We start from the raw sequence: 230,686 nt of genomic DNA, 5'->3' as shown, positions 1-230,686 counted from the left end.
GAAGCTGAGTGAAGTCTGCTCGTGGTTGTTATTTGAGAGCCTTGAAGTATCACCGGCCATGTTGGGCGGAACTCCGTACAGGGCACAGATCTCGGTTCGCTGCATAGCGCGTACCTGAATGAACTGAGAATCTTCAGGACTGAGGCTGAGCGCCTCATACTTCCAGTCGCCTTCGAGGACAGCCGTGCCGTTCTGGTTTGAACCGCCGTGGTTCGCTTGCCATGACTTCCTTGCTTGTTCTTTTTGCTCGGGTGTAATGTCGGCGGGAGCTATGAGCAAACCGCCAGGACGAGCGCCATTCCCGAAAAGTCTTGCGCCAGCTTTTTCAGCGGCACGAGCTAGGCCGAGACCCTCACGGGCTTGATGAATAGGAGACATGCCCTTGATGCCGTCCAAGCACATCAGAGCGAAGTGACAGACATCGGTAGCCGGTAGCGTCTTCCAGTTACCGGGTGCCTGACCCTGCTGAGTGCGGAAGGCGAGTATGCCGGAGTCTAGGCGGTAGGGTTCGGTGATGGTCGGCAGGAGAGGATATAGCTCAACCACCTGACCGGCATTGTTGCGGACGATCTGGCAGTAAGCATTCCCCGTCAGCATGAGGCCGGTAACGATGGTGGCCCAGAAGCGGTGCTTGTCCATCTCAGGATTCGGTTCCGTGCCGAGGATGTAATAGAGCGGGCTGGCGACAGCATCAGTGCTGCCGTTCTCAATCTTCTCTTTCAGTACAAGAGGCAGAGAAGCAATAGCCTGAGACAATACCCGGATACAGGCGTAAACCGTGATGATTCGCATGGCCGTGTCATTGCTAATGGCCTCACCGGATACAGTGCCGTCACCGCCGCCGAGTTCATACGCCCACTCGAAGCCCACACCACTCAGTGGCACAGAGGGCGTGTTGAGTGTGGGCTGCTGGCGGAGTTCCAGCGAGATTGGGTGGCCCTTGTCTCGGGTATCGAGCAGGGCGCGGATTGACGAGAATACTTCCATTTACCAGACTTCCACTGCCCACGCAGTCTTCTTGGGTTTGGCGACTTGGGCGCGACCCAGAGCCATGAGGGTGGCGTCTGTACCGTCCTTTTTCTTTTCGTAGCTGGCGCGGTCAGGTCTGATCACGTCGCCATTCAGATACTTCACAGTCGTGTTCGCGATACACCACGTCATGACAGGATTACCGTCGTGATGAAGCTGCTCTTGAAGAACGAGAGCCTCTAGTTCTTTCATGGGTTCCGACTGAAACTTCCACGTCTGGGGGACTTCTACCAGCGGCAACTTCTCTTCAAGCAGCTTGGCTACGAAGAGGTGAGCGTGAGCCGGGTCAAAGGCCCATTCCGCCACGTCATAGAGTTCGCGGTCTTTCTTGATTTGCTCGTGCAGTTCCTCAAAGGTATTGACCTCGCCGGGTACCGACTGAAGATAGCCGTTACCTTCCCACTGCCTGTAATGGCCGTTGGCGGGGTCGTCAATCTTTGCGGCTGGGAGGTAGAACCTTGGAAACAGATAGAAGTGAGGAATCCCATTGAGAACCCGGCGGAACAACAGAACGTAAGCCGTAAGGTCTATCTTGTTCGCGAGGTCGATACCAGCCCAACAGGTCTCACCTTTGAAGTTTTCAATGCTGAGGTTTTCGTCCTTACAGCGGGACCAACGATCCATGTCGATCCAGCCGACTGCGGAGGCACACCAGATGTTGAGGTGCTTCGTTTTCGTCGCTGTTTGAAGGCGGGGTGTCTGTATGGCCTTGTGGAGCTGAGATTGAAGGTATTCAAGCCCGACGCTCACACCGATATTTGGGTTCGCTTTGACGAGAGAAGATGGTTCCTTCCAATCGTCCTTATCGTCCAGGCCATAAATGAGGCCGAACAACTGATCGTCTTCCTTGATGCCTTCGAGGACATCTTGAAGCTCGTCTTGCATGAGCTTCGCGGGACCGGCTGTGTTGTACCCAGCAGTCGTGGTGACGAGGGTGAGCGGCTGAAGCCTAGCCCCCATACCGGTCTGCATTGTGCTCATCAGAATGTCGTTTGACCATTCGTGAGCTTCGTCCAGCAGGGCGCAACTTGGAGATGAACCGTCAGGTGGCTGACCGATGACAGCCGACATACGAGATTCGGAAGCCGGAAAGACAATGGCGCTGGCGAGGTTCTTCGCGCCGAAGGTTTGAAGCCCCGCGCACTTGCGTATGATCTGCTGTGCTGGTTTGAAGACATACTCTGCCTGGGGAAGCGTCGTGGCTCCGCAGTAGACCTCGGCCTGTTGCTCACCGTCGAACATGAGCATCCACAGACCGATGACGGCTGATAGAAAGCTCTTTCCGTTCTTACGAGGAACGTAAAGATACACCGTGCGGAACCGGCGAAGGCCGTTGGTCTTATGTACCCAGCCGAATGTGCACGCAAGTAGAAAGCACTGCCAAGGCTGGAGTTTGAGGTTCTTTCCCTTAGCAGCGAAGCGACCACCGAGAGGCAGCATCTCAGCGAAAGCGCAAACCTTATTGGCCTTGAGTGCGCTGAACTTGTAGAGATACTCAGAAGATTGAATGCGGTCTAGGTCAAATAGGTGACGCTGACAAGCGAGCCTGATCCAGCGACAAGCCAGAATCTTGCCCGTGACTACGTCCTGCGCATACTGATGAGCGAGGGCGGCGTAGTCGGTCACGGGATGGGTCCTAGTTGATGGCGGCGGGGTCCTCTTCGGTCATGGCGAAGATGGCGGAGAAAGGATTGGCGGCCTGTTTGGGTGATGCGGAGATCTTGGCGCGGTCTACCGGGTTCAGTCCCAGCAAGGAACCGGCTCGCAGCATCTGTTGCTGAGCGGAAGCGGCGACCAATAACGCCGGGTGCTTGACCATCTTGGTCTGGCCCTGGCTGCCCATCACCTGAATGACGGTGCCTTCTCTGGTGACCTGCTTCTCAGCGGCCATCCATCGGGAATAGGCGATTGCGTATGAGGCGACCACACCGACGTCAGTTGAACGCAGTAGTTCAAGGTCTGAGAGGGCAGCGACGATTCGCTTGTACTCGGCCTTCGCTCCGGCATCGAGCCAGGAAGGCGGTTTTCCGATCTCACCGGCTGCGCTGAAATCCATCTCTGGTGCGTGCTTGCGGTGGCCGGGGTTGCCGTGGGCTTCGTGTACGGCGGAAGGTAGTCGTTTGCGTCCTGCTGGCATGGTGGAGGGTGACTCTGTTGCTAAAAATTGGGAAACGTTCCGCGTGCAGATAAATCGCGTTGGGTGACGGTTGGCTTCTCTCTCGATGTCTACGCATTTCATGCCCCCACCCACCACTTTTAAGTGGTTGATCTCATGGGGTTTCTTTTGCGGTCTTGAGGGCGTGACAAGCGCGACACAAACTCTGGGTGTTGCTGAGGTCAAGCCTGAGCTGAGGAGCGCTGGTGATGGGACGGATGTGGTCAACGTCCAACGCCGGAGTCACGCGACCGGCTAGCAGGCAATGCTGACAAAGGTACGAGTCCCGCTTGAGAGCGAGTCGGCGGACCTTAGACCATGCATGGTCATAGCCACGGGTGGTGGCTGAGCCACGCCATCGGTCGTGTGCCTTCGTTGCATCTTGATGAACGGCACAGTAGCCACTGGAGACAAGCTCAGGACAACCGGGTTTGTTGCACGGTCGCTTTGCTCGTTCAGCCATAGGTTGTGTCTTCGGATATCGGGAGACTGGATCACCTCCTCTGTGTTGCGGGTCAGGTGAGGCCGTATAGGTGAAAGAGCCACCACACAAGGAACACACCGAAGGTCATCAGGAGTGTGGTGCTTGTCCTGTTGGTGTCTGGCATAGAAGGAGACAGAGCCGCGTCTACTGAGGAGGAGGGCAGTACACACGGCTCTTGAGGCGCAGTGGAGAGGACCGCGCACAGGTGGGACGTCGTCAGGCGATGCGTTCTAACTCATCGCGGAAAGGTTTGACCAAGTCTGCCCAGCAAATCGTCTTTGGCTTGATCTGGATCAGCTTTGTCTTAGCGTGCTTGAGATTGTGTCTGATGGCGGTGGCTTCAGCGAACAGCATGAGAGCCTCGCCGTTGCGTGCAGCGTTGCGCGGTACAGCAATCTCTTCGCCGCATATGTCGCAGGTGAGGCAGTATGGCGTGACGACTAGTGCCATGCTTCTACCTCCTGGCTTGTGGCGGCGCGGATAATGAAGCGAGGTCGCCACTCTTCGACAAGTGCCTTCGCGTCGGGATCACCGACGGCGTTTGCAAAGATGACGTGGGCGTTCATGGAGAGACTGAGAGGATGCGGTGCTTCTAAGAGCGGGGAACCGTCAGCAGCATTGTCGCCCTTACTTATATAACGTCTCTCGTTCGCTGTTTTGACGAATGATGTATTAGCCATTGCTGTTCATCTCCTCGCTCAGCTTCGTGAGTTGGTTCTTTGCCGTGCGCACGCTAATGTCGAGAAGGTCTGCGGCTTCTTTCAACGTGTAGCCGTTCAGGAGATGACTGACGAGAGGACCACCCTTCTCGCGCATCTCCTGTTGCTGTTCTAGGGTGAACGGTGATTCGGGGTACAGTTCGGCGGCCTCTTCATTGAGTGCGCGAGTTCTCGCCTTGCGGTGATAGTCGCGAATCTTGTTCCTCACAATGCGTGTAAACCACGCAGCGAAGACGCGGTCGGGCGGGAGCATGTTGAAGTTGGTCCATGCTTTGTGCGTCGCGTCGGCTACGATCTCATGCCGGTCGGGGTTGTTGGCTCCGACGAGCTGTTTGGCATAGGTGCGACAGGCTTCACACAAGAGATGACCCCGAGTGTGGTCGCTCTTGTAGAGGCTGTAGTGAAGATTGAGTTCGGTGAATGTCATTCGGTAAGTCCTTTCAATACTGGCTTCCGAAGTTTGCAAACTGTCTCTTAGTTAGCGTTCTTCTGCCTCTTCGTTAGCGAACTCTGACAAGAGGAAAGAGAAGTCCTGGCGATTAGCAGAAAGGTGTTTACTTTTCTCTACGACTCCGTAGGGTTTTTCAAAGCCAGTGGACACCCACTGAGTTTTGTAACACCGGAGAGCACAAATGACGAACACCAGCGCAATCGTAGAAACCTTCCTCACGCAGATGGGCGAGCAGGCCACCGTACTCGTAAACCGTATCGCTGAGCTGGATACAGAGAAGGCAACACTTCAGGGCGAGCTGACGAAGATCAATCACGCCTTGGCGGTTTGGAACGGGAAAGAGACGCCGGATGGTAAGAGCGCACCCGGTACACGCAAGAAGATGTCCGAGGCGGGACGTGCCAATATAGCCGCAGCTCTTCAGGCACGTAGCGCACGTCTACGCGCAGAGAAGGAAGCGGCTGGGGGTAAGGACGCCGAAGCGGTTGCGGTTCCTTCCGCAGCAGAGGAGAAGCAGAGCGAGCCTGTTCAGGAAGCCACTCCGACCCCCAAGTCCACACCGGCGAAGAAGGCGGCGGCGAAGGGCGGTAAAGCTGATGCCTAACTTTCAGTGTGGGCGTTTGGTGGCGACACCGGCGGCATTATCAGCGATAGAGGGGAGCGGGGATAACCTGCTCCTCTTCCTTCGTCGGCACCTAAGTGGTGATTGGGGCGACCTCGGCGCTGACGATAAGCGGATGAACGACGCGGCTCTCAAGGACGGCTCTCGGCTACTGAGCCGTTATGACCTGAAAGACGGCAAGCCGATCTACATCATCACGGAGGCCGAAGGCGACAACGGCAACCGGGAGTCAACGTGTGTTTTGTTGCGGGAGGAATACTGATGACCCTACTAACGGCTTTACAAGAGCGGCATGACGAGGTGGTCGAGCGGCTGACGGTCGAGTTCGTTCGGCTGGGTACAGAGGCGGCGGTCAGGGAGTGGGTCTTTCAGGACGACGGACCGGTTGAGCTGGTCGCTGATATGACCGGGCTGGGGCTGACTGACGCAGATGCTGAGGCGGTGTTCGTGCTGCTGGATGACCTCTGCCGTTTGGCGGCGGGTCGGGCTGGATTCTTGGAGTGGCTGAAAGACTGAAGACTGTAAGACCTGAAACGACGAAAGGCGACTCCGATGTTCTGGGGTCGCCTTACTTCATCCCACAAGCTCTTTCATCAAACTAGTGAGCGTTCTAATCTGCCCGTTCACTATGAGCCGTGATTCACCTTCGTCATCCTGTTTCCAAATCTCAGAAGGCACCGCAAAGCCGCGTTCTCGGAGCAGCTTCACAACGTTTGCCTGGATAACTGCTAGACTCTGCGGCCCGGTTCCAACAGACTTCGCCGGTGTTTGCTCCCAAAGCGCTAGTCTTTTTTGTAGGTCATGTTCACGTGCTTTCAACCGGGCGATTTCGACGCTGTATTGTTCTTCTTCGTAACGTCTTTCCAGCGCTCTGCTCTCTAACGTCACGATCGTCCGTTCGCTTACAGCAACAATCTGGTTGAGTAACAACTGAGAGCTCTGCTCCTGCCGGCGGGCCAGCGTCAACAACTCCTGCATAATTTCGTCTTGACTGCGTTCAGGTGCATCGGCGGACGCTTGTTTGGTGACCTGATCAAGTTCCCCTTGCAGAGTCGGCCAGATGGCGTTGAAGGTCAAGCTAATCGTGGACTCTGGAACGGCGTTACCGGCAGCAGCTCCGTTGATATCCACCACAAGCTTCCAGATATCGTCCCGCTCTGTTCCCACACTTTGAAACTGACTGAGCGGACCGGTGATGTCTGTAGCCTTCATGCCGATCCTCAATACCATCGCCCGTCCCACGGTGGTGAGCTTTGAGACCGCGCCAGCTTCAAATAAGATCCAAGGTTCATTCTGGTTTTCGGCTGTCACGCAGATGACGCCGATGTTCGCGGCTTCAAGGTTGGCGGCGATTTCGCTACTCCATCGAGCGCCGGTGCTGATCTCCTTTGATGAGAGCCAAGGATCTACGGTGTTGTTTAAGCTCGGAAGGTACTTCTTCAAGAGTTCAGCAACAGCGCGGCTCTTGGGGCCGGACCAACTCAGGAAAACTCGCATTGTGACACTTTATCCCAAGGTGAAGCTTCAGTGGTTCACCTTTTATCTGGGTCGAACTTTACGCCGCCCTGCTACGAACGACGTTCTGGCAGCCGCAGGGCATATCCTCTCCGAGCGTCTTGCTGAAGAAGGTGCCTTTACCCTCGCAGCGGGGGCAGGGGGCTGAGCCAGCCGTCGGAGGCGCGGGGCTAGGGGGCTTGCGCTGGCGGGGGCGGGCGGCTACGGCCTGGTCTTCAATGCTGCTCAGGGAGCTAGCGAAGTAGTTTACGGGGTGGGCCGCTGCTTTCAGCTTGGGACCCCAGAAGCTGTCTGCTTTACTGAACGCAACAAAGGAGAGGAGTTGGCTCAGGCTGCGGGCAGCAAGCAGCCCTTGGGCCTTGGCCTGATTTTTGGCTGAATGAACGGGAGCCTTATCTGCGGCGGTATAAAGAGCTTCAATCAGGGAATGGATATCAGACTGTTGTACAGAATAAGAAATGGGTTGTTGTCCTTGTTCCTGATCAGCCAAGCCAGCCACCCCAGCCACCCGCCCCGAAGGGGCTGCCGTAGTGGTTGTTTGTTCTTTGTTTTTAAGTCTTAAGTCTTGAACAGGCACGGTCTCAGCACGGTCTCGGTACGGTGTCAGCACGGTCTCAGCACGGTCACCTGACCCGCCTGACTCTAAACCCCTGGCCTCTACGTCACTTGAGAGAGTTTCTTCAGTACGGCAAAACCCACATTCCATGACCGGCCTCACAGGGTCCGACGACAGTGCCGCATTCACCCGTCTACCAGCATTCGAGCCAACCGTAACCTCATACTTGTCGATGAAGACCGGGTAGTTTCCATGCTTACCCGCTATGTGCTTCCGCTTGATATAACCCTTCTTCTCCAGCGCCATGAGCGCATCCTGCACGGTGCGCTTCACCAACTGACCACCGCTGTAGGCGACCAGCTTCTCCGCGCTCGCCGAAGCTACCCCAGTCTTCGCGTCCGCCATGAGCACCAGCAGGTGGTGAATCAAGAACTGCGTTGGGGTCAATCGCCCGTCCGCTAAATGCTCCAGAACCGCTCTACGAGCTTTTACAAATCCGCTTCCATCTCCAAACATTGCCTTATACCTCGTCCAAAATGTCATCTAGGGTTATCTCGTTATGGGCAATCCGGTCGGTATGTATCCAACCGGCACAGGTCTGCTTGTACGGCACCTGCCCCCAGTAAATGCCGTCGCGGCTCTTGACGCAGGAGATAACACCCTCCAGATTTCCCTGAGGGTCGTGGTCGCCGTAAGTGAACGTGCCGACGAGCTGAGTGCAGCTCCGAGACATTTCCTTTACGTCGTTCACACCCGACAAGTCCCACCTGCCTTCATGATCTTCAGCGAACTTCTTGCCTGCTTCGTTGCCCTGAATCGGGCTGATGATGACCATAGGGTGACCGCTCAGCGTGCGGTGAGTAAGCCCAAACCGACGCACGTCCTTGATCATGCGCGTCATCTGGGAGCGGGTGTCCTCTCCGCGTGTGCTACGGGATTCGAGCATCTGCAGATAGTCAATGAACAGCACATCCAACTGATGCCGAGACGAGTGCAGCTCTACCAAGTGCTTTAGCGACTCCCAGGTTGAATCAGACGGCTGCAGGATGGTGATGCGCCCGGAGACCGTATCTGCGAAGTCTTGGGCGATGAGATCCAAGGCTTTGCGCTCTACCGGCAACAACGCACCAGTCAGGAACCGCTCGTAGCTGATGGCGTCGAACTCGCCGCCCCACTTCGGGTGATGGCAGTGAAGCAACAGATACTTGTCGCGTTCGACCTCAGCGTCGTTCTCCAGACTGATGACGAGGATGTTTTTGTCAGCCATAGCCGCCATCTGGTAAACAATGAAGCGACCCAGCGTGCTCTTACCACCGCCGGAGTAGCCCAAAATCCCACAGAGATCTCCCGGATAGAGCGGCAATGCGTCTATGCCGCTCGGCAAGTGACCCCGAGACTTGAGGTAGTCGTATCGCTCGCCTAGCTCGCCCGCTTCCTTCTGCACGATGATAGGCTGCACCACACCGGTACGATCTATCAGGATGCCCTCCTCAAGCTTGTCCATGATGTAGTTCAGAGCGCCTTTCGGACCTTCGTACCGACGGCCAAGGCGTTTATCTTCCTTCGCCGTACCCCCGTTGATCATGACGGCCTGACGCAGATATAGGCCGAGCTTGGCTCGTTCAAAGGCCACAATCTTCGCAGCCAGCACGGGTCCCATGCCGAGGGCATCGTGTGGGACCAGCTCAGAACGAATCTCGCGGTAGTTGTTGATCAATGCAACGACCTCCGCGGACTTGTCCAACAGAGCCACCGCATCGTTGACGGAGTCAAGGGTGGGAAGCGAGTGCTGCTTGTAAGCGAAATCCCAGACTATCCCCACGAGCGTCAACTCATCGTTGACGCAGCAAGCGCGGAGGTTGATCAGGTTGTTGCCTGCCCAAGCCACCACACCAGCGGCACGATCCTTCTCCGCCTCCGAGTGGTCATGGCGCAGCAGGCAGTGAAAGAGGTGGGCGAACTCAAGGCTGAAGTCGTCCATTACTTCACCTCCTGATGACGATGACCTTCAAGCCAAGCATGGAATTCCTGCTTGGGGATACGGGTGAGGCTATCCGCGTCGGGTACATGGATTGAAGGGATGATGCCCTTGCGGCAGTATCCGACAACGGTCTGGGTGGCGAGCTGTAGCATTGTGGCTACTTCGCTCGGGCGGTAAAACTCAATCTGAGGGGCGGGGTGTTTAGCTTCGGGCATGGCTTGAGTCCTTTGGGTTGGTTCAACGCTTAGTACTGCGCTTACCCTGGGTTGCGTAGTTTCTTTTTGGGGAAGTAGTTAGCGTTTGGCGTTCTGCCTGAAACCCTTGAACGGAAGCCCCCCATAGAGGTTGAAAGATGCGTTCACCCAACCTCCAAATTCCTCGACTGGCTCCCACCGGAAGTCAGCCCGTAGGGGACGGGGCACCTTCTGCTTTTTCACATACGAGCGGAAATCAGACTCCGTCAGCTCCATGAACTTACCGTGGTAAAGGGCGAACTCCATGACCTTGCCGACCATGCCCAGCCGAAAAAGGCCCTCTTCGGCGGCGGGCGAGAAGACTACCGAACGAGGTAACAACTCTTTCTCAACCCAACTCACCGTGTACGGAAACTCGCGGGTAGCGTCTATGCCGATAGCCTGAGCCATCCAGATTTTGCCGAATGCTTTCGGGCGTTCAATTTGTAACTTTGGAAACTCCATGTTGTGACCTCTCCTTGCCTCCGGCTTTTGCCGGATGGCATAACCTCGGGACCGGCAGTTTGAAAACTTGCTTAACTAGCGTTCTGGGATCGAAGTTTCTGTGAATCTTGCCCTGCCCTACGACCGCCCTACAGACACCCCACGCGTGGGGCACGCGACGGGTACCGGTAGGGCAAGGTATGGCTGGCATCCGGCTGAAACCGCAAAATGCCCTATAAACGGGGTGCCCCACGGAAGCCCCAGGCGTGGGGCGTAGAACCCGACGGACGCCCCACTTAAGTAGTAGGTATAAGCAATAAGGAATAGGTAGTAGGTCTCGTGGGCTAGCCCACTATGACCTCGCGCCCCTTGCTCGGCGCACTCCGCAATTGCGATTACCAAAAGCAAAAGCGGGAGCGAGAAGAGCATAAGCAACAGCTACCCCCGCCCCCGCCAAGCTTCCGCCGTCTATCCTGCGGCTACGGCACCATCCTTGCCCGTGAGCTTCAGAGCGGTCATCAAGCGATCCGTCGACTTGCGAAGGTTGGTGATCGACGCATCAAGCTTCAACACGTTCCCGGCCAGTGAACCGACCGCCGAGCCACCAGGGCAGGGCAAGTCGCCGTTGATCGAGGACTCCTCCGCCATCTCCGCCACAAAGTCAATGAACTCGGGAAGAAGGTCCGCCAGACTCTTGCAGAGGGTGATGGTGTGGAAGGGGTGATCTTCATCGCAAAACGTGACGTGCGCCCAAACCTGGCCATCCTTATGGATTACAAACTCCAAGTTGTCACCGAAGGCATCATGCTCAAGAGAGGTGGCAGTAAGATCACCGGGGGAAGTCACAATAGCGGGACCGGACAGCGAGCGCAACTTCTTCACGAGGAGCGCAGAGCTGGAGAAAGAGGACAAGCGAGGAAAGTTCTGGTTGGTTACAGCGGGATGATTTGACATGGTGTTGGAGTCCTTTTCGGGTTCGATCCCCGCACCGGCCACAAGACGAAGCTCTCTCATGACCGGCGCGAGGACGGGTTGATGGTGAACGACAAGATGGACGGGAAGCTAGTGAGCCGACCTCCAGCTAGTTGCTGTTGGCGAGATCATGGGTCGCTATGCTCTCGACCTCGAAATCGTGAAAGTCGGCGGTGAACTCAGGATCGTGCTTGGGATAGTCCTTGACGAGGAGATGGCCCCACTTGCGTAAGAAGCGGTCGGTGGCAAGCTCGAAGCGGTCTTCTGCTTCCTCGCTTACGGTGGGAAATGGGGTGGGTGCTGCCATGGTGTCCTTTCCGGTTGATGTTGCGTTGGGAGTGAGGGGCTGGCTGAAGAGCCCCAGTGATAAGCGAAGAACGGTTGTCAAAGATTGGTTATGCCGCTCAGGTCTCGCTTGGAGTTGTGCGGTTGATGATGCGTTCCGGGTTTCGGAGCGAGTTGGGTCGTTCGCTCCACGCGGGGCGTTTTAGTGATTCGGGCACATTTACTTTGTTTCAGCCGTACTGAGCGGTCCGTGCAGCCACTCGACTTCCTAAGATTAGGGCCGTCTTAGCCCTTGTAAGTTTCGAGTCCAAACGTGCTGGCCTTCCTCTCTGAAACCGTGTAAGTATCTTGGTATGGCATCTGTGACTGTGACTGGATTGCGAAGCATACTGATTAGCCTCGCCAACTCGTGGGACCTCCGTCACCCAAGTGAGTCCAAACATCAGCAGGCACTCTGTGACTGTGCCAAGCTCTTCACAGATCCCGCTTTCGAACAGCAGCCTGGAGACACTGAACAACAGAGCGAAACGCGAGAGAGTGAACGACTTCAAGTTTTTAGAGTGTTGGAAGAGTACGGTGGGAGCTTTGGCGGACCGTATCAAGAAGCCCGCAGCGAAGCACCTACAACTTACATACATGCCTACACAGCATTCGTCCGGGCCTGTCTCTTGAGGCCGTGGAAGTCTGCCATATCAGAACGCGAAGAAGTGTTCACCGAGGTTCGTGGTCATCTTTGGGCGAACGCGCTCGGTAGAGGTCGCTGGGATGAACTCCCAAAGGACCACCTACTCAGAAAGCTGCTGGAAAGATTTCAAGTCGACCTCCCTCTGCTCAGGGTGTGTGCCAATCCAGCCTGCCGAAGAACGAGGAGACTGTTCATCGCTACTAAGGAGGCGAGAGTGTATTGCGGCACAGACTGCGCTGCTGAGGGGGAGAGCCTTCGATTGAAGAAAGTTGTGCGGAAGGGTAGAACTCAAGCGGCGGGTGAGACAAACAAAGGGCCAAAGTCGGTTGAGGGGAGAGCCAGGATTGCGGCAGCCCAAAGAAAGCGCCACGCCGAGAAGAGAGCTAAGACGAAAAAGAGGCCCAACATCTATCTGAATGGTTAAGCTAGCTACTTTGGGCGAGCCGAGGGAGATGGTGAACGGATTCCTTCGAAGATCTATCTGCGGTCTGAGGTTGAAGAGTAGCGCCAGCGTTCCTCAGATAGCCGCCTACCCAGGCACGCGGATCGAACGCGCTCGGGTGCGCGTTTCTGCGTTTGGCCGACCGGCGGCAAACGACCCAGAACCCGTACTATCGCCGTACTAAACCGTACTACTTTTAGTCATTTCAATATGAGAAAATAGCCTACAACGTAGCAGGTGGTTCAAAACGGAAAGAACGCATAACCCGCTCTATCATTGCTTTTTGACTACAGGGTAGCGCTTTTTGAACCGTCTGAAATGCTGTAGGGTTCAAGTCCCCCCTCGGGCACCACATCATGATCCTGACGTATGTGAAACGCCTCGGCTACCTTCTGCTTTTCAGACACCCATGAAGAGATTCAGGCGAATAAGAGAAGACCTATTTCACAGGCAATCTGCTCAAACGGACCCATGTAGGATTAAAGAGTGCAAGCAAACAAACTTAGAAATCCGTACCCGGCGCGCAGGGAAAGCTATATCTACATCGGCTTATGCATTGCGGCAGTGATTGGACTGGCAGCGTTCTCTCTTTTGCCGGAGCAGGCGAAACAGGTTTTGCATACGGCAGGCCGGCTGCACCCCTACGGGCATCTGGCCGCCTTCGCTGTGATCGGATATTTGACCGGCAGAATCTCGAAGACTCCCGGACAACGTATCTTGTTCTTTCTTGGGAGCCTTGCGTTCGGCACTGGAATCGAATTCTGTGAGCACTTCATCTACGGGGCCGTGCTTGAAACGCACGATATCGGGATGGACGCGTTAGGTGTGCTGCTCGGCACGGGCATTGCGCTCTTCCTGAGCAAGCCTGTCTCCGGTTCGGAACAGACCTCGCATTCCTGAGACTCGCCATGATCTATGTGGCATCATTCGATGACAGGGGATGAATATTTCGCTGCCAGGATCAGGCGTGAACTGAAAGGCGAGCCGCGGCTGCGACGACTGCGGTGGCGGTGCCGGATGGGCTGGTTGTGATGCCAAGGGCTGCGTTCACCTCTGAGGTGGGGAGGCCGAGGCTGGTGGCGATCTGCTGGGCCGACTGGCCGGAGGTTGCGAGCGTGTGCATCTGCTGGGAGACGCTGGGCTTGGCTGTGGGGGCGGCCTGATCGGTGGGCTGGCCTGCGGCGTAGTCCGGGGGATTGACAGCGAAAGATGGGATCGATATCGACATAGAGACCTCCGATGAAGTCAGCTCCGCGAAGAGACTGAGGTGTTGCTCTATCGGCAGGTTGCGTTCAGAAGTTCAATTCTTTTTCTGACGAAGGTCATAGCTCGTTTGTGCGGCCTGGAATTTGGCTACGTTGGCGGCGGCCCATTTCCATAATGGGTGGACCAGTTCGAGCATTTCCAGCGCTAGGTCGGTGGTGGCGTACTCGACGCGTGGGGGGACCTCTGCGAAGACCTTGCGGGTGATGAGGCCGTCGCGCTCCAACTGGCGGAGGACCTTGGTGAGGGACTTCTGGCTGACGCCTTCGACGCGCTCCATGATGCGGGAGAAGCGGAGGGGGGCTTCTTCAGCGGCGAGCTCGGCGAGGGTCCAGAGGGTCCACTTTTCCGAGATGCCGGTGACGATGTCGCGGGTGAGGGAGTCTTCGTTTTCGGTGAGGGCCTCGCAGGCTGCGTAGGCTTCTTCCCAATCGATCTTGCTTTTCATGGTTACCTCAAGGTGCGTACAAGCCAGAAAGGTGCCTTATTGCCAAAAGATACTAATGGCAGGATACTCCAAGTATGACGACTCAGACGAACTCTCATTTCATGGCAAGCGACGTTCCTTCACAGCAGGGACGGCGGGTTTTGATTACAGGCGCGAACTCCGGTATCGGGTATGAGGCGGCGTTGGAGCTGGCGAGGCAGGGCGCGGAGGTGATTCTTCCGGCGCGGTCGGTGGACAAGGCTGAAGGTGCGATTGCGCGGATTCGGCGTGAGGTTCCGGGTGCAAAGTTGACGGCGGGGGTGCTCGACCTGGCTTCACTGGCTAGCGTGCGGGAGTTTGCTCGGACGATTGGCGAGAGGTTTCCGGGGCAATCGCTGGATCTGCTGATCAACAATGCGGGGGTGATGGCGGTGCCGCAGCGGGAGTTGACCGTGGATGGGTATGAACGGCAGTTTGCGACGAACTATCTTGGGCCCTTTCTGCTGACGGCGCTGCTGTTTCCGCAGATGCGGCAGCGGCGGGGATCGCGGATTGTGACGGTTTCAAGCGGCGTGAGCAACCAGGGCAAGATCGAGTTCGACAACCTGCAGGGCGAGCGGAGTTACAAGCCGATGTTTGGGGCTTACTCGCAGTCGAAGCTGGCGGATCTGATCTTTCAGCTCGAGCTTCAGCGGCGGTTGACGGCTGTGGGGTCTCCAGTTCTGAGCACGGGTGGGCATCCGGGGTATGCGATTACGAATCTGCAGGCGAGTGGTCCGGCTGGGCAGAGTCCGTTGGGCTTTCGGATTATCTCGGCGATTTTGAAGCCGTTTGCTTCTCAGGATGCGGCGCATGGTGCGCTGCCTACGCTGTATGCGGCTACAGCGCAATCGGTTGAGCCGGGAGGATACTATGGGCCGAATGGATTCCAGGAGCTGAAGGGCTATCCGGTGGCGGCGAAGATTGCGCCGGCGGCCAAGGACCTGAGCCTTGCGAAACGGCTTTGGGCGGAGACGGAGCGGCTGACGGGGGTTACGTTTTCGCTTTAGAAGCGGAGGAGGTAGCTGGCCTTGATGAAGAACTGGCGGCCGTCGTTGAGGTAGGCGGGGCCGCGTGGCAGGATGGGGCGTCCGGGATTGCAGGTCCGGGTGCCGGTGATGACGCTGCAGAGCTGGTGGTTGTAGTTCTGGAGGTCGTTGTTGTAGCCGATGTAGACGACGGTTCCGGGGTGCGGGAGCCAGGTGAGGAGGGCCTGGGTCTGGACCTGCTTGGTGCGGGTGAGGGAGGTCTGGGCGGGGTTGGCGAGGGTGGAGTCGTACTCGACGATGAGGCGGGCGGACCAGGCGCGGGTGAACTGGTAGTTGAGCTTGGTGCGGAAGACCTGGGTCTCGTAGACGAGCTGACCGTCTTTGACGGAGTGGTCGCGGTCGAGGAGGTAGGTGTTGTCGTCTGTGAGCTGGCGCAGGGGGTTCAGGGTGATGAGGGCCTGGACGGTCTCCTGATTGAGCAGGAAGGGCGACTGGCCGGGCGGCGGGTTGTAGTTGACGTTGCCGCTGCGGATGGCCTGCACGTTGAAGTTGAGCTGGGACCAGGGCTGGCCGCGTGCGACGAAGCCGCCGAAGTTCTCCGTGAAGTTGCGGCTGGCGGGCAGGGGGTAGCCGTTCTGCGGGCCGACCGTGTCCGAGTTCTGTCCGATGAGAGGCGCGATGACGATGTTGTTGGGCAGCAGGACGAAGGGGTCGAAGGTGGAGTAGTGGTAGACGCGGTTGCCGGCATGGTCGAAGGCGATGTTCTGGTTGGTCTCTAGGCCAATGCTCTGGGCGAGGCTGTGCTTGGGGTACCACTGGTAGGTGGAGTGGAGGTGGTCGCTGCGAATGTTGGAGGTCTGGAGGAAGCCGGCGAGGGTGGTGAAGCCTTTGCTGATGTCCTGGTACTCGTCATTGAGGCTGAAGGAGTGGCCGTTGCGCTGGACCTGTATGTCCGTGGCTGGGCCTGCGTGGTAGCCGGTCGGGAAGACGAAGGCGGCGCTGGCCGGGTTGTTCTGGCGGGTGGAGCTTTCCACGCCCTGGCCGAGGATGGTCCAGTGGCTGTCGGCGCGCCAGGTGAAGTCGATGCCGCCGACTCGGTTGGCACCGCCGCCGAACTCCTCGTCCGTGTAGGTGAGGCCTACGTTTGAGCCTTTGCCGAGATCGCGGGAGAGGCGGCCGACGAAGAAGCCGGCGCGGGCCTTGGCGAGGGGGTCGCCTGCGGGGACGGCCTCTCCGGGCTCTCGGTCGTCGATGGCGAGGATGCCGAGGTTGTAGCGGTCGATCTTGCCGGTGACGCGCGCGCCGAACTCCGGGCGGATGATGTTGCGGGTGTAGAGCAGGGTGAGGGGCGTGGCGAAGTAGCTGGCGTTTTCAAGGAAGAAGGGGCGGAGCTCAGGGAAGTAGACCGGGTAACGCTGGTTGACGGTGAACTGGGGCTGATCGCTTTCAACGTCTGAGAAGTCCGGGTTGATGGTGGCGTCAAAGACGATGGAGTCCTTGAGGATGGCCTTGGCCTCGCCGCCGGCGGTGCCTTCAAGATGGCGGGTGGAGAAGGCGGGATTGTTGGGGTCCTGGGTCTGGAGGGTGTGCTCGCTCTGGCCGAGGGCGTAGGGGTTGAGCTGGATGTTGTGGGAGCCGGTGACGCCTGCGAGTCCGTTGAGGTGGAGGGTGCCTTCCTGGCTCAACTGCCCGGAGACGTTGGCGGAGACGCGGGGCCAGAAGTCGTTTTCACTGTTGCGCGGGATGTTGCGCCAGAAGACCGCGCCCCAGTCGCTGCCGGTGGGCGGGAAGCGGAGGCTGCGGAAGGGGAGTGCGATGAGGGCCATGTAGCCCTTGCTGGTGATGCGGGCGTCCGAGTCCCAGACCTGGTCGTAGCTGTAGTCGTATCCGTTGGCTTCGGTCCATGAGGCGTCTGCCTGGACGCCGCTGGGGTTGACCTGGAACATGACGCCGCGCTGGCGGTCCTGGAAGGGATCGAGATTGACGGTGACGAAGTCGTCTTTGAGGATGTTCTCGCGGCGGGCGAGATGGGTGCGGATGAGCTCGGGGTGCTTGGCGAAGCAGAGGAAGACGATATAGAGGGTGTTGTTGGTGCGGCCGAGATAGACCTCAGTGGGCTCGGTGGCGGCGGCACCATCGACGGGAGTGTTCTGGATGAACTGGGTGAGGTGACCTAATTTGTCTTTGAGGTCTGGGCGGGGGGCCATGGCGGGAAAGTCGGCGAGGGTTAAGGGATGGTCGAGCAGCGGGACGGAGGCGTCCGCGAGAGGGATGGAGCGGGGCTGGGTCTGGGCGACGACGCTGGGCTTGGGCTGGCCGGGCTCCTGCGAGCCTACTTGTGCGTGGGCGGATGCTGACAGCCAGAGAAGGACTGATAGTGCTGATGCAACGACGGTGCTGGGCCCCTTGAACTTCAACGCGTAGTGCTCCTCATGTTCCAGGGTCAGGTACGCGAGGCGGAAAAGATTTGTTCCGTGGAATGGTGCCGGTTTTATGGGACGAGGGTGATGGGGGTCTCCCAGAAGGAACTCTTCTGGCCGGTGGGGTCCAGCACGGTGACCTGGCAGATGTACTCGCCGGGCGCGAGTGAGGCGAGGCCGATGTCAAAGCGCAGCGGCATCGTCTTGAGCGAGTTGGTCATGCCGCTGGTGACCTGCATGGGCTGGGTCTCAAAGACCTTGGTCTGCTGCTGGTAGAAGCTGACGAAGGCCATCAGGGGATGCGGCTCCGTGATGCCGGGCTGATAGGCCTGGAGGTAGACGAAGAGATCGCGGCTTTTGCTGAAGGTGCGGGTGACGCTGGGGATGAGCTTCTGGCCGTTGAGGACGAGCGGGTTGACGGCGTCCTGCTTGGCGCGCTCCTTGGCCTTCTCCGCGTTGTAGATGGCGTCGGTCAGGGCGATGCGCTGGCCGCTGAGGACGACGGAGCTGATGGGGACTCGCTTCAGCTCCTTGTTGAGGTTGGGGATGATGAAGGTGGTCTGGAAGGTTCCCATGCGGCCCGTCTCGTCATCTCGTGCGAGGAACTTCATGGTGTACTTGCCGGGGAGCAGGGTGAAGCCGGTTTCGTACTCGATGGGGCGCTTGGCGAGCTCGTTGGCGGTGGCATCGCTCAGCTTGATGTTGACGTTGTCGCGCAGGTTCTGGACGGTGGCGTTGTTGCCGACCTCATCCTTGACCTCGAGGATGAAGTCGATGAGGGTGTGCTGGGCTCCGCCTTTTTTGGCGAGAGCCAGCTCGCGGCCCGGGATCTTCACGACGATGGGGACGAAGTACTCGGCGCGATTGAGCTGAAAGTAGTTGATCTCCATGGCGATGGTGAGGTCGGTGACGGGATCGCCGAGCATGAGGGCGTCTTCAAGCTGACGTTCTTTATCCGCGGTGGTGAACTTGGCGAAGACCTTGCCGGCGTAGTAGCCCTGGCGGTAGTCGAGGTTGGCTGCGAGCTCCTGGTTGACGCTGATCTTGATCTTGCGGAAGCGGCCGTCGAGCGCGGGGTTGGTGGTGTAGTAGCCGAGGATGTAGTAGCTGCTGACGTTCTGCTGCGCCTGCACGATGCCGAGGGCGAGATCGTTGTAGTCCAGCAGGGCCTTGCCGCCGGTATCGCCCGCAAGCGCGAAGAGGGTGTCCTGCGACTGCTGGAGACGGGTGGTGACGGCGAAGGCTGCCGTGCCGTTGTACATGGCGGTGTTGCCGGGGGAGCCCTGGGTGGCGTCGCCCAGAGGGGCCTGGGCTACTAGACCGCGTGCATCGATGGGCCAGAAGGAGACGCCGGAGCGGATGGCGTCGTCGATGGTGGCGTGGAGCTGAGCCTGATTGTCCACGCCGTGCAGCGTGAGGCCGCTGGCGAAGTAGATGAGGACCTTCTTCTCACTGAGGCGGCCGAGCATCTTGGCGGCGGTCTGCAGGGCGGAGAGCTGACGGTCTGTGTTGAAGAGGTTGAACTCACCGCTGTCCTGGCCGAAGGCTGCGCCGGTATCGGCTGCGGCGGAGTCACTGGAGATGTCTTCGCTCTGCTGGTTTTCGCCGACGATGAGGGTTTCAATGATGCTGAGGAGGCGGTCGTGATCGGCGGTGAAGTCCTGGAGCACGTCCACCGAGGAGCCGCCGTAACGCATGATGGAGACGAGATCGGCGGAGGTCATCTGGGTGCGGATGAACTTCTCGGCTGCTCGCAGGGCGCGGAGCTTGTCATCCGGCGGCATGGCGGTGAGGTCGAAGTAGAGGGAGATGAGGCGGCGGTTCTTGTACTTGACGCTGCCGGGGGTTTCGGCTGCAATCTGCGTGACCGCGAGACGGTTGAAGACGGTAACGTTCTCTGGCGCTTTGGTTTTCTCAGGCGGGTCCGGCTTGGTGGGGAGCTCCTGATACTCGGCGAAGCTGACCTTCTGGGTGACTCCGTCTTCCGTGACGTTGAAGTCTTTTGCGGTGAGGCCGGTGATGGACTTGCCTTGCTTGTCTTTGACGTTGACGGCTTCAATGACGAGCTTGGTGCTGGTGGAGAGGGTGTAGACGCCACCGCCTTCGCTGGCGGGCTTGGTGTTCTGGCCTACGACCTGTGCTTGGGCCAGAGTGGGCATCGCGAGGATTGTGAGCAGAAGAGTCAGGATGCGCATGGCTTAGAACCTCAACCGCATGGAAGTCTGGAGGCTCCGCATGGAATTGGCCGCGCCGGGCAGGCCGAAGAGCGTACTGTTCACGTTCGAGACGTAGTTGGAGTAGCTGACGTGATTGAGGGCGTTGGCGGCGGCGATCTGGAGGTCCAGCGTGAGCTTCTCCGGCAGACGGAAGGTGCGGACGAGGGCGGTGTCCAGCGTGAACTGGCCGGGGCCGGTGAGGGAGTCTCGGCGGGCGTTACCCCACTGGCCGGGTGCGGCTGTGGCAAAGGCGGCTGCGTTCAGGAACCTGCCTCCCGTGCCTCCGTAGAGCGGAGCGCCGGTGACGTCAGGCCGCACGAACGCGGAGTAGCCTGCGACCGTCACGGCCGAGGCCAGGGGTGTCTCCGGCAAACCGCTTCCGGCTGTGATCTGGGTCTGCACCGTCCACTCCTTGTAGAGCTTGCCGCGCCATCCGGTGAGCAGCGTGCCCCCGCCTTTGCCCATGCCGGTGGTGTACTGAATCGTTGCGTTCAAGAGATGGCGCTGGTCGAAGGTGGAGAGGCCGCGCTCTGCGTTGAGGTTGCGCCAGTCCTGTGCGATGGTTGCTGAACTGAGTGTGGCTGCGCCCTGGCCGCCGAGGGCTGAGTCGTCGTCAATGGACTTGGAGTAGGTGTAGAGGAGCGAGGCGAGGAAGCCGCTCTTGAGGCGGCGGCGGAGTTGGATCTGGCCTGACTCGCGGGTGGAGTTGCCGCCGGAGCGCAGGTACTCAAAGCCAACGGGGCACAGGGGGCAGACGGCGACCGCGCCTGCGGGGTTGGTGTTCGGCAGGAACAACTGTGCGCCGCGTGTGCCCTTGTTGCCCAGGTAGATGGCGGTCATCTGGAGGGAGTGCGGGAGGTCACGTTGAACGCGCAGGTTCCAGGTCTGGAGATAGCCCACTCTGAAGTTGGGGTCTACGCCGAAGGTCTGCGGCGTTGTGGTGGCGCAGTTGTTGAAGCCGTTGGCTAACGTCAAGGGACAGGCTGTGCTGTTCTGGAGGGTGAGGCTCTTGGACAGCGGAGCTTGCTGCGCCATGTCCAGCGCGATGCCCTGATAGACCGACGTGTCATAGGTAATGCCGTAGCCTGCGCTGACGACCATCGACGAGCCTGCGATGGGGCGCCACGAGATACCGATGCGTGGCTCGATGCCAGTCCGCACGGGCCGTGTGAGGGAGTTCGGATAACTTGTGCCTGTGAGCGTGCCCTTGGGTGAACCGGCGAGCACCGGCGCGATGGCCGCGAAGCTGCTTGCGTTGCTGGACGCTACATCAAGGTTGACGAGGCGGTCCTTGCGTTCCGTCACCGGGGCTCCGTACTCATAACGCACGCCTGCGTTGACGGTCAGGACCGGGCTTACGCGCCAATCGTCCGTGAAGAAGGCGTCATAGACCGTCTGGCGCAGATACTTATCCGCGTTGCCGAAGGCGATGGCGCTGGTGTCCGGGACACCGGCCAGGAAGTCCGCGACATCCGAGCCGCTGCCCGTCGCGGTACCTGCGGTTGCTGCGCCTGAAAACGTGAACGTGCCGCGTGGGTTGGCCTGGGTGAGATAGTTGAACTGCTGACGTCTGAAGTCTCCGCCGGCGGTGAAGTTGTGGTTGTAGCGGTTCATCTTGCCGGTGAACGACAGCCCGTTGGTGCCGTTGCGGAGGAAGCTGCTTTGCCCATCTGTGAGTGAACTGAGACCACCGGAGAAGTTGAGGGTTGGCGGGCCCCAGTATGCTGCATCCTGGTCGTTGCCATTGATGCCGGCGGCTCCACTGACGTTCGTGCGGTTCTGCCAGAAGGGCGTCAGGCGATTGGACTGGCGGCTGAACTGATAGCTGAGGTTGGTACGCAGGCGTGAGCTGTACGTGTGCGCCCAGGAGACGGTGCTGTTCAGTCCCAGGCGGTGGGTCTGATCGGTGAAGCCGAAGAGGTTCTGATAGCTGGTGCGCGTGCTCTGCGCGGCCAGCGTGCCGGTCACCTGGTCCTTGCGCCCGATCGTCTTGCTGACGTTGCTGTTTACCGAATCCTGATGCGTATCCGTCACCAGCGGAACCTGATAGTTGTACTGGGAGTTGCCGCTGATGTTCGGCAGGGGATAAAGGTTGAGCAGAGCCTGCGCCTGCGGGGTGATGGGGACCTGGGCGTTGGGATAGGGAAGTCCCGTGGCCGGGTTATAGACGACGAGAGGCTGACCTGCGGAGTTGAGCTCGTGCGATAGATCGCCGACGCGCTCGAAAGCATCAGGCACCAGGCCGGGCGTCGAAACACTGTCGCTGTTCTGCTCCCTCTGATAGCCGACGTAGAGGTTCGGGCCGTTTCTTAATACACCTGGGATCTTGATTGGACCCTGGAAGGAGAAGCCGCCGGTGAGCTCGCTGGTCTGCGGCTTGGGGGTGTCGAAGCCGGCGATGGAGTAAGAGCGGGCGTCCAGAACGGAGTTCCCCACGCGCGCATTGAGCGAGAAGGAATACAGCGAACGCCCGCTGGCGGTGTTGCCGAAGCGCGGCGCGAGGCTGAAGCGGGAGGTGGCGGCGTTGTTGACGCTGCCGTTGACCAGCAGACCGTCCGCGGCCTTGTCGACGGTTTCGGCTGGTGGGGGAGGTGCGTTCTCGCCTGCGGCGCGAGCGACCTGCGGCGCGTTGCCGGTCTTCTTGACCTCAGTGCGGGCCTGGGTCTCTGTGAACGGGGCGGCTGCGACAGGTTTCAGCTCGCTCTGCATCTGCTGCAGCGTCATCAGCTTGAGCTCTGCCTTGCCGAGCGCGGCGTCTGCGGCGACTGTGACCTCCAGCGTCACGGGAGTGAAGCCGGTCATCTCGACTGTGACGGTTGCTGCACCATCCGCGGGGCCGGTGACGGAGTAAAAGCCTTGTGTATCTGTGACGGTTACAAATTTCTTCGTGCCCTGCGCGACGGTGACCGTGGCCCCCGGAATCGGCAGTCCGCCAAAGGTGACGAGGCCACGCACGTCAGCCGCCCATGCAGCTGGAGCAGCCATCATGAGCAGGGAAGCATACAGTCTGTTCCGTCGGCTACGCCTCACGTTCACCTGCCATCGCCGCCAGCGAGATCGCCCACTTCGTCATACGTTCAGACCACTCCTTGTTTAGAACAGATACGGAGTTTCAGCTATTTAGTTCAAAGGTTATGGCTGATAGACGTACGGAGGAAGAATTAGCTTGCAGGGAATAGAAGATTTTCGCACGGCGCGAGAGATGCATTGCCCCCCGGCTCCTCCGGTCACAAGGAGCCGAAGGTGCGGGCTTAGTTTGCGGAGGGCTTCTCTACGTGGTCGATGGCCATGACATCGACGGGCGTCTTTTCTGCTTCGAGCTTCCAGCCCAACTGCTGCTGCATGGCCTCGAACAGATTGGGCGCGGACTCGGCTGCATCGGTCTTGGCCGGGAGCGGTGGCGGGTGTCCGTTGAACTGCGAGTCATCCGGGGTGAAGGTGACGGAGAAGTCGTACTTGGCGGGCAAGGCGGTGTGGTCGACGACAGGGCGATCCAGCACCAAAATCTGCAGAAAGCCGGTGAAGTCGGCGATCTGGCCGTTGCGAATGATCAGCGTCAGGCCTTTGGGGGAGGGTCTGATGTTAATGCCGGGCAGCGAACCCTGCAGCTCCGTCTCCTTTACCTTCGATCCACTCTTTGCGACCGTTAGCACGTAGGCTGAGAGCTCCTTCTTATCCTGGTGGAAGGTCAGCTTGAAGCGGTCCTTGAGTAGCTTCTTGATCATCAGGCGAATCTGCGCCGGATTCGGTGCGCCGTCTACATCGGGCACTGCGGCAATGTCGTAGCGGTCGTGATAGACCCAGTCCGGTGCGCCTACGATCTGCTTGCTCTGGACCTCGTAGGCGAAGGAGATGAGATCGCCCAGCGACGATGCACGGGTTTGGAAGTTACGGCCATTGACGGTCAGGCCCTGCATGCCGGTTGCGCCGGTATCGTTGGGCTTGATGGTTGCGACCTCAAACGATGGGTCGGCGTCCGCGGCCATGAGCTTGGGCGGCGGAGCTACGGGGGGAATCTCCCATGCCGTCTCCTTGGTGGCACGCACCAGAGTCAGCGGCACCGGATTTGGGCCCTGCAGCCAGTTGCCGGCGATGGAGTTGCCGTCCGCGCTGAGCGTGCCTTCATAAGTTCCGCCGATGACCTCAATGGTAAACTTCACCGTTGAGGCATCCACGGTGATGGCCGAGGCGCTGAAGCCCTGGCCGCCCTGATCGATGCTGTACATCTTGCCGGTGAAGCCCTTGTCCGCCTTTGCAAAGCGTGCGACAAGGCGGAGGGGGTGGTCGACCTGGAGCGTGCCTTGCCAGTCGCCGCTGATATCGCCGCGAGTGTGCGGTGCGGTCGCCGCTGTCTGGGCTGCCGCATGAAGCCCGATAAGACTGCTGCCCAACGCCAACATCAAGACAGACATACGCACGCAACCGGTCATCGAACCTTCCTCGATCTCACAGCCAGATTTGGAACCAACATCTTGGAATATACAGCTTGGACGGAGACGACCTGCTTTCGTTTAGCTTACTTTGAGCCGGCGTTCCCATACCCGCTGCGGTATGCGTTCTGCAGGACACCGAAGGCCAGCTTCTTCTGACCCTTCTCGCTGATGAGGCCCTTGCGGTTGAAGTAATCCTGCATGCCGGGCATCTGACGGGAGGGCGAACGGAAGTCCATCAGGAGCCATGGGCTCATACCGCGCACCTGCGGGATGGCAGCGAGCATCTTCAGGTTGTGGGTGTAGAGGTTGGCCACATACTCTTCGGTCCAGCGCTGGTCTGCCGTGCCGTGAACGCCGGCCGGACCTTCTCCGCCAAACTCGCTGACGATGACCGGCTTCTGATAGGCGACTGTCCACTGCATCAGGTCCGCCGTCTCCGGCTTGCCCTCATACCAGCCGACGTACTCGTTCATGCCGATGACGTCCAGCGCCTGCCCGAGCTTATCGTCGACGACTTTCTCATGCTTGGACTTGTCGCCGTCACGGACCAGCAGCGCTGCGGTGACCAGGCGCTCCTTGTCGAGACGCCGGGTCTCCTCCGCGAGCGCCGTCAGGAACTTCGTGCGGGCCTCGGTGGCTGGGGTTTCGTTGGCGATGGACCAGAGGCCGATGGAGACCTTGTTGCGATCGCGGGAGATCTCCTCGTTGAGTTGCTGCTTGGCCTTGGCGAGGACGATGGGGTTGTCGAACTGGATCGCCCAGTAGGTGGGAATCTCAGACCAGACCAGGATGCCCAGGCGATCGGCCGTGCGGGTCATCTTCTCGTCATGCGGGTAGTGGGCCAGGCGCACGTAGTTGCAGCCGAGTTCCCTGGCCCAGCCCAGCAGTGTGTCCATATCCTTCTGGGTGTTGGCGCGGCCGGTGCGGTACGGCGCTTCTGCGTGGATGGAGATGCCGCGCAGGTAGATGGGGTCGCCGTTGACGAGGATTTGGGTGCCGCGGGTCTCGATGGTCTTGAAGCCCATCTCTTCATGGATCGCGTCGTTGCCGGCGGTGAGGTCCACCTTATAGAGGACCGGCTTGCCGGGGCTCCAGAGCTTTAGATTCTTTGGCGTGAAGGAGATGGCGGCGTGGCCGTCGGCATCGACCTTTGCCATGGTGGTTGCGTGCAACTCAGGGAGGGAGACGCCGACCTCTTCGCCCGCGTGTGCGTTGGCGACCTGCACCCAGCCTTCAATATGCGTGCGGGTGGCGCGGTCGAGGTGAAGGTCGTAGCCTGTGATGAACGCTTCGGGTACTTCTACAAGCGCCAGCGAGCGGGTGAGGCCACCGTAGTTCCACCAGTCGGTCTCGAGCGTTGGAACGCCTTCCGGGAGGCGCTGGTTGTTGACGGCTGCGACGATGAAGTTGCTGCCGTCCTTCAGGGCTGCGGTGACGTCGCAGTCGAAGGTGGTGAAGCCGCCTTCATGCTGGCAGACCTTCTGGCCGTTGACCCAGAACCAGGAGCGGTAGTTCGCCGCGCCCACATGCAGAAAGGTTCGCTTGCCGGTGGTGTTGTGCCAGGTGAAGTCACGCTGATACCAGACCGCACCTTCGTATAGGAAGAGGGAATCGCGCTGCGTGTTCCAGTCGCCGGGAACGTTCAGCGTGGGTGACTTGGCAAAGTCGTACTCCAGCAGGCGGTTATCGCCGATGCCGGCCCAATGCTCGTTCTTGAACCAGCCATCCTTCTTCATCTCATGATGGAAGTTGTAGAGGCCCGTGAAGTAGGGGTCGGCGATGGAATGCCAGGCACCGTCCAGCGACGTCTGTGGCCTGCGGTCCGCGCCTTCGAGGACGGTCGTACCTTGCGTGAAGGTCGCGGTCTGCGTCGCGGTGGTATCGACCTCGCCCGAGCCGGCGGGGCGCAGCACCTGCCCGAAAGCGGCGGTGGAGAGCAGAAGGGCTGAGGCCAGGAGGCCGTGCGTAAGCCGTGGGGTGAGACCAGAGGTGGATACGAGCAAGATCGGAGCTCCCGTTTTGCGGTTGAATGAGTGCGATTCAACCGTAACGGGTGTGCGCGTCCGGTGCAAGCTGCGACTATTTCACGGCAGCCATGCTGGGCTCAAGCCATGAGAAGACGAAGCTGCTGATCTCCGGGAACTGGGAGGCGATGAGACCCAGCAGCGGCAGCCCGATGATGGGGACGGTCTTGAAGTAAAAGTCGAAGTCCAGCTTGTTGGCTTTGTTCTTGGTGGTGCGATTCAGGATGGGGTCGCGGTTGATGGAGGCATACGTCGTGACGATCACCACGGCAAGGATGCCGAAGACGACCGAGAGCGCGATGAGCAGGACGTGCCGATTCAAGTAAGGGTACGACGTGATGGACCAGACCAGGATCAGGTAAAGGATGGCGGCCGTGAGCAGGCGGCTGCGAATGTGCGTGAGGACCATGCGGATGTAGTGCAGGAAGATGAGCGAGATCCACTCCTCGCGAATGACCGGTGAGACGGCCTGCTGCGCGTCGGCGAGAGCGGGATCACTCGGGCGTATCGTTTCGGCTTCTTCAGATTCGCTAAGTGGCCCCGGTTCATCGGCTGCGGTCGTGCGGACCCGCTCCCCCGCCCAGGCCGTGTGCTGCTGGTGGAGTACGGTTTCGGCGACGCGGGCCGTCAGCCTCTGGACCAGGCTGAAGCGCCGCGTGATTTCATCGAGCGATGCTCCCTCAGCCCTGCGAAGCCACAGTCTTTCGGCGTTTGTTTTGAGCCTGGCGAGGCCGGCGACGTGCCCCAGGCCGGCGCGCTCCGTCTGCTCCAGTGCGCGGATGAAGCTCTGATATTGGCGCAGGCTGGTGTGGCTCTGCGGCATGATCCAGAGATCCTGCCAGGTCATTCCGCTGACGGAGTTGAAGCCTCGCCGCAGTGCGGAGAGTTCCAGCGGCTCCAGGCAGACGTCTTTCAACTGCCGCCAGAGGTAGTGGCCCATCACCAGGTCCCAGAAGATCGTGATCAGCAGCAGGAACATTACTGCGTCCGCGCAGACTCTCAGGTGCCAGCCGTCGAAGGTCAACGGTGCGAGATGGGCCAGCGCACCGCAGATGGCAGCGAGCACAGCAAGCCCGCAGAGGATACTGAACTTCGTACGCATCACTCCTAACGAGGGCGCGGGATAACTCAGCAGACCCGTGAGGTAACCGACACTTGCCTCACTGGGGCAGTTGGAGATGCCCGAGACATCTCCGGGAAGCCGTGGCGCAAGGCGTGGACCGAAGGTGAATCGATCAAGCTGTGCCAGGAGATAGATTCCGATGCCGGTCAGCGCGAGGACCAGGGGAAAGACCGGCGAAGCGCCGCTCAAGGCGAAGTGAGAACGGTAATAAAAGAACTCGCGCAGCCCATCCGGCTGCAAAGTGGAGGGCGGCAGGAAATGCCACAGTTGCCGCCAGGCCAGCAGGTCAAGGCAAAAGAGGATACAGCCCACTACGGCCAGAATCGCGTGAGTCCGCCTGGGTTTGACGTGGAAGCGAGCCGGTAAGAGGTCGAAGGCGGACCACACCAGCGCGGCACAAAGGGCAGCCTCGCCCAGCAGGCAGAGGTAATGGACGAAGTTGAGATGGGCGACAGGATGCGCCATCAGTGCCAGGATCAGGGCGGCATCGACCGACAAGGCAATCTGGAGCCAGCGTTTGGGCGCGCGTACGGCAGGCTCGGAGATGCGGTAGCGCGGCGCAACACGGCGGAGGACACCCACGTCAAAACACTTGCCCGCATGCAGCAGGCAGAGCATACAGAGGACGAAGATCATGAACTGCGTGGTCGTCGGCAGGGGCTCCGCGTCAGGATCGAGCCCCACCGGCTTTGCGACTCCGGACAGGATCGGCAGGTTGAAGGGGGACCGTCCCTTGGCGGCCTCCGCCGCGTCAGCCGGTCCCGCGCCCTCCGGCAGCAGCGCGAACGGCCAGTACGCGCCGTGGCCGATGGCCAGCAGCCAAAGCGGAGGACGATGCGGCCATGCGCCCTGGCCCTCCTTCGCCTGGATCGGCGAACGATAATCCTGCAGGGTGTCCAGCGCTCTGCTTCCGGGCAAGAGAAAACGGGTCGCTGTGTAGAGGCCTTCGATCTCGCTGCTGGCGAAGACGCGCACGTTGACGCCGGGATGCTCCTCCAGGCCCTGCTGGCTCCAGATGGCGTTCTTGGGGATCAACGGCCAGGGGCTGACGGCGTACATATTGTGATAGACGCCACGGTCGCCTGAGCGCAGGAAGAGATCGTCCGTGCCGCGGATGATGATGGCGATCGTGGGATTCTGACGCGCGATGATCTGCGCTACGAACAGCTCGTCCAGCACGTCAGTCGCGCTCAGGATGACTGCCTTGATGTGGCGTTGCTCCAGGATCGCCGAGACCTGACCCAGAGTGGCCTCCTGCGAGACCGGCAACTGGCCCTTGGCGAAGGAGGGAACCGAGTCATCCGCCTCGGAGGTGTCGTCGAAGTCCAGGTTCAGGCTGATGCTGCCGGTGCCGCTGGATGTCCCGCCAAAGCCCCACACGCCGTTCTTCTGGTAGGCACTGCGCAGATGCGAGATGTTGCGGGGATAGGTCAGCTTGAGGATGCGCTTTTCCTTTTCGCTGGTTTTGGAGATTGCCGTGGGATCGCTGACCTCGCTGGTCGCCAGACCGCCGAAGCTGCTTTCGTCTTCGTTCAGTTGGGCGATCTCATCCGGCCGCAGCCCACCCTTCTCCATCAGGTAGCGCTCGGTCTGGCGGATCTGCCATACGAAGTCGGCATCGAAGGAGGCGAACGTATCCACCGCGTGCGGCCAGACTGACGCATCGTTGCATTGAAAGAGGTCCTTCTCCACCTCCTGCAGTCTTCCGTGGTCCAGCAGGTTGCCGCACCGTCCATCGCTGACGGAGCCGCTTGCGATATTGACGCGGACCGCTGCGAGATCCTTCTTTTTAGCCTCGGCCAGCAGCGCACTCAACGACGGTCCGGAGCCCGTGAAGGTCGGGCCGATGATCTTGAGCGTCTGCAGCCCGGCCGCGATGCGGTGAAACTGCCCGACTGCCTTCTGAAACTGCGTCTGGTTGACCCCGCTGGTCGGCGAATCGCCGATCACGAAGACGACCAGCGGCTTCTGTGGATCGATCTCCCCCGGAACCTGCGCTGGAAGAGCGGCCTCCGGCGGGACCTGCGGAAGCGGCGGCGGCCGGAAGATGATGATGCCGGGATAGTCCTCCCGCTTGCTCAGGAACAGGCGCTCCTGCTCGCGATCCTTGAACTTGACGGAGCTGGGTGAGACCGGGTCCAGCGACCATGGCAACCAGTTGCGGTCGTAACGCCAGCCGCTGTCCGTCAGGCCGTCCTCCAGCGAGTCGATCGAGCGATCGAACCACAGCGCCAGATGGGTGTGGATCGGGTCCGGCACGATGGCGAAGACCACGTTCGCCTGCATGTCCGCGGCGGCCGGTTGTAAACCCGTCCCGTCCGGGATGCAGATGCGAGTCGCTGCGCCCGGCTCCGGGCAAAGCGTCTCCGCAAAGTCCTTGGCCGCGCTGGCTTCCCCGGCTGTGGATGGATCGCGGTCAAGCTGATCCGACCACGAAGGCATGCTCAACGCCGGCTTCCTGCCGCGATTGAGAGCCGTGCTGCCGTGGGATGCAGCTGGTGTGTCCTGCAAAGACGGGGCCGCCGGCGCGTTCGCCACATGGAGCGCGGTGGCCGTCATGCCGACGGCGAGAAGGCCGGAGAGGAACGAACGTGAAGCCATGCATCCTCGGAGAAGGAAACGAGTGGGAATCTCGTGCGGGGCCCGAAACCTGTGTTTGGTGTGAGGTGATTCTAACCGGGGAAGGCGGTTTGTCAATCAAATCATGTCTCCGGCGCGGTTCTTCGACACATCCCCGCCCGACCGGCTATTCTTGGATATGCCATCGAATCGAGCTCTGGGCAGCGACAGAATAAGCTGCCGGCTTAGCAGGCTCCCTGGCCTCCTCTCCCTTGCCGTCGTTCTACCGGGTCTCGCCCTCTCCGCCGGCGCGCAGCAGCGCGTGGCCTACGCGGGTGCGTTGGACCTGCCGCAGGAGCCCGCGCCGCAGCAGACCGTATCGCAACAGGCCGTAGCGCAACAGGGCGCGGCCATCCCGCAAGGGTTCGGAAGCGTGGAAGGCGCCGTAACCGATATCGACGGAGATTTCGTTGCTGGAACGCGGGTGGTTCTGTCCGTGCCGCACGGGACGGCAACCCGGGAGGCCGTGACGGACGATCAGGGCCGCTTCAGCTTCTCCAGCGTGCCGTCCGGTGACTTCAGCCTCAGCATCACCGCGCCAGGCTTCGCTGCTCAGTTGATTCCAGGCTCCCTTGCAGCGGCAGAACAGAAGGAACTCGCGCCGATCGTGCTTGCCGTCGCCGCCAGCGTGGGGGTGGATGTGGTCATCTCTCAGCACGACCTTGCGGAAGAAGAGATCAAGATCGAGGAGAAGCAGCGTATCGCGGGCTTCATCCCCAACTTCTTCGTGACCTACGACTGGAAGGCCGCGCCGCTCACTTCCCGGCAGAAGTGGGAGCTCGCCTGGCATACCACGTATGATCCCGCCGGCTTTCTGCTTAATGCGGCGTTCGCGGGGGTGGAGCAGGCTAACAATAGCTTCAGCGGTTACGGCTCGGGGCCGGCAAGCTACGGCAAACGCCTTGGGGCGAATGTCGCCGATTACACGGTCGGTACGATCGTCGGCGGATACCTGCTGCCGGTAGCCTTCCACCAGGATCCACGTTACTTCTACATGGGGAAGGAGCGCGGCTCCATCACACACCGTACCCTGTATGCGTTGAGCAGCGCGGTCATCTGCCGCGGCGATAACGGCCGCTGGCAGCCCAACTACTCCAGCATCCTGGGCGACCTGGCGGCAGGCGCTGTCTCCAACATCTACTATCCTGCGAGCGACCGCAACGGCGCCGCGCTGACGTTTGAAAACGGGTTGCTGGGTACGGTTTCGGACGCTGTGGACAATGTGATTCAGGAGTTTCTGCTGCGGCGCATTACGCCGCACACGAAGCCGCCCAACCCCTAGCTCTCTGTGCGGCGGCTCATCGCTCCGTCTGCTATCTCCTGTAGATCCGCAGTCATGGAGGTCAGGCGATTGCGCCCGGTCTTCTTACTTTCATACAAAGCGCGGTCAGCCTGCTGGATCAGGTATGCCTCATCCGCCACGAACTCCGGCGGCCAGGTCGCTGCGCCGATGCTCACGGTGACGTAACCGAACGGGCTGCCCTCATGCCTGATTTGTAGACTCTCAATGTGACTGAGGATTCGTTGCGCAGCCTGTTCCGCGCCTGCCTGGTCTGTGTCCGGCAGGAGCACCGTAAACTCCTCGCCACCCACGCGAGCTGCAAAATCTGAGGCTCGGCTGGCGATCTGGATGGACTCGGCCACCATACGCAGGCAGACGTCGCCCTCCGGATGGCCGTAGCGGTCGTTGTACTTCTTGAAGAAGTCCACATCCACCATTAGCATGGAGAGCGAGTTCTTCGCGCGGGCGTGACGCGCCACCTCCTGTGTCAACATGCGGTTGAAGGTGCGGCGATTTGCCAGCCGCGTCAGCTCGTCGTTGCCTGCCAGCTCTTCCAGGTGCATGTTCTGGCGGGTCAGGTCGGCACGCTCCTGGGACCACTGCTCCTCCAGCCGTGCCAGCGAACCCATATCGCGTACCGTCGCAACGTAGCCGGTGACGTGCCCGTCTTCAGCGGAGCTATAGCCGCGAAGAAACGCTTCCACCCACTTATAGCTGGCGTCTTTGCACAGGATGCGATAGCGGAAGTGATGCTGCCTCTTGCCGCTGCGCAGGCTCTCGATCAGGTTGCGCGCCAGGTCGCGGTCTTCAACGTGCAACGTCTCAAGTTGGGCCAGACTCAGGAACTCCTCCGGTTGCCAGCCGGTCAGGGATAAGACACCAGGGGAGACGTAACGCTGACCACCGTCCAGCCCGGAGAGCAGGATCATATCCTCCGCATTATCCAGCAGCGTCTGATAGATCATCTGCCCGGCGCGCGCCTCGCTCTCCGCCTTCTGGCGTTCATCCAGCAGCGCGCCCACGGGCAGCGCCGTGCCAGGAACCATCCACAGGAAGACCTGCAGCACGACGGTCCGAATCTCCATGCTGCCCTGCACCACAACCCACACCGGTCCGTGATGGTGTGCGGTGGCGTAGCAGGCCATCAGTGTGATGACCGGGCAGATGATGGCTGCGCCCTCCAGCCCCCATACCAGCAGGGCCAGCACGATGGGCGGAAAGACCAGGAAGAGCCAGGGATACTTGCTCTGAGCAAAGACACCAAAGGTGACCGCGAAGGTCAGTAGCATCGCAGGCAGGCCGAGCCGATAGCTGGACCGGAACTTCTGGGATCGCCTTGACTCCTCTGAGATCAGGAACAGCAGCCCGGGCAGAGTCACCATCAGGCCTACGGAGTGCGCCATTCCAGTGATGAACCAGGTCTGTAAAAAGGTGCGATGAACAGTGTTATAGAAGACCGCTGCCCGTAGTGTCGCGGCGATCATGGGCACCACGACCGCGACGATGCCGAAGCGCGCGACATGGCGCATCTGCTTGAGATCGTCGAAGCGGGAGATTCTGAGTCGAAGCACCGCAGCCATGCCCCAAAGCTCCAGGCCCTGGATACAGGTGAGCCCCGCCACGACGCGAAGGGGATACCCCTGAAAGATCAGAATGGCAAGGAAGCCTGCAGTCGCGGCACAGATCTGTGTGACACGCGAGAGCCGATGATTCCAGACACTCCACAGAATGGCGAGCTGAACGCCGGTCAGGGGCCACACGTAAAACAAGTGGTTTGCCGGAAGGTAATGGAACAACACTGCGGTGGTCAGGGCAGTCGCACCGAACTGGAGGAGCGCCCGACGTATCGTGCTTCGCATACGCCGATGTTACTTTAGGATCTGCGGTTTGGGACTTTATCCGGACCGTAATATTACGCCTGTTCCATTCTCGCCATAGGCGGCACTTCATAGTGGAGAAAATTTTGATCGGCGCAAAAACAAGGCGGAGGATTTTCACTCTTTCCTGATACTTCCGTACTAACGGCAGCGGGAGGATTGATCGACCGCGATCTTGTATCCTGAGGCTTGTATGCCGAAGCCCATCATCCTCACTATCCTAGACGGCTGGGGTTACCGCGCCGAGACCCACGGCAATGCCATCGCACAGGCTCGCAAGCCGACCTACGACCGCCTGCTGCGCGAGTATCCCAACACGCTGCTGCGCGCCAGCGAGCACTTCGTCGGACTGCCCGACGGCCAGATGGGAAACTCCGAGGTCGGCCACCTCAACCTGGGCGCAGGCCGCATCGTCCGCATGGATATGACGCGCATCGACACCGCCATCATGGATGGCAGCTTCTTCACCGACCCGACGCTGCTTCGCGCCATGCAGCTCGCCCAGCAGAAGGGAAGAGCGCTGCACTTCATCGGCCTGCTCTCCGATGGCGGAGTTCACTCCCATCAGCGCCATCTCTACGCCCTGCTGAAGCTGGCCAAGCAGCAAGGGCTCACCAACGTCTTCATCCACGCCTTCATGGATGGCCGCGACACCATGCCAAGCTCCGGCCTTGGTCATCTTGAGGCTCTGCAGCAGCAGTTTCGTGAGATCGGCATCGGGCAACTCGCCTCCGTCTCAGGCCGTTACTACGCCATGGACCGCGACCTGCGCTGGGAGAAGTCGAAGCAGGCCTTCGACGCCATGGTCACCGGAACCCCCGAAGGCGGGCAGTACGCCGACGCTGCCGCCCGCATCCGCGAGCTTTACTCCAACGGCACGACCGACGAGTTTACCCCGCCCTTCACCGTGACCGGCGCGGACGGCAAGCCTGTAGGCCTGATTCAGGACGAAGACGTCGTCATCAACTTCAACTACCGTGCCGACCGCGTGCGCCAGATCACGCGTGTGCTTGCGCGAACCTCCGGGCTCAATCAATCGATGGGCCGCGACCTGCCCAAGGCTGCTGAGCTTGACGAAGCGATTCCGCTCCACACGCTGCCGCAGCGCATCCACTACGTCTGCATGACGCAGTATGAAAAGAACTACAAGCTGCCCATCGTCATCCCGGCCGAGTCCATGGACAACCTGCTTGCGAACGTGATGGGCGTCGCCAACCTGCGTAACCTGCGCGTGGCCGAGACGGAGAAGTATGCGCACGTCACCTACTTCTTCAACGGCGGCATCGAAAAGCCGTTCCCCGGAGAGGAACGCGAGCTCGTCGCCAGCCAGAAGGTCGCCACCTACGATCTCGCGCCGGAGATGTCCGCCCCCGGCATCGCCGACACCGTCATCAAGGCCCTCACGGATACCGCGTTCGACGTCATCATCGTCAACTTTGCAAATGCGGATATGGTCGGCCACTCCGGCAAGATGGAGCCAACCATCCGCGCGGTCGAAACCGTCGACGCGCAACTGGGACGCATCTATCAGGCCATCAAACAACATGGTGGCTCCATGCTGATCACAGCCGACCACGGCAACGCGGAGATGCTCATCGACCCCGCCAGCGGAGGCCCCCACACCGCCCACACCACCAACCCGGTGCCGTTCATCCTCGTCTCCGATGAGAAGAACATCACCGTGCGGGAAGGCGGGAGCCTCAGAGACCTTAGCCCTACGTTGCTAAGCCTCCTCAACGTCTCCCAGCCGGATCAGATGACCGGCGGCAATCTGATAAATTCCTTCTCTGGCAAATAGCGAAGCCTTACTTTAGCGATGCAAGATAGATTTGTTCCATGTGCTCCGAGCAACGAAACTTTGTTTGACGAAGTTCTGCAGAGACCGCTCGCCCATTCAGCCAGCCATGGTTGTGAGCGTCTCGGAGTACCCCAAGCGTTCCATTGAGCTTCAATCCAAGTAGAAGAGCCACGGCTCTGCCCTTCAACTCGTCGATTGGCAAGAAGTTTGATCGGAGTTCAAGAGCCAGCGTAATCGCTTCTGTCTCACCCGGGTCAAGGCTAAGCGCCGCATCCGGTGGAACTATCGTTGGCGATACGACCGCAATCCATGCAGGAAGGTGACCGGACCAAAGCCTTACTCTCTCTGGAGCCAATGGGTCTTGCAGTTCTCCATACACAACAGAAGGAAGGTAGACCTGTTCAAAAAGCCGTTCGAGGATCTCTTCCTGTCTGATCTGAACCAGATAGTTGATCGGAGAAGTATCGGCAACTACGATCACTCTCCGAGCATCCCAGCCGCTCGAAGCTCATCCATGGTTCTAATGTCGCTGAGAAAGGCCTCAACGTCATATGCGCCTTCCATGATGCCCCGTTCTTTCAGCAGGCCTTCAAAATCGAGCCAGTAGAGGCCGAGCATCGCGGCAGCTTGTCTTTGCGTCAGCTTACCCGTTCGATATCCTTCAATAGCCAACGCCTCAAGCGCCTTACGGCCAGAGTCTGCGTAACTCGCTAGATCATCCGGCAACTCGACCGTAATCGTCATGCCAATACTCTACACCCACCCTAAAACTCCCGCCGACCTTCCATCGCCCGAGTCATCGTCACCTCATCCGCGTACTCGATATCGCTCCCGGCCGGCACGCCCGTAGCGATCCGCGTCACCTTCACCCCGCTCTTTACCCGCCGCAGCTCCCCTGCGATATACCCTGCGGTCGCCTCGCCTTCAATCGTAGGCGACGTGGCCAGGATCACCTCGTCCACATCCTCCAGCCGGGTCAGCAGATTCCGAATCCGTAGCTGCTCCGGCCCGACCCCGCCGATGGGCGAGAGCGTGCCATGCAGCACATGGTAGACGCCGTTGTAGCTCCGCGTCCGCTCTACCGTGGCGATGTTCGTCGGCTCCTCCACTACGCAAATGAGCCGATGACTCCGCACCGGATTCGAGCAGTAGTGGCATGGATCGACGTCTGTAATGTTGTTGCACACCGAGCAGAGCCGCAGATGCTTCTTAATCTCACGTATGGCATCGGCCAGCGCATCCGCATCCTCGCCCGGCGAACGCAGCACATGAAACGCCAGCCGCTGCGCCGTCTTCGTCCCAATCCCAGGCAGCTTACGCAGCTCGTCGATCAGCCTCGCCATCGGCTCTGCAAAGCGTTGCGTCACGAACCCAATCCTGGCAGGCCGAGCCCGCCCATCATGCCACCCACGCTCGATTTCATTGCCTCATCCGCGCGCCGCCCAGCCTCGTTGATCGCAGCCGTAATCAGGTCTTCGAGCAGCTCCAGATCTGCAGCCGTCGAGCCCATCGCAGCCGGATCGATCCGCAACCGCAGCAACTCCTTGCGGCCGTTCATCCGCACCTTCACCACGCCGCCGCCGGACTCCGCTTCCACCACCGTCTCAGAGAGCTTCTGCTCCATCTGCTCCTGCATCGCGCCGGCCTGCGCCAGCATGTCCTTCATCTTGCCCAGATCGGAAAAATCCATATGTCCTCTATTCGCTCAGGTCGATCACGGTCTGGATCTCAGCCTCGAACAGCCGCTTTGCCTCGACCACCATTGGATGCTGCGCAGCCTTCGCCTCGGCAGATCCTGACTTCGCAGTCCTCGGCTTCTTCTCCGCAGCCGCCTTACCGCCAGCCCTGGCCAGCAGCACCAGCTTCAACGCCCCATGCCCCACCTCGCGCAACGCAGCCTTGGCGATCTTCTCAGCCTCGGGATTCATGATCACGGGCAGCATCGTCTTCGAGACATCCGTCTGCACCCGAAGCTCGCCGTCCGCCAGCGTCCATACCGAGTCGTTCATAGCGTCCGAAGCCGAACCCTGACCCGCCGCACTCAACGCCTCCACCACTGGACGCTGCATCGCAGCCGCCTCACCAGAGGTGACGGCTGCGGCGACAGGTTCAAAGACCGGGGAGGGAATCGCCACATCCGGCTCAGCCTCGACGCGCTCTTCTTCATCGCTAGGGACTTCGAGAGCAAGAGGGCCAGGCACGGGCACAGCAGCCGGAACCGGTACAGGCTCGGATACCTTCAGGGGCTCCTCCACCGCAACCGGCGGACTTGCAACAGCCACCACAACAGGCTCAACGGCCGGTGCAGGCGTCACAACAGGAGGAGGCGAGACTACAGGCGGCGCTGAAACAACCGGAGGCGGAACAACAGGAGCCGCAACCACCGCAGCCGGCCCAGCCGCAACCCCGTCATACCGCCGCTTCTGCGAGTCCTTCTCAAACGGAGAGAACGCAGGCTTCACCGGCTCACTCACCACCGGCCTTGCCGCAGCAGCCGGAGCAGGCAACGCAGCCGTTGCAGCCGGAGCGCTCACCGCACGCGCACCCGGCCTTGGTCCCGCACCGCTCAACGAGCTCAACACCTCTTCCACCGGCAGCAGACGACGTAGATGCACCAGCTTCAGCAGCCCCAGCTCAAAGTGGAAGCGCTGCTCCTGCCGGTAGCCAAGCTCGTCGAAGGTCCGCAGCATCACCTGCAAAAACCGCGTCAGCTCTTCCTCAGAGAACAGCGCCGCAGTCCGAGCCGCACGCCTCTGTTCATCGGCTGAGATCTGCAGCAGCTCCGTACTCGAATCCCCATCCGCCGTCAGCCCTGTGATCTTCGCAATCACGCAACTCCGCAGATACCGCACCGCCTGCCGCGCAAGCTGGGCGGGAGAGTTCCCTGCATCCAGCAACTCGTTCGCAACCGTCATCACCTCAGCCGAGCGATTCTGGTCCACCGCCTGCATGATCCGCTCAAACACCGCGTTCGGCACCGAGCCCATCAGCTCGCGGATCTGCCCCGCGTCCAGACGAGCCTTGCCGTCGATCATTGGCGCACTCGCAATCGCCTGGTCCATGATGCTCAACGCATCGCGCATGGAGCCGTCGCCGGCCTCGGCCAGCAGGCTCAGCGCACCTTCGTCCGCGTCCACGCCCTCATGCTCGGCAATGCCGCGCAGCTCGCTAAGGATATCCACCAGCTTCACCGCATGAAAGCTGAAGTGCTGGCAGCGTGAGCGCACCGTCTGCGGAATATCCTCGGGCTGCGTGGTCGCCATCATGAAGACGATGTGGTCCGGCGGCTCCTCCAGGGTCTTCAGCAGCGCGTTGAAGGCCGCGTCGGTGATCTGGTGGGCCTCGTCCAGGATGTAGATCTTGAAGCGGTCGCGTGAGGGCCTATACCGGGCCGCATCGCGCAGCTCGCGGATCTCGTCGATACCACGGTTGGTCGCCGCGTCGATCTCGATCACGTCCACCGAGTTGCCCGCGCGAATCTCCACGCAGCTCTCGCACACCTCGCATGGCTCGGGAGTGGGGCGCACCGCACTGCCAATCGCATTACGGCAGTTCAACGCACACGCCAGAATACGCGCGATGGTCGTCTTGCCGATGCCCCGATGCCCACTGAAGATATATCCATGCGCAATGCGGTTCTGGGTCAACGCGTTCATCAGCGTGACCGTCACATGGTCCTGCCCCGCAACATCCGCAAACCGCTGCGGCCGATATTTTCTCGCTAAAACCTGATAACCCATACGGAAGAAACGCTCTCAACCCATTCTACCGCTGGCGTGCCCCGGCTTGTTCACCGCTTCCGAGCCGAGACCGGAAGGAGATTCATGCTTTCGTAGCTTCCACGCGTGGCACGGCTAAACGCGTCGTGGATGACGGCCATCCGGGGCCGGATAAAACGCCACCGATTTGTATCCAGGATCAGCAACGAGATGATTCTCTTTGCATTGTTTTGTTGATAGAAGATATTCGTATCGGCACTGATCATTACTTCAAAAGACGCTGCCTGGGCAGTGCGGAGCAGATCGCCGTTCTTCAGGTCCGCCCAGCCCATCTCGTAGGCCGTCGCAACCTCATGATCCAGGAGTCCGCGCTTCAGCTCCTTGGTCATGTTGTTATCGAGCAAGACCTTCAATACTCGGCCTTGTAGCCCCGAGACTTGGCGAACTCGAGGATCTCGCGTATCGCTTCCTTGTCGGAATCGAAGTGATGATGAAGCTCATCAATCGACAGGCCATCCTCAAAGTTGAGGAAGATACCGTCGGCATCCATTCGAGTAGTACCCACGGTCGCTCGCCCACCCAATTTTTCCGGGTCGAACTGGACGGCTTTACAGCCATGCCAGTCGAACTGATCCGTCTGTCTCTGAACTGGAAGATGGATTCCAATCTGTACGGTGGATGCCATGGCGAACCTCTCCCTTAATTCTAAGCCTTCTTCTTCAGCCCAGCCCGCCGCTCCATCTCCGCCACGGAAAACATCGTCCCCCGGCAGTTTTCCGCCCCGCAGTAGCAATCCTGCGTAGCCTCATCCGAGTCGTACAGGTTGTACTCATACGTCAGCTCCTCGCCCGCCGCGATATCGCGCAGCGCCACCACGAAGATCCGTTCGTCCTCCTCTTCGGTCTCGCAGTTCGGGTTGCAGCAGTGGTTCATGAACATCGCCGTGCCAAACCCGTCGATCACCATCTCCTTGGTGCCATATCCGAACAGGTACGTCACAAAACGGTCCGCGTAGCGCTCATCTGCGACCTCTTTGGTCATCCTCGGCCCCGTATACTCGCACACGCGCCGCCCTTTGCGGATCGCCTTCGTCGTGTAGCAACCTGCGGCATGAATCTCGGACGACCGAACCACCAGCCCTGGCATCATCTTTACTTGTTCTCCTTCAACGTTTACCGGTAGCCAATTGCAAACAAAAAGCGTCCAATGAACAGCACCAGTCCGTGCAGACTACACCAACCCGCGCCTGCTGTGCGCCTGACCCCGAGGCAGCCTTGAACCTGACCGACCTGAAGTCCTTCTCGAAACCCGCGCTCGCCCTGCTCCTGCTGGCCTCCGTCGCACCCGCGCTCCATGCCCAGGCCTATACCCCGCCTCCGCCTCCCCTCACCAACGCCCCCTGCGTCCCCACCAAGAAACAGCCGTGCGACGTCCCGGCCCCCGCCGCCAAACCTGCACCCCCCAGCGGCCTCGCCTTCCCGGGTGAGTCGGATGACACCCCAAGCCTCCCGCTCCCCAGCCAGACCACCGACTACTCCGCGCCCATCCCGCCAGCCCCTGCCAAGCCAGCCCAGACGCCTGCCTCACCACCGTCCGTACCGGATGCCGCCAAGCCTGCCGCCGCCCCCGGCTCCTCCAGCTTTCCATTCCCGGGCGACGACCCTGCCTACGCAAACCCCTCCTCGAGCTCGTCCAGCTCCTCGTCTTCAAGCTCATCGTCATCCTCGTCCAGTTCAGACTCGAACCCCGACAACCCGCCCCTCAAGGACGAAGGCTCAACCGGCACCACCAAGGCCCAGCGCCGTCACCTTCCCAAGGTGGAAGACGTCAACGAAAGGGAAGCAAAGGACCTTGAGGTCGCCCACTACTACTTCACCACCGGCAACTATCTCGCCTCGCTTAACCGCGCTAAGGACGCCGTCCGCCTCTTCCCGGACGATCCAGAGGCGCACTACGCGCTCGCCCTTGCCGCGCAGAACATGAAGAATCAGGAACAAGCTTCAGCCGAGTTCCAGACCTACCTCAAGCTTGATCCTGGCGGAGACCACGCCAAGGATGCCGAGAAGGCACTCAAAGGCACGCACTGAAGTACCTGCCCCAGAAAAGCAGCCCTACAGGACGAACAGGCCTATCTCCATGTCCTCCGCGCATTTAGGTTAGTTCTATGAACGATGACTTGACCACTCTGGTCTCCGCGGTGAACGCCGCACTGCAAGGCCTGGAGAGGAACCAGACCCAGGCCGCCCCAGTCCACCGGCCGGAGAAGTGGAACATCCAGCAGATCGTTGAACACCTCCTGCTTACCTACCGCCTGACCTCGGCCTCGCTTGAAGATCGCATTCGCAAAGGCACCCCCACTCGAGCCAGCCGTACCCTCAAGCATCGCATCGCACAACTCGTCGTCGTCCGTATCGAACATTTCCCATCCGGTCACAAGGCCCCCGCGCCCGTTACCCCTCCACGTCTTACCAGCCTCCGCAGCGGAGAAGAACTCGCAGGCCGCGTCCAGGCTGAACTCACCCGTCTCGGTCAGCTCTGCACCCAGGCCGCCGCCCTCTTCGGAGACCGGCGCGCTCTCTCCCACGGCATGCTCGGCCCCATGTCCATGCAGCAGTGGCGGCACTTCCATCTCGTCCACGGCCTGCATCACATCAAGCAGATCCAGCGAATCCGCAGGGATCACGCCTTCTAGACGACCGGCTCTTCTTCCAACTCATCCTCCACCCTCAGATAGCGCCGCATGTACCGCAGCGGCTCCTCCGCCACCGCAAGCTCCTTCAGGTGATACTTCCACGCATCCCGCCGCCCGGTGCGCCGCGTATAAGCCTTCCGGTGGACGATCCCGATCGTCCCATCCGCCATCCGCCGCTGAAAGCTCTGGTTCTCCACCAGGAAGGTCATCTTCTCCCCGGCCTTCCAGAAGTTTTCCGCAAACTCATGCGAAAACAGCAGCGCATAGTACCTGCGCTCCTCCGCCAGCGTCTCCACCGCATGCTTTGAGTTTTGCCAGGGCAGCCCCAGTGTTCGAACATACCAGCGCCTGAACTCGAATCCATTCGTCTTGGCTTTTCCAAGCAGCAGCAGCAGTAACTCGCTCCGTGTCATCGTTCTGGGCCCTCGATGCTCGCCATCGGCTGCACGGCCGATTGGCGGCGTATAGTTACGGGTGTTGCCGCCAAGCTACCATGCCCCCAGCCCCGCAGTCTAACCGGAACGAAACACCGCACTCCGAGCATCTCACCAAGGACGCACCTATCTCCCGTCGAACCGGACAAGCCTTGAGACTGTTTCAAAGATTCCTCCCCCTCGCTCTCGTCGCAGCTCTCGCCTCCACAGCCCTGGCCCAGGCACCCAACCCCCACACCGACCCCCTCAACTTCGACCCCGTAGTCCGCGACGCCTACAACCACTTCTACAACCTCGACTACGACGGCGCCCTCTCCCGCTTCGAGCAGGTCCTCAAGGCCAATCCCCAGAACCCCATGGCCGCCGACTATGTCCTCATGGTGACTATCTTCCGTGAGCTCTACCATCAGGACCTCCTGGACACGACCTACTACGCCCACGACTCCTTCCTCACCACCCAGCGCAAGGTCGAAGTCCCCGACCCCACCCGCCAGCGCATCGAATCCCTCCTCGCCCAGGTCCAGGACCAGGTCGACCAGCGCCTCAAAGCCAACCCCAACGATCCCAACGCCAAAAATCTGCTCTTCGCCCGAGGCTACGCCCGCGGCCTCCACGCCGCCTTCATCACCCTTGCCGACCACTCCTTCTTCGCCGCCGCCCGGCAGGGTCTCGCCGCACGCAACGACTCCGAGGCCGCCCTCAAGCTCGACCGTGACTACGCCGACGCCAACATGGCTATCGGCATCCAGCAGTTCGCTGTCGCCAGCCTGCCCCGCCTCGTGCGCATGATGGTCGGCATCGCAGGCGTTGGCGGCAACAAGGAGCACGGCCTCGAACTCCTGCACATCTCAGCCGAGCACGGTGTCGTCACCCAGGTTGAATCCCGCACCACCCTCTCGCTCTTCCTCCGCCACGACGGCCGCTACGCCGAGGCCCTCGCCATGCAGCACGGCCTCGCCACCCAGTTCCCGCACGACTACCTCTTCCGCCTGGAAGAGGCCAACCTCACCAAGGACAAGGGCGACGGCCCCGGAGCCATCGCCATCTACAAGCAGGTCCTGGCAGATGCCCACAAGCCCGGCTACTTCGCAGACCCCCGCCTCCAGATGGCCTGGTTCGGACTCGCCGACACCGAGCGCGGCCAGAACGACATCGCCGACGCCGCCAAGCACTACCTGGAAGCCGCCAACCAGCCCAACGCATCCGACTGGATTCGCAAGCGCGCCAACCTCAACGCCGGCCAGATGCTGGACCTCCTGCACGATCACAACGCCGCCGTCGCGCAGTACCAGAAGGCCGCCGCCCCCGGAGGCGATCAATCCCAGGCCGATGCCGCACGCAAGCTCATCAAAACCCCGTACACCGGCAAGTAGCCCCGCCGTTCAGCTAAGATCGTCTCAATGCTTCCGTCTCATTGGCTCACTCCCGGGGTCTCCGCCGCCGCCGCGATCCTCGGCTTCTTCGCAGTCCTCGCCTGGCGCATCCAGGAGGGCCGCTCCGCCGTCACTCTCCGCAAGATCGTCATTCCGCCGCTCGGCATGGCTACTGGCTTCTGCATGTTCATAGCCCCGTCCTTCCGGGTACCCTGGCTCTGGGCCGCGGCGTCCTTCCTGCTCGGCGCGATCCTCCTCGCCTACCCCCTCATCAAGACCTCCCGCCTCACCCTCGTGGGCGACACGGTCATGGTCCACCGCTCCAACAGCTTCTTCGCCGTACTGATCGCGCTCGGCATCATCCGCATCCTCGCCCACACCTACCTGGACCGAGTCATGTCCCTCCAGCAGACCGCCGGCCTCTTCTTCATCCTGGCCTTCGGCATGATCCTCCGCTGGCGTACCAGCATGTTTTTCGAGTACCACCGCGTCACGTCCGCAGCCTAAGCACGAACCACTGACCTAACGGAACTTTCACGCCAGCCCCGGCGTACCTTCTCCAGCACCATCGGAGGCCTCCCAATGTACTGCCCGACCTGCGGTAAAGAGATCCAGACCCAAGCCAACTTCTGCTCCAACTGCGGAGCCGCCCTCGCCGCCCAGTCCTTCGCCCCAACCGGCCCCCGCATCCTTCGCCCCCGCTCCCCGCGCATGATCGCCGGCGTCTGCTCCGGCTTCGCCCTGCACTTCGGCTGGGACCTCAGCCTGGTCCGCATCCTGCTTTGCGTCTTCACTTTCCTCACCTCGGGCATCGGCTTCCTCTTCTACATCGCCGCCTGGGTTCTCCTGCCGGAAGCCCCCTACGCCCTCCCCGCCACCACCGACTACCCCAACCCCCAACCCGCCGCCTAGCCGCAGTAACCGGTTGCCCCATCCTTTGCAGCCGTATCGCAAAGGATGGGAAGGATGCCTCTGTTCATGTGCTTCATGCAGCCTCCCGCAGCGGCGTAACCTTCTTCCTCTTCACCTGCGAGGCCACCCAGAAGTCATAGTTGTTCTGCATCGTGAACCAGAACTCTCCGGATGTCTTCAGCGCCTCACCCAATCGGATCGACATCTCCGCCGTAATCGCAGAGTGTCCCCCAAGAATCCGCGTCAAAGTCACCCTTGAAACCCCGAGATGCGCAGCCACGGAACCGATCGTGTGGCCCTCGAGATAAGACTTCAGCACCGTGCCGGGATGGGGTGGATTGTGCATTCGAGTCATCGCCATAAAATTTTCTCCTAGTGATAATCCTCATAGTTGACGAGAATCGCATCGCTGCCTTCAAACCTGAACGTGATCCTCCAGTTCGCCTGCACTGTAATCGACCAGTCGCCGGCGCGATCATGCTTCAGCGCATGCAACCGGTACGAGGGAGCGTTCAAATCCTCCGCCGTCGCAGCCGCGTTCAGAGCGCCCAATAACTCAGATAGCCGCTTCGCGTGAATCGGTTGGATTCCAGCCTTGGACCCCGTCATGAAGAACCGCTCCAGACCAGCATGTTTGAAGGTCCGGATCATGACCAAAATGTAAAGTGATACGCATCACTTGTCAACAGGCACCCGCCTCAAGCTGACAGCTCACGGCTGATCGCTGGAAGCTGGAAGAAAACCTACAGCCCTCAATTCTCCGAAGGCTCCTCCACATGATCCACCACCAGCGTCTCCACCGGACCTTTCCCGGCCTGCACCTTCAGCCCAAGCTGTTCCTGCAGAGCCGTGACCAGCGTAGGCCCCGCATCCTCCGCACTTGCCGCCTGCTCCGGCGTCCACTTCAGCTTCAAATCGTAGAAAGCCGTCAGTCCCGTTTTATCGATCACCGTCCGCCCCAACTGCTTCGACAGATAGACCGCCAGGGAAGCCATCGACACATCCGTAGCCTTCAGCTCATTCCCGCTTGAGCTCATGCTGCTCGGCGGCGCACGCCGAATCCCCGTCTCCGCGTCCAGCTCCCCTTCTTTCGGATTCACCGTCATCTTCGGCCCATCCTTCGCCACCACCAGCTCATACACCGCCGCGGTCTTCGTCTCGCGATGAACCTTCAGCGCAAACCGGTCCTCCAGCATCCCCGCCAGCATCGCCATATTCTGCTCGTCCGTCAGCCTCTTGAGCGCGTCCGGGGACGCCTCCACCACCTTCGCATTGATGTCGAACCGATCCGACAACTGCCATCCCGTCAACCCAACGATCAGTCCCTCACGGATCGCATACGCATGCGCCATCAGGATCTTCAGCGTCACGTTCTCCGCCTTGAACGTCGTCTTGTCCCAGTCCACACCCGTGTTGTTGGTCCCAGAGTGATTCGGCTTGATCACCACCGCGTCGAACATCGGCTTAGCGCCTGCCGCACCCGTCACCCCCGCCGTCTGTGCCAGTCCAGAACCCAGCCCGGAACCCAGCAGGGAAGCCACCGCCATCACGCCAACGCAAACGTTCCGTCGCATCCACAACCTCCACATATCGCTATGTCCTTTCGACTCTAAGGCACAATAAAGGGAGCGGTCCTTATTCTTCTTCTCCGCAAAAACTTTTCGAGGTCCAGTCCCATCGCCACCGCACGCCCCTTCGCCTACCGCAACCGCGCCCTCTCCTGCGACCAGACCTCCCTCGCCACGCTCGCCGCAACCCACGGCACCCCGCTCTACGTCTACTCGCAGCAGCACATCCTCGGCCGCCTCGCCCTCTTCCAGCAGGCCTTCGCATCACGCCCTCACACCATCTGCTATGCCGTCAAAGCGAACTCCGCCCTCGCCATCCTCAAGCTCCTCGCGCAGAACGGCGCGGGCTTCGACATCGTCTCCGGCGGAGAACTCGCACGGGTCGTCAAAGCCGCCAAGCCAGCAGTCAAGAAGACCGTCTTCGCTGGAGTAGGGAAGCAGATCCCTGAGATCGACGCCGCCCTCAAAGCCGGCATCCTCCTCTTCAACGTCGAATCCGAATCCGAGCTCGCCCTCCTCGCCGACCGCGCCGAACTCCTCAAGATCCCCGCGCGCTTCTCCCTCCGCGTCAACCCGGACGTCTTCGCAGAAACACACCCCTACATCTCCACCGGCCTCAGCGCCCACAAGTTCGGCATCGACATCAACGCCGCCCGCGCCATCTACCGCAAGGCCGCCAAGTCGAAGTACCTTATCCCCACCGGCGTCAGCGTCCACATCGGCTCCCAGATCCGCGCGGTCGATCCCTTCGGTGCCGCGCTCGATCGCGTCACAAGCCTCATCCAGCAGTTGAAGAAGGACGGCATAACCCTTACCCACATCGACGCCGGCGGCGGACTCGGCATCGAGTACACCGACGCTCCCTTTGACCCCGCAGCAGCCGTAGCCGCATACGCAAAACAGGTCCTCGAAGCCACCGACCACCTGGACCTTCACCTGCTTCTGGAACCCGGCCGCTTCCTCGTAGCCCAGGCCGGAGCCTTGCTGACCACGGTCGTCAATGTGAAGAAGAACGGCAACAAGACCTTCGTCATCACCGACGCCGGCATGAACGACCTCATCCGCCCCGCCCTTTACCAGGCCCACCACCAGATCCTGCCCGTCAGGCAGACCTCGGCCAAATCCTCCCCCGTCGACATCGTTGGCCCCGTCTGCGAGTCCGGCGACTTCTTCGCCCGCGACCGCGACCTCCCCGCCACCAAACCCGGAGACCTCCTCGCCATCCTGGACGCCGGAGCCTACGGCATGAGCCTCACCTCCAACTACAACACCCGCACCCGCCCCCCGGAGGTCCTGGTAGACGGAGCCGAATCCCGCCTCATCCGCCGCCGCGAAACCATAAAGGACCTGTTCGCGCCTGAACTCCCCTAAATCAGGCGCGAACGGTTCGACCGTGGCTCAAAGCCACAAGCGACCTTCATACCTGCTAAAATCCGAAGGTCGCGCGGTCCATATCCGCGCAGAATCTCCCTTCGAGGTAACCGCATGTCCGGCCATAGTAAATGGGCAACAATCAAGCATAAGAAGGGCGCCACAGACGCCAAACGCGGCAAGATCTTCACCCGCCTCATCAAGGAAATCACCATCGCCGCCAAGTCCGGCGGTGGAGACCCGGACGGCAATCCCCGCCTCCGCGGTGCCATCGCGGCCGCCAAAGCCGAGAACATGCCGGCCGATAACATCAAGCGCGCCATCCAGCGCGGTACCGGGGAGCTAGAAGGCGTCTCATACGAGGAGATGAGCTATGAGGGCTACGGCCCCGGTGGAGTCGCCGTCATCATCGACGTCCTGACCGACAACAAGAATCGCGCCGTCTCGGAGATCCGCCACGCCTTCTCCAAGAACGGTGGAAACCTTGGCACGGAGGGGGCCGTCTCCTGGATGTTCACCAAGAAGGGCGTTATCTCCATCGCGAAGGACAGCGCGAACGAAGACAAGCTCATGGAGATCGTCCTCGAGTCCGGTGCCGAAGACCTGAACGATGAAGGCGAGCACTGGGAGATCCTCTGCGATCCCGCCGACTTCGAGGCCGTAACCAACGCCCTCAAGGCCGCCAAGATCCCGACCGAGACCGCCGAGGTCACCAAGATCGCCAGCACCTACACCAAGCTCGAAGGCTCCCAGGCCACCGCCATGATGCGGCTGCTCGAAACCATCGAAGACCTGGATGATACACAGAACCTTTACAGCAACTTTGACTTTGATGAGGCCCATGTCGCTAGCTAAGCTTTTGGTAACAACCCTGGCCGCTCTGGCCTGCGTCACCGCCTCAGCCCAAACCACCGGCCAGACCAACCCGCTTGAGTCGGCCTCCGTCCACCAGCCTACCGACTACGGTGTGCTGGTCCAGGGCGGCAACGGCATCACCGACAACCGCGACGGCTTCCACTTCCTGGCAGCCGGGGTACACGCCGGCAAAGTCCTGACCAACAACTTCGGCCCCGGTCTCCTCCACGGCAACTTCGAATACGCCATGGAGCTCTTCCCGTACTGGCAGTCCTTTACCCCGAAGTTCTCCAAGGTGAACTGCTCCCAGCTCCCAGGGACAGCCGTTGTCTCCTGCTCCCAGCCCTACACGGTGGGTGGCACCTACACCGGAGTCTCCGTCACCCCCATCATCATGCGTTGGAACTTTGTCCGCCACGGACGTCTGCAGCCCTGGGTGCAGGCCGCCGGCGGTGTCCTCTGGACCAACCACAAGTACCCTGCCTACGGCAGCACCAACCCTGACCTCCAGGTCAACGGACCCAACGGCGATGCCAGCGTCTGGAACTTCACCCCCCAGGGCGGCATAGGCTTCCACTACTTCACTCGCCCGAACCGCTCCATCGATTTCAGTGCGAACGGTGAGCACATCTCGTCAGCCTCCCTCGGAGATCGCAATCCCGGCGTCAACGCCAGTGTGCAATTCACCGTCGGTTACAGCTGGTGGAAGTAGTATCGCCTCGTTATGACTCCTGATGCCATCATCGAGTGCGTGCCCAACTTCTCGGAGGGCACGCACCCTGACATCGTTCGCCACATCGTCTCCGCGATGCAGGTGGATGGTGTGCGGCTGCTCGACTATTCCCTGGACCCCGACCACAACCGTTCGGTGGTGACCATCGCAGGGCCGCCCGCGCAGGTCATGGAGGCCGCCGTCCTGGCAGCCGGCAAGGCCGCCCAGCTGATCGACCTCACTCAGCAGACGGGAGTCCACCCCCGAATAGGAGCCGCTGACGTCATCCCATTCGTCCCGGTGTCCGGCCTCTCCCTCGCTGAAGCAGCAATGCTCGCTCGGCAGGCGGGCCTGCAGATCTGGCGCCGGTTCGGGGTTCCTGTCTACTTCTACGGGGCAGCCGCAGCCAGACCAGATCGTGTGCAGCTCGAAGACGTCCGGCGGGGCCAATTTGAAGGCCTGCGTGAGGCTGCGTTGAAGGATGCTGCGCGCCGACCAGATGTTGGCGGTCCCGAGCTACACGAGACGGCGGGGGCATCCGTTGTGGGAGCGCGTAGCTTCCTGATTGCCTACAACATCTATCTCGATGAACGTGCCGAGATAACCCAGGCACGAGCCATCGCCAGGGACATCCGTGCGTCATCCGGTGGCATGCAGGGTGTCAAAGCGATCGGTGTCCTGGCAAATGGCCGGGCGCAGGTGAGCATGAATATCACTGACTTTCATCTCACGCCCATGCCCAAGATCCACTCCACGGTGGCGGAGCTCGCGCGGCGGCATGGCACCTCGCTGGGTGAGGGGGAGTTGATTGGGCTCATCCCCGCAGCGGCCTATGACGCTGAGGCCCGCTGGATCAAGGAGATTCCGTCATTCGATCCTGAACAGAAGATCATCGAGAACAGGCTGAACAATCCCATGGCCTGGCCAAGCTGACTACCAGGCGTGAAAGAATCCGTCTCGCTCGCTGAGTGAGACCTCAGTCCCGAAAAGCCATTGAAGATTTGCTTCCGTGAGGAGGTCTTCACGTGGGCCATCTGCCACGATCCGGCCTTCCTTCATACAGATCACCCGCTTCATGGCCGGGATGATGTCGGCGATGTGATGGGTTATATGCAGCATGGTCGTTCCCTGATCAGCCAGCGATACGATCAGATTCCTCAGGTCACGCTGCGCCAGCAAGTCAAGTGCGTTGGAGGGTTCGTCCAGGAGGAGGCACTCCGCCGACCCGGCCAAGGCGCGGCCGATCATGACCCTGCGCTGCTGGCCGGCCGACATCTCCCCGAAGAGCACGTCCCGGAGGCGGACTGCGTCTACCTGGATGAGGACCTCCTCAGCCCGCTCCCGCATGACCTCTGTGGCGACCAGGTTGGGCCAGAGGGTAGAGGAGGAGAAGAAGCCGGTGAGGATGGCTTCGTAGCCGGTGATGGAGAGGGTGGGTTTGCCGGGGAGGTCGGCGCTGACCACGCCGAGGCGGCGCTTGAGCTCGGTGAGGTCCCAGCGGGGGCGACCGAAGATGGCTATTCGTGTTTGCTCTTGGGCGAGCGGGTAGAGCTCGCAGGTGATGGTCTTGATGAGCGTGGACTTGCCGCAGCCGTTGGGGCCGAGGATGGCGATCTGCTCACCTTTGGCGACCTGGAGGTTTATGTCGTGGAGGACGGTGCGGCCGCCGCGGACTACGTTGACGTGCTGGAGGTCTAGGAAGGTGGACACTATTTGTGAGGGATGACCGAGGTCTGGAGCTTGACGAGCTCCGGTTGAGGAAATTTGGTGGGGCCCAGTACGGCTATTCTCGGCAGGGGGCCGCGGACCATGGCGACCTCATCGCAAGCGTAGAGGCGAGGGCAGGTCTGGCAGTCCTTGTAGATCTTGTCGGGGAGCGCGGTGCGGTCGGAGACGCGGAAGCCGAAGTGGAAGAAGAAGTCGGGGATGCGGGTGAAGAGGCAGACGCTGACGACGCCCTGGTACTCGGCTTCTTCCAAAAGCGCGCGGAGGAGCTTGCCGCCGGCACCCTGGCCTTTGGCTTCGGGTTTGACGACGATGGAGCGGACCTCGGCGAGGTGGGGGCCGTAGAGGTGCAGGGCTCCGCAGCCGAGAAAGACGCCAGCTTCGGATTCGGCGATCTGGAAGTCGCGGACGTTCTCGCAGATCTCTGCGTAGTTGCGGCGAAGAAGGGTGCCGTCTCCGGAGAGGGAGTTGACGAGCTCGAAGATGTTGACCGCGTCCTGGAGTTTGGCCTCGCGGACGGTTGCGCCACCTACGCGGGGGCGTGAGGAGCCGGTGGAGGTCGAGTCGCTGAGTGGCGCAATCGGAGTGGTAAGCGTGGCCAGTTTAGGTGGTTCCTTTCCTTTGTGGGGTACCCCCCACCCCTGCCGAAAGTAGGTAAAGTCTTCAAAGCAATGAAGTTAGGTCTGGACTTGAGTCTAGACCTCTTTATATTCGATGCCGAAATGGTGCAAAGTCTTCATAGCAAAGGGATTAGAGCTTCATTCTTCACTGCCCTCCCAGTGAAATCCTCTAGTTAAATCTTACTCCTTTTGCAAGAGTGAATATGCCAACTATTTTTAGGGGTTAACCCTTCTGGAATGATGAACATAACGTTTTGGCGGGGCTTGACACGCGAGTTTGGCCCATTTTTGAAGAAATTATTTTTCGAGACGTGCTTTTGCAGTCACGAGAGCGGCGGAAACTCGAGGGCGGGCGGTGCCTCCGATGACGTCGTGGCAGTCTAGTGTCGCTTCGAGAGTTATGGCCTGGTAGAAGTCTTCCGCGAACTCGGGGCTCAGGGTTTGGAGCTCGGGGAGGGTTAGGGCGTTGAGTTCGCGGCCGGATTCGAGGCCAAGGCGGACGGCGTTGCCGATGATCTCGTGGGCCTTGCGGAAGGGTACGCCCTTGTTCGAGAGGTAGGTGGCTCCGGCCATGGCGTTGAGGTAGCCGGTCTCGGCGGCTTCCTTGAGGCGGGCGGGTTTGAACTTGAGGGCGGCGGTGAAGGCGGGGAGCAGCGCGAGCATGCCGGTAACGGTGTCGGCTGCGTCGAAGATGGGCTCCTGACCCTCCTGGAGGTCCTTGTTGTAGGCCAATGGGAGGCCCTTGATGAGGACCGACAAGGTGGTGGCGGAGCCGATGAGGCGGGCGGATTTGCCTCGGATGAGTTCGGTGAGGTCGGGGTTTTTCTTCTGGGGCATGGCGCTGGAGCCGGTGGAGAAGGCTTCGGGGAGGTCGATGAAGCCGAACTCGGCGGTGGCGTGGAGGGTGATCTCTTCCGCAAAGCGCGAGATGTGGAGGCCGAGGGTGGCGCAGGCCTGGGTGAAGTCGAGCATGAAGTCACGGTCGGAGGTGGCGTCCATGGAGTTGGGGGTGGGGGCGTCGAAGCCTAGTTCGCGGGCGGTGATGGTGCGGTCGAGCGCGAGGGTCGCGCCGGCGATGGCTCCGGAGCCTAATGGGCAGAGGTTCATGCGTTTGCGGGCGTCCTGAAAGCGGGAGATGTCTCGGGCCAGCATTTCTACGTATGCCAATAGCCAGTGCGCTATGAGGACGGGTTCGGCGCGCTGGAGATGGGTGTAGCTAGGCATGACGGTTTCGCCCGATTGCTCGGCGAGGGTGATGAGGGCCACGGACCAGTTTTTTAGGCCTTGGATGACTTCGTCGATTGCTTCGCGGACGAAGAGGCGCATGTCGGTGGCGATCTGCTCGTTGCGGCTGCGGCCGGTGTGGAGCTTTAGGGCGAGGGTGCCGATGAGTTCGTTGAGCTGAAGCTCGACGTAGTGGTGGATATCCTCGGCGTTGGGGTAGAGCATCGGCAGGGAGCCCAAGGAACTGTGGACCATGCCGATTCCGGGCATGCGTTGCTTCATGATCTCGGCGTAGAAGGCCATATTCGTGAGCTTAGTGGCCTCTTCGGCGCCGCGCTTGGGAATGGAGTCGAGGCCTTCGAGCGTGGTGGCGAGCTCTTCGGGCGTGAGGATGCCGGCTGCGGCGATGGTCTTCGCGTGGGCTTTGGAGGCTTCGAGTTCGTGGCGCAGGAGGCGGACGTCTACGCGGAAGGAGGCTTGCCAGGATTCGAAGCCGGGATAGAGGGGCTCGCGGAAGCGGCCGGACCACATTTTGGTGGGGGATTCGTTAGACATGATGTGAATGCTTTCCTTATAAGGCCTTGGAACGATCTTTTTTACGGAAGATGAGTGAGGATAGTCCGCCTAAAACCCAGTAGAAGAGAAGGTTGATTGCTGCACCTGCGGCAAGACTTCCTGTTAGTGCGGCGGCGAAGAGGCCAGGAAATGAAGGTATCAATACGATCATTTGGAGAGTGGCTAGAAAACGATTGACAGAGAGCGTAGTCAGCGTCTGGGCGTCGAGCGTTACTGCGGCTGTTGCGATTCCCAGACCAATACCCGTCCATAAAAGTGACTCTCGGAATGGTGCGGACAATTGAACCTCTTCGATTCGTTTAATTTCTGGGACACGTTGATGTCCGGGCTGAAGCCCGGACCTACCCCAGAAGCAACGGCAACGACGGATGCAGATCCCTACGGGATGACAAGCAAGAGAAGCAAATGCAACAGCAACTACGGAGATTCTTCGCTTCGCTCTGAATGACCCAATGGTGGAAGGGTGACTAGTCGTTCTCCTTGCCGCTGGTCAGGTGGGGCATTTCGCTGCCTTTGCTTAGGGTTAAGAGGCCGGTTTGGGCGTAGGTGAGGAGCTTGGCGCGGGTGTCTGTGATGTCCAGGTTGCGCATGGTGAGCTGGCCGATGCGGTCGCGGGGGCTGAAGGTGGATTCGGTCTTCTCCATGGAGAGGCGTTCGGGATGGAAGGTTAGGTTGGGGGAGTCGGTGGCGAGGATGGTGTAGTCGTTGCCGCGGCGGAGTTCGAGGGTGACGGAGCCGGTGACGGGCTTGGCGACCCAGCGTTGGGCGGCTTCGCGAAGCATGATGGCCTGTGGATCAAACCAACGCCCCTGGTAAAGCAGACGGCCTAGTTTGCGGCCGTTGTCGCGATACTGCTCGATGGTGTCTTCATTGTGGATGCCGGTGATGAGGCGCTCGTAGGCGATGAAGAGGAGGGCGAGGCCGGGGGACTCGTAGATGCCGCGGGACTTGGCTTCGATGATGCGGTTTTCGATCTGGTCGGACATGCCGAGGCCGTGGCGGCCGCCGATGGCGTTCGCTTCGAGAAGGAGGGCTACGGGGTCTGGGTAGTCCTGTCCGTTGAGGGAGACGGGGAAGCCCTCTTCAAAGCGGATGGTGATCTCTTCTTTTTTGATTGCTACTTCTTCGTTCCAAAAAGGCGTGCCCATGATGGGGGCTACGATTTTCATCGAGGTGCTGAGGAGTTCGAGGTCTTTGGCTTCGTGGGTTGCGCCGAGGATGTTGGAGTCGGTGGAGTAGGCCTTCTCCGACGACATCTTGTAGGCGAAGCCGGAGGCCTGCATGAAGGCGGACATCTCGGCGCGGCCGCCGAGCTCGTCGATGAAGGTGGCGTCGAGCCAGGGCTTGTAGACCTTGAGGTTGGGGTTGACGAGGAGACCGTAGCGGTAGAAGCGCTCGATGTCGTTGCCCTTGAAGGTGCTGCCGTCGCCCCAGATGTTGACGTCGTCTTCCTTCATTGCCGTGACCAACATTGTCCCGGTAACAGCACGGCCGATGGGGGTGGTGTTGAAGTAGGTGACGCCGGCGGTGGTGATGTGGAAGGCGCCGGACTGGAGAGCGGCGATGCCTTCGCGGACGAGGGGCAGACGGCAGTCGATGAGGCGGGCTTTTTCGGCTCCGTACTCGAGGGCCTTGCGGGGGATTTCTTCGTAGTCGGCTTCGTCGGGTTGTCCCAAGTTCGCTGTATAGGCGTACGGTAATGCGCCCTTTTGCTTCATCCAGTGGAGGGCGGCGGAGGTGTCGAGGCCGCCGGAGAAAGCTATGCCGACCTTTTGGCCTAGGGGGAGGGATTCGAGGATTACGGACATTTGATGTGTGCCTTTGAGATCGGTGGAGCTTCGTAAACCCACGTCCCAGAGGCGGGACGTGGGGCACCCAGATGGTCGGTGAGACTAGGGGCGGCGGCGGCCTTGCTGGTTGCGCTCGCGGCTGCTTTGGAGGCGCTTGCCTCCGCCGAGGAGCATGAGGAGGAGGGCCTTCTGGGCATGGAGGCGGTTTTCGGCCTGGTCGAAGACGACCGACTGGGGGCCGTCGAGGACTGCGTCCGTGACCTCTGCGTTGCGGTGAGCGGGAAGGCAGTGCATGAAGACGGCGTGGGGCTGGGCGTGCGACATGAGCTGCTCGTTGACCTGGTAGGGCTTGAAGATGGGGGCGCGCTTGGTGGCTTCGTGCTCGAAACCCATGGAGGTGCAGACGTCGGTGTAGACGGCGTCGGCTCCGGTGACGGCCTTGATGGGGTCGTTGAGGAGGGTGATGGAGCCGCCGGTCTGCTCGGAGATTTCAATGGCCTTGTGGATGATGTCGAGCTTGGGGACGAAGCCCTTGGGAGTGGCGACGTAGCAGTTCGCGCCGAGCTGCGCGGCGGTGAGCATGAGGGAGTGGCAGACGTTGTTGCCGTCGCCTACGTATGCGAAGTGGAGGCCTTGCGCGGAGCCGAAACGCTCTTCGATGGTGAGGAAATCAGCGATGGCCTGGCAGGGGTGCTCGAGGTCCGAGAGGGCGTTGATGACGGGGACTTTGGAGCAGGCGGCGAACTCGGTGATGGTGTCGTGGGAGTAGGTGCGGAGGACGATGAGAGACATCCAGCGCTCGATGTTGTGGGCCATGTCGGGGATGGACTCACGCTCACCGAGGGGGGATTGAGTCTGGTCGACGAAGACGGCGTTGCCGCCGAGGGTATTGATGGCGGCTTCAAAGGTGAGGCGCGTGCGGAGCGAGGCCTTCTCAAAGAAGAGGACCATCTGCTTGGCGTCGAGGGCATGGCGGAAGTCTTCCGGGCTCTCCTTGACGGTGTGGCCGAGCTCCATGATGGCGGCCATCTCGGAGACGGTGAGGTCTGAGATGGAGCAGAGGTCGCGGCCGTTGAGGCGCTTGGTGGCTTCGTTGAATGCGGTGTCGGACTGGATGCCAAGGGTCACTGGTGTGGACTCCGATTTTGGGTTCAGGATGAGCGGCTTGCTAGCCATTTGCGTGTTCTCCAGAGGCGATGGGTTGTGACTGTTCAGCGTGCTGGGTGAGGATGGCGTCGAGGGCGGCGATGGCCTGATCGACGTGGGATTTTTCGAGGATGTACGGGGGGAGGAAGCGCAGGACGACCTCGCTGGTGCGATTGATGATGATGTGGCGCGCGAGCATCTCCGAGGCGACCGACTTGGCCAGGTCGGGGGAGTCGAGCTCGGCACCGATCATGAGGCCTTTGCCGCGGACTTCTACGATCTGTGGGTGCTTCTTTGCCAGGGCCTGGAGGGCGGACTTGAAGTAGGCTCCGACTTCTTCAATGTGGGCGAGGAGATTGCTGTGCTTGATCTCGTCTATGACGGCGATGGCGACTCCGGTGGCCAAGGGACCGCCGCCGAAGGTGGTGCCATGCATGCCGGGTGTGATGGATTGCGAGACGCGCTCCGTGCAGAGCATGGCTCCGATGGGGAGGCCGCCGGCCAGGGGCTTGGCGAGGGTGACGACGTCTGGGAGGATGCCGAAGTGCTGGTAGCCAAACCATTTGCCGGTGCGTCCGAAGCCGCACTGGATCTCGTCCGCGATGAGGAGGGCTCCGGTGGAATCGGCGAGCTCACGTGCGGCTGCGAAGAACTCCTGCGTGACGGGGTGGATGCCGCCTTCGCCCTGGATGGCTTCGATGAGGATGCCGCAGACTTCGTTGTTGAACTTGGCGCGGAGGTCTTCTACGTCGTTGAACTTGACGAACTCTACGTCAGGCATGACGGGCGCGAAGGGGGTGCGGTAGGCGAGCTTGTGAGTGGTGGCTACGGAGCCGATGGTGCGGCCGTGGAAGCTGTGCTCGAGTGCGAGGAACTTCTTGCCGGTGCCGGATTTGTCTGAATGGGCGCGGGCGATCTTGAGTGCGGCCTCCCAGGCCTCTGTGCCGGAGTTGCAGAAGAAGACGCGGTCGAGGCCGGAGATCTCGGTGAGGCGGAGGGCGAGGTCTGCGGTGTGCTCGGTGAAGAAGAGGTTGGAGGTGTGGAGGAGCTTCTTCGACTGCTCGGCTATGGCACGCTCAATGGTGGGGTGGCCGTAGCCCAGGGCGCTGACGCCGATGCCGCTGAGGAGGTCGAGGTAATCGACTCCGTTCTCATCGGTGAGGAAGACGCCGTGTCCGCTGGTGAAGAGGATGGGGTAACGCTCGTAGGTGTTGAGGACGAGCTTTTTTTCTGCTGCCTGGATGGATTGAAGCCTCATGCGACCATCACCTCCGTGCCTTCGTTGATGCGGGATGAGATGAGGTCGGGCAGGGAAGCCGCGGCCTCAGCGGGAAGAATGCGAACACGTTTGACCCCGTGCGTGAGTGCAGCTTTGCAGGCTGCGAGCTTGGGCAACATGCCGCCGGAGATGACGGCGGACTTTTCAAGGGTGGGAACTTCCTTGAGGGTGAGCCAGCGCATGACCTGGCCGTCCGCGCCCTTGACTCCGGGGACGTCGGTGAGGAAGACGAGGGCGTCCGCCTTGGTGGCGATGGCGCAGGCGGAGGCCATCTCATCTGCGTTGATGTTGTAGTACTCGCCGTCAAAGCCGAGGGCGATGGAGGAGATGACGGGGATCGCGCCCATCTTCCAGATGGCGTCAAGCCAGCGTGGGTCCGTGGAGGCGATCTCACCTACGAAGCCGAGGTCCGGGGTGGTGATCTTCTTGCGTGCGCGGAAGACATGGCCGTCGCCGCCGGAGAGGCCGACTGCGGACTGGCCGTGCTGGCCGAGCGCGGCGACGAGCGATTTGTTGACGCGGCCGGCGAGAACCATGAGAGCGGCGTCGCGGGTTTCCGCATCCGTGACGCGGAGGCCTGAGACGAACTCCGAAACCTTGCCCATCTGGGCGAGGGTCCTGGTGAGTTGCACTCCGCCGCCGTGGACTACGGCGACCTGGTGACCATCTTCTACGAGGTCTTTGAGAGCTTTGCCTGCGAGATGCAGGAGCTTGGGATCTTCAAGGGCTGCGCCTCCGAGTTTGACGACGAACTTCATAGCAGACCCTCCTCTTCGTTCCAACCACACATGATGTTCAAATTTTGTACCGCCTGACCGGAGGCACCCTTCAACAGGTTATCAAGACAACTGACGATAACGAGGCGTTTGCCGTCCGGTGCGAGTTCGAAGCCGATGTCGCAGTAGTTCGTTTTCACGATGTGCTGAATCTGCGGCAGGGCCGGGGTTTGATGAACGCGGACCATGGGGCTGGTCGCGTAGAAGGCGTTGTAGATCTGCTGGATCTGCGCGGGGTCTGTGCTGCTGCCGAGACGCGCGTAGATGGTGGAGAGGATACCGCGCGGAATGGGGAGCAGGTGCGGGGTGAACTGGATCTGCGCCGTGGTGATGCCAAGTTGCTCGAGCAGTTCACCGGTGTGACGGTGGCCGAAGACGTTGTATGCGGAGAGATTATCCGCGCCATACATGAAGTGCGTCTTGGCCGTTGCGGCCTTGCCTGCGCCGCTGATGCCGCTCTTGGAGTCTGAGATGATGCCGTGATCGAGATCGAGGATACCGGCCTGGATGAGCGGGTAGAGCGCGAGGATGATGGAGGTGGAGTAGCAGCCGGGGTTCGCGACGAGGCGTGCGGTGGCGATCTCTTTGCGATGCAACTCTGGCGCGCCGAAGACTGCTTCTGCCTGGAGTGATGCGGCTAGCGCGGGGTTCTCGTCGGTGAGCTTGTAGACCTTGCGGTTGACCTCGTGCTGCAAGCGCCATGCGCCGCTGAGGTCAATGACCTTGATGCCGCGCTCGAGCCACTGCGGGGCCCACTCGCGCGAGGTCTCGTGGGGAAGTGCGAGGAAGACGGCCTCGATGCCCATGTCTTCTACGAGCTTCCAGTCAAAGGCGCGGACGGGCGGGAGGGTCTGGCCTGCGCCGAGGGCAAGCTGCGGGTGCAGGGATTCAAGCGGCACGGAGCCTGCGGAGGAGTCGTCTGCTACGCGGCCGAGGAAGAGTGGCTTCGACTGTGCGAGGCGCGGGTGGTTCAGGAGCAGGCGTGCGAGCTCTCCTCCGGCATAGCCGCCTACTCCGGCGACCGCGGTGCGGATTGTGCTTAGCGGAGATGTGTTCTGTTCAGCCAAGGTAGCTTTCAATCCTTTTCTTGAGAGTCTTCGCCTGCTTATCGTCAGGGCAGATGATTAACACAGTGTCATCGCCGGCGATGGTGCCGACGACTTCAGGCCAGTCTTCGTAGTCGACTCCGGCCGCGATGGGCTGGGCTCCGCCGGTGACGGCGATGACGACGAGCTGGTTGAGAGCCTGGCGGACTTCAAGGCCGAAGCCCTTCATGACCTCGCGGATGCCGGGACCTTCGTCGGCGTCTTCTGCTGCATTCGATGCGATGGAGTAGCCGTTCGGACCTTTGGAGAGCTTGAGCTCGCGGACGTCGCGGGAGAGTGTCGCCTGCGTGACGTTGTGGCCTTGTGCGGCTAAAGCGCGGCGCAGATCGTCTTGATTCGCAATGGCAGTGCGATCGAGGATCTGGCGGATTGCATTGTGGCGTTGTTGTTTCATGGGTTCTTGCTTTTGAGGATTGGTGGAAACCCATGTCTCAGAAGCGAGACATGGGGCACCCGGTTGGTGGCTGCTCCAAAATCAGTTAGTGAATAAAAATACATTCTTATGTATAAATATACATAACCGTTATGTCAAGCGTTCTCGTCCTGTGCGGTTGGACGGAGAAGCCAATTCAGGAAGGCGAGGCACACTCCCGAGTGGATGTGTGTCCGAGTATAGTGAGTTATGGGACAGTTTCAGGTAAATGCGGCTCGCCAGGTTGGCGAGATGGGCAAGATTGCCGCTGGTGCGGCTTCACTGCTGGATTCACGTTTCGATATTGACTCGTGCGGTGTGGGTTTTGTTGCGACGATCGATGGTGTTGCCTCTCATACGATTCTGAAACAGGCGCTGACTGCGCTGGCCAGGCTGGCGCACCGTGGGGCGACTGCGGCCGATGGCAAGAGCAGCGATGGCGTGGGGCTGATGACCGCGGTGCCGCGTGCGATGCTGCTGAAGGCGGCGGGCGTGGAGCTTGCGGCGGAGCGCCTGCTGGGTGTGGGCGTGATGTTTATTCCCAATGACGAGACGAATGCTGAGGCTGTGCTGGAGCGCTGCCTGGCTTCCCATGATCTGCATATTCTTTGTTGGCGCGATGTGCCGATTGCGACGGAGGTGCTGGGCTCGATTGCGCTGAATGCGATGCCGAAGATCCGTCAGGTGCTGGTGGTGGATGCGCTGGGGAAGGACTCGGTTCCGCCCAGGGCTGCGGACAGCATGGAGCGTCGGCTTTATCTTTCGCGCAAGCAGTTTGAGAGGGCGCAGGAGAACGACGAGGTGACGGGGTATGTGTGCTCGCTGTCTACGCAGACGATTGTGTATAAGGCGATGTGCTCCGGGACGTTGATGCCGGAGTTCTATCCGGATCTGAAGTCTGAAGAGTATGTCACTCCGTTCACGATCTTTCACCAGCGTTATGCGACGAATACGACGCCGACGTGGGACAGGGCGCAGCCTGCGCGGATGCTGGCGCATAACGGCGAGATCAATACTGTTTGGGGCAATCGTTCCCGCATGGCGGCTCGGGATGCGACGCTGCCGGTGGAGTGCAAGCCGGTGTTGACGAAGGGCGGCACGGATTCCACGAGCCTGGATGAGGCTGTGGAACTGGTGGCGAAGAATGGGCGGACGATCTCCGAGGCTGTGCGTGTGCTGCTGCCGCCGGCTGTCGATCCACGGCGGTTTTCGACGTTCCTGAGCTATCACTCCGACTGCATTGAGCCGTGGGATGGGCCGGCTGCGATTGCGTTCAGTGATGGGCGTGTGGTGGGTGCGGCGCTGGACCGGAATGGGCTGCGGCCTTGCCGGTTTGCGGTGACGGACGAGGGGCTGGTGGTCGCGGGGTCTGAGGCTGGGCTGGTGGATCTCGATCCGGAGAAGACCGTGCATAGCGGGCGGCTGGGTCCGGGGCAGATGCTGGTGGTGGATCTGATCGACCACAAGCTTTATGAGAACGATGAGCTGCTGCAGATCTTCGACTCCGAGGCGACGACGTATGCGCAACTGATCGATCCGATCTCGTTTGAGCCGGAGCTGTCCGATGTGTGCCTGACGGCGGAGACGTTGAAGCCGCTGCAGCGCGGGTTTGGGTATACGCGCGAGGACGTGAAGATGATTCTGCAGCCGATGGCTGCGGATGGTAAGGACTCGGTTTGGTCCATGGGCGACGACACGCCGCTGGCGTTTCTGGCGCGTTCGCCGCGGCCGGTGTATGCGTTCTTCCGGCAGAGGTTTGCGCAGGTAACGAATCCGGCGATCGATCCGCTGCGTGAGGCGGTGGTGGTGAGCCTGCATACGCGGCTTGGGCCGTGGTCGCACATGCTGGATAAGAATGCGCCGCTGCATGGTGTTTCGCTGCCTTCACCGTTTCTGGCGCTGGAGCAGATCGACGCGCTGCGGGATGGGAAGCATCCGCACAATGAAGAGCTGCCGGTGGCGGAGCTGGCTTGCGTGTTCTCGCCTGAGCTGACGTTGCTGCAGGCGCTGGATGCGGTTTGTCAGCAGGCGATCGAGCTGGTGCGGAATGGGGCGAAGATTCTTTTGCTCTCGGACCGGTCTGCTCATGCTGCGGAGAACGGTTCGGATGTGAAGATTCCGGTGCCGATGGCTATGGCTACCGGTGCTGTGCACCAGGCGCTGGTGGCTGCGGGGCTGCGGACGCTGGCCGGGCTTGCGGTTGAGGCCGGCGACGTGCGGGATATCCATCATGCGGCGATTCTGATTGGGTATGGCGCGGGTGCGGTTTGTCCTTGGCTGGCGCTGGAGACGGCGAAGAGCTTTGGTGCGCCGGAAGCTGCGGCGGCGGAGCGGAAGATGCTGAAGTCGTTCGACGCGGGGCTGGCGAAGATCATGTCGAAGATGGGGATCTCGGTGGTGGATAGCTACCGGGGGGCACATCTGTTCGACATCCTGGGGCTGCATCAGAGCGTGGTGGAGCATTGCTTCCCGGGTACGCCTGCGCCGCTTTCGGGGATTGGATTTGAGGAACTGGATCGTCAGTTGCGTGTGGGTTGGCTGCCAGAGACGGTTGCGCCTGCTGCTGAGGATTTGCCGGATTATGGATGGGTGCGGTTCAGGAAGTCCGATACCTCCGAACCTCATGCGTGGATGCCTCCGAATGTGAAGGCTTTGCAGACTGTTGTGGGGAGCACGCGGGCCGGTGTGAAGCCTGCGGATGCTCATGCGGCGTTCAAGATTTATACGGATGACCTGCTGGCTCGGGAGCCTGCGGTGCTGCGGGATCTGCTGGCGATCAAGCCGATCGGGCCGGAGATTTCAGTCGATGAGGTTGAGCCGAGCACGAGCCTATACAAGCGGTTTGTGGCGAGTGCGATGTCGCTGGGGAGCTTGAGCCCGGAGGCGCATCAGTGCATCACGATTGCGATGAATACGCTGGGCGGGCGCTCGAATACCGGTGAAGGCGGCGAGGACCCGGAGGTGTATCGGGTTGAGGCAGCCGTGCCAGTGCCTACGAGCGGCGCTGCACAGGGGCAGGGCGGAACGGCCGTGGCGGAACGGGTTTCCGTTGCTGCTGCGACTGAAACTCCGCTGCTGAAGAATAACCGCATCAAGCAGGTGGCTTCGGGGCGCTTTGGCGTGACGGCGGCTTACCTGGCGCATGCGGATGAGATTGAGATCAAGGTGGCGCAGGGTGCGAAGCCGGGTGAGGGCGGCCAGCTTCCGGGGCATAAGGTCAGCGGGCTGATTGCCCGGTTGCGTCACGCGCAGCCGGGGGTTTCGCTGATCTCGCCTCCGCCGCATCACGATATTTATTCGATCGAGGATCTGGCGCAGTTGATCTATGACCTGAAGCGGGTGAATCCAAAGGCTGCGGTCGGGGTGAAGCTGGTTTCGAGCCGTGGCGTTGGCACTGTGGCGGCGGGTGTGGCAAAGGCTTATGCGGACTTTATCGTGATCGCCGGGAACACGGGCGGTACGGGGGCTGCGGCGCTTTCAAGCATCAAGTACGCGGGCAATCCGTGGGAGCTTGGGCTGGCCGAGGCGCAGCAGGTGCTGATCCAGAACGATATGCGCGGGCGGGTGAAGCTGCGTACGGACGGCGGGCTGGCAACGGCGCGCGATGTGCTGGTGGCTGCGTTGCTGGGCGCGGATGAGTATGCGTTCGGGACGGCGGTGCTGGTGGCGATCGGCTGCGATATGGCTCGGCAGTGCCACTTGAATACGTGTCCGACGGGCATTGCGACGCAGAAGCCGGAGTTGCGGGCGAAGTTCCGTGGCAAGCCGGAGCATATTGTGAGCTTCTTTGAGGAGCTTGCGGACGATCTGCGCAAGCTGCTGGCGCACTATGGGCTGCGGTCGATTGAAGAGGCGATTGGGCGGACGGATCTGCTGGAGCAGGTGCGGTTCGACGGGAGCCTGGACCTTGAGGAGATGCTGGCGTTTGCGCCACAGGCTACGCGGAGCTGGACGGGCGTGAGAAATAACCAGCCGGTGGATGGGCCGCCGCTCGATGAGAGCTGGGTTGCGCCTGCGCTCGCTGCGATTGCGGAGGGTAAGGCTTACTCGGTTGAGGCTCAGATCGCGAACTGCGATCGTGCTGTTGGCGCTCGGCTGGCAGGTGAGATTGCACTGCTGAGGGCGCAGGCTGAGACGCCTGTGGATGTGTCGCTGAAGCTGCATGGGACTGCCGGGCAGTCGTTTGGCGCGTTCCTGGTTGAGGGCATGGTGCTTGAGCTGGATGGGCAGGCGAATGACTTTGTCGGCAAGGGTTTGTCAGGCGGCGAGGTTGTGATCAAGGCTCGGGGGAATGCGGCGCGGAACAGTGGGCAGCATGTGATTCTGGGCAACGTGGCTCTGTATGGGGCTACGGGCGGGAAGCTGTTCGCTGCGGGGCGCGGCGGTGAGCGGTTCGCGGTGCGGAACTCGGGTGTGACGGCTGTCATTGAAGGCGTTGGCGATCATGGCTGCGAGTACATGACGGGCGGGGAGGTCGTGGTGCTGGGGCGGGCCGGGATCAACTTTGCTGCGGGCATGACGGGCGGCCTGGCCTGGGTCTACGACGAGGACGGCAGCTTTGTGAGCGATGGACGGTTCCACCCGGAGTTTGTGACTGCGGATGGGTACGGTGCGGTCGAGCTTGAGAGCCAGGCTGCGCTGCGGACGCTGGTTGAGACGCATGCGGCGACTGCTGCAAGCGGGTTGGCACAGGCGATGCTCGCTGACTGGGAGGCGACTGCCGGGAAGTTCGTGCGGTTGAGCCCGAAGCCTCAGGTGTAACAGCCTGTTCATAAGCCCCCGTCCCTTCCTGGGGCGGGGGCTTTTACTTTGCGGGTGGGTTTCAGTAGAGTGGCGGGATTGGGTGATCCTGCCCCGAGAGGCTGACTAACGATGTTTGATCTGAAGACGCTGAATGACGTGATGGCAAAGGTGACGAGCCGGGGAAGCAAGCAGGCGATGCTGTGGCAGGACGTCGACGGGAGCTGGAAGCCGATTACTTCTGCCGAGCTTTATGGGAAGATCCGGGCGCTGGCGGCGGCGTTGAAGTCCTGGGGTGTGGTGAAGGGCGACCGGGTCGCGCTGCTGAGTGAGAATCGCTGGGAGTGGGCGGTGACGGACTTTGCGTGCTTTGCGCTGGGTGCTGTGGATGTGCCGCTGTATGGGACGCTGACGCCGGAGCAGTTGGGGTATTCGCTGCGGGATTCGGGGTCGAAGGTGGCGGTGTTCTCGACCAAGGAGCAGTACGAGAAGCTGGCGGGGGCGGGGGAGTTGCCGGCGCTGGAGCGTGTGGTGGTGATGGATCAGGGCGAGTTTCCTGATGCGGAGAGCTTTGCCAAGATCATGGAGGCGGCAGCTGGGTTGCAGGTGGCGGATGCGAGCTTTGATGCTGCGGCACGGGAGGTGACGGGCGACGATCTGGCGACGCTCATCTACACGTCCGGGACGACGGGTGAGCCGAAGGGTGTTCGTCTGACGCATGGGAATATTGCGTGCAATCTGAATCTTTCGACCGATCCTTTCGGATTTCATGACACGGACTCTTCGATCTCGTTTCTGCCGCTTTCGCATGTGACGGCTCGCCATCTGGACTACGCGATGATGTGCCATGGGGCGCGGATTGCTTATTGCACGAAGTTCGATCTGATGGCGGCGGCGATGAAGGCGACCAAGCCGACGATCTTTGTGGGTGTGCCGCGGGTGTACGAGAAGATTCGGCAGGCGGTGGAGGGCAAGAGTGCGCACTCGCCTGTGAAGAAGGGGATTCTTCAGTGGGCGATCAAGACGGGCGAGAAGCATCGGCCGGAGGTGCTCGAAGGCAAGACGCCGAGCGGGCTGGCGTGGAAGATTGCGGACAAGCTGGTGTACTCGAAGATCCGCGAGGCATTTGGCGGGTGTGCGCATACATTTGTTTCAGGCGGTGCACCGCTGGGGATGGATACGGCGGGTTGGTTTGCGGATGTGGGGATTCGGATCTTTGAGGGGTATGGGTTGACGGAGACCTCGCCGGTGATTGCGTTGAACTATCCGCAGACCCATAGCATTGGGACGGTTGGGCCGGTGCTGAAGAACGTTGAGGTGCGGTTTGCGGCGGATGGCGAGTTGGAGGTGAAGGGGCCTTCGATCTTCAAGGGCTACTGGCAAAAGGAGAAGGAGACCGCCGAGGCGTTTACCGAGGATGGCTGGTTCAAGACGGGCGATATCGGCAAGCTGGAGAACGGGTATCTTTCGATCACGGACCGCAAGAAAGAGCTGCTGAAGACCAGTGGCGGCAAGCTGATTGCGCCGCAGCCGGTGGAGAACAAGCTGAAGGCGAACACGCTGGTAGGGCAGGCGGCGATGGTGGGGGATAAGCACAAGTTTGCATGTGTGTTGATCTCGCCGAACTTCCAGGCGCTGGAGAAGTGGGCGCAGTCGCAGGGGGTTGGGACAACGGATCGCAAGGAGCTGGTCAAGGATAAGAAGGTCGTGGCGGAGTACCAGCGGATCGTGGACGCAGTGAATAAGGAGCTTCCGCCGTATGAGACGATGAAGCGGATTGCCGTTGTGGGAGATGAGTGGTCCGTGGAAGACGGCGAGATGACGCCTAGTATGAAGATGAAGCGGCGGGTGATCGAGAAGAAGTACGAGAAAGAGATTGGAGAGTTCTACGCGGATGAGGCGAGTGCGACGAAGTCTTAGCTTTGCGGCGGTAGTGCTGGTCTTCGTGGGTGGGATGTGGGGGCAGGAGTCGGCGGGGCCTCCTGCCTGCCCGGTGGCGAAGAAGCTGCCGGTGCCGCTGGCTCCGGGGCAGACGTTTCATCCGGTGGAGGTGGCTCGGCCCTCTGTGGAGGCGGCGAGGAAGACGGCTGAGGGTGGTGCGGTCGATCCGAGTGTGCTGGTGGCTGCGGAGCCGCTGGAGAACTTCGGGGTGGCTCGCTACCGGCTGAAGGACTATGGGGATTGTGTCGGGAACGGCGGGTGTTACTGGAGCGATGTGCAGGCGCAGGCTATGCGGGCGAAGGGTGCACTGGATATGGCGGTGCAGGGGCATAAGGCTGGAGAGAAGCTGGCGCTGGTGCTGGATATCGACGAGACGACGCTTTCAAGCTACTGCGAGATGAAGCGGGAGGACTTTGGGTATATCCCGGAGATGTTCAATGGGTGGGTGGTCACGCCGGAGGCCGCAGTGGCGGTTCCGGGGATGATGCAGGTGTTTGAGGAGGCCAGGGCTAAGGGGGTCGCGGTGTTCTTCCTGACGGGGCGGCCGGAGGAGCAGAGGGCGGCTACGGAGAGGAATCTGAAGGCTGTCGGGTACAGCGGGTGGGCCGGGCTGGTGCTGCGGAATGCTGAGGAGAAAGGCATGCCGACGGTGGCGTATAAGGCTGCGGAGCGTGGGAAGATTGTGGCAGCGGGATACCGGATTGTGATGAGTGTGGGGGATCAGTGGAGCGATCTGAACGGGGAGCCGAGGGCCGAGATCAGCGTGAAGCTGCCTAACCCTTTTTATTACCTGCCGTAGTCAAAGCAGCTACAGCACTATTGAGAGCGATTGGAGATTTGATGTTCAAGGGTTTTGTGTGTGCGGGTCTGGTTCTGGTGGCAGGTCAGGTGGGGGCGCAGGTTGCGCCGAGTGCTGCACCTGCGGCTGCTCCGGCGGTGGTTGCGCCGGCTGCGGTGAAGGCTAATCCTGCGATGTGGAAGGTGCAGGGGGAGCATGAGACGGTGTATCTGTTTGGGACCGTGCATGTGATGAAGCCGGGGGTGGTGTGGCAGACGCCGAAGGTGGCGGAGGCGTTCAAGAAGAGCGATACGCTTTATGTTGAGGTCGCGAAGGTGGACGATCCGGCTTCCATGCAGCCGCTGGTGATGGAACTGGGGATGGATAAGGATCATCCGCTTTCGACCGTGATCTCAAAGGAAGATGTGGCGTTGCTGGATGCGGCGGTGAAGGGGATGGGGTTCCCGGGTGAGGTGGCGATGGAGCCGATGAAGCCTTGGCTCGCCTACATGACGCTGTCCGTGCTGCCGATGTTGAAGGCTGGATATGATCCGGCGAGCGGTGTGGATGTGAAGCTGACGGGGGATGCTAAGGACAGCTCGAAGAAGATTGTGGGATTTGAAACGGCGGATCAGCAACTGCATTACTTTGCGGATTTTCCGGTCCCCGAACAGGTGGCGCTGCTGCACCAGGAGCTGATCGATCTGCCGAAGAGCGGGGCGCAGATGGAGGAGATCATCGGGTCTTGGGAGCGGGGGGACGTGGACAAGATCGGCGAGATGGAAAATGGGGAGTTTCGGGCGAAGTATCCGGAGCTTTACAAGAAGCTGGTGGTGGAACGGAATGCTCGCTTTGCGGATGAACTGGCTACGCTGCTGAAGAGCGACAAGCCGGGGGTGGCGTTTGTGGCGATTGGGGCGGCGCACCTGGCGGGGCCGGATAGCGTGCAGCATGACCTGGAGGCCAAGGGGTTCAAGGCGGTACGCGAGTAGTTTCAGGGAGAGGTGCATCCAATCAGCATGCGGACGTTGGAACGGGCGAAGAAGAGTGGGAAGAAGTTTGAGAATGTGGTGCCGACTTCGGTAGGTGACCTGTCGTTGATGTTGAAACTGCTGCCGATGTATGTGACGAACAAGGCGGAGACGGAGCCTAAGGGTGGGCTGGGGCCGTTTCGGACGGATGCGCAGGTGTATGGTGCGGAGCCGGAGAGTGGGCTGAGGGTGACTTGGTTTGGGCACTCGTCGACGCTGGTGGAGATTGACGGAGTGAAGCTGCTGACGGACCCGGTTTGGGATCTGCGTGCGGCTCCGGTGCAGTGGTTTGGGCCGAAGAGATTTTTTGCGCCAACGATTCCGCTGGAAGAGCTGCCGGCGATCGATGCGGTGGTGATCTCGCATGATCATTATGACCACCTGGGGGCGGGTACGGTGAAGGCGCTGGCTGCGATGCGGCCGGAGATGCGGTGGATTACTTCGCTGGGGGTGGGGGCGGATTTGCGGAAGTTTGGGGTGCGGGCGGACCGGATCACCGAGCTGGATTGGACGGAGAGTTTGGTGGTCAAGGGGGTGAACGGGGCGGAGGCTACGGTGACTTCTGTGCCTTCCCGGCATTTCTCCGGGCGCAGCTTGACGAATCGGTTTGAGACGCTGTGGGCGGCTTTTGTGTTTGGGGGTGCGAAGCATAGGGTTTATTACGGTGCGGACTCGGGCGAGTGGGACGGGTTTCCGGCGATCCAGAAGGCTTACGGGCCCTTCGACCTGACAATGCTGGAGGTTGGGGCGTTCAATGAGCTTTGGAAGACGATCCACCTGGGGTCGGAGGGGGCGGTGAAGGCGTTTGAGGAGCTGGGGGGCGGGGTGCTGATGCCGATCCACTGGGGTCTGTTCAACCTGGCGCTGCATGGGTGGCGGGAGCCGATTGAAGAGGTGACGAAGCTGGCGGATGAGCAGGGAATTACGCTGTTTTCACCGGGGCCGGGGGAGCCTACGGAGTTTGTGGCGGGGCAGGAGGTTCGGTCGGGGTGGTGGCGGCCGTAATCTTTGTGGGGGGTGACGAAGTTGCCAAGTGCCTAGATTAGATATTGTGCGGGGGGCTCGGAGTGAGTACAAAGGGGGTACGCAACCAGCCGTGAGCGGGGCGTGTGAGGGATTTGGCGATGGCAAGTGCTGTCCATACGATGCTGCGTGAGGTGATGGATATCCGGCAGGCGTCGGACTATCTGGGGATCAGCGGCGATACGCTTTACCGTTATGCGAGCGAGGGGCTGATCCCGGCGTTCAAGCTGGGGAACCGCTGGCGCTTCAAGCGTAGCCTGCTGGATGCCTGGATGGTGGAGAAGAGCGGCGTGCGCGAGCCTGGGCCGGTGAGCGTAATGCCTAAGGAAAAGAAGCCTGTGGGCCGGGCTCGCTAGGGTCCCACCCCCATTCAAATTAGCTTGCAAAGTCTTCATTCCAGATGACTTATTCGCACTATGGCACGCACTTTATTTTAAGTGCGGTCAGGCGGGGCGGAGGGTGGCTACTGTGATCTCCGGCGGGCAGTTAAGGCGGAAGGGAAGGCCTACTGTGCCCAGACCGCGGTTGACGTAGAGCTGCATAGGGCCGAAGTTATAGTGGCCTTCCGTGTAGATCTCTCCCATGGTTGGAAGTGCGGCTTTGAAGGGGCGGAGGCCGGGGAGACGGATCTGTCCACCGTGGGTGTGGCCGGAGAGGACCAGGTCTACGAGCTTGCCGCGGGGATGTTTGACGATGGCATCGACGTAGTCGGGCTCGTGGGCCATGACGATGACGGGGGCGTCCGGGCTGGGGGGCATGACGAGATCGAGATTTGGATGGCCGCTGAGGATGTCGTCCAGGCCGCCGAGCCAGAGGTGCTGACCGCCGCGTTCGATGCGGGTGAACTGGTTGACGAGGAGCGGGATTCCGTTGTTCTGCAGGTGGTCGCGGACGACGAAGGGGTCGAGAACGGCGTCGTGGTTGCCGAGGATGCCGAAGCGCTGGGGGCAATCGAGTGCATTGAGCAGGGCTCCGCAGCGGCCGGCGGCGGCGAGGGAGACGCGCGTGGACTGGATGCCGTTGGTGACGTAGTCGCCGGTGATGAGGACGAGGTCCGGGGCGAGGGCGTTGACGCGTTTGACCACCTGGGTGAGGAAGAACTCTTCAGTAAACTCTTCAAGGTGAATATCGCTGATCTGGACGAAGCGGAAGCCGTTGAAGGCGGGGGGCAGGTTGCGGATGGCAAAGGTGCGTTGGGTGACGTCGATGTGGTGGCGGGCGAATTCGCCGGAGTAGAGGGCGACGCCGGCTGCCGCGGCTGCGGAGCCGAGGAGGAAGTTGCGGCGGGTGTGGCGGGTGGGAGCGGATTGGGAACGCGAGGCCGGGGAAACGACTGGCATAGTTCATGATACCGGGTTGGGCGGGTTCTGGTCCTCTGCGGGCGGGAGGGCAAGTCCGGTAAGATGGGGGTCGATGATACCTACGGCACGGAAGAGGAAGTTGGCGGCTGCGATTGCGAAGAGCGGTGCAGAGGCCTTGCTGGTGACGAACCTTGCGGATGTTCGCTACCTTTCAGGATTTACCGGCTCCAATGCCGTGATTGTCATGCGGGGCGGGCGGGGGACGCTGTTTACGGACGGGCGCTATACGGCGCAGGCGGCGGCAGAGGTCGACGGGCTGAAGGTCGTGATTGCGGATCAGCCGGTGGTCCCTACGGCTTGTGCGTGGGCGGTGGCTGAGGGAATTTTGAGCTGCGGGTTCGACGAGACGCAGACTACAGTGGCGGCGCTCGATGGGCTGAAGGCGGCGTTGCCGGCGAAGCTGCGCAAGAGTTTTTTTGTGGCTGTGGGTCCTTTGATTGCGAAGCTGCGCGAGATCAAGGACGAGGACGAGATCGACCGGATGCGGGAGGCCGCGGCACTGGGATGCAGGCTGTTCGATGAGTGCCTGGAGCATGTGGTGGCTGGGGCGACCGAGATGGAGGTCGCAATGGCGCTGGAGTACATGGCCAGGCTGAACGGTGCGGAGAGGATGAGCTTTGAGACGATCATTGCGGGCGGGGAACGGTCCGCGCTGCCGCATGGACGGGCTACGACAGCGAAGATTCCGAAGCGCGGCTTTGTGACGATGGACTTTGGCGTGGTGCTGAATGGGTACTGCTCCGATATGACCAGGACCGTTCACATGGGCCGGGCGAAAGCGGGTGAGCGCGAGGCGTATGAGGCGGTGCTGGCGGCGCAGGAGGCGGGTGTTGCCGCGGTGAAGGCGGGTGTGACGGCGCAGGCTGTGGACCAGGCCGCTCGCGGGGTTCTGGAGGGTGCGGGGCTGGCGGAGTGGTTTACGCACTCCACCGGGCATGGGGTTGGAATCGAGATTCATGAGGGGCCGAGGCTGGGTAAGAAACAGGAACAGAAGCTGAAGGCCGGAATGGTAGTTACAATTGAACCCGGCGTTTATATGCCCGGGAAGTTCGGCGTACGCATCGAAGATACGGTGCTGGTCACGGTTGAGGGATGCGAGATCCTGACGCCAACAACAAAGGCCTGGATTGAACTGTAGAGTTTTGCACGGGAGACATGATGCAAGGTAATGAGTTGAAGGATTTTCTGAAGGAACTGATTGAGTTCCTGAAGTCGCAAGAGGTTGCGGAGTTTGACCTGGAGCAGGCGGACCTGAAGGTTCGGTTGAAGTTTGCAGGGGAGCCGGTGCCGGCTGCCCCGGCGTTTGATATGGCGCAGTTGGCGCGGATGATGAGTGCGAACCAGGCCCCGGTTATGGCTGCTCCGGCGCATGTGGCTCCGAGCCACGCTGTGGGCGAGGCTCCGGCGGCGGCTGCCGCTGCTCCGGTGATTGAGGACGCGAAGCATCACGTGGTGAAATCTCCGATTGTGGGGACGTTCTATGATGCTCCTTCGCCGGGCTCGCCTTCGTTTGTGAAGGTTGGAGACGTGGTTGAGGTTGGGCAGGTCTTGTGCATCGTCGAGGCGATGAAGCTGATGAACGAGATTGAGTCCGATATGGCGGGCGAGATTGTGGAGCGGATTGCGAAGGCCGGACAGCCGGTGGAGTATGGACAGCCGCTGTTTGCGATCAAGGCTAAGTAAAACAGACAAAGGATTACCACGGATAGAAGGGATAGAGGACGGATAACAGCGGATCGAAGCTAGAACTTTCTGCTTACCTTTTTTAGGGGTCGTTTTTCGTTTTATCTTGCCTTTATCCCATTTCTCTTTTTATCCGTGGTGAGTTTTTTTGAGTGAGGCGTCATTAGGAAGGGTTGGGCATGTTTCGTAAGGTACTGATTGCTAATCGGGGTGAGATTGCGCTGCGGGTGATCTCGGCTTGCAAGGAGATGGGGATTCGGACGGTCGCGGTGTATAGCGAGGCGGACCGGAACAGCCTGCATGTGCGGTTTGCGGATGAGGCTATCTGCATTGGGCCGGCGCGGAGTGCGGAGAGCTATCTGAATGTGCCTGCGGTGATCTCCGCGGCTGAGATTGCGGATGTGGACGCGATCCATCCGGGATACGGGCTGCTGAGCGAGAATGCGAACTTTGCCGAGGTTTGCCGGGCGAGCAATATCAAGTTCATTGGACCTCCGCCGGAGGTGACGCGGATGATGGGCGAGAAGTCCACCGCGCGGCAGACGATGAAGAAGGCTAAGGTGCCGATTCTGCCGGGGTCCGATGGCGTGATCGCCAATGAAGATGAGGCGCTGGAGTGGGCGCGGTCGGTTGGCTATCCGGTTATTTTGAAGGCGGTGGCTGGCGGCGGTGGACGTGGCATGCGCATCTGCCGGAACGCGGCGGAGTTGCCGAGCATGTATCAGCAGGCTTCCACCGAGGCTGCCAATGCTTTTGGCAACGGCGATATGTACATGGAGAAGTTCATCGAGAGGCCACGGCATATCGAGTTCCAGGTGCTGGCGGATGAGCATGGGAACGTGATGTCGCTTGGGGAACGTGAGTGCTCGATTCAGCGGCGGCACCAGAAGCTGATTGAGGAGGCTCCAAGCCTGCAGATTACGCCCAAGTTGCGGGCTGAGCTGGGTAAGGTGATTGAGCGGTCGCTCAAGGATATTGGGTATTGGAACGCCGGGACGATCGAGTTTCTGATGGATGAGGATGGCAAGATCTACTTCATCGAGATGAATACGCGTATCCAGGTGGAGCATTGTGTCACCGAGATGGTTACAGGTGTGGACCTGGTGAAGGCCCAGTTGCGGATCGCCATGGGCGAGAAGCTTTCGGACATCGTGCCGAAGGTGCCTGAGATTCGGGGGCACGCGATCGAGTGCCGCATCAATGCGGAGCATCCGGAGAAGTTCACGCCGTCCGCAGGCAAGATTACGGCTTTCAATCTGCCGGGTGGCAATGGCGTTCGGGTGGATACGGCGCAGTATGCCGAGGGTGTGGTGCCGCCGTACTATGACTCGCTGATTGCGAAGCTGATCTGCCATGGCAAGGATCGGGAAGAGGCTATGGACAAGATGCAGCGGGCTTTGTCACAGTTCGTTGTGGAGGGGATTCATACGACGATTCCGCTGCATAAGAAGATCTTTGCCGATCCGGAGTTTCGGTCGGGGCAGTTCGATACGAAGTTCATGGAACGGTTCTTTGAGCGGCAGGGACAGAGCTAGAGCAAAGGCGTAACGCGGACAAGAGGGATAAAAGCGGGATAAGAGAGGAGCCTCGGTGTTTCGTGGTTTCTCTCTTTCTTTTTTGGGGGGCTTGGATGAAGGGACTTTATGCGATTGCGGATGTGGGGGTGCTGGCGCGACGGGGGATGGGGCTGCGGGTGTTTGCGGAGGGGTTGAAGGCTGCTGGGGTGGGGGTGGTGCAGTTGCGGGATAAGGATGGGTCGCCTGAGGGGGTGCTGGCCGGGGCCCGGGTGTTGCGGGAGGTGTTTGCGGGGACGGATTCCTTGTTGGTGATGAATGATCGGGTGGATCTGGGGTTGCTGGCGGGTTTCGGTGGGGTGCATGTGGGGCAGGGGGATTTGTCGGTGGAGGATGCCAAGGCGGTTGCCGGGCAAAGCGAATCACAGAGGGCACAGAGGAAAGACGAGGAGGACACGGAGAGGAAGTGGGTGGTGGGGGGTTCTACGCATACCGAGGATGAGGTTCGGGTTGCGGATGTGGGGGCTGCGGATTATGTGGCGGTGGGGCCGGTCTTTGCTACGGGGACGAAGGCGGATGCTAGTCCGGTGGTGGGGCTCGAAGGGGTGCGGCGGGCTCGGGCGCTGACGGGGAAGCCGCTGGTGGCGATTGGGGGGATTACGTTGGCGAATGCCCGCAGTGTTGTGGACGCAGGGGCGGATATGGTGGCCGTGATCACGGGGTTATTTGTGCCGGGGCGGACGGTAGAGAGTGTGGCTTGGGAGTTTGGGAAGATTTGTGTTGAGGTTGAAAGAGAAAAGACACAAACAAGGATTTTCTGAGAGTTCATCGCTATAAGCTCTAAGCTGTAAGTTTCGATGGGGCGGTTCCGCAGTTTCTGATAGAACAAGGGGACATGAATACAACAATAGAGACAAAGTTGGATACGTCTGCGCCGCAGTTTGTGCGGGGGATGGGGCTGTTTTCAGCGACCGCGATTGTGATGGGCTCGATGATTGGGTCCGGGATCTTTATTGTTTCGGCGGATATGAGCCGGACCTTAGGTTCGCCCGCGCTGCTGATTGCAGCCTGGTTGGTGACCGCTGCGATGACGATCATCGGGGCGCTGAGCTATGGGGAGCTGGCGGCGATGATGCCGAAGGCGGGCGGCCAGTATGTTTATCTGCGTGAATCGCTGGGGCCGCTGTGGGGCTTTTTGTATGGTTGGACGTTGTTCCTGGTGATCCAGACGGGGACGATTGCAGCGGTCGGAGTGGCGTTTGGGAAGTTTCTGGGGGTGTTCTTTCCCGGAGTGAGCCAGACGCGGTGGATTTGGCACTTAGGTAGCGGGAACGTTGGGCTGAATACGGCTAACCTGACGGCGATTGTGATGATTACGCTGCTGACGCTGCTGAATACGTTTGGCGTGAAGCTGGGGGCGGCGGTGCAGAATATTTTTACTTCTGCGAAGGTGCTGGCGTTGCTGGCGGTTGTGGGAGTGGGGTTCGTGGCCAAGAACGCCGCGGCGATGGCTACGAACTTTGGGGCTGGCTGGCATAACTTCTGGGTTGGCGCGGGTCTGGGGACGATGCATTCGATTGCGGTGGGATCGTTCTGGCCGGGGACGCATGATGCGGTGGCGATTGTGGGTGCGTTGACTGCGGTGGCGGTGGTGCAGGTGGGATCGCTGTTCAGCTCTGACTCATGGAATAACGTAACGTTTACGGCCGGGGAGATCGAGAATCCGAAGCGGAATCTGCCGCTCTCGCTGGTGCTGGGGACGGGTGTGGTGCTGCTGCTGTATATCGCCTGCAACTTTGTTTATCTGAGCGTGCTGCCGCTTGCGGCGATCCAGAATGCTCCGCAGGACCGCGTGGCTACGGCGGTCATGGAAGCGGCGTTTGGGGGGATTGGCGCGAAGCTGATGGCGGGGGCGATCCTGATCTCGACGTTTGGGTGCGTGAATGGGCTGGTGCTGGCGGGGGCTCGGGTTTACTACGCGATGAGCAAGGATGGGCTGTTCTTCAAGGGTGTGGGGAAGCTGAGCGAGAAGAGCGGGGTGCCTGTGAACTCGCTTTGGGTTCAGTGGGGTTGGACATGCCTGCTTTGCCTGAGCGGGAGCTATGGGCAACTGCTGGATTATGTGATCTTTGCGGTGCTGATCTTCTATATTTTGACGATTGTGGGGCTGTTTGTGCTGCGGCGGACGCAGCCGGATGCGCCCAGGCCGTACAAGGCGATTGGGTATCCGGTGCTTCCTGCGCTGTATATCGTGATGGCGACATGGGTTTCTGTTGTACTCTTGCGTTACAAACCACAGTACACATGGCCGGGATTGATCCTGGTGCTGCTTGGGGTGCCGGTATACCTTGTGTGGCGTCGGAGCAGCGGCGGAAATGTGACTGTAGACGAAGTTTGAAGTCGAAGTACTAACCCAGGTTCGAGGAGCAAGAAGACGCATGGCCAATTTGTTTGCGAAGAAGACGATGAACGTGTTGATGGCGGAGGCGGATGAGCATGGCTCGCAGACGCTGGAGCGATCGCTTGGACCGTTTTCCCTGACTGCGCTGGGTATCGGCGCGGTGATCGGGGCGGGAATCTTTGTTCTGAGCGGGCTGGGTGCGAAGACGGCGGGGCCGGCGTTGATGCTGGCGTTTGTGCTGTCGGGGTTCGGATGCGCGTTTGCAGGTCTCTGCTATGCGGAGTTTGCGGCGATGATTCCGCTGGCTGGCTCGGCCTATACGTATGCGTATGCGACGCTGGGCGAGTTGTTTGCGTGGATTATCGGGTGGGATCTGACGCTGGAGTACGCGATGGGCGCGAGCACGGTGAGCTCGGGCTGGTCGAACACGTTTGTCGAGTTTCTGGCGATCTTTCACCTGAAGTTTCCGCTGTGGCTGGCGTATGACCACTGGACAGGACTGAAGAAGGCGTTTGAGAGTGTGGGCCGGAAGACCGTAATGGCAGAGCATCCGGACTACGCGTCCGGGACGAAGGCGTTCAGCGATGCGCTGGCAGCGCTGCTGGCACATCCTTCCGCGCAGCTTACGGCGAGCGCTCATGCGCTTCTGAATGCGCCGAAGATCGGCGGGATCGAGCTTGGTTTCAACCTTCCGGCGTTTCTGATTGCGCTGTTGATTACGACCGTGCTGGTGATCGGCATCAAGGAGTCGGCACGGTTCAACGCCGGCATCGTGGTGCTGAAGCTGGCGGTTGTGCTGTTTGTGCTGGGGCTGGGTTCGCACTATGTGAACAAGGCGAACTGGGGCTCTGACTGGCATACATTTGCGCCGTTCGGCGTGGGTGGGATTGGGCTGGCGGCTGGACTGGTGTTCTTCTCGTACATCGGGTTCGACGCGGTCTCCACGACGGCGCAGGAGGCGAAGAATCCGCAACGGGATATGCCGATCGGCATCATTGCTTCACTGGCGATCTGCACGCTGCTTTACATCGGCGTGGCTGCGGTGCTGACGGGCATGGTGTACTGGCCGGAGATCAACATCGAGGCTCCGATCGTGCGGGCGTTCCTGGATCGCAATCTAAACTCGGCTGCAAACGTGATTACGATTGGCTCGCTGGCTGGGCTGACAAGCGTGATGCTGGTGATGCTGCTGGGTCAGAGCCGTGTGCTGTACTCGATGGCGAAGGACGGGCTGCTGCCGAAGGGCTTCTTCGCGGACATTCACCCGCGGTTCCGTACGCCGTGGAAGGGTACGATCCTGGCTGGATTTATTGCGGCGATCGTTGGGTCGGTGACGCCGATCGACGACATCGGCAAGATGGTGAACATTGGAACTCTGTTTGCGTTTGTGATCGTCTGCATTGCGGTGATGGTGCTGCGTCATAAAGATCCGGATCGGCATCGTCCGTTCCGTACTCCGCTGGCGTGGCCAATTCCGGTGGTGCCGGTGCTGGGTATCCTGTTCAACGGCTACATGATGGTCGAGCTGGGGGCGGCGAACTGGATTCGGCTGGTGGTCTGGCTGCTGATCGGGCTGGTGGTTTACTTCAGCTACAGCCGGAAGCACAGCAAGGTGCAGGCTGCTTTGTTGAAACAGGGACTAGAGCCTAGTGCCTAGGGACTAGCGATCGGAGCCAGTGTGGTCCGGGGTAAGAATGATGTCGCTGAGAGGTCCGGCTTTGGCCGGGCCTTTCTGTTTGTGGCAGGGATGGGAATGCGTAACGCGGACAAGAGGGATCGATACGGATAAAGGCGGATACAGCGCCCTCGGCTCGGAAGCTTCTATGGCTGCGGAGCGGGCTGTGGGGTTGGTGCGGGCTGGGTGGCAGGGGGAAGAGCGGCTGGGTGGACCGCTGAGGCGTGTGTGGTGGTGGGATGGGCCGGTGCGGGGGGCGGGGTCATGGCGAGGGTGACCTGCTGGATGGCGGTGGGGTCGTCACGCAGGCGCAGGTAGAAGGTGGGGCTGGTGAGGTGGGGGATGGCGAGGGTGGTATCGACGAAACCCTCCGGGACGGTGGTGGGGTCGGTGAAGGCGATGGAATCGGCGATGGAATCGATGAGGTACAAGGACTGGCCGGTGAGGAGGCAGGAGGCGTTGGGCTCCTGCGAGTGCGTGCCGGTGCACTGGAGCTGCGAGAGGGTGGGGAGGCGGACGATGGTGGCGAGCGGGAGCCAATCGCCTACGGTGCCATCCTGGGCGACGGCGCGGATGCGGAAGGGGCCGAAGGACGATGGGCCGAAGGTCTTGAGAGGGTCGAGCGTGGCGAGGATGGTGTGGGAGTCCTGGAGGACGAGAGAGTTTTCCTTGATGGAGAGTTTGGTCTGGAGGGTGGCGTCGGCGTTGGAGATCTCGATCTGCTCCGAGCGATCAAACTTGGCCTTGGATTTGAGGAAGAAGACGAGCTGCGAGCCGAGTGGAACCTCATCCGGGGAAGAAAGCTGGATGGGAGATGGCGTGGCCTGGGTGATGCGACGGGAGAGAATGGAGACGGCGGGGCGGGGTGGGAGAGCGTCGGTGGAGACGTCCACTGTGCGGCCGTCCTGGAGCTGGACCTGGGCGGAGAGATGCTCGCCATTTTTGACCTGGGGAGACTTGGCGTCCTTGGCCAGCTCAAGAGTGAGGGCTGCGGAGGTGGGTTTGGGGGCGGGCTGGTCCGGGTCTGCCGCTGCGGGGGCCTGCGGGATGAAGATGGCATCCTTTATGGTGAGCTGCTTGACCTCGTCCAGTCCGTGACCGGTGAGCTGGACCGTCGAGTCGCCGTTGTGGAATTGCATGGCTTCAATCTTGGCGGGCTCTGAGAAGGTCTTGGTGCCGAGCTGATCTGCTTTGACCTGGCCGAACTGCTGGATGGCGAGCTGGATGGAGCCCGGGGTTGCAGCGTGCTGGAGGTTGAGGGTGAGGTCGACCGGATGGACGGCGGGCTGCGGCGGAGGGAGAGGCTGCGCGGGCTTGACCTCGGCGGTCACGGGCTTGGAGTCTACCGGCGCCCGGGGGGGCACGGCGACATCCTTTGCAGACGGGGTCTCGGGTGTTGGGGTGGCGGCGTGCGCTTCAGAATGGTCAGGGAGGTCGGCTTTTTCGTCTACCTTCCAATCGATCTTCTGGTCGCCGGGTTCAAGCTGCATGGACTGAATGCAGGCGGTGCCGGAGGAGGCAATCTGCAGATGGTTAGGCTGGCCGGCGATCAGGTTTTCCGGCGTGGAGGGAGAGCGGACGATGTGCCAGTTGCCGCCGGGGGTGGCCTGGAGGACGAGGGTAGGGCCGATGAACGAGTCGAAGCCCCAGAGACCTTTGACCGTGCCGGTGATGGGCTGGGTGGGGACGGGTAGGCTGGCAGTGGACTTGGGTGGCTGCGGGGCGTCGGAACGAGTGGGCGTGGGGGCGGTGCCTGCGTCCGGGAGTTCGCGGCGGCCGGGCGTGGATTGCGAGATGGTGAGGCCGCCCTGGAAGGCGTCGGGAGAGAGGGGTACGTCGGGCTGGCCGTTGGGTGCGGCGGTGCCAGCGGGAAGGTTGAGGTGCAGGACCATCTGGTGGGCGAAGGAGGTGGAGAAGACCAAGGGCGCGCCGTCGATGGGGAGAACCATCTTGGGATCGAGCAGGCAGGAGGTGTGATTGGGCTCGGCCGGGCGGAGCGGCGGCAGGGTGGACTTCTGGACTGCAGGTAGGCCGATGACGATGACGGATTTGGGGTTGTGGAAGGAGGGTGGGGTGTTGAGGCGGAGGTTGAGGCTGGACTGGTCCGGGAAGGCGATGGCCGGGATGTACTGGTACTGCGCCGTGTGCAGGGAGCTGGTGAGACGGATGAGGTCTACGACCGCGCCGACGTATGCGGAGTAGGTCCCGGCACCGGCGAGCTGGGTGTAGGAGGCCTGGTTGATGAAGTCGGAGCCGGGGCCGTTGGAGAGGGACGCGACCACGGTCTGGCCGTGGCCGTCATCAAGCAGGGACTGATTGCCGGTCTGGGTGAGGCAGTTGAATTGCTGGTCGATGGGACGCTTGAAGCACTCGGGATTGGGTTTCAGGTTGAGGGTGCGGGCGAGGAGGTTGGAGTGCTCGGTGAGGGCTGCGGGGTCACCGGGCGCAACCTGCTTCATCTCTGCGAGATATTTTTCGATGCGGGCCTGCTCGAAGCCGGCCTCGGTGAGGTCCTGGGAGGCGCGGACGAAGATGCCGGGGCGACCTTTGACTGCAGAACGGAGGGTGGAGAAATCGCCTCCGGTCTCAGGAGCGAGGAAGAGGACAGCCTGCTGGGCTTCGTCCGGCACGGTGATGAAGGCGCCTTCTTCCCGGACCTTCTTGTTCCAGGTCTCGATGCGGACGAACCAGTTGTCCGGTGGCGGGTTGGTGGTGCCGCGGAGGAAGACGGCGATGAGGAGGTAGTGGACGGACTGGGTGGTGGGGAGATCGGGATGAAGCCAGATCTGGTCGCCGGGCTGGAGATTGGGGACGAGCGCGATGGGGAGGGTGACGCCGTTACGGGTGACGCGGACATCGATTTTGGGACCGGCAAGGTCAAAGCGTGCGTCGGCGGATGCATTTTGAGCCGAGGAGAGGCAGAGGAACAAGAGAAGCAAGGCCGGGAGTCGGCTGAGGAGCTTGGCCATATCAGTAGTTTAGACGGTGCAAGGGGGCCGTAAGGTCGCATGGAGCGTTGCGTGGATGACGAATGGGGTTCCCGGGCGGGGGAACGGGTGGGGGTGTTTGAACAAATAGATTGTGCGGGAGAGGCGTGGATGCTAGGATGGCCGACATTCCCCCGTACCTCCCGGTCGCTGTCCTTTATTCCGATTTCTACTTCTATGATTTCTCTTCGATTGATTCGATTGGAAGGGGCTTGTCTTGCGACAGCGCTGATCTTGCTGCTGGCGTACCTGATGGTGGCTCGACGGATCAACCTGAAGGGATTGCTCGGGAGCGGCAGCGGGTTTGCGGGTTTAAAGCTTGAGCGAGTACTGCTGCTGGTTGTGACGGTGGTTGTGAGTTTGAAGTATGCGATTGACCTTGTGACGGACGGCAGTGGGACGATGCCGGGGATCGGGCTGTGGTGGCTGATTTTGTTTGGGGCGAGCTGTGCGGTTTACCTGATTGGGACGTGGCTGCGGGTTGCTCGCGGGCGTTAGCTGGGCAGAGAGATTTAGAGGATGAAAGGTGTGGCGGAAATGTACATCGGACTACAGGGTTGTGAGACTTGCCTGGCTTCAAACGAGAAGCTGATCACATTGAAGTTGATCGCAGGATATGGCGTGTGCGGCTTCCTGGGGATTCTATCGTTTGTGCTGCTATGGATGGTATGGACGGGCAAGATCGACCTGGATGCGCTGGTGTCCGAGGTCAATGGACAGGCGAGCGTCTCGCGGTTTCAACTGGTGATCTTTACGATCGTGATTGCGCTGGGGCTGTTCATCCTGACGATTCAGGATGGGAAGTTTCCGGAGATTTCGGCACAGATTCTGATTCTGCTTGGGATCAGCTCGACGACCTATGCGGTGGGCAAAGGGATCTCTTACAGCCAGCCGGGTGTTTTGAACGCGGCAGGGGACCAGAAGACCGTCAAGGATATCTCCGCGACCGGGGCGGCAGCGATTGCGACGCCGGATGGAGTGGCTGCTGAAGGCGCGCCGAATCCTGTGGCTGCTCCTGCTGCTGGACTAGGCGAGTAAGATGGCGCCCGCGAAGGTTACGAAGACGGCAAGCGGGACTGGAACGGGCGGCAGCCTGGTGCGTAAGCTCGGGCCTGCGGCACCGATTCTGCTGGCGGCGAGCAGTCTGCTGTTTCCATTGCACCATCCTGCTCCGGGGGCTAAGGGGCCGGTCAAGACGGTGGCGGTGCCGGGTGCGGGTGGGTCGGCCAGCGCAGCGGGGAATACGCTTGCGGGGCTAAACTGCGGCGGAACCGGCAAGACCGCTTGCGCGCAGCCGTATCCGCTGCTGGCGGCGGGGCATCCCGTGGACTGGTTCTTTGTGTTCAAGCTTAATGCGCAGGCATTTCCTGGTTGCGCGGGCGGGGATACACGGACGTGCCCGTTTGGCGGGACGAAGCAGGATTCAGATAAATATGCGCACTTCAGCCAGCAGTTTGTTTATGCGAGCAGCGAGGCGCACACGCTGCAGACTGGCGGGAATGAGTGCCTGGGGACAACCGAGCAGGACCCGGTGGGCGCAACGTACGACGAGATCTATAACGGCAGCTATCACTACGTGGTGTGGAACGATCAGCCTTATGGCGATCCGACGAAGCCTTGTGGGGTGGGGGATTCGTGCAGCTCTGCATGGGCGCACTCCAAGGGGATGCTGGCCTGGAACGACGCGGGCGAGGGCATGGTGATGCAGGTGTCGACGCCGGAGTGGCCGCTATCCGGGAGTGCGAAGCATGCGCGTGCTGCCGGCGGCACGCTGGGGTGCCTGGAGAAGGATAACGACGTTGAGGTGAGTCAGCACTTCTTCGCGCTGCGGCTGACCGAGCCGGACCTCGAGCTGGTGCTGGCGGGGCTGGACAATGCGAGTATCGCGACCGACACCACCAATCTGCAGGTGGTGAACAACGGTGGCCCCGCACGGGTGTCCGCCCTGGTGTCCGGGCTTGTGACCGGGCCAAAGGGAACCGGGGTGGTGACGGGGATGCTTTCGACTGGGGTGGAGATGATCTCAAAGCCCGGCAAGCTGCAGGTTCCGCCGTGGCAGATGGTCTCGGCTGAGCTGGGCGGGGTTTCACTGCATGTGGCGAACTGGTGGACGCTGCCGGACATCATCCCGAATACGACGGCTTCCACCCCGATCCATTGCTGGGATTCGAGCTTAGGGCCTAGCGGAGCGGTGGTGAGCGCCACGGCGGGGGTGTGGAACAAGACTTCCTTCGGGCTGCTGGGGGGATCGAACCCGAACGGAAACCATGCCAAGGTGGGAGTCTCGACCTCCGGGCCGGCCCCTTATGTGATCTTTGGCGATATGAACCAGGAGGGCTCGCTGAATGGGCCGGACTGCTCGCCGAGCCAGAACGGACGGGGCGGCACGTTCTACGTCATGCAGGACGCGGACCTGCACACCAGTGTGTCAGGGCTACTTGGAGCGACGGCGAACTAAGCTGCTAGCTTGTCTTCTAGCTTGTCTGCGCGGCGTGGCGGGCGGAGGGGTGATCGCTGGAGACGACGCCGTCGCGGATGGTGACGATGCGGTGGGCGTACTCGGCGATATCGGGCTCGTGGGTGACGAGGACGATGGTGTTGCCCTTCTCATGGAGCTCAGCGAAGAGGGCCATGATCTCGACGCTGGTCTTGGAGTCGAGGTTTCCGGTGGGCTCGTCGGCGAGGATTATGCTGGGGCGATTGACCAGGGCGCGGGCGATGGCTACGCGCTGACGCTGACCACCGGAGAGCTCATTGGGCTTGTGCATCATGCGGGGTCCGAGGGAGACCTGTTCCAGGACCTCCTTAGCTCGTGCGGTGCGCTCCGCGGCCGGGGTGCCGTTGTAGATGAGGGGCAGCTCCACGTTGTGGAGGGAGGTTGCGCGGGCCAGGAGGTTGAAGGTCTGGAAGACGAAGCCGATCTCCTTGTTACGGATGCGGGCGAGCTCGTCGTCGTTCAGCTCCGAAACGTTGTGGCCGTTGAGCCAGTACTTGCCCTGGGAGGGTGAGTCCAGGCAGCCGATGAGGTTCATCAGGGTGGACTTGCCGGAGCCGGAAGGGCCCATGATGGCGACGTACTCGTTGTGCTTGATGCGAAGGTTGACGCCGCGCAGGGCGTGGACCTGCTGGTCGCCCATCTCGTAGGTCTTCCAGAGATTGCTGGTGACGATGACCTCGCCGGCGACGGGGCCTTCGGCGTTGATGAGGGTGGGGTCGATTGCGGGTGCGGTGGCCATGGGTGTCTCCGGTGCTGTCTGGTGCGAGAAAGACTTAGGACTTGGACGTGTCGGCGAGGGTGTCGGGTGTGTTGTCGATCTTGACGAGTGTTCCGCTCTTCAGCGTGCGCAGGACCTTGTACTGACCGGTGACGATGATGTCTCCCGTCTTAATGCCGGAGAGGACCTCGATATCGGTTGCGCCGGTGACGCCGGTGCTGACGGGAGTGAAGGTCACCCGGTGTTTGCCGTGGTCTGTGGTCAGGAGATAGAGACCCTGCACGAGATTGGGCTTGGCATGGCTGGCGGCGGGCGTGGCCGTGGCAGAGGGTGCGTGAGGCTTGCCCGCGCTGGCGGAGAGGGCCTTCTCAGCAGCGGGATCACGCTGGACGAGCGCCTGGATGGGAATAGTGATGGCATCGGGGCGGCGGGCCGTGGTGATCTTTGCGGTGGTGGAGAGGCCGGGGCGGAGCTCATCGTTGTTCTGGCCGTCTACGTTGTCGATGGTAACGACGACCTTGAAGTCCTTGGCCTCTTCCGTGCCGGTGGTGGACTGGCTGGTGGCGACGCCGGTGGTGCGGAGCAGGGCCTGGTCGCCCACCTCTGTGACGTGGCCCTTGAAGATGCGGCCGGGCAGGGCATCGACTGTGATCTCCGCGGTCTGGTTCATCGCGACGTTGACGATGTCGGTCTCATCGACCTTGACCTCCGCGGTGATGACGGACATATCGGCAAGGGTCATGAGGGTAGAGCCCTCTGCGTTCTGGATGCCGATGACCATCGTCTCGCCCTCACGGACGGGGACGTTGGTAACGAGGCCGTCGAAGGGCGCACGGGAGACGGTCTTATCAAGCGCATCGAAGTTGGAGCGCTGGCTGGCGACGGCCTGGTTGACCATCGCTCGCTGGGAGTTGGTCTGGGCCCTGGCCTGGGACTCGGAGGCGATGCGCTGGTCGAGCGTGGCGACGGAGGCGTCGTAGACGGCCTTCTTGGCGTCGAAGTCCTGCTTGGCGATGAGCTTGTCGTTATAGAGCTCTAGGGCGCGGTCGTAGTCGAGCTTGCGCTGCTCGAGATCTGCCCTGGCGGCGGCGATGTTGGCGTGAGCGGTCTGCTCTGCTGCGACGTCCGCGGTGACGTTGGTCTTGGAGCTGGCGATGGTGGCCTGCTGAGCCGCGACCGTGGCGGTGGGCTGGATATTTTCCACCGTGGCCAGGGTGGCGCCCTTCTTGACGTGGTCGCCTTCCTTCACGTTGAGGTGCGTGATGCGGCCAAAGGCAGTGGCGCCGATATTGACGTAGGTCTTGGGCTTGATCTGGCCGGTGCCGGTGACGACGGAGATCAGGTCCTGGCGGCCGACGGTGGCGGTCGTGACCTTGACGACGTTGGCCTGGCTTTGCAGGATGGAGAAGGTGGCGATGCCTGCGAGGGCGAGCACGACGACGACGATGATGGCGATTTTCTTGAAGCTCATTGCGGGTCAGGCCTTTGGCGTACACGGAACGGTAGGGATGATCCTAAGAATACGGCTTTGGAGGGAATACGCAGAGGTGAATCTGTTGGTTCCATTGAATTTATTCGGGACGGGATGAACAAGATGAGGAAGGGAGTACCAGAAAGATACGCCGAGTTCCTTACCTTCGAAGAAGTTCGTCGTCCAATCCGGATACAGGGGTACTGTTCGGCTGAAATCAGGATGGCTTGATTGAGAAATTGCTCACCAGAGGCAGTTTGCGGGATGCCAGTCGGGGTTTGTATGTTGCCCCATTTCAGCCTACAATTCTCTGTAATCAGCAGGAGCAGGACTTTAATATGAATTTTCCCTTGGTGCGTACGGTACGACTGGTTTTTGGCGTGGCTGCTTTGTCGATGATGCTGGCAGGTGGGCAGACGCTGCACGCGCAGAATCCGGGCCAGGACGGCGTGACCAAGGTTCCGGTACAGAAAGATAAGCCGGACCCGACGGAGCGTCCGCGCACCGATCAGGAGACCCGTTCCGCACAAAAGGGCATGAAGCAGGAGCTTAAAGGCTCCTACAAGACCTGGGTGGATCAGGACGTGCGCTGGATCATTACGGACCAGGAGCTTTCCGCGTTCAAGCATCTTTCGAACGACGAGGAGCGCGACCAGTTCATCGAGAACTTCTGGCTGCGCCGGAATCCGAATCCCGACTCCCCTGATAACGAATATCGCGAAGAACACTACGCGCGCATCGCCTACGCGAATGAGCACTTTGCCGCCGGTAAGGCTGGCTGGCGCACGGATCGTGGACATATCTATATTGCGTACGGCAAGCCGGACAATATCGACTCACACCCCAGCGGCGGTAACTACGAGCGGCCAATGGAAGAGGGCGGCGGAAGCACGTCGACGTTCCCGTTTGAGATCTGGCACTACCGTTATATCGAAGGCATCGGCGACAACATCGATGTGGAGTTCGTCGACACCTGCATGTGCGGCGACTACCACATGACGCTGGACCGCTCTGAGAAGGACGCGCTGAAGCATACGCCGGGCGCGGGCCAGACGCTGTATGAGCAGATGGGTCAGGCCAAGCAGGCGGACCGCTTCTCGGGCGGCGGGTTGGAGCAGCTTGGTACGGGACCGATGTCTCAGCAGAACGCCTCCAAGCAGTTCGACCGGCTGGATCAGTTTGCCAAGCTGGGCGCGGCGCCGGTGATCAAGTTCAAGGATCTCGAGTCGTACATGGTTTCGTCCAAGATTCTGACGGGGCCTCCGTTCCTGTTCGACGTCCGGACCGACTACGTGAAGGTCACCAACGACACTGTGCTGGTGCCGTTGACGCTACAGATTCATAACAAGGACATCACCTTCAATACGAAGGACGGCGTTTCAACCGGAACAGTCAACATTTTGGGGCGCGTTTCCAACCTGAATCACCGCGTGCTGCAGACGTTTGAAGAGCCGGTGGCTGTACAGGTTCCGAGCGAGCTGCTGGGGCAGACGCAGACACAGAGTTCCGTGTATTGGAAGGCAATTCCGCTGCGTCCAGGTCTGTACAAGGTCGATATCGTGATCAAGGACGTGAACAATCCGGATCACATCGGTCGCTGGCAGCGTAGCGTCAATGTTCCGAAGTACATCGACGACGAGCTTTCTCACTCTTCCCTGATCCTGGCGGATCGCATGGAGCGCGTGCCTTCGAAGGAGATTGGCGCGGGTAACTTCGTCATCGGGAATACGCGGATTCGTCCGCGCGTGCCGACCGGCGTGGCTGTGCCGATTGCGTTTCATCGCAACCAGAACCTGAACTTCTGGATGCAGGTTTATAACCTTGGCATCGGCGCGAACAAGCAGAATGGCGCGACGATCGAATACCAGATCCGCGATCTGGCCACGAACAAGGATGTTTTGGACACCTCCGAGCAGACGGATAAGTTGAATCCGAATGCGGATCAGGTGACGTTGGAGAAGAGCTTACCGCTGGCCAGCCTGACACCAGGCAAATATGAGGTCAGTATCAAGGTGAATGACGGCGTCAGAAAGCAGCAGATTGCAGAGACGGCATCATTTACAGTGGATTAATGAACTAGGCGAGTCCGCCGCATTTGGATCGATCGACACGCAGAGGTCAAGCGATGAACGACGATCCGGCGGACGAGTGTAGGGACTCTATTGTTCGCGATGGAGAACCATTTGGAGAAGGCCATCGGCGCGCAGAGGATACCTTTGCAGCGAACCCAGGGAAGTCAGAACGAATCCGGTGTGGCAGTGCTCGGTCTTGTCGCCGCACTGTGCTTTTTGGCACAGCCGAGCCGGGCTGCATACGCTTCCTCCGCGGAGGAAGGCGGGGCGGCTCTGACGGGTGTGGTTCGGGACGCGCAGGGTGTAGCACAGATGGGTGCGCTGGTGCAGGTGGTGGCGGCGAACGCTACGACGATTGCAACCGCTTTTACGGATCAGCAGGGGCGTTACAGCATCGCAGGACTGCTGCCGGGTAAGTACCAGGTGCGTGCGAGTGCCGCGCTGCTGGTTCCCGCGACTCGCGGAAATCTTCAATTACAGATGGGCTCGCGGTCGGTGGTGGACCTGACGCTGGCTGCGCTGTTCGATACGGCCTCTTGGCTTCCGGCCAGCCGACGCCGCGCGGATGAGCCGCAGGATAGCTGGAAGTGGACTCTACGCTCCACGGCGAATCGGCCGATCCTGCGCTTTGACGACGATGGATCGTTGATCGTGGTGGGTGCGCCTGAGTCCCGGGCCGCGGCGAGGGTTGAGGCTCGCGGAGCTGTGACGGGCGAGGCTGGGGAGTTCGGTCAAGATAGCGTCCGGAGCGAGCTTGAACTGCATGAGGCGTTCGCCAATGGCGCTGTAGGGATGGTGAGGACTTCGGTCGGTTCCTCTCCAAACAGCATGGCCGGTGCGGGCGGCGCGCCGTCCATGGAGATCGACGCGGAGTATGAACGTGCGGCTGGCTATGGTGGCAGAAGCCGCACGGCGGTGAGCTACGGGTCGTATGCCAATCTGGTTGGTCCTGACGGGACTGCCGGGCTCCAGGTGCTGAAGCTGCAGAGCGGACAGCAGATGGCGCTGGGTGAGGATGTCGAGCTTGAAGTGGGTGGTAGCGTTGAGGGGGTTCGGGGCGGGGGCTCCTATGCACTGGCGACTCATCCGTTTGTGCGGCTGACGGCGCATCCGGGCGGATCGTGGAGACTGCAGTACCGCATGGCGACCGACCGGGCGACGCAGGAGTTTGCAGACATTTCAGCTCGGCGGCAGGAGGCTCCGGCTGCGCTTGCGCAGAATGGGCAGATGCTGCTCGAGCAGGGCAGGCACCAGGAGATTTCAGCTTCGCGCAAGGCCGGCCGGGCCGTGGTCGAGGTGGCCTACTACCACGATGCGATGGTGAACACGGAGGTCGCGGGCGGCTTTGAGCAGGGAATTTCAAGCTCGGCTGCAGGGCCTTCGGACGCGGAGGCGAACCCGCTGCTGGTGGATCAAGCTTCCGGCGGCTTCCGAACGCTGGGTTCGGGTTACACCTCAAACGGTGCGCGGTTTACGGTTTCCGTTCCTCTGGCTCCTGATTTCTGGGTTGCGGCTGAATACGCTACGGGCGATGCGCTCGCCTCTGAAGCTGGGGACGCGACTTCTGTGGCCGAGGCGGTTTCAGGGCTGAAGGCCAGGAGTTCGCAGGCTGCTGCAGTCTCGGTCAAGGGCAAACTGGCTCGGTCCGGAACCAGCATTCGGGCGTCGTATCGCTGGCAGCCGGATGGTACGGTGACGGCGGTCGATCCTTATGGTGCGATGAGCGATCAGGCTTACCTGAGCTGCGTGGTTCGGCAGCATCTGCGCTGGAAGGATCATCTTCCGCAAGGGCTTGATGCGACGATCGATGTGACGAATCTGCTGGCGCAGGGCTATCGTCCATTTATCTCGGCGGACGGTCATACGCTCTACTTCGCGCAGGCTCCGCGAACGATCCAGGCTGGACTCTCCTTCAACTTCTAAGGCTTTGTATGAGCGATCCGGGGCCACTTCGTCTGCACCATGTGGGGTATTCGACGAAGGCGATCGACGTAACGGCGGCGTTGTACGTCGCGCGTTATGGCTATACCTTAATCACTGAAATTATTCATGATCCGCTACAGACGGCCTTCGTACAGTTTGCACGACTGGATGGCGACTCGTCTTACCTGGAGTTTGTTGCGCCGGACGGGCCGGGCAGCAAGCTGACGGCGGCGTTGAAGCGCGGTGGAGGGTTGAATCACCTTTGCTATAGCTGCGGACGTCTGGAGGATGCGATCGCGGAGCTCGAAGCGACGGGGATGAAGCTTGTCTCAGAGCCTAAGCCGGCGGTGGCGTTTGCAGGGCGGCGCATCTGCTGGCTGGTGGGGGAAGATCCGCTGGGGATCGAACTGGTGGAACGGCGGGATGATCGGGACCTCTGCGTGCCCGGCTTATAAGCCAGATTGAGAGACTTCAGGGCTCGTTACGTTCCGTACGGACCCACGCACTATCCTTGCGGGCAGCCTTGCGGGTGCTGGGAATCATGAGGATCTTCCAGAGCATATAGCCCGGTGCGAAGGCAAGGGCCTTGAGCGTCTGGGCCGGCTCTGGGCCTAGGGTGGCCGCGACCAGAATATAGAGCAGAAGGGTGCAGAGACCCAGGGTGGCGTAGGCGCCAAACCAGGGAAACGGAAACCAGAAGGACGGGATCAGGAGCAGCAGCAGCAGTGCGCCTTCGGTCGCGAGGGGGAGCGAACGCAGGTCGAGGAGCGGCTCGATCATGCGGAGGCGGCCGCGCAGGACTTCGTTCAGGAGCGGCATCGTCCATTGGCGGCGCATGAGGAGGCGGCCACCCTCCCAGCGGGCGCGTTGGGTGGATGAAGCTGCGGAGGTATCGGGCATCTCGCCAAGGACGCTGGCGTGGTCGAGGAAGTCGACGCGAATGCCGGCGCGGATCAGGTGCAGGTGGTACTCGAGGTCTTCTACGACGGAGTTGGCAAGATACGGTACCGCCTGAAGCGTCTGAGCGGAGAGCGCGAAGCCGTTGCCGAAGATGCCGCAAGAGAGGCCAAGGCGGGCTCGGCCACGGGGACGCAGGACGTTGATGCCAAGGAAGGCCAGGCTCATCAAGCGGGTGCGCGTGGTGTTGCCGGGGTTGGCAACCATGTATCGGCACTGAAGAGCCTGTGAGCCGGCGGCGAGCGCGGCCGTGACGGCGGAGGTGAGGTTGGCGGAGATGATGGAGTCGGCGTCAATGACCAGGACTGCGTCCGCGCCGGCTGCGAGCGCCTGAGTAAAACCATAGTGGAGAGCCGTGCCTTTGCCCCCGATCGTGTCGTTCAGGATCAGCGCCTGAGCCCCGGCGGCGGTTGCGCACTGGGCTGTGGCATCGGTGCAGTTATGCGCGATGACGAGGACGGTAACGTTGGGTGCGCTGGAGCTGACGATGCTCCGGACGCAGGCGACGATGAGTCGTTCCTCATTGTGCGCGGGGATGACGACGGTGAGGCCGATGGACTCAGGAGATCGCGATCCTGTCAGAGGTTTTGGAGGGAGCAGGGCGGCCAACGACAGCGCAAGGAGCTCGATGACAAGCGGCAGGGTGGCCAGCAGGAGGGCTATGCCCAGGAGAATGAGGAGAACATGGAGGATAAGCACGGTCTCTCTTGCAGACTCCTGACTGCGACGGGACTGGGATTGCCGGAAGTTCCGGCCCTGACGATTTTAGCCTGTCTGATAAGGTTTTTGAGTCGGAGAGTTGGGATCGGTATGCCGGAATGGGTTTCAGAACGGGATTTGCTGGCGAATGGGGTGAGACTGTTTTGCCTGCCTCACGCGGGTTCGGGTGCCGCGGCTTTTTATCGTTGGAAACGACTGCTGCCTGCCGGAGTTTCGGTCTGCCCAGTGATGCTGCCGGGACGAGAGATTCGCATTGCCGAGGGTGCGCTATTGCGGGTCAGTGAGATTGTGGACGCGCTGCATGAGGCGGTAAAAGGGAGCCTGGACCGGCCTTTTGCAATCTTCGGGCACAGCATGGGCGCGCTGCTGGCGTTTGAGTGGGCGCAGAGGATCGCCGGGGATGGGTTGCGTGGGCCAGCGTGCCTGTTCGTATCGGGCAGGAATGCGCCGCATCTGCCGTTTCGGCATCGGGGGCTGCATAAGCTGGCGGATGCGGAATTTGTGGCGGAGCTCAACGTCCGCTACGGCGGGGTGCCGGAGGGTTTTCTAGAAGATGCAGATATGCGGGAGTTCTTTCTTCCCATTTTGCGGGCGGACCTTGAGGTCGTCGAGACCTATGAGTATCAAGTTATGGAGAAACTTGGTGTCCCTGTGCAGGCGTTTGCCGGGGTGGACGACCGGAGCGTGTCCGAGGATGGGCTGGCCCGGTGGTCCGAGATTACGAACGGACCGTTCAGTGTGAGGCGGTTTCCGGGCGATCACTTCTATCACCTTGGCGTGGGACAGGCGGAGCTGCTGCGGGTGATCGCGGAGACGCTGGGTTAGTGTGGGGCCGTCCAGGTCAGGACGGTCATGGAGAAGGGTGGGAGTTGGAAGGGTGCGGCGGGATTGAAGTGTGAGTTCTGGGTGGTGACCGGCTTCACCTTCGCCAGTATCTCGTTGGAGTCGGTGATGCGGGAGGAAGTCAGCAGGGTCTGCTCGACGGCGCCGCTGGGGGCATTCGCACCGTTGAAGACCACGGGATGAGAGGCCGTGCGGCTGAGGTTGAAGAGGATCAGGCTGCGGCGGGGGCCGTCGGCAAAGGCGAAGGTCTGAAGCTCATGCGCGTTGGGCAGCTTGATCTTGTCGTTGTTGCTTTCGGGCTGATTCCAGGTTGGGTTAGGGCCACTTAGGTGGGCCGCGATGAGGTTGGGCAGGATCGCCTGGTTGAGCATCTGGAGAGCGAGGAACTGCGGGCGGCGCAGGTTGGTGTTGCCGCCCATATCGACGACCGCGCCCCACAGGGGCATAGTGCGCTTGGGGCCGGAGGGTGCGGTGAAGTCGTTCTGGAACTCAGGCAGCGAGAAGAAGGCCTGGGTGGTGACGCCGAGATCGCGGAGCATGAGCAGCATATGGTCGGCGACGGCGAGACCGCCTCCCATCGAGGGCACGGACTCATCGATCTCCGACTGCGAGGCGGTGCCGGTCATGCTGCCCATATTGACCTCATAGACGGCAAGATGGACGGGATGCGGTGCGCTCTGGGCGGCCTTGAGCTGCAGGGCCATGGCACCGTCAGGGCGGCTGTCAAGCTGCTCCGGCTGCGCGAGCATGGGGCCGAAGATGGCTTCGGGCGATGAACCGTCGTTGAACTCCGCAAAGAGGTACGGGGCGACGGCGGCGGAGTCAACGTTGGAGGTTGAGGCGAGCTCCTGGCCGGTCCACCAAGGCACTGCGGACCATGCGCCGAGGATGAGATCGAAATTGCCCGGACGGAAGTAAGGAGAGGTTCGTGCCGCGCCGAAGACCTGTCCCGCACGCTGGCCGTAGACCGTCGGATCGGCGATGGAGGAGCCGGCAAAGGAGCGTGAGTTCCACTCCTCGTTCCCGAGTTCAAGGTGGATGGTCGGGAAGACCTCGGTCCAGGGCTTGAGCTGGCCGAGCGCGGCGCGTTTTGCTCCGTAGGGTGTGGTTGACGGCCCGGCCAGATACTCGACGAGCGCGGCGGATTCAGCCGGTGATGTGCCGGGAGCCATGGCGTACCAGGGCTCTGCGCCGATGGCCTGGCAGAGGACCAGAAACTCGTGCAGGCCGATGGGGATGTCTTCGGCAAGCGTCGACTGCGTGCTTGCGCCGGCGCGTTGACGGCCGAAGGCGGGCGTCAGCATGTTGTCCAGCGAGCTGCCGAAGTCCGTGCCATTGTCCATATAGCGCAGGACGCCGGGGTGAAGATCACGCAGGGTCTGGACGACCTCGTCGCGGAAGGCGGTGGGGTTGTTGGCGGGGTGAGTGGCCGGGGTGAGCGAGACGTCGTCGAGCAGCAGGCTGGTCTCGTGCGCGGTGAAGGTCAGACCTACCGTGCCGACCGAGAAGCCCGTCTCATTCGTGGGGAAGTCGAAGCTGTAGTCGTGCCAGCCCGGAACGAGCGGGATGGACTTGCTGAAGAGCGACTCAATGCCGCGGCTCGTATCCAGGCGCTCCAGCTTGACGTCGAGCGTGTGGCTGGCGGACGTAGGCTTGGCGTGGAACTGCAGGCGATAGACGCCGTGAAGCTGCACGAAGGAGTGGCCCTGGAAGCTGTCAAAGTAGGAGCTGACAGCCGCGCTTTGGAGCGGCGCGGAGGCGTTGAGGCTGAGAGCCTGACGGCCGAGCGTGCCGGGTGCAAGGTCTTTGGTTTCGGTGGAAAGCGTCGCGCCGCCGGAGAGATTCGGCCACCATCCGGCTTCGGCGTGGCCGGGCTTATCCATGCGGACAAGGATGAAGTCGTTGGCTGCGAGAGCCTTTGGTAGCGCGTTGAAGCTGAGGGTCACGCCCAGCGGCGGGGTCGCGGCAGAGCTTGAAAGTAAGGTGCCGGATTCGCCTTTGGCGGGGCCGCTGATGAACTCGAAATGCGCGCCGTTGAGGAAGCCGGCGGGCCACTGCGTGTACTGGTTTTCGTCCGTGCAGGAGTTCGCGGTGACGGATTTACAGCGCAGGATGGACTGCCAGATCTCGCCTTCAAAGCCGGGGTTGCGGAAGGTGAGATTGCGCAACATCTGGCCGGAGTCGTAGAAGCTCTGACCGCTGAGGTTGATGCCCATGCGCTTGACGGAGGTGCGGATGGTCTCTGGACCCAGCGTGATGGTCGTGATGGAGGGTTGAGGGCCAGAGGGCTGCGGTTCCGATGTTTGCCCGCTGGCTTCAGTGCGTTTGGACGCACCGGCCTTGCAGCCGATCAACAACATTGGAAGAAGCACGGGGCAGAGCAGCAGGAGCTTGAGGGGGCGCAGGGACGTACCTCGCTGGAATGACTTCAAGTGTAAATCTGCCGGAACCTTTGGCGGGGCTGGTCGTCGACGATCTCAACTTCCGGCAGCGCCTCTGCTTTACGCATCACCAGCGACTGCGACCAGCCGCACAGCAGGAAGAAGATCTCATACGGCTGATTGCCGAGGAAGACGGTGAAGAGGGTGAGCAGCATACCCGCGAAGATGCCCAGCAGCGAGAGTGCGAAGTAGCAGTCTTCTTTATTCTTGCAGCGGATGATCGCGATCACGAGGCGAACGATCGTCTCGGCTGACAGCAGGCAGAGCGAGAGCAGGCCGACCCATCCCTGGGTCAATGCGACGAACAGGTACTCGTTGTCCACCGAATCCTGGCCCATCGCGCGTGGAAAGTCCTGACCCCAGCCCCAGGCTCCTCCGGCCTTCGCGGTGGGGACGTAGTTATCCAGCAGTTGCTGGCGGTACTGCGCGGTTTGCTGCTCGTCTGATGTCGTGGGCTGGTTGGCGTAGCTCTTGAGGCCGGTGTAGACGATGCTCCCGAAGCCCAGGCCTATGACGGCAACGAGGATCGCGGCGCGGCGCAGGTTTTTCGCGCGGCCGATCAGCGCAATGGGCACCGCGACCAAGGCTCCCAGCCAGGGACCGCGTGCCTGTGTCATCAGCAGCGTGAAGGCGATGAACCACGCGATGATGTTCCCCTTGTTGAACGGAAGCCAGTTCGCGCGGGAGAACTTACGCTCCCACAGGTGGTTGTAGCCCAGCCACAACGTGAGGACCAGGCCGAAGAAGAAGACGATACCGGCAAGCTCCGACTGGCCATATGGGCCGGAGACGCGGCCCCAACCCCAGCGGAACTGCGTCTTCCAGGCGAAGAGTTCATCCGGGAAGAAGCGCGCCCACATCAGGCTGAATGGGTTCGCGCCCATGCGGTACTCGTATCCGGCGATGAGGCAGGCAGCGAAGAGGCAGATGACGAAGCGGCGCACGGTGGCGACGCGCGCGCCGTACTGCTCGATCAGGAGCTTGCCGGCCATGTAGGGGACCAGCGCGATGCAGATGTTGCTGAAGAACTCGAAGATGCCGGCGGTGGTCTTGCCGTGAAGGTAGTCGCTATAGGCGCTGCTGAAGATGAAGAAGCCCAGCCAGACATCCATACTGGTGAAGCGCCAGCTCTTCATCTGCGTGGCCAGCATGGCGATGCCGATCGGCAGGAGCACAGCTTCGGCCACGTCGATGGGCGGTAGAAACGCCACCTTCCAATAGAAGTAGATGGGGAAGAGCATGAAGATGGGGATGAAGACGTTGAGGAACGCCTTCTGGACCGAGCCGCGCAGGATGGCGTAGAGGCAGATCGCTGTCGGGATGAGGATGATAATCGACATATAAAGACGTGCGGGCCCGGTTGTTTCGGCGGAGGTCGCTTGTAGTATAGGCGAGATCGGATGCCGTTCCGCATGGCACGTCGGCTGACACAGTACGGCTATCGGGCTATTGCGGAGGCAGTTCAAAAAGGGAAGTATGGGCGAGATGGAGTCGAAGTCGGCAACGCATTCAGACCCTTCATGGGCTCGTCCTGAGCGGGCCGTCGCATTGGAGGCCGACGAGATACAGCTCTGGCGCGTGCACGCCGAGGCATCAGGGCGCCTCTACGATCGATGCCGAGATCTACTGACTGCCGATGAAGTTGAACGCCTCAAACGGCTGCGCCCCGGGATGGCCGCGGATGAGTTCGTCGTAGGACGTGGGTCCCTGCGGATGCTGCTGGGTGCGGCCCTTCGGCAAAGCCCGCGTGAGATTGTTTTACAGACCGGCGCACACGGCAAACCTTTCACACCCGGAATCGAGTTCAGCGTTTCTCATTCGCGTGGACTCATTCTGATCGCACTGAGTTGGAGCGCCACGTTGGGCGTGGATGTGGAGGCAATCGATCCCACCATCGAAGCGCTGGAGATCGCGCGGGACACCTTTGCGGCGAGTGAGATCGCGGTGATCGAGAAGGCGCAGGAAGGAGCGGAGCGGGTGCAGGTCTTCTATCGCTGGTGGGCGCGGAAGGAGGCGGTCGCGAAGGCACACGGGCAGGGAATTACCTTGTCACTCAAAGAGTTTGCCGTAGACGTCGACGCTGAAGAAGAGAGGGAGATTTTTCTCTCAGCCGAGAGTAATCCTACAAACCGGTGTTTCTTTGTGCGGGGGATATCGCTGCCGATTGGATTTGCAGGAGCGTTGGCGGCCGGGGAGTCAAATCTGCCCCTTCGATGCTTCGATCTGGAGCGCACCGCGTTACTGAACTCCTGAAGGGGACCAAGGTAACCGCAATATCTGGATGTTTGTTACCCTTATCGGCAACATGGTAATCTTTCCAATCTTTTTCACGCTTCATGCGTTATGAAGAGCAGGTACGATAAGCCAGATCAAAAAGATTGGACCTGCGCTGCTACTCACGGGGGAGCCTTTGGAAACCCAAGTGGGATAGCGTGGGCCACAATCATTTCATAGCCTTGATAACAAGGCACATTTGCTTCCTTTTTCCTTCCGGGCCGCGTTGCTCATCGGGCCGGGTCAATGGTTTTCCCTGCATGGTCGAGAGATTTAAATGAGCAACAAGGCTGCGAAGACCGTAGCGCTGTTCGGACTTCCCATTACGAACGTGACGATGGCAGAAGCGGTAGCGCGGGTCGAAGAGAATATCGCATCAGGCCGCACCCACCAGATCGCCACGGCGAATCTCGACTTCGCACGTAACTCCCTCAAAGACGTTTATCTGCAACGCGTCATCTGCGATTGCAGCATGGTGCTACCGGATGGTGCACCCATGATCTGGGCCGCCAAGCTCTTCGGCAAGCCATTGCAGGAGCGCGTGACCGGAGTCGACCTCATTCCTGAGCTGGCCAAGCTCTCTGCGCTGCGCGGTTACGGCATCTTTTTTCTGGGCGCATCCGAGGCAAGCTCTCGTAAGGCCGCACAGGTGTTGGAACGCGACTACCCAGGCACACACATCGTTGGGCGGTACTCCCCTCCGCTTCAGGCGCTTCATGAGATGGACGATGTGGAGATCCTTCGCCAGATCGATCTGGCCAAGCCGCACATCCTGCTGGTGGCATTCGGAAATCCAAAGCAGGAGATCTGGATTCATCGCAATCGCAAGCGTTTGAAAGTCCCGGTCGCCATCGGGATCGGCGGCGCGTTCGATATGATCGCCGGCAACCTGAAGCGTGCGCCCGCATGGATTCAGAAGCTGCAACTGGAGTGGCTGTATCGGCTGCTCCAGGAACCGTCCCGTCTGCTGCCGCGCTATGCCTACGATGCCGCCGCGCTGATCCGCCACCTGCCGCTGGGTGTTGCCGTCAGCCGCCTGCAGCCGCATAGTCCGCTGGCTGAAAAGATCGGCGTCACGGTCCTGGGCGGCGTTCGCGTTGCGACCGCACCTGAGACGCTGAGCGGCGACCTCTGCAGCCTGCTGACGACCGAGGCCACGGCGGCGGCCAAGGAACACCAGATGCTGGTGATCGATCTCTCCGCGACCGCACGGATCGAGGCCGATGGGTTGGGTTGTCTGTTGGAGGCGCGTCGCACCATGATGGCCGCAGGGCTGCAGGTCTGGCTGGCTGGAATGTCGAATCCGGTCAAACGGGTTCTCCAATTCTCCGCCATGTTGGACCTCTTCCTGCTGGCCCCGTCACTGGCAGACGCAGTCCGGCTCGCCAGTGTCGGACAGTCGGAGGTGGAATGGAAGGCTCAAATGGTCGATAAGGGGACAAGGACACCCGCGGGCGTCCACGCCGGCCCGGTCAAGGTTTAGCCAGGATGCGGCTATCGGGTTTCTATGAGTAAAGGTAAGTGTAGAGAGATCAGCCCTTGGAGATACCATAAGGGCAGCTGGAAGCAGGGGTTGACGGCTTGAGAATGACACAAAGGATTTCCCGGCAGGTGCGGCGCTGTACCACCCAAGTCTCATCAGCGGCTTTGCTGACGCTTACGTTAGGCTTTGCGATCCCATGCGCCGGCAGCTTGGCGCAACAGCCGGATGCGGCCGCTACGGTGCCACTCAAAACCAACCCCATGCTCTCGTTGCGGGAGTTCGAGCCTGAGGCGAATGCTGAGTACATCCTTGGCCGGGGTGATGAGATCTCCATCGACTACGGCGGCCGTCCCGAGTTGAACAGCAAGAATGTCATCGGCCCCGACGGCAAGGTGACCCTGCCCATGGCCGGCTCCATCTTTCTTGCCGATAAGAGCCGCCAGGAGGCCGCTGATGCTGTCGTCGCGGCGTTGAAGCCGTTTTACGCCAGCCTCAGCGTGACGGTCGGTGTGGATAAGTACACCTCCAATCAGGTCCTGTTGTTGGGCGCGGTGGAGCATCCCGGCGTCCAGACCTTCGATCGTCCGCCGACCCTGCTCGAAGTGGTGACGCGCGGCGGAGCCTCAGGCAATCCGCGCAGTAATAGTGGGGGCGGTACTGGTTCCACGGCCTTCAGCATGCAGGCCAGCCTGCAACCCGCCATGCTGGGCGTACCGGAACGCTGCGCGATTTATCGTGGATCGGATAAGGTTCTCTGGGTCAACCTCAAGAGCCTGCTGGACAGCGGGAACGCGCTCGCGGATATTCGCCTGAAGCGTGACGACATTATCTATGTCCCTTCGCCGGCGGAGCGTTATGTCTCCGTGCTGGGCCAGGTGCAGCATCCAGGTGCTCTGCAACTGGACAGCACGTCCACCCTGCCGAAGCTGATCGCACTGGCTGGTGGTCTCACGCAGGAGGCGGGCGGCAATCCGAACATCCAGGTGATCCAGATCGTCAACGGCAAGACCCGCATCGTTCCGTTCAAGCAGATCCTTCAACCCAGCCCGCTTGACCTCACGCTTCAGTCCGGCGACATCATCTTTATCCCGGAGAGCGGTTTCAATAAAGCCGCGTACATCATCGATAAACTCTCCCCGGCAATTACCCTGTTTACTGGGTCGGCACTCATCTCGCACTAGATCAGACCAGCCCGGTTGGCAACGGCAGGGACCAAGGAAGCAATGAGCACTGGAAACAACAAATCGACGCCTGAAGGGCTAGCCTCACCGGCCTCCGCGATGAACGTGCAGCGCGCCGAAAGCCCCGGCTTTGACCCTGAACTGATGCGCAGCCTGCGCATGCGTCCAAGGCTTGCGGCGTGGGTGGCCGTCGCTGTCTTCGTCATCGTTGTCGGCTTTGCGCTCTCGCGCAAGTCAATCTATTCGGCTCAAAGCCTGACCTATGTAGAGCCCCAGACTGCAAAGGTGCTGGGCGACACCTCAACAGGCGCCTTTGACGCCGGGCGTTATGACTCCTATCTCCAGCAGCAGATGCAGACCGCCATCCGGCCCGATATCCTGACCGCCGCCCTCAAGCGTCTGCCGGTGGGTGCGTTCCAGTTTCCGCACGAGTCCGATCAGTCCGCCGTGGCACGTCTGCAGAAGCAGTTGAAGGTCGAGCGCGTGCTGAACAGCTACCAGCTCTCGATCACGCTCCAGGGCTCCGATGCCGAATCCGTTGCGGCAACCGTCAACGCGGTCACCAACGCCTATCTCGAACAAGGCCGCAAGGACGAGCACGAGACCTCCTCGCAGCGGCTCGAGCTCCTGACCCAGGAACGGCAGAGGATTCAAAGCGAACTCTCCGAGGACCGTACCGAACAGGCCACTCTGAGCTCGTCGCTCGGCGTGGCCAATCCGGTGGGTGAGACCGGCAATCCCTATGACGTTCAGCTCGCCGGCGTTCGCACCCAGTTGGCGATGGCACGCTCCGCTCACGACGTCGCACTGGCCCAGCTTTCCTCGGTACGGGGTAACGGTGGCGCAGAGACTGCCGGCCTGAACTCGGCTGCCGATGACGTGCTGCAGAACGACGCCGGCCTTGCCAGCCTGAAGTCGACCATCAACCAGCGCAAGGCGCTTCTGAGCAGCCAAATGGCCGGCCTGACGCCATCCAACCCGGTCTACAAGCAGGATCAGGATGAGATGTCGGATCTGGACCGCTCGCTTGATAAGCAAACCTCGCAGCTACGCCAGCAGGCAGCGAAGCGAGTGGAAGACAAGTTGGGCCTGGAACTTCAGCGCACTGCCAGCGTCGAGGGCATGCTGAACGCGCAGCTTGCGCACCAGACTGCGACGGCCACCGGGGCCGCGCCAAAGCTGCAACGTGCCTCTGAGCTCTACTCCGATATCACGCGCCTCACCGCTCGTTTCGCCACGGTAGAGGATGCGATTCGCGGCCTTCAACTGGAGGCGAACGGCCCCGGACTCGCACATCTTTCGGTCGCTGCCTCCGTGCCACTTTCCCCGGAGCCGAGCAAGCGTAAGCTCCTGCTTCTGCTGGCGCTCCCTCTGGCGTTGATGATGGGTGCTGCCGCGGCTGTGCTGGCGCATAAGCGCGATCCGCTCGTCTACACCGAGCACGACCTGCAAACTGTGCTTGGCTTCCCACCGATCGGCGTGCTGCCATCCCGGGATGAGGTTTCAAGCGCCACCATCGAAGAATACGTGCTGCGCCTCGCGGCAGGGATCGAGACGGCTTACCGGGTGAGCGACGCACGCAGCTTCGTCTTCACCGCGGTCAGCCCAAGCGTTTCGGTGACAGGCCTGGTTCTGGTGCTGCAGGAGAAGCTGGAAGAGCTGGGCTTCACCGTCCTGATCACGGAAGCCCCGACCCTGCTTCAGCCTCACGTCGGCGGCGTGCCTATGCCGCGCCTGAAGGTGGATGCCGGCTCGGGCTCGATCGCGCTGCGGCACAATGAAGGGCACGAAGGCTATGCCGCCACCAACCTGACGATGCTGAAGCGCAGCCACGATCTTCTCTTGATCGACGCTCCGCCTCTGCTTCACTCCGCCGCGGCAGAGTATGCGGTACGCAGCGCGGACGCGGCCATCCTCATCGCAGGCTCCGGCCTCACGCTGCGCACGGAACTAACCCAGGCTGCCACATTGCTGGATCGCCTCAATGTAGCCGGGGTGGGTGCAGTCCTGAAGGATCTGCAACTGAAGCACGCCGACCCATCCTTCAAGAACGCCATTGCTGTACTCGAGACCCGCTGGAACGCGCAGGCGCAGGATGCCGCACGCTCCGTGCAGGCCAAACGTGCGGCGCAACGAGGCACCCCCGTTCCCGCCTCCCAAGCTCCGGCCACACCTGCTGACTCTCTACAGTACGCAAGCCATGCCGCGAGCACCATTGAGTCCGACAGAACTGAGGTCCAACATGAGGCTTTCGGCCATCATGAAGCTCCCGAACCAGTCTCGTCATACGTAGAGCCTGCTCCGCTGGCCGAGGAGTGGGACGGCAGCCTGGATGAACCTGTTGCCGCAGCTCCCTCTCACCACTTCGACATGCATTCCTTCGACGAAACACACGAAGAAGAACAGTATCCGCACGCGCGCGAGCACGACTTCGTACCGCTTGCTGCCGCGATGCAGGAGCCGCACGTAGCGCATGAAGTCGTCAATGCCGGACACGCCGTTGACGATGAAGAAGAACAGATCGCGTCAGCGGTCACACCGCTTCACCAGCACGTCAACGAACCAGAGACTGCGGAGCCTGTGATGACGACTGAGTCGCCACGCAACAATCTGGTCTTCGAGCCGGAGGACGAACCGTCCGAACGTGCTCGTGTGTGGTTGGAGCGATTGTTGAACCCGAATGCCGCCTCGCAAGCCGCTCCCCATTCCGCTGCGCAGCCTGAGCCGGCGGTCCTTGAAACCACGGTTGAGCCAGCGTTTGAAGTGGCCTCTGCCTCACCCGTCGTTGAAGCGGCCCCGGAGCCAGAACCCGTCGTCGAAGAACCTGTTCCCGCACTCACGACGCCCTACGAAATCATTCCCATGCATGTGCATCATTCAGTCGAAGCTGAGATGGGATCTGCACCTGAAGCGCATGCGGAAGAGGTCACCGAAGTCATAGAAGAGTATCCCGTCTTCCACGAGCATCACCCATCCGAACCCGTACAGCATGGAATGGAGGAGGCTCCGCACCACGCGCAAGCCTCTCCGGTCCACATCGTGCATGCAGAGCTTGCGCCCGAGGAAGAGATCGCAGCGGAGGACCCGCCACCGTCACCCGTTTGGACGCCACATCATTTCGAGCCGGTCGCGCACGTAGAGCAAGAGCCCATAGCTGCGGCAGAAGCCGAGCCAGTCGTAAAGACTGAAGCCCTGGCGATCGCGGAAGAAGAGAAGTTCGAAGCAGTGCATGAGGTCTACGAAGAGCCAGTGTTTGCCGAGCCGGTCGCCGAGCCTTCGCGCTCAAGCGTGGTCGAAGAGCCTGAATTCATTGTTTCTCCTCCGGTGCCGGAGAGGTGGGCTCCTATTCCCGAGGCCGCTCCCGTCCAACACGTGCAACATGCTCCCGAGCTTGAACCCGTCCAAGAACCCAGAGCCGCCATCAACGGGATACGACGGGCCGCTGAACTGCGCGAGACATCGACCTCTGCATCCACCGCGAAGCTCCCCGCACGAAGCGAGGGAACCATCCAGCCGGAGACCGGCCGGATGACCCGCAGCTGGGGCATGCTCAGCAAGTTCGGTGGGGAGGCGCATACGGGAAATCGGTCCCGCAATTACACCTCGGCCCCTGATGCGGAAGAAGCTCTCGAAGAGCGGAGCGGCCGTTAGGCGCGGGAGCCAACATGTTCGCTAACATTCGCGAAGACTGGCGCACCCATGATAGCAACTGGGGCCGCCATGGCTTCTGGGCGCTCGTCGTATACCGCTTCGGGCGCTGGCGCTATAGCGTCGGTTGGCGGCCTCTGCGCGCGCCTCTCTCGTTCTTCTACAAGCTCCTGAAGTTCTTTTCGGACGCCCTCTTCGGGATCGAGATGCCGTGTGAGACCGTGATCGGTAAGCGCTTCGTCATCGAACACGTAGGCGGCATCGTCATCAGCGGAGACGCCATTTTCGGCGATGACTGCATCGTGCGTAACGGCGTCACCGTCGGCCTGCGTCATCGCGGCCTGCGCGGCTCGCCTCAGCTTGGAGACCGCGTCGATATCGGTGCGGGTGCCAAGCTGCTCGGTCCCATCCGCATCGGCAACGATGTCTCCATCGGCGCTAACGCCGTCGTGCTGTGCGATGTGCCCGACGGCTGCATCGCCGTCGGCATCCCGGCACGCATCATCCCGCGCAAGTCCGCAGTCGATGCAGCCCTCCCGCTCGCGGCGTTCGAGCCATGAACCGCCGCGCGCTGGACGTCGTCACGATGCTCTCCGTCGTCGTCATCGGGAGAAACGAAGGAGAGCGCCTGCGCCGCTGCCTTGACTCCATCGCAGCCATGGAGCGCGGAGCCTGGTCGCTTGAGGTCATCTATGTCGACTCCGGTTCAACCGACGGCAGTCTCGCGCTGGCTGCATCGATGGGCGCAAAGAGCGTCGCGCTGACACCAGAGCGCCCAACCGCCGCCCTCGGTCGCAACGCGGGCTGGAGAGCCGCTTCAGGCGATATCGTGCTCTTCCTGGATGGCGACACCGTACTCCATCCGGCCTTTGTGCAAGACTCGCTGCCGTCCTTCGCAGACTCGAAGATCGCCGTCGTCTGGGGCCACCGCCGGGAGATTCATCCGGAGCAATCGCTCTACAATCGCGTCCTCGATCTCGACTGGATCTACGCTCCAGGATTCACGCCGTTCTGCGGCGGCGACGCGCTCTTCCGCCGCGATGTTCTCGCGGAGATGAACGGCTTCGATGAGACGCTCATCGCCGGTGAAGAGCCGGAGCTTTGCCGTCGCATCCTCGGCGCGGGTAGCCTTATCCTGCATGTCGATCACCCCATGACTGGTCACGATCTCGCCATCACGCGTTTCAGCCAGTACTGGCGGCGTGCCACACGCGCCGGCCACGCCTTTGCTGAGGTCGCAGACCGTTTCTCCCGGACAGCGCAACCTTTCTGGAGTGAGGACGTCAGACGCAATCGCAACCGTGCATTTACCCTGATTGGCGCTGCGTTGCTCACGCTGCTGACCGCCGCCGTGCTACGGAGCGTCCTGCCCATCCTCATAGGTGTGTGCCTCTTCGTCCTGCTTGTGCTGAGGACAGCTTATAAAGCCAGATGGAAGTCCACCGACCGCACCGCACTCATGCTCTACGGCATCCATTCTCACCTGCAGCAACTTCCCATCTACTGGGGCCAGCTTCAGTTTCGCCGCAATCGTCGGCGCGGCCTGCGCTCTGATCTTGTGGAGTACAAGCGTCCCTGACGTCAGCCGTTCGGCAGTGCTTGACGCTGACGCAACGCAACCGCAGGCACTCCGCCCACCACCGCACCGGCAGGAACATCCCGCGTCACAACCGCATTGGCCCCAATCGTCGCGTGATCTCCAATCGTCACACCAGCCAGGATCGCCGCGCCCCGTCCCACCCAGACTTCTTTACCCAGCGTAATCGGCCTGGCCGTGTGGCCCGCGTCGCGGATCGCCACTCCATCTTTGCGTGCATGATTGGCGTCGCGCAGACTGGCGTATTCGCCGATCATCGAACCCGCCCCAATCGTGATCCCTGCCATCGCCACCAGATGAACGCCGCGAGAGATCACAACGCCATCACCCAGATTCAGCCTCGCCCCGCCCTGCGTCTCCAGGTGAAGGTCTGGATAGAGCAGTGTGTCCTGCCCAAAGCGAATCTCTCCAGTCCCATACACCAGCACTCTGCCTAGCACGACGACAGACGCTGGCAGCGCCTGCTTCAACTGCGCCGCCAGCGCTGCGTGAGAATAGATCCGACGCACCGACTCACGCACGCCAGCGCTCACACGCAGTAGGCCGCGCAACGGGGCAACAAGCAGCGATTTGAACGGGGAACTCATTGGGCAGGAATCGAAGACCGTCTTAGGTGTAACACATTACCAGGGCCGAGCCGGTGACACGCGACCGCCCTGCGTGTCCTTCCACGCCTCATCCATCAGGCGGATCAGGGAGCGGTTGTAGTTTGCCCGCCTCTGCCTCCATGGCTCTCCGCTCCAGCGGTTACGGAGTATCGTGAACCAATACAGCGTCTTTTCCAGCCACTTCGCCAGCAGGGCCTTGGAGCCATGATGCTTGCGGTAGTACAGTAGCGTGCTGCGCATGCGCCACTTCACCACCTGGGATGCGGGCGACGAGTAGTCCATGGACTTGAGCTGCCGTGAAGACTCTCCGCCAACATGCGTCACCACCACATCCGGCCAGTACCAGACCTTCAGCCCGGCCCGCTTCATCCGCAGGCAAAGGTCAACCTCTTCGTAGTAAAGAAAGAAGTCGGGGTCGAACAGCCCGACCTGACGCAACGCTTCAGGCCGCACGATCGAGAACGCTCCCGGCACCCAGTCCACCTTGCTCGGCACGCTCTCATCCGCCCAGGTTCGATCAAACCGCCCCAGAATACGTGACTTCGGAAACTTTGCCGCCAGCCCGGTCAGCACGATGGCATCGCCAATCACCGTGTGAAAGCAGCGCGAAGACGGCTGTGAGCTTCCATCGCGACCCACCAGGAGACAACCGCCCAGCGCACAGTCCGGCGTCTCCTCCATGTGCTCGAGCGCCAACGCCAGCGCCCCCGGAGCGAAGAACGCATCCGAGTTCAGCAGGACGAAGAACCGCCCACGCGCCTGCTTCAATGCGAGATTGTTAGCGCCCCCAAAGCCCAGGTTGACCTCGCTGCGTATCAGGCGAACGGCAGGGAACTGACGTTCCACCATCTCTGCCGAGCCATCCATGGACGCATTGTCCACCACGAAGACCTCAGCACGAAATGGGTGGGCTTCACGAAAGACAGACTCGAGACACTCACGCAGAATCGCCTGCGTATTGAAAGAAACAATGATGATCGAAACATCAAAAACGCTCTTCGCCACGTCCTCTTGAAGCGACGTTGGCGCGAGATCGGAGATGTTCCCTTGAAGCAGCGTTTCTTTCACTTGATGGCCCCTTGCTTCTACGACATGAGCAACTTCTTTTCAAAGCATTCAGCGAGCATCTGCTGGTTCAGCGGAAGGTTGTAGTCAGCCACAATACGCTGCCGCCCGGAGCTGCCAAGCTGTTTCCGGAGTGCCGGATCGAGCGCCAGTGCCTCCAGTGCATCGGCCAGCGCACCAACGTTCGCCGGTGCGACCAGCAGGCCGTCCTGTCCACTGCGAATCAACTCCGGAATCCCCGCTATGGTGGTACTCACGCACGGCACGCCGAGGCTCATTGCCTCCATCAGCGCGACAGGAATCCCCTCCGCAAAGCTGGCCAGCGTAAAGATATCGGCACGGCGCACATATTCGAGCGTAGCCGCATGGGAGAGCGCAGAGGTAAACACCACATTCTCGCCCAACCCGCGCACCGCAACCAGAGCCTCCAGGCTCTCGCGCTGAGGTCCAGCTCCGATCAACGTCGTATGCAGCGTCACTCCGCGCTCCTGCAGCAAGGCCAGCGCCTCAATGAGGATGTGATGTCCCTTCGCCGCAACCAGTCTCCCGGTGCAAACCAATTCCAGAGCACTCTCCTGCCTGCGTGCCGGCGTCTCCACCGGACGCGACGACGGCGCAAGCATCACCGGGTCCACACCCAGCCGGTTCACCGTGAACTTCGCCCAGTCCTTCGGCTCCGTCAACTGGCATAGCTGGCTGCGGCAGAAATCGCTGATGCACATCACGAACGCCGCCTGCGCAATCTTCTCGCGCAGGTGATATGCGTCCACGCTCAGCAACTCCTCCGGTCCATGAATCGTAAGCGAGTAGGGAATCTTCCAGGCGATCGAAGCGAGCATCCCCACCGAGGCTACGGGCCCGCCAAAGTGAACGTGCAGGTGTGTCAATCTGCGCCGGTTCATCCACCGCCCTAATAGGATCGCCTCAGCCAGGTACAGCAGCCAGAAGGCACGCTTCCGCAAGGGTAGGCCTTTGATCGAAAAAACCGCACCCAGCCCGCGCACCACAACCAACGGTTGAAAAAATGTGGTCTCCAGCAACGCGCGTGCAATCTGCAGAGCCTGCCCGCTCTTGATGTACCGCGTGCCTTTGGCCTCGATCGCCTCTTCCGGCGCGAGCGACTCCACCGGCCGGTCCGGCTTGTTGATGGACGCGGTTTCAATGTGCAGTCCACGCCGCCGCAGGCCGAGCACCTCCTGCAGGAAAAACGTATGCGATACCGCCGGGTACTGACTCAGCAGGTACGCGATTCGGACTTTCGTCGCCGGCAAAGGATCTTCGTCCTTCTGGTAGTACGCGGCGGTTGGTGCGGGTATGGGATCGAGCGTCTGCACTGTCCTCTCAGTATACGAACCGTCATCGATCCTGACAGTCCACTTTCGACACGCAGGTAATGACACAAACTACTCATTTCTGTAGCGTTTAGAGTGTGTAGTCTCACCTTAGGGGAACGATAGGAAACCGTTTTCAGGCGTGACGAAGGACAAACGAGCGGAATGAACAGCATCTGGAACCAGAGGGAAAACAACTTCGACTTCCTTCGCCTCGCGCTGGCCGTCCTCGTCATCTACTCGCACAGCTTTCCCCTCGGTCTCAGCTCGGACGCGCAGGAGCCCATTTTCCGCTGGACCAACGGCCAGATGACCGGCGGCTCTATCGCCGTGGATCTCTTCTTCATCATGAGCGGCTTCCTCATCACCGCCAGCGCGGAACGCTCGGGCAGCGTGTTCAGCTTTTTGAAGAAGCGTGTACTGCGCATCTATCCGGCCTTCGTCGTCGCGTCGCTGCTGAGCGCGGTCGTTGTTGTCCCCATGGCCGCCGCTCATTTTGCCTACAACAGCCCCATTGCTCGCGTAGGCGACTTCCTCCTACAGACCCTGCGCCTCGTCGAATTCCACTACAACTCCGCCTTCCTGACGAACCCATACCCCGGAGCCATCAACGGCTCCACCTGGTCCGTCTCCTTCGAGTTCTGGTGCTACATCGGGGTTGCTCTGCTGCTCGTCTCGACCCTTCTCCGCAGACGCATTCTCCTCCTCGCCGCATTCCTGACCTCCGTGCTCGTCAGCGTCCTCTTCCAGCTCAAGGGCTGGATCTTCGGCGGCAAGCTGCTCGGCCTCATCCTTGGCTCGCCCCAGCTCTGGGCCCGGCTGCTGCCGCTCTATCTCGCCGGTGTCGTCTTCTATCTCTTCCGCGACCGCATCCGCCTCAGCCACACCCTCGCCATCGTGTCCGGCCTGGCTCTCGTCGCAGCCTGCTGGACTCCCATCGGGTGGACGGCCCTGTTTCCCTTTGCAGGAACCTATCTCGTCTTCTACCTGGCCTTCACGCCATGGCTTCGCCTGCATCGCTTCGGACGCTTCGGCGACTTCTCCTACGGCACCTATCTCTACGCCTTCCCCATCACCCAGTTGCTGATGAAGCACTTCGCTCACCCGATCGCACCCTGGCTGCTCTTCGTCTGCGCCACACCGTTGACCCTCATCGCCGCCGCCACAAGCTGGTACGGAGTGGAGCGCCACTTCCTTCAACCCGCCAGGCGCAAGGAGACCATAGCGCACGCCATCGACTCTTAGACGATGTATAGCCCCGGCAGCACGGCCCGATAGATCTCCATCATCCTGTCCACCTTCTTCTCCCAGTCGAACTGCTCCAGAACCCGTATCCGCCCCGCTTCACCGACCCTCGTACAGGCCTCAGCATCGTTCGCCAGAAGACGCATCGCCTCCGCAAACCCTGAGACCATCGCCTCCCGGCTCGTCGGCGGAATAAGTATTCCGCAACTCTCATCGAGATAATCCGCCGGCCCACCCCAGGCCGTCGCAATCACCGGCTTACCCATCGCCATGGCCTCCAGCACGACCGCCCCGCCGCACTCATAGATGCTCGGCAGCACCAACGCACACGCACCCGCCAGCCACTCCGCACACTGCTCCTGCGTCAACCACCCATGGAAGCGCACACGCTCCGCCAACCCAAGCCCTGTTGCCATCCCACGCCAGGAATCAAGCATCGGCCCATCGCCGATCACATCCAACGTCGCCCCAGGCACCGCACCAAGCGCCTCGATCGCGACATCAAGCGCCTTCCAATCAACCAGCCGCCCGATAAACAAAAACCGCGGCTCATGCACCCGGTCGCCAACCCCCGCGGGCCACTGCTCCAGGTCCACCCCGTTCTCCACGACCTCCAACACGCGCCCCCGCAGCCCTGAAGGCAGTGCAGCCCGCGTCCGTTCATTCGCCACCAGAACGACATCCGCATTTCTCTTGCCGGAGAGCACAGCGTTCACCACGTTACTGAAAGAACGTCCCAACGCGATCACCCCGCGACTCCACCAAGCCTCGGCCCCACGAAACGCAGCCGGATAGTTCATCCCCCCATTCATAGGCCCAACCACCAAAGGCGCACCCAGCCCAGCCATCAGCGAAGGGAACTTCGGCGAGACCGGAATCGGCTGATGCACCACGGCAGACGGGGTCACCAGCTCAAGCACCATCGCCCGCTGCGCAAACTGCGTCAGAAGCTGATTGGCCAGCCCAAAAGTAGCCTCGGAGATCCTGCGCGGAAGTAGCTTGCCCACCTGATAGAAAATCTTCTGCAGCGTCATGTCCTTCACGAAGCGCAGCCGATCAAGCTCATTCGGAAACAGAGTGATCAGCTCATCCCGCGTCCGCTCATGCACGATGAGCCACGCATCCACCCCACGCGAACGCAGCACACGAAAGTAGTGATACGGAAGAATCGCCTCACCCCCAAAGCGCTTGGAAGCGTGCTCCGCCACAATCAGCACCCGCAGATCGCCGGCTCTCATGACGCCTTGGCGTTGAAGACGCGGTAGTACCCCAGCCCGCGCAGAAGTCCCTTCGTCCGCTGCTCCTGTTCGTAACGTGCTGCAGTCAACTCGACAAACGGAACCACCTCGCCAGCCAACGTAAGCGCCTCGTCCGAACGTGCCGTACCCGCCGCCAGCGTCTCCGGCAGCCACCACTTGGCCTCGCCGCCTGCATGAAAGCACTTCATCGTCGCCCACGGCTCTGCTGCCAGGATGCTCTTGCCGCTCACCCCAAGCTTCCGCCTCAACCGTCGCGCCTGCGTCCTGTGCCAGCACACCCACAGCTTCGGGTCCAGGTATCCACCGCCCTGACGCATCGCAATCGCAGACCACACGATCGCCTCCACGTGCATCATGCGCGGCAGGGAAGCGCCGCCCAGCTTGCCGATCAGCCAGTCCACCCACTCCAGATCCGCACCGCCACGCCAATGCGAGACCCCAATATCCACATGCCGCGCCAGCGGAACACGAGCCGCGATCGCAGCCCTCACAACCTCCGGCGGCAGCAGGCAGTTCGGCCTCTGCCACATCAGCAGCAGCCCAGTCTCCGGCGTCGGCTCAAAGCGGAAGCGATTCGGGAAATAAAGGTCCGGGTCCAGCAGGATCAACTCCTCACCAGGCTTGCCCATCAACACCGGATCGGTGATCTTTCTCCAGCAGGGATGCCCATGACGAAACCCACGCAGGTGCGGCAGCCCTGCAAACACGCTCGCCTCAGCATCCGCAAGCTCATCTTCAGCAGCCACGCTCCACTCATGCCGCACGTCCGGCGCAAGCTCCGTCACCGCATCGGAGAGCGTCTGCTTATCCTCCGCACTATCCGTGATCAGGTGCAGATGCATCGCATCCACACTGTTACGCAACACACTCTCGATCGCCAGCCGCGCGTAACTCAACGAGTGCGGCGAAAGCACCATATACACCTTCCGCAAAGCGGCAGGCTGGCCCGTGGTCTCCATCATGCGCGGCTCATGCAGGCTTCCAGGCTTGCACGCAGGCTGCTCGCCAGTTCATCGATGTTCGGGTCCATGAAGATGCGCTCGTGATCGCCCGGCAGATCGTGAATCTCCACGCCCTGCCTGAAGATGGAGCCCCACCCCAGGTCCCGCGCGCCCGCCCGGTTGTCCTGCTCACTCGCCCGGAACAGGATCAGCTTGCCGTCATACGGCTGCGGCTCATAGTTCTGCACCGCGACATAGTTGATGTCATACGCACTCTTCATAAACGAAGGCACATGCGAGACATTCGCGCGGGTGGCAGCCATCGCAGAGAAACGAATCGCCCGCGTGCTGATCTTGTCCGACACGTACTTGATCTTCGCGTCCAGCGAGAGATCCTTGATGTTGCGGAAGAACCGTTCCACCCGGTTATTCACCTTGGAGTGAACCGTAATCGACCGTGCAAACTGCTCCTCATACTCCTTGGACTTCGAGTCCAGCATCCCCACCATCGCAACCTCTTCACCCGCCGCACGCAGTTGCTGCGCCATCTCCAGCACAACCGTTCCGCCAAACGAATACCCCAACAGGTGATACGGCCCATGCGGCTGCACCGCGCGAATCTCTTTCACATAATGCGTGGCCATGTCGGTCAGGTGCAGCAGCGCAGGCGCATTCGCCACCAGCGCCTGTGACTGAATCCCGTACACCGGCTGGTCCGAGCCCATGCGCATGGAAAGCCCATAGAAGTTCACAACATTGCCGCCCACCCCATGCACGATGAACAGCGGAGGCCGCGTCCCCACCGGCTGAATCGGTACCAGCGACGACGCCGTATTCGGCGAGAACCTGTTCCGGATCAGCTCCGCAATCGCCTCAATCGACGAAGCCGAGATCAGGCTCGCAAGCCCCAGGTCCGTGCCATAGACCTTGTTCATCTTGCGGATCAACCGCAGCGCAGCCAGCGAACCCACACCCAGCGAGAAGAAGTTCGCCTTCACGCTGATCCGCGGAATCCCCAGCGTCGTCTGCCAGATATCAGCGATCTGCTTCTCCACCGCATCCTCTGCCTCGACGAAGCTCTGCGCCTCATTCGCACTCTGCGCAATCCCGCTATCGCCAGCCTGCGAGAACACATCCGGCAGCGCCTTGCGATCCACCTTGCCATTCGGCGTACGCGGCATCTCCTCCAGCACATGCACCGCATTCGGCACCATGTACTCCGGCAGCGTCCGCATCAGCAGACCCTCAAGCTCTTCAATCAGCGCCGGTGCCGCATCTTCCTGCTCATCCACCTTCACGGCCACATAAGCCACCAGCCGCGCGAGATCCGCAGTCTCCGTCTTCGTCACATGTTGCACCACCACCGACTCACGCACCAGCGGATGCGTGTTCAGCACAGCCTCAATCTCACCCAGTTCAATGCGGAAGCCACGCACCTTCACCTGGAAGTCCGCACGTCCCTCCAACTGAACCGTTCCGTCCTCATGCCATCGTGCGCAATCACCCGTGGCATAGATTCGTCCCGCACCAAACGGGCTCGCGATAAACTTCTCCGCCGTCAGCTCCGCCCGGTTCCAGTACCCACGCGCCAGCCCTGATCCGCCGATATATAGCTCACCGCTCACGCCTGAAGGCACTGGCTGCCGATTCCCATCGAGCACAAAAAACTGCGTGCTCGCAATCGGAGGCCCCACCCGCATCGGCCCGGTCCCGCGCGTCACGCGATTCGCAGAAGACCAGATCGTCGTCTCCGTAGGCCCGTACATATTCCAGACATCGTCACTACGGTCCAGCAGCTTCTCCGCCAGGCTGCGTGACATCGCCTCGCCGCCGCAAAGCACCTTCAGCGGCCGCTCACCAGTCCACCCATGTTCAATCAGGTTCAACCACAATCCTGGAGTAGCCTGCAGCACCGTCGCACCGCTCGTCTCCATCAACTCCAGCAGCTCCGCCGGATTTGTAACCTGTTCTGTCCGCGCGATCACCAGCTTCACCCCCGTGATCAGAGGCAGCAGCAACTCCAGCGTCGCAATGTCGAACGAGATCGTCGTCACCGCCACCAAAACATCATCCGCATCGAGTCCGGGAGTCCGTTCCATGGAGCGCAAAAGATTCATCAGCGCGCCATGTTCGATCGCCACGCCCTTCGGCGTTCCAGTCGAACCCGACGTATAGATCACGTAAGCCAGAGCATCCGGCCCACTCATGCCAGGCAGCACAGCATCGCTCTGCCGCGTCAGTGTCTCAGCCGTAATCTCAATCTCTTTAGCCGTCGTATCCAGCTTCAGATCGCGTCCGGTCAGCAGCAGGGAAGCGCCGGAGTCGGCCAGCACCATCTGCAGCCGCTCACGCGGAAAGCGCGGGTCCAGCGGCACATACGCGCCGCCCGCCATCAACACCGCAAGCACGGAGCCCAGCATCTCCAGTGAGCGGCTCACACACACGCCAACCAGTCCGCCCGGTTGAAGTCCTTCATCGATCAATCGCTTGGCTAGCGCAGTCGAAAACTCCGCAAGTTCGCCATAGCTCCAACTACGCCCATCGCACTCGGCCGCAATCCGCTCCGGCTCCGCCGTCGCACGGCGCAGAAAGCACGCATGGACCGGCTCAAACGCGCCAAAGTCCACGGTCGTCGCGTTCGGTCCACCCAGCAACCGCTGCCGCTCCACACCGGAGAGCAGGTCCAGCTCATCCACCAGCGTCTCTGGCCCATCCAGCGCGGACTCCAGCAGATTCACAAACAGCCGCAGATACCGTTGGATCGTGCTCGCCTTGAACTCCTGCGGGTTGTACTCAAGCTGGAGGCGCGGACCTTCTTCGTCCCGATCCACAATCGCAAACATCACCTCAAACACCGCACCCGGACTTTCGGACCGCAGCGGAATGATCTCCAGACTCCCCGCCGCACTCTCAATCTTCGTCACCAGCATGAACGACTTCTGATACAGGAAGAAGATCGGAATCTCAAACGCGCTGCCCGTCTGTGAAAAGAACGCATCATGCACCAGGTCTTCAAACGGCAGCGCCTGGTTCTCATACGCGCCCAGCGTCCAGGCCTGCACCTGCCGCAACAGATCCCTGAAGCTGGAGCTCTGTTCCAGGCGCACACGCAGCACCTGGATGTTCATGAACAAACCGATCAGGTTCTCGGTATCCTCGTTCCGGTTCGCGCACGGCGACCCGATCGTCAGATCCTTCTGCCCCGTAAGCCGGCTCATCAGCCCGCAGAAGATGCTGAACAGCAGGATGTTCAGCGTAACGTTTTCGCGCTTGCAGAAGGCATGCGCACGCGCCGTGAGGTCGCGCGGAATCAGCAGCGTCTCAATGTCACCTGTGATATCGCGGCGTTCCGGTGGAAGCGCCTCACAGGCATCCACATCATGCGCGAGCTCAAGCTTTTTGAAGTCATTGCCCAGCGCCTTGCGCCAAAACTTCATCGAAGCTTCCGGCTCATCGCCCGCCCGCCACTCCTCATGCCAGATCGCATAGTCGGCAAACTGAATCGGCAGCTCCGGCAGCTTCGCCGCAGTACCCTTCAGCAGCGCCTCATAGTACGTCACCATGTCGCGCATCAGGATGCCGTTGGAGATGCCGTCGCAGATGATGTGGTGCATCGTCACCAGCAGCAGGTGACGCTGGTCGTTGAACTTCAGCAGCTTCAGCAAAAGGAGGGGCCCAGTCTTCAGATCCATGCGGAACGCCGCATGATCCCGCGTCAGCTCATCCGCAGCAGCGCGCTGCGCCTCCCCCGTTAGACCTGATAGATCCACGACCGGAATCGGAATCTCCATCTCCGGCTGGATCACCTGGGAAAGCTTCCCATCGATCACTTCAAACGTCGTCCGCAGCGTCTCATGCCGTTGCACGCACTCGGCAAACGCCTCCACCAACACCGGCACGTCCAGCTGACCGGTAAACTGCCACATCAGCGGCATGTTCAGAGCTGGATTACCCGGATTCAACTGGTCCAGGGACCAGAAGCGAACCTCGCCCTGCGTCGCCGGCATGGCATAGACTTCACCCGCCGCGTCAGCAGCGGGAGTGACGGAATTTGCGGGATCGTGCACCGAAGACTCCTTCAAAACCATTCCCAGATCCTCAGCCAGGTCACTAAGCATCAACCTGAACCTTGGGCCTTTTGTAACTCTCCCGTGAAGCCGCGGAGATACGTGCCGCAGGACGACCTGCCGTGGCAGTGCCTGCCTTCTCCTCAAGCTCCCGGCAAAGCGCGCGAATCGTGCGGTGCTGGAAGATCTGCGTTGCCGTCACGGCCAACCCCTCGCGTTGAGAGCGGGCCGCAATGCGGAAGATCAAGAGCGAATCGGCGCCAAGCTCGAAGATGCTGTCCGTCGTGCTCACAGCCTTCAACGCCAGCACCTCAGCCCAGATACCAGCCAACCGGATCTCAGCCTCGGTCACCGGCGCAGTGAACTCCCTGGTCACCGATTTTACCCCGAGCCCTTCCGCATCCGCATGACGAATCAGCGACTTTCGGTCCACCTTCCCGTTTGGGGTTCGAGGCATCTCCCGTAACGCAATGATTGCATTCGGAATCATGTACTCCGGCAAGCTCCGCTCCAACAGCAGTTGCAGCTCTTCCACCAGTCCAGCGGGCTCAGCAGCAGACTCCCCGGCATCGACAAACCCAACCAACCGGCTAGCACCTGACTCGCCAATCTTCTGCTGCACCACAATAGCCTCACGCACCTTCGCGTGCTTGCCCAGCGCGGACTCAATGTCTCCAAGCTCGATCCGATACCCGCGAATCTTCACCTGAAAATCAGCCCGCCCCATCAGCTCGATCGACCCATCCATATGCCAGCGTCCAACATCCCCCGTGCGATAAATCTTTCCCTCGCCAAACGGACTCGCAACAAACTTCTCTGCCGTCAGCTCCGGCCGCTTCCAGTAACCCCGCGCCAGCCCATCGCCACCAATATAAAGCTCGCCCGTCACGCCAACCGGCACCGGCCTCTGCCGCTCATCCAGCACATAGAACTGGGTATTCGCAATCGGCGGCGCAACATGCAGCGGCCCATCACCATGCGTCACCTTGGTCGCAGAAGACCAGATCGTCGTCTCCGTCGGCCCATACACATTCCACACATCGTTGCTACGCTCCAGCAACTTCTCCGCCAGATCTCTTGGCAGAGCCTCACCACCGCACAGCACCTTCAGCGGCAGCGCACTCGTCCAACCCGCGTCCAGCAGTATCCGCCATGCCCCCGGCGTAGCCTGCAGTACAGTTGCCTTCGTGCTCTCCAGCAATCGCAGCAGCATCGTCCCATCCTGCACCTGTTCATCGGTTGCAATCACCAGCTTCGCGCCCGTCAGCAGAGGCAGTAGCAACTCCAGCGCAGCAATATCGAACGCCAGCGTCGTCACAGCAACCAGCACATCCTCTGAGCCAAGCCCAGGCTCACGCTCCATCGAACGCAGCAGATTCATCAACGCCCCATGTTCGATTGCCACACCCTTCGGCACGCCCGTCGAACCCGACGTATAGATCACATAAGCCAGTGAATCCGAGCCAATCGTCCCCGGCAGCGCTTCATTCCCCTGAGGCTGAGGCCCGGTAATCTTCAAAATAGGAGCCGTAGTCTCCACGCTCGAATCTCGTCCAGCCAGTAGCATCGAGATCCCCGCATCCCCCAGAATCATCGAAAGCCGTTCCCGCGGATGCCGCGGATCAAGCGGTAGATAAGCACCGCCCGCCATCATCACCGCCAGCATCGCACCCACCATCTCCGGCGAGCGCTCAACACAAATCCCAGCCAGCCCACCCGGCTTCAACCCTTCGCGCACCAGCCTCTTCGCCAGGATCGTCGAATACTCCATCAACTCCCCATAGCTCCAACTCTGCGGCCCACACTGGATCGCCACACGCTCCGGATGCTTTGCAGCCACGTTTAGAAACGCTGCAGGCATCGCCTCAAACGCACCGAAGTAAACGTCCGTCTTGTTCCATTCGCTCACCACCAAAGCCTTCTCAGCCGCAGGCAGCATCTCCAAATCGAGCACCTGTACCGTCGCGTCCAGCGTCTCGCTCGTCAGCATCTGCGCCCACAGCCCCATCCAACGATGCAACGTAGCCGCATCGAACAGATCGCTGTTGAAGTCGCACATGAACTCCAGATCGCTACCCATCTCCACCACATTCAGAAACAGATCCGTGTTCACAAACTGTTTCGCATTCGCCTTGATCTCAGTCGTCAACCCGTCGAACTGCACATTCGCCCCAACCTTCTCCAGGTTGAACTGCACCTCGATCAGTGGCAGCCGGCTCGGATCACGTTCGAACTTCAGCTTCTGCAACAAGCTCCCGTAAGTAAACTCCTGGTGATCGTAAGCGTCCAGCAGCGCTGTCCGAGTAGCCTTCATATGCTGCTGCACCGTCTCGTCACCCTTCAACTCACTCAGCATCGGCAGGAAGTGGACGCAATGCCCCACCAGGCTCGCACCCTCAAACAGCGCCTGCCCCGCAGTCGAGATGCCCACCACCACCTCATCCTGCCGGCTCAACCGATGCATCAGAATCTGGAACGCAGACAGCAGTGTGACGTACAGCGTGCAACCGTTCTTAGCACTCAGCTTCTTCAGATCCGCATAAAGCTGCGCTCCCAGCGATCCTTCAATCGTCGCGCCATTGAACGTCTTGTTCACCGGCCGCGTTCGATCCGTCGGAAGATCTAGCCGCGGCGAACGCCCTTCAAACTTCGAAACCCAATACCGCTCATTATCCGCAAACTCACCCGACTCCTGCCGCTTGCTCTCCCGCACCGCATAGCTGCTGAAGGGAAGCAGCGGAGCCAGCCCCGTCAACGCAGAAGCTCCCTTGCTATAGACCTTACCCACCTCTTCCAGCAACTGATTCGCAGACCATCCATCCAGCACGATATGGTGCGCCGTCAGCACCAGCACCGCATCGCGGTCGCTCGCGATGAAACAAACTGACCGCAGCAGCGGCCCGTTATGCAGATCGAACGGCGCCTTACCCTCACTCACAACACGCTCGTCAATCAGCTTCTTCTGCTCTTCAGCAGAAGTCAGCCGAAGATCCACAATCTCATTCTGACCCGTAAACGCAGGTGAAAAGCACAGGCTCTCCCCATCCACGCTCACCGTACTCCGCAGCGCATCATGCCTCGCCACCACGGCATCCAGCGCGAAGCTCAAGTCATCCATCCGCACCGGCCCATGCAGCCGCAACGTCAGCGATTCATTGAACGCACAGTTCGCCTCATCGCTTAGCGCTGCCGCCAGGAACACCTCGCGCTGCGGCTCCGTCAGTTGAATCCGCGCAGGCGTCTCAGACAGCGCATCCGGATGCATCCCCGCCGCCACCGGAGCCTCAGCAAGCTCACGCGGCATCGCTCCGTTCGTCTGCATCTCCAGAATCGTGTCCTTGAAGGCCTTCTCCACCGCATCCAGGTCGGCCTCTGTATGAGCCGTCGTCAGGAAGCATGGATAGCCCTCCTGGATATGAATCCCCTTCGCTCGCATCGCGTAGTAAAACAAGCTGCCCAGACGAGCATCATGAGGAAACACGAAGTAAAACCATGAAGCAAAGTGATGCACCCGGCAAGGCACACCCTCATCCGCAAAGAACCTATCCAGCGACTCCGCAATCCGCGCCGTCTTCCTGTTCAACTCAAGCTGAAGCTCCGGCCCATTCGCCTTCAGATGATTCAGCACAGACCGCGCCGCAGCCAGCGCCAGCGGATGCCGCACAAACGTCCCGGCAAAAAACGTAACCCCAACCTCCGGCCCGGAGTCATCGCCAAACTGCCACGCACCACCGTCCAGCGCGTCAAGATACATCGCCTTACCGGACAGCACGCCAATCGGATGTCCACCGCCGATCACCTTGCCGTACGTACACATATCCGCGCGGATGCCGTACTTCTCCTGCACTCCACCCGGCGCAAGCCTGAACCCCGTGACCACCTCATCGATGATCATCACGGTCTCGCTCTTCTCCGTGATCGTCCTGATCTCACGTATGAAATCAAACGGCTGCAGCCCCGGATTACGCGTCTGCACCGGCTCAATCAACACCGCAGCAAGTTCCCCCGCATTCGCCCTGATCCACGCCAGCGACTCATCCGTCCCGTACTCCAGCACGATGATGTTCGTCGTATTCGCCAGCGGAATCCCCGGCGCAACAGGTGCGCTGCCACGCGGCGTATTGCGGATCAGCACCTCGTCGAACGTACCGTGATAGTCGCCCGCAAAGTACACCACCTTATCGCGGCCAGTGACAGTTCTGGCCACACGAATCGCAGCCATCACAGCCTCTGACCCCGTGTTGCAGAATGTCGCACGCTCATTACCGGTCAACTCACAGATCAGCGCCGCAACCTCGCCCGCAAGCGCCGACTGCGGCCCAATCGCCACACCCTTATCCAACTGCGCCTTCGCCGCCTCCACCACGAACTCAGGCGAGTGCCCAAACATAATGCACCCGTATCCATTGACGATATCGATGTACTCATTCCCGTCGACGTCCCAGATCTTGGACCCCCTCGCGCGATCCGTAATCAGCGGGTACACCATCTCCTTCCACTGCGGACGGAAGCCCGCCACCGCACGCGGATCGGCCAGCCGGGCACGCGAGGCCTGCGTCATGCTCTTCGAAGTCGGCGTCATCGCCTCATACTTCGCAATCAAATCCGCGATGTACTTCTTCTGCTTATCATCCAACTCGTGCGAGGTCTTAGCCTGCAAAGGCCGGAACGATCCATGCTTCACATCCGCATTGCTCACCGGCACCGGAGAGGTCGTAGCCACGGCAGGCTTGCTCACCACCATCGCCGCACTCACAGCCGGGGCAGCCATTCCAGCCGCACCCCGCAACGTAGCAAGCTGATTCGCGAACAGCTCGGACATTGCCGCAAGCTGATCCGACAGCAACCGCTCGATCGGCGTATTCCCGGTATTCGCATTTGTAACAGTCACTGTTCCCGCAGTACTTATCGGTGCGACCACAGCAACCGGAGCAGCGGCAGGGAACGCATCCGCCGGCAGAATCTCATCCAGGTAACCCGCCAGACTCGCAATTGTCGAGTACTGTTCCATCAACTGGCGGAACGTCAGCTTCACCCCAAACGTCCGCTGCAAAGACTGCGTAGCCTGCGTCAGAAACAACGAATCAAACCCAAGCTCGAGGAACGGATGATCCATCTCCTCAGCGCTCGTTTCGATGCCGCTCATCTCGGCAAATACACCGGCAATCATCTTCTGAAGCCGCACAGGACGAGCCTCAACAGCAGTAGGCATAGCAGCAGCAAGTGGAGCAGTGTTATTCATAGGTGTGGCCTCAATCTTTGATATTCCTTCAGGCGTAGTGCGGGCAGGCGGCTCAACCCAATGCAGCTTCCGTTCAAACGGATACGTCGGCAGTGAAACTCTGTGCCTGACTTCATTCGCATAGTAAGCAGCCCAGTCGATCCCAACGCCCACACTCCAAAGCTCGGCAACCGCCGCCTGCACGGGCTTCGATTCACGATCAGCCCGAGGCATCGGCAGGGAAGCCACCGCACTGAACTCACTCACTCCGCGCTGGTGCATGCTCAATGAGGTCAAAGCCTCCCCCGGCCCAACCTCCAGCAGCACATCGAACCCATCGCCCAGCAGCGTAGCCACCGCATCGCCAAACCGCACAGCCTTCCGGCACTGCTCCGCCCAGTAGCGAGGACTCATCGCCTGATCGGATGTAATCCAAGTCCCACTCACACTCGATACAAACCGCATCGCAGGAGCCTTCAACTCCAAGGCTGCAACCTCAGCCTCAAACCCCGCGAGCATCGGCTCCATCATCTCCGAATGAAACGCATGAGACGTATGCAGCCGACGGAACCCAACCCCATCCCGCTCCAACTCAGCCTCAAGCCCCACAATCGCCTCAAACGATCCCGACAGCACACTAGCCCGTGGAGAGTTCAAAGCAGCAATTGATACTCCCGCTGTTACATACTTGCCCAAAGCCTCTTCACCCAGCGCAACCGAGGTCATTGCGCCCGCAGCAAGCTCCTGCATCATCCGCCCACGCAGGCAAACCAGCCGCATCGCATCCGCAGCAGTGAACACACCCGCAACCGTAGCCGCAACATACTCACCCAGGCTATGCCCCACCACGGCCTCAGCCGTCACGCCCCAGCTCTCCCAAAGCCGAGCCAACGCCAACTCCGTCACAAACAAAGACGGCTGTGCATACCGCGTCTGCTGCAGAGTCGCACTCGCAGTCTCGCTCACGGGGGCAAACATCAACTCCCGCAGATCAACCTCAAGCGCCCCACCCACAGCCTCACAGCACTCATCTACAACCCGCCGATACACCGGCTCCGCAGCATAAAGCTCCCGGCCCATCCCCACAAACTGAGAGCCCTGCCCGGAGAACAGAAATGCAACCCGCCGCTGCCCCTTACCCACAGCCGTCCGCTTCCGCTGAGACCGTAGCGCCGAAACCGCACCCTCAACATTCGCCGCACTGAAAGCAAACCGATGCTCATATGCCCGGCGTCCAACGCTCAGCGTATAAGCTACATCCGCCAGCTTCACCGCAGACCCAGCCTCAAAGAACCCCGCAAGCCCTGCCACCACAGCCTCCAAGGCCGCAGCGCTCCTGGCCGATACACAAACCACCTGATCCCGCTCAGACTCCCCGGACTTCTCTATTCCCGGAGCCTCTTCCAGCACCACATGCGCATTCACGCCACCCACGCCAAACGCACTCACACCGGCCCGCAACGGCCCATCCGCAGTCCAAGCTCTAGCATCTTTGGAAACAAAAAACGGCGTCTCCGCAAAATCGATATTTGGATTCGGAGCCTCATAGTGCGCCAGCCCCGGAATCGTCCGGTGCGTCAGCGACATCGCCGTCTTGATCACCCCCGCCACGCCCGCAGCACTATCCAGGTGCCCGATATTCCCCTTAGCCGTCCCAATCGAACAAAAGTTGTTACGATCTGTGCCCAGCCGGAAAGCCTTCGTCAGCCCTGCAATCTCAATCGGATCGCCCAGCGGTGTCCCCGTCCCGTGCGCTTCGATATACGTAACACTTTCAGGCTCAATTCCCGCCATCGCCTGCGCCGCCGCAATCACACGGCTCTGCCCATCCACCCCCGGCGCCATGTATCCGGCCTTCGCAGACCCATCATTGTTCACTGCAAACCCTCGGATCACAGCCGAGATATGATCTCCATCTCGCACCGCATCCTCAAGCCGCTTCAGCACCACCACACCCACGCCATGCCCAAATACCGTACCCGTCGCGCTCGCGTCAAACGGCCTACACACTCCATCGCGAGAGGCCATCCCGCCATCCTGATAAATATGCCCACGCCGTTGCGGAAACGTAGCCGAAGCCCCGCCCGCCAGCGCCATATCGCACGTATAGTTCATCAGCGCCTGGCTCGCCTGGCAGATCGCTACCAAGGACGTCGCACAAGCCGACTGCACACTCACCACAGGCCCGCGCAGGTCCAGCTTGTAAGCCGCCCGAGTCGTCAGAAAGTCTTTATCGTTCCCCAGCGCCACCTGAAACTCACCCACCTGGTAGTTCGCCGTAAGCCGATCCAGAAACTCACGATCATGGCTAAGATTCGCCAGCAAATACGTATTCAGAGAGCATCCGGCAAACAGTCCAATCTCCCCCGCATACTCCTGCGAAACATACCCCGCATCCTCAAGCGCCTGCTGACAAGCCTCCAAAAAGATCCTGTGCTGCGGGTCCATGCGGTCGGCTTCCTTTGGCGCAATCCCAAAGAACTCCGCGTCGAACATCCCCACATCTTCAAGTATCCCCCGCGCCGCAACATAGTCCTCCCCGCCGCTCTGCCCATCGCGAGCCTCAAGCTCCGTCGCCGTGAAATGAGAGACCGTATCCTTGCCCGCCAGCAAATTCTCCCAGAACGTCGCGACATCCTTCGCCCCAGGAAACTTCCCCGCCATCCCGATGATCGCAATCCCATCCATCACTTCGTCACTCACCGAGCCACACTCCTCAAAGCCTTGGCTCGCGCAAACGAATCACGCTGCCTCCGAGCCTTATCGGCCGCATTCCCAGCATCCGCCGTCACCGTCTCACGCCCCGCACCCAACCGCGCCGCCAGCGTACGCACCGTCGTGCACTCAAACATCCACGTAATCGGAATCGCCCTCTTCAGCTCCTCCGCAAGCGCACTCCGAACCCCAATCAACATTAACGAGCTTCCGCCAATATCGAAGAAGTTATCGTCCATCCCCACAGCCTGCGTCTTCAGAACCTGCCTCCAGATCGCAGCAACGTGCTCTTCCATGCTCGAACCCGGCGCCAGCCGCGGCGCATCAGGAAGGGAAGAGGTCATCGCTTCCGGTAAAGGTAGAGCATCACGATCCACCTTCCCATTCCCATTCAGTGGTATACCCGTTACTGCCGTGTAGAACGCCGGCCGCATATGCACCGGCAGCCGCTCCGCAAGCCACTTGCTCACCGTCTTCGCATCCACATCCACACTCGCCGCAACAAAGTAAGCCGCCAGCCGTTGAACCCCACCGTCCCCCATCAAAGGCACAACGCAAGCCTGCGCCACACCCGCGAATTCCACCAGCGCAGCCTCAATCTCGCCCAGTTCGATCCTGAACCCATTCACCTTCACCTGCCGGTCAGCCCGCCCCATGTAAACAAGCTCCCCATCCTCACGCCGCTTCGCAAGATCACCAGACCGATACATCTTCGCTCCGCTGACACCCCCACTTACAAACGGATCATCGACAAATCGTTCCGCCGTAAGCTCAGCCCGATTCAAATAGCCCAGCGCCACTCCCGCCCCACCGACACAGATCTCGCCCGTCTCCCCCACCGCCACAGGCTTCAACTCCCCATCCAGCAGATGAAGTTGCAGATCCGGAATCGCCTCACCGATCAGGCTGTCCGTCTCCCGCTCCGCATCCTCCGCAGTGATTCGCCGATACGTCACATGCACCGTCGTCTCGGTAATCCCGTACATATTCACCAGCTCAGGCCGTTGATCCCCATGTCGCTCGAACCACGGCTTCAGCGCCCGCAGATTCAAAGCCTCCCCGCCGAAGATCACCGTCCGCAGCGCCAGAGGTTTGCGACCCACACGCCCCTCAGCCTGCACCAGCAGGTTGAACGCAGACGGCGTCTGGTTCAGCACCGTCACACCTTCATCCGCCAGCAGAGCATAAAAGTCTTCCGGCGACCGGCTCACCCCAAACGGCACAATCACCAGCCTCCCACCCGTCAGCAGCGGCCCCCACATCTCCCACACGCTGAAGTCGAACGAGAACGAATGAAACATCGTCCACACATCGTTCTCGTCAAAGTGAAACCAGCCATCCGTCGCACTAAACAGCCGAGCCACATTCCCGTGGCTCACCATCACGCCCTTCGGCTTACCGGTCGAGCCCGACGTATAGATGATGTAAGCCAGGTCCTCCGCACCAGCACCCTCACCAGCAACCTCGCCCCCAGCACCGGCAGCAAGCTCCTCCACCGAAACCCCACCCTTGCCGATCACCACCATCGGCCGCGCATCCGCCAGCGTCTCCGCCACCCTCGCCTCAGGGTAAGCCGGATCGATCGGCAGATAAGCCGCCCCGGCCTTCACCACTCCCAGCATGGCCGCGACCAGATCAACAGACCGCTCCATCAAAATCGCCACCACCGCCCCGCGTCCCACGCCCCTCCGCGCCAGCCCTGCGGCAACAGCATCCGCCCGCGCCCCCAGCGCCTCATACGTCACAGCATCCGCACCCATCGAAACCGCAACCCGCGCCCCATGCCGCATACGAGCCTGTTCAAACAGCGACCCCAGCGAGCCCCCAACGGCCACTTTCATCTCCTCGTCGCGTACGGCATTCAACTGCGTCATCAACAATCCTGACTTAGAATTTGCTTCCACCATCATCCCTCTAAAAGGCCCGGCGCAAACCAAAAAAGATCGCGATCATCCCAAGAAGCGCAATCGTCAACTGCAGATCCTGCCACAGCGGCTTCATCCCCTCACGCGTAGCCCCAAACTGCGTCACCACATACAGCGGAAGGTCTCCCGCGGCCACCGCAACCACGGCCCCAACCAGCCCATAGAAGTGATACGCCACCGGTATCCCCGCCAGGATCGCCACGCAATAAGCCGCATTCCCATAAGCGTTGTAGCTTGATTTCCCCAGAGAAAACAGCACCGGCCGAGTCGTGTTGTAGAGCATCGTGTGCCAAAGCCCCGCCGCCAGCACCGGAATGATCCAAGCCCCCTCGTGATACCTCACCGGGTAAAGCTTCAGAATCAGCAGGTTACCCCACACGATCATCGCCGCCAGCAGCGCCGCACCAATCAGCAATCCATAAGCCCTGTACTTCAGAAATTGCGCCCGAAACTCCGCCATCGGCAAATGAATGATCTTCGCCACAAACGGATAGCCCACCTGCGACGAAAGCGCCCCAATCACAGACCGCGGAATGTCGGAGATCTGAAACGCAATCAGGTAGATCCCCAGCATCGTCAGGCTCACCAGTTTGCCCAGGATCAACCGGTCCGCCTGCGAGGCAAAGAAGAAGAACGCCGTCCCCAGCACGATCCACTTCCCAAACCGCACAATCTCGTGGATCGAAGCCTTATCCCAGCACAGCCTGTTCCGCACCCCAGGCACAATCTTCTTCTGATGACTCAGCACCAGCCGGTAAGTCGCAGCAAAAAGACTCCCCACCACCAGCGCCCACACAGACGGCCGATAGTAAGCCCACGTCACCGTCACCGCCAGCGTCAGGATCTGCGTGCTGAAGTCCAGCGCAAACAGCCGCCTGACCCCCATATGCCGCGCCAACGTAAACAGCCCCACGCTGTTGAAGCCATTCAAAATTGTCGTCAGCGCCAGCACCGGCAGCACGTACACCAGTTGCGGATCGTGATAGAACTTCGCAGCCGGCCATGCCAACGCCACGGCCACCAGCCAAAGCACGCATCCGCGCATCGCCTGCAGCGTCCACGCCGTATTCAAAAAAAGTGGTTCATCCCCATGCTTGCTTTGGATGATGCTCGGCTCCAACCCCAAATCGGACAGCAGCGTCATCCCCACAATCAGCGTCATCACCAGCGATAGCTCGCCAAACGCCTCCGGCAGCAGCAACCGCGTCAGCACCAGACTGTTGACGACCCTCAGCCCCTGCGCCGCCCCATAAGACAAGATCGTCCACAGCGTCGCGTTGAGCGCCTTTGATTCCAGCGAGGCCATCTCAATCTGCGGCGCTTCCACCACGATCACGTCGTCTACGATCTCTTCCATGTGTCCCGTCGCCGTAGGGGGTTGACTCCATCTTCGAGTTTCCCTTGAGACTACCCCTCCAACCATCCCAACTAAGTTGTATCGCTTGGAAAACGCATGACTTTGGGGTGATGGGGGGTGACGGCCTATATTCCCGCCCTTCGCCTTCCGTCAGCTACAGGTACTGCAAAGCCCATACACGAAGAATTCATGCCCGGTCGTACGGAAACCCTTCGGCAGCTTCGCCTTCCACTCAATCCCACAGCCCTGCAGGTCGAACAGCTTGCCGCACGTATTGCATTGAAAGTGGTGGTGATGCTCCTTACCCGCAATCTCGTACCGGGTCGTATCGCCCGGAATCTCTACCGGCGAAAGCCACTTCTCCTCCACCAGCACATTGATGTTCCGGTAGATCGTCGCAATGCTCAGCCCGTCCACGATCTCCTGCGACAGCGTCAACGCCTCATCGTGGGAGAGTGGTCTGCCGGCCTCCGTGAAAACGGACCGGATTGCCTCTTTCTGCTTCGTATTGCGGGGTTGGATAGCCATGCGCTCTGAAACTGAGTCTAGTGCTTCCACGTCTATACCTCAAGCCATCCACGCGAAGCCCGCCGCACGTCTAGCTATTGAGAACCCCCATGCGATAACATTGAAGGTCAGACACTTAGCCGTTTTCCATTGACGTGAACCCACCCATGCGAAACATTTCCCCAACCCGTGTAGCCCAGGCCCTCCGCCCAGGCCGTCTCGCGCCCGGAAAGCTCGTCGCAGTCCTCTGCATCTTCCTCATCCTCCTCGTTGGCGTAGCCCAGGTCCTCCACAGCCATCCAGCAGAGTGTTCCGACGCCGCCTGCTCCCTCTGCGCCGTAGCCCATCTCGCCGCCCTCCCCGCCGCCTTCGCCGCCCGCCCCGTCGTCGCCGAGCACCTGCGCCCCTTCCTCGAAGCCAATCCCACCACCGGCCCACCCCGCCTCATCGGCCACTCCCTCTCCATCCGTCCTCCCCCCGTCCTGAACCCCCACGCCTGAGTCTCGTCACCAAGGGTTCATCACCACAGGAGGTCCATTATGCGCATCATCTCGCGCAACTCATCCATCTCTCTCATCGCGCTGCTGTCCTTCGCCGCGACCCCCATCTTCGCCTCACTCCTCGCTCCGTCCGCCGCAGCCCAGGCCGCCACCGCAAACTCTGGCACCATCTCCGGCACCGTCACAGATCCCAGCGGGGCAGCCGTCCAGGGCGCAAGCGTCGTCCTCACCAACTCGAACTCCGGCTACACCCGCACCGTCACCACCGGCCCCGACGGCGCCTACCAGTTCGCCAACATCCCCTTCAATCCCTACCGCGTCGTCATCGTCATGCCCGGCTTCTCCACCAGCGATAACGTCCTCCGCATCCACACCTCCGTTCCTATCGTCCTCAAGACCGCCCTGACCGTCGCCTCCGCAGGCGAGCAGGTCACGGTCGAAGCGGGAGGGGAACTGCTCGACAACGACCCCACCGCCCACACTGACATCGAGCGCGAGGTCTTCACCAAGCTCCCCATCGAGTCCGTCTCCTCCGGCCTCAGCTCCCTCATCACCCTCGCCGCCCCCGGCGTCTCCGCAGACTCCAACGGCCTCATCCACGGCCTCGGCGACCACGCCGAAAACGCCTTCTACGAAGACGGTCAGCCCATGACCGACCAGCAGAGCAAGGTCTTCTCCAACCAGCTCCCCATCTCCGCCATCCAGTCGCTTGAGATCATCGCCGGAGCCCCACCCGCCGAGTACGGTGAAAAAACCTCCCTCGTCGCCACCATCAGCACCCGCTCCGGCCAGGGCCTCACCAAGCCGCGCGGCAACATCACCGCCTCCTACGGTGCCTTCGGCTCCAGCACCGGCTCAGCCGACCTCTCCTTCGGCGGCGCACGCTACGGCAACTTCACCGCCGTCGACCTTCTCCAGTCCGGCCGCTTCCTCGATCCCGCAGAGTTCTCCGTCTTCCACGACAAGGGCAACCAGGAAAACGTCTTCGATCGTGTCGACTTCCAGCCCACCAAGCAGGACTCCTTCCACCTCAACGGAAACTACACCCGTTCCTGGTTCCAGACCCCCAACTCCTACGACAACCTCAACCTCACCGATCAGTTCGGCACCCCCATCGCCAACACCGACCAGCGCTCGAAGATCGGCACCCTCAATATCGCCCCCTCGCTGACCCACATCATCAACGACCAGTCCATCGTCACCGGCATCCTCTGGGTCCGTCGCGATCACTACAACTACTACCCCAGCAAGAACCCCTTCTCGGACCTCGGCCCCATCCAGCAGGAGACCATCTCGCAGGATCGCGACCTCACCAACTCCGGCGCGCGCATCGACTACAACTACGTCAAGGGCGTCAACAACATCAAGATCGGCGGCACCTACCAGCAGACGCTGCTCAATGAGAAGTTCAACCTCGGCATCGTCTCCCCCACCCTCAACTCCCCCTGCGTAGACGTCACCGGAGCACCCGTCAGCGGCGCAACCTCACCCTTCCAGTGCATCGCCTTCGGAGAGCTCCCCAATCCCGCCTTCAACCCACTCCTCGGCTGCTATGACCTCACCCGACCCACCCCCGGCGCGGCAGATGGCTGCGCCACCGGAGCCGCGGCACAGTCCTTCCGCTTCCAGGGCCACACCGACGTCAAGCTCCTCTCCTTCTATGGTCAGGACGCCATCACCAAGGGCAACTTCAACATCAGCTTCGGCCTCCGCGGCGATCTCTACAACGGTCTCGCCATCTCCAAACAGGTAGAACCCCGCGCCGGCATCGCCTACCACGTCAAACCCACCTCCACCATCCTCCGCGTCTCCTACGCCCGTTCCATGGAGACGCCCTTCAACGAGAACCTCATCCTCTCCAGCACCGGTTGCAACTCCCCCGTCATCTCCGCCCTGGTCCCATGCGTCCCCGCCGCCTTCAACCCCGGCTTCCGCAACGAGTTCCACGCAGGCTTTGAACAGGCAGCAGGGAAGCACCTCGTCATCACCGCCGATTATCTGTGGAAGTACACCCATGACGGCTACGACTTCTCCGTCCTCGGCGCAACCCCCATCACCTTCCCCATCGAGTGGCACAACTCCAAGATCAGCGGCTTTGACCTCCGCGCCAACGTCCCCGACTACCACGGCCTCACCGCCTTCGTCGTCATGTCGTCCGTAGCCGCCCGCTTCTTCCCACCCCAGATCGGCGGCCTCGGAGCCACCCAGACCGGCGGCTCGCCCTTCCGCATCGATCACGACGAGAAGTTCAACGAGACCACTCACATCCAGTACCAGTACAAGAAGCAAGGCCCGTTCATGAGCTTCAACTGGCGCTATGACAGCGGTGAAGTAGCCGGAGGCGTCCCCTTCGCCACCACCACCACCACCCCCGTCGATCTCACCGGCCTCACCTCAGACGAGCAGCAGCAAGCCGGCCTCTACTGCGGCAACGTCAAAGCCACCCTCGGCCACCCCCTCACCACCTGCGCCCCCGGCCTCTATCACTCGTCCCTCGTCAGCATCCCCGCCCCCGGCACGGAAAACGACGACCACAACCCCCCGCGCATCGCCCCCCGCAACCTCTTCGATCTCTCCATCGGCCAGGACAATCTCTTCCCCAAACTCATGCACAGCGACGACCACCGCTTCAGCGCGACTCTCACCGTCATCAACCTCGCCAACAAGTACGCCCTTTACAACTTCCTCTCCACCTTCAGCGGCACCCACTACGTAACCCCCCGCGCCCTCACCGCTGAAATCGGCTACCACTTCTAACCCACCCTCACCAACAGCAACCCAACTGCAACAGCAACAGCCGTCATTCTGAGCGAAGCTCAGAACCTCAGTAGCGGCAGTTGCAGTTGTTGTTGCCGCTGCAGTTGTTGTTGCCGTTGCAGTTGTTGTTGCAGTTGCAGTTGTTGTTGCCGTTGCAGTTGCAGTTGTTGTTGCAGTTGCAGTTGCAGTTGCCGTTGTTGTTGCAGTTGCAGTTGTTGTTGCCGTTGCAGTTGCAGTTGCAGTTGTTGTTGCCGTTGTTTGTTTTAAGCCGTCATTCTGAGCGAAGCTCAGAACCTCCGTATTGGCAGTTGTCGTTGTCGTTGCGGTTGCGGTTGCGGGTGCCGTTGCTTAACTCAAAACTGATAACTTAAGCTCTAAACTCTCAGCACACCAGCAGCCGAACTAAAATATCGGTAAGACCCGGAGAGCCCTGCAATTAAAGCCACAATCACCCTCTGCGCCCTCCTCACCACCGCCGCCACGGCCCAATCCGTCATCACCGGCCACATCGCCGACCCCACCAACACCCCCATCCCCAAAGCCCAGGTCCTCGCCGACTGCGGCTCCCAACAACGCCAAACCACCTCTGACGCCTCTGGCAACTTCCTCATCTCCTGCCCCACCACCCTCGACTCCATCCTCCTCCACATCTCCGCCCCACCAATCTTTTCTTCGCGAGACGTAACCGCCCATCCCGGCACCCCCGCCAACATCACCCTCCTGACCGCCGTCACCGGAGAAATGATAGTCACCGCCACCCGCTCCACCATCCCCCTCGGTGCCACCGCCAAAACCACCTACGAGCTCAGCAGTTCAGACCTCCACAACTACCCATCCCCCGTCCTTGACGACACCCTCCGCCAGCACGCCGGCTTCGAGCTCTTCCGCCGCTCCAGCTCCCGCACCCAGAACCCCACCAGTCAGGGCATCTCCCTCCGAGGCCTGGGCTCCACAGCCGTCTCCCGCACCCTCGTCCTTGAAGACGGAGCCCCCCTCAACGACCCCTTCGGCGGCTGGATTCACTGGAACGAAGCCCCCACCTCCTCCATCGACTCCATCACCATCGTCACCGGCGGAGGCTCAGACCTCTACGGCTCCAGCGCCCTCGGCGGCGTCATCGACGTCACCCCCAGCCCCATCGCCCCCACCCTCTACGAACTCTCCGCCATAGGAGGCTCGCAAGACACGAGCAACATAGAAGCCCGCGCAGACCACAAATTCATCACCGCGTCCGGCGAATCCCTCCACACCGCCGGCTACGTCATCACCACCCCCGCCTCCGCCGGCCTCGTAGACGTCCCCGCCAACGTCCACTCCGAATCCCTCCACACAGAAATCGGACGCCGCGCCTTCACCACCAATCGCTTCTTCGCCACCGGTAACCTCTTCAACGAAGCCCGAGGCAACGGCACCCCCCTCACCAACAACGCCACCCGCCTCTGGCGCTACCTGGCCGGCTACGATACCCCGCCTGAAGCCCGCATCCCATTCCGAGCCCGCCTCTTCGGCAGCGAAGAGGGTTACCGCCAATCCTTCTCCGCCATAGCCGCCAACCGCAACTCAGAAAACCTCACCCGCCAACAGCGCAGCCACACCCAGGAGCTCGGAGCCACAGCCGACGCCACCTTCCACACCCGCTTCCTCACCCTCGTCACCGGAGCCGACGCACGCGACATCCGCGGCCTCGACAACGAAGTCCCCTACACCGCCGGCCACACCAACGGCCTCTTCAACGTCAACGCCCGCCAGCGCTTCATCGGAGGCTTCGCCGAGCTCCTAGCCCAAAAAGGCCCCTGGTCCGGAGCCGCCAGCATCCGCGTAGACGCCGCCCAGAACCTCGACAATCACACCCTTACCAAAACCCTCACCACCTCCACCCCCGCCACCTACCCCAACCGCACCGAGTACGTCCCCAGCCCCCGCCTCGGCCTCGTCCGCACCTTCGGCCCCCGCCTCAACCTCCACGCCTCCGCCTTCCGAGCCTTCCGCACCCCCACCATCAACGAGCTCTACCGCACCGGCCAGGTCGGTCAGGAAACCACCCTCGCCAACCCCGCCCTCTCGTCCGAACGAGCCACAGGCGTAGAAGCCGGAGCCCAGCTCACCAGCCCCAACCACCAGCTCCAGGCCACCTACTTCTGGACTGAGATCAACCGCCCCGTCTCCACCGTCCTCCTCACCCAGACCGCCACCACCATCACCGACCAGCGCCAGAACCTAGGCCAGATCCAATCCCGCGGCGTAGAAATCGCCGCCACCCTCTACCGCACCCACCCCATCAGCGCGGACATCGGCTACCAATACGCTCTCGCCACGGTCACCAGCTTCACCCCTCAACCCAAGCTGGTAGGGAACTGGATTCCCGACGTCCCCCGCCAATCCGCCACCGCCCAGCTCCATGCCCGCCGCCCCCGCTGGGGAGACCTCACCCTCGCCGCCCGGGCCTCCGGCATGGTCTTCGACGACTCCGCCAATACCTTCATCCTCCGCCGCTTCTTCACCCTGGACCTCTCCGTCCGCCACCCCATCACCCACAATCTCGAAGCCTTCGCCCTGGTCCAAAACCTGACCAACCAACGCCCCGACGTCTCCCGCACCCCCGTCTTAACCCTCGGCTCTCCCATCTTCGCCGAAGCCGGCCTCCGCCTGAACTTCAATCGTTCGTCATTCTGAGCGAAGCTCAGAACCTCCGTATTGGCGTTTGCCGTTGCCTTTTGTTGTCATCCCCGAAGGGGGATCTGCCTTTGCTGTCGCCGCCGCATTTGCTGTTGTTTGTTTCAATCCGTCATCCTGTGCACAGCGAAGCATGAGGCATTTGGCATTTGCCCTTCAAATCCCTTGCCGTTGCCTGTTCTTATCCCGCCGTTATCCCCGCCATCCTCGTTACGCCTTGCGCTCCGGCGTAAACTGTAACCGTGGACATCAACGAAATCCGCACCAAAGTCGCCGCCCGCCAACGCATCACCCCGGAAGACGCCGCATACCTCTGGCAAAACGCCACCAACGAAGAACTCCAGGCCCTGGCCTCCCAGGTCCGAGACCGCTTCCACCCCGCAGGATCATGCACCTACATGATCATGCGCATCATCAACTACACCAACGTCTGTGTAGCCCAGTGCGACTACTGCGCCTTCTACCGCCTCCCCTCGCAAGACGGCGGCTACGTCATGCAGCAAGCCGAAGTCTTCGCCAAACTAGACGAACTCCTGCAATTAGGAGGCGACCTGGCGGCCTTCAACGGAGGCTTCAACCCCGCCCTCCCCCTCGCCTACTACTGCGACCTCTTCGCCGCCATCCGCGCCCGTTACGGAGACTCCCTCGAGTTCTACGCCCTCACCATAGCCGAGTTCATGTACCTCGCCGACCACGCCAGGCTCTCCTACCCCGAAACCGCCCAGCGTTTCAAAGCCGCAGGAGTCCGCTGGATCACCGGAGGAGGCTCGGAGATCCTCACCGAGGACTTCCGCCGCCGCCACAGCAAGTTCAAGTACACCGTAGCCCAGTACTTTGAAGCCCAGACCGCCATCGTAGCCGCCGGCCTCAAAACCACCGCCACCATGGTCATAGGCTTTGACGAGACCCTCGCAGAGCGCCTCGAACACCTCGAACGCACCCGCCAGTTCCAAGACCAAACCAACGGCCTCGCTAGCTTCCTCTGCTGGACCTACAAGCCCTATTTCACCCAGATAGGCGGCATCGAGATCACCACCCAGGAGTATCTCCGCCACCTCGCTCTCAGCCGTATTTACCTCGATAACGTCCCCCGCATCCGCACCTCCGTCCTCACCCAGAACGAGCGCGCGCTCGAAGGCCTCCTCTACGGCGCGGACGACTTCGACCTTCCCATAGAAGACGAGGTCACCCAGAAAGCCGGAGCCACCATAGACCTCCACTTCGACAAGATCCTCGCTTACGCCCGCACCCTCGGCTTCACCCCCACCTACCGCCACGTCCCCCAGCCCGAACCGGTGTGCTCACAGGTGTAGAGAAGAAAGTAAGAAAGCCGTCATTCTGGCAAAGCCAGAACCTCCGTATTGGCACTTTCTGTTGTTCGTTTTACCCCAACAGCCACAGCCTCAAACAAACGCATACCGGATCGGCTGTCCGCAATAAACGCACTCGGCCGAATGCACCTTGAGCGCCCCATTCGCAGCCACCTGCGCGAACCCCCGCAGGCACTCCGTGCAGCTCAACAGCACAAACCGCTCCTTGACTCCGTCCGCCGTATCCCTCGCCAGCCACACCGGCACCAGCCCGCTGTTCTCCCGGCTCGGCGCTCCGCTCAGTAGCTCCTTTACATCCGCCACAATGTCCAGCAGCGCTCCCGGATTCGCGCCCTTCGCATAGAACGCATCCGCCGCAATCCCATCCGGCACAGCCACCCCGGAGTAGGCACTGCTCATCGCCACCACCTGGATTCCCGGAAACCGCCTCCGCACCACGGACAGCAACTCAAACCCGCTCATCCCCTCCATATACAGGTCGGATAGCAGAATATCCGGCACATCGCGCCGCATCTCCACCAGCGCCGCAAACCCATCCTCGGCGGAGCGCACCGCGTACCCAGACCGCGCCAGGATGATCGAAAATAAGGTCCGAAGCGCGACGTCATCTTCCACCAGCAGAACGTTCGTCCTCAAAGCTCCCATCCCATCGCTCCCATCGACTCATCCATCCACTCAGTCATGCAGCACCACATTCAACAGGGACTTGTGTACCGTAATCCGCCCGTTGTAATCAATAAATCCAAGCTTCCGGAACCGGTTCATAAAAAAGCTCACCCGCGACCGCGTCGTCCCGATCATCTCCGCCAGCGTCTCCTGCGTAATCTTCGGAATCAGCGACTCCGGCTCCCCTGGCATGCCGAACTCCGCCATCAGCAGCAGAATCCGCGCCAGCCTCTTCTCGCTGGAATTGAACAGTTGATCCACCAGGTCCGCCTGCGTCCGGATACTGCGCGCGATGAGAAACTTCAGAAACATATCGGAGAAGGCGTGCTCTTCATGCATCACCCGGATCATCTCTACCCGTTCAATCTTCATCGCCACACACTGCGTCAGCGCCGTCGCCGTCGCGAGTCTCGGCCCCGGTACGCCGGCCAGCGAGTCCTCACCCACAAAGTCGTTCGGGTTCAGCAGCAGGATCGTCGCTTCTTTCCCACGGGAAGACATCACCGTCAGCTTCGCGCGGCCGCCTTGCAGATAAAACACGCAGTCCGCCACATCACCCTGGGCAAAGAAGTTGTGCTTGGCTTTCACCTTCACAATCCGCCGTCCCAATCCTGCACTCATCAGGAAAGCCGCTGGATCGAAACCGGTCATCGTTGACGCTGTCACAGTACTGCCTCCTCGCATGCGTTCTCTAAGGTGATCGGAGGCTATCGTTCTTTCGAGCTTCAACGCATGCGTTCGGTGAATCTTGCTGTTGGGCCTCCTAAGCATCTCACCCAACAGGCTTTATGGATGGTCTCTATTGCTCACTCTCGCCAGAAACCTGCGGCGTCCCCCTCAGGCAGTTCGCCTCAGCAGGGAACTCAACTGTTCATACCGCACGCGCTTGGCAAGGAAACGGGATGTACATACATGATCCTCCTCCACCCTGATCAGGTCATCCTCGTTTAAACAGGAGCAAATCGTCGCAAGACAGCTCAGGCAGATTGAATCATGAGAACCATCTTGTTGGTGGCGGTGCGCATAAAGGCCCGATAAAGATCTCTGCATGGCGGCATCCTCTTGCATAACCCTACAGACATGCTCATCGCCATTCTGTTCTCGATTGCTCAAATTTGACGATCGGAAGAACTGGCAGCATACCCCCCGCATTCCAGCGGGTCTGTACTCCATCCCACAAAGCCAATAAAACCCCTAAGGCAAGCAAAAGGGGCCACGTCTCCATCAGAGACATAGCCCCCTTTACTTTCGTTTACTCAGGCACGACCGCATTGAGTGGAAGCTCCCTGGAAGAACTCCCCACCATCATCGTCCTCTGCCCGCCCGGCTTCACCCACTGCTTCTTATCCACGGACCAGTACTCAAACGCCCGCGGCGCAACATGCAGCGTCACCCCACGTTCCTCGCCTGCCTCCAACGTCACGCGATCAAACCCCACCAGCGTACGAGGAGCAAACTGCACCCCCGCCGGCCTCGTCGCAGGCGCATCCAGATACACCTGTGGCACCTCATCCCCACGCACCGAGCCGGTATTCTTCACCTTCACGGACACGTCCACGCCGCCATCCCCGGCGGCCTTCACCGTCAGCCCGGACATAGCAAACTTCGTGTACGACAAGCCATACCCAAAAGGGAAGAGCGGCTCAATCTTCTGGTCGTCAAACCACCGATACCCAACCAGCACACCCTCAGAGAAAGTAGTCTTCCCATCCACGCCCTTCGTAGACCGCTCCGGATGCGCGGGCGAGTTCGCCGCATAGTCCGTCAGCTCTTTCCCCCAAGTCATCGGCAGCTTGCCGCCCGGATTGTTCAGCCCCAGCAGCGTCTTGGCCTCAGCCACGCCGCCCTCATCGCCGGGCCACCACATCTCCACCACACCCTTCACCTTATCGATCCACGGCATCGCCACCGGCTGGCTCGTATTCAGCACCACCACCGTATTCGGATTCACCGCGGCAATCTCCTCGATCAGCTTGTCCTGCTCTCCCGGCAGCTCGAAGTGCGGCTTATCCCGCGTCCACACAAACACCACCGCCGTCCCAGCATTCTTCGCCGCCGCAATCGCCGCAGCATGATCCCGCTCCCGAGCCTCCGGCGTCATCCAGTTCAGCCGTACCTGCACCGGCGCGCTCGAAGTATCGATCGAAGTCACGACCTCAATTGCATGTTTGCCCGCAGTCAACTCCACCGCTCGCCGAACGTTATCCAGCCCATCCGTCGTAGGCAGTCCATTGTCCTGCGTCGCATGTTGCACGTCGCCATGCACCGTACCCTTCACAGCGCCGCTCCGCCCAACCTCCTTGCCGTCGATGCTCAAAATCCCACGCGTCCCCAGCAGTTGCAGGTAGAACCAGTAAGCCCCCGCCTTCGCAACCGTGACCTCGCCCTTCCAGGTCACGACGCTGTTCGGCGGCAGAGCCTTCCCATTCGTCTTCGTGAAGTCGAGCGTCGCATCCACGCTCTTCACGCCCTTCTCATTCACCCGTTCGAGCCCCGGCTTCCCATCATGGCTCAACATCCCCGCCCCAATCGGCACCCCGGTCATATCGTCCGCCACGGCAAACGAAACCTTAGCCCCCGGTGCCAGCTTCTTCAGCGCTTCGAGCGGCCCAACCTGCCGCTCCGGCATACCCGGCGACCGCTCCCCAAACGTCCCGATCGCCGCCACCTGCCCGGCCGTCGGCCCAATCAGCGCAAAGCTCGCGTCTTTCTTCAGCGGCAGCACGCCGCCTTCGTTCTTCAGCAGCACCGCCGCATCCTCCGCCGTCTTCTCGATGATCTTGCCGTTCCCCTCCAGATCCTGCGCCGTCACGTTATGCTTCTGCTTCCCGTCCAGGTACCCAAACCGGTCGATCTCATACAGCACCAGCCGAGCCGCCGCCGTCACCGTCGCCTCCGTAATCGACCCATCCTTCAGCGCGCTCCGCATCGTCGCGTTATCCGAGTCCATCGGGAACGCGTTCATATCCATCCCGCCGCCCTTGGTCTCCTCCGGAATCGTCCCACCCAGCATCCCCGCCAGTGCCGCCAGGTTCGGCTTGGAAGGAGCCCCCGTATCCTCCGGCCGTGTCCTGAAGTACGTCTTCATCATCCCCGCAAACGGGCTGTCCGCAGGCACCTCACCCGGCATCTCCATCGTCAGTCCCTGGTTGATGAAATGCACGTTATGAACCCCACCCCAGTCCGACGTCACAAACCCCTTGAACCCAAGCTCATCGCGCAGAATCGTCTTCAGCGTATCCGCATTCCCGCACGCAAACGCCCCATTCACCTTGTTGTACGAACACATGATCGAAGCCACCCCAGCCTTGATCGTCGCCTCGAACGGCGCCACATAGACCTCGTGCAGCGCCTGCTGATCCACAAAGATGTTGTACGAGTCCGAGTCATACGCCACATAGTGTTTCGCCTGCGACATCACCCCCTGCGCCTGCTCCCCCCTTACCTCACCCGCAGCCATCACGCCGCTCAGATAAGGGTCTTCCCCCAGCGTGTTGTACCCCCGCGCAAACGTAATATCGCGGTCGATATTGATAAAAGGCTGCAGCACCACATCGATCCCCAGCGAACGAGCCTCCCGCCCGATCGCCACCCCATTCGCCTCCGCGTCCTTCGCACTCCAGGTCGCAGCAACCCCCATGGTCGCCGTCTGCGCCTGCCCTGCAATCCTTGTCAGCACACCCGGAGGCCCATCCGCGAACCGCAGAAACGGCACCCCCAGTCTCGGCACGCCCGGCAGATACCCCGCCTGCCCCTGGTTGGTCGCCGCCGGCTCCACATCCCCCCGGATCAGGTTCATCTTCTCTTCCAGCGTCATCTGCTTCAGCAGTTTGTCGATCCGAGCCTCATTCGCCCTCTCGGCCGGCACACTCTGGGCGTTGGCGGTAAACGCAGACACAGTCGCCAAAAAACATACGGAAGCAATCGGACGCAAGCTCATCGGGGAAACTCCTCATCGCTCTGAAATCAACCACTTCAAAGCCAGCCGAGTATACGTCCCCCACAATGACTCCGTCACCTCCACCACATAGCAGGGAAGCGACACCCCTTTAAATCTTCACCTCAGCCCGCCCCCTCAGCGACTCATTCGCCCGGATCACCGCCATAGCCGACCCCAACCCTACCCGCGCATCCGAGATCGGCTTCGTCCCCGTCCGCACGCAATACACAAACGCCCGAGTAGCCGCCGTAGTCGGGTCCTCCGCCGTCATCACATCCACCGGCTTACCCGCCCCCCGATAAGGCATCTCGCTCGAAGGCGCATACGACGCACTCGTCACCAGTGCATCCTTCCCATTGCCCACCGGCACCGCCCGCGTAATCTTCTTCGGCTCATAGAAGAACGAAGCATCCTCCAGCGTCAAATTCAGCGAGCCCTTCGACCCATAGAGCCAAAGCTGATCCCCCATCTTCGCGTTATCCGTCACCGAGCTAAAGATAAACCGCCGCCCCCCGGAGTAGCTCAGCACCATCTGCACATTGTCATCCGTCTCCCGCCCATCGTGATACCGGCAGATCGACCCCGACGCCATCGCCGCCTCCGGATTCGCCCCAAATACCCAGTTCGCAATATCGATATGGTGCGACCCCAGCTCCGCAATCAGCCCCAGCGACCACTGGTGATACAGCCGCCAATTGATCAGCCTCTCCAGCGATGACTCCGGCACCGGCCGCCGCCAGTCATTGTTCCTGTGCCAGTACCCCGCAATATGCGTCACCTCGCCAATCTCCCCCTGCTGCACCCTCGCCACCGCCGCCCGTATCCACGGCGAATACCGATACTGATGCCCCACCTGGTAGATCACCTTTTGCTCCCCCGCAGCCGACACGATCGCCTGCGCCTGCTCCACCGTGTACGCCATCACCTTCTCGCCATACACGTTGTGCCCGCTCTTCAGCGCCGCCAGCACATGCTCCCCATGCAGACCCAGCGGCGTCGCCACGATCACCGCATCCAGGTCCTTCCGCTCCAGCAGCTTCCTGTAGTCGTCATAGTGCGCCACGTCGTTCGTACAGACCCGGCTCAACTGCTGAAACCGCAACGGATAAACATCCGCCGCAGCCACCACGCTCACCCCCGGCACCCGCAGAAAGCTCCGGATCAGCTCCTGCCCCCGGCTCCCAGCGCCAATAATCCCCATCCTGAACGGTGTCGAAGCCTTCGCCGGAGCAATCTGCTTCGCAGCCTCAGCCTCCGCCCGCTCCGAAGCCTGCACCTCCGCACCCAGCGCAGAGCCAGTCATCGTTGCGGAAGTTGACGAGTAAAGTGCAGCAGCAGTAAGCCCCTGGTTGAACATGCGGCGAGTGATCAAGATCGAACATCCTTTTCTACTTCGTAGTTGTCGACGGCGCACAAACACCGCCCGGCCAGTTTATGGAAATACAGCTCTCCGGGGTAGTCGCATTCAGAAAAATCAAAGCCCGCACTGACCCAAACGGCTTCAACACCGCCCTCGCCCTCTCCGGCGGCAGCACAAACACCACCGTAGAAAGCGCATCGCTATCCGTCGCGCTCTCGCTCACCACCGTCGTCTGCAGCACACCCTCCACCGGCCGCATCGTCAGCGGATCAAAGATATGGCAGTACCGGTGCCCATCCTTGATAAAAAACTTCTGCGTACAAGCCCCTGAAGAAAGCGACATATCCTTCAACATCACCGTACTCGCCACCCGCCCCACCACGCGAGGGTCCATCACCGTCACCGGCCAACCCTCCGTCCCCGGCGGCGCGCCCATCCCATAAACCGTACTCCCACCCGCCGAGATCAGCGCCGTCCTCACCCCCGCCTCCCGCAGCACCGTCACCACCCCGTCCACCGCAAATCCCTTCCCAATACTCCCCGGATCGAGATCCAGCGCCCGCCCCGGCACAAACCTCACTGACCGATCCGCCGCCCCCAGCCGAATCCTCTCCCACCCCAGCGTCCCCCTCAGCCCCTTCAACTCCGCGTCGCTCGGAATCCTCCCCCCATGCTCATAAAACCCCCAAGCCCTCAGCAGCGGCCCCACCGTAATATCGAACGCCCCATCCGACCGCTTACTCCAGAACACCGCCCGCTCCAGAAACCGAAACGTCTCCGGATCGGTCGTCACCGTCCCCGCCCCAGCCTCCCGACCAATCCTGGAAAGCTCGCTCGAAGGCCTGTAGTTACTCAGCAGCTCCTCCAGCCGGTCGACCTCATCGAAAGCCGCCTCCGCCGCCGCCCCCGCGGCCTCCTCATCCCGCGCATAAAGGTCGATCGAAAACTCCGTCCCCATAGCCCGATGAACCTCATGAAACCGCTGCAGCCCCTCCTGCCCCGGCAGGGCGCCTACCATCCCCAACGCCAGCAGCACCCCGGAAAGCTTCATCCAACCCATGCAGCCAGTCTGTCCTCCCCCATCACTCGCGTCAAACCACGACCTCGGCCGACCCTTGGTTAATTGAGACCTGCAAACCCTTTTATTGCAGCAACTTACAACTATTTTCACGAAAAACAACCGTAAAATCACTTGTCAAGCCCCTAGCGGCCCGAAAAATCCCGTAACCAACTCATCCCAAATCACTTACAAGCCAAAAATAAATGGCGTATTTACCCCATTCACCTTGGTAAACTTAAAGAGTAGACAAAATCTCAGGACGAACCACCGTCGTGAGCCAAGTCTTTACCGTTGTCCGACTCGAAACTCACAACTCGAAACTGTTCAACGTACGCCGTTGCCTGTTTCTAGCTGGAAGCTGACAGCTCATAGCTGACAGCTGGAAGAAAACCCATGTCCAGACCTAAGCCGCTTGTTTCGAATACTTTACATACTTTCACCGGGGGTGGGGAGCCCCAACGAATGACCAACGAAACCACAGCATCCGCACGCTACCAATGCCGCCACATCCACACCGACGGACGCCGCTGCGGCAGCCCAACCCTCCGCCACGAGCACTTCTGCTACTACCACCACACCACCCGCAAACCCATCCCCCGCGCCGACCTGGAAGCCCGTTACGCAGACCAGAACCGCTGCGCCCCCTTCGACCTGCCAATACCCGAAGACCGAGCCGCCATCCAGCTCGCCATCGGCGAGATCCTCCGCCGCATCGCCGCCAACCAGCTCGACAACCGCCGCGCCGGCCTCTTACTCTACGGCCTCCAGATCGCCGCCACCAACCTCCCACCCCAGCGCCAGCCCGCCACCGAACCCAAAGCCGAAAGGGAACTAGTCGAAGACACAGTACAAGACCCCACCCACGGCACCCTCGCCCCGGAAGCCGAATACGCCGCCCCCAAAGGCGAAAAGACCCTTGAGCAGATCCTCAAAGAACGATGGGCCGAAGACAAGGAAGCAGCGGCAGAGAAAGCAAGACTCCACCCACCCGCTCCCGAGCGCCCCGACTATGTCTGGAGCGACGAAGAAGAGGGCCTGGTCCTCAAAGCCGTAGCCGAAACCATAGTCGCAGCCACAAGCCCCAAACCCGCCCCAACCAAATCCGCCTTGGTCGCTTTTATCCCTTGTTATCCCCGTAATCTTTCACCAGGGACCAGCACAATCTCAAGCACACTGATTCAGCCGTCGCTGCGAGTTCAGCGCTCTCCGTCTCTCCGTAAAGTCATCCTCCGTCAGCAGCGCTCGCAGCCGCAGGCTCGCACGCAGCAGCCTGGACTTCGCCGCCGCCTCCGTAATCCCCACCGCCGCAGCCACCTGCTTCACCGGCATATCGCCCCCATGCCGAGCCACAATGACGTTCCGCAGCAACGGCGGCAACTGGCTCACCGCCTCGCGCAACTGCCTCACCTCCTGCAGCCGCAGGCACATCGTCTCGGGACTCGGGGAAGGATCGGCCAACTGCCGTGACAGCCACGTATCCCGGTCAGGATCGCTGTCGATCGAAGTCTCAGGACGATTCCGCCGCTTCCGCAGCAGCATCAGAGCCGAGTTCACCGCGATCCGCGTCAGCCACGTAGAAAACGCAGACCGCCCATCAAACGACTTCAAATGCACCAGCGCCCGGATCGACGTCTCCTGCAGCACGTCCTCCGTATCCTCCGCGTTGCGCGTAATCCGCCGGATCGCCCGCGCCGCCATCGGCGAGTGACGCCGGTACAGCTCAACGTAAGCATCCTCATCGCCCGCCTGGGCCAGCGCCACAAGCGTCTGATCCGGCAACCCGCCCATCGGATCGATGCGTTCAGAAGTCCAACTGTGATTGAGTTCGATCATGTGCCTCCCAGGCTCGGGGCACTATACTCAGCCCCACACGATCACACCCTATGCCGGCCCAACCGCCGAATCTTGCAGGAACACATCGTTTTTTGTAGGAATGAGCGTAAAGCCTCACCAATCACGCGCAGCACTAGCAGGAGACATAACATGCATTATCGGACATAAGAGATAAAGGCAGAAAGACACGTGGAATAACTTGAACCTTCTTTCATCCGTCTTAGAAGTATGCTGAGGATCAAACTCCACTCAACCCAATGACTCGCCGCCGACCTCCAAGCCATCGCACCACGTCCCTAGGTCTCCTGGCCCTGTCAGGCATGGTTGTCTACCCAGCCGCTGCCCAGACCTCGGGCCTCGACTCCAGCGCACCCGCCGCCTTCACCGCCGGCGGCCAAGTCCTCAATGCCCTCAACGGCACCCCCATCCCCCGGGCCCTCGTTACACTCGGCGGCCGCCACGTCCTCACTGACGCCTTCGGCCACTTCGAGTTCCTACAATTTACCGACCAGCAAGCTCGCCTCAGCGTCGTCAAGCCGGGCTACACACAGTCACTCGACCCCACAGAAGCCCTTGCCGGTCATACGGTTACAGGCATTACCTCAAGCATGAACTTGACTCTATACCCCGATGCCCTCATCACCGGCGTCGTCACCGGCAGCGACGGCCTGCCTGTAGCACGCGTACCCGTCACCCTGTACCGCGAGGATCTCAACGAAGCCACCAGCCGCAGTCTTCCGGCCGGCTTCACCCAGACCGACACACACGGAGCCTACCGCTTCGAGCAGCAGCCCGGCTCCTACCGCGTCCATCTCGGCTACGCACCTCACGTCTCGGAGGCCGGGGATGCCATGCTCCCCATCGACTTTCCAGAACAAACGGACAGTGAGCGGCCCGCCATCTTCTTCGCTGGCCCGGGAGAGACTCGCCAGGTAGACCTCCAGCCGCAGACCAGCGCGGCGTATCCAGTCAGCTTCCACGTCGATACAGAGACAGCAGGAGCCGGTCTGCAAGTCATCTGCACCCCCAGCCAGGGTTCAGCCTTCACCGTCTTCGCCCAGCCATCCCGCACGCGGGGCGACTATCACCTCGACCTGCCCTCCGGCAGCTATCAGCTTCACGCCATCCTGATGGACAGGGACGGTCAACAGGAAGCGCTCGGTAAGGTAACCGTATCCGGCAAGTCTGTCGATGGCCTCCTCCTGCATCTCGCAGCCGTTCCCCGGATACCTGTAGAGCTGATCGTCGACCCCGGCTCATCGACAGGAACTCAGTCCCAGGGCACCCTGTCCTCCGCCCCCTCAACCCCTCGGTTGAATCAGTTCAATCTGCGCCTGCAGCGCGTAGGCGCACGCGATCAACCCGGACAGGGCGACATCGTCCTGAACAGCCGGGCGGATCAACCAGGCCAGTTTCAGGCCGCCTCCGGCAGCTATCGCCTGAGGGCCCAGGCCAGCGGAAGCTGGTACATCAAAGCCGCGAGCTACGGAAGCTCAGACCTGCTGTCAGGTAGGCTGGTCGTCGCGGCCGGCGCAGACGGAGAGACCATCCGCGTCGTCGTCAGCAACCTCGTCGGACAGCTCTCCGGCTCGCTGCTCGCGGACGGAAAGGCCGTACCCGGAGTCGTCTACCTCATCGCACACGAGCCCGGCATGACCCCGGTGCGCAGCCTGCGAGCCGGGTCCGGCACCTATAAGACAAGCCTCCCGCCCGGCACCTACACAGCCATCGCGTTCTCACAGAGCTTCACGGGCGATCTACGCGATCCAACCGTAGTAGCAAAGCTCAGCGGCGCTCAGAATATTGACGTCACACCAGCCGGAGCCGCGGCACTTGACCTGACGATCCAGCCCCAGGCAGGCCCTCAATGAAGCTGTCTCCCTGGCGCCTCACTGCTCTTCTGCTCATGCTAGCTCTTCCCTGCTGCCGAGCGGCCTTTGGCTCGGACGCGTCCGGCGCGCCCGTCTTCCGTATCTCCGGCATCGTCCTGAACAGTCGAGACGGCTCACCGGTCGCTCGCTGTCGTGTCTCCGCGGATCAGGTCGGCTCGGCAGCCCGAGCGGATCGTCCCTCCCAGCAATCCGCCCCCGGTGTCGCTCGCAGAGGTCCAGGCCAGCAGCGCAGCTTCGGTCTCGGAAGAGGTCAGAATAACGTCGCACCACAAGGAGCGCAAGACGCCGTGGTAACAGACGCTCGCGGTAACTTCAGCCTGACCGTCTCGCACGCCGGCATGTGGCGCGTCACAGCCGCAGCCCGAGGCTTCCATAGCCAGGCTTATGAAGAGCACGAGGGTTACTCCACCGCAATCGCCCTCACAGCGGCGGTCCCAGACATGGCTCTCAGCTTCCGTATCAACCCGGACGCGGTCATCACCGGCATCGTCTTCGACGAGGCTGGCGAACCAGTACGCCAGGCTCAGGTGAGCGTCGAAACGCTGGGAGTGAAAGAGGCCGGAAGAGCCCCGGCCAATCAGGCGGCTGGCTTCGCCCAGACGGATGATCGCGGCCACTACGAAATATCCAGCCTCACGGCGTGCGACTACCACCTCAGCGTTCAGGCCCACCCCTGGTACGCTGCCGGAACGAGCGGGAGGGCCGTCGCCTCGGACCCGTCGCTTGACGTGGTCTATCCTGCAACATGGTTTCCTGCCGCCCTTGACGCAGCCTCCGCAGAGACGATCCACCTGCGACCCGGCGAAGAACGTCAGGCAGACGTCCATCTCACTCCACTGCCGTCCGTCCATCTGAAGATCCCACGCAACGACGCCAATCTCCCGGCCGGCAGCGAGCCGCGCGGCATTCGTCCACCCATGATCTCCTCCATCTCCAACTCGGGTGCCTTCATCGGTATGCCCCAGGTCACGACCAGCGCGACCGAGTGGGATATGGGCGGCCTTGCCCCGGGAACCTACCAGGTCCGGGTACCAGGAGCGTTAGGCGAGACCCCTAGCCTCGTTCAACTGAAGATTGGCCCTGGGTCCTCCACAGTAATCGGCCTTGAAGGAGCCTCCGCGCCTTCCAAGGTCTCCATCTCGATCGATGGCGTCCCGGATCGCACCGTAGAACGCGTGATCTTGACCGACGTCGACAGCGGTCAGACCTACGTCTCCAACATTCATCGCAAAGGCAGAGGACCAAACATCCAGTCCGACTCAGACAGCGTGGACGACGACGTAGAGGAGGGAGTACGGTCGATCCTTGTGCCGCCCCATCAGTACGAGGTCTCGCTCGTAGGCTCAGACGGTGTCTTCCTCACCGGCATCCAGGCGACCGGAGCCCAGGTCAACGGACGGACAGTGGAAGTCATGGGTGCAGCTTCAAGCCTCATCATCCACGCCGCGACCGGACGCGCAGAGGTCACCGGCGTGGTAAGCCAGTCAGGGAAACCGGCCTCCAGCGTCGTGGTGCTTCTGGTTCCAAGCACCTTCGGGCAGCCGAACAATCTCACCGACGTCGGCCGCGACCAGACCAACACCGATGGAAGCTTCATCCTCCAGAACGTGATCCCCGGACAGTACATTCTCGTAGCCATCGACCACGGCTGGGAGGTGAACTGGCACGATCCAACCACGCTTGCCCGCTACCTCTCCGCCGGCACCCCGGTCCTCGTGAAGGCTTCCGCTCACCTCCACCAGGACATTGAAGCCTCCTTGCCTTGAGCCTTGGACGAGATTTCAAGGTTCGTCTGTGGTAGATTCAGAAAGTCGAGTAAGACGTGGACAGATGGCCGAGTGGCTGAAGGCGCACGCTTGGAAAGCGTGTATACCGCAAGGTATCCAGGGTTCGAATCCCTGTCTGTCCGCCATTTCCCTGCTGGTTGAATCTGTGGGTTGAAGTCGTCGGCTTGAAGTGGCGTGAAGAAAAGCTAGCATTTCATTGGCATACTAGTAAGCCTCCACCAGATGCGTTTGCTAAGAGTCGGACTCAGGTGTTGATAGCTTCGGCAAGTGAACTAAGGAGTCGATGTAAGTTCAACTGAACAAGCCCCGATTCCAGGCATTCCATCGAGCCGTCGCTCCGTGATTACCGCATGTGCTTGATGACGGTTCCTTTGCCTTCTGTCACCTTGAAGATTCCGTCCATCCCCGGTTGTTTCACGACCTCTATCAGCCCGCTCGGCCAATGTATCTCAATTTTGGCAATTGTTGTAGATTTGCCCAGTCCGAAGTGCAGTCGCGGATCGGAGGATGACGCATAGCTGCCGCCGCTGATGACGTCCTGCCGCTGGGTGAATCCGTTCGCTGTCAGGTAGACCGTGGTTCCCATGGCATCCCTTGGACTCTTTGATCCCCCAATCATTTTGAATTCGATCCAGTGATTCACGGTGTCGCTTACGTTGCGGAACAACGACGGTCCCTCATCCATGTTGTTGACGACCACGTCGATGTGTCCATCGTTGAAGAGGTCGCCGTAAGCCATGCCGCGAGCCGATGCGACCTTCGCCAGCCCGCTTCCCTCCACTGGAGGCACCACGGATAGTTTGCCGGCGTTGTTGTGAAAGAGCAGCAAACGCTGCTTCCAGCTTGTACCCCAATTGGTCTCATCGACGGCGGGGTATACGTGACCGTTGACACTCATAAGATCAAGCCAGCCGTCATTGTCGTAGTCGAAGAAGCCGGTGCCCCAACCCAGGAATGGGATCGTCGGCTCCGCGATCCCATACTGGTAGCTGACGTCAGTGAAGTTGCCGTCGCCATCGTTGCGATAGAGCGGTTTGTAGTCGTCTGAGAAGGTCGTGTTGAAGAGATCGATCAGGCCATTGTGTAGCATATCTCCGGCGGCGATCCCCATTGAGGCCGTCTCGCGTCCGCTCTCGTTGAGCGCGTACCCGGACGCAAAGCTAGCATCTTCAAAAGTTCCATCCCCTTTGTTGATGTAGAGGTAGTTTGGAGTTGAGTCGTCTGCTACCAGCAGGTCCAACCGGCCGTCGTTATTGACGTCGACAAACAGCGAAGCAAGGCCGTAGTACGCAGCCTTCTGGTCTGATACGCCAGCCTTTACGCTGACATCGGTAAATGTTCCATTCCCGTTATTGTGGAACAGATGATCAGGCTCACCTTTGAGGCCGCGCGGTCCGCACATCACGTTGACTCCGCGAAAATTACACCGCCCCTCAGCTGCGGCGCTCCCGGCAGCTGGCGGCGGATGCTGCAGGTCGTAGTGCACGTACCCCGGCACAAACAGATCCAATCGCCCGTCACCGTCATAGTCGCCCCAGGTTGCGCCCGTCGAAAGATTACCCAATTCGACGCCTGCCGCCTTCGCAACATCGGTAAATGTTCCGTCGTGGTTGTTGTGGAAGAGCCTGTTTTCGCCGTAGTTGGAGACAAAGAGATCCGGCCAGCCGTCGTTGTCATAGTCCGCTGCGACGACGCCGATTCCCCAGCGACCGTTTCCCACTCCGGCTTTGGCGGTGACATCTGTAAATGTTCCATCGTGATTGTTGTGGAAGAGAGCGGCCTGAGGCGGGGCAGCTTTCCCCGCCATCGCCTCATAGGTACTCCCGTTGACCAGATAGATATCTAACCAGCCATCGTTGTCATAGTCCAGGAGTGCTACCCCTGAGCCCAAGGTCTCAAGGATGTACTTCTTCTCCGGTGTACCCATCCGGTGACGCCAACTGGAGAGTCCTGCACGAGCAGCCACGTCATCGAACACATGCGGGCCTGAGCTAACGAAGCCTCCAGCAGTAATGGGACGCCGCTTTTCATCGAGCACTGCCGCGCGTGCTGCTCCGGTATTAACGCTCATCGTGCCGGATTTTTGAGAGTCACCCTGAGCCTGTGCCGAGTGCTGCAGCGCACACAGCCACAGGAGCAGCAAGACAATCCCGCGAGCGTTGCCGATTTGTAGATCCACCGTCATCTCGCAATCTAACCCGTCGGTGTTGCCTGAGGGCTTCTCATCGGGCTGGCGATTCTGACTCCCTGACACTACGACGGCGCCACTTTTCAGCCAACGCCTTGTCATCGAGTGCCCGAATAAACAGGCCGCCCACGACGCTTCTCGCTTGGAACCCTACCTGCTTCCCAGAGAGGGTGTCATACCAGTCTGTAAGTGGAACCCGGCTCGTCGTTTCAGTGGACCAGAGATAGATGGGGTCCACCAACGCGTTGAAGTCCTCTGCTTTCTCAGCCAGCGTGGCAGTCCAGAGGGTCCAGTCATTCTTGGTGTAGGTCGCACGGCTGTCCAAGGGCAGTCCGTATTGATTGATCTTCGTCTTGTAGTATGCAATCTCAGCATCCCGCACGCTGGGAGGAAATAGGTTGTAATCCAGGACCTTATCCCAAACCAGGTTGTACTTCTGGCTCCATGTACCGGGACTATTGAAGGCCAGTTTATAGTGATCGCCTTCCTTTGCCATCCCGACCCATTGGCCGGCCATCGTCTTCGCCAGTGCGCTGTATTGCTTTGCTTCGGAGTCATGATGCAGCAGCTTGGCCAGATCCGCGTACGCGCCAAGCCCATCGATCGCCTTGATGGAGAGGTTGCTGTTGTGCGCGACATGACCAGCGAAGTCGTCGGTGGTCAATTGGTTCTCTGGATCGAGCCCGTGGGTCTTGAGGTACTGCGCCCACTGTGTGAGTTGGGGCCAATAGCGTTCAGCCAAAGTTGTTGTGTGGCCCGTCCGTGCAATACCATCCACAAGGATAAGAAGGTTTGCGCTCTCCTCGACAGGCATTTGATTTTCTTCTGTCTTCTCGCCGCCCCCGTACTCTTGGCCATTTGCCAGGGGATACTGACCCAGATCATGGGGCGCAAACGGGAAGTGCCAGTGGTTGGGCATGGCTGCATATTGGAGCACCGGCCGGACCTGCGCTTCAAGCAGGCGAGGATTAAAGAACAGGAACAGTGGCGCGGAGGGGTACATCACATCGACGGTCGCGATATCGCCGTTGGAAAAGTTCTCCTTGGCAAACAGCATAGGTTGACCATCGCCATCGGCAACGAGCTTGTGAGCTGCGATGGACTGCCGATAGCTGAGCGTGCAGAGCCACGCATAGTGCGCACCAGCAGTCCGAGTAAGATCTCCGGTCAGTTCCTGGTCGAACGCCACACCGCGCTTTTCGAGAGATGCATTCTCTCGCGCGGCTTCATCCAGCATCGTAGCGACCGGCTTCCCATCCCGCTGCCAGTAAGGACGGAGATTCTGTCCAAGGTATTGAATGGAGTAAGTATCGGTATAGCTGACGAGCAGATGCCGCGAAACACTCTGTGTGCCCACCGTACCCAGGTTCATGGCAGCCGCAAGATGAGGTGCAAACCGGTCCGTGGTCACTACACCGTCCATGACGTCAACCTCCGGGATCTTGCCGGTCGCTTGAAAGACCTCCTCAGGCTGGTTTGAGATGGACAACTGAGACCCTTCGCTTTGAGGAGCTAGGAGGTGAAAGTATCCCCAATCGATGCGAAGATCATCCCCCGACCGATTCAGCACCGCTTGGTCCCTGGTGCCGACAGAAACGACCTCCCCCGAACCCACTTTCTGCCGTGAATAGGTCACCGCCTGATGGTCAAAGCTGGTTGCAATCTCCGGAGAAGCATCAAGCAGAGCGGAGACCATGTGCTGGCTCCCATCGGTCGCCTTGGCAGTCCAGGTCAGGTACGTCACCGGACGAGACAGCACATCCAGATCATCCAGGAATGCCGGCGTAAAAAAAGCAAGCTCCACCTCTACGCCGCCGCCGGCAAATCGATAGCGCGTATGAGTGGGCGTCAGTTCCATTGCGGTCTGCTCCATCGCGGGCACCGATCCCGGATCACGACCCATGATGCGAAACGTCTTACCATCTACCCTGATAAGGCTCGCAAGAGGCTGGGGATGCCCTGTCCAGTGGCGGGTTGTCGAGTCCGTCAGCTTGTCGGAGTTGGACCAGACGCTGAAATAAGGATCGTGCGCGATGAGAGGTGTATCAGGAGGGCGCGGCGACGACTTAATGGGCTTGAGCTCTTGAGCGAGAAGCGGAGTCGTCATCAATGCGACTGTGAGCAGACTGGCGCGGAGGGATGAGTGGTGAACCATTGGTGTGAACCTCGAAGCGGTGCCGATGAAGAGATGAATTTCCAGTTTCAGATTGCGAATGAGGAAGTATTCTAAAAACGCAAATGTAACCGCGTACACGACCGTACCAAAATACCAGAATTCGCAGCTTCGCAAACCATAGAGCCGAGATTCTACGAATGAATATCAAAGCTGTCGCAAAGCGTGCCAACGTCTCCACCGCCACCGTATCGAGAACGATCAATGGATCTGACAAGGTCAGTCCCGAGACGGCCGCGCGGGTGCACCAGGCGATTGGCGACCTGAACTTTATTCCGAACACCAACGCGCGAGCACTCGGCTCAGGCCGCAGCAATCTGCTGGGCTTGATCATCTCGGATATTACCAATCCCTTCTTCCCGGAACTGGTCAAGGCGTTTGAGGATATCGCGATCGGGGAGGGACATGAGGTGCTGATCGCAAACACCAACTACGATCCTCATCGCACCATGCATTGCGTGACTCGCATGATTCAACGCAAGGTGGATGGCGTCGCCATCATGACGTCCGAGATGGACGAACATCTGATCGACTTCTTTCGGCGCAGCCAGATTCCGGTCGTCTTCCTTGACCTCGGCACACCGAGGCCCGGCATCAGTTGCATTCACATCGACTACTCCGCAGGAGTCGAGATGGCGATGAGCCATCTCGTTGGCCTTGGCCATAAACGAATCGCATTCATCAGCGGGCCAATGAGCCTGGCCTCCGCTCATACGCGTTACCGGGCATTCATGGAAAGCAGTGCACGCGATCATCTCAATGCGGACCCTGATCTCGTACAGGAAGGAAATCACCGCCCTGACGGAGGCTATGAAGCGATGAAGCGGATCCTGGCATCGAAGAATCGGCCAACCGCTGTTCTAGCTTCCAACGATCTCACGGCGATCGGCGCACTCGGTGCCATCTTTGAGCATGGGCTTCGGGTGCCGCAGGACATATCCATCATCGGTTTTGATGATATTCAACTCAGCGCCTACACGACTCCACCGCTGACCACGGTACACGTTCCGCACGGCGAGATCGCCAAAGTCGCTGTTCACGCTCTTCTCAGCACGAAACAAGAGACTGGCAAGAAGCTACTCCAGGGCGAACAGCACCACATTCGTGCCACCTTCCTTCAGCGACACTCTACGGGGCCTGTCCCAAAGCGCAGATCCTGACTCACGGTGTGGGCGACTGAGTGGAAGCCGGAGAGCCACCCGATCCGCTAAGCTTCCGCCAGTCGCTAAGAGTATCTGCCTTCTGCTTCTCGTCGCGTTCTCGTAAATGGTCGTAAGCCGCCAAGGCTCTTTGAGCATCTTCAGGCTTGTGCATCTTTCTGTAGAGCCGGGCCAGTTCATAGTAGGACCGCTTCCCTACCTCACCATTGAGATCACCCTGTGAGCTTCGTTCCAGCATTGCAGCCGCCTGGGCGTTCTGCCCATTCTCAGCGAGACCTCTGCCCAGGTAATACTCGGCTTTGGGTGAACTTCGGTAGACCTTCAACATGGCTGTCAGCAGCGGAATGCCACCCGCGTAGTCGCCCAGATCGATATCCGTGCTCCCGAGGTTGTACATCGCAATCGGATTCTGCGGGGACAGTGTGAGTTCCTGCAGGTAAGCCTTTTGTGCCTGCTCCAGTTCATTGAGATGTCGAAACGCATCCCCCAACCCTTCATACAGATCGGGATTCCGGCTTTCATGCACCAGTGCCGCTTGATACTCTGCGATCGCCTCACGATCCTTGTTATCTGCTGAAAAGAGTTCCGCTCGCACCTTGTGAACCTGCCATGCGTCCGGCTGCAGCTTCGCCATGCGGGCATAGCTTGCCTGGGCTACCTGGCTATGGGCGCGCCCCCGGTATTCCAGCAAATTCAGATCGTCTGGTGAGAGCTCAGAGGCTGCGTCGAGCGGACCAACCGCAAGCTCCGGCCGACCTGAAGCCAGCTCCGCGATCCCCAGCCAGGACAATGCCTCTTCGTTCTTGGGATTAAGCGCAATCTCCTGGTGAAGAGAGCTAATCGCCGCGTCCGTCTGCCCCGTCTGGTACTGGAAGATCCCCAGAAACATGTTCGCCGATTCCAGGTGCGAGTTGAGTTCCAAGGCCTTGCGGATCGTCTCGATCGCCTCAGCCATCTTCCCCTCCCGTCCCAGAACGAGGCCAAGATCGAGATAAGCCTCAGGCAGCTTCGGATCGAGCCGGATGGCTGAGCGAAACTCCCGTTCTGCATCCGCATTACGTCCTTCATGAAGAAAGGACGCTCCATGCTGAAAGGCCAGTTGCACCTCTGGCGACTGCGCACGGCTCATCCCCGTCGCCAGCAGCCAGGTCCCACAGATCCATGCCACACGCAGTATTTTTGTAACCATCATGGTGATTCCTGAAGCCTAAGCTTTGCGTTGCCGCGCTGTCTAATGACTTTGTACCTCGGCCCTGTTCTCTGGCATGTCAAGTAAGGGGAAAGCCGTGATGCGAAGTTTGGCCGCCGCGTACGGGACCAGGACCAGCGGAACTAATGGTGCTGAAGAACTTACAGGGCTTTCGGGGAGCGGACCAGCCGAGCCCTCAAACAGGGTCCAGGCAGGATCAAGACGGCCATAGACGGTGAGTTGTACCGGAACCTGTTGCGAGCTGAACGGCACCGGCCCCAGCAAGTCTGTCTTGACTGAAATCGTTCGGCCCGGATTGTTGGCATCCACAGCAAGAGCATAGTTCCAGGGTGTCTCGGACGTAATCTGCCAGTCTGCGGAAAGTTCCGCATGCTGATCCAATTTCTTCCAGTCCTGCTCCATCTTGAGCGAGAAGAGCAGCGGCCCGCGTTCCACTGCGACGGAGCCGCGATACCAGCGCGTCACCTTCGGTTCAAGCGGAAGCAACAGCTCAAAACGATCGCCCTCTTTCCATGTGCGCCGGATGGTGTGAAACAGACATCCATCCGGAGTACCGTTAGCCCCAGATCCATGCAGCCGGCCATCGTAAGCAGCTTGAGGACAGCCTGGGCGAATCGTCTCTGTGGCTCCATCATTGATGGTCAGCTTTGCCGCCGCCGCCCAACCGGGTATGCGAAGCACAATGGGCAACGAGGCAGGTCGTCCCGTATGGACGGTAAAGCGCAACATCCCATCGAACGGATAGTTCGTCTCTTCATCCAAAGTGAACGTCTTTGGCTGGTGAGCGCCTGACTCCTTCCCAGGCAGCTCGATCGTCACTCGATTCGGAGCATATGCCGTTGCGACGAGCCCTCCATCCGCCGTTCCCATCCAGAGGCTCTCAGCAAACTTCGGCCAACCCTGATGCATATTCGCCGTACAACATCCGAAGTGCGGCTCCAGTCCAAAAAGGTTCGAGTCCGGCCCGTTTGAGCTCCACTGCCGCTGTCCCCGAGTACACGCCACTTGGTTCGGCTGCTGATCGTACTGATGAGACCACATGTCATCGGAGATCGTGCCCGGCAGAGCATTGAAGGCAATACGCTCCAGCCGGTCTGCAAACCGTGCGTCCCCGAGCACTGCAAGATTGAGCTCCCACGAGAACATGCTCTCCACGACTGTACAAAGCTCAACGCCCTGCGAAGGGTTGTCCCCTGCAAGATGTTCGTCGCCGGAATACATGCCGTTTGGTAGCAGGTGATAGCGCTCCAGCTCGCCGATCTGCTGATAGACAGCGGCGCGATCTCCCGCGTGGCCCGTGAGCACGTAGCTGAGTGGAGATGCCTTCAGCGCCATGGCATTGTTGACGCCGTGCGCCTGCATCGCTCTGTCCGTGTTGTCGTGCGTGCGGTCTAGTCCAAGGCTCTGGGCCGTCTGCTTACCCTTGAACGGAAAGCTTTTGAAGCTCTCCTTCCAATCGAATCCTTGCTCCCGCAGCAGCCTGGCAAGTTCCATCAGCCTGGGATCACCGGTGCGGTTATAGAGCCATAGAACAGTTAAAACATTGTCCTGCCACCGATACCTCCCCCAGCTTGTAAGTGGTCGCTTCGGTAACTCTGCTAGCTCATACGTGAAGTAGCGAGTCATCAGCGGCTCGACGCGAGGATCACCGGTAGCCTCCTCGTACTGAGTCAGTACCTTGAGCATGACCATGCGGGGCCACCAATCGCTATTGCTTGTCGGGCCAATCTCTCCATCCGGACGTTGATGGGTCAGTGTCCATTCCACCCATGCGTTCGCCTTTTCGATGAGTTTCTGGTCCTTGAGCTCATAAGCAAGTGGCAGCAGTCCATCTACAAAGTAAGGTCCACGCTCCCACGCCTCCCCATCGCCGCCCAGCCATGCGCTCTTTTGGCTCACGTCCGCCCAGAATTCATCAAGATGCCCGGTAAGCCCCTTCGCCTGAATCTCGAGTTGATCGCGCAACCACCCGCGCGGCTCAATGGCGCCGAGCGGAAGCGGATCAAACTGATTGGGTGTCAGCGGTGCGCGATTCCGCACGACTCGCAGGGACGCACCTTGAGTGGTTGAGGGGCTCGGGGTCTGCGCCACAAGATGGGGGCGAATGACGAACGAACAGAGGGCGACAGCAGCCCAGAAACAACAACGAAATGTGGCATTCAGAGACGATTGCTGGTCTGAATTCAAAAACCGCTCCTTATGCTGGCGGATTTCTTACGGGATATAGGAATTCGCCAGCCAGTCTATCCTTGCGTGGGCTCGCGTGTAAACGGTTGCATCATCGTGTATCGTGTTGTGGTCGCCCCCAAGCCCTCAACGGCATCATTCTTTTCAAAAGGCCAGCCCATGAAGTTCTGCGTTCTTCTCCAATTCGCTCTCTCTGCCACCGTTCTCTTTAGCCCGCTGAGTCATGCTCAGCAGTCCCCTCGCTGGCCGGAACAACAAGCAAACGATTGGTATGCAAAGCAGCCATGGCTTGTGGGTGCGAACTTCATTCCATCGAACGCAATCAACGAGCTTGAGATGTTCCAGGCCGCGACCTTCGATCCTGCCAAGAACGACCACGAGCTTGGACTCGCAGAATCATTGGGCATGAACACCGTCCGCGTCTTCTTGCAGGATCAGCTCTGGCAGCAGGATCCAGCAGGCTTCAAGAAGCGGCTCGACACCTTCCTCACCATCGCGGCCAAACATCATATCCGCCCCCTCCTGGTGCTCTTCGACTCCTGCTGGGAGACCGATCCTCACCTTGGCCCACAACACCCGCCAATCCCCGGCATTCACAACTCCGGATGGGTTCAGAGCCCCGGCAAGGCTCGGCTTCTTGATGTCGGCGTTGAGCCTGAGCTCAAGGCCTACGTGGTTGGGGTAGTGGGTGCCTTTGCGAGCGACTCCCGCATCCTGGGCTGGGACGTCTGGAACGAACCGGACAACGGCGGTGGCGATAAAGCGGAGGATGTACCGGCGAAAGTGCGCCGGGTAAACCAGCTTCTTCCCAAGGCTTTCGCTTGGGCGCGTTCGGCGAAACCCACGCAGCCACTGACCAGCGGTGTCTGGACCGGAGACTGGTCTGATCCGGGTAAGGAGAGCGAAACAACTAAGATTCAACTTGCTGAATCTGACGTCATCTCGTTCCACAACTATGACTGGCCGGAAGGCTTCGAGGCCCGCATCAAGGAGCTTCAACCACTCCATCGACCTATCATCTGCACGGAATATATGGCACGCGGCGCTGGCTCTACCTTCGATGGCACCCTTCCCATTGCAAAGAAATATAACGTTGCAGTGATCAACTGGGGCCTGGTCGCCGGCAAGACCCAGACATACCTCCCTTGGGATTCCTGGCAACGCCCGTATGTCCTGATTCAGCCCACCATCTGGTTCCATGAGGTCTTCCGCAACGACGGAACGCCCTACCGCCAGCACGAAGTGGACCTCATTCGCCAAATGACCGGGCGCGGCACTGCTCCTTCCGTTCCTTCAACCGCGGGGGCTTCTCAATGAAAGCCGGGTGGCTGCACGTCAGTTGCCTACTCGTAGGACTGCAGATTTCAGCCAAGGCCCAGACGTCAGTCGTGCCTCCTGTGAAGGCGGCCTCCCCAGCCACGGCTTCGACCTCCACCGCAGCCGTTCCCGGTCTCTTCGTGGACACTGCTTCGAAGCTTGGCGTCACTTTCACAGGTTTTGCTCAACACACGCCGACCAAGTACCTGATTGAAACGATGGGTTCTGGCGTTGCCACCTTCGATTACGACAATGATGGCTTGCTCGATATCTTCTTCGTCAACGGAGCAGCGGTTCTCGATCCCGCTCCCAAGGGCACTGTTCCCAGCAAGACGGGACCTGCGGAGTGGAATCGACTCTACCATCAGCGCAAAGACGGCAGCTTTGAAGACGTAACAGAAAAGGCTGGACTGCAAGGTGTCGGATACGGGATGGGAGTAGCCGTGGGCGACTACGACAACGATGGCTTTGAAGATCTCTTCGTCACCGGTTATGGCGGCAACCATCTCTATCACAACAATGGGAATGGAACCTTTACCGATGTAACGGAGCCTTCAGGCACCGGAGGATCCACAACGCCGGGCCAGACCTGGTCCACATCAGCCGCATGGGTCGACCTCGATAACGATGGCCTGCTTGACCTAGTCGTCCTCCGCTACGTCAAGTGGGATTGGGAGGACGTCTGGTGCGGAGAGTATCGCCCAGGCTACCGCGCCTTCTGCCATCCTGACATCTTTCCCGCCATTGCACCGCTGGTATACCACAACGACGGCAAAGGCCGTTTCACGGAAATAAGCGCAAAGACGGGCCTCAACCTACCAGGCAAAGGCCTTGGCATCGCTCTCGCAGACTTTGACCGTGACGGAAAGATCGACATAGCCATTGCAAACGACTCCATGCCGGAGTTTCTCTACCACAACAAGGGAAACGGCCAGTTTGAAGAAACAGGGATGTTAGCTGAAATTGCTGTGGATGGTGATGGCCGGACCTATGCCGGCATGGGCATCGATGCCCAGGACTACAACAACGACGGCCTTCCTGACCTGATCATCACCAATCTCGCAAATCAGAAATATGCGATGTATCGCAACAACGGGGACGGCTCGTTCACCTACGACACATACATGAGCGGTCTCGCCCGCATGTCGCATCTCCACTCAGGTTGGGGGATCCACTTCTTCGACTACGACAACGATGGACTCAAAGACTTCCTCGTCGCCCAGGGTCATGATCTCGACACCGTCGAATTGAATTACCCACAACTGCATTACAAAGAGCCCATGATGCTCGCGCACAACTCCGGACAGGGTTTCGTCGATGTCTCGAAGTCATCAGGAGCAGTCTTCGCGGAAACATGGGTCGGCCGAGGTCTGGCAGTGGGCGATCTCGACAACGATGGGCGATTGGACGCCGTAGTCTCCACCAATGGGGGGCTTGCCCATATTCTCCACAATGAGATCAAAACCAGCAATCACTGGCTGATCCTCAACCTGGTAGGCCATACTTCGAATCGAGATGCCATCGGCGCAGAGATTGAACTGACCACCTCCGCAGGCAAACAGATGGTCACCGTCTCCACCGCTGGCAGCTATCTCTCTTCCAATGACAAGCGAGCCCACTTCGGCCTGGGACCGGATACTGGAGCCAAAACCATCAGGATTCGCTGGCCCAGCGGCGTAGTCCAGGTGCTGGAGCACATCGCTGGGGACCAGGTACTCAAGATCGACGAGCCTGCCCGAACGCCATCCCATCAGACGCCCAAATGACACCCGGAAGATCAAGCTTGCTTACAGGTATCCTCCTGATGGCCGTGCTTTGTGCTCCCAAATCACCCGCACAAAATGCGCCGCCACCCTCCCTCGCCAAAGCCCAGGAGAACTTCTCCGCAAAACACTACAAAGAAGCGGCGACTCAATCCGCCTGGCTGGCCGAACACGCGCTTGATCCGCATCTTCGTCTTACCGCCCAACTCCTGGAGGCCAAGTCCCTGGTCAACCTCCCGGACCTCCCTGCGGCCGAGGCGGTCCTCGATCGCTACATCTTGGCCACGCCACGGTCGTCGGAGGCTCTGTACCTTCTTGGCTTCGTCCTGCAGCGTGAAAACAAGCCGAAAGAGTCCCTTGCTATCTACACCCGGGCCGCAGCCATCTCGCCTCCCCAGCCGAATGACCTCAAGCTCGTCGCTCTTGACTACGTTCTCCTCAACGACTACCCGGATGCCATCCTATGGCTCAAACGATCTCTCGATGGTGATCCTGCCAATGCGGAAGCCTGGTACTTTCTGGGCCGTGCGAAGATGCAGGGCGGCGACTTCGTCGAAGCGGAAAAGGCCTTCCGTCGCGCTCTCACCCTTGCTCCAAACGATTCAAGGGCCTTGGATAACCTTGGCCTCTCGTTAGCCGCCCAGAATCGCACTGAGGATGCTGCACAGGCGTACAAAGATGCGATCGCCAGCCAGCCCTCAGACCACGCCACGTCCGAGCAGCCTTTTCTCAATCTGGGCACGTTGCTGAACGACGAGAATCACTCCAGCGAGGCGCTCCCGCTCCTCCAACGCGCCGCAGAGATCGCGCCACGTAGCGTCCGTTGCCAGGAAGAGCTGTCTCGAGCTTATCTCGCCACTGGAAATCAGCCGGAAGCGATTGCCTCCTTGCAGCGCGCACTGGCCTTGGATGGGTCCAATCCGAGTCTTCATTTTCGCCTTGGGCAGCTCTACCGCAAGGCCGGAATGACCGAAAAGGCAACCGCCGAAATCCAACTTAGCTCCCGTCTTTACGGCACTCATTCCACCGCACAGCCGCAGTAGAGATTCTGCACCCGTCGGAGGTTTCTACCCTCCACCGATCGGTTGAGACCGCTCTCCATCTGCATTTCAACAAAAGCATTGACAAAGCGCTTCGCGACCCCATAATATCCCGCCTGTTCAACAATGCAACCGGTTACATGATCTGAAACAGCGAGGCACTCTCCTCACTCGATCACTTCAGTGCCGCATGAAATTAGCCCCACCCGGATTTCGCAGGACGACATCAATCCTGCCGAAGCCGTGATCAAGAAGCAGTCGAATTTTTGGAGGAGTGAAGTGAGAAATTATTTGGGTGTGTTCAAGTACGTCGCAGCCGTTGTCCTGCTCTATTGCGGAGTGGTCTCAGCCTTCAGCCAGACCAATCAGGGCGTGATCGCCGGCAATGTCCTTGACTCCACCGGAGCCGCGATGCCCAACGTCACCATCACGGCGAAGAGTGAAGAGACCGGCTCGAGCTACGAAACCAAGTCCACCAGCGCCGGCAGCTACCGCTTCCCTTCCATCCAGCTTGGTCGTTACACCATCACGACGAGCTCACCTGGCTTCAGGCCGTCCGCCAATACCGGCGTTGAGGTTCGCGTTGGAACGGTAACCTCGCTCGACATCAACATCTCCGCCGGTGGGGCAAATGAGACGATAACGGTCGCAGCAGACTCCCCCCAGGTAGAAACTCAGTCCTCCGACGTCGGCGGCACAGTGACCACTCAGCAAATCATCGAGCTTCCCCTTGCACTCGGTGGGGTTGGTAACCTGCGTTCCCCCGAAGCGTTCGTCTTCCTCATTCCAGGGACTGCGGGTCCTGGAACAGGTAACAGCCCCAACGGAATTTTCATCTCCAAAATCGGCGGAGGACAAAACTTCGGCAACGAGGTACTCCTTGACGGCGCCTCTCAGACCCGCTCTGAGAACGGGTCTTCCTTCGACGAAGAAGCTCCCTCGGTCGAGGCCATTTCAGAATTCAAGGTAACGACCAGCACCCCCAGCGCGGAGTTCGGCCGCACTTCCGGCGGAATTGAAAACTTTGTAACGAAACAGGGCACGAACAAAATTCACGGCTCTGCATTTGACATCTTCCGAAATGAAGATCTCAATGCCAATGGCTGGTTTAACAACGGCTTCAAAGCGTTCTACCAATCGCAGGGTAACCCGATCGAGGGCACGTACAACCGTGGCAACGACAAACAAAACGATTACGGCGGCAGCATTGGCGGTCCGGCCGTCATCCCTCACCTTTACAACGGCAAGGACAAGACATTCTTCTTCTTTTCCTGGGAGCAATATCGCCACACGCTTGGTGGCGCCATCACCAGCACCGTCCTTACCACTCCTGAACGTGGCGGAGACTTCAGCGATCAGCTCGGCTCTCAGAAACTGGACGCCGCAGGGAACCCGATTCTGAATCCCTGCGACGGCACCCCGCTCTACAACGGCGAGATCTTCGATCCTCTGACCACCAGGACAGTGGGAGGTGTTCCCTGCCGGACGGCATTCGCCAGTGGCGGGAAGCTCAACGTCATCCCAGCCGGGCGCATTAGCCCGCTAACCTCGAAGCTCCTGGCCTACTACCCGACTCCCACTTCGCCGGGTATTTCTAACAACTACACCCTTAATACGTCCAGCCCAATCAGCAATACCACCTATACCATTCGTGTGGACCATAGCCTTGGACCTCACGATAAACTCTTTGGTTCATACAGCACACGCCAGAACACCCATAACAGCCCGACGAACTTCCAGTTACCTTCGCCAGTCACGCCTAACGTGCAGACACAGAACTTTATCACCCATTTTGGGCGCGGAGGATGGGATCATATCTTCACTCCTAGCCTCCTCAACCACCTGAATCTTGGCTACAACCGCTCCAATTCCATCAACGGTTCGATTGAATCCGGCACCGGCATCAACTACGCCCAGCAGCTTGGCATTCCAAACATCGTCGGCGGCTTCCCTGTGATCAACGTAACCGGCTACGTCTCACTCAGCCGTAATCAGAACGACGACAACATCGACAACGGTATTCGCTTCAATGATTCCGTAAGCTGGCAAAAGGGGCGGAACAGCTTCAAGTTCGGAGTGGACTACCGCTACCAGCAGTACTCCAGCATTGCCCACGATCAGGAGAACGGCTACTTCAACTTCAATGGGAACCAGACGAAGGCCGCAAAGCTGAGCCCCTACCAGGACGGGACAGGCCTTGGCGGAGCGAGCTTCTTCCTCGGCGCGTTCGATTCGGCAGGCGCCACCATCAATACCCACCAGCCGCGTTGGATTTCAAACTACTGGGCCGGCTTCATTCAAGACGATTTCAAGGTCTCGAAGGAACTCGTATTGAATATCGGTATTCGCTACGACATCGACCAGCCCCGCAGAGAATCAGTTAACGACACGTCGAACTTTAGCCCCACAGCAATCGATCCCCACAGCGGCCTGCCCGGAGCGCTCGTCTTCGGCACGACATGCAACTGCAATACCCGTTGGGCCGATACCTGGTACAAGGACATCGCTCCTCGCGTCGGCTTTGCCTACTCGCCCTCTTCGTGGAACAACAAGCTTTCGGTCCGTGCTGGTTTCGCAACCCTCTACGCACCGCTACAGTACTCGGACTTCGGAGGTTCGGAAACCGCAGGCTTCTCTCTCCCCATCCAGCAGAATAGTGATGGATTCACGAATGCGTATTCTATCGATAACGGTCTGAATCCATACGCAATCAAACCGAACCTGGACCCTGGTCTCTTCAGCAATGGGAACTCTGCCGCTCCCGCAAACTTCAGCAACTACATCAAGCCGTCCTACGGTCGTCCCGCTCAGGTCAACCAGTGGAACCTGCAGGTTCAGCAGGAGGTCGCCAAGGACCTGATCGCGACCATTGGCTACATCGGTTCGGCCGGTTCTCACCTCAAATCGGGCATTGAAAACGTCAACAATATCCCCACCTCGGCCTTTGGCTTGGGCGATATTCTCAACCGTCCCTTCTCAACCTATGCCCCGGTCAGCGGTGTCAAGTCGCCTTACGCGACCTTCAACACCAACGCGAACTACTATCAGGCACTTCGCCCATTCCCACAGTATGACTTCATCGCAACGGATTGCTGCCTTCAGAATGTCGGCCATTCGTCCTATGAAGCCATGATCGCTACCCTCGAGCGCCGCTTCTCACAGGGCCTTAACCTCCAGGCCTCCTATACCTGGGCCAAGTCGATCACCAACGCTGACTCAGCTCTTCCTGGAACCAACGCCGGCGTCAACCAGGAACAGGACCCAGCCAATCCGAAGAGCATCAAGGCTCTCTCGATCCAGGACATCCCGCATACCTTCGTCGTCAGCTACATCTATGAACTGCCGTTCGGAAAAGGAAAAGCATTCGGCAACTTCAGCAGTCCCTTCCTGAGGTCAGCGGTGAGCGGCTTCAAGATTGGTGCCGTGCAACGCTATCAGTCGGGCCAACCGACCTCCTTTGGTTGCGCCGATGGTATCCCGGGATTTCAAAACTGCATCGCCTTTAGTCGCGTCCCGGGCTCAAGCCTCAAGAGCCCCGCCTTCAATCATATTGATCCGTTCCGCCAGCTCAGAGCCAACTATCCAAACGTTGGCTCCGACCCTAACGTGGATAGCGAGTTCAACGGACTTACCAATACCGGTAACGCCGCGTACTCGCAATTCCAAAAGGCCCCAGCCATCTATAGCCAGAACAACAGCATCAACAGGAGCGCCAGAGCGGTTCAGTCCGGAAACTGCGCGACCTGCGACAACGGAGCCTTCCAGTTCGGAAACATCCCCCGCGTCACAGCCGAGCTTCGCAACTACAAGTACCTCAACGAGGATTTCAGCTTCCTGAAAGAAACGCCCTTTGGCGAAGGATCCTCCTTCATTCTGAAGATAGAGCTTCTCAACGCCTTCAACCGCCACGTCTTCGGAACACCGGATACCCAGCCCTACGACTACACCTTCGGTGTCCCGACTTACACCATCAACGGACCACGCCAGATGCAGATCACGGGCCGTATCCAGTTCTAGCCCTGCCTTGCATTCAGCTCTCAAACCATGTGGTACCTTCGGTGGAAGCGCAGATCGACAGCGCTTCCACCGACTTTTTTGCGCCATGATGCCTCTTCGCCAAGTGTTCCTCATCGCTGCAATCAGCTTGCCGCTTCGCCCTGCATGCGGTCTGTCGGTCTACTCATGGCAGGCGCCATCGCCCCAGGGTGTGGAAGCAACTCTGGCTATAGCCGGCCAAATGCTTGAGCATCATCGTTACCAGGAGGCTATGGAACACTATGAAACGGTCCTTGCCATCGACCCCCATTCCCCCCCGGCGCGCAAGGGAGAACTCTCAGCCGCAACCGCCCTTGCGCTTGAATCCCGCCACGCCGGCAACCAGCAAGCGGCTCTCCTGTGCCTGAGTCACGCCCGCAATTATCTCCCGGACGATCCCACCCTCCTTCATCATCTAGGCATTCAGCTTTATGACATGCACCAACTTGCGGCTGCAGCCGAGGCGCTCGCACAAGCAATAGCGTTGGCCCCCCATGACCCTGACAACGTTTACGCGCTCGCACGCGTGGAGCAGGATCAGCAGTCCTTCCCCGCAGCCGAACGTCACTATGACACCTATCTTGCCGCACGACCTGCGGACGCCTCGGCTCACTACGGTCTCGGCCATCTCCTCCAAATGGAGCAGCGCCCGGAAGAGGCAGACGCACAGTTCAATGAATCGATAAGACTTCAACCCCTGCAAACCGAGTCGTACTACCAGTTGGGCCAGATGGCGTTAGACGACCATCGCGACGAGGCGGCCAAACCGCTCTTCGAACGCACCCTCGCCCGCGCTCCAAATCACGGAGGAGCACTGGCTGGCCTTGGCATCCTGGCCTATCGACAAATGGACTATTCCACCGCCGTCGCATCTCTCCGCAAAGCGACCATCGCGGCTCCTGACTATCAGGTCGCCCACTACTATCTTGGCCTCGCGCTCGCCCGCCTCAACGACAAGGAGGCATCGGCCCAGGAGCTCAAGATAGCAGCCGATCTCGCAATCAAACAGCAGGGCAAGTCAGCCCCAATCTCATCTCAGCCGCTACCCTGACCAAGGCAAAATATCGAGCTGCATTAGCCCATGACAAACATCAATGAAACCGGTTACACTGCCGCGAAGTTCATATTTGCCTTGCCCAACAGGAGTACGGTCTCATGGTGCTGAAACCTTTGAAATTCAGTCTTCTCTGCCTGACTCCCGCAGTCCTTCTCGGAGGCGCATGCACTCTGAGCGGAGCTCAGATTACTGAATCCAACCCCGCCGCCAACGGCCCCGTTCATATCAAGGTCAGCCGCCCTGCCCATCCGCAGATCATTCCAGAAGCCCTGTTCGGCAGCTTTCTTGAACCCATTCGCCAATCGACCTACGGGGGCCTCTGGGCGGACGCAGTCGTTAACCCTTCCTTCGAGGATGGTCTCTGGTCCTCAAACAACATCGCCCAGATGTTGCACGAGCGCCCCGAACTCCGCCGCGGCTCAGAGGTAGGCCTCCCCCTGCCCTGGGAGCCGCTTGAACGCAGCCAGGGCAGCCGATACGCGCCCATTCGCGGTGATGCCGCAAACTCATACCAGTCCCTCCTCCTGATGTCTCTGCCCGGCAAGGAAGTCGGCATTCTTCAGCGCCTTGATCTGCCCGTCCAGCGTGAACTGACCTATAAGGGAAACATCTGGATCAAACATGTAGAAGGCCCGGAAACTGTGTCGGTCTCCTTGCGCCGCAGAGACCATCACGATCAAACCCTCGCATCCGCAGATATCGTTGCATCGCAGGCAACGTGGACGAAATATCCCTTTAGCCTGACGCTTAAGCCCGGGAACGTGGCCCCGCTTGATCCCGTCGATCTCGTCATCTCGCTCTCCAATGACGCTCGAGCTCAGGTAGACAACGTCTCGCTCTTCCCTGCAGACGCAGTCGATGGCATGGACCCGGACGTCCTCAACCTCGCACGCGAGCTTCATTCGCCCCTCGTTCGCTTCGGCGGAAATTTCACCTCACACTATGACTGGCATGACGGGTTAGGCCCCGCTGACAAGCGCATCTCCAAGCTCAACCTCTCCTGGGGCATCCCGGAATACAACACCTTCGGCACCGATGAGTTCCTCAACTTCTGCCGACTCATCAACGCCCAGCCTCAGATCGCCCTCAACCTCGGCACCGGCCATCCGCAGGACGCAGCCGACTGGGTTCGCTACGTCAACGAGCATTGGGGAGATCACAAGGGCGGCAATCTATGGGAGCTTGGAAACGAGCTCTGGGGAGACTTCCAGGTAGGCTATCCCTCCATGGAGCGCGTAGCCGCCAAGACCCTCGCAACGAGCCAGGCCATCCGCGCCGTTGACCCGCACGCACGTCTCATCGCCACCGGGGCAGATGAAGACTTCTTCCATGACTGGGACGCCCAGCAACTCGCCACGCCGCCTGACACCTTCAACTACCTCTCCACCCACTTTGTCGTCAATGACAACGTCCAGCTTGCCCATGCCAGCGACCAATTCCGCACGCAAGCCGCGCTCGCTCTTCCCTGGGGTCTCGCAGACCGAATGCAGGCCATCAAGAAGCAGATCGCAGACTCCGGCCGGCCGGACGTCAAGGTAGCGTTCACTGAGTGGCTCATGGTCTCCGACTCCCACACTGGCCCTCACTTCTCAAACCTCGGCGGGGCACTCTTCGCTGGTGGCTTCCTCAACATGGTTTTGCGCAACTCGGATGCCGTCGGCGTCTCTGACATGACCGGCATCATTGACTTTGCAGGCATCGTCAAGAAGCATGGTCAGGCCTATGGATCCCCTGCCTACTGGGTGCTTCGTGCCTATAGCAGCACCCACCCTCATCTGTTGTTGGCGGTCCAGTCGGACTCGCCCACGTACAACGTCACCCACGGCATACAGCGCCTTCCTGAGATCTCAAACGTCCCCTACCTTGATGTGATCGCAGCCGAGTCAGCGGACGGCAAGAGCCTCGTGCTCTTCTGCGTAAACCGTCACCTCACCCATGCGGCTACGGCGGAGGTGGATCTCAGCGCCTTCGGCGTCAAGTCCGGCACCGCCCGGATTTCAACCATAACCGGGGAAAACATATTGGTGGAGAATGATGAAGTGAATCCCAACACAGTCACCCCCATCATGCGCTCGGAAGCCTTCAAGTCGAAGTTGACTTACACCTTTCCAAGCAAGAGCGTCACGGTGGTGGAAATTCCGAAAGACGGACTGAAGTAGCTGCTCGACAGCAGTAAACCATCCAACACAGGCAGGTTTCCAATGCGCTTTGTTATATCGATCTATCTCCTGATTGCGCTCAACGCGGGTAGCGTCTTTGCACAGAACCCAAGATCCATTCCCGTAAAAGGAGATATACAGGGCGCCCACGACCCATCCATCGCGCGTGATGGAAACACATGGTACGTCTTCACCACAGGCAAGACCGCGGATGGCGGTCAGTTCGCCGTCCGCTGCTCCAGGGATCTTGAGCATTGGAACTTATGTGGCCAGGTCTTCGACTCTATCCCGGCATGGATCACAACACGCAGCCCCGGCACGAAAGACCTCTGGGCAGCCGACATATCGTTCGTTCACGGCGAGTACCGCCTCTATTACTCCTACTCGCTCTTCGGCAAGAACACGTCAGGCATTGCATTGGCCACGAATAAAACATTGGATAAGTCGAACCCGAACCACAAATGGCAGGATCGCGGGTTGGTCTTTGAGTCTCATGCCTCCGATAACTACAACGCCATCGACCCCAACTACATCGCTGACAAGGATGGCCATGGCTGGCTGGCCTTCGGCAGCTTCTGGGATGGAATCAAGATGTGGCGTCTTGACGACAACTCAGGCCTGCTCTCAAAGACAGACTCTCACCTCTATGACCTCGCCCGCCGGAAACAGCCGGCAGACGCCGACCCGGCGCATCCCGGCCTGCCTCCGGATTGGCAGGCCATTGAAGCGCCATTTATCGTTCGGCACGGCCAGTTCTATTACCTCTTCACCTCGTGGGATCTATGCTGCCGTGGCTTGAAAAGCACATACAAGACAATGGTCGGAAGATCTCTCTCCATCACCGGCCCATACCTGGACCGCGATGGTGTACCGCTATCCCGCGGTGGTGGCTCCAGCGTGCTTCTCCCCAACAAGACCTGGTTAGGCCCAGGAGGCGAGAGCGTGTTCATGGACCCATCGGGCAGTGACCTCATGGTCTTCCACGCCTATGACGCAAAGGACGGAAGACCAGGCATGCAACTCTCCACCATCGACTGGTCTGGCGATTGGCCGTCAGTCGTACTTTCCAACTGATGTCATCTCCCTCCGTGAGCAGCAGACCAGGACATCTCATGAAAATACAGTATCGCCTTTGCCTTGTGACCTTCTGCCTTGTAGCTCCGGTTTTGCAAGCCCAGACACCGACGCTCACCATCGATGCCTCTAAACCGGTCACAGCCGTCAGCCCAACCCTCTACGGCCTGATGACGGAGGAGATCAACTACTCCTACGATGGTGGTCTCTACGCCGAGATGGTCCGTAACCGCACCTTCCATGATCACTGGCCACCCTTTGAGTACTGGACTGTTGTAGCCCAGAAGTCCGCCACAGCCCAGCTCAAGTATGGCTCGACCGGCCCGTCCGCAGCGCTCTCGAAGAGCCTGCAGTTGACCATCGTCGATGCCGGCCCAGGCAATGAGGCGGGCATCTCGAACCCCGGATACTGGGGGATGGCCGTGCAGCCATCAACAACCTACAAGGGGTCTTTCTATGCCAAGGTCGATCACCCCAACGTCGCCCACGCACGTCTTATCGCAGACGATTCCGGCAACGTACTTGCCCAGGCGGCCATCGTTCTACCGGTCGGAGACTGGAAACAATTTCAGTATGTTCTTCATTCCCAGCCCAACGTCACCGCGAGTTCCAGAAATCATCTGGAGCTCACCTTTGAGCATCCTGGAATCGTCAACCTGCAACTGGTCTCTCTCTTTTCTCCTACCTTCAATAACACTCCTAACGGCAACCGCCCGGATCTCATGAAAATGATGTCGGCGATGAGTCCCAAATTTCTCAGACTACCCGGAGGAAACTACCTGGAGGGTGACTATATCAACGAACGCTTTGAATGGAAGAAGACCCTGGGTCCGCTGGTAGACCGCCCTACCCATCGCGGCCCTTGGGGCTATCAGTCCACAGACGGAATGGGCTTACTCGAGTTTCTGAAATGGTGTGAAGATCTCAAGATCGAACCCGTCCTCGCGGTCTATGCCGGCTACTCCCTGAAAGGGTACCATGTGCAACCCGGAAAAGATCTTGAGCCCTTCGTTCTGGACGCATTGGATGAGATTGAGTATGTAACCGGTGACCCAGGCACAAAGTGGGGAGCGGAGCGAGCAAAAGAAGGCCACCCGAAACCATTTCCCCTCCACTACATTGAGGTGGGCAATGAGGACTGGTTCGACAAATCCAAGAGTTACGACGCCCGCTTCGAGCAGTTCGCCTCCGCAATTCGCCAGAAATATCCCGCCTACAAACTGATCGCGACAGCGCCCGTCACGCAGGGGCAGCCCGATGTCATTGACGACCACTACTACCTCACCCCGGAGGAATTCTTCTCTCCCGATCAAAATCAGAAATACGACAAGATGGACCGGAAGGGGCCAAAGATCTTTATCGGAGAGTGGGCCACAAGGACCGGCTCTCCCACACCAGATTTTGGTGCCGCTCTGGGAGACGCATCCTGGATGACGAGCATGGAGCGCAACAGCGACCTCATCGTCATGGCAAGCTACGCCCCTCTACTCACGAACATCAATCCCGGAGGCATGCAGTGGTCGACCGACCTGATCGGCTACGACTCCCTCCGTTCCTATGCCTCCCCAAGCTACTGGGCACAGGTGCTCTTTGCAGCTCATCTTGGCGATCACACGATCCGAACATCCGGCTCAGGCTTGGACCCGCGATTCTTCTGGTCAGCCACCACGTCGGAGAAGAATCACATGCTGTATCTCAAGCTCGTGAACGCCTCCGCGGAACCACAAGCCATCACGCTCGCATTGAACGGCGTGCATAGTGGCTCGGCTCAACTCTCAAGCCTGCATGCCGCAACCAGGTCAGCAACCAACTCCATTGAGCGGCCCAACGCAATTGCGCCAGTCCAGTCAAGGGTGAACGTCGTTGATGGTCAATGGAAACACACCATCCCGGGAAACTCGATTGAAGTTCTAGACATTCCGTTGAAATGATCAGAACTCCGCTCCTCAGATGTGCCAGTTAGATCATCGATGTCCGTCAAGACCCGAGTCGTAAGAGTTGTTCAAGGCTGAAGAGTATTGCGCTTGTTATTTGTGGTCAGCTTCTTCAACACAAACTCCTGGAAGACGTTGTTCATGGCGTCGCCCGCAATCCCAAGCAGCCCATTCGCAATCGTCACCTTCGCACCCTGACGATCCTCCGGCGCATAGTACAGGTTCGAGAGCGCGCCTGCCGACATATCGCCCAGCATCGTGGAGTAGTTAGGCTGCGGCCTGCCCTTGTCGCCCCGCGTGACGACCGTGCGGCTCACGGCGTACCAGAAACGTGAAGAAGTCGATCCCGTGCCCTTGTAAAAGTATCGTGGATCCTGATGAAACACCGAGGGCAGGATCGCACCGCCGATGAAGGTTCCGGACACCAGGTTTCCCAGATCTGCGCCGTACCGTCGACCGTAACCCTTCCATCCCTGGCTATATCCGGGAAACGAGTTGGTCGCCTGCTGAACACCCGCAACCGTGCCCACGAGAATCAGGTTACCCGGGTCAGCCGCGTTCTTGAGAGCCAGGCGGAACTTCTGCCCAGAGGTAAGGGGCGTAGCCCGCCAGATATAACTGACGAAGAAGTTCGGCAGAATACCCGCAATGCGCTGTTGTTCTGCAAGGTGGATCTGTGCCTCGGCAATGTCCTTGTCCGATGCGGAGACGGTCACCGAATCAGTCGCCGCAGGACGCAACGTAAAGGTAGCCGAGGCGGTGTTTGCTTCGGGCACTAACCGCACCGATCCGGTCACAGGACTGAAGCCATCGCGGGAGACAGTTACGCTAAAGGTGCCAGGCGGCAGGTCTACGATTGTGAACCTGCCATCTGCATCGCTTGTAGCAGTGCGTGGCGGCAAAAGGGGTCCGCTGAGTTGGACGATGGCTTCGGGTACAGGCGTTCCCTCAGGCGTCGTTACGCGACCGCTGAGGCTGCAATAGGTGCGATTCTGTCCCGGATCGGCCGCCGCCAGATCGGACCGTAAGGACAGAAACATATCTCGTTGCTGTCCACGCATCACAGGACCACAGCACGTCAGGAGCAGTAAAAAACTCGCGTGTACGAAGGTACGGCGCGGTCTGGCAGGGTCGATGATCGGGCGAAGCGAAACCATGAATACCCGTTGGATGCGCCTTGATACATCTGAGGTAACACGCTCCGCGGGCGGAGGGTTCACTCATACGAAGCAAGCGTTACCCTGCAGACCTGACACCGCCCTATCCCCTCAGTGACCCAGCACGAAATGACTCTCTAGACGAATATCCCGTGAGGAAGAGCCCACAGCAAGATCGAAGCTCCCCGGCTCCGCGACCCAGCCATGCTTCGCTACGCTGTAAAAAGAGAACGCCCGCCGATCCAACACAAACTGGACGCTCCTGCTCTCACCCGGCGCAAGCTCTACCCGCTGAAATCCCTTCAACTCCTTCACCGGCCTGTCCACCGACGCATGAGGCTGTCCTACATAAAGCTGTGCCACCTCAGCGCCCTTACGAGCACCAGTATTCTTCACCGTCAAACTCACGGTCGCCATCTCATCACCGGTGCCCTTATGCACCTTCAGATCGCTGTATTGGAACGTTGTGTAAGAGAGCCCGAAGCCAAACGGAAACAGCGGCGGTACATCAATATGCTTATCGAAATACCGATACCCCACGTAGATTCCCTCCGCATACTTCACGTGAAGATTCTCCCCCGGATAGTTCCCGTAGCTGGGCGAGTCCTCCAGCCTCCGCAGAAACGTAAACGGCAGCTTACCTGAAGGGTTTGCGTCACCAAAGAGAATATCGGCCACCGCGTTCCCACCTTCTTCTCCCCCGTACCATGCGTCCACAAGCCCGGGCACCTGATCGACCCACTGCGTCAGATCCACGGAATCGCCCGCATTCAAAACCACAATCGTCCTCTTGTTCACCGCCGCCACGGCGCGGATCATTTCGTCCTGCCCCTCCGGCAGCTTCATATCAGGCCGATCCTTGCCCTCCGTCTCCAGCTTCCACGAGTACCCCACAAACACCACAGCCGCATCAGCATCCTTCGCAGCCGCTATGGCTTCATTCAGCCGCTTCTTCTTAGCCTCCGCCGTATCGTGCTCCGGCTCCTCGCCCGCCATCGCAGCGCCCAGCGCATACCGGACGTCCACGCCCGTAGCCCGCGCCCGTATTCCGTCCAGCGGCGACACGATGTTCTTCGCATACACCAGTCCGCTGCCACCCCCGCCAGCACGCGCCGTAGCAGCCCCAGGCCCAATCACCGCAATCGACTTCACCTTGCCCGCCTCCAGTGGAAGCACGCCCCCCTGATTCTTCAGCAGCACAATCCCTTCATCCGCAGCCTTGCGAGTCAGCGCACGCTGAGCAGGCGTATCGATCGCCCCTCCCGCCACGTGCTGATGATCGTAGAGTCCTGATTCAAAGATCACCGTCAGAATCCGTCCGGCATTCTCATTCACATTCGCCACAGGGATCTCGTTGCTCTTCACCAGCGGCATCACCTTCTCCGGAACCAGGTACCCGCCATCGTTGCCGGCAATATGCGGTCCACTCGCCGCCAGCCACTTGCGCATCGGAGGCCCACCCGGCATCTCGATATCCATCCCAGCATTCACGGTCCCTGCCGTACTGTATGTGCTGCCCCAGTCGGAGACGACAAATCCCTTGAACCCAAACTCTTTATAAAGCTCCTGCTTCAACAAGGGACTCTCGGCCGCATACGCCCCATTCACCTTGTTGTAGGAAGACATCACCGTCCACACATGTGCATCCTTGATCGCAGCCTCGAACGCCGGAAAGTATATCTCATGGAGCGCACGCTCATCCACCGCAACGTCAATGCGATGCCGCTCGAACTCCTCGTTGTTCACCGTAAAATGCTTGACCGAGGGCAGTATCCCCTCGCTCTGAACGCCTTTGATATACCCCACCGCCATCCGTCCGCTCAGGTAAGGATCTTCGCCGTAGCTCTCAAAGTTACGCCCCCACAGCGGAGTCCTGTGGATGTTCACCGTAGGCCCCAGGATCATATCCCGTCCAACCGCCGCCACCTCCTGCCCAATCACCTGGCCCTCCTGCCGTGCAAGCTCCGGGTCCCACGATGCCGCCACATTGATACCCGCAGGAAACGCCGTGCTGCTGAACCGATTCACAGGCGTCTCCACGCTCGTCTGTGAGGACGGCCCAGTCCATATCCGAATCCCCATCGGCCCATCCGCCATCTTGATCGCCGGAATCCCCAGCCTCGGCACCCCTGCGCTCTCCATCCAGCTTGATCCGCTCAGAAGCGAGATCTTCTCCTCCAGCGTCATCCGCCCAAGCAGATCCGCGACGCGCTCCGCCACTGGCCTCCGCGCGTCCTTGTAAGCCGCCCCTGCATCCCCACCCGCCTGCGCATAACCTGTGCCAACCAACATCCCAAAGGCAACGACCCCGCATCCCAATCTGCTCAAGCTCATAGACCGCTCCTCAAAAAACCATCTCACCGCACAAAAAACCCAAACTATTGTGCAACCGAAAAGTTATCACGACCCGATTCGCAATCCAGCCCCATCTATCCGACAATAGAGTTTGGCTAAATATGACTGACCAGACTCACACCAACGCATCCCCCAACAACCAGATCACCATCCGCGGAGCCCGCACCCATAACCTTAAGGGCATTGACGTCGATATCCCGCACAACGCCCTCACCGTCGTCTCCGGCGTCAGCGGCTCCGGCAAGTCGTCCCTCGCCTTCGACACCGTCTACGCCGAAGGCCAGCGCCGTTACGTCGAATCGCTCTCCGCTTACGCCCGCCAGTTCCTCGAGCGCATCGAAAAGCCCGACGTAGACCACGTGGACGGTCTCGCCCCCGCCATCGCCATCAAGCAGAAGAACCAGACCCGCAACCCCCGCAGCACGGTCGCCACCGCCACGGAGATCTACGACTATCTCCGCCTCCTCTACGCCCGCTGCGGCACCGTCACCTGCCTCCATTGCGGCGGCATCGTCAAACGCGACTCGGTCGACGAGATCGTAGCCACGATCCTCGCCCTCCCTGAAGGCACCCGCACCCACGCCCTCTTCCCCATCACCCGCGCCGAGATCCGCATCGAGGCCCTTCAACCCTCCTCCGTCGAAGAGACTGAAGCCCCGAAGCCCGCCAAAAAAGCCGTCAAGAAGTCCGCAAAAAAAGCAGCAACAGTCAACATAGCCGCCGCCACCCTCACTGACCCCATCAAGGATCGCCTCCTCGAACTCCGCCGCCGAGGCTACAACCGTCTCTTCCAGAACGGTGCCATAGTCGAGTTCTCCACCCCCGAGTCCCTCCTTGAGCTCGACTTCTCCAAGCCAATCTTCGTCCTCATAGACCGCCTAGCCCTCAGCCCCGATATCCGCACCCGCTTGGTCGATGCAATCGAAACCGGTTACCGCGAATCCGGCGAAATCCAATTCCACACCCTCCCCCGCGACGAAGCCGCCCCCCAGCAATTTAGGTTCAGCTCCGCCTTCGAGTGCACCACCTGCCACCGCGCCTACCGCGAGCCCGAGCCGCGCCTCTTCTCCTTCAACAATCCCTTCGGCGCATGCCCCCGCTGCCAGGGCTTCGGCAACACCATCGACTTCGATCCCAACCTCATCATCCCGGATCGCTCCAAGTCCCTCACAGGCGACGCCGTCGCCCCCTGGGCCTCCGGCAAGTACCGCCCCCATCACGCGGAGATGCTTCGCGCCGCCAAGGCCGCCAACATTCCAACCTCCGTCCCCTGGTACGACCTCACCCCCGCCCAGCAGTCCTTCATAGAAGACGGCAGCGGCAGCTTCCCCGGCATCCGCGGCTTCTTCCGTGACCTCGACCGCAAAAAATACAAGCTCCACGTCCGCGTCTTCCTCTCCAAGTACCGTGGCTACGCCCTCTGCCCCGACTGCCGGGGCACTCGCCTCCGCGCCGAGGCCCGCGCCGTCCTCCTCTCCGGCAAGAACATCTGCGAGGTCTCCGCCCTCACCATCACCGGCGCAACCGAGTTCTTCGACGCCCTCAACCTCAGCCCATCCCAGATGGAGATCGCCGGCAAGGTCCTGGAAGAGGTCCGCCAGCGCACTCACTTTCTCCACCAGGTCGGCCTCGACTATCTCACCCTCGACCGCCTCTCCAGCACTCTCTCCGGCGGCGAATCCCAACGCATCCAGCTAGCCACATCGCTAGGCTCCCGCCTGGTAGGCGCGTTGTATGTCTTGGACGAGCCAAGCATCGGCCTCCACACCCGGGACACCGCCAAGCTCATCCGCATCATGGAAGACCTCCGCGATCTCGGCAACACCATCCTCGTCGTCGAGCACGACCCCGACGTCATCCGCGCGGCAGACTACCTCCTCGATCTCGGTCCCGGAGCCGGCGAGCTAGGCGGCCAACTCCTAGCCGCAGGCACCGTAGCCGAGGTCACCCGCAACCCCGCCTCTATCACCGGCAAATACCTCTCGGGCCGCCTGACGATCCCGATTCCGAAAGTCCGCCGAGAGCCGGGGCGGGAGCGCCTCAAGCTCACCGGCGCACGCATCCACAACCTCCGCGGCGTAGACATCGAGATCCCCCTCAACCTTCTCTGCTGCGTCACCGGCGTCTCCGGCTCCGGCAAGTCCACCATCGTCCACCAGGTCCTCTACCGAGCCCTCCAGCAGGCTCTTGGCCAGACCGAAGGCGCAGACCCCACCGGCCTCTATCGCGACCTCTCCGGCACCCAGCACCTCAACGAGGTCATCCTCGTCGACCAGTCCCCTATCGGCCGCACACCCCGCTCCAACCCCGTCACCTACATCAAGGCCTTCGACGACATCCGCGCCCTCTTCGCCGCGCAGCCCGACGCCAAGCGCAAGTCCTACGCCGCCGGAGCCTTCTCCTTCAACGTTCCCGGCGGACGCTGCGACGTCTGCGAAGGCGACGGCACCGTCACCGTAGAAATGCAATTCCTCGCAGACATCGAACTCCCCTGCGAGGAGTGCAACGGCACCCGCTACAAAGCCGCCATCCTCGACGTCAAGTACAAGGGCAAGAACATCCACGACGTCCTCAATATGACCGTCAAGGAAGCTCTCGTCTACTTCGCCGGCCATCAAAAGATCGTAGACAAGCTCTACGTCCTCGACGAGGTAGGCCTCTCCTACGTCCGCCTCGGCCAGTCCGCTACCACCCTCTCCGGCGGCGAAGCCCAACGTGTCAAACTAGCCTCACACCTGGCCACGGCCCGCTCCGTCTCGAACCGGTCCTCATTGAATGAAGCCGCAGCCAAGGCTCGTTCCCGAACCCTCTACATCCTCGACGAGCCCACCACCGGCCTCCACTTCGACGACGTCGCCAAGCTCCTCGCAGCTTTCCGCAAGCTCATCGAAGGCGGCGGCTCCCTCCTTGTCATCGAGCACAATCTGGACGTCATCAAGTCCGCCGACTGGGTCATCGACATGGGTCCCGAGGGCGGCAACGCCGGAGGCCAAGTCGTAGCCATAGGCACCCCGGAAGACATAGCCGCCAACAAGGCCAGCCACACCGGCCACTGGCTTGGCCCCGTCCTCGAAGCCACCGCCCACCACGAACCCATCCCGGTACACGCATGAACCTGATCAAAAACACCCTCGGGTGCCCCATCCTCGGACCACAGTCTCATCGTGGGACAGGGTGGGGTATCGTTTGCGGAAGCAAACGACCGCTCGCCCTCGCAGCAGCACTCCTCTTCACCCTCCCCTTCGCCAAAGCCCAGGACTTCAGCAGCACAACCACCCACACCATCCAGCTCCCGGAGAACCCTGCCCGTGCAGCAGCACAAGCAGCCCTCGAAGCTCGCGACTACCCCAAAGCCCTCAAGCTCCTCACCCCGCTAGCGGCCGCCAACCCAGGCGACGCCCACCTCCAGTACGACCTCGGCTCCGTCCAGGACGTCCTAGACCAATCCTCCCCTGCCGAAGCCAGCTACCGCGCCGCCATCAACGCAGACCAGGCCTTCCTGGAGCCCCACCTCGCCCTGGGCCTCCTCCTCGCCCGCGCCGGCCGCTTTGACGATGCCCGCCCCGAACTAGTAGCCGCCACCAAAGCCACGGGAGAAAACCTCCTCAAAGCCCGAGCCTTCCGCACCCTGGCCCGCCTCGACGAAAAATCACGCCCCGCCGACGCCCGCGACGAGCTCCTCGAAGCTCTCAAGCTCTCCCCCGAAACCCCTGAAGACACCCTCCTCACCGCCGAGCTGGCCCAGTCCGCAGGCAACGGAGCCAAGCCCGCCGAAGCAGCCTACCGCCGCCTCCTGGCCCAGCACCCCAACGACCCCCAGGCCACCGCCGCCCTCGCCCACCTCCTCGTCCAGGAGAAGCGCCCTGACGAAGCCGAGGCCCTCCTCAACCAATCCCTCACCGCCAATCCCGGCGACCCCGTCCTCACCGCCCAGCTCGCTTCCCTTCTCACGCAGCAAGGCAAAACCGCCCAGGCCCTCCCGCTTGTAGAAGACCTCCACAAGGCGCATCCGGATAACCCCGAGATCACCCACCTCCTCGCCAGCCTGGAGACCCAATCCGGCAACTTCGCCGCAGCCGAGCCCCTTTACGCCGCCCTCTCCAACGCCGCGCCCAATGACGGAACCCTCGCCGACGCCCACGCCGACGCCCTCATCCACCTCAAGCGCTACGCCGAAGCCGAAAAGATCCTAACGCACGCCGTCACCACGCCAATAACCTATCCAACCAAGGAAGACCTCGCAGCCTCCGCCGGCCACCTCGCCTTCGCCGCGTCATCCAACAATGATCCGCAGGGGTGCTTGCAAGCTTTGCAATTGCGTGCTACAGTCCTTCCATCCTCACCGACCACATTGTTTCTGGCCGCTATTTCGCTCGATAAGCTTCACAGAATCAAGCAAGCCCAGCAGGCGTACAAAGATTTTCTCGCAGCATCGAACGGTTCGTTACCGGATCAGGAGTTTGAGGCGCAACACCGCCTCATCGCCCTGCAACACATGCACTAAACCCGCTCGTTAGAAGCAGGTGCATCATGCGATTCACTCTAGGAACCCTCGCCCTCCTGATTCTTTCCGCCACCTTCATCCCCTGCGCCGCCCACGCCGCCACAGCCGATGTCATCCCCGACTCCGCCGCCCTCATGCAGCTTGAGCAACGAGCCGAGCACGCCGACCCCCGCGAGCAGTGCTTCCTCTACACCGAACTCACCCACTTCTACACCGAAATCGCAGGCCAGCAGATAGCCGCCGGTGACATGGACCTCGCCGCCCTCACCCTCAAGCGCATCCAGCACTACGCAGAGATCATCCACACCGGCCTCACCACTGATCCCAAGCACAGCAAGAAACTGAAAGACGCAGAGATGACCATGCAGCGCACCTCTCATCGCCTGGGCGAGTACATCCATCTCGTCTCCACAGAAGACCAAGCCACCGTAAAGTCCACCCTCAAACAAATCGACCGCGTCAACGAAGAACTCCTGGCCACAGTCTTCGCCCACTAACTACGCCGTCATTCCCACCACGACTGTCATTCTGCGCGTAGCGGAGAATCTCCGTAGTTGCCTTTGCTGTTGCTTGTTCTTGCCGTTGCTTTTGCCTGTTCTCCCCCACCCATGCTCAAACTCCTCCCTCTCCTCCTTCTCATCCTTACCCCGCCCCTCCACGCCCAACACCCAGACAACGCCCTCTCCGAAGGCGAAGTAGAAAAACTCCGCGAGTCCGCCCCCGAACCCGCCGCCCGCGTCCTCCTCTTCTCCGCCTTCCTCGACCAGCGCGCCAAAGAGATCCTCACCCTCACCACAGGCCGCCGCCACGCCGGCCGCGAAGAAGACATCCACGACCAACTCGAACAGTTCTCCTCCATAGCCAACGATCTCGAAGACAACCTCGAAGACTACGCCCCCCGCCACAAAGACCTACGCAAGTCCATCCCCAAGCTCCTGGCCGCCACAGACCGCTGGCAGACAGCAGTCAAAACCCCACCCGACCACGACGCCTACAACGTCTCCCGCCGCCTTGCCCTGGAAGCCATCACAGACCTACGCGAAGACCTGACCAAGCTCCTCGAAGACCAGAAAGCCTACTTCCAACTCCATCCCCCAAACAAAGAAAACAAGCAGGACTCCAAGCCCGAATAAGCATTCATCCGTTCTTATCCCGCTTTTATCCCACTTATCCGCGTTGCGCCGTTCACCAGGGACCACCTCGTCCGTCCGCCCCACATGCTAACCTGAAAAAGTCGTGTCCGTTCTCCTAGCCCCACACCTCATCCCCATCTTCGAGCACGAGTACCGCGAACTCCGCCCCCGCGCCCCCATCCCTCCGCTCGACATCCGCTTCCGCCGTTTCACCTCTCTCAACACCACCATCCGCCTCCGCGAAGGCAAGCTCCTCGTCCGCCTCTCGGACATCCTCGAGCCCTCCCCCGCCTCCGTCCACCACGCCATCGCCCACATCCTCCTCGCCAAGCTCTACCGCAAGCCCATCACCCCCGCCCACTCCGACCGCTACCGCCGTTACGTCTCCTCGGAGCCCGTAGCCCGCCAGGCCGAGCACATCCGCACCACCCGCGGACGCAAAAACATCTCCACCCCCATAGGCCACCACTACGACCTCGACGAAGTCTTCGAGGCCATCAACCGCCGATTCTTCCACGGCTTGCTAGGCCGCCCCACCCTCACCTGGAGCGCCCACGCCGCACGCCGCATGTTGGGCCACTACGACTCCGCCCACAACACCATCGTCGTCAGCCGGGTCTTCGATCGCCCCGACACCCCTCGATGTGCCATCGAATACCTGCTGTATCATGAGATGCTCCACCTCAAGCACCCCGTCCGCGTCAAAGCCGGCCGCCGCTGCGTCCACTCCCGCGAGTTCCAGGCCGAAGAGCGCCTCTTCCCCGAGCTAGAGCAAGCCAAAGCCTACCTCAAGCTCCTCTAGGCAAACCAAACCGCCATGCAATGAACCTCATCGCATGGCGGCAGTCGCTTTACTTGTCCGTATAGGGCTTGACCTTCCCGCAGTCCGCGCCCAGATACCGGGTCGTCCCTTTGGAATCTGTCACCATCTTGCCCCCACCCGAACCGGACGTCGACATCTCCATATGCACAGTCGAACTCCCCTTCTCCTTCGACTCGAACACCGTCTCACCCTTCACCATGGTTGTAGAGCGGCCCGTGCACGTCATCGCAAACGTCATACCCGTAGCGGTCACCGTCTTATCCGTATAGGTGCAGTCTTTACGGGGATTCTGAGCCCGCTCCATGGTCTTCTGCCACGACTCCGGCGTCAGACAGCTCTGAACCGTGATCGTCCGAGTCCCACCCATCATGCTCGGCATCCCCGGCGGCAGTTGCATCGTAATCACGCTGGTTGTCTCCCAAAGCCCCATCTTCATCGGCGCCTCTTGTGCGGGCGCAGCACTGCATAGAGCGGTCAAAGCCGCCATGGTCAGAAAAAAGCGCATAACTCTCCTGGAAAGTGTGGTTTAGCTACGTTGGCCCGGAATCGACCCAATCATACCCCACCTTCCCTGGAATCAACCAGCACTTTCCGCCTCACCCACCGGAGCCCAGGCAGTCCCCTTCGCCATAGCCGCTCCCATCACCAAAGCCCCCACCACCACACTCCCCAGCGCTGCCACCTGCGCATTGCTCATGCTGTGCCCAAAGTAAAGCTTCGGATTGATCCGCCAGAACTCGACGATAAACCGCTCCGTCCCACTCAGCACCAGGTAAAGCCCCGTCAGCCACCCCACCGGCCTCATCCTCTTCCCCACCTGCCAGATCACGAACGCCAACACCATCGCCGCCACAAACTCCCATAGCGGAGTAGGCAGCACTAGCGCCCACCTCGGGCTCGGCGGCACCAGCGCATCCGCCTTCATATGCACGCCCCAGAACGTACCTAGCGTATTCCGCCCATAGTCCCCATCCCCGCTCGTCAGGCACCCAATCCGTCCCACCCCATACCCCACAAACGCCGCCGGAGCCGCCAGGTCGAGCATCCGCACCCCACCCACCCGTATCTCCGTCCCCTTGAACTTAGCCCCGCGCCCCTGGATCACGAGCATCCCAATCCCACCCAGCAGTCCGCCAAACCACGCAAACCCCGCCTGGAACCAATGCAGAAACTCCATCACAATCTGCCCCGGATGCCCCCAACCTGGAGCCGTAACCATCTTCATCGCCCGCACGAGCTCCGCCGGATCCTCCAACTCATGCCAAAGCTTCGCCCCAATCACACCGGAGATCACCACCATCGCCACAACATTCAGCGCATCCGCATCCACGCCATCGCGCAAAAACGTCCTGTGCAGCACCACCGCCGCCACCACTGCGGCCAGCCAAAGCAAAAGTCCAAACGTCCCCAGGTGCAACGGACCGATATTCAGATACGGATACATACGCCTCGCACGGCGCTCCCGTTTTTGCATTTCAGGGAGTTCGCCAACACCAAAGTATATCGCCCCCTCAATCGAGCCCTTTTCCCACCGCCCCGCATGCGCTACCCTGATGCAATGTCGAACACCAGCACGCCCGTCTTCCCCTCCGCCACCACCATGGACATCCTCTTCTCGCGCGAGCAGATCGCGGAGCGCGTCGCCGCCATCGGCGCCCAGATCTCAACCGACTACGCCGGCCAGTCCGTCGTCCTCATCGGCGTCCTCAAAGGCGCAGCCATCTTCCTCGCCGATCTCGCCCGCGCCATCACCGTAGACAACACCTTCGACTTCGTCGCCGTCTCCAGCTACGGCCGCGCCCGCGTCTCCTCCGGCGCAGTCAAGCTCATCAAGGACATCGACAACCCCATCGAGGGCAAGCACGTCATCCTGGTCGAAGACATCCTCGACACCGGCCTGACGCTCTCGTACCTGCGCGGCCTCATGCTCCAGCACAAGCCCGCCTCCCTCAAGATCGCCACCTGCCTCGACAAGCCCGAGCGCCGCCTCGTCCCCATCGAAGCTGACTACACCGCCTTCTCCATCCCCAACCGTTTCGTCATCGGCTACGGCATGGACTACGCAGAGGTCTACCGCAACCTCGCCGACATCCGCCTCTTCCCAGAAGAAGTAGCCGGCCACTAAACCCGAAAACGCGCCCCCGCTGTTGCCGTTGCTTTTCTTGCTTGTCATCCCCGCAGGGGACCTGCGTCTGCAGTAGCAGTTGCCTGTTTCACGCCGTCATTCTGCGCGAAGCGGAGAATCTCCGTTGCGGCCTTTGCGGTTGCTTTTGTTGTTGGCGTTGCTGCTGCTGCTGCTGTCGTGGTCCGTTTCAAGCCGCCATCCTGAGCGCAGCGAATTGGGGCTAAGCCCTGCGTTTGAGCGCCCCGTAAGAGAAGTTCGGTAACCGTCAGGACCCCCTGTATTTGCATTTGCCGTTGCCGTTGCCGTTGCCGTTGCCGTTCGGATTAGAGGTGGGCTTCAGCCCACCGTCAAAGTCCGCATGAAAATCCAGGCCGTGGGCTGTAACAACCGAGAACCCTCCCTGATACCATCGCTCCAAATCCACATCGCGAGAAGATCATGAAAAGATTCTGGATCGCAGCCCTCCTCATCGCCGGCACATTACCTGCCCTCTCCCAAACCCCACCCTCACCAGGCTCAATCGAAGCCCACCCAACCTGGCCCCAATCCACCACCGACGCCCTAAAAACCGTCGACGGCACCATCTCCGCCCTCTATGCCGCCATCAGCGGACCAGCCGGCCAGAAGCGCGACTGGAACGCCTTCCGGTCCCTCTTCCTCCCGGACGCCCGCCTGGTCGTCACCCGCGTAGCAGGCGTAGCTAACGCAACCAAAACCGACGCCGTCATCCTCTCCGTCGACGACTACGTCAACCGCGTCAGCACCCGCTTCGAGACCAGCGGCTTCTTCGAACGCGGCATCGCCTCCCGCAAAGAGGAGTACGGCGTCATCACCCACGTCTGGACCACCTACGAGTCACGCCACAAAACAGACGACCCCACCCCCTTCGCCCGCGGCATCAACAGCGTAGAACTCCTCAAGGCAAACGGCCGCTACTACATCGTGCAGGTCATGTGGGACAGCGAGCGCCCCAACAACGAAATCCCCAAAGAATACCTCCCGAAATAAGCCACCCGCCCGATACTAAAATCGCCCAAAGCGAGCCCGCACCATGCGCCAAGGATTTACCAGAAGACCGAAAGCACTCGAGGCCGCCCCGCCCGATCAAGTCAAGAACTACATCACCCCAGGCGGGATCGAACGCCTCAAAGCCGAGCGCCACTTCCTCCTCACCAAAGATCGCCCCGCCGTCGTCCAGGTCGTTGCCTGGGCCGCAAGCAACGGCGACCGCAGCGAAAACGCCGACTACCAATACAGCAAGCGGCGCCTTCGCCAGATTGATGGACGCGTCCGTTTCCTGACCAAGCGAATCGAAGCCGCGGAGGTCATCGATCCGGAAGCCCCCAGAACCGGCCAGCGAGCGACAAGAGCGTTCTTCGGAGCCACCGTCCGCTACGCCAACGCCGCAGGCATAGTGCGAGTGGTCAGCATCGTCGGCACGGATGAAGTCAATCTGGACCGCAACCACATCAGCTGGGCCTCACCCCTGGGCCGCGCCCTCATGAAAGCCGGAGAGGACGACGAAGTCGTTCTCCACGCCCCCGGCGGCACAGAAACCCTGACGGTCCTCGAAGTTCGCTACGAGCGCATCGCAGTGGAACAGTTCCAGCCACCACCCGAGTCCATAGCCTCGACCGGCCAGCCCGAGAGATAAGTTCAAGTAAGCGTCCGCCATCGCAGCGTTGTTTGTCACTTCATAGGGGACAAACGTATGCCGTTGCGTTTTGTTTGTCATCCCCGAAGGAGATCTGCGTTTGCCGTTGCACTTGCCGCTGCCGCTACTGCCGTCGGCGTTGCCGTTGCCGTTCGGATTAGAGGTGGGCTTTAGCCCACCGTCTACATTCAAGAAGAATCCGGGCCGTGGGCTGTAACAACCAAGCCCTCCATACCAAGCCCGCACGAACCCGCAAAGCACACCTAAAAGAACACCATCGGAAGGGGACGGCTTCAGCCGTCCCAAACAACGACTTCTGGGGACGTCTCACTTTGTGATCACGACAGGTGACCGTGCCGTTCCCATATCGCGCGGGCTCTCCACACCTTTGGGGGGATTGTCACTGTCCTTGAGATCCTATACGCTTTGGCCATGTTCTCCATGCCGTGGCCTATGCAGGTCTGGGGTCTCTTCTCATTACTTCAACCGGAACTCTCGACGATCATTACCTTGCCAGTACTTTTGGCACTTCTTTGGTCCCGTCATGACGCAGGTGGGGGCACCAGCCTGCGCGCGAGAAGGATGAAGCTTGCCATATATGTTTTTGCCATATATCCCGTCGTCAGCTTGATCCTTTGGATGCGTACCTTCCCATCCCCTTACATCATTTCGCCGTCTTACTGCGTTCTGGAGCTGATTCTCGCTGCGTGTAGCGTATTTCTGGCTTTTACAGGAACGGGCGTAGGACGACGCTCGGTAATCGTCGCATCTCTAGTCCTTGTACCCATCGCCTTGAACGCACTTCTGTTTCTCACCATTGTCATCGGACATCCGTTCTCAAGGAGAACACCTCATTCCGTACACCGATCGTCTTTGGGGCGTCCGGGAGAATAAGCGCCGACAATGACTCCAGTCTTACAGCTTCATGACCACTGAGGCCAACAAGCTGATGAGCCGGGTGCATAACTCGCATGTCGGTTGTGCACTGGAGACGACTCACTAAACCTTCTTCGCGGAAAACGGGGTTTTCGGAAATCAACCAACTTATTCCCCGTCTTACCCTACCGCACCCCCACCGGCATCCCCGGCAACCAATAAGGCTCACCCGCCGGAATAAACGTCACCGTCACCCCGGGCACCACCCCCCTAAGCCACTCCGCAAACCTCTCCATCCCAATCTCCTCAGAAGTCTCATGCCCCAGCAGAATCAGCCCCTTATGCCGCCCCTGCAACATCGCATCCCGCACATACTCCACCGTCTCCCACTCGCTGGCCTCCCCCGCCACCAGCACCTCCACATCATCCCGCTCCAAAGCCCGCACCTGCTTCTCCTCCCCTGAAGCCCCCGGACGATACGCCACATTCGTCACCCGCATCGCAGGATCACCCACCACCCGAAAGATCCTGGCCCCAAACTTGGCTTGTAGATCCTGCGCCAGCCCCGCCAGCGTAGTCGGCGGCAGCGTAAAGAACATCTGCTCCCCCGGCTTCTTATACTTCTCCCACCCAGCCTTCTTCACCCACCCCTCCGCGATCCCATCCGGCACCCGCAGATGCCACGTATCGTGCAACCGGAACAGCACGAGATGATGCTCCTTGATATAAGCGATCTTCTCCAGGTAAACCGGGTCCTTCACAAACAGCGCCGAACTGTCCTGGTGGTTATAAAAACTAGGCTCATGCGTGATGATCAGGTTCGCTCCATCGGCCACCGCCTTCCGCAGCACGGCCATCGTCGGCGTAAAGGTCGTCGCAATCCCCGTCACCGGCGTAGCCGGGTCACCCGCCTTGAATGTATCGACGGTGCCCGCCGGAGCCGTCACCCCCAGCCCCACCCGAACCTTAGCCATCACCTCGTCCGCCGTCATCCTGGGCCCGGCCTGCGCCCAACTTACAGCCGCCGCCCCGATCATCCCCAACACCAAACCCGTCCGAATCATCATCCCGCCATTCTTCCCGCACCCGCGCCAATAAAGCAAATCCAGCCGCTACAAACTATTTTTCGCGAAAAATGGGCCAAACTCGCGTGTCAAGCCCCCCGAACACAAAAAAATCTTGTAACCAACATGCAATGAACAACATAGCCCTCAAAAATAGTTGGGGTATTTACCCCTTTCGTTTTAGTAAAATAGAAAAAGAGAGAAATTCTCCCACCCCCTCAACAACTCCACATTCGCCATCACTTCGCCTTGGACATCTGCGTCTAATGTGAAAGATGTAGCAGGCCAATTTGGCTTGAAATCCATAAACATCCTGCAATGAATACTTTGCGGCTATTACCTCAACAATATCAATAGAATTAAGACTTTACAGCGCCAGTCCAAACCAAGTCCAGACCTAACTTCAATCGATTGAAGACTTTACAGAAAATTGCCGGGGTGGGGCGTACCCCGGAGAAAGCAAGATCCTGACCACCCAGGAAAAACTCGAGATCCTAGCCGACGCCGCAAAGTATGACGCCTCCTGCGCCTCAAGCGGAGCCAAGCGCGCCGGTAACGGCAAAGGCATCGGCCACTCGGACGGCATGGGCATCTGCCACTCCTACACCCCCGACGGCCGCTGCGTTTCGCTCCTCAAAATCCTCCTCACCAACGTCTGCACCTACGACTGCGTCTTCTGCGTCAACCGCGTCTCCTCGGACATCCGCCGAGCCCGCTTCACCCCGGAAGAGGTTGTCAACCTCACCCTCGACTTCTACAAACGCAACTACATCGAAGGCCTCTTCCTCTCCTCCGGCATCATCCAGTCGCCCGACTACACCATGGAGCAGCTCATCTCCGTAGCAAAGCAACTCCGCCAGGTCCACAACTTCGGCGGCTACATCCACCTCAAAGCCATCCCCGGGGCCTCCCAGCTCCTGATAGACGAAGCCGGCCTCCACGCCGACCGCCTCTCCGCCAACATCGAGCTCCCCACCCAGCAAGACCTGGTCCAGCTAGCCCCGGAAAAGAAATCCGCGATCATCGAATCCACAATGTCCCAGATCGCCGTCCGCAAGGACGAAGCCGACGAAGACCGCCGCAAATCCTCGCTGGCCCCCAAGTTCGCAGCAGCCGGCCAGTCCACCCAGATGGTCGTAGGCGCAACCCCCGCCACCGACCGCCAGATCCTCACCACCGCCACCCATCTCTACGGCCAGTACAAGCTCCGCCGCATCTACTACACCGGCTTCTCCCCCTACCCGGAGGCCGACGCCCGCCTCCCCCTCAAGGCCGCCCCATTAATCCGAGAACACCGCCTCTACCAGTCCGACTGGCTCATGCGCTTCTACGGCTTCCAGGCCTCAGAACTCACCACCGAGTCCCAACCAGAACTCAGCCTCACCGAAGACCCCAAGACCACCTGGGCCAGGACTCACCCCGAGTTCTTCCCGGTAGATGTCAACACCGCCCCCCGCGAGTCCATCCTCCGGGTCCCCGGCATAGGCTACCGCAACGTAGAGCGAATCCTGAACATCAGGAAGTACCACGCCCTGACCAGGGAAGACCTCCGCAAGCTAAACGTCCGCCTAAAGCAGTCCCTTCCCTACCTCATCACCACCGATCACCTACCCTCCTCAATCATCCCCACCCCAGAACCCACACCCGAAGTCCAACTAGACCTCTTCGCCCCCACCAGCGCCCTGACCGGCAGCGTGTAGCATCACACCACCAGCATGAAGCGCCTCCTCATAGACCCCGACTTCGAAGCCTGGCGCATCACAGCCCGCGAGCAACTCCACGCCGGCTACCACCCCGATCAGCTGGACCTCCAAGACGCCACCGCCCCAACCTCCCTCACCCTGGCCCTGGAGGCCGACGAGCCCCCCACCGGCCCCCCACTCCCCCGCCCCACCATCTCAAAATCATTCCTCGAAGCCGCCGGTTACGTTGCCGTCCACCGCGACCCGCAGCGCTGGAACCTCCTCTACCGCATCCTCTTCCGCCTCCAGTCCAACCGCAACCTCCTCGCCCTCGAGACCGACGACGACATCATCCAGCTCACCCGCCTCGAATCCCAGGTCAAGCGCGACCTCCACAAGATGCACGCCTTCGTCCGCTTCCGCAAGGTCCTCGAACCCTCCGACCCATCCGAGCGTCCCACCGTCCTCGACGAACCCATCCCAATCGATCCAGACCCCCACGCCCATCACCTGGTCCTCGAAACCCCCACCCCCTTCGGCCCCATCAAGACCGAACTGGAATCCTGCCCACCCGAAGACATCACCCCGGACGCCGACTGCGAACACTTCATCGCCTGGTACCAGCCCGACCACCGCATCCTCCCCCTGGCTGCTCCCTTCTTCGCCGAGCGTTTCGCCATCATGCACTGGACGATCCTCACACCCGACGCCAGCGCCGTCTGGGACCCCATCACCAAACAACTGACCTTCGCTCCCGGCGTACCCCGCGAGTCCGCCCCCGCAGAAGATGAACTCGAAGGCCTCTGGCGCTCCTACTACGCCAGCATCTTCAACCCGGCACGCCTCAACCCCGCCGCAATGAAGTCGGAGATGCCCGTCCGCTACTGGAAGAACCTCCCCGAGCTCACCCTCCTCCCCACGCTGATAACCCAGTCAAAGACGCGAGTGCAGAATATGGTCCAGCGCCAGCAATCCCAGCCCACCGCCCAGCCCTTCGTCCCAGACCACCACACCATCCGCGCCATCGCTGAAGCGCTCCCCACCTGCAAAGGCTGTGAGCTCTACTGCCACGCCACCCAGGTCGTCCCCGGCCGAGGCCCCGCCACCGCTGCCCTCATGCTCGTAGGCGAGCAGCCCGGCGACCAGGAAGATCTCCAGGGCGAGCCCTTCATAGGCCCAGCCGGAGCGGTCCTCGACCACATCCTCGAAGACCTTCGCATCCCCCGCAAAGAGGTCTATGTAACCAATGCGGTCAAGCACTTCAAGTTCGTCCAGCGCGGCAAGCTTCGCCTTCATCAAAGCCCCCGCATGTCGGAGATCATGGCCTGCCGACCCTGGCTCCTCGCCGAAATCGACGCCATCAAGCCCAAGGTCGTCCTCTGCCTCGGGGCTTCAGCCAGCAAGTCTCTCCTGGGTGGCACCTTCGCCCTCATGAAGGATCACGGCAAACTCAACTCCACCCCCTTCGCCGACAAGGTCTTCGCCACCATCCACCCCAGCGCGGTCCTCCGCGCCCGCGACGAACCCAACCGCCAGCAACTCCAGCAGTTCCTCACCGACGACCTGGCCAAAGCCTGGCAAGCCACGATATCTACATGACCGTCACCCTCGTATGATAGAAAGTGACGGCCCACCCAAGGCCCAGCAGGAGCACCCTTGAACACCGATACCGAAATCTTCGATGCAGCAGCCTTCACCCAGCAGACCCTGACTTCCACGGCATCTCTAGCCGCAGTGTTAGACCATACCCTCCTCCGCCCCGACGCCTCCCGCGCCCAGGTCCTCCAGATCTGCCACGAAGCCGCCGAGCATCGTTTCGCATGCGCCATGGTCAACCCCACCTGGGTCGCCACCGCGCATGAAGCCCTCGCCGGCACCGGCATCCACGTCGGCGTCGTCATCGGCTTTCCCCTGGGAGCCACCCTCTCCGGCTCCAAGCGCGACGAGACCGTCCGCGTCCTCAAACACGGCGCACATGACGTCGACATGGTCCTCAACATCGGCCTCCTCAAGTCCGGCACCAAGGAAGACTACGAAGCCGTCAAGCAGGACATTCGCGGCGTCGTAGAGCTGGCACACGCCTCCGGAGCCATCGTCAAAGTCATCCTCGAAACCTGCCTCCTCACCTTCGAAGAGAAACTCCGTGCCTCGGAACTCGCCCTCGCCGCCGGAGCCGACTTCATCAAGACCAGCACCGGTTTTTCCACTGGCGGAGCCACCGCGGACGACATCATGCTCATGCGCGGCGTAGCCGGAACCCGCGCCGGCGTCAAAGCCTCCGGAGGCATCCGCAACCTCGCAGACGCCCGCCTCATGCTCGAATCCGGCGCCACCCGCATCGGAGCCAGCGCCAGCGTCCGCATCCTGGCCGAGCTCGCCGGCCACACCCCCACCACGCCCGCACCCACTGGCTACTAGCCACTCTAAAGAGTCGTCATTCTGAGCGCAGCGAAGAACCCCTGTATTTGTCCTTGTCGTTGCTTGTTCTCGTCACCCAGAAAGCAGGTGTACCCGCCATGGCCTCCAAGACCTACGCCTACGAGCAGATCCTCATCGCCCAGACCGCACTTAAAGCGGCCGCAAACCCCTGGACCGAGGAGTTTCCCCTCCCCACCATCATCGGCATGCTCTCGGACGAGATCGCTGCCCTCCGCCAGAGCGGCTTCTCAGACGAATCCATAGCAGCCCTCATCCAAAAATCCTCCGGCATAGACCTGACCGCCGAGACCCTCACATCCCAATACGCCCGCCCCAAAAGATAAAAAGAAAAAAAGAGAAGGAGTCGACCGAAGATTTCAAGCTCCTCTCTTATCGCTTTTCTATCCGTTTTATCCTCGTTACGCCTTGCTTTACCCCTCTGAGTCCCCCCAACTCTTTCCACCCCCGCCCCGCTGCTATCATCGGCCAGAATGGCACCACCGAAAAAACCCGCAACACTCCCCGCCTCCACCCAGTCGCCAGAGTCCCTAGAAGGCGACTACGCCCCCTCGCGCCCTCTCTTCCACACCCATGCCCCTGAGCCCAACATCCGCGTCGAACCCCTCCAACTCGACTTCCTCCTACGCCTAGCCGACGCCCTCAACACCACCCTCGACCTCAACACCCTCATGCACCGCGTCGCAGACCTCGTCCGCGCCGTCATCGACTACCGCATCTTCGCCATCCTCCTCATCAACGACCGCACCCACGAGCTCTGGATGCGCTTCCAGACCGGCCACACCACAGAGATCGAGCGCATGCGAATCAAGCTAGGCCGCGGCGTCGTCGGCCAGGCCGCGCTGCAGCGCAAATCCATCCTCGTGGAAGACGTCACCAAGCTTGAGAACTACATCAACGCCAACCCCCACGTCCTCTCAGAGCTGGCCGTCCCCCTTATCGTCAAAAACAAGGTCATCGGCGTCCTTGACCTCCAATCCGAAGCCCCCGCCTTCTTCACCCCGGACCACCAGCGCCTGCTTGAGCTCACCGCATCCCGCATGGCCGTAGCCGTAGAAAACGCGCGCCTCTACACCCGAGTCTCACGCCAGGCCCAGACCCTCACCGTCCTCCACGAGATCTCCCACGAGATCACCAGCATCCTCGACCCAGATGATCTGCTGGAGAGGATAGGAGCCCTCCTCAAACGCGTCATCGACTTCCAGATGTTCACCATCCTCCTCTGGAACGACAAGTCCGAGCAGCTCGAGCATCGCTTCAGCACCCGTTATGGTGAACGCGTCATCCGCCAGCGCACCGTCCTCCTCGGCCAAGGCATCATCGGCACCGCCGCCCAGCAGCGCACGCCCATCCTCTCCCCGGACGTCCGCAAAGACTCTCGCTACTTCGCCGAAAACCCCGAGACCCGCTCCGAGCTCTCCGTCCCCCTCATCTACAAGGGCAAGGTCATCGGCGTCATCGATCTCGAGCACACCCGCGTCAACTACTATAACGAAGACCACCAGCGCACCCTCACCACCCTCGCCTCACAGATCGCCATCTCCATCGCCAACGCGCGCCTCTACCAGCGCATCAGCGAGGAAGAACAGCGCATGGAGCGAGACCTCAACATGGCCCGCGAGGTCCAGCTCCGCCTCATGCCTGCCGCCCCGCCCCAGCCCGCCAACGCAGAGATCGCCACCAGCTTCAACGCTGCCCGCTCCATCGGCGGAGACGTCTACGACTTCCTCGACTACGGCCCCGCACCCAACCCCGATCTCGAAGACCCCGACGCCCCGCCCACTCGGACCACCGTAAATCCCTCCCCGGAAACGACCGTCGACCTCTCCTTCCCCGGCTACCCCACCCGCACCGTCATCGCCCTCGGCGACGTCTCCGGCAAAGCCGCTCCCGCCGCCCTCTACGCTGCCCTCGTCAGCGGCCTCATGCGTTCTCTCGCCCCCCGCCGCCTGCCCCCCGCGCAGCTTCTCAGCCTCCTCAACGCCCAGCTTCAGGAGCGCAAGCTCGACTCCCAGTACGTCACCATGCTCATGTCCCTCTGGGACGACCGCACGCGCACCCTCCGCGTCGCCAACGCCGGCTCCGTCCAGCCCATGCTCATCACCCGGGCCACCCCCACCAGCACTCCGGAGTCCCTCACCAACGCCCTTGAAGTCACCACCATCCCCGTCGAAGGCTTCCCCCTCGGCCTCTTCCCCATCGCCACCTACGATGAAACCCTCCTCCAGCTCGCCCCCGGCGACTTCGTTCTCTTCTTCTCCGACGGCATCGTAGACGCGGAAAACTCCCGCGGCGAGCAGTTCGGTTCAGAGCGCCTCAGCACCCTCCTCCAGCACCACCCCACCGCCACCCAATCCGCAAAGCACATGGTCGCCGCCATCCTCGAAGCCGTAGCCACCCACCAGTCCGGCACAGAGCACTTCGACGACGAAACCCTCATCGTCCTCCACATCCGCTGATCGACTAAACAAGCGCCGTCATCCTGGCGAAGCCAGGACCTCAGGATTTGTTCCCATCCATCCCCCAATCGGGGGAATGTCATCCCAGCTGAAGCCCGCTACGCTCTAGCTGAGGTTCCCACACCAATGCATAGCATCAAGCTCGCTCGCGTAGCCGCGTCCATGGCCGCTGTCGCCCTCTTCGCCGCCCCCGCTCTCCGCGCCCAGGCCCGCTTCGCCCAGACCGCACCCGCAACCTGGGACATCTTCGGCGGCTACTCCGCTCTGCTCCCAACCGGCTCCAATAACAACGGCATCAACGCCAAGGGCTTCGACGTCTCCATCTCTCAGCGCCCCTACACCTCCGCCCGCTGGATCGGCGGCACCATTGAAGGCAGCGGCTCGTACCTTCCCTCCACGGTCACGACCTCCGGTCTCAACACCATCAAAACCACCGCCAGCTACTACACCCTGCTGGGCGGCCCCTCGGTCCTGCTCCCGGCGCGCCACATCCGCCCCTTCGCCCGCATCCTCTTCGGCACCGTCATCGCCAGATCCTCGACCACCGTCAACGGCTTCACCACCTCCACCCGTCCTGCCACCTTCGCCTACTCGGTCGGCGGCGGCCTGGATGTCCCCATCACCCACCTCTTCTCCCTCCGCGCCCAGGCCGACTGGCTCCAGTTCCACAATCAGGACACCAGCAGCACGGACAAGATCCGCACCTCCGCTGGCTTGGCAGCCCGCTTCTAACTCCAGAGTCAACCCTCACCATCAGCGCCCCGAACAAAAGGGCTTCCCGCGCATCCGCCGGAAGCCCTTTCTCAAATCAAAATCCGCTCTGATCGTTCTTATCCATTTTTATTCCCGTAATCTTTCGCCAGGGACCGGCAACACGCATCCTGCCGCCTTACGCCTTACCCCTTCCAGATCACAAACGAAACAGCCACCAACATCGTCCCCAGCACCGTAATCGCCGTATCCACCACCTTCACCCGTTCATCCTTCACCACATCCAATCGAACCCACCCGACCAACCCCGCCACCATCATCTTCATAGAAGTCTCCTACCCCCAGCATCGGCAATCTCGGCGGCAAATCCCATCCCCCACCCGAGCTATTACCATGACCATTTGAGACGAACTCCCCGGCCCCAGGGTTACACCTCATCTCCGTGCCCTCTCTCCTCCTCTGTGCCCTCCGTGGTTCGCGTTACCTCACACCCCAAACCCCGGCGGCACTGCCCCACTCACCCCAAACTCCTTCTCCATCGCCATCCCCACCCGCACAATCGTCCCTTCATCGAACAGCCGCCCAATCAGCGTTACCCCATGCGGCACCTTGTGCGGAGCCTTGAGCTTCTTGGAAGACCATTCCCCACCCGGAGCCCAGTCACTCCGCGTCTCGTTCACCTCCACAAACCCCGCCCGCAGCGTCAGCGAAGGGTGCCCCGTATTGTTCGAGATCGTCAGCATCTCATCCCGCAAGCTAGGCACCAGCAACAGATCCACCTCGCCCATCACCCGAGCCATCTCCATCGCCACCATCCGCCGCATCCGGTCCGCCTGCACAAAGTCCACCGCAGACAGGAACCGAGCCTGCCGGAACGTATTCGGCCACGCATCCGGCACCTGCGCCTTCAGTTGATCCACCCGATGATCCAGCGTAATCTCCTCGAACGCCGCCGCAGCCTCCGCAAACAGAATCGTATTCAGCGATCCATACGGCCAGTCCGGCAGCGTCACCGGCACCGCCGTCATCCCCAGCTTCGTGATGACCTCCAGCGCATGACGATCCACATTTGTAGCCGGAGCCTCCTTCATCCACCCCGGAAAGTACCCCACCTTCAACCCCTTCACGGGCTCCGCGGGAGCATACGCCAGGCTTGCCGAGACACTTGCAACATCACCAGCATCCTCCCCATGGATCGCCTGCAGCAGCAGCATCGTATCCTGCACAGACCGGCACATCGGCCCCAGCTTATCCAAGGACCAGCACAGCGTCATCGCCCCCGTCCTCGGCACACGTCCAAACGTAGGCCGTAGTCCATTCACCCCACACCGCATCGTCGGGCTCACAATCGACCCACCCGTCTCAGACCCGATCGAGAACCCCACCAACCCCGCCGCCGTAGCCGACCCCGGCCCAGCCGAGCTTCCGCTCGACCCCTCCTCAAGCAGCCACGGATTCATCGTCTGCCCGCCAAACCAGACATCGTTCAGCGCCAGCGCACCCAGGCTCAGCTTCGCGATCATCACCGCGCCAGCCTCATGCAGCTTCGCCACAACCGCCGCATCCTTCTCCGGCACCCGATGCTGAAAGCAATCCGCCCCATACGTCGTCCGAATCCCAGCCGTATCCATCAGATCCTTTCCACCCCAGGGAATTCCATGCAGCGGCCCCTTATACCGCCCCGCCGCAATCTCCGCGTCCGCAGCCCGGGCCTGCTTCATCGCAATCTCAGGCGTAGCCGTAATCACGCACCGCAACTCACCGTTGTACTTCCTGATCCGATCGAGATAGATCGACGTCAGCCGCTCCGAAGTAATCTTCTTGCCCGCTATCCACTGCATGAGCGTGAAGACCGGAGCAAACGCAATCTCAGCATCCGTCACCGGCAGTGCGGGCGCCGCTTCCGAAAGCGTGTACTTCGTATTGGCCACGCCCACGTCTCCATGGAAACCTCGTCCGGATGTAGCAGAGTAAGGCGCAACCCCATCCGGTATCGCCACCTTCCTCGGCCCCACCCGACGCTCATACAAAGCCGCCATACTCTGCCGCCAGTTCCCCGCAGCCTCAGCCCTATCCTTCACCGTCAACGGAGCCTGAACCACCTTCTCCGCCTCAGCAAAAGTAGCCACCGTCACCTCCGGGCCAACCGCCGGAGCCGTTCCAAAAGCCGGAGGTGCACCCGGCGTCGCTGCCTGTCCCATCGCCACCCCTAAACCCACCACGGAAACCGAAGCCCCAGCCAGAAACTCCCGCCGTGTCTTTGCACTCACCTTCTCATCACTCATAGGCGAAATTGTAAAGCCCCCACGCTGATCCCGCACACACGTCCCTGTAGGGAAGTAAATGACCCGTTCGTGTCTAGGCGATGCAGGCCGCGCAACTCATACTGAAGATGGAGAAGACCGAGTGCCCGCTCACACCGACCGCCCCCGCTTCGATCAAAGCCAGTTCGCCGACCTGCGCTTCAGGCAGGACAGAAGGCGTGCACCCCGCCCCATCGGCGTCACACTCATCGCCACCTTTCAAATTCTCAAGGGCACGGTCCTCCTCCTCACCGCCATCATGCTGCGCTGGTATCCAGGCGACGTCCTCGGCCCGCAAAGCATCTTCTACCCCGTCCTCTACGTCGCCACCCGCGGCAACACCGTCGTGCTCCAGGCAGCCAGCCAGGGCTCCAATATCCTGCCAGGATTCTTCTTCCTGCTCGGTTCCTATATCACCGCAACCGGCTTCGGCCTGCTGCAGCTCCAGAAGTGGGCACGCCGTACCGTCATGTTCAACTCCAGCATGACCTTGCTTCTCTGGGCCAAGGCTACGCTGCTCAACAGCTCACCCAGCTTCGGCACCTCCGGCCTGGGAGGGACCTCATCGGACCTCACAAACTTCTACATCCTGCTCTTCTTCGATGTCCTCGTCTTCGCGTATCTCATTCGCAGCAACGCCGCAGACGTGTTTGAAATCAGAAGCCGCGCCTAGCTTCTGCTCCGCCGCTTCAACCCCACCCGGAACAGCACTTCCATGATCCGCACCGCGGCCTTGATCGAAGCCTTCCAGTCCCCTGAAACCTTGCTCACTCCACCGATCCTGCACCGGTAGTCCACCGTAATCTCCCGGATGCGCAGCCCATACTGTGCCGCCTTGATCTGCATCTCCAGGTTCCATCCATACGTCAGTTCGCTCATCCCCATCTGCTCCAGCGACGAACGCCGGATCGCCCGGAACGGCCCCATATCCGTATACTTCACCCCTTGAAGCAGCCGCAGCAAAGTCCCCACCAGCCACCCCGCAAACACCTGGCTCGGCAGCATCGACCCTGCCTCCCGCCTCCCCTTGATCCGCGACCCGATCACAAAGTCAGCATCCCCATTGACGATAGGCGCAGTCAGCCGTTCCATATCCGCCACGATATCGGACCCATCCCCATCCATGTAGACCAGCACATCGCTCGTAGCCAACGCCGCATTAGAACCCGCCAGACAAGCCGCCCCATACCCCCGCGCAGACTCAATCACCCTAGCCCCCGCTGCCCGCGCAATCTCCCCAGTCCCATCGCTCGAGCCATTGTCCACCACAATGCACTCCCCAATCAGCCCCCAAGGCATCTCGGCAACGACCGTCCCAATCGACTCAGCCTCATTCAAGGCCGGAATAATGACCGAAATCTGTCCCAATCTACCCAACATCTTTCTTCAACGTCGCCGCGATTGCTTGATTCACCAGTTCGTCCAGCATGCCCTGAAGATCGAACTGGGTCTGGCCAAACCCAACCGTAAACTTGCGAAACAGCCATTCGAACCCCAATACGCCTGCAGCCCCGGCAGCCAGCGGCAGCAGCCGTTGCGGCAACCAGTCGAATGCAGGCCGTGCTTCACCATAGTGATGGGGATCGTAAAGGATGACCAGCGCTATCCCTGTCGTCAGCGACATGAGAAGGCCCAGAACGACAAGGTAGGCCAACATCCACAGATGAAAGTAGGAGCTCGCATTCGTAACGGCCGGTCTGATTCCCCGCGCCACCCGGGAAACACCCAGGATCAGCATCAGCACCGTCATCCAGACAAACGCGAAAGGATGTGAGGCCGCAACATCAACGGGTGCCGTCGTCGCGGAATCGAAAACCAGCATTCTCTTATCCGATCGAGAGCTCTTGAAGATCTCGCGCCACCTTCAGCCCGCGTGCGGTCACATAATACTTCTCGCTCGCTTGTCCTGCTCCAATAAGGTCAGCGTTCTCCAGCGCCTCAAGATCGGAACGGATATCGCTGCCGGAGGTCGCTTCCTTCAACTGGTCCATATCGGCGATGCGCCTTCCGGCCACCATCGTAAAAAGCTTCTTGCGAGTCTCAGATTTCAGCACAGAGCTCAAAAGCTTAACCGTCAGGGTATCGATCGACATAAGAAGCACCTCTTTGTGAGACTAGCCCCGCGCGAATCCAAGGTCAATCAATTCAGCTACAAGCTCCATCGCAACCCACAGTTCGCACAAGCCGGCGGCGGCGCACTGGAAAGCAGCCCATCCCGGAACCGTTGATACTCGCTCCCATTCCAGATATCCCGAAGCGAGTGTTGCGTAGCATCCCCCAGCGTAAACGACCCATAGCCCTTCATCGAGAACGGCGCAATACAGCAAGGCAGCACCCGCCCATTCGCAGTAATGTACATCAGCGACCAGGGCCGTCGGCACAACGACCAGGGCGAATCCGTAGCCTGCATCCGGATCGACTCACCCGGATCGACCGCACCCGAAGCCGAGAACATCACCCCCAGCTCCGCAGCCACACGCTCCGCCTCCGCGATCATCGCCTCTTCAGCCGCAGTCGTATGCTCAAACAGCGCAGACTCAGCCCGGGCAAGCCCATTCGATCCCTCATCGAAGAACACCAGCCGCTGCAGATAAACCTCGGTCACCCCAACCTCATGCGAGAGCCGCACGAAGTTCGGAAGCTGGTCCACCGTCTCCCGCAGCCCCGTCAGCCACAGACTCACACGCGGCTTCGGAGCATTCATCTCCCGCTGTAGCCGCGTAAAGTTCTTCACGTTCTCCACGATCTTGTCGAAGAAGTCCTTCCCGCGCACCATCTGGTACACCTCGGACTCCGCCGCATCCAGGCTAACCCGCAGCTCATCCAGCCCCGCCTCGATCAGCGCCCGCCCGTTCTTATCATTGAGCAGCGTGCCATTCGTGTTGAACAGCACGTAGATATTCCGGTCCTTCAGGTACTTCACCCGCTCCGCAATATCCTTCACCAGCATCGGCTCGCCGATCCCGTGAAGCACCACCCGCGCAATATTCGGATACTGGTCGATCAGCGACGTAAACATCTCCCACGGCATATCCGCCTCGGGCTCCAACTGCTCATACGTTCGCGGACACGTCACACACAGCAGGTTGCACCGGTTCGTCGTCTCCAGGTAAAGACACACAGGCTCCTGCGTAGCCACGGGAGTCAACTGCTCCTCCGGCTTCTGGAAGTACCGCCGCATGCGGTTCTTCTCCTCCTCGGCCGCCTGCGCTTCAGGGGTCAAAACGTCTTTGTTCTCGTCAAGAACATCAGAGGGCGGAAGGATCGGAAGCAGTGTGCTCATAAGGAAGACCTCAACAGGGGTTACGGTGCAACAGCGCTGGAAAGAACCGGAAGATCATCCGTAGACGGCAGGAACCAGCCCCGCGTCCACGGCGTCTGCCGCAGAATAACTTCGATGATAACGGCGGCAACCACCGTCCCGTACAAATACTCGTTCAGCAGATACTGCTTCGGCCCATACCCTACAGCCATCGCAGTCGTACACAGATAAAACAGCCCGCCGACATAAGCCAAGACCGGCAGATTCGGCATCAGGCAAAGAAACGGCACCAGCCACGCCACATACCAGGGATAGTGTGGAGAGAACAGCAGCATCAGCGCCATCGCCGCCCCAAACGCCGGCCGCAGAAACGCCATCGGCTTCGCATCCTTCGGCGTAGCCACCACCCAGGCCCACACCGTCACTCCCAGCATCACCACCGCCGCAAACCCCAGGAAAACCCCATTCGGCGTCCCATGCAGCCCCGGAACATGCTGCACCAGGCTCAGCAGAAAGTACCGCGTCCCGCTCTCCATGCCCTCTTCCTGCACATACGTCCCCGCAAACCCGAACACCATCTTCCCCACCGAAAGATACATCGCATAAAACCCAACGGTCATCCCCACGATCACCGCCGGCATCTTCCAGTCCCCCCGCCGGTACAGCGCCGGAAACAACACGATCGGGTAGAACTTCGTCAAAAAAGCCAGCCCCAGGAACACCCCCACCCACCCCGGCTTCTCCTTGTACCGAAACAGAAACGCCAGCACGATAAACGCCATCGCCGTAGCATCCAGGTGCCCCGCCCCCGCCAGCTCCCACATCACCAGCGGACACCACGCATACACAATCGCCTGCTCCCGCCGCAGCCCCATCTCCCGCAGCATCAGCACCAACCCCCACAGGGTCAGGCCTTCGAACAGCATCATCGCCGTCTTCATCGCCGTCACCGTAGGCGAGATCCACGTAATCAAATAAAACAGCACCTGCGCCACCGGCGGATAGATCGTATGCGCGTAGTCCCGCCGATTCATACTGTCATACAGATCCTGGTTCGGCTCCCGCAACGCCGCCAGCGCCGGATCACTCGCCACATACCGATACGGATTGATATGCGCATGCTGCACCACCCCATCCCACGCATACCGGTACACATCGGTCGACCCCACCGGCGGCGGAAAAAGCACCACCAGCCGGCAAGCCACCGCAACCACCAGAATCACCCCAAACGTCCACCGATCCACATTCGCCGGCCGCAGCCAAACCACCAGCAGCGCCGCCAGATAAAGCCCCAAATGCACACAAGAAACCGCCGCATGACCCAGCACATAGTGGTCTTCCTCAACCACCAACTGCCGAGCCACCGCAATCATCCCCAGCCCAATCAACCCCAGCGCCACATTCGTCTGCCACGGCCGAGCCTCAGCCCACCCCGCCCTCAAGCCCCAAGCTCCATCAAAAATCCAACCGTCTTCGGAGCCGAATACCCATCCATCTCCGCAAATCCCGGCCGAACCCCCTCCAGCAACTCGCGCTTCAGCACCGCGAGCGTCGCAGCATCGTCCACGTCGTACCAAACCGGCAGCACCACCACCTCCAGCCCCGCCTCCCGGCACCGCTCCACCGTCTCCTCAAAAACCGTCCCCGTACTCCACGTAATCCGCTCGAACGGCGCCGCATGCGCCACCTTCAGCCCGATCAAGTAGTACCCCCCATCATCAGAAGGCCCAATCACCACCCGATCCCCCGGTCGCGCCAACTCCTCCACAGCCTTCGCAAACACCGCCCCCGGCACCGTAGGCGAATCCGAATCGATCAGACAAACCGCCCCATACCCGATCGCCAGCACATCCTTCGCCGCGCACAGCAGCCGTTCCCCGAACCCATCCCCCCGCTGCGCCACCAGTCCAAACGTCTCCGGCAGCAGTCCGTCGAACAGCGCCTCATCCCCCACCGGCGTATACGAGATCAACCCCGCCCCACCCACAACCGTCGCCAGATTCGCCGTAGTGTCCTTCAGAAAGCAGATATTCAAAGCCGCAGTCTGCTCCAGCGTCAGCGGCGGCGACAGCCTCGTCTTCACCCGCCCCGCCTTCGGAGCCTTCGCCATCACCGTCAGCGCGCAAAGATGCCCCAGCGCAGGGATTGGAAAATCAGGATCAAGAATGGGATAGCTCATGCGTTCGTTGAACTCTTCCGGCACACCGCGTACTGATACCACCCATCGTACTCAAGCTCCATCGACCCCCACGGCTGCGTCTCCACCAGCGCCTTGAAGTCCGGCCGGCTCATCACATCCGCCACCTGCGGCTCCCGATCCTTCCCTGCCGGACTCGTAGTCAACCGGCTCAAAATCCACATCACCGCCAGCGGCAGCCGAGTCCTGAACCCCGAAGTAGGCTCCGCAATAAAGCACCGCCCCCCCGGCCGAAGCACCCGATGTATCTCCCGCACGATCCCTTCCTTATCCGGCACGATCAAAAACAGCCGAGACACCACCACCGCATCGATTGAATGTGAAGGATAAGGCAGCGAATGTGCATCAGCATGTTGAAAGCTGCAGTTGGAAAGTTGACGGCTCTTCGCCCGGCTCGTCGCACGCTCAATCAGCGCAACGGATAGATCCACCCCGGTCGTCTGCAGCGTAGGCAGCTCTTCAGACAGCCGACAGGCATAAAACCCCGGCCCACACCCAAGCTCCAGCAGCTTCGTCCCTGGAGCCGGAGGCTCTACAGGAAACAAAGACCGTACAATCTCCTGCGTATGATCCCGAAACAGGTACTCACGGCACAGAGCGTAAAACCACGAACATCGCTCAAACAGACTGTCCGACTGATGCACCAGGCTCCGGTCGGCCACTTCGCATTCGCTTTGTTCCATTCAAGAGACCCTTTACGCTGAACTTGATCGTCCGACGAATCGTGCCGCCGACCCCAGTGTACTCGACCGTATGATGCACACTTCCATCATCGGTTACAGTACGACCGAAGCCGGCCCACGGATTCAATCCCGCAAAGCGTCCGCTCTAGGAATCCGTCCTAGGAAACGTCCCGCCAATCCAGAACCACCTTGCCGCTGTTCCCGGACCGCATCGCGTCGAACCCGTCCTTATAGTCCCGCCAGTTCAGCCGGTGCGTGATCACCGGCTCAATGTCCAGCCCGCTCTCCAGCATCACGGTCATCTTGTACCAGGTCTCATACATCTCCCGGCCGTAGATGCCGCGCAGCGTCAACTGGTTGAAGATCACCTTATTCCAATCGATCGCGATCTCCTGCGAAGGAATTCCCAGCATGGAGATCTTCCCGCCGTGGCTCATGCTGTTGATCATGTCGCGGAAAGCGTTCGGGTTGCCGCTCATCTCCAGCCCCACGTCGAACCCCTCGCTCATCCCCAGCTCCTTCTGCACCGCAGCCAGCGTCGTCTCCATCGGGTTCACCGCCCGCGTCACGCCCAGCTTCTCCGCCAGCGCTCGCCGGTAGGGATTCGGATCAGAGATCACCACATGCCGCGCACCCGCATGACGAGCCACCGCAGCGGCCATAATCCCAATCGGCCCTGCGCCCGTCACCAGCACGTCTTCTCCCAGCACCGGAAACGCCAGCGCCGTATGCACCGCATTGCCAAACGGATCGAAGATCGAGGCCACCTCCGGATTCACCCCCGGCGCATGATGCCAGATATTCGACATCGGCAGAACCACGTACTCCGCAAACGCTCCATCCCGGTTCACGCCCACGCCTTTGGTGAACGCACAAAGATGCCGACGCCCGGCCAGGCAGTTCCGGCACCGTCCGCAGACGACATGCCCTTCCCCGCTGACAAGCTGCCCCGGATGCACGTCCGGAACATTCTCACCCACGGCTACCACTTCACCAACAAACTCGTGCCCAATCACCAGCCCAATCTGGATGGTCGACCGCGCCCACGCATCCCACTCATAGATATGGAGATCCGTCCCGCAGATCCCGGTATACAGCACCCGGATCTTCACATCGTTGATTCCCATCTCCGGTTCCGGCACATCCTTCAGCCAGAGCCCCTGTCCATCCTGCGACTTTACGAGAGCTTTCACGTATCCCTTTCATAACAACCTTTACCAGTGTAATCCGCCCCTTCCCGTGAGTTTTCTTCCACACTGATAGTGTTATGGCAATCTTCTTGTGAGACACCTAACATAGTCCCATAGCCTCAACCCAAGGTGCCGTCCCTGTCCTCCACCTCCATGCGAGACCCTTTGCAGACCCCAGAGCAGTCCATCCGCAAATCCGGCGAATCCTCTGTCACCCGCTTCGTCGGTCGCCAGCCCATCCTCGACGCCCATCAGAATATCTTCGGATATGAGCTCCTTTTCCGCGCCGGACTGGACAACGTCTTCTCCGGCGACGCAGAGGACGCCACGCGCCAGATGGTGGATAACGCGCTGCTCATCGGCCTCGATACCCTCGCCCCCGGCTCCAAGGCATTCATCAACTGCACCCGCGAGGCCCTCGTCAGTCGCACGGTTACCCTTCTGCCGGCTGAACTCACCGTTCTTGAAGTCCTGGAAACCGTAGACGTAGACGATGAAGTTGTCCACGCCGTCGCCGAGCTCAAACAAGCCGGCTACCAGATCGCCCTGGACGATTTCCTGCCCGGAAACTCCTCCGACCGGCTCCTCTGCTTTGCGAACTACATCAAGCTCGACTTCCGCGCCCTCAGCCATGAAGAGCTCTTGAGCATCCAGCGTGAGCTCTCCGCCTCGAAGATCCCGCTCATCGCAGAGAAAGTCGAAACGGTAGAAGAGTTTCGCCGCGCCCTCGCCGAAGGCTACCAGTTCTTCCAGGGCTACTTCTTCTCGCACCCCATCATCAGCTCCAGCCGTCACATCCCCACCAACAACCTCATCTATATTCAGCTTCTCAGCGCTCTCACCAAATCCCCGTACGACATCCACGAAGTGGAAAAGATCCTCATGAGCGAGGCATCGATCTGCTACCGCCTCCTCCGCCTCGCCAACTCAGCCCAGATCGCACACCGTGGAGAGGTCACCTCCATCGCCCAGGCCCTCATGATCGTAGGAGAGGACCAGTTCCGTCGTCTCGCCACCATCGCCATCGCGGTCTCGCTCAGCAAAGGCGTCACCGTCTCGTATGAGCTCGTCTATCTCGCCCTCCAACGCGCCCGTTTCTGTGAGCTCCTCAGCTCCAGCGCAGGTCAGATCCAGGGCGAGCAGTACCTCATCGGTCTCCTCTCCACCGTCGATGCCATCCTCCAGACCCCCATGCAGGAGGTCCTCAGCATGCTTCCTCTCCGCCCGGAAGCCACCGCAGCCCTCCTCGGAGCGGCCTCGGACACGGCTGTACCCCTGCGTCTCCTGCACTGCTATGAGCAGAAACAATGGACCCGCTGCACAGAACTCTCCAAAGCTCTCAAGATCACCGACGCCCAGCTCACAGAGATGTACGTCTCCGCCTCCCGCTGGGCCACCAGCCAGCTCAAAGCCGTCAACTTCTAAGAGCCCCCACCTCGGTTGGACGCCCGACCCAAAAGTCGTTTAGCCTCCAAAAGCCGTTTAGCCTCCAAAAGTCGGTTAGCCTCCAAAAGTCGTTTAACCTCCAAAAGTCGGTTAACCCCAAAAGTCGTCTACCCCAAAAAGTCGTCATTCTGGCGAAGCCAGAACCTCCGTATTGGCAGTTGTGGTTGCACTTGCAGCGGCAGTTGCACTTGCACTTGCACTTGCACTTGCAGCGGCAGTTTCAGTTATTTGTTTGTTTTACCCCGTCATCCTGAGCGAAGCGAATTTCGCTCTGACATATAAGTTGAACGGACCATCTAAGAAGATCGGTTATCCGTCAGGACCCCGTATTGGCAGTTGTTGTTGCAGTTGCATTGGCAGTTGCAGTTGTTGTTGCAATTGTTGTTGCAGTCGCGTCTGCCGTTGTAGTCATTTGTTTTTGTCGTCATTCTGGCGAAGCCAGAACCTCTGTATTGGTACTTGTCGTTGCCTGTTCTCTTCCCCTGAGAAAGCCCGCACCCACGAACCACTAGAATCAAACCAGACCCATGCCAGCCTTCCACCTAAAACTCCCCGCCACCTCCGCCAACCTCGGCCCCGGCTTCGACGCCCTGGGCCTCGCCATGGCCCTCTACCTCACCCTCGAAGCCACCCCCTCCGAGCACTTCCAAATCGAAGCCACCGGCCGCAACCCAATCCAGGTAGCCGATATCGAACGCAATCTCCTCCTCGAAACCTACCGCGATCTAGCCCCCCAGGCCCTGCCCCTCCATCTCAAAATCCACAACGAGATCCCCCTCGGCATGGGCTGCGGCTCCTCCGCCGCCGCACTCCTGGCCGGTGTCCATCTCGCCAGTCACTTCGGCAACCTCAACCTCACCGCGCAAGAGATTCTGGAAGAAGCCTGCCGCCGCGAAGGCCACCCCGACAACGTAGCAGCCTGCCATCTCGGCGGCCTCACCGCCTCAGCCATGGACAAAACCGGAGTCACCGCCGCCACCTTCGGCCGCACTCTGGACTGGCGTCTCCTCCTGGCCCTCCCCACCACCTCGCTCGCCACCACAGAGGCCAGGGCCCTGCTCCCCGACACCTACTCCCGCGCCGACGCCGTCGCCAACATCCAGGCTACCGCGCTCCTCGTCTCCGCCTTCGCCCTCAATCGCCCCGACCTCCTCCACGCCGGCACCCAGGACCGCATCCACCAGCCCTACCGCTCAGCCGCCTGCCCGCTCCTGCCCCTTCTGCTTCCCCTGGCCGGAACTCCAGGCATCCACTCCGTAACCCTCAGCGGAGCAGGCCCCTCGGTTCTCCTCATCACGGACCCCGCCGAACCCCTCCAGCCCATCCTCGACGCCATCCGCCACGCCGCCTCAGACCCGGCTTTGGAGATCGTTGAAACACGCATCGCCTGAAAGTTGTAGCGTTTTGCACAAGGAGCAGTGCAACTCTCGATTGCAAGCTTGACACGTACTGTATAATATGATTATAGAGTTTGAGCGGAAAGCCGAGAGATATTCGACGAAAGATCAAGACCCATGTCCGGACCTAAAGTATTTGCTTTGAAGACTTTGAGCACTTTAGGCGGGGGTGGGGGAGGTACCCCGGTTGGAGCCATGTCATGTACGTGACTTACCGGTCGCTCCCATCTTGACAAGATCTTTACAGGATTGAAACAAATAATTCCGAAAAAAATGCACCTTGAATCTCTAGCACCGTATTCGCATCTATTATGAATGTGCCGGGTGAATCAGAACCGGCGGGAGGAAGTATCCGATGGCAGGTCAGTTTGTTTCCGAAGTAAACGATTCGAACTTCGAGCAGGATGTGTTGAAGTCGTCACAGCCGGTTCTCGTTGATTTCTGGGCAGCCTGGTGCGGTCCCTGTCGCGCACTCGCGCCCGTCGTCGACCAGGTCGCAGAGCAGTTCAACGGACAGCTCAAGGTCATGAAGATGGATGTGGACAAGAACAGCGCCACTCCGTCGCGCTACGGCATCCGCGGCATCCCCGCTCTCCTGATCTTCAAGGACGGTAAGGTAGCCGAGCAGATCGTCGGCGTCGTCCCCAAGGCCAGCATCGAGCAGTCGATCACCAAGGTCATCGGCGCGCCCGTAGTCGCCTAAGCATCTCGCTCCACCAAGCCCCGTCGCCAACCAGCGGCGGGGCTTTTTCCTGCTAGCATCAGAATTATGTTCGAGTGGACGCTGATCCGGGGAATCATGGTGGCCTTCTTCATCCTGGCCAACTCCTTCTTCGTCGCAGCCGAGTTCGCACTCGTCAGCATCCGCGAGACCCGCGTCGAGCAACTCATCTCTCTCGGCCGTCCCGGTGCCCGAACCGTCCTCAAGCTCAAGCAGTCCATGGACGACTTCCTCCCCGCCGTCCAGTTCGGAGTCACCCTCGCCAGCCTCGCCCTCGGATGGATCGGCGAACCCGCCGTAGCCACCATCATCGAGGACCTCGCCGCCCACATCCTCCCCCACCTCCCCCCCCACATCCAGCTCTACTCCAACGCCGCTGCCATCGTCATCGCGTTTGGAATCATCACCTACTTCGAAGTCCTCCTCGGTGAACTCGTCCCCAAGGCTCTCGCCCTCCAGCGCGCCGAGCGCATCGCCCTCGCCGTCGCCGGCCCAATGGACGTGTTCATCCGTATGACCCGCCCCGCAGTCCGCCTCATGAACACCTCCGCCACCCTGGTCCTCCGCGTCTTCAAGGCCCCCCTCACCGGGGAGGGTGCCGTCCACTCCCCCGAAGAGCTCAAGCTCATAGCCTCCGCAACCCGCCGCATGGGCCTACTCCCCCCCTTCCAGGAAGAGATCATCCACCGCGCGATTGAATTAAGTCACGTCGTCGTCCGCGAGATCATGACTCCGAGAGGAAACATCTTCTCCCTCCCGGCGAGCCTCCGGCTGGAACAGGCCAGCGCCCGCATCGTCGAGGAGCAGCACTCCCGCATCCCCATCTTCGACCCCGAGCGCGGCCCTGAGCACATCATCGGCATCGTCCACTCCAAGGACGTGTCCCGCCTCATGCACTTCCGCGGCAACGCCCTCGCCCTGGGTGGCCGGGGAGACTCCACCCTTACCCTCCGCGAGATCATGCGGGATGCACTCTTTGTGCCAGAGACCAAGCTTGCGGTGGAGTTGTTGCAGGAGTTCCAGGAGCGCCGACGCCAAATGGCCATCGTCGTCGACGAGTTCGGAACGACGGTAGGGGTCGTCACCGCGGAGGACGCGCTGGAGCAAATCGTCGGAGAGTTGGAGGACGAGTTCGACACGGGCCCAAGCCGCGTCGCACTGAGTTCCACAGGCATCATCACATTGGATGGAAGCACAACACTCCGTGACCTCAGTACACGCCTGGGGTGGGCCTTCCCTCGCGAACCGGGCGTCGAGACGCTTGCCGGTTTCGTTCTCAATGAACTCGGTCACATCCCGGTGGTAGGAGAGTGCGTGATGCACGAGGGACAAAGCTTCCGGGTAGAAGAAATGTCAGGTCACCGCATAGCGCGGGTGAGGGTGGATGACAATGCAATAAGTCTGGAAAGAAGAGCATCGGAACTTCAAGCGACAGAAGACGATGGACTTGAGGTCTCTGCTTGACGGCTTTCGGCCAGGCAATCCGGCGCTTACTCGTCGCCATACCCGTCCTATGGCTGGTTGTCTCAGTGGTCTTCCTTCTGATTCACCTTGTGCCGGGCGATCCGATTGTCCAGATGTTGGGCGAGGGTGCCTCGGCGGCCGATATCACAGCGATGCGCCATGCCTACGGCCTGGATGCCACTATCTCCACGCAATATATCCGCTACATCACAGGTGTCTTCCGAGCCGATCTCGGACAATCTCTCCGAATGCACGAATCGGTCATCCGCCTCGTTTTGAGTCGGTATCCGTATACGTTGACGCTGTCATTTTCTGCCTTGCTCTTCGGTTGCGGGATAGCTGTGCCTTGTGGGATCGCCTCGGCTCGGCATGCCGGTCAATGGCAGGATCGTACGCTTGGCCTGGCTTCCTTCCTTGGCCTTTCTTTTCCCAACTTCGCCCTCGGACCTATCCTTATTCTGGTCTTTTCGATTCAACTCGGTTTGCTCCCTGTATCGGGCGCGGGATCAGGCGCAAACTTCATGGCTCATCTCATTCTTCCCACGGTGACCCTGGGCAGCGGCCTAGCTGCCATTCTCACCAGGATTGTCCGCACTTCCATGCTGGAGGAGTTGAACCAGGACTACATCAGAACAGCTCGTGCGAAAGGTGTCACGGAGCGATCGATCCTGTACCGCCACGCATTGAGGAATGCATTGAATCCCGTGCTGACTGTTATCGGTCTTCAGTTTGGCAGCTTGCTGGCAGGAGCCATCGTGACAGAAACAGTCTTCAGTCTGCCCGGAATAGGGCGGCTCACACTCTCGGCAATCTCAAATCGAGACTACTCGCTGGTACAAGGTTGTATTCTCGCTATTGGACTTACCTATATCGCGGTCAATCTACTAACGGATGTAGCTTACGGTATCGCAAATCCGCAGCTGAGACGCTCAGACTCGCCATCTCATCAAGGATGATCACTTCCAGCCTTATCTTGAATAAGTATGTTCGACTCGTGTCGATAATCTTAGCTGCAGGCGTGGCTATCTCTCCTCTCAGTGCACAGACCGTCCCCACATTCCATGTTCATCCAAAAGATCAACAGAAGGCCGACGCCAGCAGGACTCAGGAATCTGGAACGACGTATACCGATCAACAGACTCACCTCACCTTCGACGTACCCCCAGGTTGGGACTTCTCGCGAAGCGATGGTGAACTCAGCACATTTCATCTTGACGCTCGAAATGCGCCGAGCCGAGCGCAGTTGCGGGCCGTGGCCAGTTTGTCCTCAAACCCGTTTCCTGACGCGACGTTCAGCGGGGCTCTGTTCTACTTCAGCAGAATCCTGGGAACTTCCAGGGAAGCATGCAGCTCAAAGGCATCCAAAACAGCATCAGTTGACTTGAAGCCTGTGCTGATCGGGGATGTGAGCTTCGCGCGAGCGTTTGAGCAACGTGGCAAGATTTGCACGGAAGCTCGGGACACGATCTATACGACCTGGCGGCGTGGCTCATGCCTACGTTTCGATCTAGTGATCAACTCGTTTTGTGGGGGAGAAGTGACTGGTGTGCCAGACATGACGTCATCCCAACTAGCGGACGTGCAAAGAAGGTTGGAGCAAATCTTCCAAACGGTTCGGTTCACGGAGCGGTAAACTATGCGACTTCCATCTCTAAAATTCGCGGGATGATGGACACGCCTCGAATCTCCAATCGTGCGATGCTGACCGGGAGTTTGAATCTCCGCGGCCCTGCGCTGCCAGGATTGACGTACAGCACGCCTTGTTTCGAGCCGATCTCAGCCTTATGAGAATGCCCGCTTACAACCACGGCGACTCCAGCGTCAAATGGATTGATATCGAGCCATCCTATCGAGTGGACAAGATAGAAAAGGACTCCTGCCAGCTCCACCGCTTCCGTCTCCGGTAAAGCGGCGCAGGACCCTATCGTATCCACGTTGCCGCGAATCGCTGTAAGAGGGGCAATCTCGCGGAGTCGCTCCAGTATCTCCGGGTTTCCAACGTCACCCGCATGAAGAATATGGTCTACGCCTGCCAAAGCCTCAACTGCTTCCGGGCGTAGCAGCCCGTGAGTATCAGAAATAATTCCAACTTTAAAGACTCCGTTCATCTCATCCTAGGTAATCGGCCGCTTCGCCTGATTCCGCAGTTGTAAATTCGATTTTCATCTTGGTGCGGGATATCTCAAGGTCATTCGTGTATTTCTGCTCACCAAACCTCCATGAACTATCTGAACTACTTCGCGGTCATCGCGTTCTTCGTCTTAGGATCCATCAACTCCCGTAGCGCGTCGCCCAGAAGGTTGAACGAGAAAACCACGACCATAAGCGCAAGAGCGGGAAAAATAATCATATGGGGGGAATCGAATAAGTGGGAGCGCGCGTCATTCAGCATGGCTCCCCAACTCGGGGTTGGAGGGGGCGCGCCTAAGCCCAGGAAACTGAGTGTCGCTTCAGAGAGTACCGCGCCCGCCATACCGATGGCCGCTTGGACAATGAGCGGTTGAAGAATATTCGGGAGAATGTGATGGAGGAGAATCCGCAGGTCGTTCGCACCAAGCGCCCTCGCGGCTTCAACAAACTCTCGCCTCCGAATTGTCATCACCTGCCCCCTGACGAGCCTTGCGTATCCAACCCATCCCGATAGCGAAAGGGCAAGCACAAGGTTGAACAGACTTGGACCGAGAAAGGCCACGAAGGCAATAGCCATTAAGATTCCGGGGAGCGCGAGAAATCCGTTTGTCAGATACACATTAAGCAGCGTATCGATCCAACCGCCGTAGTACCCCGCCAGGCAGCCTATGAACAAGCCGACTACTAGCGACAAACCAACGACTGAAATTGAAACGACGAGTGAGATTCGAGCGCCGAAGATGATTCTCGAAAGAATATCCCGACCTAGCTCATCTGTTCCAAACCAGTGATTAGTGGAAGGAGCGAGCATTCGCCTTGTGAGATCGAGCCGCGAAGGGTCATGGGGGGCGATCAGTGCGGCGAAGACGGAGGCGAGCACGAAACAAAGCAGGCTGAGTACTCCTGCAGCGACAAGGGGTTGACGCACAGCCGTTGACAGCATGCGCCTGGGAATACCAAGGAGGATCGTCAGTTCATGAGACGATCGATTTTCATCAAAACTCAACGTTTCTCCTTTTGCTTTATCAACGGAGAGGCACAGATTGATCTTAACAGAAGAGCTCTTGCTGACTGAGAGGAATGGCTTGCCCTCCGGCCTCCGACGGTCCTGATGTGTGTCTTGACAAGAGCCCCCTATCGCACTCAGACTGAAGGAGTAAGCATTGCCCCCACCTCACGCACTGGCGAACGGTTGACCCGTATGCACGGCTCGCCAGCTGATTTTGCAAGCTAAGGATTTCTCGCAGAAGTTATATTTAGGAGTGGTTTTCATGAGCCTCAAAGGGGAAAGAGCAGTTGTCTGTGGAGCCGGTGGTTTCATCGGCGGTCACCTCGTTAAACACCTAATCGCAAATGGAGTCGAGGTGGTACGAGCAGTCGACATTAAGCCTCTTGATGAGTGGTACCAAACTACTGCGGATGTAGAAAATGTGGCGATGGATCTCAAAGACAAAGATAGCTGTTTGAAAGCGGTCGAGGGCGTAAATACGGTCTTTCAACTAGCTGCTGACATGGGTGGGATGGGATTCATCGAGAACAACAAAGCCCTATGCATGCTGTCTGTTTTGACGAACACGCATATGTTGATGGCTGCACGAGACAAGGGTGTAGGGCGCTTCTTCTTCTCTTCTTCAGCTTGCGTATACAACGCAGACAAACAAACAAATCCTGATGTTGTTGCCTTGAAGGAAGAGGATGCATATCCAGCCATGCCGGAAGATGGATACGGGTGGGAAAAGCTCTTCTCCGAGAGAATGTGCCGGCATTTCAGAGAAGATTATGGCTTGGAAACACGGGTTGCACGCTATCACAATGTCTATGGCCCTGAAGGCACGTGGACAGGTGGACGCGAGAAAGCGCCGGCAGCAATCTGCCGTAAAGTACTCCAGGCTAAGATGGACGGCACTCATGAGATCGAGATCTGGGGAGACGGAAAGCAGACGCGTTCCTTCATGTATGTCGACGACTGCACCAAGGGATCTCAGATGATTCTGGAGAGCGACATTCTGGAGCCCATCAATCTCGGTTCGGATGAACTCGTCACCATCAACCAGCTTGTCGATCTTGCCGAAGACATTGCAGGCGTAAAGCTCACCCGTAAATACAACCTGAGCGCTCCCAAAGGCGTGAACGGTCGCAACAGTGACAACACCATGATTTTGGATCAACTGAAGTGGGAACCTTCAACTAAGTTGAGAGATGGTCTGGCTAAGACTTACGCGTGGATTGAGGAACAGATGTTGGTGGGTGTCGCGAAATAACTATGGAGACAACAGCGAGTCAACCTCTCGCATATTCCAGCCACTTCCGAAAAATTCTTGGCGTCAACTTCTTCGGAGGACAAGCCAAGGAAGCTGTAGAGATGATGCGCTCGGGTGGACTCCTGGTCGTTCCCGCTGCCCCAGCTTTAAAGGACCTTTCCACGAACTCCGGGTATCGTGATGCCTTGGTGAACGCTGACCTTTGCATCACTGATTCCGCCTATATGGTTTTGATCTGGAATGCGTTGGAGCATGACCGTCTGTACCGGCTTTCGGGGCTCGAATATTTGCGTGCTCTACTGCAGGAGCCGGATGTACAAGAGTCCGGTAATACCCTCTGGATTATGGCAAGTCCTCAGAGCGCAAGGATGAACCTTTCCTGGCTGAAGAGTGAAGGCATCGATATTCCTGAACGGAATGTCTACATGGCTCCTATCTATGGCTCTGAGATCGAAGACCCTGCCCTTATTCAACGCATTTTGCAGATTAGGCCCCAACACATCGTCATAACGGTGGGGGGAGGCACACAGGAGAGGCTGGGGCTCTACCTGAAGCGCCAGCTCGACTATCTGCCGGCCATCCATTGCATCGGTGCGGCGATCGCATTTCTGAGCGGAGACCAGGTGCATATCCCGGAATGGGTGGACCGGTTCTATATCGGCTGGCTCTTCCGGTGCATTTCTGAGCCGAAGAGGTATCTGCCGCGTTATTGGGGTGCCCGGAAGCTTCTGCCTCTCATGGTCCGATACCGGAGTGAGTTGCCTCCTTTGCAGGCTTAGTCCTTCCCCTTACAACCTTTTGGTCTGACCGGGGTCAGATGTTACATGCTTCTGTCCTCGAGTCATTCCAGGTTCCTTGTGGTGCTTCTCCTCGGCCTCTTCGCCGGGGGAATTGCGCTCTCTCAGGGGCGAAGCGTATCTGAGCAGTATCTTCTGGCGGCAGCAAATCAAGACAGGGTGGCCAATTCCCTGCGCCCGGTGCGGCTTGATCCGCTCCTCTCTGCTGCAGCGTTGGTGCATGCTCGTGAGATGGCGGCCCATCGGGCGATCTCGCATCGGTTTCCGGGTGAAGCGGACTTGGCGGACCGCGTTGCGAATGCTGGTGTGCCGTTCAGCCTTGTGACAGAGAATGTTGCCGAAGCCTCAAACTCAGCCTTAGTGCATGAGCTCTGGATGAAGTCGCCTGGGCATCGTGCCAATCTGCTCGATGCCCAGGTGGATTCCATCGGGATCGCAGTTTTGGCTGTCCAGGGACAGCTTTACGCCGTTGAAGATTTTGCCCGTACGGTGGCGGTCATTTCTTTTCAGGAACAGGAGGGCCGAGTGGGCGGTCTCCTGGAGGGCTCGGGTGTGATCGTGTCGAGCGACCCTGTGGACGCCCGGCGTACCTGCAAGATGGAGAGCGGATACTCCGGCACGCCACAGCCATGGTTTGTGATGCGTTACACGACTGCCACCCTGGCCCGACTCCCTGAGCAGCTTGCCGCCCGGTTGTCTACGGGTAAGTATCGCCGGGCTGCCGTGGGGGCTTGTACGCCTTCCAAGAGCACGCCGTTCAGCAGCTACTCGATTGCGGTGATGCTCTATCCCTGATGTTGCCCTGCTATCTCCTCGCCCGCTTTGACCCAGCGGGGGTGTTTTGTTATAACTGAATGAGCGCAGCATTGCCGCCCGGCAAGCTCGCAAGCCAAGTATTCCTGAGTAGCTCAATGGCAGAGCATTCGGCTGTTAACCGAAGGGTTGTAGGTTCGAGTCCTACCTCAGGAGCCATCACTTTACCCTGCAAAATATTTATTTCTGTTTAGCAGGAAGATGCGTCAATGCGCATTGAGTCCGGCTTTAGCAGATCGTGTTTCCAGATTTCGTGGCACCCCCCCCTCCCCCATACAAAGTACTCAAAGTCTTCATAACAGACGCTTTAGGTCTGGACATCGACTCGACCGTAGCTTTTATTTTCACGCGGATGAGCGGTCTTTTCTAGACTTTATCTCTAATCATATTATACAGTGCGTGTCAAGCTTTTAGGTCGACGAATGGTCCCTACGTCTCGTTGAGGGCTAGCTTCTCGTTGTGTCGCTCGATCGCTTCCGCTTGCTCGGGGATGAGGTTTTTTAAGAGTAGAAGCAAGGGTGCTGGGTCGAAGGAGTGGAGGAAGTGGTCGGCAGGGCCGCAGCTTTCGACTCGGGGAGTTCCCACGGCGACTATGGGGATAGTGGGCTTAATCTGCTTGAGGGCTTCGACCAGTTCCGGGCAGGGCATGTCCTTGATGCCTGCGTCCAGGACTATGCCGCTAAGGGCTGGGAAGGCTTTGAGGGTTTCAATGGCTTCCGGGCTACTATACGCGGTGATGACGTTGAACTTGGCGGTCTCGATGACGAGCTTGCGGGTGGAGATGCTGCCGGAGTGCTCGCGGTCTATGACGAGGAAGCATGGGCGGACCATGGAAGAGTTGGATGCGGGTTTTTGGGGTGGGGGTTACGGGATGTGTTGGAGGGGCGAGAGGAACGGCAAGAGCGGGCAACGGCAACGGCAAGGACAGGCAACCGCAACGGCAGCCACGGAGGTTCTTCGCTTCGCTCAGAATGACCCATGCGGGGGGCGTGCCGCAGTGGGAGAGGCGCAGCGGAGCGCGATAGCGCGTTATGGCGGTGGGTGGATTACGCCTTCATTTGCGCTTCGAGGGCGGAGAGGACTGTTTCGCGGTTGGCTTCGAGGACTATGGGGGGTTTGCGGAGGTGGGTGTGTTGGGCGGCTTCTTCTGGGGTTAGGGCGGCGGTTTCCTGGTTGGTGAAGAGCTCGTTGCGGTGGTATTGGATGGTGTAGTCGGAGTCCTTGAGGGTGTGGCCTGTGAGGATCAACACGGCGCGGTCTTTTTCTTTGACTCGACCATCCGCTACCAGCTTCTTCAGGCCTGCCAGGGTGACTGCTGAGGCTGGCTCGCAGCCTATGCCTTCGGCACCGATCTGGGCTTTGGCGAGGGCTATCTCCTGCTCGGTGACCTCTTCACACCAGCCTCCGGTGGTCTGGAGGGCGTTGACGGCCTTGCGCCAGGAGGCGGGGTTGCCGATGCGGATGGCGGAGGCTCGGGTCTCCGCGGTGACGGGGATCAGTTCCCTGCCGTCTGTGCCGCCGGGTTGGTGCATGAAGGTGTAGAGAGGGTTGGCGTCCTGGGCCTGGATGATGGAGATCTTTGGGATGCGGGGGATGAGGCCTAGTTGATGGGCTTCCGCGAAGCCCTTTGCCAAGGCGCTGGCGTTGGCGAGGTTGCCGCCGGGGGCGATGACGTGCTCGGGGACCTGCCACTCCAGTTGCTCCAGGAGCTCGAAGGCGGGGGTCTTCTGACCTTCCAGGCGGTAGGGGTTGACCGAGTTGAGGAGATAGATGGGGTAGGCGCGGACGAGCTCGTTCACGAGGCGGACGCAGCCGTCGAAGTCTGTTTTGAGCTGGACGGTGAGGGCTCCGTAGTCCATGGACTGGGAGAGCTTGCCCCAGGCGATCTTGCCCTCAGGGATGAAGACGATGGAGCGGAGGCCGGCGCGGGCGGCGTAGGCGGCCATGGCGGCGGAGGTGTTACCGGTGCTGGCGCAGGCGACCCACTCAAAGCCTCGCTCGACCGCAACGGAGAGGGCGGCGGTCATGCCGGTGTCCTTGAAGGAGCCGGTGGGGTTCATGCCCTGGTGCTTGGCGAGGACCCAGTGGAGGCCAAGGGCTTTGGCGGACTTGGGAAGTTCGTAGAGGGGGGTGTTGCCCTCTCGCAGCGTCGTGACCTTGTTCATGTCCGTGACGATGGGGAGGAGGTCACGGAAGCGCCATACGCCGGACTGGTCTACGGGCATGGTGGAGGTGCGGCGCTCCTGCCAGAGCCAGCGGAGGGCTGAGGCGTTGGGGAGGGATGCGGCTGCTACGCCTTCCTTCTGAGTACCTTTGATCGACCAGGGATAAATGACTTCATAGAGGTTTTTGCAGAGCGGGCAGCGGAAGTCGCTGGGGGCATTTGGGCCGGAGATCTCGGTAGCGCATCCTGTGCATCTAAGCTTGTGTGACTCGATCATTTGGTACAGGGTATCGCATGGGACGGGGCTGGGTGAAACTGTGCCTGGTGATGATGCTGGGTTTCGCCACGGGTTTTGGACAGCAGAAAGAGCTGCGGGTGGCGGCGGCGGCGGATCTGCAACCTGTGATGCCGGTGTTTGCGGCGGCGTATGAGAAGAAGACGGGGACGAAGCTGCTGGTGACGTTTGGGTCTTCCAGCGCGCTGGCGACGCAGATTGTGAATGGGGCTCCGTTCGATGTGTTCCTGGGGGCGGACTTCTCGTTCCCGGAGAGAGTGGTGGCGGCGGGGCTGACGGATGAGAAAGAGCCGGAGCCCTATGCGAAGGGGGCGCTGGTGCTTTGGGCGAAGAACGACCTAGGTGCTCCTTTGAGTACGGATTTGTTGAAGGACCCGAGGATCACGCGGATCGCGGTGGCGGATGAGTTTCATGCGCCTTACGGACGGGCGGCTTATGCGGCGATGCGGTGGCTGAAGATCTTCGACGATGTGAAGGGGAAGCTGGTGGTGGGGGAGAATATCGCGCAGACGGCGCAGTTTGTGGAGACGGGGAACGCGCAGGTGGGATTCATTTCGCTGACGCTGGCGAGTTCCGATCGGTTCAAGAAGGAAGGGCAGTTTGTGCGGGTGCCTAAGATCTATCCGGATATCCGGCAGTGCGCGGTGGTGATGAAGGGATCGCCGCATCTAGCGGAGGCGAAGGACTTTGTGGGGTGGATGCGGTCGACGGACGTGCAGGAGCACCTGGACCAGTTTGGGTTGGAGGCGGTGCGGTAGTACTCGGCTGGTGGTGACGTTTGACCGGTTACTCTGGGGCCGATTTGGGTGGGGTTGGCGGGTACACTGGTCGGAATGGATGTTGGGGCACTCATTTTGACGTTGCGGCTGGCAGGGATGACTACGCTCCTTTTGCTGATTGTGGCGGTGCCTCTGGCATGGTGGATTGCGCGGGGACGAGGATTCGGGCGAGCGGGGGTGCAGGCGATCGTGAGCCTGCCGCTGGTGCTTCCGCCTACGGTGCTTGGATTTTATCTGCTGGTGATGTTGGGGCCGCAGACTGCGATTGGGCGCGGGATCATCGACGTGATTGGGCATCCGCTGGCTTTCAGCTTTTCCGGATTGCTGGTGGGGTCTTGTATCTATTCGCTGCCGTTTGCGGTGCAGCCTCTGGTGGCTGGGTTCAGGGGGCTGGATGGGCGGTATCTTGAGGCGGCGGCGGGGTTGGGGATGTCGCCTTGGGTGAGCTTCCGGCGAGTGGTGCTGCCGATGGTGAGTGGGTCTATGCTGGCGGCGGGGGTGCTGGCGTTCTCGCATACGGTGGGTGAGTTTGGGGTGGTGCTGATGCTGGGGGGGAACCTGCCGGGGGCGACGCGGACGCTTTCGATCGTGCTGTTCGACCAGGTCCAGGACTTCAACTATGCGGGAGCGAATCAGACGGCGGCGGTGCTGCTGTGCCTGTCGCTGGCGGCGCTGATTGCGGTTTATGCGGGGCGGGGACGAGGTGGCGATGTTATCTGACACGCTGCTGGCGGTGAGGCTGAAGCATCGGATGGGGACGCTGGAGTTGGACGTGGCGTTTGAGGCCGGCGGGGGCTGGACGGTGCTGTTTGGGCCTTCTGGGAGTGGGAAGAGTACGGTGCTGCGGGCGGTGGCTGGGTTCGTGCGGCCGGATGAGGGTAGGATCTCGGTGCGGACGGGGACTCGGCAGCGGGTGCTGGTGGATACGGGGACGCGGCGGTTTTTGCCGGCGCATAAACGTGGGCTCAGATATGCGGGGCAGGCGGCTATGTTGTTTCCGAAGATGACAGTCAGGGAGAACCTGATGCAGGCGCATGTGGGGCCGGGGCGCGAGGCCTGGCTGGAATCGGCGATACGGCACTTTGGGTTGGGGGAGCTGGAACGGAAGATGCCGGGGGAGCTTTCGGGCGGGCAGCGGCAGATGGTGTCGGTGGTGCGGGCGGCGGTGGGTGAAGGGGAGATTCTGCTGCTGGATGAGCCGTTTTCCGGGCTGGATGGACGGCTGAGGGACTCGCTGATTGGGCGGCTACGAGAGTGGCTGGGAAAGACGCCGGTGGTCAGCGTGACGCATGACGTGGGAGAGGCGTTTCTGCTGGGGGCGGAGGTGGTGAGGATGAGCGAGGGTCGGGTGGTGAGGCAGGGGGCGGTTGAGGATGTGTTGGGGGAGGAACGGGAGAGGCTGCTGGGGGTTTTGGCGTAGTGTCGCCGGGGATTAGGAGAGGTAGACGGGCTCCTGATGGAGGGGGATTTCGAAGAGGGACTGGACTTTTTGGGTGATGGTGTCGCGAAGGGCGAGGAGGTCGGCGCAGGTGGCTTGGCCGGAGTGGTTGACCAAGGCTAAGGTGTGGCAGGTAGAGATGGCGGCGTTGCCTTGGGTGAAGCCTTTGGGAAAACCGGCTTGCTCGATAAGCCAGGCTGCGGGGAGTTTGATTTCGTGGGGGCCGGTGGGCCAGTGGGGGATCTTTTCGGGGGCGATGCTCAGGGCTACGGCTATGTGGTTCAGGGTTGCGGCGGGGACGATGGGGTTCTTGAAGAAGGAGCCTGCGGAGCGGAAGTCGGGTTCGGCGTCTGTGGGCAGGATGAGCATGCCCTTGGTGCGGCGGATTGCGCGGACGGCTTCGTAGATTTCGAGGGGGGTTGGATTGGTGGTGGCGGCGAAGTGCTTTTTTAGGTCGGCGTAGGTGAGGGTGGGTGTGGCGGCAAGGGCGAAGGTGAATTCGACTGCGGTGATGATGTAGCGGTTGCGATGGGTGGAGTTGAAGATGCTGGTGCGGTAGGCGAAGCCGCAGTCTTCCCTGCTGAAGGTGCGGGGGGTAAGGGTTTCCAGGTCGAGGGCGTGGACGGCGGAGATGGTTTGGGAGACCTCCTGGCCGTAGGCTCCGATGTTCTGGACGGGGGAGCCGCCGACCATGCCGGGGATGCCGGCGAGGGATTCGATGCCGGTGAGGCCGGCCTGGGAGGTGGCTAGGACGAAGGCGTCCCAGTCGTATCCGGCGGGGACCGTGTAGGTGATCTCGCCGTTGATGGGTGGGGCTATGTGGAGGGCGTTCGGAGCGAGGGCTGCCTGGAGGACGAGGCCGGGAAAGCCGGCGTCGGAGACGAGGAGGTTGGAGCCTCCGCCGAGGATGAAGAGGGGGAGATCGTTGGTGCGGGCAAAGGTGATGGCTTCGATGAGGTCGGCTTCGGTGGTGGCTTGGGCGAAGTAACGGGCGGGGCCTCCAATGCGGAGGGTGGTGTAGGGGGCGAGGGGGATGTTTTGTTCGATCTGCACTTGCGTTAGGTTACGGTATTCTCCGTTGAGTCGTGAGGCTGGGAGAGGAAGGCTACATTGAACAGTTCCGAGTTTTGAGTTGTCAGTTATGAGTTACGACCAGCGGCGGAAGATGAGGGAGGCGTTGGTGCCTCCGAAGCCGAAGGAGTTGGTCATGGCGTAGTCCATGGCGACGGGGACGGGGGTGTCGCGGACGAGGTTGAGCTTGATGTTCTCGTCCGGGGTTTCGAGGTTGGTGGTGGGTGGGGCGATCTGATCGCGGAGAGCCAGGACGGTGATACCGGCCTCCAGGCTTCCGGCTCCGCCGAGGAGGTGGCCGGTCATGGACTTGGTGGAGCTGACGAGGAGGTCCTTGGCGTGGGGGCCGAAGGTGGCGGCGATGGCCTGCGCCTCGGCGCGGTCGCCGAGGGGCGTGCTGGTGGCGTGGGCGTTGAGATAGCCGACCTGATGAGGCTCGATGCCGGCGCTTTTGAGGGCGAGCTGCATGACCTTGCGTACGCCGCGGCCGTCCTCCGGTGGGGCGTTGGTGTGGAAGGCGTCGGAGTTGGCGGCGTAGCCGGAGACTTCAGCGAGGATGGTGGCTCCGCGGGCCTGGGCGTACTCAAGGGTTTCCAGGATGAGGATGCCTGCGCCTTCGCCGACGACGAAGCCGTCGCGCTGGGTATCCCAGGGGCGGGAGGCGGTGGTGGGGGAGTCGTTGCGGGTGGAGAGGGCTCGCATGGAGGCGAAGCCGGCGACGGAGAGTGGCGTGACGGCGGCTTCACTGCCGCCGCAGATCATGACGTCCGCGTCGCCGCGCTGGATGACGTGCCAGGCTTCCCCGATGCCATGGGCTCCGGTGGTGCAGGCGGTAGCTACGGTGAGGCTGGGGCCGGCGGCGCCGTACTTGATGGAGATCTGGCCCGAGGCGAGGTTGGCGATGGTGGCGTTGATGAAGAAGGGCGAGACGCGGTCCGGGCCGCCGGTGAGGAGCTTGGAGTGCTCGCGCTCAATGACCTCAAAGGCTCCGATGCCGCTGCCGACGTAGACGCCGACGCGGTCTGCGTTCTCTTCCGTGATGACGAGGCCAGACTGCGCCATGGCGAATTGCGTGGCGGCCATGGCGAACTGGATGAAGCGGCCCATCTTCTTGATGTCCTTGCGGTCGATGTAGTTCTCCGGGACGAAGTTCTTGACTTCACCGGCGAAGCGGCAGGAGAAGCGCAAGGCGTCAAAGAGGGTGATGGGTGCGATGCCAGATTGACCTTTGAGGAGCGCAGCCCAGGTCTCCTCCGTTCCTGTGCCTACGGGACTGATGAGGCCTACTCCGGTGACGACTACGCGATGGTTATGCATGGTGTTGCGGTCCTTCCTGTAGTGCGAGACGGCTGAGCGTCCGATCGAGGGTCTGGTTGAGATGGCGTGATTCGGGCTTACCGAGTTGCTGCTCAAGGGCCTGCTGGGCGGCCTGCCAGAGGGGCTTGGCCTGGGCGAGTGCTTCCCTGCCCGGCTGGGTAAGGCTGAGAGAACGGGCGCGCTTGTCAGGGCCTGGTTCAACCTCAACAAGGCCGAGCTTCTGGAGTGGGAGCAGGTTGCGGGTGAGAGTGGTCCGGTCAAGCTGGAGGACCGCGGCGAGGTTGGAGATGGTCTGGCCGTGCATGGCTGCGAGGGTGGCCAGGATGCCGAACTGGCCGATGTTGAGGCCGGATGGTGCGAGGTGCCGGTCGTAGAGCCGAGTGGTAAGGCGGGCGGACTGGCGGAGGCGGTAGCAGGTGCAGCCGAGGTCGCCGGGGTTGGTTTGGGACTTCATTGTGCTGATTGGATTATACTCGTGTAATTACACGTATTGGCGGGTTGTGTACGGGTAGTGGACAGAGCCGGTATTATTGGACAGGTTGGTTTTCAGGTAGTACCCCTTCAGGAGGGCAACGATGTATCCAGAGATTATGGTGATTCCGATGCGCGAGGAGCTTGTTCGCGCTGGTGTAAGTGAGGCTCGTACGGCGGCTGATGTCGATACCGCAGTGGCGCAGTCCGGGACGACGATGTTGATTGTGAACTCGATCTGCGGCTGCGCGGCGGGTAAGATGCGTCCGGGCGTACGCCTGGCGATGCAGCATACGACGAAGCCGGATCATGCGGTGACGGTGTTTGCAGGACAGGACCGTGAGGCCACCGAGAAGGCGCGCGGTTATTTTGGCGGACATCCTCCGACTTCGCCCGCGATTGCGATTCTGCGCGACGGTCAGCTTGTTTACCTGATGCAGCGTTCGGCGATCGAGACCTCGACCGCACCGGCGATTGCGCAGGAGCTGGCACGGGCATTCGACGCTTATTGCGCGAAGGCAACTGCGTAAGAGCAGGCTTTTTGAATGCAAGTCAAGGTGGCATCAGCTTCGGCTGGTGCCACCTTTTTGTTATTACGGACGGGTGGTGGCTGCCGATAAGCCGATTAGGCATGTGGATCGATTCAGAGTTCGAGGGTTTGGTGTTCGTGGGGGCGAGCGAAGGCGCGGTGAGGCTGCGGGTGCAGGTGAGCCGGATGGCTCCGTACTACCGGACGGCGCTGGTAATGGGCGAGGTGGGGGTTGGAAAGCGGGAGGTTGCTCGGGAGCTGCATCGGCTGAGTCTGGTCGACGGGGATTTTGTTTGCTGCCCGGCGGGGGAGCTGACGGACGAGATGGTGGATCGGGCACGGATGGGGACGCTCTACCTTTATGGGCTGGAAGCGCTGGGGATGGAGGAACAGGATGGGCTGATGGGGCGGCTGGAGCGAATGGACCGGATGATGCGGGCACGGGAGACAGAAGTGAGGCTAGTGTGCTCGGCTGACGGGGAGCTGAAGGGGATGGTGGCGGCGGGGCGGATGCGGCAGTATCTATGTGTGCGGATCTCCGGGATGGAGATTCGGGTGCCTGCATTGCGGGAGCGGATGGAGGATCTGTCGGCGCTGGTGGGGATGGTACGGGTGAGTGATGGGGCGATGGAGAAGCTGCGCGGGCATGGGTGGCCGGGAAACCTTGCTGAGCTGACGGAGATGCTGCGGGTGTCGGCACGGAACGGGGTGCTACGCGAGGAGGATGTGCCTGAGTTTACGGTGGTGGAACGGGCGCAGACGGCGATCCTGCGGCTGGATGAGGTGATGCGGCAGCATGTGGCGGATGTGCTCGAACGGTGCAGCGGCAATAAGCTGAAGGCTTCTGAGTTGCTGGGGATTAGCCGGTCTACGCTGTACAGGATGCTGGATGGTGGGCTGGCTTAGGGGTCTCGGATTGGCTGGGGATTTAGACTCGGAGGCATGATGCTTTCGAGTCTTTCTCTTTTTGGGCGTGTGGGTTTGGGGTTGGCTTTGGTGGGGACTGGATTTGCTCAGGGACCGCTTACGGCGGGGACGGCGACTTCAGTTGCGGGGCGGAGTGCGGCGCTGAGTTCCCTGTTCAAGGAGATGTGGGACGACGAGTTGAAACACTCGCCTGAGTTTGCTTCTGAGTTGGGGGATCGGCGGTATGGGGATCAGCTTTCGGATCTTTCTCCGCGGGCAGTGAACGATGGATTGGCGAGGGGGCAGGGGTACCTGGTGCGGCTGGCGGAGATCGATACGACGGGGCTGAGTGCGGATGAAAAGCTCGCTGTGGAGACGATGGAGGAGCGGCTGGCTGCGGCGGAGGAGGGTGCTCGGGCGAAGGCGTGGGAGATGCCGGTGACGCAGGCGGGCGGGGTGCAGGTTGTGTTGCCGGGGTTGGCGGCTTCCCTATCGTTTGAGACGGTGAAGGACTATGACGACTGGATTACACGGCTGAAGAAGATACCGGATCAGATTCGGCAGGCGACCGAGGACATGATGGCGGGGATCGACGAGAGGCGGGTTCAGCCTGTGGCTGTGCTGGAGATGGCGGAGAAGCAGACGGAGGATCTCGCGGGGCAGAAGCCGGAGGAGAGCGTGTTTGCTCGGCCGTTGAAGCGGTTTTCGGCGAGCATCGGTGCGGCTGAGCGCAAGCGGATTACAGATGAGACGCTGGATGCGATTCAGGACGATGTGCTACCGGCTTATGTGCGATTTGGGAAGTTCTTGAAGGTGCAGGCTGTGCCGGCGGGGAGTCCGGACGGGAAGGCGTCTGCCGTTGCTCCGTCCGGGCAGAGGCTGGAGGAGGCAAAGATTCTGGAGTTGCGGGCGAAGGCGAAAGGCTCGCTGGGAGCCAGGTTCGACTCAAAGGCTTTTGCTGATCTGATTGCGAAGGACTACGTTTTGCCGATGAAAGGATTGGAAGAGCGTGTGAATGGGTGGATCGCTACGCAGAAGTAAAATGCGGGCTGGAGCGATGGGGGTCGCTCCAGCCAGGCGCTTTGTTTTGGGCTAGTAGGCCGGTGGATAGTAACGGTAGGCGGCGGGTACGGGGGTGTAGTAGCCGTACGGGACGTAGCGCGGCGGTGGGGGTGGGTATTGGTAGACCACCTGCGGGGCGGGCTGCTGCTGGACGATGATCGGTGCGGGTTGGGGTGGGTTGATCTGGTAGACGACTTGAGGGGCTTGCTGCTGGTAGGTGGGCTGCGGGGCGTAGGTCTGCTGGGGGACGTACTGTTGGCGTGGGGGTTCGTAGGCTACGGGCTCGGGAGCGGGTTGGCGCTCGATGAGGGCTGCCTGGCGGCGGGGTAAGGTCTCTTCGCGGATCTGGTCGGGGGTGGGGATGCCCAGGTCGTCGGTCAGCTTGAGGGTGAGGCGGGACTCTGGCTTGAGGACGGGGCTGGGGCCGCGGCGGGGGAGGTTGATGAGATCGATGGGCCAGAGGATGGGGATGGACCACTCGACGATGTCGCGGACGGGATGGCCGTTGCCGAGGATTCTTCCCTCCTTGTCGACGTTGTACTTGGGTGCGGCGACGACGCGGGCGGAGATGGGGATGACAGTGTCGGGTTGGAGGACCATGCGGTCGAACTTGAGTTCCATCCAACCCTTGCCGACGAAGTGGCCGGGGTCCTTGTAGTCCTCAAAGTGGCCTACGAGGTAGCTGCCGTAGGGGAAGGTGGAGCGGCCATACATCTCGACATGGCTGACCTGGCAGAGGACCGGGTCACCGACGTTTGTGGTTTTGGAGGAGATCTTGGCTTCCGCGACGGTGCACTGGATGATGGAACCAGCGGGGACCAGTTGTTCCGCGTGAATTGCGAGCGGAACGGCGAGTAAAGACAGGGATACAGCGACGTGCATTTTCATGAAGGGGCCTCCTCGTACACGCTCCTGGTGAGGGAGCCTGCTGCGGTACCGTTTCCGTGAATCTCGTTGGGCGAGCGGTTTAGGTTGAGTTGCGCCGTGCAATTGGGGTTTGCTTGCCCGCGATTCTAGCAGTAAATAATCGGGATGGAAGCATCATTTATAACCACAATTCAAACCTTTGTACTGGAATGAGCGCGATTCCCGATGAGGGGTTTGCGGCTCGTTGGCTCGGTTCAGTCTGATAAGTTGTTAGGCATGAGCGAAATTGAGTTGGAGATCGTACGGCCCGCGGCGATGATGCCCGGGGTAAAGGTTGCAGTACTGGGCGCGGGCAAGATGGGTGGGATTCTGCTACAGGCGTTTTTGAAGAACAACCTGCTGGCACCGGAGCAGATTGTGGCCACCGTGCAGCATGCGGACCGGGCACTGGCGCTTTCGGCGCAGACGGGAGTGGAGGTCACGACCGACAACCTGGCTGCGGCGACCTGGGCCGACGTGATTCTGCTGGGGGTGAAGCCGATTCAGGTGCCGGGATTGATTGAAACGATCAAGGGTGGATTGACTGCGGAGAAGATGATCGTTTCGTTTGCGGCTTCGGTGAAGACGACGGCGATCGAGGCGGCGGCGGGGTTGGAGCTGGCGGTGATCCGGGCTATGCCGAATACGCCTTCCATGCTGGCTGCGGGCGTGACTGCGCTTTGTGGGGGGCGGTTTGCCTCAGCGGAGCAGATGTCTGTAGCGCAGAGGATCTTTGCGACCGTGGGGCGGACGGTGGTGGTCGCCGAGAAACATATGGATGCGGTGACGGGGCTGAGTGGGTCCGGGCCGGCGTTTATCTACATCATCATCGAGGCGCTGGCAGAGGCGGGCGTGAATGTGGGGCTGCCAAGGGATGTGGCGACGCTGCTGGCGGCGCAGACGACGTTGGGGTCGGCGAAGATGGTGCTCGAGACGGGGTATCATCCGGCGCTGCTGAAGGATCAGGTGACGACTCCGGCGGGATGTACGGTGGATGGGATTCTGGAACTGGAGGAGGGTGGGCTGCGCGTGACGCTGATCAAGGCGGTGAAGCGGGCTACGGCTCGGGCGAAGGAGCTTGCGGCAGGATAGTTTGCGAGGCTTAGGATAGTAAGTATGGCAACGGCGGCGATGGTATCGGAGCGGGTGGGTGTTTCGCGGAGGGCGGCGCGGTTTGCCTGGGGGGTCGTGGGGTATAACGTGCTGGTGGTGTTGTGGGGGGCGCTCGTGCGGGCAACTGGGTCCGGGGCGGGTTGTGGGAATAACTGGCCACTGTGCAATGGGGTGGCGATTCCTGTCTCGCCTACGCTGCATACGGTGATCGAGTTCACGCACCGGCAGATGGTGACCGGGGATGTGATCGCGATTGTGGCGATGCTGGTGTGGACGTTTCGGGCGACGTTGAAGGGGGCGGCGGCACGGGTGTTTGCGGTGATCTCTACCGTGCTGCTGGTCAATGAGGCTTTCCTGGGTGCGCTGCTGGTGAAGCTGGGATATGTGACGGGAAACCAGTCGGTGGGGCGGATGGTGCTGCTTTCCGTGCATCTGAGCAACACTTTGATCTTGGTAGCGGCGCTGACTATGACGGCTAGGATGCTGGGGACTGGGCAGGGGTGGAGGGGGCTGCGGGCTAAGGGGATGGATAAGGTGGCGGCGGTGGTGGGCTTGGTGGCTACGCTGGTGGTTGGGGTGAGTGGGTCGCTGGCTGCTCTGGGGGATACGCTGTTCCCTGCCTCGTCGCTAAGGGCAGCGGTGGCGGCGGACCTGGATGTACATTCGCCGTGGCTGCTGAGGCTGCGAGGACTGCATCCGCTGAGTGCTGTGGTGGCGGCTGGGTTTGTGGTGTGGCTGGTGGTGAGGGCTCGGCGGGAAGGGCTGGGGCGGGGGATGAATCTGGTGTTGGGACTGCTGGGGCTACAGTTCGCGCTGGGGGTGCTGGACGTGCTGCTGCTGGCTCCGGCGTGGATGCAGATGGTGCATCTGCTGGGAGCGGATCTGTACTGGGTGGCGCTGGTGGGATTGGCGGCGGGAGTGGTGTGGCCGATGGAATCGAGGCTTGCACCTCTACCCCGGCAAAAGGCCTAAAGTCTTCGAAACAGGTGGCTTAGGTCTGGACTTCCTGCTCCGGGCCGATCATGGGTCACCGGACGAAATGGGTTGGAACCCATGTCTCAAAAGCGAGACATGGGGCACCCTGTTTCGGCTATTTGCCGGTTACTTTATCGCCCAGCTTGTGGAGGCCGTGGCCGGTCTTTTCGGCTCCTACTTTCGTATCGTGGCCTACATCTTCCGCACCTACCTTGGTGTCGTGACCGACATCCTTGCCTGCGTCAGCGGTCTTGTGGGCGGCTACGTGGGTTCCGTGGGCGGTCTTGTGATACGCCTTCTTGGTGCCGTGGGCTGTCGCGTGGCCGACCTTTTTGGTGGCGTGGGCGGTGTCATGGCCGGCGTCCTTGACGTCCTGACCGGCGGTCTGAGCGAGGGCGAAGGAGGTGGAAGCGAGGGTGGCGGTGAGCAGAAGACCGCGGAAGATAGAGGTACGCATGGTGTAGGTCTCCTAGGTTGGATCAGTATCAGTATAGGAGATTCGTTTTGGGCGGCCTGTGATTCACGCTTCAGTGCTGGATGAGACGGTGCGTCTCCCTGGCGAACGGATTGAGTTGATAAAGATTGATCAAAGCGATCAAGACTGATTTGTGTGAGTGGATTTGAATGGCAATGCCTTATCTTGCGTTCGACGGAATGTTGAATGAGGCTGGGAATCTTGGGTGCCGGCTTCCGGCGTGTCCAAGGGTGGGATGCGACTGATATAGTGGCGCATACGTTTGAGTAAGCGTTTACGCGCGATAGGCTGGGAAGCCATTATTTTTGCCTGAGGGTTCGATCTATGCATGTAGTACCTGCTGCTTTCCTGATGTCTGGGCAGTTGACTCACCTGGCTCCTGTGGATGTGGTCATCCTGGTGCTTTACTTTGCGCTGGTGGTGTTCATCGGGTTCTATGTGAAGGGCTCGACGAATACGTCTGAGGAGTTCTTCCTGGCGGGGCGGGAGATGTCGGCCTGGATTGCGGGGCTGAGCTTTGTTTCGGCGAACCTGGGGTCGCTGGAGCTGATGGGTTGGGCGGGCGCAGCGTACCAGTACGGGATGCTGGCGACGCACTGGTACTGGATTGGTGCCATTCCGGCGATGCTGTTCCTGGGTATCGTGATGATGCCGTTTTATTACATCTCTAAGACGCACTCCGTCCCGGGATACCTGCATCTGCGGTTCGGGGATGGCGCGCGGGCGGTGAGCGCGGTGAGCTTTGCGCTGATGACGATTTTGATGTCCGGCGTGAACATGTACGCGATGGCCGTGGTGATGCAGACGGTGCTGGGCTGGAATATTACGTTTTCGATCTGGGTGGGTGCGGGAACGGTGGCGCTGTACGTGATGCTGGGCGGCCTGCGGTCCGCGATCATCAACGAGGTGCTGCAGTTTGTGCTGATCTGGGCGGGTGCGGCGATGATCCCGATCCTGGGGCTCGTGGAGGCGGGCGGCTGGCACCAGTTGAAGGCGAACATTGCGACAAATATCGGGAACGCGAACTACACGCATATGTGGACGACCCTGGGGAGCTTCAAGGACAACCCGATGGGCGTGCATTGGACGGGGATCGTGTTCGGGCTGGGGTTTGTGATCAGCTTTGGGTATTGGACCACCGATTTTCTCGTCGTCCAGCGGGTTTTGAGTGCGAACAATCTGCGTGCGGCGAAGATGGCTCCGGTGATTGGCGCGGCGTTCAAGATGGCGGTGCCGCTGATCGTCATTGTGCCGGGGCTGGTGGCGCTGGGGCTGCATAACGCGGATGGGTCGCGGATGTTCGACCTGGTGCCTGCGTCCGTGGCGAAGGTGACGGGGCAGCATAGCTTCGACGACGTGCTTCCGCTGATGCTGATTCGATACTGCGGACCGGGGCTGCTGGGGCTGGGGATCACGGCGCTGGTGGCGGGCTTTATGAGCGGGATGGCCGGGAACGTCAGTGCGTTTTCGACTGTCTGGACGTATGACCTCTATGGGGCTTTCATCAATAAGAAGGCTTCCGACAGCCATTATGTGGCGATGGGGCGGTGGTCGACCGTGATTGGGATGTTGATCTCGATTGCTACGGCTTATCTGGTGATGAATGCGAACTCGATCATGGACTATGTGCAGGCGCTGTTCAGCTTCTTCATCGCGCCGCTGTTTGGGACGGTGATCCTGGGCATGCTATGGAAGCGGGCGACCCATGCGGGCGGCTTCTGGGGATTGCTGGCGGGGACGGCTTCTTCGATCGGGATGTTTGTGTGGGTGCAGACGAACGGTGGTGCGCTACGGTATATCGCGATGAGTGCGGATGCGAAGCCGATGGCGGAGAATCTCTATCGTGCGCTTTGGAGCTGGATTATCTGTGTGGTCGTGACGGTGATCGTCAGCTTGATGACGAAGGCTCAGCCCATGTCGGAGCTCTCCGGCCTGGTGTATGGGGTGACTCCGCTGCCGGATGATGGGGCGAAGAACTTGTTTGAGAAGCCTATTTTCTGGGCGGTTGTGGTGATTACAGTGTTCTTTATTTTGAATATTGTGTTTTTTTAGAGGCAAAGACCAAGGCGGCCTAGCGCCGGCCGGGCATTGCTTCGCACGGTTTTGGACGCTTCGCGTTTTCTAAATGATTGGGAGGTTTGTGATGGTTGATGAGACGCAGGACCCTAAGCCGCATGTGATTATGAGTGCAGGGGTACACAGTGCGCATGAGGCAGCGGCAGGATCGCCGGGGGCAAAGACCAAGGGAGAGATTTCTATCTGGTTCTTCTGCGGGATACTGATGCTCGCGTATGGGATCGTGCTGCTGGCGCAAGGGAGCTATGAACACTTTGGGCATCCGCACTTCCCTGCCACGGTGCTCCAGAATCTGAATCCTACGTTTTGGTGGGGTGTAGTGCTTACGGTGTTTGGTGGGTTCTATACGGTCAGATTTCGGCCAGGTAAAGGTTGATCGGCTCGTCGTGGCGATGGTTGGCAGGCTAAGAGCCCGGGGTCTTCTCTACTACCCCGCCAGCAACCGATTCGTTAGATAAATCACGCCGGCCCCACCGACTACGGCCCCCAGCAACCATCGTCTATTCCCCTCATGCCGCCTCACCTGCGGGAGGAAATCACTCGTCGCCATCTGCAAGAAGAACCCCGCGGCCAGCGTCAACAGGATCACCGCGTCTCGCGACGAGATCAACCACCAGACGGTCAGCAAGCCCCCCACAAACGGCGCCATCGCATCGAGCCCCAGGAACAGATAATCCGGCCACCGAGCCTTCTCGCCACGCGTCGTCAGAATGATCGTATTCATCCCGTCCGCCAGGTCATGCGCGCCAATCCCCAGCGCCACCGCGTACCCCGCCGTATGCGACGCGGCAAATGCCGCCCCGATCGCCATCCCATCCCGAAAGCTGTGAAATACCAGCAGCCCGCCGGCCACGCGCCGCAGCGTCTTCTGCGCGCCAGCCTCTCGCTCCGTCAGCGCGTCCAGACCGCTCTCGATCGCTGCAAACAGCAGGAAGAACCCCAGCGTAAGCCCCAGCACATCCGCCCCGCCGAGCCGCTGCTTCGCCCCCAGGTCCAGCGCCTCCGGCAGCAGATCGAGAAAAGCCGCCCCCAGCAACAGTCCCGCGGCAGCCGCAATGAGCAACGGCATATTCCGCCTGAAGCGCAACGCAAGCAAACCACCAGCCAGCGTCGACACGACGGGCAGAATCAGAAGGAAAGGAAGCACATCTTGATAATACACTCGCAATAAAGCGTCATGATTGCTGAATGCACTAGTTAACGCGCTACATTGCTTTGTCCCGAGCTTTGAAAGGGCGGGACTTCAGTCCCGCCATCGTCATCTCCAGCCAAAAAGAGACTTTAGCCGCTGAGGGAGTTCCGCCCTAAGACTCCCACTCGGAAACTGCTGGGCGCGGAACCGAAGACTACCAAGCATTATTCTTATTGTCTTGAGGTGTACGTGAACGACCACTGCTGTGCCATGATGTCGAGCAATCTCGCTGGAGGAGAAACCGCAATCCTCTATGTGCCCAAGTTCCGCGATTACGGCATTCCGGTGCTTGATGGAGGCGGTAGCTTCATTGCCATCAGCCACTGCCCGTGGTGTGGACAAACCCTTCCGCACACATTACGCGACCGTTGGTTTACGGAGATCGAAGCCCGCGGTTTTGAGATTGGCGACGACAACATCCCTGTGGAATTCGCTACGGACGCATGGTGGAAGGCTAGTGCTTGAATAGTTCCGCCCGAAGCTGCTCCCAAGGGATCACATCCGAGGGATTTCGTTCATACTCAGCCACACGACGATCCAGCTCTGCTTCCTGTTCGTCGCTCAAGGCAGGTGCATGCGCTTCAATATCTTCCCAAAGCGCACCC

192 protein-coding genes, 2 tRNA genes and 1 pseudogene (2 of these 195 only partly in view) are annotated in these 230,686 nt (G+C 60.5%); 96 read left to right on the top strand and 99 right to left on the bottom strand.

Translation table 11 applies throughout. From position 1 onward, the window contains the following. The 7 genes from ACIX9_RS09800 to ACIX9_RS09775 form a co-directional block, all read right to left on the bottom strand. Positions 1 to 987: the 5' portion of a phage portal protein gene (locus tag ACIX9_RS09800; RefSeq protein ID WP_013580324.1), read on the bottom strand. It extends 360 nt beyond the left edge of the window; 987 of the gene's 1,347 nt are visible here — the first part of the coding sequence; its start codon is at positions 985 to 987; the stop codon falls past the left edge of the window. Next, positions 988 to 2,655 (bottom strand): terminase large subunit, encoded by a 1,668-nt coding sequence (locus ACIX9_RS09795; protein ID WP_013580323.1) that lies wholly within the window; start codon positions 2,653 to 2,655, stop codon positions 988 to 990. 10 nt (positions 2,656 to 2,665) lie between these two features. Further along, positions 2,666 to 3,166: a phage terminase small subunit P27 family gene (locus tag ACIX9_RS23730; RefSeq protein ID WP_013580322.1), complete on the bottom strand. Its 501-nt coding sequence runs from the start codon at positions 3,164 to 3,166 to the stop codon at positions 2,666 to 2,668. A 133-nt stretch (positions 3,167 to 3,299) separates the two neighbouring features. After that, positions 3,300 to 3,647 carry an HNH endonuclease gene (locus ACIX9_RS27695; RefSeq protein ID WP_013580321.1) on the bottom strand — a complete coding sequence of 116 codons (348 nt, stop codon included), beginning with the start codon at positions 3,645 to 3,647 and terminating at the stop codon, positions 3,300 to 3,302. A 237-nt stretch (positions 3,648 to 3,884) separates the two neighbouring features. Next, the gene (locus ACIX9_RS09780) at positions 3,885 to 4,118 is read right to left on the bottom strand and encodes a hypothetical protein (RefSeq protein WP_013580320.1); all 234 of its coding nucleotides are present in this window, start codon (positions 4,116 to 4,118) and stop codon (positions 3,885 to 3,887) included. Then, on the bottom strand, positions 4,109 to 4,348 hold the full coding sequence (locus ACIX9_RS25735) for a hypothetical protein (protein ID WP_013580319.1): 240 nt from the start codon (positions 4,346 to 4,348) through the stop codon (positions 4,109 to 4,111). The genes ACIX9_RS09780 and ACIX9_RS25735 overlap by 10 nt, the downstream gene beginning before the upstream one ends. Continuing rightward, on the bottom strand, positions 4,341 to 4,814 hold the full coding sequence (locus ACIX9_RS09775) for an RNA polymerase sigma factor (protein ID WP_013580318.1): 474 nt from the start codon (positions 4,812 to 4,814) through the stop codon (positions 4,341 to 4,343). Before ACIX9_RS09775 ends, ACIX9_RS25735 begins: the two co-directional genes overlap by 8 nt. Positions 4,815 to 5,019: 205 nt before the next feature. Here ACIX9_RS09775 and ACIX9_RS09770 point away from each other — a divergent pair, with 205 nt between their 5' ends. Genes ACIX9_RS09770 through ACIX9_RS09760 form a run of 3 tightly spaced genes read left to right on the top strand, consistent with a single transcriptional unit; the run spans position 5,020 to position 5,976 of the window. Then, positions 5,020 to 5,442 carry a hypothetical protein gene (locus ACIX9_RS09770; protein WP_013580317.1) on the top strand — a complete coding sequence of 141 codons (423 nt, stop codon included), beginning with the start codon at positions 5,020 to 5,022 and terminating at the stop codon, positions 5,440 to 5,442. After that, positions 5,435 to 5,722 carry a hypothetical protein gene (locus tag ACIX9_RS09765; protein ID WP_013580316.1) on the top strand — a complete coding sequence of 96 codons (288 nt, stop codon included), beginning with the start codon at positions 5,435 to 5,437 and terminating at the stop codon, positions 5,720 to 5,722. Before ACIX9_RS09770 ends, ACIX9_RS09765 begins: the two co-directional genes overlap by 8 nt. Continuing rightward, entirely contained in the window at positions 5,722 to 5,976 is a 255-nt protein-coding gene (locus tag ACIX9_RS09760) for a hypothetical protein (protein ID WP_013580315.1), read from the top strand. Before ACIX9_RS09765 ends, ACIX9_RS09760 begins: the two co-directional genes overlap by 1 nt. A 57-nt stretch (positions 5,977 to 6,033) precedes the next feature. On the opposite strand, the gene ACIX9_RS23725 is transcribed toward ACIX9_RS09760, so the two are convergent. From ACIX9_RS23725 to ACIX9_RS09725, 7 genes are all read right to left on the bottom strand, one after another. Continuing rightward, positions 6,034 to 6,957, bottom strand: a complete 924-nt coding sequence (locus ACIX9_RS23725) for a toll/interleukin-1 receptor domain-containing protein (protein ID WP_013580314.1) — start codon at positions 6,955 to 6,957, stop codon at positions 6,034 to 6,036. A 58-nt stretch (positions 6,958 to 7,015) separates the two neighbouring features. After that, positions 7,016 to 7,978, bottom strand: coding sequence for a helix-turn-helix domain-containing protein (locus tag ACIX9_RS09750; protein WP_157477451.1), 963 nt, complete (start codon positions 7,976 to 7,978; stop codon positions 7,016 to 7,018). A 73-nt stretch (positions 7,979 to 8,051) separates the two neighbouring features. Continuing rightward, on the bottom strand, positions 8,052 to 9,512 hold the full coding sequence (locus ACIX9_RS09745; protein WP_013580312.1) for a DnaB-like helicase C-terminal domain-containing protein: 1,461 nt from the start codon (positions 9,510 to 9,512) through the stop codon (positions 8,052 to 8,054). Beyond that, complete coding sequence (locus ACIX9_RS09740) at positions 9,512 to 9,727, bottom strand: helix-turn-helix domain-containing protein (RefSeq protein ID WP_013580311.1); 216 nt, start codon at positions 9,725 to 9,727, stop codon at positions 9,512 to 9,514. The genes ACIX9_RS09745 and ACIX9_RS09740 overlap by 1 nt, the downstream gene beginning before the upstream one ends. A gap of 78 nt (positions 9,728 to 9,805) precedes the next feature. Continuing rightward, positions 9,806 to 10,210 (bottom strand): hypothetical protein, encoded by a 405-nt coding sequence (locus ACIX9_RS09735; RefSeq protein WP_013580310.1) that lies wholly within the window; start codon positions 10,208 to 10,210, stop codon positions 9,806 to 9,808. A 447-nt stretch (positions 10,211 to 10,657) separates the two neighbouring features. Further along, on the bottom strand, positions 10,658 to 11,143 hold the full coding sequence (locus ACIX9_RS09730) for a hypothetical protein (protein WP_157477449.1): 486 nt from the start codon (positions 11,141 to 11,143) through the stop codon (positions 10,658 to 10,660). 127 nt (positions 11,144 to 11,270) lie between these two features. Then, positions 11,271 to 11,468, bottom strand: coding sequence for a hypothetical protein (locus ACIX9_RS09725; RefSeq protein WP_013580307.1), 198 nt, complete (start codon positions 11,466 to 11,468; stop codon positions 11,271 to 11,273). A gap of 331 nt (positions 11,469 to 11,799) precedes the next feature. Between ACIX9_RS09725 and ACIX9_RS09720 the strand changes: the two genes are divergently transcribed. Then, positions 11,800 to 12,555, top strand: coding sequence for a hypothetical protein (locus ACIX9_RS09720; RefSeq protein ID WP_013580306.1), 756 nt, complete (start codon positions 11,800 to 11,802; stop codon positions 12,553 to 12,555). 504 nt (positions 12,556 to 13,059) lie between these two features. Beyond that, positions 13,060 to 13,473: a VanZ family protein gene (locus ACIX9_RS09715; protein WP_013580305.1), complete on the top strand. Its 414-nt coding sequence runs from the start codon at positions 13,060 to 13,062 to the stop codon at positions 13,471 to 13,473. Positions 13,474 to 13,534: 61 nt separating this feature from the next. Here the strand turns inward: ACIX9_RS09715 and ACIX9_RS09710 are convergent, their stop codons facing one another. Next, positions 13,535 to 13,801, bottom strand: coding sequence for a hypothetical protein (locus ACIX9_RS09710; protein WP_013580304.1), 267 nt, complete (start codon positions 13,799 to 13,801; stop codon positions 13,535 to 13,537). Positions 13,802 to 13,873: 72 nt separating this feature from the next. Continuing rightward, positions 13,874 to 14,284, bottom strand: coding sequence for a winged helix-turn-helix transcriptional regulator (locus ACIX9_RS09705; protein ID WP_013580303.1), 411 nt, complete (start codon positions 14,282 to 14,284; stop codon positions 13,874 to 13,876). 74 nt (positions 14,285 to 14,358) lie between these two features. Here ACIX9_RS09705 and ACIX9_RS09700 point away from each other — a divergent pair, with 74 nt between their 5' ends. After that, positions 14,359 to 15,312, top strand: coding sequence for an oxidoreductase (locus ACIX9_RS09700; protein ID WP_013580302.1), 954 nt, complete (start codon positions 14,359 to 14,361; stop codon positions 15,310 to 15,312). Here ACIX9_RS09700 and ACIX9_RS09695 read toward each other — a convergent pair. The 6 genes from ACIX9_RS09695 to ACIX9_RS09670 all read right to left on the bottom strand — a co-directional run bounded on the left by ACIX9_RS09695 (position 15,309) and on the right by ACIX9_RS09670 (position 30,108). Next, complete coding sequence (locus ACIX9_RS09695) at positions 15,309 to 17,708, bottom strand: carbohydrate binding family 9 domain-containing protein (protein WP_013580301.1); 2,400 nt, start codon at positions 17,706 to 17,708, stop codon at positions 15,309 to 15,311. The two genes, ACIX9_RS09700 and ACIX9_RS09695, sit on opposite strands and share 4 nt — an antisense overlap. A gap of 74 nt (positions 17,709 to 17,782) precedes the next feature. Further along, positions 17,783 to 19,870 (bottom strand): VWA domain-containing protein, encoded by a 2,088-nt coding sequence (locus ACIX9_RS09690; protein WP_232298681.1) that lies wholly within the window; start codon positions 19,868 to 19,870, stop codon positions 17,783 to 17,785. Positions 19,871 to 19,909: 39 nt separating this feature from the next. After that, positions 19,910 to 22,915, bottom strand: coding sequence for a TonB-dependent receptor (locus tag ACIX9_RS09685; RefSeq protein WP_013580299.1), 3,006 nt, complete (start codon positions 22,913 to 22,915; stop codon positions 19,910 to 19,912). Positions 22,916 to 23,178: 263 nt separating this feature from the next. Beyond that, on the bottom strand, positions 23,179 to 24,339 hold the full coding sequence (locus ACIX9_RS09680; RefSeq protein WP_157477447.1) for a TIGR03435 family protein: 1,161 nt from the start codon (positions 24,337 to 24,339) through the stop codon (positions 23,179 to 23,181). Between the two features lie 104 nt (positions 24,340 to 24,443). Then, on the bottom strand, positions 24,444 to 26,363 hold the full coding sequence (locus ACIX9_RS09675; protein WP_013580297.1) for a glycoside hydrolase family 2 protein: 1,920 nt from the start codon (positions 26,361 to 26,363) through the stop codon (positions 24,444 to 24,446). Between the two features lie 76 nt (positions 26,364 to 26,439). After that, complete coding sequence (locus ACIX9_RS09670; protein WP_013580296.1) at positions 26,440 to 30,108, bottom strand: hypothetical protein; 3,669 nt, start codon at positions 30,106 to 30,108, stop codon at positions 26,440 to 26,442. Between the two features lie 157 nt (positions 30,109 to 30,265). Between ACIX9_RS09670 and ACIX9_RS09665 the strand changes: the two genes are divergently transcribed. Further along, positions 30,266 to 31,408, top strand: coding sequence for a carboxypeptidase-like regulatory domain-containing protein (locus ACIX9_RS09665; protein ID WP_157477445.1), 1,143 nt, complete (start codon positions 30,266 to 30,268; stop codon positions 31,406 to 31,408). Here ACIX9_RS09665 and ACIX9_RS23720 read toward each other — a convergent pair. Continuing rightward, positions 31,405 to 33,267, bottom strand: coding sequence for a sensor domain-containing diguanylate cyclase (locus tag ACIX9_RS23720; RefSeq protein ID WP_013580294.1), 1,863 nt, complete (start codon positions 33,265 to 33,267; stop codon positions 31,405 to 31,407). The two genes, ACIX9_RS09665 and ACIX9_RS23720, sit on opposite strands and share 4 nt — an antisense overlap. A gap of 211 nt (positions 33,268 to 33,478) precedes the next feature. On the opposite strand from ACIX9_RS23720, the gene gpmI reads away from it, so the two are divergent. After that, the gene (gpmI, locus tag ACIX9_RS09655; RefSeq protein WP_013580293.1) at positions 33,479 to 35,083 is read left to right on the top strand and encodes a 2,3-bisphosphoglycerate-independent phosphoglycerate mutase; all 1,605 of its coding nucleotides are present in this window, start codon (positions 33,479 to 33,481) and stop codon (positions 35,081 to 35,083) included. A gap of 7 nt (positions 35,084 to 35,090) precedes the next feature. On the opposite strand, the gene ACIX9_RS09650 is transcribed toward gpmI, so the two are convergent. From ACIX9_RS09650 to ACIX9_RS09615, 8 genes are read right to left on the bottom strand one after another with little or no spacing between them, the layout of a single operon-like run. Next, positions 35,091 to 35,564, bottom strand: coding sequence for a hypothetical protein (locus ACIX9_RS09650; protein WP_013580292.1), 474 nt, complete (start codon positions 35,562 to 35,564; stop codon positions 35,091 to 35,093). After that, positions 35,561 to 35,827, bottom strand: coding sequence for a UPF0175 family protein (locus ACIX9_RS09645; RefSeq protein WP_013580291.1), 267 nt, complete (start codon positions 35,825 to 35,827; stop codon positions 35,561 to 35,563). Before ACIX9_RS09645 ends, ACIX9_RS09650 begins: the two co-directional genes overlap by 4 nt. A 20-nt stretch (positions 35,828 to 35,847) precedes the next feature. Continuing rightward, a complete protein-coding gene (recR, locus tag ACIX9_RS09640; RefSeq protein ID WP_041597635.1) occupies positions 35,848 to 36,426 on the bottom strand; it encodes a recombination mediator RecR in 579 nt (192 codons plus the stop codon). 20 nt (positions 36,427 to 36,446) lie between these two features. After that, the gene (locus ACIX9_RS09635) at positions 36,447 to 36,773 is read right to left on the bottom strand and encodes a YbaB/EbfC family nucleoid-associated protein (RefSeq protein ID WP_013580289.1); all 327 of its coding nucleotides are present in this window, start codon (positions 36,771 to 36,773) and stop codon (positions 36,447 to 36,449) included. A 7-nt stretch (positions 36,774 to 36,780) separates the two neighbouring features. Beyond that, positions 36,781 to 38,823 carry a DNA polymerase III subunit gamma/tau gene (gene dnaX / locus ACIX9_RS09630; protein WP_013580288.1) on the bottom strand — a complete coding sequence of 681 codons (2,043 nt, stop codon included), beginning with the start codon at positions 38,821 to 38,823 and terminating at the stop codon, positions 36,781 to 36,783. Between the two features lie 50 nt (positions 38,824 to 38,873). After that, on the bottom strand, positions 38,874 to 39,215 hold the full coding sequence (locus ACIX9_RS09625; protein ID WP_013580287.1) for a hypothetical protein: 342 nt from the start codon (positions 39,213 to 39,215) through the stop codon (positions 38,874 to 38,876). After that, positions 39,212 to 39,487: a DUF433 domain-containing protein gene (locus ACIX9_RS09620; RefSeq protein WP_013580286.1), complete on the bottom strand. Its 276-nt coding sequence runs from the start codon at positions 39,485 to 39,487 to the stop codon at positions 39,212 to 39,214. The genes ACIX9_RS09625 and ACIX9_RS09620 overlap by 4 nt, the downstream gene beginning before the upstream one ends. Before the next feature lie 20 nt (positions 39,488 to 39,507). Continuing rightward, positions 39,508 to 39,951, bottom strand: coding sequence for an SET domain-containing protein (locus ACIX9_RS09615; protein ID WP_013580285.1), 444 nt, complete (start codon positions 39,949 to 39,951; stop codon positions 39,508 to 39,510). Between the two features lie 74 nt (positions 39,952 to 40,025). On the opposite strand from ACIX9_RS09615, the gene bamD reads away from it, so the two are divergent. Further along, complete coding sequence (gene bamD, locus ACIX9_RS09610) at positions 40,026 to 40,889, top strand: outer membrane protein assembly factor BamD (protein ID WP_157477443.1); 864 nt, start codon at positions 40,026 to 40,028, stop codon at positions 40,887 to 40,889. Between the two features lie 77 nt (positions 40,890 to 40,966). Beyond that, complete coding sequence (locus ACIX9_RS09605) at positions 40,967 to 41,494, top strand: DUF1569 domain-containing protein (RefSeq protein ID WP_013580283.1); 528 nt, start codon at positions 40,967 to 40,969, stop codon at positions 41,492 to 41,494. On the opposite strand, the gene ACIX9_RS09600 is transcribed toward ACIX9_RS09605, so the two are convergent. Further along, entirely contained in the window at positions 41,491 to 41,907 is a 417-nt protein-coding gene (locus tag ACIX9_RS09600; protein WP_013580282.1) for a hypothetical protein, read from the bottom strand. The genes ACIX9_RS09605 and ACIX9_RS09600 overlap by 4 nt on opposite strands. Before the next feature lie 173 nt (positions 41,908 to 42,080). Between ACIX9_RS09600 and ACIX9_RS09595 the strand changes: the two genes are divergently transcribed. The 3 genes from ACIX9_RS09595 (at position 42,081) to ACIX9_RS09585 (ending at position 44,213) form a co-directional block, all read left to right on the top strand. Continuing rightward, positions 42,081 to 43,301, top strand: coding sequence for a hypothetical protein (locus ACIX9_RS09595; RefSeq protein ID WP_232298680.1), 1,221 nt, complete (start codon positions 42,081 to 42,083; stop codon positions 43,299 to 43,301). A gap of 27 nt (positions 43,302 to 43,328) precedes the next feature. Then, complete coding sequence (locus ACIX9_RS09590; RefSeq protein WP_013580280.1) at positions 43,329 to 43,808, top strand: CcdC family protein; 480 nt, start codon at positions 43,329 to 43,331, stop codon at positions 43,806 to 43,808. Between the two features lie 75 nt (positions 43,809 to 43,883). Beyond that, positions 43,884 to 44,213, top strand: coding sequence for a PspC domain-containing protein (locus ACIX9_RS09585; RefSeq protein ID WP_013580279.1), 330 nt, complete (start codon positions 43,884 to 43,886; stop codon positions 44,211 to 44,213). Between the two features lie 73 nt (positions 44,214 to 44,286). Here the strand turns inward: ACIX9_RS09585 and ACIX9_RS09580 are convergent, their stop codons facing one another. The 3 genes from ACIX9_RS09580 to ACIX9_RS09570 all read right to left on the bottom strand — a co-directional run bounded on the left by ACIX9_RS09580 (position 44,287) and on the right by ACIX9_RS09570 (position 45,787). Next, a complete protein-coding gene (locus tag ACIX9_RS09580; protein ID WP_013580278.1) occupies positions 44,287 to 44,574 on the bottom strand; it encodes a HigA family addiction module antitoxin in 288 nt (95 codons plus the stop codon). Between the two features lie 11 nt (positions 44,575 to 44,585). Next, complete coding sequence (locus ACIX9_RS09575) at positions 44,586 to 44,864, bottom strand: type II toxin-antitoxin system RelE/ParE family toxin (protein WP_013580277.1); 279 nt, start codon at positions 44,862 to 44,864, stop codon at positions 44,586 to 44,588. A 101-nt stretch (positions 44,865 to 44,965) separates the two neighbouring features. Next, positions 44,966 to 45,787, bottom strand: a complete 822-nt coding sequence (locus ACIX9_RS09570) for a TIGR03435 family protein (RefSeq protein WP_157477441.1) — start codon at positions 45,785 to 45,787, stop codon at positions 44,966 to 44,968. A gap of 45 nt (positions 45,788 to 45,832) precedes the next feature. Between ACIX9_RS09570 and lysA the strand changes: the two genes are divergently transcribed. From lysA to ftcD, 4 genes are all read left to right on the top strand, one after another. Beyond that, the gene (gene lysA / locus ACIX9_RS09565; RefSeq protein ID WP_332308637.1) at positions 45,833 to 47,152 is read left to right on the top strand and encodes a diaminopimelate decarboxylase; all 1,320 of its coding nucleotides are present in this window, start codon (positions 45,833 to 45,835) and stop codon (positions 47,150 to 47,152) included. A gap of 114 nt (positions 47,153 to 47,266) precedes the next feature. Next, entirely contained in the window at positions 47,267 to 48,007 is a 741-nt protein-coding gene (locus tag ACIX9_RS09560; RefSeq protein WP_013580274.1) for a YebC/PmpR family DNA-binding transcriptional regulator, read from the top strand. Beyond that, positions 47,994 to 48,719, top strand: a complete 726-nt coding sequence (locus ACIX9_RS09555; protein WP_013580273.1) for an acyloxyacyl hydrolase — start codon at positions 47,994 to 47,996, stop codon at positions 48,717 to 48,719. The genes ACIX9_RS09560 and ACIX9_RS09555 overlap by 14 nt, the downstream gene beginning before the upstream one ends. Before the next feature lie 12 nt (positions 48,720 to 48,731). Beyond that, positions 48,732 to 49,652, top strand: a complete 921-nt coding sequence (gene ftcD, locus ACIX9_RS09550; RefSeq protein ID WP_013580272.1) for a glutamate formimidoyltransferase — start codon at positions 48,732 to 48,734, stop codon at positions 49,650 to 49,652. On the opposite strand, the gene ACIX9_RS09545 is transcribed toward ftcD, so the two are convergent. The 10 genes from ACIX9_RS09545 to ACIX9_RS09505 all read right to left on the bottom strand — a co-directional run bounded on the left by ACIX9_RS09545 (position 49,653) and on the right by ACIX9_RS09505 (position 59,355). Further along, positions 49,653 to 50,429 (bottom strand): ABC transporter ATP-binding protein, encoded by a 777-nt coding sequence (locus ACIX9_RS09545; protein ID WP_013580271.1) that lies wholly within the window; start codon positions 50,427 to 50,429, stop codon positions 49,653 to 49,655. Then, positions 50,429 to 51,025: a GNAT family N-acetyltransferase gene (locus tag ACIX9_RS27690; RefSeq protein ID WP_013580270.1), complete on the bottom strand. Its 597-nt coding sequence runs from the start codon at positions 51,023 to 51,025 to the stop codon at positions 50,429 to 50,431. The genes ACIX9_RS09545 and ACIX9_RS27690 overlap by 1 nt, the downstream gene beginning before the upstream one ends. Positions 51,026 to 51,361: 336 nt before the next feature. Next, positions 51,362 to 52,843: an argininosuccinate lyase gene (argH, locus tag ACIX9_RS09535; RefSeq protein WP_013580269.1), complete on the bottom strand. Its 1,482-nt coding sequence runs from the start codon at positions 52,841 to 52,843 to the stop codon at positions 51,362 to 51,364. Between the two features lie 16 nt (positions 52,844 to 52,859). Continuing rightward, positions 52,860 to 53,144, bottom strand: a complete 285-nt coding sequence (locus tag ACIX9_RS25730) for a hypothetical protein (protein ID WP_157477439.1) — start codon at positions 53,142 to 53,144, stop codon at positions 52,860 to 52,862. 187 nt (positions 53,145 to 53,331) lie between these two features. Next, on the bottom strand, positions 53,332 to 54,672 hold the full coding sequence (gene argG, locus ACIX9_RS09530) for an argininosuccinate synthase (protein WP_013580268.1): 1,341 nt from the start codon (positions 54,670 to 54,672) through the stop codon (positions 53,332 to 53,334). A gap of 84 nt (positions 54,673 to 54,756) precedes the next feature. Beyond that, positions 54,757 to 55,830, bottom strand: coding sequence for an ornithine carbamoyltransferase (gene argF / locus ACIX9_RS09525; RefSeq protein ID WP_013580267.1), 1,074 nt, complete (start codon positions 55,828 to 55,830; stop codon positions 54,757 to 54,759). Continuing rightward, a complete protein-coding gene (locus tag ACIX9_RS09520) occupies positions 55,823 to 57,058 on the bottom strand; it encodes an aspartate aminotransferase family protein (protein WP_013580266.1) in 1,236 nt (411 codons plus the stop codon). The genes argF and ACIX9_RS09520 overlap by 8 nt, the downstream gene beginning before the upstream one ends. Next, complete coding sequence (gene argB / locus ACIX9_RS09515) at positions 57,055 to 57,837, bottom strand: acetylglutamate kinase (RefSeq protein WP_013580265.1); 783 nt, start codon at positions 57,835 to 57,837, stop codon at positions 57,055 to 57,057. Before argB ends, ACIX9_RS09520 begins: the two co-directional genes overlap by 4 nt. After that, positions 57,834 to 58,922, bottom strand: a complete 1,089-nt coding sequence (gene argC / locus ACIX9_RS09510; protein WP_013580264.1) for an N-acetyl-gamma-glutamyl-phosphate reductase — start codon at positions 58,920 to 58,922, stop codon at positions 57,834 to 57,836. The genes argB and argC overlap by 4 nt, the downstream gene beginning before the upstream one ends. Next, complete coding sequence (locus ACIX9_RS09505; protein ID WP_013580263.1) at positions 58,915 to 59,355, bottom strand: arginine repressor; 441 nt, start codon at positions 59,353 to 59,355, stop codon at positions 58,915 to 58,917. The genes argC and ACIX9_RS09505 overlap by 8 nt, the downstream gene beginning before the upstream one ends. Before the next feature lie 228 nt (positions 59,356 to 59,583). Between ACIX9_RS09505 and ACIX9_RS09500 the strand changes: the two genes are divergently transcribed. The 6 genes from ACIX9_RS09500 to ACIX9_RS09475 all read left to right on the top strand — a co-directional run bounded on the left by ACIX9_RS09500 (position 59,584) and on the right by ACIX9_RS09475 (position 69,242). Then, on the top strand, positions 59,584 to 64,134 hold the full coding sequence (locus ACIX9_RS09500; RefSeq protein ID WP_013580262.1) for a glutamate synthase-related protein: 4,551 nt from the start codon (positions 59,584 to 59,586) through the stop codon (positions 64,132 to 64,134). Between the two features lie 111 nt (positions 64,135 to 64,245). Continuing rightward, positions 64,246 to 66,033, top strand: a complete 1,788-nt coding sequence (locus ACIX9_RS09495; RefSeq protein ID WP_013580261.1) for an AMP-dependent synthetase/ligase — start codon at positions 64,246 to 64,248, stop codon at positions 66,031 to 66,033. Continuing rightward, complete coding sequence (locus tag ACIX9_RS09490; RefSeq protein WP_013580260.1) at positions 66,008 to 66,853, top strand: HAD family acid phosphatase; 846 nt, start codon at positions 66,008 to 66,010, stop codon at positions 66,851 to 66,853. Before ACIX9_RS09495 ends, ACIX9_RS09490 begins: the two co-directional genes overlap by 26 nt. Before the next feature lie 41 nt (positions 66,854 to 66,894). Continuing rightward, positions 66,895 to 67,824 carry a TraB/GumN family protein gene (locus ACIX9_RS09485; protein WP_013580259.1) on the top strand — a complete coding sequence of 310 codons (930 nt, stop codon included), beginning with the start codon at positions 66,895 to 66,897 and terminating at the stop codon, positions 67,822 to 67,824. A gap of 27 nt (positions 67,825 to 67,851) precedes the next feature. Then, positions 67,852 to 68,868 (top strand): MBL fold metallo-hydrolase, encoded by a 1,017-nt coding sequence (locus tag ACIX9_RS09480; RefSeq protein WP_013580258.1) that lies wholly within the window; start codon positions 67,852 to 67,854, stop codon positions 68,866 to 68,868. Positions 68,869 to 68,987: 119 nt separating this feature from the next. Beyond that, positions 68,988 to 69,242: a helix-turn-helix domain-containing protein gene (locus tag ACIX9_RS09475; RefSeq protein WP_013580257.1), complete on the top strand. Its 255-nt coding sequence runs from the start codon at positions 68,988 to 68,990 to the stop codon at positions 69,240 to 69,242. 87 nt (positions 69,243 to 69,329) lie between these two features. Here the strand turns inward: ACIX9_RS09475 and ACIX9_RS09470 are convergent, their stop codons facing one another. Then, a complete protein-coding gene (locus ACIX9_RS09470) occupies positions 69,330 to 70,226 on the bottom strand; it encodes a metallophosphoesterase (RefSeq protein ID WP_013580256.1) in 897 nt (298 codons plus the stop codon). 73 nt (positions 70,227 to 70,299) lie between these two features. On the opposite strand from ACIX9_RS09470, the gene ACIX9_RS09465 reads away from it, so the two are divergent. From ACIX9_RS09465 to ACIX9_RS09440, 6 genes are all read left to right on the top strand, one after another. Beyond that, complete coding sequence (locus tag ACIX9_RS09465) at positions 70,300 to 71,385, top strand: M24 family metallopeptidase (protein ID WP_013580255.1); 1,086 nt, start codon at positions 70,300 to 70,302, stop codon at positions 71,383 to 71,385. Between the two features lie 17 nt (positions 71,386 to 71,402). Continuing rightward, entirely contained in the window at positions 71,403 to 71,930 is a 528-nt protein-coding gene (gene accB / locus ACIX9_RS09460) for an acetyl-CoA carboxylase biotin carboxyl carrier protein (protein ID WP_332308600.1), read from the top strand. A gap of 179 nt (positions 71,931 to 72,109) precedes the next feature. Beyond that, positions 72,110 to 73,465 (top strand): acetyl-CoA carboxylase biotin carboxylase subunit, encoded by a 1,356-nt coding sequence (gene accC, locus ACIX9_RS09455; RefSeq protein ID WP_013580253.1) that lies wholly within the window; start codon positions 72,110 to 72,112, stop codon positions 73,463 to 73,465. A 95-nt stretch (positions 73,466 to 73,560) separates the two neighbouring features. Continuing rightward, positions 73,561 to 74,265, top strand: a complete 705-nt coding sequence (locus tag ACIX9_RS09450; protein ID WP_013580252.1) for a thiamine phosphate synthase — start codon at positions 73,561 to 73,563, stop codon at positions 74,263 to 74,265. A gap of 74 nt (positions 74,266 to 74,339) precedes the next feature. Further along, on the top strand, positions 74,340 to 75,842 hold the full coding sequence (locus ACIX9_RS09445; protein ID WP_041597027.1) for an APC family permease: 1,503 nt from the start codon (positions 74,340 to 74,342) through the stop codon (positions 75,840 to 75,842). Positions 75,843 to 75,882: 40 nt separating this feature from the next. After that, positions 75,883 to 77,502, top strand: a complete 1,620-nt coding sequence (locus ACIX9_RS09440; RefSeq protein WP_013580250.1) for an amino acid permease — start codon at positions 75,883 to 75,885, stop codon at positions 77,500 to 77,502. 164 nt (positions 77,503 to 77,666) lie between these two features. On the opposite strand, the gene ACIX9_RS25725 is transcribed toward ACIX9_RS09440, so the two are convergent. Continuing rightward, positions 77,667 to 80,489 carry a hypothetical protein gene (locus tag ACIX9_RS25725; protein ID WP_013580249.1) on the bottom strand — a complete coding sequence of 941 codons (2,823 nt, stop codon included), beginning with the start codon at positions 80,487 to 80,489 and terminating at the stop codon, positions 77,667 to 77,669. A gap of 210 nt (positions 80,490 to 80,699) precedes the next feature. Between ACIX9_RS25725 and ACIX9_RS25720 the strand changes: the two genes are divergently transcribed. The 3 genes from ACIX9_RS25720 to ACIX9_RS09420 all read left to right on the top strand — a co-directional run bounded on the left by ACIX9_RS25720 (position 80,700) and on the right by ACIX9_RS09420 (position 82,965). Next, positions 80,700 to 81,005 (top strand): hypothetical protein, encoded by a 306-nt coding sequence (locus ACIX9_RS25720; protein WP_157477435.1) that lies wholly within the window; start codon positions 80,700 to 80,702, stop codon positions 81,003 to 81,005. 99 nt (positions 81,006 to 81,104) lie between these two features. Further along, complete coding sequence (locus ACIX9_RS09425) at positions 81,105 to 81,545, top strand: hypothetical protein (protein ID WP_157477433.1); 441 nt, start codon at positions 81,105 to 81,107, stop codon at positions 81,543 to 81,545. Between the two features lies 1 nt (position 81,546). After that, positions 81,547 to 82,965 carry a deoxyribonuclease II gene (locus ACIX9_RS09420; protein WP_013580246.1) on the top strand — a complete coding sequence of 473 codons (1,419 nt, stop codon included), beginning with the start codon at positions 81,547 to 81,549 and terminating at the stop codon, positions 82,963 to 82,965. A 16-nt stretch (positions 82,966 to 82,981) separates the two neighbouring features. Here ACIX9_RS09420 and ACIX9_RS09415 read toward each other — a convergent pair whose 3' ends face one another. Continuing rightward, positions 82,982 to 83,743: an ABC transporter ATP-binding protein gene (locus ACIX9_RS09415; RefSeq protein ID WP_013580245.1), complete on the bottom strand. Its 762-nt coding sequence runs from the start codon at positions 83,741 to 83,743 to the stop codon at positions 82,982 to 82,984. A gap of 34 nt (positions 83,744 to 83,777) precedes the next feature. Then, positions 83,778 to 85,193 (bottom strand): efflux RND transporter periplasmic adaptor subunit, encoded by a 1,416-nt coding sequence (locus ACIX9_RS09410; RefSeq protein ID WP_013580244.1) that lies wholly within the window; start codon positions 85,191 to 85,193, stop codon positions 83,778 to 83,780. 338 nt (positions 85,194 to 85,531) lie between these two features. Between ACIX9_RS09410 and ACIX9_RS09405 the strand changes: the two genes are divergently transcribed. From ACIX9_RS09405 to ACIX9_RS09395, 3 genes are all read left to right on the top strand, one after another. After that, entirely contained in the window at positions 85,532 to 87,265 is a 1,734-nt protein-coding gene (locus tag ACIX9_RS09405; RefSeq protein ID WP_013580243.1) for a GWxTD domain-containing protein, read from the top strand. A gap of 99 nt (positions 87,266 to 87,364) precedes the next feature. Continuing rightward, positions 87,365 to 89,188 (top strand): TonB-dependent receptor, encoded by a 1,824-nt coding sequence (locus ACIX9_RS09400; RefSeq protein ID WP_013580242.1) that lies wholly within the window; start codon positions 87,365 to 87,367, stop codon positions 89,186 to 89,188. Between the two features lie 8 nt (positions 89,189 to 89,196). Next, positions 89,197 to 89,643, top strand: coding sequence for a VOC family protein (locus ACIX9_RS09395; protein WP_013580241.1), 447 nt, complete (start codon positions 89,197 to 89,199; stop codon positions 89,641 to 89,643). Positions 89,644 to 89,659: 16 nt separating this feature from the next. On the opposite strand, the gene ACIX9_RS09390 is transcribed toward ACIX9_RS09395, so the two are convergent. Continuing rightward, positions 89,660 to 90,844 (bottom strand): glycosyltransferase family 2 protein, encoded by a 1,185-nt coding sequence (locus ACIX9_RS09390; protein ID WP_013580240.1) that lies wholly within the window; start codon positions 90,842 to 90,844, stop codon positions 89,660 to 89,662. 111 nt (positions 90,845 to 90,955) lie between these two features. Between ACIX9_RS09390 and ACIX9_RS09385 the strand changes: the two genes are divergently transcribed. Further along, positions 90,956 to 91,690 (top strand): thioesterase II family protein, encoded by a 735-nt coding sequence (locus ACIX9_RS09385; RefSeq protein ID WP_041597624.1) that lies wholly within the window; start codon positions 90,956 to 90,958, stop codon positions 91,688 to 91,690. Here ACIX9_RS09385 and ACIX9_RS09380 read toward each other — a convergent pair. Further along, a complete protein-coding gene (locus ACIX9_RS09380; RefSeq protein ID WP_198152073.1) occupies positions 91,687 to 94,080 on the bottom strand; it encodes a hypothetical protein in 2,394 nt (797 codons plus the stop codon). The genes ACIX9_RS09385 and ACIX9_RS09380 overlap by 4 nt on opposite strands. Before the next feature lie 56 nt (positions 94,081 to 94,136). After that, the gene (locus ACIX9_RS09375) at positions 94,137 to 95,489 is read right to left on the bottom strand and encodes an O-antigen ligase family protein (protein ID WP_013580237.1); all 1,353 of its coding nucleotides are present in this window, start codon (positions 95,487 to 95,489) and stop codon (positions 94,137 to 94,139) included. Between the two features lie 208 nt (positions 95,490 to 95,697). Between ACIX9_RS09375 and ACIX9_RS23715 the strand changes: the two genes are divergently transcribed. The 6 genes from ACIX9_RS23715 (at position 95,698) to ACIX9_RS09345 (ending at position 104,314) form a co-directional block, all read left to right on the top strand. Continuing rightward, a complete protein-coding gene (locus ACIX9_RS23715) occupies positions 95,698 to 96,402 on the top strand; it encodes a 4'-phosphopantetheinyl transferase family protein (protein WP_157477431.1) in 705 nt (234 codons plus the stop codon). A 298-nt stretch (positions 96,403 to 96,700) separates the two neighbouring features. Then, positions 96,701 to 97,906 carry a WecB/TagA/CpsF family glycosyltransferase gene (locus tag ACIX9_RS09365; RefSeq protein WP_013580235.1) on the top strand — a complete coding sequence of 402 codons (1,206 nt, stop codon included), beginning with the start codon at positions 96,701 to 96,703 and terminating at the stop codon, positions 97,904 to 97,906. A gap of 128 nt (positions 97,907 to 98,034) precedes the next feature. After that, entirely contained in the window at positions 98,035 to 99,087 is a 1,053-nt protein-coding gene (locus ACIX9_RS09360; RefSeq protein ID WP_013580234.1) for a polysaccharide biosynthesis/export family protein, read from the top strand. A gap of 42 nt (positions 99,088 to 99,129) precedes the next feature. Beyond that, positions 99,130 to 102,738 (top strand): GumC family protein, encoded by a 3,609-nt coding sequence (locus tag ACIX9_RS09355; protein ID WP_013580233.1) that lies wholly within the window; start codon positions 99,130 to 99,132, stop codon positions 102,736 to 102,738. Positions 102,739 to 102,752: 14 nt separating this feature from the next. After that, positions 102,753 to 103,295 carry a serine O-acetyltransferase gene (locus tag ACIX9_RS09350; protein WP_013580232.1) on the top strand — a complete coding sequence of 181 codons (543 nt, stop codon included), beginning with the start codon at positions 102,753 to 102,755 and terminating at the stop codon, positions 103,293 to 103,295. Continuing rightward, on the top strand, positions 103,292 to 104,314 hold the full coding sequence (locus tag ACIX9_RS09345) for a glycosyltransferase (RefSeq protein WP_013580231.1): 1,023 nt from the start codon (positions 103,292 to 103,294) through the stop codon (positions 104,312 to 104,314). Before ACIX9_RS09350 ends, ACIX9_RS09345 begins: the two co-directional genes overlap by 4 nt. Before the next feature lie 2 nt (positions 104,315 to 104,316). On the opposite strand, the gene ACIX9_RS09340 is transcribed toward ACIX9_RS09345, so the two are convergent. The 3 genes from ACIX9_RS09340 to ACIX9_RS09330 all read right to left on the bottom strand — a co-directional run bounded on the left by ACIX9_RS09340 (position 104,317) and on the right by ACIX9_RS09330 (position 107,339). Next, positions 104,317 to 104,841 (bottom strand): acyltransferase, encoded by a 525-nt coding sequence (locus ACIX9_RS09340; RefSeq protein WP_232298679.1) that lies wholly within the window; start codon positions 104,839 to 104,841, stop codon positions 104,317 to 104,319. A 114-nt stretch (positions 104,842 to 104,955) separates the two neighbouring features. Beyond that, positions 104,956 to 105,945 carry a glycosyltransferase family 2 protein gene (locus ACIX9_RS09335; protein ID WP_041597621.1) on the bottom strand — a complete coding sequence of 330 codons (990 nt, stop codon included), beginning with the start codon at positions 105,943 to 105,945 and terminating at the stop codon, positions 104,956 to 104,958. A gap of 80 nt (positions 105,946 to 106,025) precedes the next feature. Then, positions 106,026 to 107,339 (bottom strand): glycosyltransferase, encoded by a 1,314-nt coding sequence (locus ACIX9_RS09330; protein ID WP_013580228.1) that lies wholly within the window; start codon positions 107,337 to 107,339, stop codon positions 106,026 to 106,028. A 162-nt stretch (positions 107,340 to 107,501) separates the two neighbouring features. On the opposite strand from ACIX9_RS09330, the gene ACIX9_RS09325 reads away from it, so the two are divergent. After that, positions 107,502 to 108,581 carry an acyltransferase family protein gene (locus ACIX9_RS09325; protein ID WP_013580227.1) on the top strand — a complete coding sequence of 360 codons (1,080 nt, stop codon included), beginning with the start codon at positions 107,502 to 107,504 and terminating at the stop codon, positions 108,579 to 108,581. On the opposite strand, the gene ACIX9_RS09320 is transcribed toward ACIX9_RS09325, so the two are convergent. From ACIX9_RS09320 to ACIX9_RS09290, 7 genes are all read right to left on the bottom strand, one after another. Beyond that, positions 108,578 to 109,819 carry a glycosyltransferase family 4 protein gene (locus ACIX9_RS09320; protein ID WP_013580226.1) on the bottom strand — a complete coding sequence of 414 codons (1,242 nt, stop codon included), beginning with the start codon at positions 109,817 to 109,819 and terminating at the stop codon, positions 108,578 to 108,580. The two genes, ACIX9_RS09325 and ACIX9_RS09320, sit on opposite strands and share 4 nt — an antisense overlap. After that, on the bottom strand, positions 109,816 to 110,802 hold the full coding sequence (locus ACIX9_RS09315) for a hypothetical protein (protein WP_013580225.1): 987 nt from the start codon (positions 110,800 to 110,802) through the stop codon (positions 109,816 to 109,818). The genes ACIX9_RS09320 and ACIX9_RS09315 overlap by 4 nt, the downstream gene beginning before the upstream one ends. Next, entirely contained in the window at positions 110,799 to 114,848 is a 4,050-nt protein-coding gene (locus tag ACIX9_RS09310; protein ID WP_198152072.1) for a non-ribosomal peptide synthetase, read from the bottom strand. Before ACIX9_RS09310 ends, ACIX9_RS09315 begins: the two co-directional genes overlap by 4 nt. 43 nt (positions 114,849 to 114,891) lie before the next feature. Next, complete coding sequence (locus ACIX9_RS09305; RefSeq protein ID WP_013580223.1) at positions 114,892 to 122,772, bottom strand: hybrid non-ribosomal peptide synthetase/type I polyketide synthase; 7,881 nt, start codon at positions 122,770 to 122,772, stop codon at positions 114,892 to 114,894. Next, on the bottom strand, positions 122,769 to 124,658 hold the full coding sequence (locus tag ACIX9_RS09300; RefSeq protein ID WP_013580222.1) for an amino acid adenylation domain-containing protein: 1,890 nt from the start codon (positions 124,656 to 124,658) through the stop codon (positions 122,769 to 122,771). The genes ACIX9_RS09305 and ACIX9_RS09300 overlap by 4 nt, the downstream gene beginning before the upstream one ends. Before the next feature lie 40 nt (positions 124,659 to 124,698). Then, the gene (locus tag ACIX9_RS09295; RefSeq protein ID WP_013580221.1) at positions 124,699 to 126,066 is read right to left on the bottom strand and encodes an oligosaccharide flippase family protein; all 1,368 of its coding nucleotides are present in this window, start codon (positions 126,064 to 126,066) and stop codon (positions 124,699 to 124,701) included. A 150-nt stretch (positions 126,067 to 126,216) separates the two neighbouring features. Continuing rightward, positions 126,217 to 126,594, bottom strand: coding sequence for a Fur family transcriptional regulator (locus tag ACIX9_RS09290; protein ID WP_013580220.1), 378 nt, complete (start codon positions 126,592 to 126,594; stop codon positions 126,217 to 126,219). A gap of 146 nt (positions 126,595 to 126,740) precedes the next feature. Between ACIX9_RS09290 and ACIX9_RS25715 the strand changes: the two genes are divergently transcribed. The 6 genes and pseudogenes from ACIX9_RS25715 (at position 126,741) to ACIX9_RS09260 (ending at position 133,816) form a co-directional block, all read left to right on the top strand. After that, positions 126,741 to 127,073: a hypothetical protein gene (locus ACIX9_RS25715; RefSeq protein WP_013580219.1), complete on the top strand. Its 333-nt coding sequence runs from the start codon at positions 126,741 to 126,743 to the stop codon at positions 127,071 to 127,073. A 39-nt stretch (positions 127,074 to 127,112) separates the two neighbouring features. Beyond that, positions 127,113 to 129,830, top strand: a complete 2,718-nt coding sequence (locus ACIX9_RS09280; protein ID WP_013580218.1) for a TonB-dependent receptor — start codon at positions 127,113 to 127,115, stop codon at positions 129,828 to 129,830. Between the two features lie 80 nt (positions 129,831 to 129,910). Continuing rightward, positions 129,911 to 130,201 carry a hypothetical protein gene (locus ACIX9_RS25710; RefSeq protein ID WP_041597019.1) on the top strand — a complete coding sequence of 97 codons (291 nt, stop codon included), beginning with the start codon at positions 129,911 to 129,913 and terminating at the stop codon, positions 130,199 to 130,201. Between the two features lie 64 nt (positions 130,202 to 130,265). Next, positions 130,266 to 130,487 (top strand): annotated as a pseudogene (locus ACIX9_RS27685) (carboxypeptidase-like regulatory domain-containing protein); the annotation flags it as partial. An 84-nt stretch (positions 130,488 to 130,571) separates the two neighbouring features. Next, positions 130,572 to 132,503, top strand: a complete 1,932-nt coding sequence (locus ACIX9_RS09265; RefSeq protein ID WP_013580217.1) for a TonB-dependent receptor — start codon at positions 130,572 to 130,574, stop codon at positions 132,501 to 132,503. Between the two features lie 242 nt (positions 132,504 to 132,745). Further along, positions 132,746 to 133,816 (top strand): radical SAM protein, encoded by a 1,071-nt coding sequence (locus tag ACIX9_RS09260; RefSeq protein ID WP_013580216.1) that lies wholly within the window; start codon positions 132,746 to 132,748, stop codon positions 133,814 to 133,816. Positions 133,817 to 133,906: 90 nt separating this feature from the next. Here the strand turns inward: ACIX9_RS09260 and ACIX9_RS23710 are convergent, their stop codons facing one another. From ACIX9_RS23710 to ACIX9_RS27680, 6 genes are all read right to left on the bottom strand, one after another. Beyond that, positions 133,907 to 134,479: a response regulator gene (locus tag ACIX9_RS23710; protein WP_013580215.1), complete on the bottom strand. Its 573-nt coding sequence runs from the start codon at positions 134,477 to 134,479 to the stop codon at positions 133,907 to 133,909. Between the two features lie 30 nt (positions 134,480 to 134,509). Further along, positions 134,510 to 135,151, bottom strand: a complete 642-nt coding sequence (locus tag ACIX9_RS09250) for a Crp/Fnr family transcriptional regulator (protein WP_041597017.1) — start codon at positions 135,149 to 135,151, stop codon at positions 134,510 to 134,512. Positions 135,152 to 135,752: 601 nt separating this feature from the next. Next, on the bottom strand, positions 135,753 to 138,440 hold the full coding sequence (locus tag ACIX9_RS09245; RefSeq protein ID WP_013580213.1) for a beta-glucosidase: 2,688 nt from the start codon (positions 138,438 to 138,440) through the stop codon (positions 135,753 to 135,755). 109 nt (positions 138,441 to 138,549) lie between these two features. Continuing rightward, on the bottom strand, positions 138,550 to 139,812 hold the full coding sequence (locus ACIX9_RS09240; protein WP_013580212.1) for a Gfo/Idh/MocA family protein: 1,263 nt from the start codon (positions 139,810 to 139,812) through the stop codon (positions 138,550 to 138,552). Between the two features lie 16 nt (positions 139,813 to 139,828). Continuing rightward, positions 139,829 to 140,860 (bottom strand): FAD:protein FMN transferase, encoded by a 1,032-nt coding sequence (locus ACIX9_RS09235; protein WP_013580211.1) that lies wholly within the window; start codon positions 140,858 to 140,860, stop codon positions 139,829 to 139,831. A 1,164-nt stretch (positions 140,861 to 142,024) separates the two neighbouring features. After that, complete coding sequence (locus ACIX9_RS27680; RefSeq protein ID WP_408609727.1) at positions 142,025 to 142,648, bottom strand: RNA polymerase sigma factor; 624 nt, start codon at positions 142,646 to 142,648, stop codon at positions 142,025 to 142,027. Positions 142,649 to 143,013: 365 nt separating this feature from the next. Between ACIX9_RS27680 and ACIX9_RS09225 the strand changes: the two genes are divergently transcribed. The 3 genes from ACIX9_RS09225 (at position 143,014) to ACIX9_RS09215 (ending at position 146,497) form a co-directional block, all read left to right on the top strand. Further along, entirely contained in the window at positions 143,014 to 144,564 is a 1,551-nt protein-coding gene (locus ACIX9_RS09225; RefSeq protein ID WP_013580209.1) for a carboxypeptidase-like regulatory domain-containing protein, read from the top strand. A gap of 35 nt (positions 144,565 to 144,599) precedes the next feature. Next, positions 144,600 to 146,351 (top strand): carboxypeptidase-like regulatory domain-containing protein, encoded by a 1,752-nt coding sequence (locus tag ACIX9_RS09220; RefSeq protein ID WP_198152186.1) that lies wholly within the window; start codon positions 144,600 to 144,602, stop codon positions 146,349 to 146,351. Between the two features lie 58 nt (positions 146,352 to 146,409). Continuing rightward, positions 146,410 to 146,497, top strand: a tRNA-Ser gene (locus ACIX9_RS09215). Positions 146,498 to 146,715: 218 nt separating this feature from the next. On the opposite strand, the gene ACIX9_RS09210 is transcribed toward ACIX9_RS09215, so the two are convergent. Together ACIX9_RS09210 and ACIX9_RS09205 are read right to left on the bottom strand one after the other, a co-directional pair. Beyond that, complete coding sequence (locus ACIX9_RS09210) at positions 146,716 to 148,557, bottom strand: CRTAC1 family protein (protein WP_013580207.1); 1,842 nt, start codon at positions 148,555 to 148,557, stop codon at positions 146,716 to 146,718. Positions 148,558 to 148,594: 37 nt separating this feature from the next. Beyond that, positions 148,595 to 150,667, bottom strand: coding sequence for a glutaminase family protein (locus ACIX9_RS09205; RefSeq protein WP_049789412.1), 2,073 nt, complete (start codon positions 150,665 to 150,667; stop codon positions 148,595 to 148,597). 206 nt (positions 150,668 to 150,873) lie between these two features. On the opposite strand from ACIX9_RS09205, the gene ACIX9_RS09200 reads away from it, so the two are divergent. Further along, the gene (locus ACIX9_RS09200; protein ID WP_013580205.1) at positions 150,874 to 151,893 is read left to right on the top strand and encodes a LacI family DNA-binding transcriptional regulator; all 1,020 of its coding nucleotides are present in this window, start codon (positions 150,874 to 150,876) and stop codon (positions 151,891 to 151,893) included. A gap of 1 nt (position 151,894) precedes the next feature. On the opposite strand, the gene ACIX9_RS09195 is transcribed toward ACIX9_RS09200, so the two are convergent. Both ACIX9_RS09195 and ACIX9_RS09190 read right to left on the bottom strand, forming a co-directional pair. Continuing rightward, complete coding sequence (locus ACIX9_RS09195; RefSeq protein WP_013580204.1) at positions 151,895 to 153,085, bottom strand: tetratricopeptide repeat protein; 1,191 nt, start codon at positions 153,083 to 153,085, stop codon at positions 151,895 to 151,897. Positions 153,086 to 153,124: 39 nt separating this feature from the next. Beyond that, the gene (locus ACIX9_RS09190) at positions 153,125 to 155,143 is read right to left on the bottom strand and encodes a beta-L-arabinofuranosidase domain-containing protein (RefSeq protein ID WP_198152185.1); all 2,019 of its coding nucleotides are present in this window, start codon (positions 155,141 to 155,143) and stop codon (positions 153,125 to 153,127) included. A 438-nt stretch (positions 155,144 to 155,581) separates the two neighbouring features. On the opposite strand from ACIX9_RS09190, the gene ACIX9_RS09185 reads away from it, so the two are divergent. The 8 genes from ACIX9_RS09185 to ACIX9_RS09150 all read left to right on the top strand — a co-directional run bounded on the left by ACIX9_RS09185 (position 155,582) and on the right by ACIX9_RS09150 (position 169,666). Further along, positions 155,582 to 156,607: a glycoside hydrolase 5 family protein gene (locus ACIX9_RS09185; RefSeq protein ID WP_232298839.1), complete on the top strand. Its 1,026-nt coding sequence runs from the start codon at positions 155,582 to 155,584 to the stop codon at positions 156,605 to 156,607. Then, complete coding sequence (locus ACIX9_RS09180) at positions 156,604 to 158,373, top strand: CRTAC1 family protein (RefSeq protein ID WP_013580201.1); 1,770 nt, start codon at positions 156,604 to 156,606, stop codon at positions 158,371 to 158,373. Before ACIX9_RS09185 ends, ACIX9_RS09180 begins: the two co-directional genes overlap by 4 nt. Before the next feature lie 38 nt (positions 158,374 to 158,411). Next, the gene (locus ACIX9_RS09175) at positions 158,412 to 159,413 is read left to right on the top strand and encodes a tetratricopeptide repeat protein (RefSeq protein WP_041597014.1); all 1,002 of its coding nucleotides are present in this window, start codon (positions 158,412 to 158,414) and stop codon (positions 159,411 to 159,413) included. A gap of 276 nt (positions 159,414 to 159,689) precedes the next feature. Next, entirely contained in the window at positions 159,690 to 163,427 is a 3,738-nt protein-coding gene (locus tag ACIX9_RS09170) for a TonB-dependent receptor (RefSeq protein ID WP_157477427.1), read from the top strand. Positions 163,428 to 163,677: 250 nt separating this feature from the next. Next, complete coding sequence (locus tag ACIX9_RS09165; protein ID WP_013580198.1) at positions 163,678 to 164,496, top strand: tetratricopeptide repeat protein; 819 nt, start codon at positions 163,678 to 163,680, stop codon at positions 164,494 to 164,496. A 104-nt stretch (positions 164,497 to 164,600) separates the two neighbouring features. Then, positions 164,601 to 166,661, top strand: coding sequence for an alpha-L-arabinofuranosidase C-terminal domain-containing protein (locus ACIX9_RS09160; RefSeq protein ID WP_013580197.1), 2,061 nt, complete (start codon positions 164,601 to 164,603; stop codon positions 166,659 to 166,661). Positions 166,662 to 166,703: 42 nt separating this feature from the next. Further along, the gene (locus ACIX9_RS09155; RefSeq protein ID WP_013580196.1) at positions 166,704 to 167,735 is read left to right on the top strand and encodes a family 43 glycosylhydrolase; all 1,032 of its coding nucleotides are present in this window, start codon (positions 166,704 to 166,706) and stop codon (positions 167,733 to 167,735) included. 38 nt (positions 167,736 to 167,773) lie between these two features. After that, positions 167,774 to 169,666 carry an alpha-L-arabinofuranosidase C-terminal domain-containing protein gene (locus ACIX9_RS09150; protein ID WP_013580195.1) on the top strand — a complete coding sequence of 631 codons (1,893 nt, stop codon included), beginning with the start codon at positions 167,774 to 167,776 and terminating at the stop codon, positions 169,664 to 169,666. A 71-nt stretch (positions 169,667 to 169,737) separates the two neighbouring features. Here ACIX9_RS09150 and ACIX9_RS09145 read toward each other — a convergent pair whose 3' ends face one another. Both ACIX9_RS09145 and ACIX9_RS09140 read right to left on the bottom strand, forming a co-directional pair. Then, positions 169,738 to 170,709, bottom strand: a complete 972-nt coding sequence (locus ACIX9_RS09145; RefSeq protein ID WP_013580194.1) for a carboxypeptidase-like regulatory domain-containing protein — start codon at positions 170,707 to 170,709, stop codon at positions 169,738 to 169,740. Between the two features lie 228 nt (positions 170,710 to 170,937). Next, a complete protein-coding gene (locus tag ACIX9_RS09140; RefSeq protein WP_013580193.1) occupies positions 170,938 to 173,160 on the bottom strand; it encodes a glycoside hydrolase family 3 C-terminal domain-containing protein in 2,223 nt (740 codons plus the stop codon). A 122-nt stretch (positions 173,161 to 173,282) separates the two neighbouring features. Between ACIX9_RS09140 and uvrA the strand changes: the two genes are divergently transcribed. The 5 genes from uvrA (at position 173,283) to ACIX9_RS09115 (ending at position 179,620) form a co-directional block, all read left to right on the top strand. Then, on the top strand, positions 173,283 to 176,294 hold the full coding sequence (gene uvrA / locus ACIX9_RS09135; protein ID WP_013580192.1) for an excinuclease ABC subunit UvrA: 3,012 nt from the start codon (positions 173,283 to 173,285) through the stop codon (positions 176,292 to 176,294). Continuing rightward, positions 176,291 to 177,685, top strand: coding sequence for a tetratricopeptide repeat protein (locus ACIX9_RS09130; RefSeq protein ID WP_013580191.1), 1,395 nt, complete (start codon positions 176,291 to 176,293; stop codon positions 177,683 to 177,685). The genes uvrA and ACIX9_RS09130 overlap by 4 nt, the downstream gene beginning before the upstream one ends. 26 nt (positions 177,686 to 177,711) lie before the next feature. Then, a complete protein-coding gene (locus ACIX9_RS09125; protein WP_013580190.1) occupies positions 177,712 to 178,182 on the top strand; it encodes a hypothetical protein in 471 nt (156 codons plus the stop codon). Between the two features lie 111 nt (positions 178,183 to 178,293). After that, complete coding sequence (locus ACIX9_RS27360) at positions 178,294 to 178,818, top strand: hypothetical protein (protein ID WP_013580189.1); 525 nt, start codon at positions 178,294 to 178,296, stop codon at positions 178,816 to 178,818. 103 nt (positions 178,819 to 178,921) lie between these two features. After that, positions 178,922 to 179,620, top strand: a complete 699-nt coding sequence (locus ACIX9_RS09115; RefSeq protein WP_013580188.1) for a M48 family metalloprotease — start codon at positions 178,922 to 178,924, stop codon at positions 179,618 to 179,620. A gap of 49 nt (positions 179,621 to 179,669) precedes the next feature. Here ACIX9_RS09115 and ACIX9_RS09110 read toward each other — a convergent pair whose 3' ends face one another. Both ACIX9_RS09110 and ACIX9_RS09105 read right to left on the bottom strand, forming a co-directional pair. Next, the gene (locus ACIX9_RS09110; RefSeq protein WP_013580187.1) at positions 179,670 to 180,146 is read right to left on the bottom strand and encodes a DUF3617 domain-containing protein; all 477 of its coding nucleotides are present in this window, start codon (positions 180,144 to 180,146) and stop codon (positions 179,670 to 179,672) included. A 72-nt stretch (positions 180,147 to 180,218) separates the two neighbouring features. Further along, the gene (locus tag ACIX9_RS09105; RefSeq protein ID WP_232298838.1) at positions 180,219 to 181,115 is read right to left on the bottom strand and encodes a prolipoprotein diacylglyceryl transferase; all 897 of its coding nucleotides are present in this window, start codon (positions 181,113 to 181,115) and stop codon (positions 180,219 to 180,221) included. A gap of 84 nt (positions 181,116 to 181,199) precedes the next feature. Between ACIX9_RS09105 and hpt the strand changes: the two genes are divergently transcribed. Beyond that, complete coding sequence (hpt, locus tag ACIX9_RS09100; protein WP_157477423.1) at positions 181,200 to 181,766, top strand: hypoxanthine phosphoribosyltransferase; 567 nt, start codon at positions 181,200 to 181,202, stop codon at positions 181,764 to 181,766. Between the two features lie 265 nt (positions 181,767 to 182,031). Here the strand turns inward: hpt and ACIX9_RS26375 are convergent, their stop codons facing one another. Further along, a complete protein-coding gene (locus tag ACIX9_RS26375; protein WP_198152184.1) occupies positions 182,032 to 182,190 on the bottom strand; it encodes a hypothetical protein in 159 nt (52 codons plus the stop codon). A gap of 14 nt (positions 182,191 to 182,204) precedes the next feature. On the opposite strand from ACIX9_RS26375, the gene ACIX9_RS09095 reads away from it, so the two are divergent. Together ACIX9_RS09095 and greB are read left to right on the top strand one after the other, a co-directional pair. Beyond that, positions 182,205 to 182,774, top strand: coding sequence for a hypothetical protein (locus ACIX9_RS09095; RefSeq protein ID WP_013580184.1), 570 nt, complete (start codon positions 182,205 to 182,207; stop codon positions 182,772 to 182,774). Between the two features lie 43 nt (positions 182,775 to 182,817). Continuing rightward, a complete protein-coding gene (greB, locus tag ACIX9_RS09090) occupies positions 182,818 to 183,420 on the top strand; it encodes a transcription elongation factor GreB (protein WP_013580183.1) in 603 nt (200 codons plus the stop codon). Between the two features lie 1,061 nt (positions 183,421 to 184,481). Here the strand turns inward: greB and ACIX9_RS09085 are convergent. Next, positions 184,482 to 185,363: a Nif3-like dinuclear metal center hexameric protein gene (locus tag ACIX9_RS09085; RefSeq protein WP_013580182.1), complete on the bottom strand. Its 882-nt coding sequence runs from the start codon at positions 185,361 to 185,363 to the stop codon at positions 184,482 to 184,484. Positions 185,364 to 185,770: 407 nt separating this feature from the next. Here ACIX9_RS09085 and ACIX9_RS09080 point away from each other — a divergent pair, with 407 nt between their 5' ends. The 6 genes from ACIX9_RS09080 (at position 185,771) to ACIX9_RS09055 (ending at position 192,669) form a co-directional block, all read left to right on the top strand. After that, the gene (locus ACIX9_RS09080) at positions 185,771 to 187,060 is read left to right on the top strand and encodes a putative DNA modification/repair radical SAM protein (protein WP_332308636.1); all 1,290 of its coding nucleotides are present in this window, start codon (positions 185,771 to 185,773) and stop codon (positions 187,058 to 187,060) included. Positions 187,061 to 187,075: 15 nt separating this feature from the next. Next, complete coding sequence (locus ACIX9_RS23705) at positions 187,076 to 188,641, top strand: UdgX family uracil-DNA binding protein (RefSeq protein WP_013580180.1); 1,566 nt, start codon at positions 187,076 to 187,078, stop codon at positions 188,639 to 188,641. A gap of 57 nt (positions 188,642 to 188,698) precedes the next feature. Beyond that, entirely contained in the window at positions 188,699 to 189,460 is a 762-nt protein-coding gene (deoC, locus tag ACIX9_RS09070) for a deoxyribose-phosphate aldolase (RefSeq protein ID WP_013580179.1), read from the top strand. A gap of 98 nt (positions 189,461 to 189,558) precedes the next feature. After that, positions 189,559 to 189,804, top strand: a complete 246-nt coding sequence (locus ACIX9_RS09065; RefSeq protein WP_013580178.1) for a hypothetical protein — start codon at positions 189,559 to 189,561, stop codon at positions 189,802 to 189,804. A gap of 147 nt (positions 189,805 to 189,951) precedes the next feature. Then, on the top strand, positions 189,952 to 191,937 hold the full coding sequence (locus ACIX9_RS09060) for a GAF domain-containing protein (RefSeq protein WP_013580177.1): 1,986 nt from the start codon (positions 189,952 to 189,954) through the stop codon (positions 191,935 to 191,937). Positions 191,938 to 192,063: 126 nt separating this feature from the next. Then, entirely contained in the window at positions 192,064 to 192,669 is a 606-nt protein-coding gene (locus ACIX9_RS09055) for an outer membrane protein (protein WP_013580176.1), read from the top strand. 164 nt (positions 192,670 to 192,833) lie between these two features. On the opposite strand, the gene ACIX9_RS25700 is transcribed toward ACIX9_RS09055, so the two are convergent. Together ACIX9_RS25700 and ACIX9_RS09050 are read right to left on the bottom strand one after the other, a co-directional pair. After that, positions 192,834 to 192,974, bottom strand: a complete 141-nt coding sequence (locus ACIX9_RS25700; RefSeq protein ID WP_013580175.1) for a hypothetical protein — start codon at positions 192,972 to 192,974, stop codon at positions 192,834 to 192,836. A gap of 159 nt (positions 192,975 to 193,133) precedes the next feature. Continuing rightward, positions 193,134 to 194,933 carry an amidase gene (locus tag ACIX9_RS09050; RefSeq protein WP_013580174.1) on the bottom strand — a complete coding sequence of 600 codons (1,800 nt, stop codon included), beginning with the start codon at positions 194,931 to 194,933 and terminating at the stop codon, positions 193,134 to 193,136. A 121-nt stretch (positions 194,934 to 195,054) separates the two neighbouring features. Between ACIX9_RS09050 and ACIX9_RS09045 the strand changes: the two genes are divergently transcribed. Continuing rightward, a complete protein-coding gene (locus ACIX9_RS09045; protein WP_013580173.1) occupies positions 195,055 to 195,624 on the top strand; it encodes a hypothetical protein in 570 nt (189 codons plus the stop codon). Here ACIX9_RS09045 and ACIX9_RS09040 read toward each other — a convergent pair. From ACIX9_RS09040 to tdh, 8 genes are all read right to left on the bottom strand, one after another. Next, the gene (locus ACIX9_RS09040) at positions 195,621 to 196,319 is read right to left on the bottom strand and encodes a glycosyltransferase family 2 protein (RefSeq protein ID WP_232298837.1); all 699 of its coding nucleotides are present in this window, start codon (positions 196,317 to 196,319) and stop codon (positions 195,621 to 195,623) included. The two genes, ACIX9_RS09045 and ACIX9_RS09040, sit on opposite strands and share 4 nt — an antisense overlap. A gap of 1 nt (position 196,320) precedes the next feature. Further along, on the bottom strand, positions 196,321 to 196,773 hold the full coding sequence (locus ACIX9_RS09035) for a hypothetical protein (RefSeq protein ID WP_013580171.1): 453 nt from the start codon (positions 196,771 to 196,773) through the stop codon (positions 196,321 to 196,323). A gap of 4 nt (positions 196,774 to 196,777) precedes the next feature. Continuing rightward, on the bottom strand, positions 196,778 to 197,044 hold the full coding sequence (locus ACIX9_RS09030) for a hypothetical protein (RefSeq protein ID WP_013580170.1): 267 nt from the start codon (positions 197,042 to 197,044) through the stop codon (positions 196,778 to 196,780). Positions 197,045 to 197,100: 56 nt separating this feature from the next. Then, the gene (locus ACIX9_RS09025) at positions 197,101 to 198,234 is read right to left on the bottom strand and encodes a radical SAM protein (RefSeq protein ID WP_013580169.1); all 1,134 of its coding nucleotides are present in this window, start codon (positions 198,232 to 198,234) and stop codon (positions 197,101 to 197,103) included. Between the two features lie 20 nt (positions 198,235 to 198,254). Continuing rightward, positions 198,255 to 199,655 (bottom strand): glycosyltransferase family 87 protein, encoded by a 1,401-nt coding sequence (locus ACIX9_RS09020; RefSeq protein WP_013580168.1) that lies wholly within the window; start codon positions 199,653 to 199,655, stop codon positions 198,255 to 198,257. Then, positions 199,652 to 200,392 carry a TIGR04282 family arsenosugar biosynthesis glycosyltransferase gene (locus ACIX9_RS09015; RefSeq protein WP_013580167.1) on the bottom strand — a complete coding sequence of 247 codons (741 nt, stop codon included), beginning with the start codon at positions 200,390 to 200,392 and terminating at the stop codon, positions 199,652 to 199,654. The genes ACIX9_RS09020 and ACIX9_RS09015 overlap by 4 nt, the downstream gene beginning before the upstream one ends. Further along, positions 200,389 to 200,955: a class I SAM-dependent methyltransferase gene (locus tag ACIX9_RS09010; protein ID WP_232298836.1), complete on the bottom strand. Its 567-nt coding sequence runs from the start codon at positions 200,953 to 200,955 to the stop codon at positions 200,389 to 200,391. The genes ACIX9_RS09015 and ACIX9_RS09010 overlap by 4 nt, the downstream gene beginning before the upstream one ends. 296 nt (positions 200,956 to 201,251) lie before the next feature. After that, on the bottom strand, positions 201,252 to 202,286 hold the full coding sequence (gene tdh / locus ACIX9_RS09005) for an L-threonine 3-dehydrogenase (RefSeq protein ID WP_013580165.1): 1,035 nt from the start codon (positions 202,284 to 202,286) through the stop codon (positions 201,252 to 201,254). A gap of 126 nt (positions 202,287 to 202,412) precedes the next feature. Here tdh and ACIX9_RS09000 point away from each other — a divergent pair, with 126 nt between their 5' ends. The 5 genes from ACIX9_RS09000 (at position 202,413) to ACIX9_RS08980 (ending at position 208,267) form a co-directional block, all read left to right on the top strand. Next, a complete protein-coding gene (locus ACIX9_RS09000) occupies positions 202,413 to 203,708 on the top strand; it encodes an EAL and HDOD domain-containing protein (protein ID WP_157477419.1) in 1,296 nt (431 codons plus the stop codon). Between the two features lie 548 nt (positions 203,709 to 204,256). Beyond that, a complete protein-coding gene (thrB, locus tag ACIX9_RS08995; protein ID WP_013580163.1) occupies positions 204,257 to 205,120 on the top strand; it encodes a homoserine kinase in 864 nt (287 codons plus the stop codon). A 361-nt stretch (positions 205,121 to 205,481) separates the two neighbouring features. Beyond that, positions 205,482 to 205,829, top strand: coding sequence for a thioredoxin (gene trxA, locus ACIX9_RS08990; protein WP_013580162.1), 348 nt, complete (start codon positions 205,482 to 205,484; stop codon positions 205,827 to 205,829). Between the two features lie 66 nt (positions 205,830 to 205,895). Next, complete coding sequence (locus ACIX9_RS08985; RefSeq protein ID WP_013580161.1) at positions 205,896 to 207,311, top strand: hemolysin family protein; 1,416 nt, start codon at positions 205,896 to 205,898, stop codon at positions 207,309 to 207,311. Continuing rightward, positions 207,308 to 208,267, top strand: a complete 960-nt coding sequence (locus ACIX9_RS08980; protein WP_013580160.1) for an ABC transporter permease — start codon at positions 207,308 to 207,310, stop codon at positions 208,265 to 208,267. Before ACIX9_RS08985 ends, ACIX9_RS08980 begins: the two co-directional genes overlap by 4 nt. A gap of 678 nt (positions 208,268 to 208,945) precedes the next feature. Here the strand turns inward: ACIX9_RS08980 and ACIX9_RS08970 are convergent. Together ACIX9_RS08970 and ACIX9_RS08965 are read right to left on the bottom strand one after the other, a co-directional pair. After that, on the bottom strand, positions 208,946 to 209,419 hold the full coding sequence (locus ACIX9_RS08970) for a metallophosphoesterase family protein (protein WP_013580159.1): 474 nt from the start codon (positions 209,417 to 209,419) through the stop codon (positions 208,946 to 208,948). A gap of 125 nt (positions 209,420 to 209,544) precedes the next feature. Continuing rightward, positions 209,545 to 210,447, bottom strand: a complete 903-nt coding sequence (locus ACIX9_RS08965) for an ABC transporter permease (RefSeq protein WP_013580158.1) — start codon at positions 210,445 to 210,447, stop codon at positions 209,545 to 209,547. 265 nt (positions 210,448 to 210,712) lie between these two features. On the opposite strand from ACIX9_RS08965, the gene ACIX9_RS08960 reads away from it, so the two are divergent. The 4 genes from ACIX9_RS08960 (at position 210,713) to ACIX9_RS08945 (ending at position 213,471) form a co-directional block, all read left to right on the top strand. Further along, positions 210,713 to 211,702 carry an NAD-dependent epimerase/dehydratase family protein gene (locus ACIX9_RS08960; protein WP_013580157.1) on the top strand — a complete coding sequence of 330 codons (990 nt, stop codon included), beginning with the start codon at positions 210,713 to 210,715 and terminating at the stop codon, positions 211,700 to 211,702. A gap of 2 nt (positions 211,703 to 211,704) precedes the next feature. After that, entirely contained in the window at positions 211,705 to 212,481 is a 777-nt protein-coding gene (locus ACIX9_RS08955) for a WecB/TagA/CpsF family glycosyltransferase (protein WP_013580156.1), read from the top strand. Positions 212,482 to 212,526: 45 nt separating this feature from the next. Further along, positions 212,527 to 213,294 carry a CAP domain-containing protein gene (locus ACIX9_RS23700; protein ID WP_013580155.1) on the top strand — a complete coding sequence of 256 codons (768 nt, stop codon included), beginning with the start codon at positions 212,527 to 212,529 and terminating at the stop codon, positions 213,292 to 213,294. Positions 213,295 to 213,396: 102 nt separating this feature from the next. After that, positions 213,397 to 213,471: transfer RNA gene (locus tag ACIX9_RS08945), tRNA-Asn, on the top strand. A gap of 270 nt (positions 213,472 to 213,741) precedes the next feature. Here ACIX9_RS08945 and ACIX9_RS08940 read toward each other — a convergent pair. Together ACIX9_RS08940 and thrC are read right to left on the bottom strand one after the other, a co-directional pair. Beyond that, a complete protein-coding gene (locus tag ACIX9_RS08940) occupies positions 213,742 to 214,143 on the bottom strand; it encodes a response regulator (protein WP_013580154.1) in 402 nt (133 codons plus the stop codon). A gap of 215 nt (positions 214,144 to 214,358) precedes the next feature. After that, complete coding sequence (gene thrC, locus ACIX9_RS08935; RefSeq protein WP_013580153.1) at positions 214,359 to 215,753, bottom strand: threonine synthase; 1,395 nt, start codon at positions 215,751 to 215,753, stop codon at positions 214,359 to 214,361. Between the two features lie 50 nt (positions 215,754 to 215,803). Between thrC and modA the strand changes: the two genes are divergently transcribed. The 3 genes from modA (at position 215,804) to ACIX9_RS08920 (ending at position 217,970) form a co-directional block, all read left to right on the top strand. Next, on the top strand, positions 215,804 to 216,529 hold the full coding sequence (gene modA / locus ACIX9_RS08930) for a molybdate ABC transporter substrate-binding protein (RefSeq protein ID WP_232298835.1): 726 nt from the start codon (positions 215,804 to 215,806) through the stop codon (positions 216,527 to 216,529). Positions 216,530 to 216,604: 75 nt separating this feature from the next. Further along, positions 216,605 to 217,270, top strand: a complete 666-nt coding sequence (gene modB / locus ACIX9_RS08925) for a molybdate ABC transporter permease subunit (protein WP_013580151.1) — start codon at positions 216,605 to 216,607, stop codon at positions 217,268 to 217,270. Next, the gene (locus ACIX9_RS08920; protein ID WP_013580150.1) at positions 217,260 to 217,970 is read left to right on the top strand and encodes an ATP-binding cassette domain-containing protein; all 711 of its coding nucleotides are present in this window, start codon (positions 217,260 to 217,262) and stop codon (positions 217,968 to 217,970) included. The genes modB and ACIX9_RS08920 overlap by 11 nt, the downstream gene beginning before the upstream one ends. Positions 217,971 to 217,982: 12 nt before the next feature. Here the strand turns inward: ACIX9_RS08920 and ACIX9_RS08915 are convergent, their stop codons facing one another. From ACIX9_RS08915 to ACIX9_RS08905, 3 genes are read right to left on the bottom strand one after another with little or no spacing between them, the layout of a single operon-like run. Then, a complete protein-coding gene (locus ACIX9_RS08915) occupies positions 217,983 to 219,131 on the bottom strand; it encodes a UDP-N-acetylmuramate dehydrogenase (protein ID WP_269744700.1) in 1,149 nt (382 codons plus the stop codon). 3 nt (positions 219,132 to 219,134) lie between these two features. After that, positions 219,135 to 220,376 (bottom strand): beta-ketoacyl-ACP synthase II, encoded by a 1,242-nt coding sequence (gene fabF, locus ACIX9_RS08910; protein WP_013580148.1) that lies wholly within the window; start codon positions 220,374 to 220,376, stop codon positions 219,135 to 219,137. Continuing rightward, positions 220,369 to 220,830 (bottom strand): MarR family winged helix-turn-helix transcriptional regulator, encoded by a 462-nt coding sequence (locus ACIX9_RS08905; protein WP_013580147.1) that lies wholly within the window; start codon positions 220,828 to 220,830, stop codon positions 220,369 to 220,371. Before ACIX9_RS08905 ends, fabF begins: the two co-directional genes overlap by 8 nt. A 121-nt stretch (positions 220,831 to 220,951) precedes the next feature. Here ACIX9_RS08905 and ACIX9_RS08900 point away from each other — a divergent pair, with 121 nt between their 5' ends. The 3 genes from ACIX9_RS08900 (at position 220,952) to ACIX9_RS08890 (ending at position 223,323) form a co-directional block, all read left to right on the top strand. Next, a complete protein-coding gene (locus ACIX9_RS08900) occupies positions 220,952 to 221,377 on the top strand; it encodes a BrxA/BrxB family bacilliredoxin (RefSeq protein ID WP_013580146.1) in 426 nt (141 codons plus the stop codon). A gap of 101 nt (positions 221,378 to 221,478) precedes the next feature. Continuing rightward, complete coding sequence (locus tag ACIX9_RS23695; RefSeq protein ID WP_049789258.1) at positions 221,479 to 222,282, top strand: sigma-54-dependent Fis family transcriptional regulator; 804 nt, start codon at positions 221,479 to 221,481, stop codon at positions 222,280 to 222,282. 36 nt (positions 222,283 to 222,318) lie between these two features. Continuing rightward, positions 222,319 to 223,323, top strand: a complete 1,005-nt coding sequence (locus ACIX9_RS08890; RefSeq protein ID WP_049789257.1) for a DUF885 family protein — start codon at positions 222,319 to 222,321, stop codon at positions 223,321 to 223,323. A 51-nt stretch (positions 223,324 to 223,374) separates the two neighbouring features. On the opposite strand, the gene ACIX9_RS08885 is transcribed toward ACIX9_RS08890, so the two are convergent. Beyond that, a complete protein-coding gene (locus tag ACIX9_RS08885; RefSeq protein WP_013580143.1) occupies positions 223,375 to 224,232 on the bottom strand; it encodes a hypothetical protein in 858 nt (285 codons plus the stop codon). Between the two features lie 255 nt (positions 224,233 to 224,487). Here ACIX9_RS08885 and proC point away from each other — a divergent pair, with 255 nt between their 5' ends. Continuing rightward, a complete protein-coding gene (proC, locus tag ACIX9_RS08880; RefSeq protein WP_049789410.1) occupies positions 224,488 to 225,342 on the top strand; it encodes a pyrroline-5-carboxylate reductase in 855 nt (284 codons plus the stop codon). Between the two features lie 24 nt (positions 225,343 to 225,366). Continuing rightward, complete coding sequence (locus ACIX9_RS08875; RefSeq protein ID WP_013580141.1) at positions 225,367 to 226,335, top strand: COX15/CtaA family protein; 969 nt, start codon at positions 225,367 to 225,369, stop codon at positions 226,333 to 226,335. A 118-nt stretch (positions 226,336 to 226,453) separates the two neighbouring features. On the opposite strand, the gene ACIX9_RS08870 is transcribed toward ACIX9_RS08875, so the two are convergent. Next, positions 226,454 to 226,795 carry a hypothetical protein gene (locus ACIX9_RS08870; protein WP_013580140.1) on the bottom strand — a complete coding sequence of 114 codons (342 nt, stop codon included), beginning with the start codon at positions 226,793 to 226,795 and terminating at the stop codon, positions 226,454 to 226,456. A 342-nt stretch (positions 226,796 to 227,137) separates the two neighbouring features. Here ACIX9_RS08870 and ACIX9_RS08865 point away from each other — a divergent pair, with 342 nt between their 5' ends. Beyond that, positions 227,138 to 228,865: a sodium:solute symporter family protein gene (locus ACIX9_RS08865; protein WP_013580139.1), complete on the top strand. Its 1,728-nt coding sequence runs from the start codon at positions 227,138 to 227,140 to the stop codon at positions 228,863 to 228,865. Between the two features lie 91 nt (positions 228,866 to 228,956). After that, positions 228,957 to 229,265, top strand: coding sequence for a hypothetical protein (locus ACIX9_RS08860; RefSeq protein WP_013580138.1), 309 nt, complete (start codon positions 228,957 to 228,959; stop codon positions 229,263 to 229,265). 51 nt (positions 229,266 to 229,316) lie between these two features. On the opposite strand, the gene ACIX9_RS08855 is transcribed toward ACIX9_RS08860, so the two are convergent. Then, the gene (locus ACIX9_RS08855; RefSeq protein ID WP_041597009.1) at positions 229,317 to 230,036 is read right to left on the bottom strand and encodes a ZIP family metal transporter; all 720 of its coding nucleotides are present in this window, start codon (positions 230,034 to 230,036) and stop codon (positions 229,317 to 229,319) included. A gap of 228 nt (positions 230,037 to 230,264) precedes the next feature. On the opposite strand from ACIX9_RS08855, the gene ACIX9_RS08850 reads away from it, so the two are divergent. Further along, on the top strand, positions 230,265 to 230,546 hold the full coding sequence (locus ACIX9_RS08850) for a DUF6980 family protein (RefSeq protein ID WP_157477415.1): 282 nt from the start codon (positions 230,265 to 230,267) through the stop codon (positions 230,544 to 230,546). On the opposite strand, the gene ACIX9_RS08845 is transcribed toward ACIX9_RS08850, so the two are convergent. Continuing rightward, a protein-coding gene (locus tag ACIX9_RS08845) for an addiction module protein (protein WP_013580135.1) crosses the window boundary here: on the bottom strand, positions 230,536 to 230,686 show its 3' portion. It continues 59 nt past the right edge of the window; the window shows 151 of its 210 coding nt (coding positions 60-210); its start codon lies off the right edge, out of view — the gene reads right to left on this strand; it ends in the stop codon at positions 230,536 to 230,538. The genes ACIX9_RS08850 and ACIX9_RS08845 overlap by 11 nt on opposite strands.

This window comes from Granulicella tundricola MP5ACTX9 (genome assembly GCF_000178975.2).
GTDB lineage: Bacteria > Acidobacteriota > Terriglobia > Terriglobales > Acidobacteriaceae > Edaphobacter > Edaphobacter tundricola.
This window is presented reverse-complemented; position numbering and strand designations above follow the sequence as displayed.

Excerpts from the sequence above, each read along its gene's own strand:
- ACIX9_RS25700 (WP_013580175.1), bottom strand. The coding sequence starts at position 192,974 with ATGAAGATGATGGTGGCGGGGTTGGTCGGGTGGGTTCGATTGGATGTG.
- ACIX9_RS09395 (WP_013580241.1), top strand. The coding sequence starts at position 89,197 with ATGAGCGATCCGGGGCCACTTCGTCTGCACCATGTGGGGTATTCGACG.
- ACIX9_RS09145 (WP_013580194.1), bottom strand. The coding sequence starts at position 170,709 with ATGTTTCTGTCCTTACGGTCCGATCTGGCGGCGGCCGATCCGGGACAG.
- gpmI (WP_013580293.1), top strand. The coding sequence starts at position 33,479 with ATGCCGAAGCCCATCATCCTCACTATCCTAGACGGCTGGGGTTACCGC.
- ACIX9_RS09265 (WP_013580217.1), top strand. The coding sequence starts at position 130,572 with ATGATAGTCACCGCCACCCGCTCCACCATCCCCCTCGGTGCCACCGCC.
- trxA (WP_013580162.1), top strand. The coding sequence starts at position 205,482 with ATGGCAGGTCAGTTTGTTTCCGAAGTAAACGATTCGAACTTCGAGCAG.
- ACIX9_RS09160 (WP_013580197.1), top strand. The coding sequence starts at position 164,601 with ATGGTGCTGAAACCTTTGAAATTCAGTCTTCTCTGCCTGACTCCCGCA.
- ACIX9_RS09615 (WP_013580285.1), bottom strand. The coding sequence starts at position 39,951 with ATGATGCCAGGGCTGGTGGTTCGGTCGTCCGAGATTCATGCCGCAGGT.
- ACIX9_RS09420 (WP_013580246.1), top strand. The coding sequence starts at position 81,547 with ATGGCGCCCGCGAAGGTTACGAAGACGGCAAGCGGGACTGGAACGGGC.
- ACIX9_RS09375 (WP_013580237.1), bottom strand. The coding sequence starts at position 95,489 with ATGTCGATTATCATCCTCATCCCGACAGCGATCTGCCTCTACGCCATC.
- ACIX9_RS09125 (WP_013580190.1), top strand. The coding sequence starts at position 177,712 with ATGCGATTCACTCTAGGAACCCTCGCCCTCCTGATTCTTTCCGCCACC.
- ACIX9_RS09175 (WP_041597014.1), top strand. The coding sequence starts at position 158,412 with ATGGCCGTGCTTTGTGCTCCCAAATCACCCGCACAAAATGCGCCGCCA.
- ACIX9_RS09775 (WP_013580318.1), bottom strand. The coding sequence starts at position 4,814 with ATGACATTCACCGAACTCAATCTTCACTACAGCCTCTACAAGAGCGAC.
- accC (WP_013580253.1), top strand. The coding sequence starts at position 72,110 with ATGTTTCGTAAGGTACTGATTGCTAATCGGGGTGAGATTGCGCTGCGG.
- ACIX9_RS09440 (WP_013580250.1), top strand. The coding sequence starts at position 75,883 with ATGGCCAATTTGTTTGCGAAGAAGACGATGAACGTGTTGATGGCGGAG.
- ACIX9_RS09635 (WP_013580289.1), bottom strand. The coding sequence starts at position 36,773 with ATGGATTTTTCCGATCTGGGCAAGATGAAGGACATGCTGGCGCAGGCC.
- ACIX9_RS09480 (WP_013580258.1), top strand. The coding sequence starts at position 67,852 with ATGCGGACGTTGGAACGGGCGAAGAAGAGTGGGAAGAAGTTTGAGAAT.
- ACIX9_RS09290 (WP_013580220.1), bottom strand. The coding sequence starts at position 126,594 with ATGGCTATCCAACCCCGCAATACGAAGCAGAAAGAGGCAATCCGGTCC.
- ACIX9_RS09195 (WP_013580204.1), bottom strand. The coding sequence starts at position 153,085 with ATGATGGTTACAAAAATACTGCGTGTGGCATGGATCTGTGGGACCTGG.
- ACIX9_RS09485 (WP_013580259.1), top strand. The coding sequence starts at position 66,895 with ATGTTCAAGGGTTTTGTGTGTGCGGGTCTGGTTCTGGTGGCAGGTCAG.
- ACIX9_RS09320 (WP_013580226.1), bottom strand. The coding sequence starts at position 109,819 with ATGAGAGCCGGCGATCTGCGGGTGCTGATTGTGGCGGAGCACGCTTCC.
- thrC (WP_013580153.1), bottom strand. The coding sequence starts at position 215,753 with ATGATCGAGTCACACAAGCTTAGATGCACAGGATGCGCTACCGAGATC.
- ACIX9_RS09605 (WP_013580283.1), top strand. The coding sequence starts at position 40,967 with ATGAACGATGACTTGACCACTCTGGTCTCCGCGGTGAACGCCGCACTG.
- ACIX9_RS09665 (WP_157477445.1), top strand. The coding sequence starts at position 30,266 with ATGCCATCGAATCGAGCTCTGGGCAGCGACAGAATAAGCTGCCGGCTT.
- ACIX9_RS09225 (WP_013580209.1), top strand. The coding sequence starts at position 143,014 with ATGGTTGTCTACCCAGCCGCTGCCCAGACCTCGGGCCTCGACTCCAGC.
- ACIX9_RS09580 (WP_013580278.1), bottom strand. The coding sequence starts at position 44,574 with ATGGCGATGACTCGAATGCACAATCCACCCCATCCCGGCACGGTGCTG.
- ACIX9_RS09250 (WP_041597017.1), bottom strand. The coding sequence starts at position 135,151 with ATGACCGGTTTCGATCCAGCGGCTTTCCTGATGAGTGCAGGATTGGGA.
- uvrA (WP_013580192.1), top strand. The coding sequence starts at position 173,283 with ATGACTGACCAGACTCACACCAACGCATCCCCCAACAACCAGATCACC.
- thrB (WP_013580163.1), top strand. The coding sequence starts at position 204,257 with ATGCCAGCCTTCCACCTAAAACTCCCCGCCACCTCCGCCAACCTCGGC.
- ACIX9_RS25735 (WP_013580319.1), bottom strand. The coding sequence starts at position 4,348 with ATGGCTAATACATCATTCGTCAAAACAGCGAACGAGAGACGTTATATA.
- ACIX9_RS09765 (WP_013580316.1), top strand. The coding sequence starts at position 5,435 with ATGCCTAACTTTCAGTGTGGGCGTTTGGTGGCGACACCGGCGGCATTA.
- ACIX9_RS09730 (WP_157477449.1), bottom strand. The coding sequence starts at position 11,143 with ATGTCAAATCATCCCGCTGTAACCAACCAGAACTTTCCTCGCTTGTCC.
- ACIX9_RS09105 (WP_232298838.1), bottom strand. The coding sequence starts at position 181,115 with ATGCAAAAACGGGAGCGCCGTGCGAGGCGTATGTATCCGTATCTGAAT.
- ACIX9_RS09705 (WP_013580303.1), bottom strand. The coding sequence starts at position 14,284 with ATGAAAAGCAAGATCGATTGGGAAGAAGCCTACGCAGCCTGCGAGGCC.
- ACIX9_RS09620 (WP_013580286.1), bottom strand. The coding sequence starts at position 39,487 with ATGGCATCCACCGTACAGATTGGAATCCATCTTCCAGTTCAGAGACAG.
- ACIX9_RS09050 (WP_013580174.1), bottom strand. The coding sequence starts at position 194,933 with ATGAGTGATGAGAAGGTGAGTGCAAAGACACGGCGGGAGTTTCTGGCT.
- ACIX9_RS08870 (WP_013580140.1), bottom strand. The coding sequence starts at position 226,795 with ATGCGTACCTCTATCTTCCGCGGTCTTCTGCTCACCGCCACCCTCGCT.
- ACIX9_RS09355 (WP_013580233.1), top strand. The coding sequence starts at position 99,130 with ATGAGCACTGGAAACAACAAATCGACGCCTGAAGGGCTAGCCTCACCG.
- ACIX9_RS09385 (WP_041597624.1), top strand. The coding sequence starts at position 90,956 with ATGCCGGAATGGGTTTCAGAACGGGATTTGCTGGCGAATGGGGTGAGA.
- recR (WP_041597635.1), bottom strand. The coding sequence starts at position 36,426 with ATGGCGAGGCTGATCGACGAGCTGCGTAAGCTGCCTGGGATTGGGACG.
- ACIX9_RS08885 (WP_013580143.1), bottom strand. The coding sequence starts at position 224,232 with ATGAAAATGCACGTCGCTGTATCCCTGTCTTTACTCGCCGTTCCGCTC.
- ACIX9_RS09030 (WP_013580170.1), bottom strand. The coding sequence starts at position 197,044 with ATGTCGATCGATACCCTGACGGTTAAGCTTTTGAGCTCTGTGCTGAAA.
- ACIX9_RS09065 (WP_013580178.1), top strand. The coding sequence starts at position 189,559 with ATGGCCTCCAAGACCTACGCCTACGAGCAGATCCTCATCGCCCAGACC.
- ACIX9_RS09725 (WP_013580307.1), bottom strand. The coding sequence starts at position 11,468 with ATGGCAGCACCCACCCCATTTCCCACCGTAAGCGAGGAAGCAGAAGAC.
- ACIX9_RS23700 (WP_013580155.1), top strand. The coding sequence starts at position 212,527 with ATGCTTCTGTCCTCGAGTCATTCCAGGTTCCTTGTGGTGCTTCTCCTC.
- argG (WP_013580268.1), bottom strand. The coding sequence starts at position 54,672 with ATGTCCGTAATCCTCGAATCCCTCCCCCTAGGCCAAAAGGTCGGCATA.
- ACIX9_RS09095 (WP_013580184.1), top strand. The coding sequence starts at position 182,205 with ATGAAAAGATTCTGGATCGCAGCCCTCCTCATCGCCGGCACATTACCT.
- ACIX9_RS08940 (WP_013580154.1), bottom strand. The coding sequence starts at position 214,143 with ATGGTCCGCCCATGCTTCCTCGTCATAGACCGCGAGCACTCCGGCAGC.
- ACIX9_RS09205 (WP_049789412.1), bottom strand. The coding sequence starts at position 150,667 with ATGACGACTCCGCTTCTCGCTCAAGAGCTCAAGCCCATTAAGTCGTCG.
- ACIX9_RS09770 (WP_013580317.1), top strand. The coding sequence starts at position 5,020 with ATGACGAACACCAGCGCAATCGTAGAAACCTTCCTCACGCAGATGGGC.
- proC (WP_049789410.1), top strand. The coding sequence starts at position 224,488 with ATGAGCGAAATTGAGTTGGAGATCGTACGGCCCGCGGCGATGATGCCC.
- ACIX9_RS09475 (WP_013580257.1), top strand. The coding sequence starts at position 68,988 with ATGGCAAGTGCTGTCCATACGATGCTGCGTGAGGTGATGGATATCCGG.
- ACIX9_RS08920 (WP_013580150.1), top strand. The coding sequence starts at position 217,260 with ATGTTATCTGACACGCTGCTGGCGGTGAGGCTGAAGCATCGGATGGGG.
- ACIX9_RS09680 (WP_157477447.1), bottom strand. The coding sequence starts at position 24,339 with ATGTCTGTCTTGATGTTGGCGTTGGGCAGCAGTCTTATCGGGCTTCAT.
- ACIX9_RS09400 (WP_013580242.1), top strand. The coding sequence starts at position 87,365 with ATGGAGAACCATTTGGAGAAGGCCATCGGCGCGCAGAGGATACCTTTG.
- ACIX9_RS09690 (WP_232298681.1), bottom strand. The coding sequence starts at position 19,870 with ATGCCCACTCTGGCCCAAGCACAGGTCGTAGGCCAGAACACCAAGCCC.
- ACIX9_RS25715 (WP_013580219.1), top strand. The coding sequence starts at position 126,741 with ATGCGAAACATTTCCCCAACCCGTGTAGCCCAGGCCCTCCGCCCAGGC.
- ACIX9_RS09280 (WP_013580218.1), top strand. The coding sequence starts at position 127,113 with ATGCGCATCATCTCGCGCAACTCATCCATCTCTCTCATCGCGCTGCTG.
- ACIX9_RS09500 (WP_013580262.1), top strand. The coding sequence starts at position 59,584 with ATGGGACAGTTTCAGGTAAATGCGGCTCGCCAGGTTGGCGAGATGGGC.
- ACIX9_RS09590 (WP_013580280.1), top strand. The coding sequence starts at position 43,329 with ATGCTTCCGTCTCATTGGCTCACTCCCGGGGTCTCCGCCGCCGCCGCG.
- ACIX9_RS09760 (WP_013580315.1), top strand. The coding sequence starts at position 5,722 with ATGACCCTACTAACGGCTTTACAAGAGCGGCATGACGAGGTGGTCGAG.
- ACIX9_RS09200 (WP_013580205.1), top strand. The coding sequence starts at position 150,874 with ATGAATATCAAAGCTGTCGCAAAGCGTGCCAACGTCTCCACCGCCACC.
- ACIX9_RS23695 (WP_049789258.1), top strand. The coding sequence starts at position 221,479 with ATGTGGATCGATTCAGAGTTCGAGGGTTTGGTGTTCGTGGGGGCGAGC.
- ACIX9_RS09710 (WP_013580304.1), bottom strand. The coding sequence starts at position 13,801 with ATGTCGATATCGATCCCATCTTTCGCTGTCAATCCCCCGGACTACGCC.
- ACIX9_RS08860 (WP_013580138.1), top strand. The coding sequence starts at position 228,957 with ATGGTTGATGAGACGCAGGACCCTAAGCCGCATGTGATTATGAGTGCA.
- ACIX9_RS09720 (WP_013580306.1), top strand. The coding sequence starts at position 11,800 with ATGGCATCTGTGACTGTGACTGGATTGCGAAGCATACTGATTAGCCTC.
- ACIX9_RS23720 (WP_013580294.1), bottom strand. The coding sequence starts at position 33,267 with ATGCGAAGCACGATACGTCGGGCGCTCCTCCAGTTCGGTGCGACTGCC.
- ACIX9_RS09015 (WP_013580167.1), bottom strand. The coding sequence starts at position 200,392 with ATGAGCTATCCCATTCTTGATCCTGATTTTCCAATCCCTGCGCTGGGG.
- ACIX9_RS09295 (WP_013580221.1), bottom strand. The coding sequence starts at position 126,066 with ATGGAAGAGATCGTAGACGACGTGATCGTGGTGGAAGCGCCGCAGATT.
- argF (WP_013580267.1), bottom strand. The coding sequence starts at position 55,830 with ATGGCTAGCAAGCCGCTCATCCTGAACCCAAAATCGGAGTCCACACCA.
- ACIX9_RS08875 (WP_013580141.1), top strand. The coding sequence starts at position 225,367 with ATGGCAACGGCGGCGATGGTATCGGAGCGGGTGGGTGTTTCGCGGAGG.
- ACIX9_RS09465 (WP_013580255.1), top strand. The coding sequence starts at position 70,300 with ATGATACCTACGGCACGGAAGAGGAAGTTGGCGGCTGCGATTGCGAAG.
- hpt (WP_157477423.1), top strand. The coding sequence starts at position 181,200 with ATGTCGAACACCAGCACGCCCGTCTTCCCCTCCGCCACCACCATGGAC.
- ACIX9_RS09600 (WP_013580282.1), bottom strand. The coding sequence starts at position 41,907 with ATGACACGGAGCGAGTTACTGCTGCTGCTGCTTGGAAAAGCCAAGACG.
- ACIX9_RS09450 (WP_013580252.1), top strand. The coding sequence starts at position 73,561 with ATGAAGGGACTTTATGCGATTGCGGATGTGGGGGTGCTGGCGCGACGG.
- ACIX9_RS09345 (WP_013580231.1), top strand. The coding sequence starts at position 103,292 with ATGAACCGCCGCGCGCTGGACGTCGTCACGATGCTCTCCGTCGTCGTC.
- ACIX9_RS09060 (WP_013580177.1), top strand. The coding sequence starts at position 189,952 with ATGGCACCACCGAAAAAACCCGCAACACTCCCCGCCTCCACCCAGTCG.
- modA (WP_232298835.1), top strand. The coding sequence starts at position 215,804 with ATGATGCTGGGTTTCGCCACGGGTTTTGGACAGCAGAAAGAGCTGCGG.
- ACIX9_RS23710 (WP_013580215.1), bottom strand. The coding sequence starts at position 134,479 with ATGGGAGCTTTGAGGACGAACGTTCTGCTGGTGGAAGATGACGTCGCG.
- ACIX9_RS09415 (WP_013580245.1), bottom strand. The coding sequence starts at position 83,743 with ATGGCCACCGCACCCGCAATCGACCCCACCCTCATCAACGCCGAAGGC.
- ACIX9_RS08900 (WP_013580146.1), top strand. The coding sequence starts at position 220,952 with ATGTATCCAGAGATTATGGTGATTCCGATGCGCGAGGAGCTTGTTCGC.
- ACIX9_RS09140 (WP_013580193.1), bottom strand. The coding sequence starts at position 173,160 with ATGAGCTTGAGCAGATTGGGATGCGGGGTCGTTGCCTTTGGGATGTTG.
- ACIX9_RS09560 (WP_013580274.1), top strand. The coding sequence starts at position 47,267 with ATGTCCGGCCATAGTAAATGGGCAACAATCAAGCATAAGAAGGGCGCC.
- greB (WP_013580183.1), top strand. The coding sequence starts at position 182,818 with ATGCGCCAAGGATTTACCAGAAGACCGAAAGCACTCGAGGCCGCCCCG.
- argH (WP_013580269.1), bottom strand. The coding sequence starts at position 52,843 with ATGTCTAACGAATCCCCCACCAAAATGTGGTCCGGCCGCTTCCGCGAG.
- ACIX9_RS08905 (WP_013580147.1), bottom strand. The coding sequence starts at position 220,830 with ATGAAGTCCCAAACCAACCCCGGCGACCTCGGCTGCACCTGCTACCGC.
- ACIX9_RS09735 (WP_013580310.1), bottom strand. The coding sequence starts at position 10,210 with ATGGAGTTTCCAAAGTTACAAATTGAACGCCCGAAAGCATTCGGCAAA.
- ACIX9_RS09220 (WP_198152186.1), top strand. The coding sequence starts at position 144,600 with ATGCTAGCTCTTCCCTGCTGCCGAGCGGCCTTTGGCTCGGACGCGTCC.
- ACIX9_RS09505 (WP_013580263.1), bottom strand. The coding sequence starts at position 59,355 with ATGAAACAACAACGCCACAATGCAATCCGCCAGATCCTCGATCGCACT.
- ACIX9_RS09365 (WP_013580235.1), top strand. The coding sequence starts at position 96,701 with ATGAGCAACAAGGCTGCGAAGACCGTAGCGCTGTTCGGACTTCCCATT.
- ACIX9_RS08865 (WP_013580139.1), top strand. The coding sequence starts at position 227,138 with ATGCATGTAGTACCTGCTGCTTTCCTGATGTCTGGGCAGTTGACTCAC.
- ACIX9_RS27360 (WP_013580189.1), top strand. The coding sequence starts at position 178,294 with ATGCTCAAACTCCTCCCTCTCCTCCTTCTCATCCTTACCCCGCCCCTC.
- ACIX9_RS09325 (WP_013580227.1), top strand. The coding sequence starts at position 107,502 with ATGAACAGCATCTGGAACCAGAGGGAAAACAACTTCGACTTCCTTCGC.
- ACIX9_RS09155 (WP_013580196.1), top strand. The coding sequence starts at position 166,704 with ATGCGCTTTGTTATATCGATCTATCTCCTGATTGCGCTCAACGCGGGT.
- ACIX9_RS09315 (WP_013580225.1), bottom strand. The coding sequence starts at position 110,802 with ATGATGGAGACCACGGGCCAGCCTGCCGCTTTGCGGAAGGTGTATATG.
- ACIX9_RS09740 (WP_013580311.1), bottom strand. The coding sequence starts at position 9,727 with ATGCCCGAAGCTAAACACCCCGCCCCTCAGATTGAGTTTTACCGCCCG.
- ACIX9_RS09025 (WP_013580169.1), bottom strand. The coding sequence starts at position 198,234 with ATGAGCACACTGCTTCCGATCCTTCCGCCCTCTGATGTTCTTGACGAG.
- ACIX9_RS09520 (WP_013580266.1), bottom strand. The coding sequence starts at position 57,058 with ATGAGGCTTCAATCCATCCAGGCAGCAGAAAAAAAGCTCGTCCTCAAC.
- ACIX9_RS09495 (WP_013580261.1), top strand. The coding sequence starts at position 64,246 with ATGTTTGATCTGAAGACGCTGAATGACGTGATGGCAAAGGTGACGAGC.
- ACIX9_RS09180 (WP_013580201.1), top strand. The coding sequence starts at position 156,604 with ATGAAAGCCGGGTGGCTGCACGTCAGTTGCCTACTCGTAGGACTGCAG.
- ACIX9_RS09445 (WP_041597027.1), top strand. The coding sequence starts at position 74,340 with ATGAATACAACAATAGAGACAAAGTTGGATACGTCTGCGCCGCAGTTT.
- ACIX9_RS09585 (WP_013580279.1), top strand. The coding sequence starts at position 43,884 with ATGTACTGCCCGACCTGCGGTAAAGAGATCCAGACCCAAGCCAACTTC.
- ACIX9_RS09670 (WP_013580296.1), bottom strand. The coding sequence starts at position 30,108 with ATGGCTTCACGTTCGTTCCTCTCCGGCCTTCTCGCCGTCGGCATGACG.
- ACIX9_RS09235 (WP_013580211.1), bottom strand. The coding sequence starts at position 140,860 with ATGGGTTGGATGAAGCTTTCCGGGGTGCTGCTGGCGTTGGGGATGGTA.
- ACIX9_RS09745 (WP_013580312.1), bottom strand. The coding sequence starts at position 9,512 with ATGGACGACTTCAGCCTTGAGTTCGCCCACCTCTTTCACTGCCTGCTG.
- ACIX9_RS09055 (WP_013580176.1), top strand. The coding sequence starts at position 192,064 with ATGCATAGCATCAAGCTCGCTCGCGTAGCCGCGTCCATGGCCGCTGTC.
- ACIX9_RS09700 (WP_013580302.1), top strand. The coding sequence starts at position 14,359 with ATGACGACTCAGACGAACTCTCATTTCATGGCAAGCGACGTTCCTTCA.
- argB (WP_013580265.1), bottom strand. The coding sequence starts at position 57,837 with ATGAAGTTCGTCGTCAAACTCGGAGGCGCAGCCCTTGAAGATCCCAAG.
- ACIX9_RS09130 (WP_013580191.1), top strand. The coding sequence starts at position 176,291 with ATGAACCTGATCAAAAACACCCTCGGGTGCCCCATCCTCGGACCACAG.
- ACIX9_RS09245 (WP_013580213.1), bottom strand. The coding sequence starts at position 138,440 with ATGAGCTTGCGTCCGATTGCTTCCGTATGTTTTTTGGCGACTGTGTCT.
- ACIX9_RS09110 (WP_013580187.1), bottom strand. The coding sequence starts at position 180,146 with ATGCGCTTTTTTCTGACCATGGCGGCTTTGACCGCTCTATGCAGTGCT.
- ACIX9_RS23725 (WP_013580314.1), bottom strand. The coding sequence starts at position 6,957 with ATGCGAGTTTTCCTGAGTTGGTCCGGCCCCAAGAGCCGCGCTGTTGCT.
- ACIX9_RS25725 (WP_013580249.1), bottom strand. The coding sequence starts at position 80,489 with ATGGCCAAGCTCCTCAGCCGACTCCCGGCCTTGCTTCTCTTGTTCCTC.
- ACIX9_RS27695 (WP_013580321.1), bottom strand. The coding sequence starts at position 3,647 with ATGGCTGAACGAGCAAAGCGACCGTGCAACAAACCCGGTTGTCCTGAG.
- ACIX9_RS08890 (WP_049789257.1), top strand. The coding sequence starts at position 222,319 with ATGATGCTTTCGAGTCTTTCTCTTTTTGGGCGTGTGGGTTTGGGGTTG.
- ACIX9_RS27680 (WP_408609727.1), bottom strand. The coding sequence starts at position 142,648 with ATGGGCGGGTTGCCGGATCAGACGCTTGTGGCGCTGGCCCAGGCGGGC.
- ACIX9_RS09165 (WP_013580198.1), top strand. The coding sequence starts at position 163,678 with ATGGAACACTATGAAACGGTCCTTGCCATCGACCCCCATTCCCCCCCG.
- ACIX9_RS09645 (WP_013580291.1), bottom strand. The coding sequence starts at position 35,827 with ATGACGATTACGGTCGAGTTGCCGGATGATCTAGCGAGTTACGCAGAC.
- modB (WP_013580151.1), top strand. The coding sequence starts at position 216,605 with ATGGATGTTGGGGCACTCATTTTGACGTTGCGGCTGGCAGGGATGACT.
- ACIX9_RS09490 (WP_013580260.1), top strand. The coding sequence starts at position 66,008 with ATGAGGCGAGTGCGACGAAGTCTTAGCTTTGCGGCGGTAGTGCTGGTC.
- ACIX9_RS08985 (WP_013580161.1), top strand. The coding sequence starts at position 205,896 with ATGTTCGAGTGGACGCTGATCCGGGGAATCATGGTGGCCTTCTTCATC.
- ACIX9_RS23705 (WP_013580180.1), top strand. The coding sequence starts at position 187,076 with ATGAAGCGCCTCCTCATAGACCCCGACTTCGAAGCCTGGCGCATCACA.
- ACIX9_RS09035 (WP_013580171.1), bottom strand. The coding sequence starts at position 196,773 with ATGCTGGTTTTCGATTCCGCGACGACGGCACCCGTTGATGTTGCGGCC.
- ACIX9_RS08960 (WP_013580157.1), top strand. The coding sequence starts at position 210,713 with ATGAGCCTCAAAGGGGAAAGAGCAGTTGTCTGTGGAGCCGGTGGTTTC.
- ACIX9_RS09150 (WP_013580195.1), top strand. The coding sequence starts at position 167,774 with ATGAAAATACAGTATCGCCTTTGCCTTGTGACCTTCTGCCTTGTAGCT.
- ftcD (WP_013580272.1), top strand. The coding sequence starts at position 48,732 with ATGACTCCTGATGCCATCATCGAGTGCGTGCCCAACTTCTCGGAGGGC.
- ACIX9_RS09470 (WP_013580256.1), bottom strand. The coding sequence starts at position 70,226 with ATGCCAGTCGTTTCCCCGGCCTCGCGTTCCCAATCCGCTCCCACCCGC.
- accB (WP_332308600.1), top strand. The coding sequence starts at position 71,403 with ATGATGCAAGGTAATGAGTTGAAGGATTTTCTGAAGGAACTGATTGAG.
- ACIX9_RS09350 (WP_013580232.1), top strand. The coding sequence starts at position 102,753 with ATGTTCGCTAACATTCGCGAAGACTGGCGCACCCATGATAGCAACTGG.
- ACIX9_RS09410 (WP_013580244.1), bottom strand. The coding sequence starts at position 85,193 with ATGAGCTTCAAGAAAATCGCCATCATCGTCGTCGTCGTGCTCGCCCTC.
- ACIX9_RS09300 (WP_013580222.1), bottom strand. The coding sequence starts at position 124,658 with ATGACGCAGTTGAATGCCGTACGCGACGAGGAGATGAAAGTGGCCGTT.
- ACIX9_RS09405 (WP_013580243.1), top strand. The coding sequence starts at position 85,532 with ATGAATTTTCCCTTGGTGCGTACGGTACGACTGGTTTTTGGCGTGGCT.
- ACIX9_RS08970 (WP_013580159.1), bottom strand. The coding sequence starts at position 209,419 with ATGAACGGAGTCTTTAAAGTTGGAATTATTTCTGATACTCACGGGCTG.
- ACIX9_RS09085 (WP_013580182.1), bottom strand. The coding sequence starts at position 185,363 with ATGATGATTCGGACGGGTTTGGTGTTGGGGATGATCGGGGCGGCGGCT.
- dnaX (WP_013580288.1), bottom strand. The coding sequence starts at position 38,823 with ATGGGTTATCAGGTTTTAGCGAGAAAATATCGGCCGCAGCGGTTTGCG.
- ACIX9_RS09210 (WP_013580207.1), bottom strand. The coding sequence starts at position 148,557 with ATGACGGTGGATCTACAAATCGGCAACGCTCGCGGGATTGTCTTGCTG.
- ACIX9_RS09575 (WP_013580277.1), bottom strand. The coding sequence starts at position 44,864 with ATGATCCGGACCTTCAAACATGCTGGTCTGGAGCGGTTCTTCATGACG.
- ACIX9_RS23730 (WP_013580322.1), bottom strand. The coding sequence starts at position 3,166 with ATGCCAGCAGGACGCAAACGACTACCTTCCGCCGTACACGAAGCCCAC.
- ACIX9_RS09780 (WP_013580320.1), bottom strand. The coding sequence starts at position 4,118 with ATGGCACTAGTCGTCACGCCATACTGCCTCACCTGCGACATATGCGGC.
- ACIX9_RS08955 (WP_013580156.1), top strand. The coding sequence starts at position 211,705 with ATGGAGACAACAGCGAGTCAACCTCTCGCATATTCCAGCCACTTCCGA.
- fabF (WP_013580148.1), bottom strand. The coding sequence starts at position 220,376 with ATGCATAACCATCGCGTAGTCGTCACCGGAGTAGGCCTCATCAGTCCC.
- ACIX9_RS09685 (WP_013580299.1), bottom strand. The coding sequence starts at position 22,915 with ATGATGGCTGCTCCAGCTGCATGGGCGGCTGACGTGCGTGGCCTCGTC.
- ACIX9_RS09570 (WP_157477441.1), bottom strand. The coding sequence starts at position 45,787 with ATGCGACGGAACGTTTGCGTTGGCGTGATGGCGGTGGCTTCCCTGCTG.
- ACIX9_RS09555 (WP_013580273.1), top strand. The coding sequence starts at position 47,994 with ATGTCGCTAGCTAAGCTTTTGGTAACAACCCTGGCCGCTCTGGCCTGC.